The organism is Jeotgalibaca porci, assembly GCF_011299095.1.
Taxonomy (GTDB): domain Bacteria; phylum Bacillota; class Bacilli; order Lactobacillales; family Aerococcaceae; genus Jeotgalibaca; species Jeotgalibaca porci.
The window spans coordinates 752,843-983,528 of record NZ_CP049889.1 but is presented as its reverse complement, the minus strand read 5'-3'; the positions used below and the strand labels follow the sequence as shown (position 1 = coordinate 983,528).

226 protein-coding genes, 1 tRNA gene, 9 pseudogenes and 2 riboswitches (1 of these 238 only partly in view) are annotated in these 230,686 nt (G+C 41.5%); of the genes and pseudogenes, 200 read left to right on the top strand and 36 right to left on the bottom strand.

Going from position 1 to position 230,686, the window contains the following annotated elements; genetic code table 11:
• The first annotated feature begins 112 nt into the window (after positions 1-112).
• On the top strand, positions 113-1,447 hold the full coding sequence (locus G7058_RS04980; RefSeq protein WP_166062522.1) for an IS91 family transposase: 1,335 nt from the start codon (positions 113-115) through the stop codon (positions 1,445-1,447).
• 291 nt (positions 1,448-1,738) lie between these two features.
• On the opposite strand, the gene G7058_RS04975 is transcribed toward G7058_RS04980, so the two are convergent.
• Positions 1,739-3,262 carry an IS1182 family transposase gene (locus tag G7058_RS04975; RefSeq protein ID WP_166062521.1) on the bottom strand — a complete coding sequence of 508 codons (1,524 nt, stop codon included), beginning with the start codon at positions 3,260-3,262 and terminating at the stop codon, positions 1,739-1,741.
• Between the two features lie 243 nt (positions 3,263-3,505).
• Between G7058_RS04975 and G7058_RS04970 the strand changes: the two genes are divergently transcribed.
• The 6 genes from G7058_RS04970 to G7058_RS04945 all read left to right on the top strand — a co-directional run bounded on the left by G7058_RS04970 (position 3,506) and on the right by G7058_RS04945 (position 11,615).
• On the top strand, positions 3,506-5,284 hold the full coding sequence (locus G7058_RS04970; protein WP_166062520.1) for an alpha-amylase family glycosyl hydrolase: 1,779 nt from the start codon (positions 3,506-3,508) through the stop codon (positions 5,282-5,284).
• 151 nt (positions 5,285-5,435) lie between these two features.
• Complete coding sequence (locus G7058_RS04965; RefSeq protein WP_319593439.1) at positions 5,436-6,515, top strand: glycosyltransferase family 4 protein; 1,080 nt, start codon at positions 5,436-5,438, stop codon at positions 6,513-6,515.
• A 23-nt stretch (positions 6,516-6,538) separates the two neighbouring features.
• Complete coding sequence (locus tag G7058_RS04960; RefSeq protein WP_227004501.1) at positions 6,539-7,294, top strand: glycosyltransferase family 2 protein; 756 nt, start codon at positions 6,539-6,541, stop codon at positions 7,292-7,294.
• A gap of 101 nt (positions 7,295-7,395) precedes the next feature.
• Positions 7,396-8,898 (top strand): nicotinate phosphoribosyltransferase, encoded by a 1,503-nt coding sequence (locus G7058_RS04955; protein ID WP_373711250.1) that lies wholly within the window; start codon positions 7,396-7,398, stop codon positions 8,896-8,898.
• Positions 8,899-8,917: 19 nt separating this feature from the next.
• Complete coding sequence (gene nadE, locus G7058_RS04950) at positions 8,918-9,748, top strand: ammonia-dependent NAD(+) synthetase (RefSeq protein WP_166062517.1); 831 nt, start codon at positions 8,918-8,920, stop codon at positions 9,746-9,748.
• A 25-nt stretch (positions 9,749-9,773) separates the two neighbouring features.
• Positions 9,774-11,615, top strand: coding sequence for an LTA synthase family protein (locus tag G7058_RS04945; RefSeq protein ID WP_166062516.1), 1,842 nt, complete (start codon positions 9,774-9,776; stop codon positions 11,613-11,615).
• 63 nt (positions 11,616-11,678) lie between these two features.
• Here the strand turns inward: G7058_RS04945 and G7058_RS04940 are convergent, their stop codons facing one another.
• Positions 11,679-12,353, bottom strand: a complete 675-nt coding sequence (locus G7058_RS04940; protein WP_193567970.1) for a YigZ family protein — start codon at positions 12,351-12,353, stop codon at positions 11,679-11,681.
• Between the two features lie 163 nt (positions 12,354-12,516).
• Between G7058_RS04940 and G7058_RS04935 the strand changes: the two genes are divergently transcribed.
• The 28 genes and pseudogenes from G7058_RS04935 (at position 12,517) to G7058_RS04805 (ending at position 43,055) form a co-directional block, all read left to right on the top strand.
• Entirely contained in the window at positions 12,517-14,001 is a 1,485-nt protein-coding gene (locus G7058_RS04935; protein WP_166062515.1) for a UDP-N-acetylmuramoyl-L-alanyl-D-glutamate--2,6-diaminopimelate ligase, read from the top strand.
• A 13-nt stretch (positions 14,002-14,014) separates the two neighbouring features.
• Positions 14,015-14,869, top strand: coding sequence for a DegV family protein (locus G7058_RS04930; protein ID WP_166062514.1), 855 nt, complete (start codon positions 14,015-14,017; stop codon positions 14,867-14,869).
• Positions 14,870-15,422: 553 nt separating this feature from the next.
• Positions 15,423-16,778 carry a DEAD/DEAH box helicase gene (locus tag G7058_RS04925; RefSeq protein ID WP_166062513.1) on the top strand — a complete coding sequence of 452 codons (1,356 nt, stop codon included), beginning with the start codon at positions 15,423-15,425 and terminating at the stop codon, positions 16,776-16,778.
• Between the two features lie 160 nt (positions 16,779-16,938).
• Positions 16,939-17,442 carry a ComF family protein gene (locus tag G7058_RS04920; RefSeq protein WP_227004500.1) on the top strand — a complete coding sequence of 168 codons (504 nt, stop codon included), beginning with the start codon at positions 16,939-16,941 and terminating at the stop codon, positions 17,440-17,442.
• A 117-nt stretch (positions 17,443-17,559) separates the two neighbouring features.
• Positions 17,560-18,114 (top strand): ribosome hibernation-promoting factor, HPF/YfiA family, encoded by a 555-nt coding sequence (gene hpf, locus G7058_RS04915; RefSeq protein ID WP_166062511.1) that lies wholly within the window; start codon positions 17,560-17,562, stop codon positions 18,112-18,114.
• 258 nt (positions 18,115-18,372) lie between these two features.
• Positions 18,373-20,757, top strand: a pseudogene (gene secA / locus G7058_RS04910) (preprotein translocase subunit SecA); the annotation flags it as partial.
• A 240-nt stretch (positions 20,758-20,997) separates the two neighbouring features.
• Positions 20,998-21,072, top strand: a pseudogene (locus G7058_RS12060) (SEC-C metal-binding domain-containing protein); the annotation flags it as partial.
• Positions 21,073-21,197: 125 nt separating this feature from the next.
• Positions 21,198-22,314, top strand: a protein-coding gene (gene prfB / locus G7058_RS04905) for a peptide chain release factor 2 (protein WP_166062510.1) whose coding sequence is annotated in 2 segments (ribosomal slippage) — positions 21,198-21,269 and positions 21,271-22,314 — 1,116 coding nt in all. Because the reading frame shifts where the segments join, the coding sequence is not laid out codon by codon here.
• Positions 22,315-22,519: 205 nt separating this feature from the next.
• Positions 22,520-23,206 carry a cell division ATP-binding protein FtsE gene (gene ftsE, locus G7058_RS04900; RefSeq protein ID WP_166062509.1) on the top strand — a complete coding sequence of 229 codons (687 nt, stop codon included), beginning with the start codon at positions 22,520-22,522 and terminating at the stop codon, positions 23,204-23,206.
• Positions 23,196-24,083: a permease-like cell division protein FtsX gene (ftsX, locus tag G7058_RS04895; protein ID WP_166062508.1), complete on the top strand. Its 888-nt coding sequence runs from the start codon at positions 23,196-23,198 to the stop codon at positions 24,081-24,083. The genes ftsE and ftsX overlap by 11 nt, the downstream gene beginning before the upstream one ends.
• Positions 24,084-24,284: 201 nt before the next feature.
• Entirely contained in the window at positions 24,285-25,025 is a 741-nt protein-coding gene (locus tag G7058_RS04890) for a response regulator transcription factor (protein ID WP_166062507.1), read from the top strand.
• A complete protein-coding gene (gene pnpS / locus G7058_RS04885; RefSeq protein ID WP_166062506.1) occupies positions 25,025-26,800 on the top strand; it encodes a two-component system histidine kinase PnpS in 1,776 nt (591 codons plus the stop codon). The genes G7058_RS04890 and pnpS overlap by 1 nt, the downstream gene beginning before the upstream one ends.
• Positions 26,801-27,193: 393 nt before the next feature.
• Positions 27,194-28,093 carry a substrate-binding domain-containing protein gene (locus tag G7058_RS04880; RefSeq protein WP_166062505.1) on the top strand — a complete coding sequence of 300 codons (900 nt, stop codon included), beginning with the start codon at positions 27,194-27,196 and terminating at the stop codon, positions 28,091-28,093.
• Positions 28,094-28,210: 117 nt separating this feature from the next.
• Positions 28,211-29,071 (top strand): phosphate ABC transporter permease subunit PstC, encoded by an 861-nt coding sequence (pstC, locus tag G7058_RS04875; RefSeq protein WP_166062504.1) that lies wholly within the window; start codon positions 28,211-28,213, stop codon positions 29,069-29,071.
• A complete protein-coding gene (gene pstA, locus G7058_RS04870) occupies positions 29,072-29,887 on the top strand; it encodes a phosphate ABC transporter permease PstA (protein ID WP_166062503.1) in 816 nt (271 codons plus the stop codon). It begins immediately after the preceding gene.
• A 2-nt stretch (positions 29,888-29,889) separates the two neighbouring features.
• The gene (pstB, locus tag G7058_RS04865; RefSeq protein WP_166062502.1) at positions 29,890-30,642 is read left to right on the top strand and encodes a phosphate ABC transporter ATP-binding protein PstB; all 753 of its coding nucleotides are present in this window, start codon (positions 29,890-29,892) and stop codon (positions 30,640-30,642) included.
• A 57-nt stretch (positions 30,643-30,699) separates the two neighbouring features.
• Complete coding sequence (gene phoU, locus G7058_RS04860; protein ID WP_166062501.1) at positions 30,700-31,359, top strand: phosphate signaling complex protein PhoU; 660 nt, start codon at positions 30,700-30,702, stop codon at positions 31,357-31,359.
• A gap of 201 nt (positions 31,360-31,560) precedes the next feature.
• Positions 31,561-31,851, top strand: coding sequence for an ArsR/SmtB family transcription factor (locus G7058_RS04855; protein WP_166063714.1), 291 nt, complete (start codon positions 31,561-31,563; stop codon positions 31,849-31,851).
• Positions 31,852-31,928: 77 nt separating this feature from the next.
• Positions 31,929-34,763, top strand: a complete 2,835-nt coding sequence (gene uvrA / locus G7058_RS04850; protein WP_166062500.1) for an excinuclease ABC subunit UvrA — start codon at positions 31,929-31,931, stop codon at positions 34,761-34,763.
• A gap of 227 nt (positions 34,764-34,990) precedes the next feature.
• Complete coding sequence (gene liaX / locus G7058_RS04845) at positions 34,991-36,502, top strand: daptomycin-sensing surface protein LiaX (RefSeq protein WP_166062499.1); 1,512 nt, start codon at positions 34,991-34,993, stop codon at positions 36,500-36,502.
• Positions 36,503-36,521: 19 nt separating this feature from the next.
• Entirely contained in the window at positions 36,522-36,827 is a 306-nt protein-coding gene (locus tag G7058_RS04840) for a PspC domain-containing protein (protein WP_166062498.1), read from the top strand.
• Complete coding sequence (locus G7058_RS04835) at positions 36,827-37,162, top strand: phage holin family protein (protein WP_166062497.1); 336 nt, start codon at positions 36,827-36,829, stop codon at positions 37,160-37,162. The genes G7058_RS04840 and G7058_RS04835 overlap by 1 nt, the downstream gene beginning before the upstream one ends.
• A 281-nt stretch (positions 37,163-37,443) precedes the next feature.
• Positions 37,444-38,382, top strand: a complete 939-nt coding sequence (hprK, locus tag G7058_RS04830) for an HPr(Ser) kinase/phosphatase (RefSeq protein WP_166062496.1) — start codon at positions 37,444-37,446, stop codon at positions 38,380-38,382.
• Positions 38,383-38,399: 17 nt separating this feature from the next.
• Positions 38,400-39,248: a prolipoprotein diacylglyceryl transferase gene (gene lgt / locus G7058_RS04825; protein WP_166062495.1), complete on the top strand. Its 849-nt coding sequence runs from the start codon at positions 38,400-38,402 to the stop codon at positions 39,246-39,248.
• Positions 39,249-39,252: 4 nt separating this feature from the next.
• Positions 39,253-40,290 (top strand): NAD(P)H-dependent glycerol-3-phosphate dehydrogenase, encoded by a 1,038-nt coding sequence (locus G7058_RS04820; RefSeq protein WP_166062494.1) that lies wholly within the window; start codon positions 39,253-39,255, stop codon positions 40,288-40,290.
• Position 40,291: 1 nt separating this feature from the next.
• Positions 40,292-41,179 (top strand): UTP--glucose-1-phosphate uridylyltransferase GalU, encoded by an 888-nt coding sequence (galU, locus tag G7058_RS04815; protein ID WP_166062493.1) that lies wholly within the window; start codon positions 40,292-40,294, stop codon positions 41,177-41,179.
• A gap of 61 nt (positions 41,180-41,240) precedes the next feature.
• Positions 41,241-42,188 carry a thioredoxin-disulfide reductase gene (gene trxB / locus G7058_RS04810; RefSeq protein WP_166062492.1) on the top strand — a complete coding sequence of 316 codons (948 nt, stop codon included), beginning with the start codon at positions 41,241-41,243 and terminating at the stop codon, positions 42,186-42,188.
• Between the two features lie 207 nt (positions 42,189-42,395).
• On the top strand, positions 42,396-43,055 hold the full coding sequence (locus G7058_RS04805; protein ID WP_166062491.1) for an amino acid ABC transporter permease: 660 nt from the start codon (positions 42,396-42,398) through the stop codon (positions 43,053-43,055).
• 102 nt (positions 43,056-43,157) lie between these two features.
• Here G7058_RS04805 and G7058_RS04800 read toward each other — a convergent pair whose 3' ends face one another.
• Entirely contained in the window at positions 43,158-43,781 is a 624-nt protein-coding gene (locus G7058_RS04800; RefSeq protein ID WP_166062490.1) for a histidine phosphatase family protein, read from the bottom strand.
• 120 nt (positions 43,782-43,901) lie between these two features.
• Positions 43,902-44,684, bottom strand: a complete 783-nt coding sequence (locus tag G7058_RS04795; RefSeq protein ID WP_166062489.1) for a transporter substrate-binding domain-containing protein — start codon at positions 44,682-44,684, stop codon at positions 43,902-43,904.
• Positions 44,685-44,945: 261 nt separating this feature from the next.
• On the opposite strand from G7058_RS04795, the gene G7058_RS04790 reads away from it, so the two are divergent.
• The 4 genes from G7058_RS04790 to whiA all read left to right on the top strand — a co-directional run bounded on the left by G7058_RS04790 (position 44,946) and on the right by whiA (position 49,845).
• The gene (locus G7058_RS04790) at positions 44,946-46,673 is read left to right on the top strand and encodes a phospho-sugar mutase (RefSeq protein ID WP_166062488.1); all 1,728 of its coding nucleotides are present in this window, start codon (positions 44,946-44,948) and stop codon (positions 46,671-46,673) included.
• A gap of 296 nt (positions 46,674-46,969) precedes the next feature.
• Entirely contained in the window at positions 46,970-47,860 is an 891-nt protein-coding gene (gene rapZ / locus G7058_RS04785; RefSeq protein WP_166062487.1) for an RNase adapter RapZ, read from the top strand.
• Positions 47,857-48,870, top strand: coding sequence for a gluconeogenesis factor YvcK family protein (locus tag G7058_RS04780; protein ID WP_373706656.1), 1,014 nt, complete (start codon positions 47,857-47,859; stop codon positions 48,868-48,870). The genes rapZ and G7058_RS04780 overlap by 4 nt, the downstream gene beginning before the upstream one ends.
• A 33-nt stretch (positions 48,871-48,903) precedes the next feature.
• Positions 48,904-49,845, top strand: coding sequence for a DNA-binding protein WhiA (whiA, locus tag G7058_RS04775; RefSeq protein WP_166062486.1), 942 nt, complete (start codon positions 48,904-48,906; stop codon positions 49,843-49,845).
• 141 nt (positions 49,846-49,986) lie between these two features.
• Here the strand turns inward: whiA and G7058_RS04770 are convergent, their stop codons facing one another.
• A complete protein-coding gene (locus G7058_RS04770; protein WP_166062485.1) occupies positions 49,987-50,379 on the bottom strand; it encodes a single-stranded DNA-binding protein in 393 nt (130 codons plus the stop codon).
• Positions 50,380-50,538: 159 nt separating this feature from the next.
• On the opposite strand from G7058_RS04770, the gene G7058_RS04765 reads away from it, so the two are divergent.
• The 3 genes from G7058_RS04765 (at position 50,539) to G7058_RS04755 (ending at position 53,124) form a co-directional block, all read left to right on the top strand.
• Complete coding sequence (locus tag G7058_RS04765; protein ID WP_166062484.1) at positions 50,539-51,264, top strand: response regulator transcription factor; 726 nt, start codon at positions 50,539-50,541, stop codon at positions 51,262-51,264.
• Complete coding sequence (locus tag G7058_RS04760) at positions 51,261-52,679, top strand: sensor histidine kinase (protein ID WP_166062483.1); 1,419 nt, start codon at positions 51,261-51,263, stop codon at positions 52,677-52,679. Before G7058_RS04765 ends, G7058_RS04760 begins: the two co-directional genes overlap by 4 nt.
• Positions 52,680-52,863: 184 nt before the next feature.
• Positions 52,864-53,124 carry a hypothetical protein gene (locus tag G7058_RS04755; RefSeq protein WP_166062482.1) on the top strand — a complete coding sequence of 87 codons (261 nt, stop codon included), beginning with the start codon at positions 52,864-52,866 and terminating at the stop codon, positions 53,122-53,124.
• Positions 53,125-53,448: 324 nt separating this feature from the next.
• On the opposite strand, the pseudogene G7058_RS04750 reads toward G7058_RS04755, so the two are convergent.
• Both G7058_RS04750 and G7058_RS04745 read right to left on the bottom strand, forming a co-directional pair.
• Positions 53,449-54,973 (bottom strand): annotated as a pseudogene (locus G7058_RS04750) (IS1182 family transposase).
• Between the two features lie 148 nt (positions 54,974-55,121).
• Entirely contained in the window at positions 55,122-57,299 is a 2,178-nt protein-coding gene (locus G7058_RS04745; RefSeq protein ID WP_166062481.1) for an LTA synthase family protein, read from the bottom strand.
• 198 nt (positions 57,300-57,497) lie between these two features.
• Between G7058_RS04745 and G7058_RS04740 the strand changes: the two genes are divergently transcribed.
• A complete protein-coding gene (locus G7058_RS04740; RefSeq protein WP_166062480.1) occupies positions 57,498-58,685 on the top strand; it encodes a class I SAM-dependent rRNA methyltransferase in 1,188 nt (395 codons plus the stop codon).
• On the opposite strand, the gene G7058_RS04735 is transcribed toward G7058_RS04740, so the two are convergent.
• Positions 58,682-59,938 (bottom strand): BaiN/RdsA family NAD(P)/FAD-dependent oxidoreductase, encoded by a 1,257-nt coding sequence (locus G7058_RS04735; protein ID WP_166062478.1) that lies wholly within the window; start codon positions 59,936-59,938, stop codon positions 58,682-58,684. The two genes, G7058_RS04740 and G7058_RS04735, sit on opposite strands and share 4 nt — an antisense overlap.
• Positions 59,939-60,051: 113 nt before the next feature.
• On the opposite strand from G7058_RS04735, the gene G7058_RS04730 reads away from it, so the two are divergent.
• From G7058_RS04730 to G7058_RS04585, 31 genes are all read left to right on the top strand, one after another.
• Complete coding sequence (locus G7058_RS04730) at positions 60,052-60,525, top strand: hypothetical protein (protein ID WP_166062477.1); 474 nt, start codon at positions 60,052-60,054, stop codon at positions 60,523-60,525.
• A 74-nt stretch (positions 60,526-60,599) separates the two neighbouring features.
• On the top strand, positions 60,600-61,301 hold the full coding sequence (locus tag G7058_RS04725) for an ABC transporter ATP-binding protein (RefSeq protein WP_166062476.1): 702 nt from the start codon (positions 60,600-60,602) through the stop codon (positions 61,299-61,301).
• A 12-nt stretch (positions 61,302-61,313) separates the two neighbouring features.
• Positions 61,314-65,090, top strand: coding sequence for an FtsX-like permease family protein (locus tag G7058_RS04720; protein ID WP_166062475.1), 3,777 nt, complete (start codon positions 61,314-61,316; stop codon positions 65,088-65,090).
• A gap of 261 nt (positions 65,091-65,351) precedes the next feature.
• A complete protein-coding gene (locus tag G7058_RS04715; protein WP_166062474.1) occupies positions 65,352-66,527 on the top strand; it encodes an ABC transporter substrate-binding protein in 1,176 nt (391 codons plus the stop codon).
• Between the two features lie 67 nt (positions 66,528-66,594).
• The gene (locus G7058_RS04710; RefSeq protein ID WP_166062473.1) at positions 66,595-67,473 is read left to right on the top strand and encodes a branched-chain amino acid ABC transporter permease; all 879 of its coding nucleotides are present in this window, start codon (positions 66,595-66,597) and stop codon (positions 67,471-67,473) included.
• A gap of 9 nt (positions 67,474-67,482) precedes the next feature.
• Positions 67,483-68,451 carry a branched-chain amino acid ABC transporter permease gene (locus tag G7058_RS04705; protein WP_166063712.1) on the top strand — a complete coding sequence of 323 codons (969 nt, stop codon included), beginning with the start codon at positions 67,483-67,485 and terminating at the stop codon, positions 68,449-68,451.
• Positions 68,448-69,221: an ABC transporter ATP-binding protein gene (locus G7058_RS04700; protein WP_166062472.1), complete on the top strand. Its 774-nt coding sequence runs from the start codon at positions 68,448-68,450 to the stop codon at positions 69,219-69,221. The genes G7058_RS04705 and G7058_RS04700 overlap by 4 nt, the downstream gene beginning before the upstream one ends.
• A gap of 2 nt (positions 69,222-69,223) precedes the next feature.
• Positions 69,224-69,928 (top strand): ABC transporter ATP-binding protein, encoded by a 705-nt coding sequence (locus G7058_RS04695; protein WP_166062471.1) that lies wholly within the window; start codon positions 69,224-69,226, stop codon positions 69,926-69,928.
• 3 nt (positions 69,929-69,931) lie between these two features.
• Positions 69,932-70,579: a CBS and ACT domain-containing protein gene (locus G7058_RS04690; RefSeq protein ID WP_166062470.1), complete on the top strand. Its 648-nt coding sequence runs from the start codon at positions 69,932-69,934 to the stop codon at positions 70,577-70,579.
• A 203-nt stretch (positions 70,580-70,782) separates the two neighbouring features.
• Entirely contained in the window at positions 70,783-71,337 is a 555-nt protein-coding gene (locus G7058_RS04685) for a hypothetical protein (protein WP_166062469.1), read from the top strand.
• A 164-nt stretch (positions 71,338-71,501) separates the two neighbouring features.
• A complete protein-coding gene (locus tag G7058_RS04680) occupies positions 71,502-72,029 on the top strand; it encodes a hypothetical protein (RefSeq protein ID WP_166062468.1) in 528 nt (175 codons plus the stop codon).
• A 30-nt stretch (positions 72,030-72,059) separates the two neighbouring features.
• The gene (locus G7058_RS04675) at positions 72,060-72,983 is read left to right on the top strand and encodes a M15 family metallopeptidase (RefSeq protein ID WP_166062467.1); all 924 of its coding nucleotides are present in this window, start codon (positions 72,060-72,062) and stop codon (positions 72,981-72,983) included.
• A 23-nt stretch (positions 72,984-73,006) separates the two neighbouring features.
• A complete protein-coding gene (locus G7058_RS04670; protein WP_227004499.1) occupies positions 73,007-73,636 on the top strand; it encodes a glycoside hydrolase family 73 protein in 630 nt (209 codons plus the stop codon).
• 33 nt (positions 73,637-73,669) lie between these two features.
• A complete protein-coding gene (locus G7058_RS04665) occupies positions 73,670-74,701 on the top strand; it encodes an ATP-grasp domain-containing protein (protein WP_166062466.1) in 1,032 nt (343 codons plus the stop codon).
• Positions 74,702-75,126: 425 nt separating this feature from the next.
• The gene (pcrA, locus tag G7058_RS04660) at positions 75,127-77,394 is read left to right on the top strand and encodes a DNA helicase PcrA (protein WP_166062465.1); all 2,268 of its coding nucleotides are present in this window, start codon (positions 75,127-75,129) and stop codon (positions 77,392-77,394) included.
• 15 nt (positions 77,395-77,409) lie between these two features.
• The gene (gene ligA / locus G7058_RS04655) at positions 77,410-79,446 is read left to right on the top strand and encodes an NAD-dependent DNA ligase LigA (protein ID WP_166062464.1); all 2,037 of its coding nucleotides are present in this window, start codon (positions 77,410-77,412) and stop codon (positions 79,444-79,446) included.
• Positions 79,433-80,572, top strand: a complete 1,140-nt coding sequence (locus G7058_RS04650; protein ID WP_227004498.1) for a CamS family sex pheromone protein — start codon at positions 79,433-79,435, stop codon at positions 80,570-80,572. Before ligA ends, G7058_RS04650 begins: the two co-directional genes overlap by 14 nt.
• 76 nt (positions 80,573-80,648) lie before the next feature.
• On the top strand, positions 80,649-80,954 hold the full coding sequence (gatC, locus tag G7058_RS04645; RefSeq protein WP_166062463.1) for an Asp-tRNA(Asn)/Glu-tRNA(Gln) amidotransferase subunit GatC: 306 nt from the start codon (positions 80,649-80,651) through the stop codon (positions 80,952-80,954).
• Positions 80,951-82,405, top strand: coding sequence for an Asp-tRNA(Asn)/Glu-tRNA(Gln) amidotransferase subunit GatA (gatA, locus tag G7058_RS04640; protein WP_166062462.1), 1,455 nt, complete (start codon positions 80,951-80,953; stop codon positions 82,403-82,405). The genes gatC and gatA overlap by 4 nt, the downstream gene beginning before the upstream one ends.
• 12 nt (positions 82,406-82,417) lie before the next feature.
• Positions 82,418-83,848: an Asp-tRNA(Asn)/Glu-tRNA(Gln) amidotransferase subunit GatB gene (gatB, locus tag G7058_RS04635; protein ID WP_166062461.1), complete on the top strand. Its 1,431-nt coding sequence runs from the start codon at positions 82,418-82,420 to the stop codon at positions 83,846-83,848.
• Positions 83,849-83,940: 92 nt separating this feature from the next.
• Complete coding sequence (locus G7058_RS04630) at positions 83,941-84,651, top strand: helix-turn-helix domain-containing protein (protein ID WP_166062311.1); 711 nt, start codon at positions 83,941-83,943, stop codon at positions 84,649-84,651.
• A complete protein-coding gene (locus G7058_RS04625) occupies positions 84,558-85,499 on the top strand; it encodes an IS3 family transposase (RefSeq protein WP_227004395.1) in 942 nt (313 codons plus the stop codon). Before G7058_RS04630 ends, G7058_RS04625 begins: the two co-directional genes overlap by 94 nt.
• Before the next feature lie 255 nt (positions 85,500-85,754).
• Positions 85,755-86,738, top strand: coding sequence for a diacylglycerol kinase family lipid kinase (locus G7058_RS04620; protein WP_166062459.1), 984 nt, complete (start codon positions 85,755-85,757; stop codon positions 86,736-86,738).
• Between the two features lie 492 nt (positions 86,739-87,230).
• Entirely contained in the window at positions 87,231-88,097 is an 867-nt protein-coding gene (locus tag G7058_RS04615; protein ID WP_166062458.1) for a helix-turn-helix domain-containing protein, read from the top strand.
• A 1-nt stretch (position 88,098) separates the two neighbouring features.
• Positions 88,099-89,277: a Gfo/Idh/MocA family protein gene (locus G7058_RS04610; RefSeq protein ID WP_166062457.1), complete on the top strand. Its 1,179-nt coding sequence runs from the start codon at positions 88,099-88,101 to the stop codon at positions 89,275-89,277.
• Between the two features lie 19 nt (positions 89,278-89,296).
• Positions 89,297-90,154, top strand: a complete 858-nt coding sequence (locus G7058_RS04605; RefSeq protein ID WP_166062455.1) for a sugar phosphate isomerase/epimerase family protein — start codon at positions 89,297-89,299, stop codon at positions 90,152-90,154.
• A gap of 580 nt (positions 90,155-90,734) precedes the next feature.
• Positions 90,735-90,866, top strand: coding sequence for a hypothetical protein (locus tag G7058_RS11965; RefSeq protein ID WP_264372323.1), 132 nt, complete (start codon positions 90,735-90,737; stop codon positions 90,864-90,866).
• A gap of 164 nt (positions 90,867-91,030) precedes the next feature.
• Entirely contained in the window at positions 91,031-91,546 is a 516-nt protein-coding gene (locus tag G7058_RS04600) for a CarD family transcriptional regulator (RefSeq protein ID WP_166062454.1), read from the top strand.
• 123 nt (positions 91,547-91,669) lie between these two features.
• Positions 91,670-92,095, top strand: a complete 426-nt coding sequence (locus tag G7058_RS04595; RefSeq protein ID WP_166062453.1) for an RING finger protein — start codon at positions 91,670-91,672, stop codon at positions 92,093-92,095.
• 89 nt (positions 92,096-92,184) lie between these two features.
• Complete coding sequence (locus G7058_RS04590; protein WP_227004497.1) at positions 92,185-92,544, top strand: ribonuclease domain-containing protein; 360 nt, start codon at positions 92,185-92,187, stop codon at positions 92,542-92,544.
• A 2-nt stretch (positions 92,545-92,546) separates the two neighbouring features.
• Positions 92,547-92,846 (top strand): barstar family protein, encoded by a 300-nt coding sequence (locus tag G7058_RS04585; protein WP_166062452.1) that lies wholly within the window; start codon positions 92,547-92,549, stop codon positions 92,844-92,846.
• On the opposite strand, the gene G7058_RS04580 is transcribed toward G7058_RS04585, so the two are convergent.
• Positions 92,843-93,280, bottom strand: coding sequence for a DUF2188 domain-containing protein (locus G7058_RS04580; RefSeq protein ID WP_227004496.1), 438 nt, complete (start codon positions 93,278-93,280; stop codon positions 92,843-92,845). The two genes, G7058_RS04585 and G7058_RS04580, sit on opposite strands and share 4 nt — an antisense overlap.
• A gap of 230 nt (positions 93,281-93,510) precedes the next feature.
• Here G7058_RS04580 and argS point away from each other — a divergent pair, with 230 nt between their 5' ends.
• From argS to G7058_RS04565, 3 genes are all read left to right on the top strand, one after another.
• Positions 93,511-95,202 carry an arginine--tRNA ligase gene (gene argS / locus G7058_RS04575; protein ID WP_166062451.1) on the top strand — a complete coding sequence of 564 codons (1,692 nt, stop codon included), beginning with the start codon at positions 93,511-93,513 and terminating at the stop codon, positions 95,200-95,202.
• Between the two features lie 67 nt (positions 95,203-95,269).
• A complete protein-coding gene (locus G7058_RS04570) occupies positions 95,270-96,313 on the top strand; it encodes a D-alanyl-D-alanine carboxypeptidase family protein (protein ID WP_166062450.1) in 1,044 nt (347 codons plus the stop codon).
• Complete coding sequence (locus tag G7058_RS04565; RefSeq protein ID WP_166062449.1) at positions 96,297-96,527, top strand: helix-turn-helix domain-containing protein; 231 nt, start codon at positions 96,297-96,299, stop codon at positions 96,525-96,527. The genes G7058_RS04570 and G7058_RS04565 overlap by 17 nt, the downstream gene beginning before the upstream one ends.
• Positions 96,528-96,592: 65 nt before the next feature.
• Here the strand turns inward: G7058_RS04565 and G7058_RS04560 are convergent, their stop codons facing one another.
• Entirely contained in the window at positions 96,593-97,186 is a 594-nt protein-coding gene (locus tag G7058_RS04560) for a CAP domain-containing protein (protein WP_166062448.1), read from the bottom strand.
• Between the two features lie 128 nt (positions 97,187-97,314).
• Between G7058_RS04560 and G7058_RS04555 the strand changes: the two genes are divergently transcribed.
• The 9 genes and pseudogenes from G7058_RS04555 (at position 97,315) to G7058_RS04515 (ending at position 106,352) form a co-directional block, all read left to right on the top strand.
• Entirely contained in the window at positions 97,315-97,791 is a 477-nt protein-coding gene (locus G7058_RS04555) for a GyrI-like domain-containing protein (protein WP_166062447.1), read from the top strand.
• Entirely contained in the window at positions 97,781-99,133 is a 1,353-nt protein-coding gene (locus G7058_RS04550; RefSeq protein WP_166062446.1) for an MATE family efflux transporter, read from the top strand. Before G7058_RS04555 ends, G7058_RS04550 begins: the two co-directional genes overlap by 11 nt.
• A gap of 40 nt (positions 99,134-99,173) precedes the next feature.
• Positions 99,174-100,181 carry a YeiH family protein gene (locus tag G7058_RS04545; protein ID WP_166062445.1) on the top strand — a complete coding sequence of 336 codons (1,008 nt, stop codon included), beginning with the start codon at positions 99,174-99,176 and terminating at the stop codon, positions 100,179-100,181.
• Between the two features lie 305 nt (positions 100,182-100,486).
• On the top strand, positions 100,487-101,077 hold the full coding sequence (locus G7058_RS04540; RefSeq protein ID WP_166062444.1) for a hypothetical protein: 591 nt from the start codon (positions 100,487-100,489) through the stop codon (positions 101,075-101,077).
• A 45-nt stretch (positions 101,078-101,122) separates the two neighbouring features.
• Positions 101,123-101,268, top strand: a riboswitch (Lysine riboswitch).
• Positions 101,269-101,350: 82 nt separating this feature from the next.
• A pseudogene (locus G7058_RS04535) lies at positions 101,351-102,742 on the top strand (YfcC family protein).
• Positions 102,743-102,920: 178 nt separating this feature from the next.
• On the top strand, positions 102,921-103,133 hold the full coding sequence (locus tag G7058_RS04530; RefSeq protein ID WP_166062443.1) for a YdbC family protein: 213 nt from the start codon (positions 102,921-102,923) through the stop codon (positions 103,131-103,133).
• A 54-nt stretch (positions 103,134-103,187) separates the two neighbouring features.
• On the top strand, positions 103,188-103,523 hold the full coding sequence (locus G7058_RS04525; RefSeq protein ID WP_166062442.1) for a zinc-ribbon domain-containing protein: 336 nt from the start codon (positions 103,188-103,190) through the stop codon (positions 103,521-103,523).
• A gap of 11 nt (positions 103,524-103,534) precedes the next feature.
• On the top strand, positions 103,535-104,275 hold the full coding sequence (locus G7058_RS04520) for a DUF975 family protein (RefSeq protein ID WP_166062441.1): 741 nt from the start codon (positions 103,535-103,537) through the stop codon (positions 104,273-104,275).
• Positions 104,276-104,375: 100 nt separating this feature from the next.
• Entirely contained in the window at positions 104,376-106,352 is a 1,977-nt protein-coding gene (locus G7058_RS04515) for an HIRAN domain-containing protein (RefSeq protein ID WP_166062440.1), read from the top strand.
• Positions 106,353-106,613: 261 nt separating this feature from the next.
• On the opposite strand, the gene G7058_RS04510 is transcribed toward G7058_RS04515, so the two are convergent.
• The 3 genes from G7058_RS04510 to G7058_RS04500 form a co-directional block, all read right to left on the bottom strand.
• A complete protein-coding gene (locus G7058_RS04510) occupies positions 106,614-107,462 on the bottom strand; it encodes a DegV family protein (protein WP_166062439.1) in 849 nt (282 codons plus the stop codon).
• Between the two features lie 56 nt (positions 107,463-107,518).
• Entirely contained in the window at positions 107,519-109,300 is a 1,782-nt protein-coding gene (uvrC, locus tag G7058_RS04505) for an excinuclease ABC subunit UvrC (RefSeq protein ID WP_166062438.1), read from the bottom strand.
• Positions 109,301-109,639: 339 nt separating this feature from the next.
• Positions 109,640-112,219: a vitamin B12-dependent ribonucleotide reductase gene (locus G7058_RS04500; RefSeq protein WP_405002868.1), complete on the bottom strand. Its 2,580-nt coding sequence runs from the start codon at positions 112,217-112,219 to the stop codon at positions 109,640-109,642.
• A 280-nt stretch (positions 112,220-112,499) separates the two neighbouring features.
• On the opposite strand from G7058_RS04500, the gene G7058_RS04495 reads away from it, so the two are divergent.
• The 14 genes and pseudogenes from G7058_RS04495 to G7058_RS04430 form a co-directional block, all read left to right on the top strand.
• Positions 112,500-113,474 (top strand): diacylglycerol kinase, encoded by a 975-nt coding sequence (locus G7058_RS04495; protein WP_166062436.1) that lies wholly within the window; start codon positions 112,500-112,502, stop codon positions 113,472-113,474.
• 224 nt (positions 113,475-113,698) lie between these two features.
• Positions 113,699-113,956, top strand: coding sequence for an AtpZ/AtpI family protein (locus tag G7058_RS04490; RefSeq protein WP_227004495.1), 258 nt, complete (start codon positions 113,699-113,701; stop codon positions 113,954-113,956).
• Entirely contained in the window at positions 113,953-114,327 is a 375-nt protein-coding gene (locus G7058_RS04485; RefSeq protein WP_166062435.1) for an ATP synthase subunit I, read from the top strand. Before G7058_RS04490 ends, G7058_RS04485 begins: the two co-directional genes overlap by 4 nt.
• 39 nt (positions 114,328-114,366) lie before the next feature.
• On the top strand, positions 114,367-115,041 hold the full coding sequence (gene atpB, locus G7058_RS04480; protein ID WP_166062434.1) for a F0F1 ATP synthase subunit A: 675 nt from the start codon (positions 114,367-114,369) through the stop codon (positions 115,039-115,041).
• A 33-nt stretch (positions 115,042-115,074) separates the two neighbouring features.
• Entirely contained in the window at positions 115,075-115,344 is a 270-nt protein-coding gene (gene atpE, locus G7058_RS04475) for an ATP synthase F0 subunit C (RefSeq protein ID WP_166062433.1), read from the top strand.
• 50 nt (positions 115,345-115,394) lie between these two features.
• Positions 115,395-115,949 carry a F0F1 ATP synthase subunit B family protein gene (locus tag G7058_RS04470; protein ID WP_166062432.1) on the top strand — a complete coding sequence of 185 codons (555 nt, stop codon included), beginning with the start codon at positions 115,395-115,397 and terminating at the stop codon, positions 115,947-115,949.
• Positions 115,937-116,491 (top strand): ATP synthase F1 subunit delta, encoded by a 555-nt coding sequence (atpH, locus tag G7058_RS04465; protein WP_166062431.1) that lies wholly within the window; start codon positions 115,937-115,939, stop codon positions 116,489-116,491. Before G7058_RS04470 ends, atpH begins: the two co-directional genes overlap by 13 nt.
• On the top strand, positions 116,475-117,986 hold the full coding sequence (atpA, locus tag G7058_RS04460; RefSeq protein ID WP_166062430.1) for a F0F1 ATP synthase subunit alpha: 1,512 nt from the start codon (positions 116,475-116,477) through the stop codon (positions 117,984-117,986). Before atpH ends, atpA begins: the two co-directional genes overlap by 17 nt.
• A 12-nt stretch (positions 117,987-117,998) precedes the next feature.
• Positions 117,999-118,841, top strand: coding sequence for an ATP synthase F1 subunit gamma (gene atpG, locus G7058_RS04455; RefSeq protein ID WP_166062429.1), 843 nt, complete (start codon positions 117,999-118,001; stop codon positions 118,839-118,841).
• 15 nt (positions 118,842-118,856) lie between these two features.
• A complete protein-coding gene (gene atpD, locus G7058_RS04450; protein WP_166062428.1) occupies positions 118,857-120,257 on the top strand; it encodes a F0F1 ATP synthase subunit beta in 1,401 nt (466 codons plus the stop codon).
• A gap of 1 nt (position 120,258) precedes the next feature.
• Positions 120,259-120,702 carry an ATP synthase F1 subunit epsilon gene (atpC, locus tag G7058_RS04445; protein WP_166062427.1) on the top strand — a complete coding sequence of 148 codons (444 nt, stop codon included), beginning with the start codon at positions 120,259-120,261 and terminating at the stop codon, positions 120,700-120,702.
• A gap of 177 nt (positions 120,703-120,879) precedes the next feature.
• Complete coding sequence (gene rlmD, locus G7058_RS04440; protein WP_166062426.1) at positions 120,880-122,265, top strand: 23S rRNA (uracil(1939)-C(5))-methyltransferase RlmD; 1,386 nt, start codon at positions 120,880-120,882, stop codon at positions 122,263-122,265.
• 402 nt (positions 122,266-122,667) lie between these two features.
• Positions 122,668-124,071 carry a 23S rRNA (uracil(1939)-C(5))-methyltransferase RlmD gene (rlmD, locus tag G7058_RS04435; protein ID WP_166062425.1) on the top strand — a complete coding sequence of 468 codons (1,404 nt, stop codon included), beginning with the start codon at positions 122,668-122,670 and terminating at the stop codon, positions 124,069-124,071.
• A 143-nt stretch (positions 124,072-124,214) separates the two neighbouring features.
• Positions 124,215-124,850, top strand: a pseudogene (locus G7058_RS04430) (NADP-dependent oxidoreductase); the annotation flags it as partial.
• A 51-nt stretch (positions 124,851-124,901) separates the two neighbouring features.
• On the opposite strand, the gene G7058_RS04425 reads toward G7058_RS04430, so the two are convergent.
• Positions 124,902-125,201, bottom strand: a complete 300-nt coding sequence (locus G7058_RS04425; RefSeq protein ID WP_166062423.1) for a hypothetical protein — start codon at positions 125,199-125,201, stop codon at positions 124,902-124,904.
• A gap of 83 nt (positions 125,202-125,284) precedes the next feature.
• Between G7058_RS04425 and G7058_RS04420 the strand changes: the two genes are divergently transcribed.
• The 31 genes and pseudogenes from G7058_RS04420 to G7058_RS04270 all read left to right on the top strand — a co-directional run bounded on the left by G7058_RS04420 (position 125,285) and on the right by G7058_RS04270 (position 156,739).
• Entirely contained in the window at positions 125,285-125,656 is a 372-nt protein-coding gene (locus tag G7058_RS04420) for a MerR family transcriptional regulator (RefSeq protein ID WP_227004521.1), read from the top strand.
• Between the two features lie 168 nt (positions 125,657-125,824).
• Positions 125,825-126,565 carry a class I SAM-dependent methyltransferase gene (locus tag G7058_RS04415; protein ID WP_166062421.1) on the top strand — a complete coding sequence of 247 codons (741 nt, stop codon included), beginning with the start codon at positions 125,825-125,827 and terminating at the stop codon, positions 126,563-126,565.
• 40 nt (positions 126,566-126,605) lie between these two features.
• Positions 126,606-127,826, top strand: coding sequence for a GNAT family N-acetyltransferase (locus tag G7058_RS04410; protein WP_166062420.1), 1,221 nt, complete (start codon positions 126,606-126,608; stop codon positions 127,824-127,826).
• A gap of 114 nt (positions 127,827-127,940) precedes the next feature.
• Positions 127,941-128,717: an aminoglycoside nucleotidyltransferase ANT(9) gene (gene ant(9) / locus G7058_RS04405; RefSeq protein WP_070104654.1), complete on the top strand. Its 777-nt coding sequence runs from the start codon at positions 127,941-127,943 to the stop codon at positions 128,715-128,717.
• A gap of 504 nt (positions 128,718-129,221) precedes the next feature.
• Positions 129,222-129,827, top strand: a pseudogene (gene fic, locus G7058_RS04400) (protein adenylyltransferase Fic).
• Between the two features lie 243 nt (positions 129,828-130,070).
• Entirely contained in the window at positions 130,071-130,949 is an 879-nt protein-coding gene (locus tag G7058_RS04395) for an AraC family transcriptional regulator (RefSeq protein ID WP_166062419.1), read from the top strand.
• Between the two features lie 212 nt (positions 130,950-131,161).
• Entirely contained in the window at positions 131,162-131,638 is a 477-nt protein-coding gene (locus tag G7058_RS04390) for a YdcF family protein (RefSeq protein ID WP_166062418.1), read from the top strand.
• A gap of 97 nt (positions 131,639-131,735) precedes the next feature.
• Positions 131,736-132,605 (top strand): hypothetical protein, encoded by an 870-nt coding sequence (locus G7058_RS04385; protein ID WP_166062417.1) that lies wholly within the window; start codon positions 131,736-131,738, stop codon positions 132,603-132,605.
• Positions 132,606-132,874: 269 nt separating this feature from the next.
• The gene (locus G7058_RS04380) at positions 132,875-133,993 is read left to right on the top strand and encodes a nucleotide disphospho-sugar-binding domain-containing protein (RefSeq protein WP_166062416.1); all 1,119 of its coding nucleotides are present in this window, start codon (positions 132,875-132,877) and stop codon (positions 133,991-133,993) included.
• Between the two features lie 500 nt (positions 133,994-134,493).
• Complete coding sequence (locus G7058_RS04375) at positions 134,494-134,679, top strand: hypothetical protein (RefSeq protein ID WP_166062415.1); 186 nt, start codon at positions 134,494-134,496, stop codon at positions 134,677-134,679.
• A gap of 422 nt (positions 134,680-135,101) precedes the next feature.
• Positions 135,102-135,311 carry a helix-turn-helix domain-containing protein gene (locus tag G7058_RS04370; protein ID WP_166062414.1) on the top strand — a complete coding sequence of 70 codons (210 nt, stop codon included), beginning with the start codon at positions 135,102-135,104 and terminating at the stop codon, positions 135,309-135,311.
• Positions 135,308-136,720: a LuxR family transcriptional regulator gene (locus tag G7058_RS12055; protein ID WP_166062413.1), complete on the top strand. Its 1,413-nt coding sequence runs from the start codon at positions 135,308-135,310 to the stop codon at positions 136,718-136,720. The genes G7058_RS04370 and G7058_RS12055 overlap by 4 nt, the downstream gene beginning before the upstream one ends.
• Positions 136,721-136,863: 143 nt before the next feature.
• Positions 136,864-137,373: a hypothetical protein gene (locus tag G7058_RS04360; protein ID WP_166062412.1), complete on the top strand. Its 510-nt coding sequence runs from the start codon at positions 136,864-136,866 to the stop codon at positions 137,371-137,373.
• A 19-nt stretch (positions 137,374-137,392) separates the two neighbouring features.
• Positions 137,393-138,898: a hypothetical protein gene (locus tag G7058_RS04355; RefSeq protein ID WP_166062410.1), complete on the top strand. Its 1,506-nt coding sequence runs from the start codon at positions 137,393-137,395 to the stop codon at positions 138,896-138,898.
• Positions 138,849-139,448 carry a hypothetical protein gene (locus tag G7058_RS04350; protein ID WP_166062409.1) on the top strand — a complete coding sequence of 200 codons (600 nt, stop codon included), beginning with the start codon at positions 138,849-138,851 and terminating at the stop codon, positions 139,446-139,448. Before G7058_RS04355 ends, G7058_RS04350 begins: the two co-directional genes overlap by 50 nt.
• Positions 139,449-139,496: 48 nt before the next feature.
• Positions 139,497-140,057 carry a DUF4352 domain-containing protein gene (locus tag G7058_RS04345; RefSeq protein ID WP_166062408.1) on the top strand — a complete coding sequence of 187 codons (561 nt, stop codon included), beginning with the start codon at positions 139,497-139,499 and terminating at the stop codon, positions 140,055-140,057.
• 21 nt (positions 140,058-140,078) lie between these two features.
• A complete protein-coding gene (locus G7058_RS04340) occupies positions 140,079-142,229 on the top strand; it encodes a hypothetical protein (RefSeq protein ID WP_166062407.1) in 2,151 nt (716 codons plus the stop codon).
• Between the two features lie 17 nt (positions 142,230-142,246).
• Complete coding sequence (locus G7058_RS04335; protein ID WP_166062406.1) at positions 142,247-143,575, top strand: zinc ribbon domain-containing protein; 1,329 nt, start codon at positions 142,247-142,249, stop codon at positions 143,573-143,575.
• Between the two features lie 13 nt (positions 143,576-143,588).
• Complete coding sequence (locus G7058_RS04330) at positions 143,589-143,948, top strand: zinc ribbon domain-containing protein (protein ID WP_166062405.1); 360 nt, start codon at positions 143,589-143,591, stop codon at positions 143,946-143,948.
• 789 nt (positions 143,949-144,737) lie between these two features.
• Positions 144,738-144,962 carry a helix-turn-helix domain-containing protein gene (locus G7058_RS04325; RefSeq protein ID WP_166062403.1) on the top strand — a complete coding sequence of 75 codons (225 nt, stop codon included), beginning with the start codon at positions 144,738-144,740 and terminating at the stop codon, positions 144,960-144,962.
• Between the two features lie 15 nt (positions 144,963-144,977).
• Positions 144,978-145,646 (top strand): hypothetical protein, encoded by a 669-nt coding sequence (locus G7058_RS04320; protein ID WP_166062402.1) that lies wholly within the window; start codon positions 144,978-144,980, stop codon positions 145,644-145,646.
• Between the two features lies 1 nt (position 145,647).
• Entirely contained in the window at positions 145,648-146,058 is a 411-nt protein-coding gene (locus G7058_RS04315; RefSeq protein WP_166062401.1) for a DUF6508 domain-containing protein, read from the top strand.
• A gap of 14 nt (positions 146,059-146,072) precedes the next feature.
• Positions 146,073-148,661: a DUF4268 domain-containing protein gene (locus tag G7058_RS04310; protein WP_166062400.1), complete on the top strand. Its 2,589-nt coding sequence runs from the start codon at positions 146,073-146,075 to the stop codon at positions 148,659-148,661.
• 73 nt (positions 148,662-148,734) lie between these two features.
• Positions 148,735-149,952, top strand: coding sequence for a DNA helicase UvrB (locus G7058_RS04305; protein WP_227004494.1), 1,218 nt, complete (start codon positions 148,735-148,737; stop codon positions 149,950-149,952).
• 437 nt (positions 149,953-150,389) lie between these two features.
• Positions 150,390-150,620: a hypothetical protein gene (locus tag G7058_RS04300; RefSeq protein WP_078755707.1), complete on the top strand. Its 231-nt coding sequence runs from the start codon at positions 150,390-150,392 to the stop codon at positions 150,618-150,620.
• A 53-nt stretch (positions 150,621-150,673) separates the two neighbouring features.
• Positions 150,674-151,294, top strand: coding sequence for a hypothetical protein (locus G7058_RS04295; RefSeq protein ID WP_405002860.1), 621 nt, complete (start codon positions 150,674-150,676; stop codon positions 151,292-151,294).
• Positions 151,295-151,360: 66 nt separating this feature from the next.
• Positions 151,361-151,846, top strand: a complete 486-nt coding sequence (locus G7058_RS04290; RefSeq protein WP_166062398.1) for a hotdog domain-containing protein — start codon at positions 151,361-151,363, stop codon at positions 151,844-151,846.
• A 209-nt stretch (positions 151,847-152,055) separates the two neighbouring features.
• Positions 152,056-153,882, top strand: coding sequence for an alpha-galactosidase (locus G7058_RS04285; RefSeq protein ID WP_166062397.1), 1,827 nt, complete (start codon positions 152,056-152,058; stop codon positions 153,880-153,882).
• A 1-nt stretch (position 153,883) separates the two neighbouring features.
• A complete protein-coding gene (locus G7058_RS04280; protein ID WP_166062396.1) occupies positions 153,884-154,702 on the top strand; it encodes a rhodanese-like domain-containing protein in 819 nt (272 codons plus the stop codon).
• A gap of 104 nt (positions 154,703-154,806) precedes the next feature.
• Positions 154,807-154,965 (top strand): lmo0937 family membrane protein, encoded by a 159-nt coding sequence (locus G7058_RS04275; protein WP_227004493.1) that lies wholly within the window; start codon positions 154,807-154,809, stop codon positions 154,963-154,965.
• A gap of 667 nt (positions 154,966-155,632) precedes the next feature.
• Complete coding sequence (locus G7058_RS04270; RefSeq protein WP_227004492.1) at positions 155,633-156,739, top strand: EAL and HDOD domain-containing protein; 1,107 nt, start codon at positions 155,633-155,635, stop codon at positions 156,737-156,739.
• 156 nt (positions 156,740-156,895) lie between these two features.
• Here the strand turns inward: G7058_RS04270 and G7058_RS04265 are convergent, their stop codons facing one another.
• From G7058_RS04265 to G7058_RS04255, 3 genes are all read right to left on the bottom strand, one after another.
• A complete protein-coding gene (locus tag G7058_RS04265) occupies positions 156,896-157,222 on the bottom strand; it encodes a hypothetical protein (protein ID WP_166062393.1) in 327 nt (108 codons plus the stop codon).
• Positions 157,223-157,321: 99 nt separating this feature from the next.
• A complete protein-coding gene (locus G7058_RS04260; RefSeq protein ID WP_166062392.1) occupies positions 157,322-157,600 on the bottom strand; it encodes a hypothetical protein in 279 nt (92 codons plus the stop codon).
• A gap of 97 nt (positions 157,601-157,697) precedes the next feature.
• Complete coding sequence (locus tag G7058_RS04255; RefSeq protein WP_166062391.1) at positions 157,698-158,042, bottom strand: zinc ribbon domain-containing protein YjdM; 345 nt, start codon at positions 158,040-158,042, stop codon at positions 157,698-157,700.
• 131 nt (positions 158,043-158,173) lie between these two features.
• Between G7058_RS04255 and G7058_RS04250 the strand changes: the two genes are divergently transcribed.
• The 11 genes from G7058_RS04250 to G7058_RS04200 all read left to right on the top strand — a co-directional run bounded on the left by G7058_RS04250 (position 158,174) and on the right by G7058_RS04200 (position 167,065).
• Complete coding sequence (locus G7058_RS04250) at positions 158,174-158,365, top strand: YwbE family protein (protein WP_166062390.1); 192 nt, start codon at positions 158,174-158,176, stop codon at positions 158,363-158,365.
• 29 nt (positions 158,366-158,394) lie between these two features.
• Positions 158,395-158,901, top strand: coding sequence for a GNAT family N-acetyltransferase (locus G7058_RS04245; RefSeq protein WP_166062389.1), 507 nt, complete (start codon positions 158,395-158,397; stop codon positions 158,899-158,901).
• Between the two features lie 189 nt (positions 158,902-159,090).
• Entirely contained in the window at positions 159,091-160,020 is a 930-nt protein-coding gene (locus G7058_RS04240) for an FAD:protein FMN transferase (protein WP_193567979.1), read from the top strand.
• 31 nt (positions 160,021-160,051) lie between these two features.
• Complete coding sequence (locus tag G7058_RS04235; RefSeq protein ID WP_166062388.1) at positions 160,052-160,660, top strand: NADPH-dependent FMN reductase; 609 nt, start codon at positions 160,052-160,054, stop codon at positions 160,658-160,660.
• A gap of 18 nt (positions 160,661-160,678) precedes the next feature.
• A complete protein-coding gene (locus G7058_RS04230; RefSeq protein ID WP_166062387.1) occupies positions 160,679-161,923 on the top strand; it encodes an NADPH-dependent oxidoreductase in 1,245 nt (414 codons plus the stop codon).
• A 129-nt stretch (positions 161,924-162,052) separates the two neighbouring features.
• Complete coding sequence (locus G7058_RS04225; protein WP_166062386.1) at positions 162,053-162,637, top strand: uracil-DNA glycosylase family protein; 585 nt, start codon at positions 162,053-162,055, stop codon at positions 162,635-162,637.
• A 23-nt stretch (positions 162,638-162,660) separates the two neighbouring features.
• Positions 162,661-163,170, top strand: coding sequence for a YcxB family protein (locus tag G7058_RS04220; RefSeq protein WP_166062385.1), 510 nt, complete (start codon positions 162,661-162,663; stop codon positions 163,168-163,170).
• 179 nt (positions 163,171-163,349) lie between these two features.
• Positions 163,350-163,856, top strand: coding sequence for a bifunctional pyr operon transcriptional regulator/uracil phosphoribosyltransferase PyrR (gene pyrR, locus G7058_RS04215; RefSeq protein ID WP_166062384.1), 507 nt, complete (start codon positions 163,350-163,352; stop codon positions 163,854-163,856).
• 127 nt (positions 163,857-163,983) lie between these two features.
• Positions 163,984-164,877 (top strand): aspartate carbamoyltransferase catalytic subunit, encoded by an 894-nt coding sequence (locus G7058_RS04210; RefSeq protein ID WP_166062383.1) that lies wholly within the window; start codon positions 163,984-163,986, stop codon positions 164,875-164,877.
• Positions 164,874-166,151 (top strand): dihydroorotase, encoded by a 1,278-nt coding sequence (locus G7058_RS04205; protein ID WP_166062382.1) that lies wholly within the window; start codon positions 164,874-164,876, stop codon positions 166,149-166,151. Before G7058_RS04210 ends, G7058_RS04205 begins: the two co-directional genes overlap by 4 nt.
• Entirely contained in the window at positions 166,148-167,065 is a 918-nt protein-coding gene (locus tag G7058_RS04200) for a dihydroorotate dehydrogenase (RefSeq protein ID WP_166062381.1), read from the top strand. The genes G7058_RS04205 and G7058_RS04200 overlap by 4 nt, the downstream gene beginning before the upstream one ends.
• 124 nt (positions 167,066-167,189) lie before the next feature.
• Here G7058_RS04200 and G7058_RS04195 read toward each other — a convergent pair whose 3' ends face one another.
• Positions 167,190-167,936 (bottom strand): alpha/beta fold hydrolase, encoded by a 747-nt coding sequence (locus G7058_RS04195; protein WP_166062380.1) that lies wholly within the window; start codon positions 167,934-167,936, stop codon positions 167,190-167,192.
• Positions 167,937-168,150: 214 nt separating this feature from the next.
• Between G7058_RS04195 and G7058_RS04190 the strand changes: the two genes are divergently transcribed.
• The 7 genes from G7058_RS04190 to G7058_RS04160 all read left to right on the top strand — a co-directional run bounded on the left by G7058_RS04190 (position 168,151) and on the right by G7058_RS04160 (position 172,475).
• Complete coding sequence (locus G7058_RS04190; RefSeq protein ID WP_166062379.1) at positions 168,151-168,672, top strand: DUF4256 domain-containing protein; 522 nt, start codon at positions 168,151-168,153, stop codon at positions 168,670-168,672.
• Between the two features lie 112 nt (positions 168,673-168,784).
• On the top strand, positions 168,785-169,270 hold the full coding sequence (locus G7058_RS04185; protein ID WP_166062378.1) for a GyrI-like domain-containing protein: 486 nt from the start codon (positions 168,785-168,787) through the stop codon (positions 169,268-169,270).
• Positions 169,267-169,635 (top strand): iron chaperone, encoded by a 369-nt coding sequence (locus tag G7058_RS04180; RefSeq protein ID WP_166062377.1) that lies wholly within the window; start codon positions 169,267-169,269, stop codon positions 169,633-169,635. The genes G7058_RS04185 and G7058_RS04180 overlap by 4 nt, the downstream gene beginning before the upstream one ends.
• 30 nt (positions 169,636-169,665) lie before the next feature.
• Positions 169,666-169,745: riboswitch (Fluoride riboswitch) on the top strand.
• Positions 169,746-169,807: 62 nt separating this feature from the next.
• The gene (locus tag G7058_RS04175) at positions 169,808-170,989 is read left to right on the top strand and encodes a cation:proton antiporter (RefSeq protein ID WP_166062376.1); all 1,182 of its coding nucleotides are present in this window, start codon (positions 169,808-169,810) and stop codon (positions 170,987-170,989) included.
• 321 nt (positions 170,990-171,310) lie between these two features.
• On the top strand, positions 171,311-171,544 hold the full coding sequence (locus G7058_RS04170) for a heavy-metal-associated domain-containing protein (RefSeq protein ID WP_166062375.1): 234 nt from the start codon (positions 171,311-171,313) through the stop codon (positions 171,542-171,544).
• 16 nt (positions 171,545-171,560) lie between these two features.
• Positions 171,561-171,854, top strand: coding sequence for an iron-sulfur cluster repair di-iron protein, ric (locus tag G7058_RS04165; RefSeq protein ID WP_166062374.1), 294 nt, complete (start codon positions 171,561-171,563; stop codon positions 171,852-171,854).
• 57 nt (positions 171,855-171,911) lie between these two features.
• Positions 171,912-172,475: a Dps family protein gene (locus G7058_RS04160; protein WP_166062373.1), complete on the top strand. Its 564-nt coding sequence runs from the start codon at positions 171,912-171,914 to the stop codon at positions 172,473-172,475.
• A 44-nt stretch (positions 172,476-172,519) separates the two neighbouring features.
• On the opposite strand, the gene G7058_RS04155 is transcribed toward G7058_RS04160, so the two are convergent.
• Positions 172,520-173,476, bottom strand: coding sequence for a glutathione S-transferase family protein (locus G7058_RS04155; protein WP_166062372.1), 957 nt, complete (start codon positions 173,474-173,476; stop codon positions 172,520-172,522).
• 66 nt (positions 173,477-173,542) lie between these two features.
• Here G7058_RS04155 and G7058_RS04150 point away from each other — a divergent pair, with 66 nt between their 5' ends.
• From G7058_RS04150 to G7058_RS04120, 7 genes are all read left to right on the top strand, one after another.
• Complete coding sequence (locus tag G7058_RS04150; protein ID WP_166062371.1) at positions 173,543-174,190, top strand: SIMPL domain-containing protein; 648 nt, start codon at positions 173,543-173,545, stop codon at positions 174,188-174,190.
• A complete protein-coding gene (locus G7058_RS04145; protein ID WP_166062369.1) occupies positions 174,187-174,633 on the top strand; it encodes an 8-oxo-dGTP diphosphatase in 447 nt (148 codons plus the stop codon). Before G7058_RS04150 ends, G7058_RS04145 begins: the two co-directional genes overlap by 4 nt.
• Positions 174,634-174,687: 54 nt before the next feature.
• Positions 174,688-176,391 carry a M3 family oligoendopeptidase gene (locus G7058_RS04140; protein WP_166062368.1) on the top strand — a complete coding sequence of 568 codons (1,704 nt, stop codon included), beginning with the start codon at positions 174,688-174,690 and terminating at the stop codon, positions 176,389-176,391.
• A 258-nt stretch (positions 176,392-176,649) separates the two neighbouring features.
• A complete protein-coding gene (locus G7058_RS04135; protein ID WP_166062367.1) occupies positions 176,650-178,029 on the top strand; it encodes an MATE family efflux transporter in 1,380 nt (459 codons plus the stop codon).
• A gap of 197 nt (positions 178,030-178,226) precedes the next feature.
• Positions 178,227-178,643 (top strand): hypothetical protein, encoded by a 417-nt coding sequence (locus G7058_RS04130; RefSeq protein WP_166062366.1) that lies wholly within the window; start codon positions 178,227-178,229, stop codon positions 178,641-178,643.
• Between the two features lie 36 nt (positions 178,644-178,679).
• Positions 178,680-179,135, top strand: a complete 456-nt coding sequence (locus G7058_RS04125; RefSeq protein WP_166062365.1) for a SixA phosphatase family protein — start codon at positions 178,680-178,682, stop codon at positions 179,133-179,135.
• A gap of 33 nt (positions 179,136-179,168) precedes the next feature.
• The gene (locus G7058_RS04120) at positions 179,169-179,630 is read left to right on the top strand and encodes a methylated-DNA--[protein]-cysteine S-methyltransferase (RefSeq protein ID WP_166062364.1); all 462 of its coding nucleotides are present in this window, start codon (positions 179,169-179,171) and stop codon (positions 179,628-179,630) included.
• A gap of 100 nt (positions 179,631-179,730) precedes the next feature.
• On the opposite strand, the pseudogene G7058_RS04115 reads toward G7058_RS04120, so the two are convergent.
• The 4 genes and pseudogenes from G7058_RS04115 to G7058_RS04100 form a co-directional block, all read right to left on the bottom strand.
• Positions 179,731-180,410 (bottom strand): annotated as a pseudogene (locus G7058_RS04115) (amino acid ABC transporter permease).
• A gap of 3 nt (positions 180,411-180,413) precedes the next feature.
• Positions 180,414-181,253 carry a transporter substrate-binding domain-containing protein gene (locus tag G7058_RS04110; RefSeq protein WP_166063703.1) on the bottom strand — a complete coding sequence of 280 codons (840 nt, stop codon included), beginning with the start codon at positions 181,251-181,253 and terminating at the stop codon, positions 180,414-180,416.
• Positions 181,254-181,408: 155 nt separating this feature from the next.
• Positions 181,409-182,068, bottom strand: a complete 660-nt coding sequence (locus G7058_RS04105) for a hypothetical protein (RefSeq protein ID WP_166062363.1) — start codon at positions 182,066-182,068, stop codon at positions 181,409-181,411.
• A 1-nt stretch (position 182,069) separates the two neighbouring features.
• Positions 182,070-183,554, bottom strand: a complete 1,485-nt coding sequence (locus G7058_RS04100) for a DUF1538 domain-containing protein (protein ID WP_166062362.1) — start codon at positions 183,552-183,554, stop codon at positions 182,070-182,072.
• Positions 183,555-183,652: 98 nt separating this feature from the next.
• On the opposite strand from G7058_RS04100, the gene G7058_RS04095 reads away from it, so the two are divergent.
• The 6 genes and pseudogenes from G7058_RS04095 (at position 183,653) to G7058_RS04070 (ending at position 189,289) form a co-directional block, all read left to right on the top strand.
• Positions 183,653-184,501, top strand: coding sequence for a metallophosphoesterase (locus G7058_RS04095; protein WP_166062361.1), 849 nt, complete (start codon positions 183,653-183,655; stop codon positions 184,499-184,501).
• Positions 184,502-184,920: 419 nt separating this feature from the next.
• Complete coding sequence (locus G7058_RS04090) at positions 184,921-185,787, top strand: aldo/keto reductase (RefSeq protein WP_166062360.1); 867 nt, start codon at positions 184,921-184,923, stop codon at positions 185,785-185,787.
• A gap of 140 nt (positions 185,788-185,927) precedes the next feature.
• Entirely contained in the window at positions 185,928-186,911 is a 984-nt protein-coding gene (locus G7058_RS04085; RefSeq protein WP_166062359.1) for a Gfo/Idh/MocA family protein, read from the top strand.
• 14 nt (positions 186,912-186,925) lie between these two features.
• Positions 186,926-188,212, top strand: coding sequence for a DEAD/DEAH box helicase (locus tag G7058_RS04080; RefSeq protein WP_166062358.1), 1,287 nt, complete (start codon positions 186,926-186,928; stop codon positions 188,210-188,212).
• An 87-nt stretch (positions 188,213-188,299) separates the two neighbouring features.
• Positions 188,300-188,389 (top strand): annotated as a pseudogene (locus tag G7058_RS12050) (LacI family DNA-binding transcriptional regulator); the annotation flags it as partial.
• A gap of 162 nt (positions 188,390-188,551) precedes the next feature.
• Entirely contained in the window at positions 188,552-189,289 is a 738-nt protein-coding gene (locus G7058_RS04070) for a substrate-binding domain-containing protein (protein WP_166062357.1), read from the top strand.
• A gap of 183 nt (positions 189,290-189,472) precedes the next feature.
• Here G7058_RS04070 and G7058_RS04065 read toward each other — a convergent pair whose 3' ends face one another.
• Positions 189,473-190,651 carry a M20 family metallopeptidase gene (locus tag G7058_RS04065; RefSeq protein WP_166062356.1) on the bottom strand — a complete coding sequence of 393 codons (1,179 nt, stop codon included), beginning with the start codon at positions 190,649-190,651 and terminating at the stop codon, positions 189,473-189,475.
• An 18-nt stretch (positions 190,652-190,669) separates the two neighbouring features.
• Positions 190,670-191,617 carry a mannose-6-phosphate isomerase, class I gene (gene manA, locus G7058_RS04060; RefSeq protein WP_166062354.1) on the bottom strand — a complete coding sequence of 316 codons (948 nt, stop codon included), beginning with the start codon at positions 191,615-191,617 and terminating at the stop codon, positions 190,670-190,672.
• 230 nt (positions 191,618-191,847) lie between these two features.
• Here manA and map point away from each other — a divergent pair, with 230 nt between their 5' ends.
• A complete protein-coding gene (gene map / locus G7058_RS04055; RefSeq protein ID WP_166062353.1) occupies positions 191,848-192,603 on the top strand; it encodes a type I methionyl aminopeptidase in 756 nt (251 codons plus the stop codon).
• Between the two features lie 218 nt (positions 192,604-192,821).
• Here map and G7058_RS04050 read toward each other — a convergent pair whose 3' ends face one another.
• Genes G7058_RS04050 through G7058_RS04040 form a run of 3 tightly spaced genes read right to left on the bottom strand, consistent with a single transcriptional unit; the run spans position 192,822 to position 196,389 of the window.
• Positions 192,822-194,720 (bottom strand): PTS fructose transporter subunit IIABC, encoded by a 1,899-nt coding sequence (locus tag G7058_RS04050; RefSeq protein WP_166062352.1) that lies wholly within the window; start codon positions 194,718-194,720, stop codon positions 192,822-192,824.
• Positions 194,717-195,640, bottom strand: coding sequence for a 1-phosphofructokinase (gene pfkB / locus G7058_RS04045; RefSeq protein ID WP_166062351.1), 924 nt, complete (start codon positions 195,638-195,640; stop codon positions 194,717-194,719). The genes G7058_RS04050 and pfkB overlap by 4 nt, the downstream gene beginning before the upstream one ends.
• A complete protein-coding gene (locus tag G7058_RS04040) occupies positions 195,637-196,389 on the bottom strand; it encodes a DeoR/GlpR family DNA-binding transcription regulator (protein WP_227004491.1) in 753 nt (250 codons plus the stop codon). Before G7058_RS04040 ends, pfkB begins: the two co-directional genes overlap by 4 nt.
• A 192-nt stretch (positions 196,390-196,581) precedes the next feature.
• Between G7058_RS04040 and G7058_RS04035 the strand changes: the two genes are divergently transcribed.
• From G7058_RS04035 to G7058_RS04000, 8 genes and pseudogenes are all read left to right on the top strand, one after another.
• A complete protein-coding gene (locus G7058_RS04035) occupies positions 196,582-197,910 on the top strand; it encodes a pyruvate carboxylase subunit B (RefSeq protein WP_264372330.1) in 1,329 nt (442 codons plus the stop codon).
• A gap of 1 nt (position 197,911) precedes the next feature.
• Positions 197,912-198,202 (top strand): OadG family transporter subunit, encoded by a 291-nt coding sequence (locus G7058_RS04030; protein ID WP_166062348.1) that lies wholly within the window; start codon positions 197,912-197,914, stop codon positions 198,200-198,202.
• Complete coding sequence (locus G7058_RS12015; protein WP_166062347.1) at positions 198,189-198,521, top strand: biotin/lipoyl-containing protein; 333 nt, start codon at positions 198,189-198,191, stop codon at positions 198,519-198,521. Before G7058_RS04030 ends, G7058_RS12015 begins: the two co-directional genes overlap by 14 nt.
• 30 nt (positions 198,522-198,551) lie before the next feature.
• Positions 198,552-199,667 carry a sodium ion-translocating decarboxylase subunit beta gene (locus G7058_RS04020; RefSeq protein WP_166063702.1) on the top strand — a complete coding sequence of 372 codons (1,116 nt, stop codon included), beginning with the start codon at positions 198,552-198,554 and terminating at the stop codon, positions 199,665-199,667.
• Between the two features lie 360 nt (positions 199,668-200,027).
• Positions 200,028-201,329 (top strand): annotated as a pseudogene (locus G7058_RS04015) (sigma-54-dependent transcriptional regulator); the annotation flags it as partial.
• 160 nt (positions 201,330-201,489) lie between these two features.
• Positions 201,490-201,948, top strand: a complete 459-nt coding sequence (tnpA, locus tag G7058_RS04010; protein WP_166062346.1) for an IS200/IS605 family transposase — start codon at positions 201,490-201,492, stop codon at positions 201,946-201,948.
• A complete protein-coding gene (locus G7058_RS04005) occupies positions 201,923-203,068 on the top strand; it encodes an RNA-guided endonuclease TnpB family protein (protein WP_166062345.1) in 1,146 nt (381 codons plus the stop codon). Before tnpA ends, G7058_RS04005 begins: the two co-directional genes overlap by 26 nt.
• Before the next feature lie 105 nt (positions 203,069-203,173).
• Complete coding sequence (locus G7058_RS04000) at positions 203,174-203,371, top strand: PTS system mannose/fructose/sorbose family transporter subunit IID (protein WP_166063700.1); 198 nt, start codon at positions 203,174-203,176, stop codon at positions 203,369-203,371.
• 62 nt (positions 203,372-203,433) lie between these two features.
• Here G7058_RS04000 and rpoN read toward each other — a convergent pair whose 3' ends face one another.
• The 3 genes from rpoN to G7058_RS03985 are packed head-to-tail and all read right to left on the bottom strand — an operon-like array spanning position 203,434 to position 206,147.
• Entirely contained in the window at positions 203,434-204,732 is a 1,299-nt protein-coding gene (gene rpoN, locus G7058_RS03995) for an RNA polymerase factor sigma-54 (protein WP_166062344.1), read from the bottom strand.
• Between the two features lie 40 nt (positions 204,733-204,772).
• Positions 204,773-205,291 (bottom strand): hypothetical protein, encoded by a 519-nt coding sequence (locus tag G7058_RS03990; protein WP_166062343.1) that lies wholly within the window; start codon positions 205,289-205,291, stop codon positions 204,773-204,775.
• 7 nt (positions 205,292-205,298) lie between these two features.
• A complete protein-coding gene (locus tag G7058_RS03985; RefSeq protein ID WP_166062342.1) occupies positions 205,299-206,147 on the bottom strand; it encodes a nuclease-related domain-containing protein in 849 nt (282 codons plus the stop codon).
• A 170-nt stretch (positions 206,148-206,317) separates the two neighbouring features.
• On the opposite strand from G7058_RS03985, the gene G7058_RS03980 reads away from it, so the two are divergent.
• From G7058_RS03980 to G7058_RS03960, 5 genes are all read left to right on the top strand, one after another.
• Positions 206,318-207,022: an RluA family pseudouridine synthase gene (locus G7058_RS03980; protein WP_193567969.1), complete on the top strand. Its 705-nt coding sequence runs from the start codon at positions 206,318-206,320 to the stop codon at positions 207,020-207,022.
• The gene (locus G7058_RS03975; RefSeq protein WP_166062341.1) at positions 207,009-208,220 is read left to right on the top strand and encodes an MFS transporter; all 1,212 of its coding nucleotides are present in this window, start codon (positions 207,009-207,011) and stop codon (positions 208,218-208,220) included. The genes G7058_RS03980 and G7058_RS03975 overlap by 14 nt, the downstream gene beginning before the upstream one ends.
• Positions 208,221-208,325: 105 nt before the next feature.
• Positions 208,326-209,945 (top strand): glycoside hydrolase family 13 protein, encoded by a 1,620-nt coding sequence (locus G7058_RS03970; RefSeq protein WP_166062340.1) that lies wholly within the window; start codon positions 208,326-208,328, stop codon positions 209,943-209,945.
• 264 nt (positions 209,946-210,209) lie between these two features.
• Positions 210,210-210,530, top strand: a complete 321-nt coding sequence (locus G7058_RS03965; protein ID WP_166062104.1) for a transposase — start codon at positions 210,210-210,212, stop codon at positions 210,528-210,530.
• 11 nt (positions 210,531-210,541) lie between these two features.
• Positions 210,542-211,465, top strand: a complete 924-nt coding sequence (locus G7058_RS03960) for an IS3 family transposase (protein WP_166062103.1) — start codon at positions 210,542-210,544, stop codon at positions 211,463-211,465.
• Between the two features lie 207 nt (positions 211,466-211,672).
• On the opposite strand, the gene G7058_RS03955 is transcribed toward G7058_RS03960, so the two are convergent.
• Positions 211,673-212,302: a DUF937 domain-containing protein gene (locus tag G7058_RS03955; protein ID WP_166062339.1), complete on the bottom strand. Its 630-nt coding sequence runs from the start codon at positions 212,300-212,302 to the stop codon at positions 211,673-211,675.
• A 354-nt stretch (positions 212,303-212,656) separates the two neighbouring features.
• Here G7058_RS03955 and uvsE point away from each other — a divergent pair, with 354 nt between their 5' ends.
• Positions 212,657-213,901, top strand: a complete 1,245-nt coding sequence (gene uvsE / locus G7058_RS03950) for a UV DNA damage repair endonuclease UvsE (RefSeq protein ID WP_166062338.1) — start codon at positions 212,657-212,659, stop codon at positions 213,899-213,901.
• An 11-nt stretch (positions 213,902-213,912) separates the two neighbouring features.
• Positions 213,913-214,872 carry a Gfo/Idh/MocA family protein gene (locus G7058_RS03945; RefSeq protein WP_166062337.1) on the top strand — a complete coding sequence of 320 codons (960 nt, stop codon included), beginning with the start codon at positions 213,913-213,915 and terminating at the stop codon, positions 214,870-214,872.
• A gap of 23 nt (positions 214,873-214,895) precedes the next feature.
• On the opposite strand, the gene G7058_RS03940 is transcribed toward G7058_RS03945, so the two are convergent.
• Complete coding sequence (locus G7058_RS03940) at positions 214,896-215,243, bottom strand: hypothetical protein (RefSeq protein WP_166062336.1); 348 nt, start codon at positions 215,241-215,243, stop codon at positions 214,896-214,898.
• Between the two features lie 244 nt (positions 215,244-215,487).
• Between G7058_RS03940 and add the strand changes: the two genes are divergently transcribed.
• Positions 215,488-216,495 carry an adenosine deaminase gene (gene add / locus G7058_RS03935; protein ID WP_166062335.1) on the top strand — a complete coding sequence of 336 codons (1,008 nt, stop codon included), beginning with the start codon at positions 215,488-215,490 and terminating at the stop codon, positions 216,493-216,495.
• Between the two features lie 56 nt (positions 216,496-216,551).
• Positions 216,552-216,622: transfer RNA gene (locus G7058_RS03930), tRNA-Ala, on the top strand.
• A 103-nt stretch (positions 216,623-216,725) separates the two neighbouring features.
• Here the strand turns inward: G7058_RS03930 and G7058_RS03925 are convergent.
• Both G7058_RS03925 and G7058_RS03920 read right to left on the bottom strand, forming a co-directional pair.
• Positions 216,726-217,877 (bottom strand): site-specific integrase, encoded by a 1,152-nt coding sequence (locus G7058_RS03925; protein ID WP_166062334.1) that lies wholly within the window; start codon positions 217,875-217,877, stop codon positions 216,726-216,728.
• Between the two features lie 44 nt (positions 217,878-217,921).
• A complete protein-coding gene (locus G7058_RS03920; protein WP_166062333.1) occupies positions 217,922-218,632 on the bottom strand; it encodes a helix-turn-helix domain-containing protein in 711 nt (236 codons plus the stop codon).
• Between the two features lie 131 nt (positions 218,633-218,763).
• Here G7058_RS03920 and G7058_RS03915 point away from each other — a divergent pair, with 131 nt between their 5' ends.
• The 17 genes from G7058_RS03915 to G7058_RS03835 all read left to right on the top strand — a co-directional run bounded on the left by G7058_RS03915 (position 218,764) and on the right by G7058_RS03835 (position 226,881).
• Positions 218,764-218,955, top strand: coding sequence for a helix-turn-helix domain-containing protein (locus G7058_RS03915; RefSeq protein ID WP_166062332.1), 192 nt, complete (start codon positions 218,764-218,766; stop codon positions 218,953-218,955).
• Positions 218,956-218,991: 36 nt separating this feature from the next.
• Positions 218,992-219,267 (top strand): hypothetical protein, encoded by a 276-nt coding sequence (locus G7058_RS03910; protein ID WP_166062331.1) that lies wholly within the window; start codon positions 218,992-218,994, stop codon positions 219,265-219,267.
• 281 nt (positions 219,268-219,548) lie between these two features.
• Positions 219,549-219,854 (top strand): hypothetical protein, encoded by a 306-nt coding sequence (locus tag G7058_RS03905; protein WP_166062330.1) that lies wholly within the window; start codon positions 219,549-219,551, stop codon positions 219,852-219,854.
• A gap of 85 nt (positions 219,855-219,939) precedes the next feature.
• On the top strand, positions 219,940-220,845 hold the full coding sequence (locus tag G7058_RS03900) for a primase alpha helix C-terminal domain-containing protein (protein WP_166062329.1): 906 nt from the start codon (positions 219,940-219,942) through the stop codon (positions 220,843-220,845).
• Between the two features lie 5 nt (positions 220,846-220,850).
• Positions 220,851-222,194 (top strand): virulence-associated E family protein, encoded by a 1,344-nt coding sequence (locus tag G7058_RS03895; protein ID WP_166062328.1) that lies wholly within the window; start codon positions 220,851-220,853, stop codon positions 222,192-222,194.
• A gap of 240 nt (positions 222,195-222,434) precedes the next feature.
• Complete coding sequence (locus G7058_RS03890) at positions 222,435-222,626, top strand: hypothetical protein (RefSeq protein WP_166062327.1); 192 nt, start codon at positions 222,435-222,437, stop codon at positions 222,624-222,626.
• Between the two features lie 16 nt (positions 222,627-222,642).
• Entirely contained in the window at positions 222,643-222,804 is a 162-nt protein-coding gene (locus tag G7058_RS03885; RefSeq protein WP_166062326.1) for a hypothetical protein, read from the top strand.
• Between the two features lie 34 nt (positions 222,805-222,838).
• Complete coding sequence (locus tag G7058_RS03880; protein ID WP_166062325.1) at positions 222,839-223,330, top strand: hypothetical protein; 492 nt, start codon at positions 222,839-222,841, stop codon at positions 223,328-223,330.
• A 39-nt stretch (positions 223,331-223,369) separates the two neighbouring features.
• Positions 223,370-223,744: a hypothetical protein gene (locus G7058_RS03875; protein ID WP_166062324.1), complete on the top strand. Its 375-nt coding sequence runs from the start codon at positions 223,370-223,372 to the stop codon at positions 223,742-223,744.
• Positions 223,745-223,761: 17 nt separating this feature from the next.
• Complete coding sequence (locus G7058_RS03870) at positions 223,762-224,136, top strand: hypothetical protein (protein ID WP_166062323.1); 375 nt, start codon at positions 223,762-223,764, stop codon at positions 224,134-224,136.
• Positions 224,137-224,165: 29 nt separating this feature from the next.
• Positions 224,166-224,519 carry a hypothetical protein gene (locus G7058_RS03865; protein WP_166062322.1) on the top strand — a complete coding sequence of 118 codons (354 nt, stop codon included), beginning with the start codon at positions 224,166-224,168 and terminating at the stop codon, positions 224,517-224,519.
• Between the two features lie 15 nt (positions 224,520-224,534).
• The gene (locus G7058_RS03860) at positions 224,535-224,735 is read left to right on the top strand and encodes a hypothetical protein (RefSeq protein ID WP_166062321.1); all 201 of its coding nucleotides are present in this window, start codon (positions 224,535-224,537) and stop codon (positions 224,733-224,735) included.
• 14 nt (positions 224,736-224,749) lie between these two features.
• Positions 224,750-225,364: a hypothetical protein gene (locus G7058_RS03855; RefSeq protein ID WP_166062320.1), complete on the top strand. Its 615-nt coding sequence runs from the start codon at positions 224,750-224,752 to the stop codon at positions 225,362-225,364.
• Entirely contained in the window at positions 225,364-225,822 is a 459-nt protein-coding gene (locus G7058_RS03850; protein ID WP_166062319.1) for a hypothetical protein, read from the top strand. The genes G7058_RS03855 and G7058_RS03850 overlap by 1 nt, the downstream gene beginning before the upstream one ends.
• Before the next feature lie 35 nt (positions 225,823-225,857).
• Entirely contained in the window at positions 225,858-226,073 is a 216-nt protein-coding gene (locus G7058_RS03845) for a hypothetical protein (protein WP_166062318.1), read from the top strand.
• Positions 226,073-226,462 (top strand): hypothetical protein, encoded by a 390-nt coding sequence (locus G7058_RS03840; protein WP_166062317.1) that lies wholly within the window; start codon positions 226,073-226,075, stop codon positions 226,460-226,462. The genes G7058_RS03845 and G7058_RS03840 overlap by 1 nt, the downstream gene beginning before the upstream one ends.
• 56 nt (positions 226,463-226,518) lie before the next feature.
• On the top strand, positions 226,519-226,881 hold the full coding sequence (locus G7058_RS03835) for an HNH endonuclease (protein WP_166062316.1): 363 nt from the start codon (positions 226,519-226,521) through the stop codon (positions 226,879-226,881).
• Positions 226,882-228,326: 1,445 nt separating this feature from the next.
• On the opposite strand, the gene G7058_RS03830 is transcribed toward G7058_RS03835, so the two are convergent.
• Complete coding sequence (locus G7058_RS03830; protein ID WP_166062315.1) at positions 228,327-229,187, bottom strand: nuclease-related domain-containing protein; 861 nt, start codon at positions 229,185-229,187, stop codon at positions 228,327-228,329.
• 139 nt (positions 229,188-229,326) lie between these two features.
• On the opposite strand from G7058_RS03830, the gene G7058_RS03825 reads away from it, so the two are divergent.
• The 3 genes in view from G7058_RS03825 to G7058_RS03815 are tightly spaced (at most 31 nt apart) and all read left to right on the top strand, a layout consistent with a single transcriptional unit that may run on beyond the window.
• Positions 229,327-229,668 carry a hypothetical protein gene (locus G7058_RS03825; protein ID WP_166062314.1) on the top strand — a complete coding sequence of 114 codons (342 nt, stop codon included), beginning with the start codon at positions 229,327-229,329 and terminating at the stop codon, positions 229,666-229,668.
• Between the two features lie 31 nt (positions 229,669-229,699).
• The gene (locus G7058_RS03820) at positions 229,700-230,194 is read left to right on the top strand and encodes a PH domain-containing protein (RefSeq protein ID WP_227004490.1); all 495 of its coding nucleotides are present in this window, start codon (positions 229,700-229,702) and stop codon (positions 230,192-230,194) included.
• Positions 230,187-230,686, top strand: partial view of a PH domain-containing protein gene (locus G7058_RS03815; RefSeq protein WP_166062313.1) — the 5' portion only. Its footprint extends 931 nt past the window's final position; the window shows 500 of its 1,431 coding nt (coding positions 1-500); the start codon lies at positions 230,187-230,189; the stop codon falls past the right edge of the window. The genes G7058_RS03820 and G7058_RS03815 overlap by 8 nt, the downstream gene beginning before the upstream one ends.

The window sequence follows — 230,686 nt, the reverse complement described above, 5'->3', positions numbered from 1 at the left end:
CGGTCGCTTTTTTTATAGTAAAGGGTTCTATAAGTTTTTGTGCTAACAGAATCCTGTATTGTCGGTAGTTCCACGCATTTGCCTTTTGTTCCACAGAGGGTAAAATAGAGATATGAAAAAGAATATTCTTCACGCCATTTTCTTTGATAAGGAAGACCACTGGGATTCCCTTGTAAAAATGTATGGGAAGAGGATTCGCCCGGTGGCATTAGCCGAAGTAGAAAAGTTTCGATATTGTGGAGATATCAAGAAAGGGTTTCGGTTGTTTGTTTGCGAAGGGTGTCATGATGTGAAGCATGTCCCGATTCGCTGCAAGGGGAAGTTTTGCCCAACCTGTGCGGTTGGGGAGAGTCAACGTTGGAGCGAGATGGTTTCGGAAGACATGTACCACACGATCCATCGGCACATCGTATTCACGATTGATGAGGGGTTGCGCAAGTTGTTCCTCCTCCATCGCAAGGAATTACTAAAGGGATTGATGGACGAGGCCGCCAATGTCGTGCAAATGTATTTCCGGAAAAAGCGTATAACACCGGGTATCATTGCCGGATTGCATACATTCGGGTCTCAGCTGGAGTTCAATCCGCATGTCCACATGATTGTGACCATGGGCGGGTTAAGTGATGGCGGGGAATGGCAGAACTACGACTATATCCCGTATAAGTTGCTTCGTGTCCATTGGCAAAATGCGGTACTGAAGCTATTGCGACGGACGCTGACACCGGAAGAGAAGAAGGAGGCCCAGCCCCTGCTGCAGAAGGCCTACACAAAGAATGCCGAAGGCTTCTACGTGAATGCCCCGAAACGTAGCCGAACCAATGTCAAGGCGCTCTTGCAATACATTAGCCGTTACATGAAGCGGGGACCGATTGCCCTCAAGCGGATCATCTACTATGACGGGGATACCGTCCTGTTCCGCTACCATGACAAGCGCACAAATAAAGAAGCGGTAAAAATAATGGTTGGGAAAGAATTCATCCTTTCCCTTATCCGGCATATTCCCGATAAAGATTTCAAGACAATCCGCCATTATGGTCTCTATAGCAGAAGGATCAAGACGGTTGTTCAAAAAATTGTCCGTCATCTTCAAGAAAAAATGGAGAAGCTACTCATCAGTGCCCGGAAGATGACCCAACCGAAAAAATGGCGGGAACGGATAACCGAAACATTCGGGGTTGACCCCTTGAAATGTCCACATTGCGGCAACTTCTACGAATTCAAGGGGACGGTTGTGTCCAAAAATGGTCATCTGGCCATCCTATATGCGAACGATCGGGATGCACGAAGATACCTGCGAGAGGAGATTGAACGGATTGAGTCGGAAAAACACCAACATCAGCAAGAAAAAGCTCAAGCGGAAGTTTTTGAAAACCTCAGGTTCGACTGGGAAGAGCTTCGACAAAGAAGCCTTAAACGAGAACGTGACCTATATCTGTCTTCAATGTAAGGCTGTCGAGGAAATCCCTCGCGAGATAGTCGATGAATTTGATTGGTTGGACGGAGGCGATCCGTTGGATCCCCCACGCTTCAGCTGCCAAAATTGCCAAAGTGAGATGGTCCCAGAATATTATCAGAGCGATTCGGGCATCACCTATGATAATAGGCATCTGAGAAGTAATGACTACAGCTAAAGAAAAAAGGAGGCTGGGACAAAATATCTCAGCTAACCAAAAAGATGAATGAGTTCAAAAAACTCAATCATCTTTTTGGTTTTGTATTAAAAAGTCGCGTAATTCTGTTAACTAGCCTTCCTTAGATTATATTTTCTCAAGTTATTGGCCATCAAGGCCAATTCAATATCAACTTTTACCTTTTCTTTTCCACGTAAATGGAATCGAGTGAAACCCAAATTAGCCTTTATCTGGCCAAAAACAGGCTCAACATCGATTTTGCGTTGTGCAAAAACCCGAGACCCTTCGGGCGATAAAAGCTTACTCGTTTCTTGTTCTTTTAATTCCTCATAGTGCCAATTATAGTTAAATGATTTTTGGGGGGCTTCTTCCGGATTAGTCGGTTTATAGACATGGATTACCTGAACGAAACCACTCGTGTTCTTCTTGCGGCTGATATGGCTGAAATAATATTTCGTGCCATCCGGATGGACAAAATAATTTTCTTCCGTCACATATTCCCAATTTTTTCTATTTTTATCTGATGATTTATAGCTATGCTTTTGTTCTTTATCAAACGCATTATATTTGATAAGGTGTTCCACACCAATTTGGTCCAAGTAATCCAGGTTTTCCTCACTGCCATATCCAGCATCAGCTACAATGGTCTTCGGTAAAATAGTCAAGGAATCTACAAAAGGGATGAGTGTCCGCGTATCCGTAGGATTTGGAAATATCCCGACGGCCAAAGCGAATTGGTTTTCAGTACCAATTTGAATATTGTATCCTGCCTTAAGTTGTCCATTTTGCATATAGTCATCTTTCATTCGCATAAACGTAGCGTCGGTATCCGTTTTTGAGAAGCTGTTCCGATCCTCCAAAACTTCTTCATACGCCGCATATTTTTTCTTACGTGGAATAAAGTCATTGACCAATTTACGCAAGTGTTTCTTTAGCGTCCGTCGTCTTTGCTTTTTAGGGTTTTTCCCTTTAACTGGATTCGCCTCGATGTCACTAGACAGGTCCTGAATTTCTTGCTCAATGATAGTGGCAATTTCTTCCAACTCAGCGGTGGACAGTTCATCAGAATCATCAATCTGCATGGCTTGGTCAACCAATGGTTGAATTTCTTCCTTAAAGTACTGCATCGCCTTTTCTTTAAGGGAAGCTTTGTATCTCTCAATGGCCTTTTTCCAGACAAAAGAAAACTTATTGGCGTTTGCTTCAATTTTCGTGCCATCAACGAAGAGGGTTTCCATCGTGACCATATTTTCTGTCTTCAGTTTCGCTGCAAATTCCGCAAACAATTCCGGTAACAGATTTTGGCAAAACAGTGATGACCGAAACCGGTTGATTGTACGGTAGGAAATCGTTTCTTGGCTTACCAACCACATCATAGCGATGTTCTCCAACATCATCTTTTCCATTTTCCGTCCCGAGAAGATACCTTCCGAGTAGGCGAATAACAAAGCCTTGATAAGCAAACGCGGGTGATAAGCAGGCCTTCCTTCGGAAGCCTCGAATAAAGGATAGGCAGACCAATCTAACGATTCAATAAATTCATCGATAACAAAAACAAGATGGTCTTGGGGAAGCAAAGCGGATAATTCCAATGGTAAAGTGGTTTGGTTTGTGTTATATTTTTTATACATAAGAAAGCCCCTCCTGAATGTATTTGTCGTTATTTACATTATACTAGGTGGCTTTCTTTTTTTATACCAATAACAAAGCAGCCCGGAAGAAAAACTTCCGGGCTGCTTTTTAGCTAGGTTTTGTCCCAGCCTCTTTTCTTAGTATTTTTGAAACGTGTTATCGGTAACAAATTGTATAAAAAAAGGGGTCATGCTATGTTATAAGAAAATAAAACCGCTTACACGAAAGAGAGGATAAAGAGAATGCGTGCGATAAAATATTTCTTACCCTTACTGACATTCGGTCTCGGTGCTTGTAGTCCGGAAGCGAATGACCCTATAACGACATTTCCAGAAAATCCATCTGTTCATGACAGTGTTGTTGTGTCGATTGACGAAGAACTATATTTTAGTGAAGGAATTTCCCAAGTAACAGTGGATGCCAAAGAATTAGGGGTGCCGTCTGAGATGACGTTTGATCCCTTACTGAATGAACTAAGTGTCACAATCGCTGATGATTTGGAGATAGGTGATAAAACGATTACCGTCTCCGTTCAGACCGCTGATGGAATAGAAACGTATGAAGAAGTGATTCAGTTAACCGAGCCGGACGAAAAAAGTGAATCCCTAGCTTTTGGATGGGATGAGGCGCGCATCTATTTTACATTGACCGACCGTTTCTATAACGGTGATAAAACCAATGACGACCCTAACAATGAAAACTACGATACGAGCCATCTGGAAACCTATCACGGTGGCGATTTCCGCGGTTTAATCGAAAAAATGCCGTATTTAGAAGAGTTGGGGATTAATACCCTTTGGATTACACCGATTGTTGATAACATCGAATGGAACATGCGTGAGCAGCAAAATAGTAATCAGTACGGATATCACGGTTATTGGGCCAAAGACTTTACGAAGATCGATGAACACTTGGGTGATTTGGAAACATTTAAAGAACTAATTGATACCGCTCATGACCACGGAATTAAGGTGATGGTGGATGTAGTACTGAATCATTCCGGTTATGGTATGGATGAAGAAGGATCTGTTTTCGAAGGGATGTTGCGGGATGAACCGGTTCCGAACCATCAAGTTCTAGGAGAATTGGCTGGTCTACCTGACTTCAAAACAGAAGAAGCTGAGGTGCGCGACCAATTAATCGCGTGGCAAACGGCTTGGATTGCAGAAAGTCGCACTGAACGCGGCGATACTATTGATTTCTTCCGCGTAGACACAGTTAAGCACGTTGAAGATACTACCTGGAAAGCATTCAAAAATGCAATTATTAAAGAACAACCATCATTTAAGTTGATTGGAGAACACTACGGCGCCTCGATTACGAATACGGGCGGATATTTATATGACGGAGAAATGGACAGTTTGCTGGATTTTGATTTCAAAAATATTGCCGGTAGCTTCGTAAACTGGGATGTGATGGGTGCAAATGATAAACTTATTACTCGTAATGAGCAATTAACGAGTGATGCAACGTTGGGGCAGTTCTTATCCAGTCATGATGAAGATGGGTTCTTGTATCGACAGGCAGGTGGCGACAGGGGCAAACAAAAAGTCGCGGCTTCTCTTTTGATTACCGCGAAAGGTCAGCCCGTTATTTATTATGGGGAAGAGTTGGGACAAACGGGAGCAACTGCTAGTAATATGGATAAGGGCGAATACAACGAAAACCGCTATGATTTCGATTGGGATGCAGTTGCCAGTTCAGATATGCATGCACATTATCAGAAATTACTGAATATACGTAAAAATAATAGTCTTATTTTTTCAAAAGGAGACCGCCGTACAGTTGCGGGGTCAAACAAGGAAGGCTTCGTTATTTTCAGTCGTAACTATGAGGGGCAAGAAGTAATGGTGGGACTCAATATTTTAGATGAGCCGACAACAGTGACCATACCGGTTTCAGAAGCAAGCTACTCAGACCTTTATTCAGAAAATACTCATTATAATGCCTCAGAAGGAACACTAACGATAGAAATCCCCGCTAGAAGCGAAGGTGGGACGGTTATCTTAAAGGCTGATTAAATAGCGGTTTTTATCTTAAGGGTTTCTCTAATCAATCCATTAGATAAAGCATGTTTATCTTTTTCAAATGTATTTTGTGTACGAATTATGATAAGATATCTAAGATTCCAACATGCAAAATTTATGGAAATGAGGATTTCAAATGTATGATATGTTTCGAGTATTAATGATGGGAATTTTTACAATCATTATTTCGCTATTTATTACGCCTATTATAAGAAAAATAGCCTTTAAAGTAGGGGCGACTGATGCACCGGACAAACGGAGAGTTAATACAAAAGTAATGCCGACAATGGGCGGATTAGCGATATATCTCTCTTTTTTCTTTTCAATTTTCTTTTTACAACCCATTTCTTATTCCGTCTCTATACCTATTTTTATAGCTGCAACACTCGTAATTGTTACAGGTGTGGTAGACGATATTAAGGAGTTGAAACCCAAATTTAAGTTACTGGGGCTTATCATTGCAGCGCTTATTATTTATTTTGTTGCAGATGTAAGAATGAACCTCATTAGTATTCCATTAGTTGGAGATTTCGAATTAGGTCTATTATCTTTACCAATGACTATGCTTTGGATTCTTGCTATAACGAATGCTGTAAATTTGATTGATGGGTTAGATGGTCTGGCTTCTGGTGTATCAATAATTGCATTGGGAACAATGTCAATTATCAGTTTTTTCTTTTTAGGCGGAAGTAATATACCTGTGTTTATTATGATATTCACCTTAGTATGTGCGATACTCGGTTTCTTCCCTTATAACTTTCATCCTGCTAAAATATTTATGGGTGATACGGGAGCATTGTTCTTAGGATTTATGATATCTGTTCTTTCGTTATATGGGTTAAAAAATGTGACCTTTATTTCTCTTATTATTCCGATAACAGTTTTAGGTATTCCAATAACCGATACGATTTATGCGATGCTGCGTCGTTATCTAAACCATATGCCTATATCTTCTGCAGATAAACATCATATGCATCATCGCTTGATGTCTTTGGGGCTCACACACAAACAAACAGTACTTACAATCTATGCAATTGCTTTAATATTTTCTTTGATAGCATTATTGTTTCCAATGACCACAGTTGGCGGAACTGTTTTAATATTAGTGGGACTGTTGATTGGATTAGAATTATTTGTGGAACTAATAGGGTTAGTGGGAGAAGATAGACGACCACTTCTAAAGAAATTAAGACAAATCGCAAATAAAATCAATAAAAAAGATTAGTTAATGCGATAAGGAGAAATAAAGTGCAAAATAACAAAGTAAAAATTGATGGCAAAGTATCCATTATCACCCCCACTTATAATTCAGAAAAATTTGTTCTAAACACTATTCATTCTGTTTTGAATCAAACGTATACGAATTGGGAAATGCTAATTGTTGATGATTGCTCTACCGACAGAACAGTAGAGCTTGTAAACGGGCTTAATGAGCCGCGTATCAAGTTAATCTTGCAAGAGAATAATTGCGGTGCGGCTATGGCACGGAATCGGGCAATTGAGGAAGCAGATGGCGAATTTTTTGCTTTTTTAGACAGTGATGACAGCTGGAGAATCGATAAATTGGAAAAGCAGATTCATTTTATGAGGGAAAATAACTATGATTTTACCAGTACACATTACGAACATGTGAACGAAGAAGGAATCTCAACGGGCACGATTACCAAAGCAAGAGAGCGTCTAGACTATAACGGTTTGTTAAAATACTGTCCGGGAAATTCTACAGTCATTTATAACGCTAAAAACTTAGGTGTATTCTTTATTCCTGATATTAAAAGAAGAAACGATTTTGTGATGTGGTTACAAGTTATCAAGAAAGCAAAATATAATTATGGACTCTTGGAGCCTTTAACTTATTACCAAGTCAGAGAAGGCTCTTTATCAAGTAATAAGAAGACGTTGATTAAGTACCAGTGGCGCGTATACAGAGAAATTGAAAAGCTTTCTCTTGTAAAGTCACTATACTTATTACTACATAAAATTTTTTCTGTTGTTATGAAATAAAAATGATAGGCGAAGAAGCTGTGAGGTTATTACAGCTTCTTTTTTATAAGATAAATGTAAATGAGGGAAAAACCGCTACATTTACGCTATAATAATGAAAAATGAGACCTTGTTTTGGAGGAGTGGTTTGGTTGGAAGAACAATATAAAGATGATAGTTTAGTTTTACATACGGATTTGTATCAAATTAATATGATGAAAACGTATTGGGATCAAGGAATTGCGGATAAACATGCTGTTTTTGAAGGTTATTTCCGTAAGTACCCCTTTAAGAATGGCTATGCGGTTTACGCAGGCTTGGAGCGTATTGTCGATTACTTGAAAAATCTACGCTTCACGAAGACAGATATCGATTATTTACGTGAAGTATTAGACTACCCAGAGGCGTTTTTAGAGTATTTAGAAAACTTCGAATTTAAAGCAACACTACGATCCGCTGTAGAAGGTGAATTGGTATTTGCAAATGAGCCGATTATTCAAGTAGAAGGACCACTCGCACAATGTCAGCTAATTGAAACGGCTATTCTAAATATTATTAACTTTCAAACATTGATTGCGACTAAAGCAGCACGTATTAGCTATGTTTCTGAGGGAGATACGTTGATGGAGTTTGGGGCGCGTCGTGCACAAGAAATGGATGCTTCGATTTGGGGTGCGCGTGCGACTTATATTGGCGGTTTTGATGCAACGTCTAATGTACGTGCCGGTAAAATGTTTAACATGCCAATTGCAGGAACGCATGCACATTCACTCGTGCAAGTTTATCGAAATGATTATGATGCCTTTATGGCCTATGCGAAATCGCATAAAGACTGTGTATTCTTAATTGATACCTACGACACGCTTCGTTCCGGTGTGCCGGCTGCTATTCAAGTAGCAGACGAGTTGGGCGATAAGATTAACTTCTTGGGTGTTCGTATTGATAGTGGGGATATGGCTTATCAGTCTAAGAAAATTCGTCAACAATTGGATGAAGCGGGATACCCGAATGCAAAAATTTATGCATCCAGCGATTTAGATGAGATGACGATTCTCAACTTAAAAATGCAAGGAGCAAAAATTGATGTTTGGGGAGTCGGTACAAAACTAATTACGGCTTTTGACCAACCAGCATTGGGTGCTGTTTACAAGTTAGTAAGTATTGAAAATGATGAAGGCGTGATGGTGGATACACTGAAAATTTCCAGCAATGCTGAAAAAGTTTCGACACCAGGACGTAAACAAGTATGGCGCATTACGCGTAATTCTGATGGTAAATCAGAAGGGGACTACGTGGCTCTATGGGAAGAACGTCCGGATCAATTAGAGGAACTCTATATGTTCCACCCGACTTATACTTACATTAATAAAACGGTAACCGACTTTACGGCCCGTCCGATTTTGCAAGACATTTTTGTGGATGGCGAGCTCGTATATGAGTTGCCGACATTAGAAGAAATAAAAGAATATTCATTGAAACACCGCAATGCATTGTGGGATGAATATGTTCGTATTTTGAATCCTGAAGATTATCCTGTGGACTTATCACAGAAGGCTTGGGATCATAAGATGAATACGATTCAACTGCTAAAACAAACCGTTCAGAAAAAAGCTCCGAAACTATAGTAGTCTAGAGGTGAGATTTATGCGTACATTACAAAAAGAGATTATAAACGCGTTATGTGTAAAGCCAGAAATTGATCCACAAGAAGAAATTCGTCATACCATTATGTTCTTAAAAGAATATATGCTCGCACATCCATTCTTAAAGGCATATGTTTTAGGAATTAGTGGCGGACAAGACTCTACATTAGCGGGTAAGTTGGCACAAATGGCAATGACGGAGTTGCGCGCGGAAACGGGCCGAGAGGATTACCAATTTATCGCTGTTAAAATTCCCTACGGTATCCAAGGCGATGCGAAAGACGTAGAAGATGCTCTTACTTTTATTGCTGCTGATAAAGTGTTGTCAGTTAATATTAAAGCAGCTACCGATGCGATTGAAGATGCAATGGCAGAAAATGGCCAGAATGTTTCCGATTTTAACAAAGGGAATATTAAAGCACGTCAACGGATGATTGTTCAATATACAATTGCGGGTGATAATGCCGGCGCTGTATTAGGGACGGACCATGCGGCTGAATCAGTCACAGGATTCTTTACAAAATTTGGTGACGGTGCTGCTGATTTAATTCCTTTATGGCGATTAAATAAACGCCAAGGGAAGGCGATGTTGGCTGCATTAAATTGCCCGGAGCATTTATATACAAAAGTACCAACTGCAGATTTAGAAGATGACCGCCCGGCACTGCCAGACGAAGTGGCTTTAGGCGTTTCGTATGAAGCAATCGATGATTACTTAGAAGGTAGAGCGATTGCTGAAGCTGATGCGGAAAAAATTGAGAGTTGGTATACGAAGACCCGCCACAAGAGAGAGTTACCTATCACGCTATTCGATGATTTCTGGAAAAAATAATAAATAGAAGAGTGGTGATACGTTGATGCGAAATGTGAATAAACGGTCGTCACTCTTTTTTAGTGACCCCTTATTTAAGCAATTGCTTTCGTTTCTTTTGTCGACTTTTATCATTCAACTTATTTTACAGTGGTTTCAAAATAAGTTGAATATTGGCTTAGTTATTAATTTTACGTTTTTATGGCATACGGAGAAGTTTATTATCAGTTGGGGCATTTTAATGTTGGTGGCTCTGTGGTTATGGGCGGTAATCAACAATGCGAAAGTAGTGAACTTGCTGATAGTGAGTAGTTCCATGGTAATGGGATACTTGACCTATGAAAAAATGAATCAAAGGGAAGAACCGCTTTATCCCGCTGATTTTAAGATGGCTTTGGAAATAGATTTCCTTCTGAAAATGATTTCTCCGGTGGCGATAGTCGTTATCTTAGGGGCATTAATCGCGATTATAATAGTGTTAATCCGATTATTTAAAAGGAACTCCGTCAAGTTGCCTCTACTTGTCCGTCTCTTATTATTTACTTTTACAAGTCTGGGTTTATTCTACACCAGTCAATTTCAAGAACCAGGCAATCTCGTTAAGCGGGCTTATGACCGGACGGCTAAATGGATTCCCTATAGCCAGAAAATGAATTACTATAATACTGGTTTCGTTGCAGGCTTTTTGTATAATTTACCGTCCGCACCCATGGTTAAGCCAGATGGTCTCAATGAAGCAACATTAACTGCTTTATTTTCGAAATATGCTGCACAAGCGAATGAAATAAATACCCAACGGAAAAACGAACAAATCGCATCTAATGTTATTTACATTATGAATGAAAGTTTTGCGGATCCCTTGGTACTGGAAAGAGCCGATGCATCTTACGACCCGATTCCATTTACACGGAATCTGGCTCAACGTGTACGAAGCGGGACGATGCTATCACAAGGATATGGCGGCGGGACAGCGAATATTGAGTTTGAAGCATTAACAGGCTTTTCGATGGAGCCTTTTGCAGTAAATATTTCTACGCCGTTTACGCAATTTTTGCCAAAGATGACGGACTTCCCTTCCATCGTGTCACGCATGAATGAGGAAGGTCATACTACTTTTGCAACGCATCCCTTTAATACATCTATGTATAAAAGGCGGGACAATTATCACATTTTAGGGTTTGACCACTTTTATTATGATGAAACCATGACATATCAAGATAAAGTTGACAACAACCCTTATATTTCAGATGCCTCTGCCTATCAAGAAATTCTTGAACACATGAAGAAAAGTGAGGGGTATGATTTCGCTCATCTGGTTACGATGCAAAATCACACGCCGTTTAATGGGAAATATATGGAGGTTCCATCTTTCCAAGAAACAGGTTTTGTAAACAAAGACATTAATCACTATCACCGTGATTTGATGGAAAGTGACCGGGCAATGACAGAATTAGTGACGGCCATTGAAGCTTGGGACGAACCTGTAGCTGTTGTCTTCTGGGGTGATCACTGGCCAAACGTTTTTGGTGAGGCGTTGAAGCGTGATAGTGGCGATTTATTGAGTCGCACTCCGGTGATGGTGTTTGGGAATCAGACGTATGCTGACAATAAATGGGATATCGTCAGCCCCATTTACTTTATGCCGGAACTTTGGGAAACTTTAGATACAAAAGTGACACCTTTTGAAGCATTGTTGATGACGATGCGGGAAGAACTGCCAGCTTTCGAGAAAGGGATGTATTATTTGCCTGATGGCAGTACTGTCCGAACACGTGAAGAATTACCGGAAAGTGCACGAGCAGTGTTGAAAGATTACGACCGAGTCATGTATGATACAACTACAGGCTCACAGCAGTTAGAAGAAAGTGGCTTTTTTGAAGTGAAATAGACGTAAAAAGGTTTGAAGAAATCTCCATTCCTTTTTTACGTCTATTTGCTTAAATTAACCGAATTAACCATCATCGCTGTCTTCCCAATCCTCTTCTGCAATATCTGCTAATCGGCGTTCAACGTATTGAGCCTCACCCGTTTCAAATTGAATGTTCCCATTCATAAAATCAATCATGTCTGATTGAAAGGTTTCGACATTATCAGCAGGGATACCAATGATAAACGTTACTTGATCTGTATAGAGTGTATCGATAACGCTGTAGGGTGATTGAATCAGATTATTTTCTAATTTTCCAGAAGCAGAATAGCTCACCGTACATTTCACAGGGATCTGCATCGCGCGTTCCACAATGCCGATTTCTTTCAAAGTTGATGAAACAGATTTACTGTATGCGCGAATTAAGCCGCCTGCGCCTAACTTTGTTCCGCCAAAATAACGCGTCACAACAGCAACAACATATTTCAGTTCATTTTTCTTTAATACTTCCAACATCGGAACACCGGCTGTTCCGGATGGTTCGCCATCATCATGAGCTCTTTGAATTTCATCACGATCACCAATGAGATAAGCCGAACAGTTATGTGTTGCTTTCCAATGTTCTTTTTTGATGGTTTGAATAAATGCTTTTGCCTCTTCTTCGTTTTCTACGCGTTGTAGTGAACAGATAAAACGCGAACCGCGGATTACAATTTCGTACTCACTATTTTCAGCAATGGTATAATAGGATTTTAACAAGCCGATATCCTCCCCCAGAATGATTTTCATATCCATTCTAACATAATTTTTAGGTTCCTAAGAAATTCTAAAACATTCATGATAAAAGTGACTAATTATTACTCTGTCATGTATAATGATTTTTGAGTTAATAAAAGATAAAAGTAGTAGAAGAGGTGTTATCTTGAATTTAGAACAGTTATTCAATCATATTAAATTCAAGCATGTGATAGGTACTTTTTCCGATGCGCAAATAAATAAGATCACTCAGGATACACGCGAAGTTGAATCTGGCGATGTGTTTATTTGTATTGAGGGTGCGAATTTTGACGGCCATGGTTATGCTGCGCAAGCAGTGGAAAAGGGCGCAATTGCTGTAGTTGCTCGCAAACAGCTGGATATTAATGTTCCTGTCATTTATGTAAATGACACAACAAAGGCGATGGCAATGTTGGCGAACGCATTCTACGGATATCCAAGTGACAAATTGAAAATGATTGGTATTACCGGAACAAACGGTAAAACAACAACAACGTATATTATTGAGGCCATCCTTAAGGGTCTAAAATTAGGCTCCGGTGTGATTGGAACAGTGGGGATTAAAGTGAATGATACCTTCATTCCAACCATTAATACAACGCCGGACAGTATTACGCTTCAACGTGTATTTAAAGAGATGGACGATGAAAATGTTGCGGTATGCGCAATGGAAGTTTCTTCTCAAGCGTTGGTAAAAGGCCGCGTGTGGGGAGTGGACTTCGATGTTGCTGTCATGACGAATTTGACGCATGAGCATATGGAACTTCACCATACAATGGAAGCTTATCAAGCTGCTAAGAAATTGCTGTTCTCTCAAATGGGTAACAGCTACAAGACAGCGAAAGTTGCTGTTTTGAATAAAGATGATGAAACGTTCGAAGACTACCGTGAAGCGACAGTAGGCGAAGTTTTGTCGTATAGTATTTTGGATTCAGAGAGCGACTTTTTCGCTACTAATATTCACTATTTTGAATCACACACTACCTTTGACCTGGTTTATTTAAATGAAACGTATGCTGTGCATTCCAATCTCGTTGGCGAATATAATGTTTCCAACTTGTTGGCGGGTATGGCTTCCGTATTTGCACTGGGTTATTCTTTGACAGAGATTGTCGCGACGATTCCATCTTTATTGGGCGTGTCTGGCCGGATGGAGTTGGCAGCTAAAGCAGACGATATCAGTCTGTATGTAGATTATGCGCATTCTCCCGATGCGATGGAGAAGGTACTGGCTACCGTAAAAAACATCGCTAAAGGAAAAGTCATTGCTGTTTTTGGTTGTACCGGCAAGCGTGAATTTGAAAAACGTCCGATTATGACCAAAATAGGGATTGAACAAGCGGATTTTGCTTTTTTGACGGCGGATGAAGCGATGGGAGAAGACCAAGCGGAAATTTGGGAAATGATGAAGCCAGGCATTCCTGAAGGCGCGACGAACTATGCGTATTACGAAAATCGTGTGGAGGCTATCTATAAAGCCATCGAAATGGCTGAACCCGGAGATATTGTATTGATGATGGGCCGAGGTAATGATACCCGTTACTATGATTCAAATGGATGGATTTATCACTTTACAGATAAAGAGGCGGCCGTAAATGGTATGAACCGACGTGCGCTATTACAGAATTAGAAAGGAAAGGTTTATGAAAACGGCAATCGTTACCGACAGTACAGCATATATACCCAAAGAAATTTTGGATGCAAACAATATATATATGCTCCCATTGATTGTGAATATCGATGGCAAATCATATCGTGAAGATATCGATCTCTCTGCAACTGAATTTTACGAGAAATTAAGTGAGATGCGTACATTTCCTTCAAGTTCCCAACCGGCCGTAGGAGAAGTTTATGAGCTGTTTCAAAAGTTAGAAAAAGAGTATGATGCGATTATTTCAATTCATCTTTCTTCCGGTATCAGTGGTTCTTTCCAAACGACTAGCACGTTGGTTGATGATTTTCCAGATTGTAAAATTTATCCAATCGACTCAGAAATTAGTTGCTATCCGCAAGCGCGGATGGTATTGGAAGCTGCACGTTTAGCGAAGTTGGGATTGGATGCGGAAGAAATTGTTGCGCAGGTTGAACAATTGAAATCTCGTACGTCTGCTTATTTTATGGTGGATGATTTAACTAATTTGCAAAAAGGCGGACGTCTATCAAGCGGTGCTGCATTAATGGGCTCTATGTTAAAAATCAAACCTATTTTGCATTTTGAAGATAAGAAAATAACTGTCTACGAAATAATACGGACAAAGAAGAAAGCGTTACAAGCGATTCTAGATTTACTTGCTAAAGAGAAGGAAACAGTGGACTATCCTTTGGTAGCTACAGTTATTCATGCCAACCGCGAAGAAAGTGCCCGCGAGTTGATACAACAAATTGAAAGCCGCCATCCTGATGTTCGCTGTGAAATGAGTTATTTCGGCGCCGTTATCGGAACGCATTTAGGCGAAGGCGCATTAGGTATTACTTGGACTGAAGATACAACTAAATAAATGAGACTGCTATTTTTCGACTGCCCCTTCATTTTGGGCAGTTTTTTTTGTTGTATAGGGTTTTATAAGTTTCTGGGGGAACGTCATTCATTGTTTTCGCGTGATTGTCTTTTGTAAAGTGAGTAATGAATGGTATATCATTGCCCACTTTAGGACATAACCGAGGAATGATGCCCGATTCATTGCCCACTTTAGGACATAACTGTGGAATGATGTCCGATTCATTGCCCACTTTGGGACATAACCGGGGAATGATGCCCGATTCATTCCCCAGTTTGGTTCTTCTTGGTGATTCGGGGTTGGTGAAGGAAATGCCCTCCGGCCGGCGAGGTTGCTTGTGTACTGCCGTGGGACCGCAAGGCATTTCCGTCTCATCTCGGATAACTTAAAAAATGGTCACGACAAAAAAGGAAGAACCCATCCAACGGATGCATACTCCCTCGAATTAAGTGAACACTTTTTGGACACGACACACATTTATTTAACTATTTCCGCTCCAAAAAAAAGCTTTTCACCTTTTTTTGCTTATATATAAGTAAAGGGAGTGAAGCGAGTGGATAAAAATTTGTACGGAAGAGAAATTAGTAGTGCAGAATGGGAAGGAGATCCCACCATCCTAGAAGTTAGTCAGAAATGCCCGGCTTTCAATATGGAGAATGGGAAATGGCGCTGCCAACGATGTGGAAATAGCGAACAGCTTATAAAAGGTCCATGTGATTGCGGAGACGATTGTTTCTTTTGTGCAGCGTGTTTGAATATGGGGAAGCTAAAAAAATGTACGCTCCTTTATTCATTGCCGGAAATAAATGAATTTCCCCAACTAACTCATGCGCCTTTAACGTGGGAGGGGGAATTATCGACTGAGCAAAAACGGGCGTCCGACGCGATTGCCACTACTTGGGCTGAAAGGGGCGAGCGTTTGATTTGGGCCGTTGCCGGTTCAGGAAAGACCGAAATGATTTTTCAAGGGATTTCCGATTGTTTACAAGCGAAAGGGAGGATTTGTATTGCATCGCCGCGTATTGATGTGTGTTTGGAATTGGCACCGAGGTTGGAAGCGGCTTTTAGCGGCATCCCTCTCGCATTATTATTCGGCGGAATGGAAGACGCGTATTGTTACACACAGCTGACTATTGCGACCACCCATCAGCTTCTTAGATTTAAGGCCGCCTTTGATTTATTGATTATTGATGAAGTAGATTCCTTCCCATTCCATAATGATAAAACTCTGAATTTTGGTGCGGAAAAAGCGCGTAAACCGAACGGCGCCTTGCTCTATTTAACTGCAACGCCTCCACGAGAAATGCAAAAGCGAGTGAAACAAGCCAAACTGGTGGCGACAATTCTGCCCGCACGTTATCATCGTTATCCGCTGCCGGAAGTGACGTGCAAGTGGCTGGGGGATTGGCGTAAGAGTATCCAAAAGAAAAACCGCCGCTCCCTACTAATGAAGTACATCCATCAATTGATTCAATCAGAACGCCGGTTTCTATTATTCATGCCACATATTGGTTTGATGAAAGAGTTGGAAAATTGGTTGCATCTGCTTTATCCAGAACTTTCATTTACCTCTGTATCAGCTGAAGATCCGAAACGGGTCGAAAAAGTAAAAGCGATGCGACAGGAGCAATATCGGTTCCTGATAACCACAACAATTTTGGAACGTGGGGTTACGTTTCGCGATATAGATGTTTTTGTTATTGGAACGGAGGACCGCGTTTTTACCGAATCTTCTTTGGTTCAAATAGCAGGAAGAGCAGGGCGGCATAAGGATTTTCCAACGGGATTGGTTTGGTACGGTCATTATGGGCAGACACGCGCCGCGAAGCGAGCAGTCCGACAAATCATTTCTATGAACAATGAAGCCAGAAAGGGAGGGTTGCTGCATGCCAAATTGTCTGATGTGTAACCGTGCATTACCCCCTTGTTTAACGTTGAAGCAGATTTTTTCGTTTCACCCGCACGAAAGCCCGATTATATGTGAAAAATGTCGCCAAACTTTTCGTTGGATAGAAAAAGAAACGGCCTGTCCTGGTTGTTCACGTCCTCAAAAAGCAAGTACTATCTGTATGGATTGTGAAAAATGGCAGGCCCGTCTTCCGAGTGAATATGTTTCGCATGAGGCGTTTTTCTACTATGACGCTGCCTTGAAAGAATGGCTGCAACGCTATAAGTTTCAAGGTGATACGCGTTTTGCCCAGATCATGTCGGCCACCATACAGACTTTTCTCAAAAAGAGTCCTGACGCAGTTGTTGTTCCGATTCCGGTTTCTGAAGCGAGTTATGCTAAGCGTGGCTTTAATCAATGTGAAGAATTACTGCGTATAGCGTCTTTACCTTATGAAAATTGGTTGATAAATATCTCATTCGAAAAGAAACAATCCGAGAAAAAGCGACAGGAACGCCTAAAAACGGCACAACCATTCCAACTCGCTCCTACCTTCAACAAAGACATAACATCCGTTATACTATTTGATGACGTGTATACAACGGGCCGCACACTTATGCATGCCAAGCACGTATTTGCGGAGGCAGGGGTTAAGAGAATTACTTCTTTCTCGATTGGGCGATAATTAGATGGAATCGATTGTAAAATCTTACCGCTTACATTATAATGGGATTAAGGAATCCTAATGAGTGGTCCATAGGAGTCTTTTCTGATGATGAATCAGGCGAAAGGAGAGAGCACTATGTTTAGATACAATGTCCGAGGAGAAAATATCGAGGTAACAGCAGCAATAAGAGAATATGCAGAGAAAAAACTAAGTAAACTAGAAAGATTCTTTGATAATGTGCCGGAAGCAACTGCACATGTAAATTTGAAGGTCTATACTGATAAAACTGCAAAGGTGGAAGTTACAATTCCTCTACCTTACTTAGTATTGCGTGCTGAAGAAACTTCAATCGATTTATATGGAAGTATCGACTTGGTTGTGGATAAATTAGAGCGCCAAGTACGTAAATACAAAACTAAGATTAACCGTAAATCTCGTGAAAAAGGATTTGCTCCAACGTCATCACCATCTATGATTGAAGAGGACCTGGATGAAAGTAATGGGCAATTAGAAATTGTCAGAACAAAACGCATCTCACTAAAACCAATGGATAGTGAAGAAGCGGTTCTGCAAATGAACATGCTAGGGCATAATTTCTTCATTTTCGAAGATTCAGAAACGAATGGAACAAGTATTGTTTACCGTCGTAAAGATGGGAAATTCGGCTTAATCGAAACAAATAACGATTAAAACGTGAATAAATAATAGTCGCCAGGGCGTTTATTGCTCTGGCGATTTTTGTGCTTTATAAATCATTAATAAAAAAGATGGGGCACAAAGAGAAATACCCTTCAATCTAACTCTTTTTAGGCATGAAATAGTAGAAAACAGTACAAAAACACTAGTATTAATGCTAAAATGAGTAAGATGCGTGAAGTGTAAGCATTCCTTATGTTATATCAGAGAAATACTACTAACTATATAAATCAGAATTAGAGGAGATTTAGAATGGCCAACTTTTTGAAACGAATATTCGAAAACGACAAGGCAGAAATTAAGAGTTTAGAAAAACAAGCAGATAAAATCATTGCCTTGGAGAGTACGATGGCTGCTTTGAGTGACGAGGAATTACGTAATAAAACGGCAGAATTCCAAGAACGTTACCAAAAAGGGGAAACATTAGATCAACTACTGACAGAAGCATTCGCGGTAGTAAGAGAAGCTGCAAAGCGTGTGTTAGGTTTATTCCCTTATAAAGTTCAACTGATGGGTGGTATTACCCTTCATAAAGGAAACATCGCCGAAATGAAGACCGGTGAAGGTAAGACACTAACGGCAACAATGCCCGTTTATTTGAATGCAATTTCTGGTGATGGCGTTCACGTCGTTACAGTTAACGAGTATTTAGCGAGCCGTGACGCGGTTGAAATGGGCGAGTTATACCGTTTCTTAGGCCTGACTGTAGGCTTGAACGTTACGGGTAAATCATCTGAAGAAAAGCGTGCTGCTTATAATGCAGATATCACTTACAGTACCAACAACGAGCTCGGATTTGACTACTTACGTGACAACATGGTCGTTTACCGTAACCAAATGGTACAACGTCCGTTGAATTTTGCTGTAGTCGATGAAGTCGACTCTATTTTAGTCGATGAGGCACGTACACCGTTAATCATCTCAGGACAAGCTGAAAAATCAACAGCCATGTATAATCGTACCGACTTCTTCATCAAGAGTTTGAAAGAAGAAGAAGACTACACAATCGATTTGACATCCAAATCTATTTCCTTAACAGATACAGGTATTGAGAAATCTGAAAAAACGTTCCACGTCGATAACTTATATGATGTCGATAACACAAACTTGGTTCACCACTTGGATCAAGCATTACGTGCGAATTATATTATGATTCTGGACGTTGATTACGTTGTAAACGAAGGTAAAGTCCAAATCGTAGACCAATTTACAGGGCGTATTATGGAAGGTCGTCGTTACTCTGACGGGCTTCACCAAGCGATTGAAGCGAAAGAGAACGTAGAGATTCAAAATGAATCCCGTACAATGGCGACAATCACGTTCCAAAACTATTTCCGTATGTATACGAAGCTGTCTGGTATGACCGGAACAGCTAAAACAGAAGAAGAAGAGTTCCGTGAGATTTATAACATGGAAGTTATTCAAATTCCAACGAACAAACCAATTATTCGTCAAGACTATCCGGATTTGTTATTCCCTAACTTGAAGAGCAAATACCAAGCAGTGGCGAAAGATATTAAAGCGCGCTACGAAAAAGGACAACCGGTATTGGTGGGTACGGTAGCGATTGAAACGTCTGAACTTCTTTCTCGATTATTGAAACAAGAAGGCGTTCCGCATGAAGTGTTAAACGCGAAAAACCACTTTAAAGAAGCTGAAATTGTTATTAACGCGGGTCAACGTGGCTCGGTAACGATTGCGACGAATATGGCCGGTCGTGGTACCGATATTAAATTAGGGCCTGGTGTACTAGAAGTGGGCGGTTTAGCTGTTATTGGTACCGAACGTCATGAATCTCGTCGTATCGACAACCAATTGCGTGGTCGTTCAGGACGTCAAGGAGATCCGGGTGAATCCCAATTCTACTTGTCACTTGAAGATGACTTGATGAAACGTTTTGGTTCAGAGCGTATTCAACAAGTTTGGAGTCGTTTGAATACAGACGGAGATGCCGACGACATGGCGATTCAAAGTAAAATGCTTTCCCGCCAAGTTGAATCCGCTCAAAAACGAGTTGAAGGAAACAACTACGATACACGTAAGAGCGTTCTGGAATATGACGAAGTAATGCGTGAGCAACGTGAAATTATTTACGGTCAACGTCTGGATATCATTACAGAAACAGAAAGCTTGCGTACAATTACAGTAAATATGATTGAACGTACAATCACGCGTTTAGTAGAAACACATACGCAAGGCGAGAAAGAAACGTGGAATCTAAAAGCAATCCATGACTTTGCAACAAGTGTATTGGTTCATCCAGAATCAATTTCCGAAGATGACTTAAAAGGCAAAACAGCTACAGAAATCAAAGATGATTTAATTAACCGTTCAAGAACTGTTTATGAAGAAAAAGAAAAACAATTGAGCGGCGACCAAATGCTTGAATTCCAAAAAGTTGTTATTCTACGTGTTGTGGACCAAAAATGGACAGAGCACATCAGTAACATGGACGAGTTACGTCAAGGAATCGGCCTGCGTTCATATGCACAAAACAACCCACTGACGGAGTACCAAACAGAAGGTTACAATCGATTCCAAGAAATGATTGCTTCCGTAGACTACGACGTGACACGTATTGTCATGAAGTCAGAAATCCGTCAAAACCTAAAACGTGAATCAGTAGGGTCGAACTCTGATATCCGTGCGGTTCGTGAAGGTGAAGTAGGAGCAGCCGATAAAGCAGAGCAAATCAAACGTGCGCAAATGGCAGCAATGCAAATGCGTCAAGTGATGATGGCACAACAAATGGAACGCCTACGTGCTCAAAAAGCGGCTATGGATGCGCAAAAAGAGACAATGGAAAATTCCGAGCAAGTTGAAGCTGAAGCGACAGTTGAAGAGGAAATCCAACCAGCAGCACCTGAAATGACAGAGGGTAAAGTTGGCCGCAATGACCCTTGCCCATGCGGAAGCGGTAAAAAATTCAAAAATTGTCACGGACAAGTTTAATAAAGAGAATGGAACAACGGTATTGCGGACAGAGCTTCTGGCTGAATACCTGAACCTTTAATCACGAAGTGGCTGAGATCCTTTTCCCAGCCACTTCTTGCGTATTATAAACAGGAGGAAACACCATGGAATTAAGTGAAGTAAAAGTATTGTTAGAAACATCCGAAGAAAAAATCCAAAGCTTTGGGAGGTCTCTTTGACTTAGAGGCACTGGAAGCGGATATTGCCGAATATGAAGATCAAATGCTGGACCCTAGTTTTTGGGAAGACTCACATGCAGCACAAGAAGTGATTAATGCATCCAATCAATTAAAGAGTGTGTTTGAAACATTCAATAAGTTGAAAGAGATGTATGAAGAACTAGAAGTGATGTATGAGTTCGTTAAGGAAGATCCTGAATCTGAATTCGAAGAAGAGTTGGCGGGAAATGTAGCAGAGTTTGAGGCTGCCTTAAATGAATACGAATTAACCATGCTTCTGAATGGACCACATGACAAAAACAATGCCATTTTAGAAATTCATCCAGGAGCCGGCGGAACCGAATCACAAGACTGGGGAAGTTTATTGCATCGGATGTTCACGCGCTGGGCGGATAAAAAAGGCTATACCATTGAAACGTTGGATTACCAAGCAGGTGATGAAGCAGGGATTAAGAGTGTGACGCTCTTAATCAAAGGCTTGAATGCATATGGAAATCTACGGTCAGAACGTGGCGTTCATCGTCTCGTGCGTATATCGCCATTCGATTCTGCTGGAAGAAGACACACATCCTTCTGTTCCATTGATGTGATGCCTGAAATCGCAGCGGATAATGCTGATATTGAAGTGAGTCTAGATGATATTCGTGTAGATACATACCGTGCAAGTGGGGCGGGTGGTCAGCATATTAACAAGACCTCTTCGGCGATTCGTATTACGCATATTCCAACGGGTATTGTTGTCCAAAGTCAGGCGCAACGGTCGCAGTTCCAAAACCGTGACACGGCAATGGGGATGTTGAAAGCAAAACTTTTCCAAAAACAAGAAGAAGAACGCGAAAGTGAACTGGCTGCTATTCGTGGCGAACAAAAAGAAATTGGCTGGGGTTCTCAAATTCGTTCTTACGTTTTCCACCCTTACTCCATGGTGAAAGATCATCGTACGAATCATGAAACAGGAAATGTGCAATCGGTTATGGATGGAGATTTAGATCCATTTATCGACGCATTCTTGAAAATGAATATTACGAATGATGAAGATTAATCCTTCAGTCATGCATCCGCCTCTCATGACTGTCATATATTGAAATACAATTGTAAAGAAACTAACACAGCAATACTGTGGGAACGTGCTATAATGATTTGGCGTATGAAAAGACATACCGTCAGACACTGTTCAAACCCACACAGATTCTGTGGGGTTTTTTTAGAGATAGTATTCAGCCAATAATAAAAAGATAGGTGATTACATGATTGAGATGGTAAATGTCTCAAAAGTATACAAAAATGGCGTAACTGCAGTTAACAAACTGAGTGTTAAAATTGAGCAAGGCGAGTTTGTTTATATTGTTGGACCAAGTGGAGCGGGTAAATCTACTTTTATTAAAATGCTTTATCGTGAAGAAAAAGCATCAGAAGGTTCTATTAAAATCGGCAAGTTTGATTTAATGAAAATTAAGGAACGTGAAGTTCCCATGTTACGTCGTTATGTCGGCGTTGTGTTCCAAGACTTTAAGCTATTGCCGAAACTAACGGTTTATGAAAACATTGCTTATGCAATGGAAGTAGTCGAAAAAACACCGAAACAAATCGAAAAACGTGTGTTTGAAGTTCTGGATTTAGTTAAACTAAAACATAAAGCGCGGATGTTCCCAACAGAATTATCAGGTGGCGAGCAACAACGGATTGCAATTGCGCGAGCGATTGTAAATATGCCGGGAATCCTAATTGCGGATGAGCCAACCGGAAACCTTGACCCTGACACATCTCTTGAGATTATGGATATTCTGGATGAGATTAATTCACAAGGAACAACTATTTTAATGGCAACACATAATAGCCAAATCGTAAATGATATTAAACATCGCGTATTGGCAGTAGAAAATGGCCGCATTGTGCGGGATCAACAAGAAGGAGAGTATGGCTATGAAATTTAGAACCATGGGACGACACATTCGCGATGCATTTAAGAGTCTTTCTCGGAATGGGTGGATGTCGGTAGCAGCAATCAGTGCTGTAGCAATGACATTAATCTTAGTGGGTTCATTTATAGCAATCCTCTTTAACGTAAACAAATTGGCGAGCGACGTCGAAAATGATGTAAGTGTTCGTGTCTTTATTGACTTGGCAGCAGATGAGTCAAATAAAACAACATTAAAAGAACAATTAGAACAGATTCCAAATGTGGAGTCGTTATCGTATTCCACACGTGATGAAGAGTTGAATAAATTAATTGGTAGTTACGGTGACGAATTTAATTTATTCGGCGGCGACGATAATCCTTTGCATGATGTGTATGTTTTGAATACCGAAGTACCAGAGCAAACGGGTGAAGTAGCAAAAGCAGCTGAAGGCTTAGAATATGTTTCTAAAGTAGAGTACGGTGGTACAACTGCTGAGAAATTATTTGACACTATCGCCACAATGCGATTGATCGGACTTGTGATTATCGGTGGTCTTCTCTTGATTGCTGTCTTCTTAATTTCCAACACCATTCGTATTACGATTTTCTCACGTAGTACCGAAATTGAAATTATGCGTCTCGTAGGTGCTAAAAACAGCTACATTCGTTGGCCGTTCTTAATTGAGGGTGCAATCATTGGCTTTATTGGCGCGCTTATTCCTACCGCCATTTTAGTCTTTGGTTATAGTTTCCTTTTTGATATTGGAACACAATATTTAATTGGTTCAAACTTTGGCTTATTAGCGCCACTGCCATTTACAATGTACTTAGGATTAGGTCTCATGGGCATAGGTGTTTCACTTGGCTCAATCGGATCTGTGTTATCAATGACACGTTTCCTAAAAGCTTAATATAAAAAAGAGGGGTCAGGGTTAATACCTGACTCCTCTTTTTTCGCATGAAATTGTGTATATGAATAATTACAAAGCAATTCTCGTTCCGATTTAGTCACGCATTTGCTTTTTACCTAAATAATCAGAAACTTTCTATTTTACAGCCATAATGATAGAATACGAAAAGATGGAACAATAATATTCTTTCAGGAGGACGAGATGAAAAAAGTATTAGTTGTCGATGATGAAGAATCCATTGTTATTTTGCTTTCTTATAACCTTGAGAAAGATGGTTATCAAGTTGTGACTGCTCATGACGGGAAAGAAGGCTATGATTTGGCAATGACTCAGTCTTTTGACTTTATTATTCTTGATTTAATGTTGCCATCAATGGACGGCATGGACATCTGCAGACGACTGCGTCAAGAAAAAATAGACACACCGATTTTAATGTTGACTGCTAAAGATGATGAACTGGAAAAAATAATCGGTTTGGAACTCGGAGCAGATGATTATATGACGAAACCTTTCAGCCCCCGTGAAGTATTGGCTCGAATGAAAGCTATTTTGCGTCGAATCGGTAGCCTGAACACGAATGAAAATGTAGAACCGACGAAAGAAACCAAACTACCTGAGTTGAATGAAGTAAAAGAAGAAAAAGTAGAAATTGGTGAAATCATTATTTTCCCGAATCTATACGAAGTGCAAGTGCGTGGCGAAATTATTGATATTACGCCCAAAGAATTTGAATTATTACTCTATATGGCGAAGCGGGCAAATCGGATTTTAAGTCGTGAGCAGTTATTAAATGCTATCTGGAATTTCGATTATGCGGGCGAGACACGTATTGTAGATGTTCATATTAGTCACTTACGTGAAAAAATAGAACAAAACACTAAGAAACCTGTTTATATCAAAACAGTAAGAGGCTTTGGCTACAAATTTGAGGAGCCAAAATAATGCGAAAATTTACAACTCAATTTATGGCGCTTTTTATTGGCCTTTTCCTACTCCTATCGATGGGAGTAGTTTTTTATACGAATCAATTAGTGTACCAGGTCACTACTCAGTCCATGACTGAAGATGTGGAGCGTCATACGCTCTATTTATCAGAAATATTGGAACAGCAATTCTTAAAGGATGCGTCGAGTGTCCAAACGGCTGTTACACACCTCGAGTCTTTCCAATTATTTTTGGAGGATGAAGACGATATCGCTTTTATTAATAATGACGGGAAACTCATCTATTCGTCGAATGCATATCAAGCTTCTGTTGAGAATCAAGCAAAAACAAAAGAAATTCGCGTTGTCTTAGAAGGGAAAGAAAGTGGGAATAGTGGGATTGTCCGCAACGATACAGGTAGAAGTGAATACAGAGTTGCGGTACCGCTCTACAACGAGAATCGCCAACAAGTAGGAATTTTACGTTTGACACATGAATTACAGGACTTGGATAGTTTACAGGATGCGCTGATTAAATCTGTTTTTGTTTTTAGTTTTGTGGCGATTGTGATGGCCGGCTTCATTGCTTATTACTTATCCAATCGTATTTCCAAGCCTTTAAAAGGTATATCAGATGTCATTGAAAGTATTTCGGATGGCGATTACACTAATCATTATATTGGAATAAATTATCCCGAAGTAGCTGAGTTGGGAAATACAGTTAATCAGCTGGCTGAAAATTTAGAAGCAAAAAACAGAGAAATCATTCAATCAAATGAGCGTCTGACCGTTTTAGTCAATCGTCTGATCATCGGAGTAGTTCTCTTGAATCACAAACAACAAATTCAACTGATGAACCCGGCGGCCCAAGAGATTTTGGGAATCGATGATACTTTATTGGGACATAGCTTTTTAGAAATGACGAAGAGTTATGGATTGGTGCAAATTATTCAGAAGACTTTCCAAAAGAATAAAAATAGAAATGATGAAATCTACGTGTACCATCCCCAAGATCGGATTCTGGATGTAAACACTATGATTGTTCCGAATGTTGAAGGAAGACAAGTGATTGTTTTGTTGTATGATATTACTCAAATTCGGCGCCTGGAAAAAGTGCGGTCTGATTTCGTTGCCAATGCTTCGCATGAGCTGCGAACGCCTGTCACGGCTCTGAAGGGATTTTCAGAAGTGTTGTTGGATGGGGCGATGGAAAATCCGGCTACCTTGAAACAATTTTTGGAAATTATTTACAAAGAATCAAAACGCCTGGAAATTTTGGTCAACGATATTCTGGAACTTTCACGGGTGGAACAGAAACAAGTTCCGTTGAACGTGGAGACGGTCAATATTATGAAGATAATCGCTTCCTGTTTCCAAGTGATTCAACCACAGGCTGAGGCGAAACAGATTAAATTACGCATGTATACCTCTGAGTCGGAAGATGTATGGGCCTTGACCGATCGCAGTCGTTTAGAACAAATACTTAATAACTTGATTATGAACGGCGTGAACTACACGGACAATGGCGGAAAAGTTTCGGTCATGGTCGAAAAAATTAATGATGAAGCTGTTATTCATGTTGCCGACACAGGAATTGGCATTCCAGAAGAAGATTTGAACCGTATTTTCGAGCGTTTTTACCGTGTAGACAAAGCCAGAAGCCGCAATTCGGGTGGAACAGGCTTGGGTCTATCCATTGTTCGCTATCTGGTTCAAAACTTAAATGGTCGTATTGAAGTCAAAAGTCATTTAGGAATAGGCACGACCTTTACGCTTTATTTACCGTTAAATTAGGGTATTCGTAAATATATTCCCTTATCTTTACACATCCTTTACATGAAATTTACAAACCTTACAAAAGTCGCTTTATTTCTCCGGAAATTAAGGCGGCTTTTTATTTTGCAGATATAAACAAAAAACTAGTAGCACTCACTTATATAAATCCCTAAACACCTTATATGCATGAATTCGTTAAATATTAACTAGAAAACAGCGTAGATATGGGCTTTTCTAAAGCCAATTATTTGTAAATAATCGAGAAAGACGACTATTTATCTCGAATATCTTTGTAAATTTAAAACGGGTGAAATCTTTACATTAAACCATACGGTAAATTTACATTTAAAGAATAGAATGGAGTTAAGGCAATGAGCCCAAGACACTAAAGAAAAAGGATGGTAATTTATAATGCAATTAAAAAGCCTAAGTAAGTTAGTATTATCTTTAGGAGCTGTAGGTGTGTTGGCAGCTTGCGATCCAGCAGCAACAGGAGATGAAGAAGGAACGACAGATGGTTCTGCAGTAGCAGGAGAAATCATCGTAGTATCTCGTGAAGACGGTTCAGGTACACGTGGTGCATTTACAGAAATTACAGGCGTTTTAGCAGAAGACGAAAATGGCGAAGAAGTTGACGAAACATACATCGAAGCAGTTATCCAAAACGGTACAGAAGGTGTTCTATCTACTGTAGCAGGAGACGCGAACTCAGTCGGATATGTTTCACTTGGTTCATTAAATGATACAGTAAGAGGTTTGCCAATTGATGGCGTAGAACCAACGAACGAAACAGTTCAAGATGGTTCATTCCCAATCGCACGTAACTTTAACATTGCTTGGGGTGGAGATATCGAAGCAGTCGCACAAGATTTTATCGACTACATTCTTTCCGCAGAAGGACAAGAAATCGCAGCTGAAGAAGGTTACGTAGAATTCGTATCCGAAGCAGCAGCATATGCAGGGGACGGTTCACAATCTGGTTCTATTTCAGTTGTTGGATCAACATCCGTTACACCATTGATGGAAGTTCTTGTAGAAGAGTACACGGCATTAAACCCAGACGTTAAGATTGATGTAACATCTAACGGATCTTCAGCGGGTATGACGGCAGCAATGGACGGAACAGCTGATATTGGAATGGCTTCACGTGAATTGAAAGAAGAAGAAGCTGCAGAACTAGAATCAACTGCAATCGCAGTGGACGGTATCGCAGTTATCACAAACAAAGCAAACACAATTGAAAGTTTGACACTTGATCAAGTACGTCAAATCTTTACTGGTGAAGTAACAGAATGGGAAGAAGTACAATAAATTTCTGACCGAATGAAAGGGCCAGGTATCTGGCCTTTTTTTCTAGTATTGGTATATATGGGTTAAAAGAAAGTAATGGCTCAATTTGGGAAAGCCCAGGGTAAGGGAGAGGGAAACATGCAAAAGAAATATTTTTGGGAACATTTCATGAAAGGGATCTTTATTGCCTCCGCATCCATTTCAGTTATTTCCATCATCGTCATTTTTTATTTTATTTTTGAGGGTGGCGTCCCGTTCATGTTGGACTATGGAATCGGGAAGTTCCTATTTGGTTCAGTATGGACACCATCTAACTCAACACCACAATACGGTATTTTACCAATGATTGTTGGTTCGATTGTGATTACAATTGGAGCAATTATTATTGGTGTGCCGACAGGTGTATTCACTTCGGTCTTCATGGCGCGCTTTTGTCCACCGAAACTTTATAAATTTTTGAAGCCTGCAATCAATATGATGGCTGCTATTCCTTCTATTGTCTATGGATTCTTTGCGTTACGCGTGGTCGTTCCGCTCATGAAAAGTTGGGTAGGCGGTACGGGTATGAATATTTTAACGGCTTCTATTTTGTTGGGGATTATGGTATTGCCGACAATCATCGGTATGTCAGAAGCTTCACTCCGCGCAGTGCCGAAAAGTTATTACGAAGGTAGTGTGGCGCTAGGCGCAACGCATGAACGTTCCGTTTTACGTGTTGTTGTTCCAGCTGCTAAATCAGGAATCATCTCCGCTGTTATTTTAGGCGTGGGACGTGCAATCGGTGAAACGATGGCCGTTATCCTGGTCGCAGGTAACCAACCGCGTATTCCATCCAGTCTGACACAAGGTGTGCGTACAATGACGACAAATATTGTGTTGGAAATGGCATATGCTGCTGGACAGCACCGTGAAGCCTTGATTGCAACTGCCGTTGTTTTGTTTATCTTTATTATCATTATTAACGGTGCGTTTTCAATCGTGAAAAGGAAGGGGATCTAGATGGAAGCGAAACTAATCCGATTTTTTGTGTACTTTTTTAGCTTTATAACCTTTGCTTCTTTACTCTATATCATCGGTTTTATTTTTATTAATGGTATCTCCGCATTATCTCCAGAGATGTTTGCCTGGAAATACACAACAAGTAACGTTTCTATGATGCCGGCGATTATAACAACTTTCATCGTAGTGTTCTTTGCTTTGCTAATCGCAGCACCGATTGGCGTATTTACAGCTTTCTACCTAATTGAATATGCAGATGCGAACAATAAGTTTATTAACATCATCCGTGTTGCAACGGATACGCTATCCGGTATTCCTTCGATTGTTTACGGTCTGTTCGGGATGTTATTCTTTGTTCTTTTCTTGGGATTCCAGTATTCTTTAATTGCAGGGATCTTAACATCGGTCATTATGGTTTTACCGGTCATTATTCGTTCCACTGAAGAAGCATTACTCTCTGTAAATGTTTCATTAAGGGAAGGTAGTTTTGCTTTAGGAGCAGGGAAACTGCGTACGATATTTAGAGTTGTTTTACCTGTCGCAATGCCTGGTATTTTATCAGGTGTCATTTTGGCAGTCGGACGTATTGTTGGAGAAACAGCGGCGTTGATGTATACACTTGGAACGTCGACTAACTTACCAACGGATGCTTTCCAATCAGGGCGTACACTTGCCCTCCACATGTATGTGTTGTCGAGTGAAGGGATGCACGTTAGAGAATCTTACGCTACAGGGGTAGTATTGATTATTCTAGTACTGATTATTAATGCTATATCAACGTGGTTAAGTAATCGATTAACAAGAGGAGCGAAATAACAATGAGTAAATTAAGTATTTCAAACATGAATCTTTGGTATTCAGATTTTCAAGCGTTAAAGAACCTAAATATGGAAATTAGAGAAAATGAAATCACTGCTTTTATCGGACCATCCGGATGTGGGAAGTCGACATTCCTTAAGAGCTTAAATCGTATGAACGACCTGGTTCCAGGTTGCCGTATTGAAGGAAGTCTCTTGTTGGATGGCGAAGATATGTACGCATCGGATTTCGACGTGAACCAATTACGTAAACGTGTGGGGATGGTCTTTCAACATCCAAACCCATTTCCAATGAGTATCTACGATAATATTGCTTATGGACCACGTACACATGGGATTAAAGACAAAGCGACTTTGGATGAAATTGTTGAGCGTAGTTTGAAGGGTGCAGCGATTTGGGATGAAGTAAAAGACGATTTGAATAAAAATGCCTTACGTATCTCAGGTGGACAGCAACAACGTATTTGTATTGCACGTGCTTTAGCTGTGGAACCAGAAGTACTCTTAATGGATGAACCGACCTCTGCACTGGACCCGATTTCTACAGCTAAAATCGAAGACCTTGTTCAAGAATTGAAGGGCAAGTATACGATTGTTATGGTGACACATAACATGCAACAAGCAGCGCGTGTATCGGATCGTACAGCTTTCTTCCTAACCGGTGAAATCGTTGAATTCGATGATACAACAGATATTTTCTCAAATCCTAAAGACAAACGGACTGAAGATTATGTATCCGGAAGATTTGGGTAATCCGTATTTTCATGATAAAATAAAGCAACAAAACAGTTTGAATGAGGAGTGCGCGTAATGAGAAGAATATATGATGATGAGTTAAAAAGCATGCATGCTCAATTTACCAAAATGGGATTAATGGTAAATGAAAATATTTTACTTGCAGTTAAAGCGTTCATAAATCACGACAAAGAAGCGGCCAATCGTGTTAAGAAGAACGATAAGGCAATTAACAATATAGAGTTAGAAATCGAAGAAATGTGCTTCAAGTTAATCGCACTACAACAGCCTGTATCAAGCGACTTACGTTCAATCGTAACGGTTATGAAAGCGAGCTCCGATCTAGAGCGTATGGGTGACCATGCTGTAAGCATCGCGCGTTCTGTCATTCGCGTTAAAGAACTTCACAACAAGCGTATTCCTTTAGTAGAAGGGAAAATTGCAGAGCAAGCGGAAGTTGTGAAGGATATGGTTGAAGATTCACTTGATGCGTATATACGTATTGATGTGGAAGCAGCTTATACAATTGCGGAAACAGATACAAAAGTAGACGATTTGTTCGTTGAGATTAATAAATTGTGTCTGAAAGAAATGGCTAAAGATGCAGAAGTCGTACCAGGGGGGACAGACTACATCGCTGTATCTGGTTACTTGGAACGTATCGGAGATTACGTAACAAACATTTGCGAGCGTATTGTCTACCTGAAAACGGGAGAACTTTCAGAATTAAACTAATTAAAAATGCTAAAAGTCGAGACGATGATGTCTCGGCTTTTTGTTTTTAGAGAGAACAGGCTCAAGTAAAAGTGGGAAAAAGAAATTCTACTTGAGACGTATTCAGTAGGTATTCGAAAGCGGGATTATGTAGCTTTTAGGCTACTTCTGGTAAAATAAGAAAGAAGTATCTATGAGGAGGCGTGGTGGCTATTGGAAAAAATGAATCCAGAAATAACGAAGCAAACGGTCCAGATGTTTAAGCTGTTAGGCGACCAGACCCGGTTTAAGATTTTGTACTTATTAGAAACGAAAGAATGGCATGTAAATGCTATTGCAGAAGCACTAGAAATGGAACAATCTGCTGTCTCCCATCAACTCCGAAAATTGAAAGAAGCGAAGTTAGTAAAGAGCAGACGCGTCGGAAAAAACATGTTATACAGTCAGGAAGACTCACATGTTTATGACATTTTACACCTCGCAGTTGAACATGCCGCACATACACACAACTAAGTGCGAACGAGTGTTCTTTTTGAGGTAGACATGTTATGATGGTAGGGAACAGAATCTCAACTAAAAGGAAGAAGATTATGGCTAAAGATCAGATTATCGTGCGCGGAGCACGTTCACACAACTTAAAAAATATCGATGTAGCGATCCCGCGTGACCAGTTAGTGGTTGTGACGGGCTTATCAGGTTCAGGGAAAAGTTCACTTGCATTTGACACTTTATATGCCGAAGGACAAAGACGGTATGTCGAGAGTCTTTCAGCTTATGCACGCCAATTTCTGGGACAAATGGAAAAAGCAGATGTTGATAGTATCGATGGCTTGAGTCCGGCGATTGCAATCGACCAAAAATCGACAAGCAACAATCCCCGTTCAACAGTCGGCACCGTAACGGAAATCAATGACTACCTGAGACTTCTTTTTGCACGAATTGGTCATCCGATTTGTCCGAATGATGGAACCGAAATCAGCAGTCAATCACCCGAGCAAGTTGTAAACCAAGTGATGGAGCTGCCTGAACGGACACGTATGCAAATTTTAGCACCTGTTGTGATAGGTAAAAAAGGCCAACATAAAAAAGTTTTTGAATCAATTAAAAAACAAGGGTACGTTCGCGTTCTCGTAGACGAAGAACTTTACGATATAACGGATGTTCCCGAATTGAATAAAAATAACAGTCACGATATTTCCATCGTGATTGACCGAATCGTTGTAAAAGACGGTGTTCGTTCGCGTGTCTATGACTCCGTGGAAGCAGCATTACGTTTAGCGGAAGGTTATGTGATTATATCTATTATTGATGGAGAGGATCTGCTGTTCAGTGAACACTATGCCTGTCCGAAATGTGGCTTTACAGTCGGCGAAATCGAACCACGCTTGTTCTCATTTAATGCACCGTATGGCGCTTGTTCAGAATGTGACGGTTTAGGGTCTAAATTAGAAGTGGACGTAGACTTAGTCGTTCCGGACCGTCAACTATCGATTAACGATGGAGCCCTGGCACCATGGAATCCAATCAGTTCCAATTATTATCCGGAAATGTTGCGTCAATTCTGCCAGCAACATGATATTGCGATGGATGTTCCTTTTGATGACTTACCAGCTGAGCATCAAAAACTAGTTCTGCATGGCTCTAAAGGGAAAAAATTCCATTTTTATCATAAGAACGATTTTGGCGCGGTTCGTGATGTGAACATACCGTTTGAAGGGGTCATGAACAACATCAACCGTCGTTATCATGAATCATCGAGTGATTTTACGCGTAAAGTCATGCGGGAATACATGACCGAACTGGCCTGTCAAAAATGTCATGGTGCACGTTTGAACGAGCAAGCATTGGCGGTTAAAGTGGGGAACGAAAATATCGCGGAAGTGACCCAATATTCCATTGATTCGGCGATTGACTTTTTCGAAAAGTTGGAATTAGAAGGCGCAGAAAAAGAAATTGCGACACCGATTTTAAGAGAAATTAAATCTCGGCTGACTTTCTTGCGAAACGTGGGTTTGAAGTACCTCACCTTGAGTCGTATTGCCGGCAGTTTATCGGGCGGGGAAGCACAGCGGATTCGCTTGGCCACACAAATCGGCTCCAATTTATCAGGTGTTCTCTATATTTTGGATGAGCCATCAATCGGATTGCACCAACGCGATAATGACTTGTTGATTGAATCCATGAAGAGCATGCGTGACTTGGGAAACACTCTAATAGTGGTGGAGCATGACGAAGAAACAATGATGCAGGCGGATTATCTGATTGATATCGGTCCGGGAGCCGGCGAGTTCGGCGGAGAAATTGTTGCGGCAGGGAAACCTACCGAAGTGATGAAAGTCAAAGAATCGATTACCGGTCAATACTTGGCAGGTACAGCATTTATTCCGGTTCCAACTGAGAGACGTTCCGAAGATCGGGGAGCGATTTTGATAGAAGGCGCACAGGAAAATAACTTAAAAAATGTGGATGCGTCGATTCCAATCGGGAAGTTTGTAGCTGTAACAGGTGTATCGGGCTCCGGCAAGAGTTCGTTAGTTAACCGCGTATTAAAACCAGCTCTTTCGCGTGAACTAACACGGACGAAAGAGAAACCGGGTAAATTTAAGCGGATATCTGGCTATTCAGACTTGGAGAAAGTAATCAACATTGATCAAAGTCCAATCGGCCGTACACCACGAAGTAACCCAGCTACCTACACAAGCGTTTTTGATGACGTACGGGCATTATTTGCCAGCACGAACGAAGCAAAGATGCGCGGCTACAGTAAAGGACGCTTTAGTTTTAACGTCAAAGGTGGCCGTTGTGAAGCTTGTCGCGGCGATGGTATTCTAAAAATTGAAATGCACTTCCTGCCGGATATTTATGTGCCGTGCGAGGTATGCCACGGTCGTCGTTATAACTCCGAAACGCTTGAAGTGAAGTACAAAGGCAAAAACATTTCCGAAGTACTGGATATGACGATTGATGAAGCATTGATTTATTTCGAAGCAGTTCCGAAAATTAAACGAAAATTACAAACAATCGTAGATGTTGGTTTGGGATATGTCACATTGGGGCAACCCGCGACCACCTTATCTGGAGGGGAAGCGCAGCGGATGAAGCTGGCTAGTGAACTCCAACGCGTCTCAACCGGTAAAACGTTGTATATCCTTGATGAACCAACAACGGGCTTGCATACACATGATATTGCTAAATTATTGGAAGTGTTACAACGTTTAGTAGATCAAGGAAATACAGTATTAGTTATTGAGCACAATTTGGATGTTGTTAAAACAGCCGACTATATTATCGATATGGGGCCAGAAGGCGGCGTTGGCGGCGGAACCGTCATTGCGACCGGTACTCCGGAAGAAGTAGCGGAAGTACCAGAAAGCCATACAGGTGTTTATCTTAAAAAAGTACTGGCACGTGATAACGCGCGATAAACTCTATACAAAAAAATATCGGCTATTCTTCCTACATAGGAGGGATAGCCGATGTTTTTACTTTACCAGTAAATGTACTAGGTATTGCTACTTAACCCGAAATCAACCTTAAGACCTATGACGAAATACAGAAAAATTGGCATAATAATAACATAAAGAGAAACCACCGTTCCAAATGGCATAAGCACATATAATTTTCGTATTGAGTCAATATAGGAGGAAATATTATGAATGAAAGAGAACGTATTTTAGCGCTAGTTAAACAAGGGATTATTTCTACCGATGAAGCAATCGAACTTTTAGAAAATACTGCTAAAAAACAAGTCGAAGAAGCACAAAAGAACGAGACAAAAGAACCGTTCGTAGAAGCTGAAAAAGCGGAACCGACGGCTGAAGAAGTTCAAGCAGCTGCTGACAAGAAAGATAAAGAAAACTTTGAGAAAATCCTCGAATCACTAGCGAGTGAAATTTCTTATTTCTCATCAAAAGTTGACGAGAAAACAGAAGCGTTACAAATTTTACGTCGTCAAATTAGCGCGAAAGAAGAACGCAGACAAGCGATTGCAACTCATGAAGAATTGGGTACAATGACGCCTGAATTACAGATGGAAGTTGTACGTCTGGAAGAAGAACTCGAAGGATTACGTTCGCAAGAGCAAGCTTTACGTGAAGAAAAACGTAAAATGGAAGAACAAATGCGAACGTTGAAAAAAGAACAATTAGAAACAAATGTAAAATCATTTGGCGAAAAGTTTGGTAACAAAGACGAGTGGAAAGAAACAGCAACTGATCTAGGCAGCAAATTAAGTCATTTGGGTACCCAGTTCAGTCAATTTGTAAATGCTACGGTAAGCAGTATTGCAGAGAACCTTGAATGGAAAGAAGTCGACTTCAACGTAAACATTCCGGGTATCGTCTCCAATAAGTTCAAACATGAATTCAACTACGAAAATACAACAGCAACTATTCTCGACTTCCAATTAGCGAATGGAAATATCCATTTCAAACAATGGGATAAAAATGATATGCGCGTAGAAGCAGATATTAAAATTTATGCGAAGTATGAAGAGGAAACACCTTTGGCTGCATTTGAAGCTCGCAGTACAATTACGATTGATGAAGATCAATTGACGTTCCACGTACCAAATAAACGGGTTCGTTGTGATTTGACAGTTTACCTTCCAGCACGCGAGTACGACTACTTAGCAATTAAAGTGTTAAACGGGAACGTAACGGTTAATGATTTCAAAGGAAAAGATGTGTATTTGAAATCAACAAACGGGAATATGAACTTCGCACATGTTGACGCGACTATGTTGGAATTAGATGGCGGCAATGGTAAAATTACTGTTAGAGATAGCCATTTAGTGGATATTATTGCGAAATTAATTAATGGAGATATCACTCTGAACAGCCACGTGTCTAGTTCGCAACTCTCTATTATTAATGGAAATATTCGCATCACACATACAGACATGGACGTGCAACGGATCGAAGCATCCTCAGTCAACGGTACAGTTAAACTGGCTATTCCAGCAGAGAAAAGTGTCGAATTGGATGCGCACAGTTCGTTAGGAAGCATCAAAAATCGTATGGGAAATGTTGAAGTTATTCAACAACGCGATGAAAAAACGAATAAACATTTACAATTTAGAAGAGTAGTTGACACTACCCCAGTTATGGTAGAATTAAAAACAACAAATGGAAGCATCTTAATGAAAGACACGGATGCAAAATAACAGAAGAGAGGGACAATCAATGAAAAAATTAACGAAATCAGCAAGAGATAGACAAGTCAGTGGTGTATTAGGCGGACTTGCAGAATACTTCGGCATTGACTCTACAATTGTTCGTATTGTTTTCTTGATTTTCGCTTTTGCAGGAGTCGGTTCACCAATCTTCCTATATTTCTTGTTGGCATTATTAATGCCGGAACCCGATAGAAGCAATCGCGATCAAGAATGGTATGCGAAACGTGGGAAATCGACAACGCGTCGTGCACCCAAAGAAGTAAAACCTTTACCAAAAGAAGATAAAGATACGGATGACTGGAGTGACTTTTAATGGGATTTTGGCAGAAAATAGGAGTGAACACACTTGTGTTTTTGGCTCTGGCCTTTTTCTTGCCGGGATTCACAGTTGCGAGTGGTTGGACGGCAATGGCAGCGAGCTTAGTACTAGCATTGGTTAACATTTTCGTGAAGCCAATCCTACACATTTTTTCGTTCCCAATCACATTGATGACATTAGGCTTATTCAGTTTTATCATTAATGCGCTTATGTTGTCGCTGACAGCAACCTTGGTAGGACCAGGGTTTCATTTCAACTCATTTGGGACAGCGCTACTCGTATCATTAATCCTGTCACTTGTACAAAGTTCACTAGAAAATAAAAAATAAAACCGAGTGCTCAACAAGACGTTTAACGACGAACTTGTTGAGCATTTTTTGTATTCGCGGGGATTGGAATGTTTTGATAAGAATTTTACCGGTAAACGTTCCAATCGGTTAATATTGGAACGTTTTAATCGAATTACAAGTGAATTCTATTCCAATCACAGCGGAAGCAGTCTTAAGAGTTTTTTGCCTTTCTAACCATGCATAATAATGTTAAGATTAGTTAGAATAGTTGGAATAAATGTAAGCATAAGACCATATTAGACAAAGAGCGAGGGAATAAAATGGCGAATAGTGTAACCATTAGAGAACTGGTTAAAGCGACAACGTTTAAAGTGATCGTGGGCGAAGAGTTTTTAAATAAAGAAGTAACCTCTACAGAAATACATCGGCCTGGTGTAGAACTGACAGGGTATTTTAATTTCTATCCATCTTGGCGGGTACAATTGATGGGACAAACAGAAACGTCATTCTTGGCGCGCATGTCACCGGAAGAGCGTCTCGTTATCATGCGTCGTTTATGTCAAACAGAAACACCTTGTTTTATCGTGGCGCGTCGAATAGAGCCACCGGTTGAATTAATCAAGGCTTGTCAAGAAGCAGGTATCCCGCTTTTACAAGCGACATTGAAAACAACACGTGTTTCTAGTAATGTGACAAACTTTTTAGAAAGTCGTTTAGCAGAACGTATTTCCATGCACGGCGTATTGGTAGATGTTTTTGGTATGGGTGTCATGATTACAGGTGATTCTGGAGTAGGTAAATCCGAGACAGCCTTGGAACTTATTCAAAAGGGCCACCGTCTTGTGGCGGATGACCGTATTGACCTGTATCAACACGATGACGACACGTTGATGGGAGAAGCTCCTTCGATTCTTCGTCACCTGATTGAAATCCGTGGTATCGGTATTATGGATGTCATGACGTTGTTTGGAGCGGGTGCCGTTAAACAATCCAACGAAGTGAATTTAATTGTGAATCTGGAACTTTGGACAAAAGAGAAGAAATTCGAACGCTTGGGCAGTGATGAAGAATTAGTTACGATTTTAGATGTCCAAATTCCAAAAATCAGTGTTCCGGTTAAAACAGGACGTAACTTGGCGATTATTGTCGAAATGGCAGCGATGAATTATCGTGCGAAGACAATGGGCTACAATGCGGTTGAAACATTTGAACGTAACTTGGAGAACTTAATTAAAGAGAACTCCCGTAAAGAACTCTAATTTGAAGGTGGAATATAATGAAGCAATTATTAGCAGCTATTGACCCTATAGCAATAAAGCTCGGTGGTTTTGAAGTAGCGTGGTACGGAGTGATAATCGGGGTTGGTATCTTGCTTGCGATGTATCTTGCCTCCAGTGAAGGCGATCGAAAAGGAATGCCGCAAGATTTTATCTTAGACTTGGCATTTTGGACGGTTCCCATCGCTATCTTGGGTGCACGTGCCTATTACGTTTTGTTTGAACTGGGTTACTATTTAGAAAATCCCGGCCAAATTTTTCAAATCTGGAATGGCGGCCTGGCTATTTATGGCGCATTACTAACCGGCGCTCTGGTGGTTTACTTTTTTACGAAAAAGAAAAACGTACCGGTGATGCTGACACTTGATGTGTTGGCACCTGGCGTGTTGATTGCACAATCATTGGGACGTTGGGGCAACTTTATCAACCAGGAAGCTCATGGTGCTGCTGTAACACGAGAATTCTTAGAAGGCTTGTTTTTACCAGAATTTATTATTAATCAAATGAATATCAAAGGAACGTATTATCATCCTACGTTTCTCTATGAATCACTGTGGTCCTTGATAGGATTTGCGCTTATTGTATACTTACGCAGAAGACCAAACTTACTGCGTGAAGGTGAAGTATTCTTCAGCTATATCATTTGGTATGCATTCGGTCGTTTCTTTATCGAAGGCATGCGGACTGACAGTTTGTACTTATTTGCAAATATTCGTGTTTCACAATTGCTTTCAATTATATTAATTGCCGGAGCAATTGCTGCATGGGCATATCGCAGATACAACCACTATCCTAAAGATTCGTTTTATACAGATATTAATTTAGGAATGAACACGACTAAGGAGTAAGGAAATGACTAAAATTGCAGTACTAGGGGCCGGTTCCTGGGGGACAGCTCTCGCGATGGTTTTGAGCGAGAACGGCCATCATGTTAATATTTGGGGCAATATGCCTGAACGGATTGAGGAGATCAATCAAAAACATACAAATGAACATTACTTGCCAGGTGTGAAACTGGCTGAATCAATCATCGGTTACACAGATTTAGAGGAAGCATTAAAGGATGTATCCTTCATTTTATTGGTCGTACCGACGAGCGCGATTCGTTCCGTGACTAAGCAAATCAATGCTCTATTAGACGATAAACAAAAACCGATTATTATCCATGCGAGTAAAGGTTTGGAGCAAGTTTCGCATAAGCGTATCTCAGTTATTATTGACGAAGAGATGGCTGTTGAAAAACACAGTGGGATTGTGGTTCTATCCGGTCCGAGTCACGCTGAAGAAGTAGCGAAACGTGATATTACAACGATTACCGCTGCTTCTTCGTCCGAAATAGCGAGTCAAGCGGTGCAACGTATTTTCAGTAATAACTATTTCCGTGTTTATACGAATAGTGATGTTGTCGGCGTTGAATTAGGTGCTGCTTTGAAAAATATTATCGCTGTGGGAGCGGGAGCTTTAGTAGGGCTAGGATATGGTGATAATGCCAAAGCAGCGCTAATTACCCGTGGTTTAGCCGAAATCAGCCGTCTGGGTATGGCATTTGGAGCGGACCCCTTAACATTTATCGGGCTGAGCGGTGTTGGTGATTTAATCGTAACCGCGACAAGTGTCCATTCAAGAAACTGGCGTGCCGGTAACTTGATTGGTAAAGGTCTGCCACTTGAAGAAATTTTAGAAAATATGGGAATGGTCGTCGAAGGTGTCGCGACTACGAAAGCTGCTTATGAATTAGCACAGGAAAAAGGCATTGATATGCCAATTACAGCCGCAATTTACCGTGTGTTATTTGAAAATGCGCGTGTAGATGAAGTGGTCGAAGAATTGATGCTGAGAGATCGCAAAGCAGAACATAGTACATCTAAAATGACAGCGGAGGAAGAGTAGCGTGAAAAAAGTTAAAAAGGCAGTTATCCCGGCAGCGGGATTTGGAACACGTTTTTTACCTGCAACAAAAGCAATGGCAAAAGAAATGTTGCCAATTGTTGATAAACCAACCATCCAATTCATTGTAGAAGAAGCAATTGAATCAGGGATCGAGGATATTTTAATTGTTACCGGAAAAAGTAAGCGTCCGATCGAAGACCATTTTGACTCCAATATTGAATTGGAAACAAACTTGCGTGACAAAGGCAAAGACGATTTGTTGAAGCTTGTGCAAGAAACAACCGGTATTCGGATTCATTTCGTTCGTCAATCGTACCCATTGGGCTTGGGTCATGCCGTTTTACAAGCCAAAGCATTCGTTGGCGACGAGCCATTTGTGGTTATGTTGGGCGACGATTTGATGAAAGATGAAGTGCCGTTGACACGTCAACTGATAGAAGGATACGAACGCACCTATGCTTCTACAATCGCTGTTATGGAAGTGCCACACGAAGAAACATCCAAGTACGGCATTATCGATCCTGATAACCAATTGGAAGAAGGCCTATTGAATGTGCGCCGTTTTGTTGAGAAACCTAAACCAGAAGACGCACCAAGTAACTACGCGATTATTGGGCGTTACCTCCTAACTCCGGAGATTTTCGAAATTCTTGAAAATCAAGAAGCAGGAGCAGGCGGCGAAATCCAGTTGACTGATGCAATCGATACGTTGAATAAAACACAACGCGTATTTGCGAAAAACTTCAAAGGACAACGTTTCGACGTTGGTGACAAGTTTGGTTTCTTGGCAACAAGTATTACTTACGGACTACAACACCCAGAAATGAAAGATAAATTAAAAGATTATATTATCGCGTTGGGCGAAAGTTTGGAACAAACAGAAAAATAGCTTAAAGACGTTGACCTCTGTATAATTAAGAGGAAAACATTAGTAAGAAGGAGAGAAAACCATGGAACAAACAGAAAAAATTTACGATGTTGTCATCATCGGGGCAGGGCCTGGTGGGATGACAGCAGCACTGTATGCATCTCGTTCGAACTTAAAGACGCTTATTTTAGAAAGAGGCGTTCCAGGAGGAGAATTAATTAATACAGCGGAAGTAGAAAACTATCCAGGTTATGACTCCATTTTGGGACCAGAATTAGCGGATAAAATGTATAATAGTTCAATGCGCTTTGGTGCTGAACATACTTATGGCGATGTAAAAGGTATCAAACAAGAGGGCCATTACCATATTATTGAAGCGGGTAAAAAAACATACAAAACGAAGTCCGTTATTATTGCGACTGGCTCGCAACACCGGAAGTTAAATGTACCGGGCGAGGAAGAGTACGCCGGACGTGGCGTTTCCTACTGTGCAGTATGTGATGGGGCATTCTTCCGTAATAAAGAATTAGTTGTTGTTGGTGGCGGGGATTCTGCCGTTGAAGAAGGTACTTATTTAACACAATTCGCGAATGTTGATATTGTTCACCGTCGTGATGAATTGCGTGCTCAGAAAATCTTGCAAGACCGTGCCTTTAAGAACGAAAAAGTTGATTTCGTTTGGGATACGGTTGTTGAAGGAATTGAAGGAGACGGCACTAAAGTAACCGGAGTTGCTGTGAAGAACATGAAGACCGGCGAAGTAGATGTACACGCAGCGGACGGTGTGTTCGTATATGTGGGTATCTTGCCACAAACAGATGCGTTTGTTGATTTGGATATTACCGACGAAGAAGGCTGGATTTTGACCAACGAATACATGGAGACAACTGTACCGGGAATTTTTGCAGTTGGTGACGTGCGTAAAAAATCATTACGTCAAATTACGACAGCTGTCGGCGACGGTGCTGAAGCTGGTAATCGTGCCTTCACCTATGTGGAAGCTTGGAACGAAGCAAACGAAACGAAATAATATGAACCTGTCCACCGCTAGAAAAGCTAGTCGTGGGCAGGTTTTCTTGACTCTGATGTTTCCAAAATGTTGACGTCCCTAGGCGTGTGTGCTATTCTAATACAAATACAAAACTATAAGTAAGTACGCATTATTTTTAGATGAAGCACATAATGATGCTTTTTTTATTTTGTGTTTTTCTTATATAAAAAGATAGGATGATGAAAAATGTTATTTTTTGAATTATTGGTTGATCATTTTCCATCCTTTATGGATGCCATGTGGCAAACGGTTCAAATAACGCTATTTTCTTTATTTTTCGGTCTCATTCTAGGTATTGTCTTTGGATTGATGAAAGTATCTCGGAATAAATTTTTACAGTCTCTGTCTAATGCATACATTTGGATTATTCGTGGGACACCTTTATTGGTACAAATTTACTTTGTGTATTTTGGTATCCCAATGGCAACAGGAATGAAATTAACCGAATGGCAAGCAGGAATTATTACGATGAGCCTGAATGCGGGAGCGTACATTGCCGAAATCGTCCGTGGTGGGATTGAATCTATTGATCCTGGTCAAATGGAAGCTGCACGGAGCTTAGGACTTCCGTATAATAAATCTATGGCGAAAGTCGTGTTGCCGCAAGCATTGCGGACAATGTTGCCGTCATTAATCAACCAGTTCATTATTACGTTGAAAGACACCTCATTATTATCCGTTATTGGTGTGCGTGAATTGACGATGAACGGAAAGATTATTACCGCCAACAATATGGAAACCATCCGAATGTGGTCTATTGTTGCGATTTATTATTTAATCGTTATTTCAATTTTGACTATTATTGCGAATAAAGTTGAAGAGAAAGTTTCTAAAAGTAAGAGATAATACATAATGTAAGAAGCGCTTGGGACAGATAGGGACTGTCTCAAGCGCTTCTTTTTTTGTTGGTAACTTACGGTCTATGAACCGAAAAAGCTATTAAAAAATTTATCTTAAGTGCTCAAGATAATTCCAGGTGTCCAATTTAATTGTGTTATCCAGCTTGACGAGCTTAGAAATGCTAGTATTCCCCAATGGTGACTGTGAACGAATGTCTTTAATCTCAAAATTGAGTAGAGATAGGAGCGTGGCGGTCCACAGGATACTATGCCCTACAAATAACAAATCTTCATTGGGGTATCTATTCGCATGGTATAAAACAGATTCTGTACCACGCTTAATTAGTTCCGGATATGTTTCACCACCGAATTGGACGGGATTATATTTGTCTGGTTCTTCGCGTAAATGACGAAATGTTTCAGGATATTTCTCTGCTAAAGTAGGAATATGCAGGCCCTCCCAGCTGCCGTATCTGAATTCCTTGAGTCTGGAGTCTGTTTCTAAAGGGATGTCATTTTCAAATGCACTCAAAATATATGTAGCAGTATTATGTGCGCGAAGTTGTGGGCTAGTAATGGCGCGGGAAATTGCGGTATTCTTTAAGAACAAACCCGTTTTACGCGCATCTTCAATACTTTTTTCTAGTAAAGGAGAGTCAATATCGCCTCCTTGAACATGGTCGGTTGCATTTAAGTGCGTTTGGCCATGACGAACAAAGTATAAATTTTGCATAGATAATACCTCGTTTCTGTGAAATAAAATTTTTCTTCTTTCTTTGAAACATTTGATAACTCAAAAACAAAAGCGGTTAGCTCTAATTAATATAGAGGCTAATCGCTTTTTATTTAATAATTATTCACCTAAGTACTCTGCTAGGATTTCGTCATACTTGCCACTGTCTCTCAAGTTTTTCAAGCCAGCATTGAACATTTCTACTAATTCAGGTTGTTTGTCTTTCATTGTAGCGAATGCGTACTCTGAAGCACCTTCAGATTCGTGGATAACTTCCAGACCCATTCCACGCGTTATTTCATATTGAATAACGGCGAAGTCCTCGAAAGCTGCGGCAGAGTTTCCAGTTAATACGTCTTGGTACATTGTTGATGAATCTTCAACGTATTTTACAGTGAAGCCATATTCATCTTTAATGCTCTCTGCATATACAGAACCTTCTGTTCCTGTTTTAGCAACGACTTGCTCGCCTTCCAAATCTTCCAAGCTTGTAATACCAGAAGTTGGGTTCACACCTACACCTGTAGCAGATTGGTAGTAAGCATCAGAGAAGTCATATTTCTTCGAACGATCATCAGTAATGGACATACCCGCGATCACACCGTCTACTTGACCTGCTTCCAAAGCTGTAACAGAAGCGTTGAATCCCAACGTACGTAGTTCATATTCAAAACCTTGATCTTCTGCAATAGCTGCCAGTAAATCAATATCAATCCCTACGAAATCACCATTGTCATTCTCAAATTCAAAAGGTGCAAAAGTTGTATCTGTTCCAATAATATAAGTATCTGCGCCAGAATCAGCACTTGATTCAGCTGTATTTGAGTCATCGGAACTACAAGCTACTAGAAAAGATGCTGCAAAAAGAAGTGTGGAAATTCCAAATATTTTTTTATGTTTCATTGATAATTCCTCCTAGAGATAATGTTTGTTATTTAATGTAACATGACTAGCGGTGCATATGAGTTGAAGTAGATTTGTTTTTAAAGAATACCATCGTGTTATCGTGGTGTCAATGCAAAAGCGAAGAGAGAGCAATATTATTTTAATCATATTCTAACATAACGTGTGAGAATATGTTACATAAGTTATTAACGGTTGAGGCTCGAAGAATACTAAAATAGTGATATAATAAAAGAAAAGTGAATTGATGGAGGTATGGAAATGAGCTACATGCAAACTTATGAAACTTGGAAAGCGCACAAAGATTTAGACGTACAGCTACAGACAGATTTAAGCAAACTTGATGGGAACGAGGAACAAATCAAAGATGCGTTCTTTGCACCATTAGAATTTGGTACTGCAGGAATGCGTGGTGTTCTGGGAGCCGGAATCAATCGTATGAATATCTATACAGTTCGCCAGGCAACGGAAGGCTTGGCACGTTTGATGGAATCAAAGGGAGAAGAAGAAAAGAAGCGTGGCGTTGCAATTGCCTACGATTCAAGACGGATGTCTCCGGAGTTCGCAATGGAATCTGCCAAAACATTAGCTGCTCACGGCATTCCAGCCTATGTATTTGAAGCATTACGTCCCACTCCAGAACTATCTTTCGCAGTTCGTCATCTAAATGCCTTAACAGGAATCATGATTACAGCCAGTCATAACCCTGCGGAATATAATGGGTACAAAGTTTATGGAGAAGATGGTGGGCAAATGCCACCGGACGATGCAGCTGCTTTGACTGATTTCATTCGCGCAATTGATTCACCATTGGATATTGCAGTGTTAAGTGATGAAGAGTTAGAGAAATCAGGTCTTCTACATATGATTGGTGAAGAAGTCGACCGCATTTATCTAGAAGAAGTGAAGACAGTAACAGTGGATCAAGCCCTTATTTCAGAAATGAGTAAAGAAATGTCGCTTGTATTTACACCGCTACATGGAACTGGAAAAATGTTAGGCGAACGCGCGCTTAAAAATGCCGGTTTCGAAAACTTTACCTTGGTACCTGAGCAGGCGGAAGCAGATTCAGATTTCCCAACTGTTAAATCGCCAAACCCTGAAGATGCGGGTGCTTTCGAATATGCTGAGAAATTAGGAAAAGAAATCGGTGCGGATATTTTAGTTGCGACAGATCCGGATGCGGATCGACTCGGTGCAGCTATTCGTAAGAGTGATGGTTCGTATGAGGTGTTAACAGGAAATCAGATTGCATCTTTAATGGTTAATTATCTCTTGCTAGCTAAAAAAGAAGCAAATCAATTACCTGACAATGCTGTCGTATTAAAATCGATCGTGTCTAGTGAGTTCCCAACTGTTATTGCGGAATCATATGGTGCGAAAATGGTGGATGTTCTGACTGGATTCAAATTTATTGCAGAGAAAATCAAGCAATACGAAGAAGACGGCAGCCAAACATTCCAATTCGGATTTGAAGAGAGTTACGGCTACTTAGTACAGCCGTTCGTTCGTGATAAAGATGCTATTCAAGCTTTGGTATTAATAGCTGAAGTTGCGGCTTATTATAAGAAAAAAGGGCAGACGCTTTATGATGGTTTAGTAGAGCTATATGAAGAACATGGCTATTACCAAGAAAAAACAATTTCGGTAACAATGAGCGGTTTAACGGGAGCAGAAAAAATTAAAGCGTTGATGGCGAAATTCCGTGAAAATGCACCAACTGACTTTGCGGGAATTGCTGTTACGGAAATTGAAGACTTCCATACACAAACAAAAACGTTCGCAGATGGGACAAATGAGTCAATTGCTATGCCAAGTTCAAATGTATTGAAATACAAATTAGAAGACGGTAGTTGGATCGCAATCCGTCCAAGTGGAACAGAACCAAAGATTAAGTTTTACATTGGAGCAAAAGCTGACACAGGCCAAGCTGTAGATGAAAAAGTAAGTAAATTTGAAGAAGCAATCCATGCTCTAACAGGAGAATAAAAATGAGAAACGCAACGGAATTTGTTGCGTTTCTTTTTTTGTTGGCAGAATGATAAATACACCGGCTTTCAGCCATTAACTATAGGGTGTATGCCGGTAATTAGATGATTTTACCGGCGTCCAGCGATACTCGTAAGTCTGAAAGCCGGTATTTTTTCTTTTTTACCGGCTTTCAGCGCTTTACAAAAACGTGTACGCCGGTAAAACCACTTGCTATAACTTTCACTATAAAGTTTACATATGACACGCCCGGTGTGATATAATGTTGAAAGAATCAAAGAGGAGGATATGCAAGGATGGCAGATACATTAGAACTTGTAATAATAACAGGTATGAGTGGGGCAGGTAAAACCGTCGTGTTACAAACATTTGAGGATTTAGGATATTTTTGTGTGGATAATATGCCACCGAGTTTGTTGCCAAAATTCTGGGAGCTTGTAAAAGAGTCCGGAAAAATTACTAAAGTTTGTCTAGTCATCGATTTGCGTTCTAGAGCGTTTTTTGACGAAATTTTGTCAGGAATCGGTAATCTGGATAACACTTCTTTTGTGACGACAAAAACGATTTATTTGGATGCTTCAGACGATGCACTTGTATCACGTTATAAAGAAACACGTCGGAATCATCCGATGGCACAAGGATCCGGCACCATTACAGATGGTATTCGCCGCGAACGCGATTTGCTTGCGAATATGCGTAGCCGTGCGCAATGGATTTTGGATACCAGCCATACTTCACCACGGCAACTTCGTGAATTAATTTTGGAACGTTTTCAGAATGAGGAGCAGCAATTGTTTCATATTGAGGTTGTTTCTTTTGGCTTCAAATTTAGCGCGCCGATTGATGCTGATATCATTATGGATGTTCGTTTCTTACCGAACCCGCATTATATTGATGAATTAAGACCTTTAACAGGAATGGATAAACCCGTTTATGATTATGTGATGCAACAGCCTGAAACAGAAGCTTTCTATCGGAAGTTTATCGATTTGCTGGATACGATTACGCCAGGATATAAACGCGAAGGGAAATCCAGTTTAACCATTGCAATTGGTTGTACAGGTGGCCAACACCGTTCAGTCGCATTAGCGGAACGTGTAGGTGCACACTTAAAAAATGACGGTTACCCTGTTAACATCTCACACCGGGATAAAGGGAAACGGAAAGAGACGGTAAATCGCTCATGAGTATGAATACTAAACCAAAAAAACGCCAAAAGAGAATTGTAGTTATCGGTGGTGGGACAGGACTGCCAGTTATACTGAAGAATCTGAAACAATACGACGTTGACTTGACGGCAATTGTGACAGTGGCGGATGATGGTGGAAGTAGTGGCGTTATTCGTGACTACGTAAATATTATTCCACCCGGTGATATAAGAAACTGCATGATTGCACTTTCGGATGTTCCCGAAATTTATAAAGATATTTTCCAGTATCGCTTTGACTCCAATGATGATTTCTTCTCAGGTCATGCGATTGGGAACTTAATCATTGCAGCTTTGGCCGAAATGAAAGGCAGTGTTTTCGATGCGGTTCGCCTTTTATCAGCTATGATGTCTGTTAAAGGTAGAATTTATGCTGCAGCTGAAGAGCCTTTAACGTTGTATGCGAAGTACCAAGACGGCACCTCAGCAAGAGGAGAGTCTGTAATCGGGAGAATTAGAAAGCCAATTGATTATGTGTATGTGAAACCGTTGGATGAAACAAGAGAGGCACATGCTGCCCGTGATGTTATTCGTTCTATTGAAGAAGCAGATATTATTTTAATTGGACCGGGTAGTCTGTATACGAGCATTTTGCCAAACTTGATGATTGGTGATTTAGGCGAGGCTGTCTTGAAGACGAAAGCGGAAGTTGTTTATATTTGTAATATTATGACGCAACTCGGTGAAACTGAGAATTTCTCTGATGCGGATCATGTTAAGGTACTCCACAAACATATGGGACGTCCATTCATTAATACCGTTTTAGTGAATACGGAACGTGTGCCGGATGCTGTGTTGAACCAACAAGCGGATGAAGAATATTTATTGCAGGTAACACACGATTTCCAAGCTTTGCGTGATGAAAATTGTCGCGTTATCTCTGCCGATTTCTTAAATCTGAAAGACGGTGGTGTCTATCATGACGGTGATAAAGTAGCTCAAGAAATTATGAACCTCAGCTCAAGTATGCCAACATTGAATCATAACTAAAAAAGCACTCATTAGAAGAAAGGAGGATGTTTCATGTCATATGCTTCTGATGTCAAGAAAGAACTGACCCAATTGGAAGTTCACCGCGAACATGCCAAAGCAGAGCTAACCGCCTTAATTCGTATGAGTGGTTCAGTGAGTATATATAATCAAAAACTAATTTTGAACATACAATCTGAGAATGCTGCGATTGCCAGACGGATGTATTCCTTATTGAAAGACCACTACCAAGTGGAAGGAGAACTTTTGGTTCGTCGCAAAATGAAATTAAAGAAGAACAACATTTATATTGTCCGTTTGAAACGCAATGTACAAGAACTATTAAAAGATTTGAATATCTTTGACGGTTTGTCCTTCACGACAACTGTTTCGGAAGAAATCATGAAGAACGACCAAAAAGAACGCTCCTATTTACGCGGTGCATTTTTGGCAGGTGGTTCGGTCAATAGTCCGGAGACAAGTCGCTACCATTTGGAAATTTATTCTAATTACGAAGACCACAACAAAGATATTTGCGAAATGATGAACCATTTCGATTTAAATGCACGAACGATTGATCGCCGAAATGGGTTTATTACCTATCTGAAAGAGGCAGAGAAGATTGCCGATTTCTTGGCTCTAGTTGGCGCGCATAACGCCATGATGAAATTCGAAGATGTTCGGATTATTCGTGATATGCGCAATTCAGTCAATCGCTTGGTGAATTGTGAGAACGCCAATATGAATAAGACCATCGATGCTGCTACGAGACAAATTCAGAATATTGAGTTTATCGAAGCAACAGTCGGCTTGGATAAATTACCAGTAAAATTGCGTGAAATCGCAATTATACGGTTAGAGAACCCAGATGTAAGTCTGAAGGAACTCGGGGAAATGGTTCCAAGCGGCATTATTTCAAAGTCCGGTATCAACCACCGTATTCGTAAAATTAATGAATACGCAGATAAGCTGCGTAATAAGGAAGTAATGGTCTAACTATACAAATACAAAAAACGAGTCGGGGTAATCCGACTCGTTTTTTGTGTATCCACATAGATCATTTGAAAGGAGGGTTCTGAATACACAGTGATTAAAATTACAGCTAGAGGAGGTGAAAAATACTACTGGTTGGTAAGCTTAAAAAGGCATGCCGGCAGGTTCTGCTTCGGTAGATGTGTCCACGCGTGGCGGTTGTGTCACATTTTCGGCTGTCTTTTTAGCTTCCATGAAAAACAATTCTTCGACTAATAGTTCGACTACGTAAACAGTTTGTTCTTGTTTGTTTACGTAGGATCTGGAAACCATTCGACCGCTTACGCCAAGTTGATTTCCTTTCGCACAGTAGTCCCGCAATAAGAGGGCCGACTTATCCCAGAAGACCACTGGAATGAAATCAGCAACCATTTGGCCGTTCTCATTCTTGCGTGGGCTCTTAACAGCCAGTGTGTTATTGCAAACGACACTACCATGACCGATTTCCTGCAGTTCGACATTTCGGACCAGACGTCCGATCAAAGATACTTGATTCATGCTATCGCTCCTTTCTACATATATATAAGCAAAAAATGTCGAAAAGCTTTTTTTTCTTTTTAAAAAGTCATAATAAATTCAAATTAATTTGCTATTATGACATAGAATGTTCACAATTAGAATAAAAACCCATAAATGACTATAAAGGAAGGTGCAATCATGAACATTTTGATGATTGAAGATAACGAATCCGTTTGCGAAATGATGAGTATGTTTTTTGAAAAAGAGGGCTGGGATTCTGCCTTTAGTGGAGACGGACAAAAAGGTCTGGATTTAGTTCTTGCGGACAAAGAGTCATGGGATATGATTATTTTGGATTTAAATTTACCCGGTATGGATGGCATGCAAGTGTGTCGCGAAATTCGTAAAGTGTCGCTTCACGTTCCGATTATTATGCTGACTGCACGCGATTCGGAAAGTGACCAGGTTATTGGTTTGGAGATTGGCGCGGATGAATACGTCACTAAGCCATTTAGCCCATTAACGTTGATGGCCCGGATCAAAGCACTTTATCGCCGGACGCAACTGAGTGCACCGGAAAACACGAGTGGTCAGGAACGGTTCGATATTGAAACGGAATATATTAAAATTAGTACGCGTTCGCGTGAAGCATTTTATCATGATAAAAAAATTGAGGCATTAACTCCGAAAGAGTTCGAGATTTTTGCTTTATTGGCGGGGCATCCACGCCAAGTTTTTTCTCGTGAGCATTTGTTGACCAGCATCTGGGAGGATCCTTTTTTTGGAGATGAGCGTACGATTGACGCCCACATCAAGAAACTGCGCCAAAAAATTGAGAGTGTGGGACCGCAAGTCATTCATACGGTCTGGGGAGTCGGGTACAAATTTGATGACAGCCATAATCGAGAAGAGGAAAATGCGTGAAATTTCTATATAAACAGTTGCTAGCTTTCTTCTTAGTTATCATTGTAACTATTGGAGCAACAGGGATAATATTTGCTCGCTTTCTAGTGACAAATATCTATGAAGAAAAGGAAGAGCAACTTTTCGGTTATGCAGAAGCGGTTATTGATGAAAATATGACGTTGCGTGAAGTAGAAAATGGCATTGATATGATCTCAAAACAAGATGTTATGCTAGCCATGTACAACAGTCAGGACCAATTAATTTACCCTGTGGTTGAACGTAATTATGCAAGTGGTCTGGCCCCAAAAGATTTAAGTCTGCTTCAAAAAGGCGAGCGAATTTCTTTGAAGGAACGCGACCGGGGATTTATGAATGAGGAGATGTCGCTTGTAACGGTTTATCTTCCTTTATTTAATACGGCTACGGGCAGCTTTTCCGGATTTGTAGCCGTTGCCTCACCAGTCAGCGGTATCCAGAATGATATTTCTAATATGCGGAGTGGGATTCAATTGGCCATTTTGCTGTCAGGAGTTATCGCGATTCTATTTAGTATTGGCTTTGCTAATTATTTATCCCGACGAATCATTCGTATGCGTCGGGCCACGAATGAGATTACTCAAGGAAACTTTGAAATTCATTTGGATAATTTTGGTCGCGATGAATTTGATGAATTGTCTGGTGACTTTAATTTAATGGTGGATTCTTTGAAGAACTCCCAAATTGAAATCGAAAGACAAGAGTCGTTAAGACGGCAGTTTATGATGGACGTGGCGCATGAAATGCGTACGCCTTTGACGACGCTTAATGGTATTTTGGAGGGATGGGAGCACGACATGATTCCCGAACGCAGTCGGAAACGCAGTGTTGAAATTATGCAAAATGAAACACGACGGATGATACGAATGGTTAATGAGAATCTTGATTATGAAAAAATTCGCTCTGCACAAGTTGTTTTAGTGAAGCAAGCAATTCCTTGTTTAGCAACTTTGACTGCAGTGAAAGAGCAATTGATGAAAAAAGCGGCCAGTAAAGGGAACGCTGTCCACGTGAGCGTTTCTTCACCGGATTTAACCGTTTACGCGGATTACGATCGGTTTATACAAATCTTGGTCAATCTCATCAATAATGCGATCCAGTTTACTGAGAATGGTACGATAACCTTAACTGCCCATGCAGAAGTAGATTATACGGTTATCAAAGTGAGCGATACCGGAATTGGGATGGCGGAAAATGAACTACCGGCTATCTGGGAACGGTTCTACAAAACGGATCCCTCGCGTAAAAATAATAAATATGGCGAATCCGGGATTGGTTTGGCGATTGTAAAATCTTTGATTGATAGTCATAACGGGAAAATAGAGGTCGAAAGCGCACGCGATAAAGGAACGACCTTTACGATTAAGTTTCCTAAAGAGCTGAATGAAAAGAACTAAGACGAGATACAAAAAAGGAAAGTGGGGAAAAGTCACTTTTTAGTAATAATTTATAATCTGAGCAATTAAAAACACCGCCATATCAAGGGTTATTCTTCCTAGATATGACGGTGTTTTCTCATTTAGCTAGTATTTCCCATTCGAACTCGATGTAAATAGTTTTACAATCAGTTGGACGCCTGATTTGGCATTCGAACTCGGTGTAAACAGCTTTACAATCAGTTGGACGCCGGATTTGGCATTCGAACTCGGTGTAAACAGCTTTACAATCAGTTGGTCGGCGGATTTGGCATTCGAACTCGATGTAAACAGTTTTACAATCAGTTGGTCGGCGGATTTGGCATTCGAACTCGATGTAAACAGTTTTACAATCAGTTGGTCGGTGAGTTATCTGAACCAACTGATTATAAATAGTAGGTTTCTCGGTATTTCCGCTGTGCTATGAATTTAGCCGTTAAAACATTGCTGCATCCAAAATATCCTGCGTGTTTGCTTATGTACTGCTGCGGGACGCATGGCATTTCCGTCTCATTTCGGATAACTTAAAAATGGTCACGACAAAAAAAGGAAGAACACATCCAACGGGTGTCTGCCCCCTTTCTATAGTTGTTAAGTCTCTTAAGTTTATGACATTGCTATCGTGAGCACGTTTACGTCACTAATAGTAAAGAGAGGCTGGGACAAAATATCTCAGCTAACCAAAAAGATGAATGAGTTCAAAAAACTCAATCATCTTTTTGGTTTTGTATTAAAAAGTCGCGTAATTCTGTTAACTAGCCTTCCTTAGATTATATTTTCTCAAGTTATTGGCCATCAAGGCCAATTCAATATCAACTTTTACCTTTTCTTTTCCACGTAAATGGAATCGAGTGAAACCCAAATTAGCCTTTATCTGGCCAAAAACAGGCTCAACATCGATTTTGCGTTGTGCAAAAACCCGAGACCCTTCGGGCGATAAAAGCTTACTCGTTTCTTGTTCTTTTAATTCCTCATAGTGCCAATTATAGTTAAATGATTTTTGGGGGGCTTCTTCCGGATTAGTCGGTTTATAGACATGGATTACCTGAACGAAACCACTCGTGTTCTTCTTGCGGCTGATATGGCTGAAATAATATTTCGTGCCATCCGGATGGACAAAATAATTTTCTTCCGTCACATATTCCCAATTTTTTCTATTTTTATCTGATGATTTATAGCTATGCTTTTGTTCTTTATCAAACGCATTATATTTGATAAGGTGTTCCACACCAATTTGGTCCAAGTAATCCAGGTTTTCCTCACTGCCATATCCAGCATCAGCTACAATGGTCTTCGGTAAAATAGTCAAGGAATCTACAAAAGGGATGAGTGTCCGCGTATCCGTAGGATTTGGAAATATCCCGACGGCCAAAGCGAATTGGTTTTCAGTACCAATTTGAATATTGTATCCTGCCTTAAGTTGTCCATTTTGCATATAGTCATCTTTCATTCGCATAAACGTAGCGTCGGTATCCGTTTTTGAGAAGCTGTTCCGATCCTCCAAAACTTCTTCATACGCCGCATATTTTTTCTTACGTGGAATAAAGTCATTGACCAATTTACGCAAGTGTTTCTTTAGCGTCCGTCGTCTTTGCTTTTTAGGGTTTTTCCCTTTAACTGGATTCGCCTCGATGTCACTAGACAGGTCCTGAATTTCTTGCTCAATGATAGTGGCAATTTCTTCCAACTCAGCGGTGGACAGTTCATCAGAATCATCAATCTGCATGGCTTGGTCAACCAATGGTTGAATTTCTTCCTTAAAGTACTGCATCGCCTTTTCTTTAAGGGAAGCTTTGTATCTCTCAATGGCCTTTTTCCAGACAAAAGAAAACTTATTGGCGTTTGCTTCAATTTTCGTGCCATCAACGAAGAGGGTTTCCATCGTGACCATATTTTCTGTCTTCAGTTTCGCTGCAAATTCCGCAAACAATTCCGGTAACAGATTTTGGCAAAACAGTGATGACCGAAACCGGTTGATTGTACGGTAGGAAATCGTTTCTTGGCTTACCAACCACATCATAGCGATGTTCTCCAACATCATCTTTTCCATTTTCCGTCCCGAGAAGATACCTTCCGAGTAGGCGAATAACAAAGCCTTGATAAGCAAACGCGGGTGATAAGCAGGCCTTCCTTCGGAAGCCTCGAATAAAGGATAGGCAGACCAATCTAACGATTCAATAAATTCATCGATAACAAAAACAAGATGGTCTTGGGGGAAGCAAAGCGGATAATTCCAATGGTAAAGTGGTTTGGTTTGTGTTATATTTTTTATACATAAGAAAGCCCCTCCTGAATGTATTTGTCGTTATTTACATTATACTAGGTGGCTTTCTTTTTTTATACCAATAACAAAGCAGCCCGGAAGAAAAACTTCCGGGCTGCTTTTTAGCTAGGTTTTGTCCCAGCCTCTCTTTACTAAAATAATTAATTCAATTCTTCTGTTTCTTCAACGGTTTCTTCTTCAAGTGTGCTTGTTTCTAGTGGATCCTCAACCACTTCGTTACCGGGGAATTCTGGAGCGTTGGTTTGGTAGAGCGGTACAGTTGAAATGTTATTGTTTTGAGAAATTAAAGCCGTACTTTTCACTCCCATTGCAGCTAGTTCTGCTTGCAGGTCAGCCGGGGAGTTTAAGTAGTTCACAGCGTTTTTATCTGCCCGCTCGAAATTTGCAGGTGTGTAGAAACGTAGTAAATCACCATTTAATATCTGATCAGACATGTATAGTTGCAGTTGTCCTGCTTCACGTATACCTACAATCTCAGTATACAACTCTGGCGTTTCTAATTCGTCCACGAAAATATTTTCTCCTGTATCCGTACTGTAAACCTTCGATCCGAGACTCGTGTATTCTGGAGTAATGACATTTCCATTTCTAAGGACCGTTAAGTCTTCCCGTTCGGGAGACAATAAATCTTGGCCAACTTGGATGTGTGTCTCTGTATCAACACCAAGTAAGTGCAGAATAGTTGGTAGAACGTCCACCTGACCACCATATGTTGGGTTCACGTAACCTGTTTCAATACCAGGAATATGAATAATCATCGGAACACGTTGGAGCATGGTGTTGTCGTACTCGCCCCATGTAGCTGGATCGTGACCCAAGAGCGGAGCAAGCGTCCGGTTCCGTGAGTTTGAGATACCGAAGTGATCACCGTATAAAACGAAGACGGTATTCTCGTAAAGGCCACTATCCTTCATATATTGGAAGAATTCTTGTAAAGCTTCATCCGCGTAATGAACCGTATTGAAATAGCCATTAATAGTATCGTCACTAGTATTTGGAATATCAAATACTGTGTTCATCTCGTCCTCTGGGAAGGGGAAGTGATTGGAAACAGTAACGAACTTCGAATAGAACGGTTGTTGCATTTGTTCTAGATATTGAGCAGACTCTTGGAAGAATAATTTATCTTTCAAACCATATTCCAGAGAATTCTCAGGTGTTAGGGTATAACTTGTTTCTGAACTGAAAAAGTAATCATACCCCATTGATTTATAAACATTATCGCGGTCCCAGAAAGAGCCAACATTCCCATGGAAGACTGCACTGGAGTATCCAAGTGGCTTTAGGATTTGTGGGCCGGCCTGGAAAGTATTATCAGAACCAAGTTGGGTAAAGGCGGAACCTTGTGGAAGACCAAATAATGAATTATCAATCAATAACTCCGCATCACTCGTTTTACCTTGAGCTGTTTGATGGAAGAAGTTAGAAAAGCTGTAAGAATCCGTACTGTGGTACAGTTCATTTAGGAAAGGTGTTACGGCACGTGTTTCGCCATTTTCTTCTGTCATTTCTAAATCGATTAAGAATTGCTGCATACTTTCTAAGTGAATATAGACAACGTTTTTACCTTTTGCTTGTCCAAAGGTTTCAGGGTTAGGAGTAGCAAAATGTGTATCAATGTAATCCAAAACCGGTGCCATATCGGAACTATCGGCACTCGCACGAACGGAATTCGCTTTTGCTGTTTGAACACCATCATAGATGGTATACACATTCACACCTAAATACTTTACAATATAATTACGGTCAAATGTCCGAGTTAGTAACTGCGGACGGTCGATTTCTGCCAGACCAAGATTTGCCATGAATAATGCAAAGGCTATAACGAGTGTTCCAATCGCATACCGTTTTTTAATCGGTCCATGTTCTTCTGACTTACCTTTTTTTCGACGGTAAAGAAAAATTAAGATGAAAAAGTCAATCCAGTACAGAACATCTTGCCATGCTAACATTTTGAAAACGCCGGGACCTAAGCCATTCATCATAGAAGAAGAACCCATGATTGTTTTTACAGTTATAAAGTCGGAGAATTCCCGGTAATATAAAACGTTTGAAAATAAGAGCACGGTATTTAGAAAATACAAGAAAATTAAAGCGCGAGAACGGCTTTTTGGTTTGGAAAAGAATAACGACAGTCCAAAGACAAAAAGAGTACTTGCTAAAGGGTTGATTAAAAGTAGAAATTGTTGGTAAATGCCAGCAACTCCCAATGAAAATTCAAGGTTGTAAGCGAGATAAGTCTTGAGCCAGAAAAGAATGACGGCACTAAATAAGAAACCGAAATTGTTCCGTGCGGTTTCTTTAAATTTTTGAAACAATGGGATCCCTCCTTAAGGGGTTTCGTGGTAAGATAAGCTTTTCACGTGTATGTGTAAATGCAAAAAATGCATGTAAATGATATGTAAATTCGTATATGTATTATACGCGTACGTTTTTTTATAGTCAATCATATTCACTAGAGATGAAGAGAAATTTAATCATTATATAAACAAAAATTATGAAAGTAGGAATAAAAAATGAGTGGAAAACGTATTCTAACAGTGGCCCAAAAAGCTGTTTCCCATATTAAAAAAGGCGATCCATTGTTGGCGCCCCTCAGCTTTGATGAAGAAGTTATTTTTTCAGAAGGCGAACTAGTTCAAGTTGTTACACCAGTAGGTCAATTCTTGGGAGAAGCGTATCTGGCAAAACAAAATAAAGGAATTGGTTGGATTTATTCGTGGGAGCAAGGTGAATCGTTTGATTACGAGTTCTTCTTGGAACAATTCAAACGTGCAAAGTCAGTACGAAAATCTTTATTACACAGCAAAAGTACAGATACCTTTCGTTTGTTCAATGCAGAAGGGGATGGCATTCCTGGCCTGACCATTGATTATTACGCAGGCTATGCTGTGTTCTCTTGGTACAGTGAAGGAATTTACCTTTATAAGGAAGATATTGTTTCAGCTTTTAGAGAAGTATTTCCAGCTGTTAAAGGTGTTTATGAAAAACGCCGCTATCACCAAGATGATGAAGACGCCAGCGGTTTTATTTATGGCGAAAAAGCTCCATCTCCGCATTACGTGAAAGAAAACAATGTTCTATTTGCGACGTATTTGGACGAAGGTTGGATGACAGGAATCTTCTTGGATCAGCGTCATGTTCGCCTTGATTTAATGAGCACGTATGCCCCAGGGAAAACGGTTCTGAACACATTCAGTTATACCGGAGCTTTCTCAGTTGCTGCAGCAATGGGCGGCGCGGCACATACGACAAGTGTCGATGTAGCGAATCGTTCTTTAGAAAAAACGCGTGAGCAATTTGAAATCAACGGATTGAGTCCAGAAGACCACCGTATCCACGTAATGGATGTGTTTGATTACATTCAATATGCGAAACGTAAAGATATGAAATTCGACGTGATTGTCGTTGACCCGCCAAGTTTTGCGCGGACTAAGAAACGCACTTTCTCAGTACTAAAAGATTATAGTGCGATGGTTGAAGATTTGATTGATATTTCAAGTGATAAAGGAATGTTTATCTTGTCCAGCAATGCGGCGACATATAAACGCAAAAAATTCCGGAGCGACCTTGAGAAGGCCTTCCGGAATAAAGGAATTGATTATTCAATTGTGAAAGAATACGGGTTACCGGAAGACTTCACAACGGTGAAAGCGAATGCTGCAAGCAACTACTTGAAAGTATTCGTTGTGCAAAAGCATTAATCAACGGCAGCGTGCATACCGGCCGTATGTCCTGTTACAAAGGCACCGGTAATATTGTATCCACCTGTGTAGCCATTGTAATCCAGTAATTCGCCACAGAAGTAAAGACCGGGTTGGCGTTTACTTTCCATCGTTTTGGGATTTACTTCTTTCGTGGAAACACCACCACCCGTAACAAAGGCTTTATCAAGCGGAAGCGTTCCATTTGCTGTAAAAGTAAAAGCTTTGGCAAATTGTGCGAATTCTTTAATATCTTTTGGTTGGAGCGACTTTAATGTCTGATCTGGATCAATACCTGCTTGTTCGAGACCGAACAGCAAGTACCGTTCAGGCATTAAGTCTTTCCAGCCATTTTTTACGTTCTTGTCTGGTGTTTCTCTGATTAAACGTTGTAAGTCTTGCTCTACTTGGCCAATACTACTATTTGGAAACACATCCAAAGCCATTGTTACTTCATCCACTTTATCCCGTTTTTTAGTTTGGTGGACAAACATTGAACAACGCAATGCCGCCGGGCCCGAAACGCCAAAGTGGGTAAAAATCATATCCATTTGGTGGCTGACAACAGTCTTGCCTTTTTTATTCCGAACACTCAAGGCAACATCACGCAACGATAATCCTTTTAAAACACGCTCAGTAATAAACGGTTCTGAAGAAGTAATTGGAGATTCAGTTGGATAAAGTTCTGTGATTGTATGGCCGACGTATTTGGCGAAACGGTAACCGTCGCCGGTAGAACCTGTGCGGGAATATGTTTTCCCACCTGTTGCTAATACAACACTATCTGCTGGTATGACTGTTCCATCATCAAGTGTCACACCCACAATCTTGCCGTTCTCGTAATTAATTCGCTCAACGGTTGCTTTGGTTTGTACTTGGACATTTCTTCTTTTCAATTCATCGATAAACGCTTCTAAAATCGTTCGTGCTTTATCCGTCACTGGGAACATTCGCCCATGATCTTCTTCTTTTAAGGCAATACCACGTGACGTAAAGTAATGCATGATGTCGTATTGGCTAAATTGATTGAAGGCACTATGGAGAAAACGGCCATTCCCAGGGATGTGTGCAATAATCTCTTCTTCCGGCCGATTATTCGTAACATTACATCTTCCGCCGCCCGTTAAAATCAATTTTTTTCCTAAATTGGGGTTCTTTTCCAATAAAGTGACTGAAGCTCCTTTTTCTGCAGCTGTACAAGCGGCCATCAAACCACTTGATCCACCGCCGATAACAATAACATTTTTACGCATAATATTTATAAACTCCCTATTTTGTACTTTTATATGTATTTTAACACCGATACTACACTAATATATAGTATAATAAAAGTAACCTATAAATGAAGTAAGGGAGATTTTATAAAATGGATTTTACAAAAGTAGCAGCTTTGAACCGCCCAACTGAAAAATTGGTAGCGATTGAATTAACAGATGCACAAATCGAAGCGATTATTGTGGCTGGTTTGACAGCGCCAATTCCAGAAAATTTACATGACAAATTCCATATTACGTTTTACTCAGAACAAGAAGATGCTAAAGGCCCGATTAATATCGTTGTTTCATTAAAAGACGGCGAAGAAGCTGAAAGCAGCAATTACCTATTTGCTGGTATGATCATGTGCCAAATGCAATTAGCAACGACCAATTCATTGTTGGCTTACCAATACATTACTGAGGACGAAGGATTTGCACGTATTTCTTCTCCAGAAGCTAAAAAAGAAATCGGTATTCCAGCGAACTACACACCGATTCAACAATTGCGTGTAGGATACCCAGAAAACCGTGTGGATTCACGCGAAACGCATACACTATCATCATTGATGGAACGCTTTAACTAATATTGAGGAGGCATCACTAGCATATTTTTGTTATAGTGATGCTTTATTTTTAGATAGAAGGTGGTGACTAAGAGATGGCTTATATCTCTTTGCAAAAAGTAAGTAAGTATTATCAAATGGGTGAAACGAAAATAAAAGCCAATGACAGCATTTCTTTTGATATTGACAAGGGTGAATTTGTCGTGATCTTGGGCCCATCCGGTGCTGGAAAATCGACGGTCTTAAACATCTTGGGCGGAATGGACTATCCGAGTGAAGGACGCATTATGGTGGATGGTACAAATATTGCTGAATTCACACCGAAACAACTCACTCATTACCGTCGTCTGGACGTTGGATTTGTTTTTCAATTCTATAACCTGGTGCCCAATTTGACTGCTCGTGAGAATGTCGAATTGGCAGCTCAAATATCGAACCGTGCATTAGATGCAGCTGAAGTGTTGGATGCAGTCGGATTGACGGATCGTATGATGAACTTCCCAGCGCAATTGTCAGGGGGAGAACAGCAACGGGTTGCGATTGCACGTGCCCTTGCGAAACGCCCGAAACTACTTTTATGTGACGAACCAACCGGTGCTTTGGATTATGAGACCGGTAAGCAAGTCTTAAAGTTATTACAAGATACCTGTCGCGAAACGGGGACCACTGTTGTAGTTATTACCCATAACCAGGCGATTGCTCCAATGGCGAATCGTGTGATTGAAATTAATAATGCGCAGGTCCGTTCGATTTATGAAAATGATTACCCGATGCCTGTGTCCGAAATCGAATGGTAAGGGGTTGGGATAATGATAAAGAAAGCATTATGGAAAGATATTTGGAAGGGCATTTGGAATAATAAGGCCCGTTTTTTTGCCTTGCTGGCGATTATTGTACTCGGAACAGGGTTCTTCGGCGGTATCAGTGCAACAGGACCGGATATGCTCGATACCGCGAATCGTTATTACCAAAACAGAAAATTATTCGACTTAAAAGTTGTTTCATCGTACGGTATTGAAGCGGAAGATTTGACGGCACTGGATAAGGTCGACGGCATTGAAGTGCATCCCATGCGAACCATGGATGCTATTCTTGCCGATTATGAATATACCTTACGTCTCTATCCTTATGACACGGATACCGCGGTTAACAAGTATGCGCTTGTATCAGGACGCCTACCAGAAAAGGTTGGAGAAATCGCCTTAGATGCCGAGTTAAACCGTTTTTCAAAGCAACCATCATTAGGAGATAATGTCACATTCCGTTCGGAAACACCGATAGAAGGAGCCCCAACATTAACCGAAGAAACGTATGAGGTTGTAGGATTTGTTCATTCGCCTCTTTATATAGAAAGAGTTGGCCGCGGAAACACGCAAGTCGGTAAAGGTTCGCTTGATGGCTTTGGTGTGGTGCACTCTGACAGTATTAAGGGTGATTTTTTCAGCGAGGCATACGTGACATTCACAGACGAAGAAGATGCCTATACAGATGCCTATGGCAAAAAAGTAGAAGCAAAAACTGAAGAAGTCGAGATTGCTTTGAATGAAAGACCGGTTCAAAAAATAAATGAAATAAGATTAGAAGGCCGCCGAGTAATATTTTCTGCTGAGCAGGAAATTGAAGAGGCAAAAGCACAATTAGCGGAAGCAGAAGCAGAATTGGCTGCTGCACGTTTAGAGTTAGACGATGCTTGGGCAGAGTACAATCAAAAGCTGGAAGTATTTGAATCCGAAATCAGTACCGCCGAAGCAGAAATTAATCGCCAACAGGCAGTGTTAGACACCGCTTATACTCAATACCATAAAGGGTACAGCGAGTGGGAAGCAGGGACTAAGCAGTATGCGGATGCCAAAGCAGAATGGGACATTCAAAAACAACAGTTGTTAAGTCAACTGGATACGGTCATTACGTTGGAAGGTTTGGTAGAAAATCCTATTCCGACTCCAGAAGGTGAGGCTTTAGTTGCCCAAGTTCAGCAATTATTGGATGCAGAGCAACAGGTTGCAGCTGCACAAGAACAGTTGGAACGTTTGGCCGAAACCTTCCGTACACAAGAAGAGAATCTACAAACAGCTGAATCGCAACTGCGAGCAGCCGAAACACAATTAGCCGATGGAACGGCTGCCTTGGAGTCACAAAAAGCAGTGTTGGGTAATCGACAAGAGCAACGTGCCTATATCGAACAGAAAATAGAGATTCCTTATGCGGAATTAACGGATGCTGATAAGACTCAGACCCGTACCGAAGTTATGGGGCAGGGAAACCAAACGTTGAGTTACGATCCCTTCCTTAAATACTTAAATGGTGAAGTGCCCGTAGAAACGGTCGCCAATGCTTTGGAGCAAGAACGAACGTTGCAAAATAACTTACAGACAGGCATTACCGAACAGGCAAACAATCTGAATACGGAAAAAGTACGCATTCAGGAAACAAAAACTGCTCTAATTGACACAGGACAGCAGCTTGAAGCAGCAAAACGTGCTTATACTACGAACAGTCAAACGTTACAAGCACGCTCAGAAGAACTACAGCGTGCTAAAAATATCCTTTTGACAAAAGTACAATCCTCTGTCAAAGCGATTCAAGAAGAAGTTAATGCAGCAGATCGTCAGTTCGCAGTACAGTCAGAAATTTTAGCTGATTCTTATCAGGAACTGGAAGCAGCGAAACGCGAATTGGATGCCGGGCAAGCAGAGTTGACTGCAGGGAAAAATACATTGGCTGCGGAGCGCTCGAGTGGGGAAAGCCAATTGGCAGATGCGCTTACACAGATTCAAGCGGGCGAAAATGACTATGCAGAAGGATTGGCTACCTTTGAAGCTGAGAAAGCGACTGCGGATCAAGAAATAGGCGAAGCGGAAGCAGAACTCGCACTAGCGAGAAACGATTTGCAAGCACTTGAAGAACCGGTTTACTTTATACAAGACCGCTCTGACAATCCCGGTTATCAAGGATATGGGGACAATGCGAATCGTATTTCTTCGATTGCAGATGTCTTTCCAGTATTTTTCTTTTTAATTGCTGCACTGGTTAGTTTCACAACGATGACTCGGATGGTAGATGAACAAAGAACGCAAATTGGAACCTTAAAAGGATTGGGCTATAAGAACTTTGATATTGCGCTTAAATTCTTAGTTTATGCAGCAACTGCCGGAATAACCGGAACGTTTGTCGGCTTAATTTTGGGTTATTGGTTATTCCCAACCTTAATCTATAATGCGTATAGTTCACTCTATAATTTACCGGATATTCGATTGAATCAGTATGCTTTCTATACGCTGATTGCATCGGTTGTGGCACTTCTTTGCACTGTAGGGCCGGCAATGTTGGCAAGCTACCATACATTGAAGGAAACCCCTGCTTCTATCATGCGTCCAAAAGCACCGAAACAAGGAAAGCGTATCTTCTTGGAGCGGTTGCCGTTTGTTTGGAACCGCTTGGGCTTCAACTCTAAGATAACAGTTCGAAATCTTCTGCGTTATAAGGTGCGGAATTCAATTACCGTTGTCGGAGTGGCAGGCTGTATGGCGCTTATTCTGACGGGATTTGCTATCAGCAACTCGATTTCGGGACTCGCAGAAACGCAATTTTCAAAAGTCATGAGATACGATGCTGTGGTCGCTTTACAACCAGATCGTACGCGTTCAGACTTATTGAGTTATGAGGAGATAAGAGAAGAGTATCAAGAGATTTCTTCCCATCTCTTTACGCTTCAAGAAACATACAAAGCAGAAAGAACAGGAATTACGACACAGGATGTAACAATCTTTGTGCCTGAAGCCACGGACAATGTGTCTGCATTTGTACGGTTGAAAGAACGGGATGCAACGGCTCTTCACAGAATTGATAATGATGGAGCGATTATTTCAGAAAAGCTTGCTGATTTAATGGCTGTTGGACCTGGAGACGAACTGGTTATTCGAAATGAAGAAGAGATGACCTACCGGATTCCAATTGATACTGTGACGGAAAACTATACTGGACATTATGTCTACCTATCACGTAACTTGTATGAATCAGTTTTTGCTGCTTCCTTTACACCTAATACGGACCTACTCGTTTTCGAAGAAACCGATGGTGAGTGGGAAGAAGCATTCGCTGAGCGGGTTATGGATAATGATAATGTGGCACTTGTCACTTTCATGTCAGTCATTCATGAAGCTTTCCGCGATACTTTGGAAAGTTTGGACGTGATTACGTTGGTTTTGATTATTTCAGCAGCAGCTTTGGCGTTTGTCGTATTGTATAACCTGACGAACATCAATGTGTCTGAACGTATCCGCGAATTATCAACCATCAAAGTGCTCGGATTCTATGATATGGAAGTGAGTTTATATGTTTATCGCGAAACTTTTATTTTGACACTGTTCGGGATTCTTGTCGGCTTTGGTCTTGGAAATATTCTGGCAACAGTTTTATTAAAGATGGTAGAAGTGGACTTTATGTTGTTTCCAATTGCCATTTATCCGATTAGTTATGTCTATTCGACCGTTTTGACGCTGTTATTCTCAGCGATTGTGATGGTTATTATGCATTTGAAGTTGAAAAAAGTGAATATGATTGAAGCTCTGAAAAGCGTGGAGTGATACTGAGAACCGATTTTACCGAATAGATTTCGTGGTAAGATCGGTTTTTGTTAATAAATTTGACGATTTTAAATCCTATTGAATCAATGTTGTAAACGGAATCATTTAAAAACCTAACAAAACCATGTGAATACTTAGAAAAAGGTGTTGCTTAAATTGTCAGAATATTCTATACTGTAAACATTAAAATTTAAGGAGAAAATCTCCTTGTTTCTTTGATTACGGTAAGTATTATAATGGAAAACACGGAGGGGATTTTTAATGAAGAAGAAGTATTGGTTGGGACTATCGTCTATGTTGCTATTAGCTGCGTGTGGAAATGGTGCGGGAGAAACGGCTGGATCTGAGGGGACAACGGGTGGAGACGGATCAGGTGTCGTTATCGGTGGTAACTTTGAATTGTCAGGTGGGGCAAGTGCCTATGGAACCCCAATGAGTAATGCCGTTGAATTAGCGGTCGAATTAAAGAATAAAGATGGCGGTATCTCAGATGAAGATGTCACTTATAAAGTGTACGATAATACTTCAGTTGCCCAAGAAGCAGCTTCTGTTGCAACACGTTTAGCTACTGAAGATAAAGTTACAGCAATTATTGGACCTGCAACAACAGGAGATGCAGTTGCACAAACACCAGTACTTGATCGCGCAGGCGTTCCGGCCGTATTACCGGCAGCGACAGGCGATATGGTTACGATGAAAGACGATGAAACTGTTTGGGAATATATTTTCCGCGTGTGTTTCCAAGATTCTTTCCAAGGAGAAGTATTGGCTAACTTCGCACAAAACGATTTAGGCGCGAAGAAAGCAATCATCTTACAAGACAACTCAACGGATTATGCAGTGGGCTTAACAGAAGCCTTTGAAAGTGTCTTTGGTGGTGAAATTGTCTCTAAAGAAAACTTCTCAGATGGAGATACGGACTTTAATGCCATCTTAACAAATATCCGTGATAAAGACTTTGATGTTATCTTTATCCCAGGCTATTACGAAGAAGCAGGACTCTTGATTAAGCAAGCCCGTGAAATGGGTATTACACAACCAATCTTAGGTCCAGATGGTTTTGCGAACTCAACCCTAGTTGAATTGGCTGGGGCAGACAACGTAGATGATATCTACTATACAGGTCACTTCACACCGAACAGTGAAAATCCGAAAGTACAAGATTTCTTAAAAGCATACGAAGAAAAGTTCGGTGTAGAAGCAGACTCCTTTGCAGCTTTGGCATATGATGCAGCAAACCTTGTGTTGGCAGCAGTTGAAACGGCCGGCACAACAGACTCAAAAGCCGTTACTGAAGCCATTGCCAAGACAACAGATTTCGAAGGTGTAACCGGAACATTCTCATTGGATGAAAATCATAACCCGGTTAAGAGTACGTTTGTTATCGAATTACAAGATGGGGAAGAGGCTGGAAATACAGTCGTATCACCTAAATAACAAAACGAGGGGCGGGACATCTGTCTCGTCCCTCTTTAATCTTTTAGAAAGCAAAGAGGTGTATTATATGGAAAGCTTTATCCAGCAGATGGTAAACGGAATCTCACTGGGAAGCATTTATGCGCTCATCGCCCTCGGATACACGATGGTTTACGGAATTATTAAGCTCATTAACTTTGCCCACGGGGATATTTATATGGTCGGCGCTTTTATTGGCTACGGGATGATTCAAAACGTGGGATTGGGACTTATTCCAGCAATTGTTATTTCAATGTTATTATGTGCACTTCTGGGTGTAGTGATTGAAAAAATTGCCTATCGTCCCTTGCGCGGAGCGACTCGGATTGCGGCATTGATTACAGCTATCGGAGTTTCTTATTTACTGCAAAACTTGATGATTTACTTTATGGGCCCGGAACGCCGTGCATTCCCAACGGCTTTAGAAACACGCATCTTCTCATTCGGATCGATTCAAGTGAACTCGCAGCAAATCGTTATTATCGTGACAACAATTGTTTTGATGCTGGCTCTGCAAGTAATCGTGAAGTTCACGACCATGGGGAAAGCGATGCGTGCGGTCAGTACGGATCAAGATGCGGCACAATTGATGGGTATTAACGTCGACAATGTCATCTCCTTTACTTTTATTATGGGTTCCGCATTGGCAGGAGCTGCCGGTGTATTAGTCGGTATTTACTACAATTCGATTGATCCGTTGATGGGTGTGACGCCTGGGTTGAAGGCCTTCGTAGCAGCCGTATTCGGAGGAATCGGGATTATCCCGGGAGCTATGTTGGGCGGCTATCTGATTGGTATCATTGAAACAATGGTTAGTGCCTATGGTGGTTCCATGTTCAAAGATGCAGTTGTGTATTTGATTTTAATTTTGATTTTAATCGTGAAGCCATCCGGTATTCTTGGCAAAAACGTAAAAGAGAAAGTGTAGGTGACGCAGATGAAACAGTTCAATAAATATAACTTAGGCTGGTTCCTGCTGATTGCCGTCAGTGGTGTTGCCCTCTATTTTGGTATCTTTTCCGGTCTGATTTCGACTTTCCAACAAATTACACTCATGACAATTTTAATTAATATTATTTTGGCCATTGGACTAAACTTAGTCATTGGATTTTCAGGACAGTTTTCTCTCGGACATGCGGGATTTATGGCAATTGGTGCGTATAGTGGTGCAGTAATCAGTAAATATATCGACGGGTTACCTGGCTTTTTTGTCGGCATATTTGTTGGTATGATCATTGCGATGTTTGTTGCGATGGTCGTGGGAATTCCGACATTGCGTTTAAAAGGCGATTATCTGGCTATCGCAACATTAGGAGTAGCGGAGATTATCCGTATTGCCATTATCAACCTGCCTAATCTAACAAATGGTGCACGGGGAATCAGCGGAATTGCCTTTCCTTTCGAATCTAACTTGAGCTTTATTATGGTAACTTTTGTCTTTGTTGTTGTGACAACGATTGTGATTGTAAACTATATTAAGAGTAGCCCGGGGCGGGCAACTATTTCAATTCGTGAAGATGAAATTGCCGCTGAGTCAATGGGAATTAACACAACGCTTTATAAAGTGATTGCCTTTATGTTAGGCGCAATGACGGCGAGTGTTGCGGGAAATATATATGCCACATTCTTCAGTGTTATCAACCCAGCTGATTTTACATTCCAAAAGTCCATCGATATTTTAATCATCGTCGTATTTGGTGGAATCGGCAGTGTGACCGGAACGGTGGTCGCGGCGATTGTTTTAGGCCTGTTAAACACAGCTTTACAATCTGCTGGGCAGTTACGGATGGTATTCTACGCAATCGCATTAATTGCGATTATGGTATTCCGTCCCGGTGGTCTGTTGGGAACACGCGAATTTACGATTTCTGGTCTATTGAACCGTAAGAAAGGGGTGGAGAAATGAGCTTATTGGAAGTAACGGATTTAACTAAAAATTTTGGTGGTCTTGCTGCGCTTTCCAATGTCAATTTCCGCCTGGAAGAAAGTGAACTGGTTGGTTTAATCGGTCCAAACGGTGCAGGTAAAACGACTTTCTTTAACCTTTTGACTGGCGTGTATGTGCCGTCGGAAGGAGATATTCTTTTAGAAACGGAAGGCAAACAGACGAAGTTAAACGGAAAAAAACCGTATGTCATTACCGATTTGGGTCTAGCACGTACGTTTCAAAATATTCGTTTGTTCAAGGATTTAAGCGTGATTGAAAATGTTATGATTGCCTTACACAGTAAAAGTGGTATTGGCACATTGCATAGTATTTTCCGAACGCCGAAGTATTATGAAAATGACAAAAAGTTGCGTGAAGAATCCATCGCACTCCTAAAAATATTTAAGCTTGAAAATAAACTGGATACGTTGGCACGGAACCTTCCCTACGGCGAACAACGCCGCTTGGAAATCGTGCGCGCTCTGGCTACCCAACCAAAAATTTTATTTTTGGATGAGCCAGCTGCGGGTATGAACCCGCAAGAAACGGCGGAACTGACCGATTTAATTATTCAAATTCAGAAACAATTCCAAATTACTGTTGTATTAATTGAACACGACATGTCATTAGTCATGAACGTTTGCGAACGTATTTATTGTTTGGAATATGGCCGGTTGATTGCGGAAGGTACACCGGAAGAAATACAAAAAAATCCAGCCGTTATTAAAGCATATTTGGGAGGTGAGTAATCATGCTAAAAGTGAAGAATCTCTCTGTTAATTATGGCATGATACAAGCCGTGAAAGATATTTCCTTTGAAGTGAATGAGGGCGAAATTGTTTCCTTAATTGGAGCGAATGGTGCCGGTAAAACGACTATTCTTCGAACTATTTCAGGATTGGTCCGTCCTTCTTCCGGCGAAATTGCCTACATGGGCAAAGATATCGCCAAAGATGCACCGCGAAAAATCGTTGAAAAAGGATTGATACAAGTACCAGAAGGGCGTCACGTTTTCAAAGGCCTTTCTGTGCAGGAGAACCTTGATTTAGGTAGTTTTACCCGGAAAGACAAACAAAATATTAGTGCAGATTTGGCACATGTTTTTGAACGATTTCCGATACTAGCGGAGCGTAAGAATCAGGATGCGGCAACGCTATCTGGTGGGGAACAACAGATGTTGGCGATGGGCCGGGCTCTCATGTCTAAACCAAAGTTACTCTTATTGGATGAACCATCAATGGGACTAGCTCCTATTTTCATTAAAGAAATTTTCCGGATTATTCAAGACATTCAAAAACAAGGCACGACGATTTTACTCATTGAACAAAATGCAAAAGTCGCGTTACAAATTTCAGATCGCGGGTATGTTTTAGAGACGGGTAAAGTGGTGTTAAGTGATACGGGAGCGAACTTGTTACAAAGTGATGCAGTTCAGAAAGCCTATCTAGGAGGGTAATGCATGGATGTTAATAGCTATATGTCAAAAGATTTAGTAACAATTGAGGCAGGAACGAAAATTTTAGACGCACTAGATTTAATGAAAAAGCACAATATTCACCGTTTGCCTGTAGTCGAAGGTGATCGCATGATTGGTCTGGTTACGGAGGGAATTATCAGTCGAAACACACCATCTACGATGACGAGCTTAGATATGCGTGAAGTGACTTACCTATTAAATCGTACAAGCGCCAATGACATTATGGAGAAAAATGTCATCACGATTAATAAAGAAGCCTTGCTAGAAGAGGCAGCGGTAAACATGCGTAAAAATGCAATCGGTGTTTTACCAGTCGTTGAAGGTGATAATAAGTTGGTGGGTATTATAACCGAGAAAGATATCATGGATGCTTTTGTAGATGTCTTAGGCTTCTATACACCGGGCGTTCGTTTAGTGATTAATGTTCCAGAAGACCGTAAAGGTGTATTGGAAGAGATTACGGATTTCTTTGCAGAAGCAGAAATAAGCATTCAACAGATTGCTGTCTATCGAAAAGATCATATCCAGATAGTCATTCAAGTAGATAGTGACGATGTAACGGGCATTCAGAAGAATTTGGAAGCGCAAGGTTACAACGTTGAATCAATTATGTATAAAGATAACCAATAAGAAAGTGTGAGTGGGCAAAGACGTTTAGTTCCAGTAATTTGGATTAAAGCGTTTTTCTCACTCTTTCTTTATGTACTTTTAATCTATTTCGTTTAAAAGTAGATTGGTTAATGGCTTGTGATGGGGTAAACTAGGAGTATTAGAAATGTTCGAATCGACTTCAAGGTGATAGGAATGAAACGAACTGAGAAGGAGGTAGGGATTTGGCAGATTCGAAAGTCTATTTGCTTTTAACGGATACCGGAAGCTTGTTGTCACAAACAATTAAGAGATTCACGCAACAAAAATATAATCATTGTTCACTTGCTTTTGATTTAGAATTAAATCAGACGTATAGTTTTGGACGAAAGCAGCCGTGGAATCCGATTAATGGGGGATTCGTACAGGAAGATGTTCACTCTGATTTTTTCTTGACTTCCGATTGTACCGTTTATTCATTAACAGTAACAGAAGAGCAAAGAGATAAAATGCTTTACTTTATTGAGAAGACGCGCTTGCAGGAACAAGAGATGCGCTATAATTTCTTAGGGTTGCTTGCAGCAAATTTCGAAATCGAATGGCAGCGTGAGCATCATTATTTTTGTTCCGAATTCGTGGCGACAGTTCTTACTGCGGGTGGCGTTTATTTACCGGATAAACCACTTTCTTTTGTAGCACCTTATGATTTGGTGGACAATTTGCCGTTAGAATTGGTTTTTGAGGGGACACTTTTTGAATATGTCCAGCTGACAAAAGGGGTTCAACTGGCACCGATATAGAAGGCACGGAGCGTTTGCACCGGCCTTTTTATTGTTGTCTAAAAATGAGGGAGAACCCGTTATTTTAAACCGCATACATTTTTTTAGAAATAAGCACTTTAAAGTGTCCTCTTACACGTGATAAGTGTATAATAAATGTACATTAGACTTAAGGAGGCTTTCTCATGAATCAAGCACTAATAGCAATTGTATTACACGCAATTAAAGAACAGTACGTGAGCGAAAAAGCATTTTATTCTGGTCAATTAGGTATTTCATCCCAAAGTTGGGATCGTTGGAAAAAAGGTGAGCATGGACTGCGACCAGACAATATGAATATTGTATCGCGGTTATTTACGGATTATGAGTGGATGCTAGTACAGAAAGTTTCGCGTAACGCGGACATTTTACCAGAAGTAGCTGACAATCCGGTTCGTGAGTATCATTTTTTGAAATATCAAGTTGCCAAAAAATGGCTTAAAACTGGTTTAGCTACGATTACTTGGCGCAATAGTGAAGAGCTTGAGGAAGGCAATCGTAAACCGGCAACGACGACCTTACGTCTGGAGACAAATTATGATTTTTGGAGTTACAAAGATATTATCGATTTACGTCTTCCGAGTGTTATTCGTTATCAAATTGAGACACAAAAGGTCGATTTAATCGAGTGGATGATAGAAAATGATCCCGATAGTATCGTAACAATGAGTTAAGAAAAGGTGAAATTTTAAAGGAAATCTGGCATGTATGATAAGATAATGGATGAAAAAAATCCTGTCTACAGAAAGGTTTTGTTTTACATGAAAACAAGCACGCCTAATAAAAGATATCTACTGCCAGCATTAGCTCTAACTGCTTTTTCTTTATTTAGTTTGAGTGGGTGTGATTTATTACAACCAACTTCTGAAAGCCAAGGCTCCACCTCCCATTTAGTGGACCACTCGGAATCCGTTTCGACGGTCGCAGAATCGGAAGTTTTTGAGAGTATAACCCAGACTGAAATTGAAGCGTTGCAAGAACAGCTAGTCGCAACACCAGAAGTTCATTCTTCTGATTGGAATTTAATCTTGGTGAACCAAGCAAATCAATTGAATGAAGATTTGAATTTTGAACCTTATACAGCATCAAGTGGCGAAACACTCGATGCGAGAATTGCACAAGATTTTGAAGAAATGATTGCCGCAGGAGAAGCAGAAGGCCTTCCGTTTATTTTTGTGTCGGGTTACCGCTCTTTTGCGTATCAAGAACAAATTTACGCGAATGTTTATTCGGGTCATTTTAACAACGGTCGTTCGGAGGCTGAAGCTAAGGAGTTAACGGAGGCGTTTATTGCGATTCCGGGAACGAGTGAGCACATGACTGGTTTAGCGGCAGATATTACCGATCCTGCGCTTTATCATTTAGAAAATGGCTTAGTAACAGAATTTGAAAGTACTGCCAGTGCGCAGTGGTTATATGAGAACGCGGCTGACTATGGTTTTGTTTTACGTTACCCACGTGGAAAAGAAGGCATCATTGATGTGAGTTATGAAGCATGGCATTTCCGTTATGTTGGACGTGAAAATGCGCAGTACATGGTCGAAAATCAGTTAGTTTTAGAAGAATATGTCGCTTTATTACAGAAGAATGAAGCGATTCGGGAACAAATAAGCGAGCTTTCAGAGTAGTTTATTTTGAAAAGGAGCAAGGTATGGCAAGGAGAAAAATGAGTAAACTGTCGAAACGAAATATACAAGATATGAAGCGAAAGGTTGTTGGCTTTTTATTTGCAGGGACCCTTCTGTTCATGGCGGGTTACTCCATTATTGAAGGCTATTCCTCCTCATATGGAACAAGGCATGAATCCTTGGGGAAGGAAGAGTCTTTTATCCAACTTATTTTACCGGTGTCGCAAAAAATGTACGAACTCTATAACGTACGTCCCAGCGTCAGTATTGCGCAAGCGATATTGGAGTCCGACTGGGGAGAAAGTGAGCTGGCGGCTGATTACAATAATCTGTATGGCCGAAAGACCGGTGACCTGTCACGTGCGGTGTTGATGGAAACAAGCGAGTTTGCAAATGGTGAGTGGATTGTCATCCAAGACTATTTTAAAGTATATAAAAACGTAACAGAATCCATTGAAGATCATGCCCTATTGATGGTAAATGGAACCGACTGGAATCCGGAGTTGTATCATCCCGTTTTGGAGGCTGCGACTTATGAAGACGCCAGTCACGCGCTCCAACAAGCAGGCTATGCAACCGATCCGACCTATCCACAAAAATTAATAGATTTAATTGAACGGTATGAACTATATAAATATGATGTTTCGAATTAAAACGGAACAGATGAAGTGTGAGGTGATAAGACAATGGCGACCATTAATCTGCCTGGACAAACGATAGGTATCTTAGGGGAAGGGAAACGCAGCGAACGTTTGCAAGTAGCGGCTCGCGAACGCGGTTACAAGGTAATCGTCTTCTCGGATCAAAAATCAGAAAATTTATTTGATTTTGCGAGTAAAGCCAATCTATTAATATTTGAATCCGACTGTGATGAAGCAGATGAACTTCAAGCGCTTCAACAGTATATTGAAATCCCACAATTAGCCGAAACGCTTTCGGTGACAAAAGACCGCTTGATTGAAAAAGTTTTTTTGGAATCATTAAATATAAATGCTGTTCCGTATGCTCTGATTACATCTATCGCTGATTTAAAAGCAGAAGTAGGTGGTATTGGTTATCCTTGTGTATTGAAACCAATCCGAGTGGAGAAAAATCAACTGAGTAATGTCATGCTCTACAGCGAAGAAGATTTTTCTAAAGCAGAGGCGCTGCTTCAAACGGGTAGTTGCATTTTGGACGCTTGGGTGCCATTTGATAGAGAGTTGACGATTTCATTTGTCAGTGGTAAGAATGGTCAACTTGTACCGTTACCAATTAGTGAAACCTTTTATCACCGCCAAGTTTTACAAGGTGCAGTGACACCCGCACGTATTCCGGAAGAAATGGCGGACGCCATTCAGGATATCGGACGCACTTTATCGGGTGCCATGAATCTGAGCGGTATTATTACGATTGAATTCTTAGTGACGGCTGTAGGTACCATTTATGCGAAAAAAATAATTACCAGCGTGCACCATATGCTTGATTACACATTGGATGCGACGAATATTAGCCAATATGAATTATTTATCCGCGCCGTTTGTGGCTTGCCGATTCCAGAAGTGAAAATGACGCAGCCCGTTACCTCGTATTTAGTGAACCAGGATGAGCAAGAACAATTGATGAGTCAGTTGTCTTTCCAGCCCGATTGGTATTTACGAGCAACAGATACCGGCTGGTTGGTTAATGCGATGGGCGATGATTGGTCTGCGCTCACGGTTTTATTGAGTCCGGAGTAACTTTACATTAAATTTACGCAGTTTTTACGCGTAATCAATATGGATAGGGTATATTAAATGTACCCAAACCCTTCAATGGTTTCCCACATTACCATTGCAAAATCCTCCTTGTCCTTTTTCAGGCAAGGGGGATTTTTTTGTACAAATAATTATCTAAGATTAGAAAGGGCGGCCTCTGTAAAGCTTTTTTGAAAAAAGTCTCAAGTAAAATTTCAATTTAGACTTTCTACTTGAGAGTATAGCAATGAATCCCCAGCTCTTCGTCAAGTCCAACGCTAGAAAAGGTTTCAACTTTCCTTATCACAACTTACTGTCGCGCTTCTTAAGAACCCTTTAAATACCTAATAAATTCATGGCGTTTCGTTGATGATGAGGCTGTAAAATGATAGACTAGAGCATGATGTTTATCAAGGAAACAAGGGAGGATGGCAGAAGTGCAAGAACATAAATTACTGAATGGTATGAATCCAAAACAAAAAGAAGCTGTTCTAGCGACTGAAGGGCCATTATTGATTATGGCTGGTGCTGGAAGTGGGAAGACACGCGTCCTCACACACCGCATGGCTTACTTATTACAAGAGAAACTTGTCAACCCCTGGAATATTTTAGCCATTACATTTACAAATAAAGCTGCTAAAGAAATGAAAGAACGGGTAACCCGCTTGGTCGGTACAGCCGGAAGTGATATGTGGGTTTCCACTTTTCACTCCATGTGTGTCCGTATCCTACGTCGTGAAGCCGAGCAAATAGGTTATTCACGGAACTTTACTATCTGTGACCAGAGTGAAACTGAGACATTAATGAAACGCATTGTAAAAGAAAAAAATCTAGATTCTAAAAAGTTTGAGCCCCGGGCAATTTTGGGTAAAATTTCAAATGCGAAAAACGAACTTTTAACACCAGAAGAGTATGCGAATATGACAGGTAATTATTTCGATAATATCGTGGCGGAATGTTATGGCGCGTATCAACGTCATTTGAAGAATGCGCAATCGATGGACTTTGATGACTTGATTATGCAGGCCGTGAAATTATTCGAAAAGTATCCGGAGACACTGGCTTACTATCAGAATAAATTTCACTACATCCACGTGGACGAGTATCAAGATACGAACTTCGCGCAATATAAATTAGTGCAACTACTGGCGGATAAATTCAATAATATTTGTGTCGTTGGAGATGCGGACCAAAGTATCTACGGTTGGCGTGGGGCTGATATGGCCAACATTATGAATTTCGAAAAAGATTATTCAAATGCCAAAGTGGTGTTGTTGGAACAAAATTACCGTTCCACAAAGACTATCTTAAAAGCGGCGAACGGGGTTATTCAAAATAACAACAATCGTAAGGATAAAAAATTATGGACCGATAATGTAGAAGGTGAAAAAATCACTTATTACCGGGCCCAATCGGAACATGATGAGGCGCGTTTTATTGTGAGTACGATGCAACAACAAGTGCAGGAGAAAGGTCGCAAGTATGGCGATTTTGCTATTTTGTACCGTACCAACGCACAGTCACGTGTGATTGAAGATACACTAGTTAAATCAAATATCCGCTATAAAATGGTCGGCGGACACAAGTTCTACGATCGGAAAGAAATTAAAGACGTCATGGCCTATTTACGCCTGATTTCCAATCCGGCCGATGATTTGAGTTTTAACCGTATTATTAATGTTCCGAAACGCGGGATAGGCGGTGTAAGTCTGCAGAAATTGTACGACTTTTCCAATATTTATGATTACTCCTATTTGGATGCGGCGAAGAACGTCAGTCTCTCACCATTGACTGGGAAAGCAGCCACAGAAACGGGTAAATTTGCGAAAATGCTGACTGATTTACAGCAAATGGCAGAATTTGTTTCCGTTACTGAAATTGTGGAGCAAATGTTAGAAAAAACGGGCTATATCACAAGCTTAGAACAAGAAAATACGTTGGAATCTGAAACACGTATCGCGAATATTAACGAATTTCTATCGGTAACGCAAGAATTCGACAAACTAACAGACGGTGAAAGTAACCTGACCGACTTCTTGACGGATCTGGCTTTGGTGTCTGATTTGGATCAAGTCGAGGAAGAACCACAATCAGAAGTGACCTTAATGACGTTACATGCGGCGAAAGGACTGGAGTTCCCTGTTGTTTTTGTAATCGGAATGGAAGAAGGGATTTTCCCATCTTTCCGTTCATTAATGGAAGAAGCAGAGATGGAAGAAGAACGTCGCTTGGCGTATGTCGGAATCACGCGTGCGGAACAAGAATTATTCATTACTAACGCATACAGTCGCCTTTTATACGGACGTACTCAGAATAACCCTCCTTCCCGCTTTATGCAGGAAATGGATGCGGATGTTTTGGAATATGCGAATAGCGCAAACCGTATGAGCCCGCCATCTGTCACAGCACAACCGGCATCAACATATCGTCAACGTTGGAAAACCAATCGTTATGAACACGCCGTTTCACAAACATATGAACCAGCGCAACCAACGCAATCTGTGTCGCAACAAGGAAATAGCGGTGCGGATAAACTAGGGTGGAATGTCGGCGACAAGGCTGTTCATAAAAAATGGGGAACCGGTATGGTCGTACAAATGACCGGTGAAGGTGATGGTCTGCAACTGGATATTGCGTTCAAAGATATCGGTATTAAACGTCTGTTAGCATCATTTGCACCGATTGAAAAAGAATAGAAAGGGTTAGAAAACATGTCTAAATTAACCTTGCTAGAATCCGAAGAACGTGCACGTATTCTTCGCGAACGCTTGAATACATACGGCCACGCATATTATGTCTTAGACGCACCAATGGTTTCTGACCAAGAATATGACAAGCTGTATCATGAACTCGTGGCGATTGAAACAGAGTATCCCGAACTCATTATTCAAGAATCTCCGACGCAACGCGTGGGAGGTCAAATACTGGCTGGCTTTGAAAAAGTAGCCCATGATGTTCCCATGCTCAGCTTGGGAAATGCCTTCAACAAAGAAGATTTAATTGCGTTTGATGAACGCATCCAAAAATTGACGGATAAGCCCTTTAACTACGTCTGCGAACTGAAAATCGATGGCTTGGCTGTCTCATTGAAATATGAAGCGGGTCGTTTCGTCCGCGGTGCCACGCGAGGGGATGGAACAATCGGAGAAGAGATTACCCAAAACCTCCGTACCGTTAAAGCCATCCCTTTGTCTCTGCGCGAACCGATTACGTTCGAAGTTCGGGGCGAATGTTATATGCCGAAAGATGCTTTTGCGAAGTTAAACGAAGACCGGGATGAAAAAGGGCAGGAAATATTTGCGAATCCACGTAATGCAGCGGCTGGGTCACTGCGTCAACTCGATTCCAAAGTGACCGCCGAGCGTCATCTAAGTGTGTTTCTATACGGTGCCGCCAACTTTGAGGCGCTTGCTGTGAATAGTCAATCCGAGCTGCTAAACAAAATTTCTGAGCTCGGTTTACGAACGAATCCCTTGCGTCTTGAAAGTGACGCAATCGAAGAAGTGTGGGCGTTTATTGAAGATATTCAAGAACGCCGCCATACTTTGCCTTATGAAATCGATGGTGTGGTTATCAAAGTCAATGATTTTGAAACCCAGGAGGAGATTGGTTATACCGTTCGCGCGCCGCGTTGGGCAATTGCGTATAAATTCCCAGCCGAAGAAAAAGAAACCATCTTGCGTGACATCGAATGGACTGTTGGCCGTACCGGTGTTGTTACACCAACAGCGGTGATGGACCCAGTATTTATTGCCGGATCGACGGTTCAGCGTGCGAGCCTGCATAATGTTGATTTGGTTCAAGAAAAAGACGTGCGTATTGGCGATACCGTCTTAATTCATAAAGCTGGGGATATTATCCCGGAAATTATTTCTGTAAACCTGGACAAACGACCGGAAACGAGCGAACCGTACCAAATTCCGACACATTGTCCAGACTGCGACAGTCAATTGGCCCATTTGGAAGAAGAAGTCGCCTTGCGCTGCTTGAATCCGCAATGTCCGGCCCAAATGAAGGAAGGCTTATCGCATTTTGTATCGCGTAATGCGATGAATATTTCCGGACTCGGTGTTCGGGTCGTCAGTCAGATGTATGAAAAAGGCTTAGTAAAAAACGTTGCAGGTCTCTATACATTGACCAAAGATGCCTTACTGCAATTGGATAAAATCAAAGACAAATCAGCTGAGAACATTTTAAATGCGATTGATGCCAGCCGTACGAATTCCTTGGAACGCCTTGTTTTTGGCTTAGGTATCCGTAACGTTGGTGCGAAAGCGGCTAAAATGTTGGCGGAAGAATTCGAAACAATCGACGCCTTAATGGCAGCGACGAAAGAAGAAATTGTCGCCATTGAAGGATTCGGCGAGATTATCGCTGACAGTGTGACGCAGTTCTTTGCATTACCGGAAGTAGCAGAATTAATCCAAGAGTTCCGCGAAAGTGGCGTTAATTTGTCCTATACAGGGCCTAAAAAAGCTGCTGTGACAAATACAGATTCCATTTGGCAAGGGAAAACAGTCGTTTTGACTGGTAAACTAACGACCTATACGCGTCAAGAAGCAACAGCCATGATTGAACGATTAGGTGGAAATGTAACCGGAAGTGTTTCTAAGAAAACCGACTGGCTGATAGCGGGAGAAGATGCAGGAAGTAAGCTTACCAAAGCGCAATCGCTAGATATACCAGTGTGGACGGAAGCAGAAATGGTGCGTCATTTAGAAAGTAGTGGAAGAGATGAAAATAAATAAAGTCAGCATTAAAACAGCAATCGTGTTAACGTGTGCAGGAATATTAGCTGCCTGTACGAATTTAGAAAGTACCGTTGAGCAACAGACACCTCAAACGAATAATAACGTTGTACCTGTAAAAACGACGTCCAACAAGCTTTCAAACGCGTATTATCGCGCATTGATTGTTGACGGTGTCTACCAAACAAGTCAAAATCGCGGAGTCAGTTTGGAATTGAATTCATCCGTTAACATGAAGGATTTTGAGACGGGGTTGCTGGATGTTTCTCGGAGTGTCTTTTCAACTGAGGAATATTATTTCCAAGAAGGTCAAATTATTTCAGAACAAACAGCTTCAAGTTGGTTAGGCAGACAGTCTGAAGAAAATCCGGATGGGTTGAATCCGGCCGGAAACGGCGCGACTGATGCCGAATCGCGTGCGCCTAACTATTTATCTCAAATTGTCGAGCAAGACTATATGATTCAAACCGATAAAGGCTTTGAAATTGGCGGTATTGCCATCGGGCTCGCGATGAATCAAATCGATTATTATACAACCAAAGATGACAAAGATCGGATTTATACCCATGAACAAAAACTTGATTTGGCGAAAGTAGAAGAGAACGCGAAACAGTACGGCAATAAAATCGTCGAACGCTTGCGCCAAACAGAGGGGTTGGGTTCTATTCCGATTGTCGTGGGTATCTTTGTTCAGTCACCACAAGATAGCTTGGCAGGGGGCGTCTATACGTTTGAAGGCTTGTCTACAGAAGGAAACAGTGTAGCCGAGTGGGTACCGCGTAATGAGAAAAAAGTATTATTCCCATCCGATATTGAATCAGAGGACGCGTCACATTTTGCCAATTTTAAGAACGAAATTCAAAGTTTCTTCCCGAACCTAAGTGGTGTAACGGGCGTCGGCTACTATAAAAATAGTCAGTTGCATAACTTGGAAATTGATATTATGACCCAGTTCTACGGCGAGACTGAAATTATTGCGTTTACGCAACACATAACAGACGCAGCGAGTCAGTATTTACCGCAGAATACCCAGATCGAAATTAAGGTGGAATCCATCGATGGGATTGAATCATTCGTGGCCCGTGATCAAGGCACGCAGAACTTTACTTACCATATATTTGACTAATCGGCTAAACAACGTGTCAGAATAGTTTTAAATATGCTAAAATTGATAGATGAGAAAACGGAAAGAAGGGGAAACAATGGGAATTAGTGAAGAATCAGTTCGTCACGTAGCAGGGCTGTCTAAACTTGAATTTAAAGATGAAGAAATTGCCCACTTTACTGAACAAATGGGAGCAATCCTGGATATGGTTGAACAGTTGAATAGTGTGGATACAACCGGTGTTCCTGTTACAACACACGGTGTGGTACTTAAAAACGTTATGCGTCCCGACGTAGCAGAGCCAGGAACAGATCGTGACTTACTATTTAAGAACGTCAAAACAGAAGATCACGGCATGATCCAAGTGCCGGCAATTTTAGATAACGAGGTGGAGGGCGCATGAGTAAATACACTGAAACATTGAAAAGCCTTCACGAAGGACTAGTAAACAAAGAATTTTCTTCTGTTGAACTAACCAAAGAAGCATTCAAACGTATTGAAGAAATCGATCCAAAAGTTGAGGCCTTCTTAGCATTAAACGAAGCAGAAGCTTTGAAGCAAGCAGAAGCGGCGGATGCACGCGGTTATGCGGACGGCAATGTCTTGAATGGTATTCCGATGGGGATTAAAGATAACATTGTCACAGATGGTCTGACGACAACAGCAGCAAGTCGTATGTTGGAAGATTTTGTTCCTATTTACGATGCAACAGTTGTTACAAAGTTGAAAGAAGCAGGAACAGTAAACGTTGGTAAACTAAACATGGACGAATTTGCCATGGGTGGATCGACGGAAACATCATACTTCAAGAAAACAAAGAATGCTTGGGACTTAAACAAAGTACCTGGTGGATCTTCCGGTGGATCGGCAGCAGCCGTTGCTTCTGGTCAAATTCTAGGTTCATTGGGAACAGATACAGGTGGTTCGATCCGTCAACCAGCAGCCTTTAATGGTATTGTGGGAATGAAGCCTACTTACGGTCGTGTTTCCCGTTACGGTTTGATTGCATTCTCCTCAAGTTTGGACCAAATCGGACCATTCACACGTACGGTTACAGATAACGCAATTCTGTTGGAAGCAATCAGTGGCCATGACAAACGTGATTCAACAAGTGCTAAAATCGAAGTTCCTAAATTTAGTGCCAACTTGAATGGTAATGTGGCAGGAATGAAAGTTGCTTTACCAAAAGAGTACTTCCAAGAAGGCGTGAGTGCTGAGATTCAAGATGCTGTTCGTAAAGCTGCTGCACAATTTGAAGAAATGGGTGCGATTATCGAAGAAGTAAGCTTACCAACTTTATCTTACGGTATTCCAGCTTACTATATCATCGCTTCATCAGAAGCTTCATCGAACTTACAACGTTTCGATGGCGTTCGTTATGGTTACCGTGCCGATGATGTTAAAACATTGGATGACTTATATGTGAAGAGCCGTTCAGAAGGCTTTGGTATGGAAGTAAAACGCCGTATCATGCTAGGAACATTCTCATTAAGCTCTGGTTACTATGATGCCTTCTTTAAGAAAGCAGGCCAAATTCGTACGCTTATTAAGCGTGACTTCGAGCGTATTTTCCAAGAATACGATTTTATCTTGGGACCAACCACAACAACAACGGCTTACGATTTAGGTACGAAGAGCGACAACCCAATTGAAATGTATATGTCTGACTTATTGACTGTTACAATTAACTTGGCAGGTGTTCCGGCGATTTCTGTACCAGGTGGCTTCTCAGAAGACGGCTTACCAATTGGTATTCAATTAATCGGAAACCACTTTGAAGAAGAAAAACTTTACCAAGCAGCATTTGCTTTCGAACAAGCAAATGACTACCATACGAAACACCCAAACTTGTAGGAGGCGACAGAGATGAACTATGAAACAGTTATTGGTCTTGAAGTTCACGTAGAATTGAAGACTGAATCAAAAATATTCTCCCCATCTCCAGCACACTTTGGGGCAGAACCAAACGCAAATACGAACGTAATTGACTGGGGTTACCCAGGTGTATTACCAGTTATGAACGAGAAAGCTGTTGAATTCGGAATGAAAGCTGCACTAGCTTTGAACTGTGAAATCAACCGTGAAACGCATTTTGACCGTAAAAACTATTTCTACCCAGATAATCCAAAGGCATACCAAATTTCACAATTGGATAAACCAATTGGCTACAATGGTTGGTTGGAAATTGAAGTAGAAGGCGTTAAGAAAAAAATCCGTATCGAACGCGTACATTTAGAAGAAGATGCAGGTAAAAACACGCACGGAACGGATGGTTATTCGTACGTTGACTTGAACCGTCAAGGAACGCCATTAATCGAAATCGTTTCAGAAGCCGATATGCGTTCTCCTGAAGAAGGCTATGCTTATTTAGAAGCAATCCGCGAAATTATCATGTATACAGGCGTTTCTGACGTAAAAATGGAAGAAGGTTCCATGCGTTGTGATGCGAACATTTCTGTTCGTCCTTACGGCCAAGAAGAATTCGGAACAAAAGCAGAATTGAAAAACTTGAACTCATTCAACTTCGTTCGCCGTGGTTTGGCTCATGAAGAAAAACGTCAAGCGCGTGTGTTAAATGCAGGTGGCGAAATTCAACAAGAAACACGTCGTATCGATGAGACAACCGGCGAAACAATTCTGATGCGTGTGAAGGAAGGGTCCAGTGACTACCGTTACTTCCCAGAACCAGATCTTCCGGAATTAGAAATTTCCGAAGAGTGGATTGAAAAAGTACGCGCGGAATTACCTGCTATGCCGAAAGTTCGCCGTCAAAAATATATTGCGGACTATGACTTACCAGAATACGATGCAATGGTCTTGACACTATCGAAAGAAATGTCTGATTTCTTCGAAGCAACGATTGCAGCAGGCGGTGATCCAAAACAAGCTTCCAACTGGTTGATGGGTGAAGTATCTGCTTATATGAACAGTGAAAAACTTGAATTAGCAGAAACAAAACTGACACCAGAGAACTTGGCTGGCATGATCCAATTAATTGAAGATGGTACAATCAGTTCGAAGATTGCGAAGAAAGTATTCCGTCTATTGGCAACAAAAGGTGGATCTGCTAAAGAAGTTGTTGAGAAAGAGGGCTTGATTCAGCTGTCTGATCCAAGTCAATTGTTACCAATTATCAACAGCATTTTGGATGCAAACCAACAATCAATTGATGACTTTAAAGCAGGGAAAGACCGTGCAAAAGGCTTCTTGGTTGGACAAATTATGAAACAAACAAAAGGCCAAGCGAACCCAGGTATGGTTAATAAACTATTAGCTGAAGAGTTAGGCAAGCGATAATAGCTGTAAGATGTGAGGCTGGGGACAAGTGATAAGCTCCCTTCAAAGTAGACACTGAAAAAAACAAACTACTTTGAAGGGGGTTTTTTTCTATGACTAGAAAACATACCGATCCAGAACTGTTACATTTAATTGATTTACACCTAAGGGGTGTTTCTTATCGAACGCTTGTTGATCAGCACCATCTCAAACTATCTGATACCACTTTTATGAATTATGTCCATCGGTACCAGGACCATGGCATGGAAGGGATCCGCTCCCAGAAGAATTACCGCAGTTACTCGAAAGAATTCAAGCAGAAAATTGTAGCTGAATACCTACAGACGGGTTACGGCTTTTCATACTTAGCCGCTAAATATAACATTCCATCTAAAACAACGGTAAACAAATGGGTAATTCGATATACTGAAGGAAAAGAGAATGAGACATATTCTCCGAAATCTGAGGTGTACAACATGACGGGTGTTAAAAAATCATATGAAGAAAAATTAAAAATCGTAGAAGATTACATAGCCAATCGCCTGACTTATCTGGAAGCAGCGGAGAAAAACCATGTAAGTTACAGTAACATTTATTCCTGGGTGAATAAATACAAAAAGCATGGACCGATAGGTCTGGAAGACAACCGGGGCCGCGGGAAGCCCACGGAAATTCAAACAACGGAAGAACGTTTAAACGCAGAAGTAGAGACACTCAAAGCCCGGAACAAATGGCTAGAAATGGAGAACGATGCGTTAAAAAAGCGCCGAAAAATCGCTGGGAATCACAAATCACAGGGGTTAGACAAGAAGTGGAATATTTAACTATTGAAGAATTAAAGCATAAATATCCCGTTATCCATCTTTGTGACATACTGGGTATCGCCAAATCCAGCTACTATAAGTGGTTAAAACGGGAACCCTCAGAAACAGAATTAAAACGCCTGAAACTGATGCGGGCGATCAAAGGAATCCACGAGGCATTCGGTGGGATTTACGGCTACCGAAGAATGACCATCTTTCTCAACTTTTTTAGAAGAGCGAAAGTGAATCATAAGTGTGTACACCGCCTCATGAGAATCATGGGGATCACAGCCGTCATCCGTCGCAAAAGAAGGAACTACGTGCCACACAAAGCCGCACATGTGGCTGAAAACATCTTAAACCGTGATTTCCACGCTGAAAGACCCATGGAAAAGTTATTGACGGATGTCACGGAATTCCGGTTGACCAATGGGACAAAACGTTACCTGAGCGCTATTTATGACCTCGGGTCAAAGAAAATCGTGGCTTATAAAACCAGTCACCGCAATGACAACCCGTTAGTACTGGATACACTAAAGCAGATTTTGGGTGATGTAAAGCCTGAAACCACACTGATTCATAGCGACCGCGGTTCCCAGTACACCTCCCATGCCTTTAACAAGATGATTAAAGATCACCAGATAATCCATAGTATGTCACGCGTCTCGAAATGTATTGACAACGGCCCTATGGAAGGCTTTTGGGGTACCCTCAAGGTGGAGATGTTTAACCTGGATACGTTTGACAGACCAGCGTACTTAGACCGGAAAATCAAGGCATACATCGCGTTCTTCAACAATGAACGCGTTACTTTGGATATGGGATTAGCGATTCCTACGGAAGAGAAGATTCTACAAATGATTGCATAAACGCTACAAAAAAAGACCACACATTTTTACATGCATGGTCTAAAATACTTTGTTTTTTTACCTGTCTACTTGACAGGGGGCAGTTCACAAGTTCCCCAGTCTCTTTCTATTTGTGTGCTCCCGTAGGTTACGTGCTCAAATGCGAACACAGAATGGTGTGAATAATGCCAATAATAGTAAAACCGAAAGAGATTGTGTTATAATAGCCAACGTATTTAATGAGAACGAAGAAAGTTGAAAGTAGGGCTGTCACTAATGAGAGCAAGAGTTATATATAATCCGTCTTCCGGACGCGAACAATTAAAAAAAGCCATGTTGGATATTTTGGAAATATTGGAAGATGCAGGCTATGAAGCAAGCGCATTTCCAACGAAACCAGAACCGAACTCTGCAGCAAATGAAGCAAGACGTGCTGCTATAGCAGGTTTTGATTTGATTGTAGCTGCTGGAGGAGACGGCACTGTAAATGACGTTATCAATGGGATTGCTGATCTGGAGAAGCGACCGAAAATCGGTATCATACCAGCCGGCACCACTAATGATTACGCACGTGCATTGAAGATACCGCGCAATAATTTAGTAGATGCTGCTAGAGTTATCGCTGCGAATCACATCATCCCAATGGATATTGGGCAGGCCAATGATCACTATTTTGTAAACATCGCGGCAGGCGGATACTTGACCGATTTAACGTACCAAGTTCCTGCAAAACTGAAAACGGCCTTCGGGTACCTGGCTTATTTAGTTAAAGGAGCGGAATTGTTGCCAAGCGTTCGCCCGATTCATATGCATATCGAATACGAAGGCGGTGTGTATGATGGCAAAGCATCGATGTTCTTTGTGGCAATGACCAATTCGACAGGTGGTTTCGAAATGTTAGATCCCAACATTCTGCTTGGGGACGGAAAATTTTCACTATTTGTTATTAAAACAGCGAATATTTTTGAAATTCTGCAAATTTTGTCGGCTGTTCTAAATGGTGGCAAGCACTTTGACCACCCACAAGTTCTGTATGCAAAAACTAGTTTTGTGAAAGTACGCTCCCACGATACGAATCGAATGATGTTGAATTTGGACGGGGAATATGGCGGTGACGCACCAGTTACGTTCATTAATCACCAACAACATATCAATATCATCGGCAACTACTTCGAGCCGATAGGTGAAATAGAAGCCAACGAACCGCGTGCAGCCTTCTTAGAAACAGTGAATCAATTAGAAGAAGACACAGTAGAATAATGTAGCAGAGGACCGGGATTTTCCCGGTCCTCTTTACGTTCTTATAAAAGGAACCTAAGAAGGAATAAACTCTCTCAGTCGCCTTTTATCCTCTGGAAAGTATTCTCAAAATGCGGAATTTCGTATAAAGCGTTTTTAATTTAAAAATAACCGCAAACTTAGAAACCGCTTCATTCAACGTCAATACTGTTTTGTGAAAAAAGTACTAGTAATTTAAAACGCCAATATAAAACAAAAACGAAAAATAGGAGACAATCCAGAGTATTGTTAAATTGATAAAATAGCGTTAAAGTGACTAAAAAATCAATTAATAGCCGAAAGTAAATAATTAAATGGCCGCAATATATAGTAAATAATAGCTTTTAACCGTAAAGGTTGACAAAAATCGCATTTTGAGTCAAATTAAAGATAAAAGAAAACAGAGTAGGTCATGGTTATGAAAACGGTTAAAGACTATAATAGAATCAGGTCATATGAAAGGGGCAAGCAACCTTGCAGGATTTTGTAGTTGCTACTAGACAGAAGGGAATTACTTATGAACTAGACTTCAATACGCATGATTCAAATGAATTACTGTTGTTGCATGGTGGCAATTGTCGCTTCCTCGTGGATAATCAATTTTATTATCTGCAACCAGGGAACTTATTGATGCTCGACGGTAATGTTGTTCATAAAGCGTATGTCTTTGGAGATCCCTTAGCATATGAACGCTCGTTACTGAAATTTAGAACAGATTGGATTCAACCGCTTCTTAAAGAATTACAGGTTGAAGAAGTTCTGACGCTCTTCGATGAGAGTAAAAAAGGAACACTTCGTCAGTTTTCCAAGAAAGGCGAGGCCACCGTTGAAGGTATGTTCCGAGATATTGAGGCCGTTTTTGGCGAATATACAGAAGGTGTGGTGCAAGAATATACACCTGTGGAAGAAGCAAAGATGAAACTCATGGTTGCTCAGTTACTTATCTATATGTATGAATCGAAGGAAACGCGTGTTAAGAAAGAAGATACGTTGCGAGATGACAAAACCAAAATGGTTGAGAAGATATCGAATTATCTTTTCTCAAATTTCGCTCGCTCTATTACAGTAGAAGATGTCGCGTACGAAGTCGGATTGACCAAATCGTATATGTCACATTTATTCAAAGATATCACTGGCAATACAGTGATGAATTATCTAATGAATTATCGACTTTCTCAAGCCCGTAACTTCTTAATTGAACGACCGGACGAATCAATTCGAGAAATATCAGCTGATTGTGGATTTAAGAGTGAAGCGCATTTCAGTCGCTTTTTCAAAAAAAATATTGGAATAACACCGAGTGAATATCGGAAAAATAATATAGAACAAGGAGAAATGTAAAATGGTAGAGAAGGTTAAATTAGGAATTATCGGTTATGGTGCAGAAGGTGGCATGTATGCTAACTTTTTCAAAACAAAAGATGAGCGTGTAAAATCAGACTTAGTTGAATTGGTTGCAATTTGTGATAATGACCCAGCTAAAAAAGATAAAGTAGCGGAAGACTTCCCAGGCATGCCTTTCTTTGATAACTACTTGGACTTGTTGGAGTCCGGTTTAGTTAACGCAATTGTTACAACTGTTCCTCACTACGAACACGTTGGCATGGGTATCGACGCACTTGAGCGCGGCATCCACTTACTAGGTGAAAAACCAGCAGGCGTTTATACAAAAGAAGTTTTGCGCTTAATCGAAACAGCTGAACAAAATCCTGAAACGACATTTGCAATCTTCTTCAACCAACGTACAAACCCATTGTACCGTCGTGTTAAAGAATTGATGGAAGCTGGAGCAATTGGCGAATTGCAACGTGCAACCTGGTTCATTACAACTTGGTGGAGACCGCAAGGATACTACAACCAAAGTAACTGGCGTGCAACATGGGGCGGCGAAGGTGGCGGGGTTCTCGTTAACCAAGCACCTCACCAATTGGACTTGCTACAATGGATTTGTGGAAAGCCAGAAAAAGTATTTGCTAAAATGACATACGGTGCAGGACGTGACATTGTTGTTGAGAACGAAGTAAACGCGTTATTGGACTTTGGTAATGGCGCTACAGGTTCATTCATCACATGTACTAACGACCTAACGGGTACAGACCGTCTTGAAATCTTTGGTACAAAAGGTAAGATTATTGTAGAAGATTCTAAGAAAATGACATTAACTCAACTTAAGAAGCCTGAAGCTGAATTGTCAGAAAACATGGCTATGGAAGATGTTATGAAGTTATTCATGGGTCAATTGGATGCAGATGAAATGTATACAGTGACTACAGAAGAATTTACACAAGCATTTGGTGATCAACATATCGAAGTAATTAATAACTTTGCGAGTCACATCGTAAAAGGGACAGACTTACTAGCACCTGGTGCAGAAGGTATTAACGGCGTACGCTTGGCAAATGCCATGCACTTATCAGATTGGTTAGGCCAAGAAGTAGCGTACGACCACGATTCAGATCAATACTTAGAACTATTGAACGAGCGTATTAAAGAAGAAGGTAAATTCGATACAAAAGCTTAATTTGGAGGGAATAGAAATTATGGCAAAAATTGGTGTTCAAGGCTCAACGGTTAAACAACAGTTTCAAGAGCTTGGTGTCTATGAAACAATGAAGCGTTTATCAGAGATTGGTTACAAATCAGTCGAAATTTCACAAGTAGAAACAAGTCCTGAAAACATCGCTGCAATCAAAAAAGCGTGCGAAGATTTCGGTATGGAAGTAGCTGCTATGAGTGCTTCTCTAGAGCCGCAAGTTGAAGGTGGCGAATCGCTGACAACACACTATGACAAAATCGTAGCAGATTGTAAAGCAGTTAATGCTGACTTACTTCGTATCGGTATGCTGCCAATCTCAGCAATGGCAAGTCTTGATTTAGTATTGGAGTTCTGTGAAAAAGTCAATGAAGTGACTCAAAAGCTAAAAGGAGATGGTATTACTTTGTACTACCATAACCACCATGTGGAATTCCGCAAATATGATGGTAAATTCTTATTAGATATCATTCGCGAAAAAGCACCTTTACTAGGTTTCGAATTGGACGTTCACTGGATTCAACGTGGTGGAGCAGATCCATTAGAAGTAATCCGTGACTACAAAGGAAAAGTTGAATTAATTCACTTGAAAGACTACCGCATTGGCGAATTACCTAAAGAAGCATTCGATGCTTTGTATAAAGGTGAAGTAGACTCGTTCATGAACAGCTTCGTTAACTTGATTGAATTCGCAGAATTAGGAACAGGTTCGTTACCGTTGAAAGAGATTATCGAAGAATCACTTTCATCAGGTGTGCGTTACTTGCTCGTTGAACAAGACGACACTTACGGAGTTGATCCATTTGAAAGCTTGAAAGTTTCATACGATCACTTAGTAGAATTAGGTTATACTGAATTATTCTAGCAACTACAAACCCCTTGGAGAGCCCCCTCTCCAAGGGGTTTTTTAGTACAAATAAAAAACGCTGACTCAGACCGTAATATTGTTTTGAGTCAGCGTTTTTGGGTAAAAGTGACGACTCGGACCGTAATATCATTTTGAGTCAGCGATTTTGGGTGAAAGTGACGACTCAGACCGTAATATCGTTTTGAGTCAGCGATTTTGGGTGAAAGTGATGACTCAAACCGTAATATCGTTTTGAGTCAGCGTTTTTGGGTAAAAGTGACGACTCAGACCGTAATATCGTTTTGAGTCAGCGTTTTTGGGTGAAAGTGACGACTCAAACCGTAATATCGTTTTGAGTCAGCGATTTTGGGTGAAAGTGATGACTCAAACCGTAATATTGTTTTGAGTCAGCGTTTTTGGGTGAAAGTGACGACTCAGACCGTAATATTGTTTTGAGTCAGCGTTTTCTCAGCTAAAGTGCTAACTCAAACGGCATTTTGGATTTTAGTTTTGAGTTAGCACTTTCTTATTTTTATCGTAATTTCAAACTATTGGTGGTAGAATAGCAAAGATTAGAAAGAGGATGGCGGTGTAGAAAATGGATGCAAAACAAAAAATGATGGAATTAATTAAAAACAAAAAATCTGAAGCTAGAGCAAAGCATAATACAAATGCTGTAGCGAAAAATGACGGTAGATTTATGCGTAAAGGACCTGTATTGCACAAATAATTAAGTCGCGGATTGTGACGTATGGATAACGGCAGATAGGTGTTGTTTTCCATCGACTTACTAAAAATCAACAAATGTGGTATAATGTGTTTATAAGTGTAGGAAATGAGAGGCGGAGCAGTCCGCCTCTTGTTCTGGCTTGAAGTCTATAAGGAGGAATACCATTGTACCAAGTAAAAGATTATGTTGTTTATGGTAATGAAGGCGTATGTCAGGTAGAGGCAATTGAGATGATGGATTTTACGAAGTCTGGAAAAGAGAGGCCCTATTATGTACTTCAGCCAGTCAATCGGAACGGTAAGGTTTATACGCCAGTTGATACGAAAGTTTTCATACGGCCTGTGATTTCGAGGGAAACAGCAGAAGATCTAATCAAACAAATTCCTTCTATTAAGGCTGAAACGGGTGGCCCGACGAACGCTGCTATCTTAAAAAATAAATATACCGAAACCCTTCAAGAAAATAATTGTGAAGATTTAATCCAATTAATCAAATCCATCTATCACAAAGGCTCAGTTGCTGAAGAGAAAAATAAGAAAATGGGTCAAACCGATAAGTTTTTCCTTCGTAAAGCAGAAGACTTGTTATACGGTGAGTTTGCAGTCGTATTCAATATGTCTCAAGGAAAAGTAAGAGAATATGTTGAAGGTAAAGTGGACGAAATAACAGCGAATAGTTAATAACAGCGAACCTGGGCCCAGCTCCAGGTTTATTTTTTTGTCTGTGACACAACTATTTATTAAGAGGTAGATAATTTGTTATACTGTATGTATTAATGAAGTATAAAAGAAGGATGTTATGCTATGAATAAGTTTTTACCGTGGATTCAAAATATTATGCGCCAAACAAATGGCTTCGACGATTTATCAAAGTTCCTCCTAAAAACAGGTGCAGTCATTGGATTAGCTGGATTTTTATTAAGTAGCCCAATCATTACCTGGATTGGTTTTATTATCATTGTCTTAATGTACGCACGTACCTTTATGAAAGATAAACAGAAATTCTATCAACAGAATAGAAAGTATCATGCATTCCGTAATCGCATTATCAATTATTTCAACGGTCAAAAGAACTTGGTAGACCAAAAACAAAAGCAGTTTAACCAACGAAAAACATACCGTTTCTATACGTGTCCCAACTGCAAACAAAAAGTGCGGGTTCCGAAAGGAAAAGGTAAAATCGCGATTACGTGTCCATCTTGCTCAGAAAGGTTTGTGAAAAAAACGTGAAATTTCTGAAAAGAATGCTTATACCGCTTCTCTTTCTTTTCCTGACGGCCTGTACAAGCGTAGACTATCTAGAAAATGAGATTACGGAAATGGAATCTGTTACCTCTGGTGAATGGTACAGTTCCAAGGAGGAAGTAGCAGAATATATTTATTTATATGAAGAATTACCACCGAATTACCTAACCAAGAACGAAGCACGTGAATTGGGTTGGGATAATGCAAAAGGCAATCTCTGGGAAGTTGCAGAGGGGATGTCTATCGGTGGCGATTATTTCGGTAATCGTGAGGGATTGTTGCCGGAAGAGGCGGGACGCGATTACTACGAAGCGGACATTAATTACGAAGGTGGCTATCGGAATGCAGAGCGGATTGTCTTTTCTAATGATGGTCTGATTTACTATACCGCTGATCATTACGAATCTTTCGAACAGTTATACGGGGAGGAATAAGGATGCAAAATATTCTTTTAGATGGGCGGACCTTTGTCGATAAAGCCACAACGCACACCTTATTAAAAGATAAATTAGACCTTCCGGAACATTACGGAAGAAACTTGGATGCCTTATGGGACTGCTTGACCACAGATTTTACCGAGAAAATAATTACGGTACAACACCCCCAAGCAATCGAAGAAAATTTGGGACGATATGGCAAATCACTTTTACAATTGTTTGATGAAGTGAAAGAATATAATGATGCGCTGACAATTGTCTATGCGTATGAAATGAAAGAGAAAGAAGCAGAATCTTAGGACTCTGCTTCTTTTTTTGTATGTAAAATGGCTTTCGTATCACGGTTGTCAGTGATTTCTCGCGCGCGTTTCTCAGCTTCTTTCTTTGTGGGGAAAGTATCTGAGGCACGGGTTGCACCTTCTGTTTTCACTTCCCAATGTTCTTTGTCAGGGATGTAGCGGACATGAACGTCTTGCTCAAGATAAATGGCACCTTTATCATCCGTGTTTTTCACGTGATCGGATAAATCTTTACTTCGAAGCGACTTTTTGTCGGACTCAGTAGCAGTTTCCGCCCATTTTTTTGCTTGAGCCGTTGCAATAGGGATAGCGTCTGCGTCTTTATACCCGTCGGCGAGCATGGCGTTGGCAATATCAATGGCCTTTCTACGCGTATCAGCAGTAAGATTTTTCCAACTGTTCGGATAATCATTTTCAGTCCAAGGTATCTTCATCCACTCCTTTTCTTCATTGTATAAGAAACGACAGCCAGACACCATTTTTTTGCAAGAAGCAATGGACTTTTAAATAGTTTCTTGCTATATTAATAGGGATACAGAGCAGTTTGTTTAATTTATTCAAGTACGAAGTGTGAGACATTTTTAGAGGACAACGAACCGACGTCTCTCTTTTGCAGGGGCAAAGGGAGATGTTTTTTTAATGAAAAGGAAAAGGGAGCATAATAATGGATTTAAAAAAATTGGTAGCAAACGAAATACACCGTCATGTTGCAGAGCATTTGAGCGAAGAACAAGTATATGGCTTGTTGGAAAAACCGAAGCACGCAGAACATGGGGATATTGCCTTCCCAGCGTTTTCTTTAGCAAAAACTTTCCGTAAAGCACCACAAATGATTGCTCAAGATTTGGCAGAGAAGATTGACAGCCCAGCTATTTCTAAGACAGAACCAGTTGGACCGTACTTAAACTTCTTCTTAAATAAAGAAGTAATCAGTGCTGAAATTCTGAAAGAAGTTGTAACGCAAAAAGATGATTACGGCCAATCAGATTACGGAAAAGGCCAAACCGTTCCAATTGATATGTCTTCACCTAACATCGCAAAACCAATGTCAATGGGACACTTACGTTCAACAGTAATTGGGAATGCATTGGCAAACATCGTTGAAAAAGTAGGTTACAAACCTGTCAAAATCAACCACTTGGGTGACTGGGGTACGCAATTCGGTAAACTAATCGTTGCCTATAAAAAATGGGGAGACGTTGAAAAAGTTGAGCAAAATCCAATTGCGGAACTATTGAAACTTTACGTACAATTCCACGAAGTAGCAGAAGAGCAACCTGAATTGGAAGATGAAGCACGTGCGTGGTTCAAGAAACTGGAAGATGGCGATCAAGAAGCAACAGAGCTATGGACACGTTTCCGTTCTGAGTCCTTGAAAGAATTCATGACTGTATACGACATGCTTGATATTCAATTCGATTCATTCAACGGAGAAGCATTCTACAACGATAAAATGGATGAAGTCATTGCATTGTTGGAAGAAAAAGGTGTGTTGACACAAGATCGCGGTGCAACAATCGTTGATTTGGAAAAATACAACTTAAATCCGGCTTTGATTAAAAAATCTGACGGCGCAACTTTATATATTACGCGTGACCTAGCAGCTGCTATCTACCGTAAGCGTACGTATGACTTCGCATTGTCGCTCTACGCAGTAGGAAATGAACAATCGAACCACTTCAAACAATTAAAAGCAGTTCTAAAAGAAATGGGCTATGATTGGGCAGATGACATGCACCACATTCCATTTGGTTTGATTACACAAGGTGGTAAGAAACTTTCAACACGTAAAGGAAAAGTGATTTTGCTGGAAGAAGTTCTAAACGAAGCAACATCCCTTGCTCTGGAACAAATTAATCTTAAAAACCCAACATTGGAAAATAAAGAAGATGTGGCAAAACAAGTCGGCGTCGGCGCTGTTGTTTTCCACGACTTGAGAAACGACCGTTTGAATAACTTCGACTTTGTACTAGAAGAAGTTGTCCAATTCGAAGGCGAAACAGGACCATATGTTCAATATACAAACGCACGTGCTTTGAGTATTTTACGTAAAGCAGGAGTGGAATTGGACTTGGCTGCACCGCTTCATTTAGCTGATGATTATGCATGGGGTGTGTTGAAGTTGATTAACAGCTTCCCAGATATCATTATGTCTTCATTTGAGAAATTCGAACCATCTGTGATTGCAAAATATTCACTGCAATTGTCACAAGCATTCAACCGTTACTATGCAAATACAAAAGTATTGGTTGAGGACGAAGAACGTAACGCGCGTCTTGTTCTTGTTAAAGCGACAAGTGTTATTTTGCAAGAAAGCTTACGCCTATTAGGTGTTAAAGCGCCTGAGAGAATGTAATAGTCAAAGATAGAGATAGACTGCTTTCTGAAGTAGTCTATTTCTTTCATTTGAAAGGAGGCAGACAATGGGGAGAACGAGTAAAAGAAAGCGAAAAAAGAGACAATCACGTTTTATTCGCAATACGATTTTGAGTTTGGCAGCCATCAGTGCGTATTCGCTTTACAATCATTCAGAGTTGGTAGGCTTTGTAAATAAAACCACTGTTGTTGAAAAAGCCACAGAGATTGTGCCGCTCGTGCCTGAGATTATCGTGCCAAAAGCAGAGGCAAGTCGGATTGACTTTACGAAGGTAAAGAGTCCCAATGTGATTCTGATTGATTATCAAACGGGCGAAACAGTGGCGGAAAAAGGGAGTACAGAACGTATCTTTCCGGCTTCTCTGACAAAGATTATGACGGTTTTGGTTGCGTTGGATCATGTCGTCGATTTCAATCAAAAAGTGAAAATGGAAGAAGCGTATTTTGAAGGGCTCTACGAAGCCAGAGCTTCGATTACCGGTTTCGTGGAAGACGAAGTGACGACTGTTGGGGAACTTCTGTATGGTGCTATTTTGCCATCTGGTGCAGATGCTTGCTTAGCGTTGGCCTACCTGATTGCCGGATCGGAAGCGGAGTTTGTGACCTTGATGAATGAAAAAGCCGCAGAGTTGGGCTTGTCACATACACACTATACGAATGCAACGGGTTTGCATGACGTGAAAAATGTTTCCAGTGTGGCAGACATTGCCACGTTGACGTATCGAGCTTTACAAAATCCTGTGTTCTACGAAATATTCACGACTTTGCAACATGAAGTAGCGCCTACGAATATCAATGAAGAGGGCTTCTTAATGAACAGCACGGTTTTCAACTCGCTACTTAAATACCCAGAGCTGATTGGTACAGTAATTGGTGGGAAGACAGGCTTCACGGAACAAGCTGGGCTTTGTCTGGCCTCTATCGGCCAAGTCGACGGGAAGAAATATCTGCTCATTACAGCGGGGGCGGAAGCAATTCCGGACTTTCCGATTGATCAGGACCGTCACATCGAAGAGCCGATTCACATTCAAGATGCGGAGAATATTTATCGCCAGTTAATGGAGGAGACGAACCATGTATCTGACCATTGAGCAAACAGCAGAGTACTTAAACTTACCGGTTAATGAGATTATCCGTCTGATTCGCGAGCAACAAATTCGGACGTTAGTGGTGGATGACGAAGTATTAATTTATCAAGAGCAGTTCAATCTTTTTCTTAGAGAAATGGAAAAGAAAAAACGGGAACGTGATGAATATTACCAAACGCCGATTCCTGAAGACCCAGACGTGAAGGATGAAGACTAAAGGGTGAAAAATATCCGGCTCAGCATCTCAGTGGATGCGAGGCCGGATATTATTTCGAGCTCAGCTTAACGTGGGGTTCCAAATATTTGAACTAAATAAAGCATTTCACCATCATAATGAACCCCGATTCCGATTTCAGAGAAAAGAGGTTCAATCATGTTCTCATAGTGACCTTGGCTCTCGACCCATCCATCGAAGAGGAAGGTAGCCATTTCTTCATTCGTTCCGTGATACGTTCCCATAGCCAAGTTTTCACCGGCTCTCTGGTAGTCATAGCGACTTTCCAAAGCTGTGTAGAAAGGCGTATTGTCGGGACGGGTGTGAGAGAAGCTGGTTTCATTTTCAACGGCACGTAAATCTGCTACTTGGATTAACGCATCGTTACGCGTCAATGGCTCCGCGCCTTGTTCATGTCGTAAGTCGTTTGTCAGCTGAAAAATGGTGTCCTGGATGAGGACTTTATCGACATCTTCGGGTGCTTCAATGGGATTTCGAATAATAAAGGAATGTTTTACCGGCGTTTCGGCGTTTTCTTCAGAGGTCAAAAATTCATTGACTTGCGGGATAAGATAATTTTGGACCAGGTCTGATTTCAGAGCATACCAACCCGCTAATATTAAGATTAAGAAGATCATTAATCGTTTAAACTGAGGCCACATTTTTTCATCCCCTTTTTACTATTATAACAAAGAGATTTTTTAAGCTCTAATAAAATTAATAAGATAGAGCTGGAATCATAAATGTGCTATGCTTTTGATGAAAAATGAAACGAAAGAAGGCGAGGAAAATGCCGCGTATCAGTGATTGGTTAGTGATGCAACGTCCCGAAGAAAGAGGTGTAGCCATCCGCTCGCAAGTGCCGCTGAAAGACTTAGAAAATAAAATAACCGAGTCTCGAGATAAGTTAGAAGCTTATCTTCGTCATATTGGGATACGTCCTGCCGGAAACTTCTTTGTAACGTATCATTCTTTTTCAAAAAAGGCAGTGGATTTAGAGGCTGGTTTTTTAACTGCTAGTAAAGCTGCGGGAAGAGAAGAAATTATGCCCGTAACAAAACGGGCTGGATTGTATTTAACTTGCATCCACCAAGGAGCGCGTCAGACCATCCCCGCTGTTTATCGTGAAATGGATACGTGGTTGCAAGACCATCATTTTTCGACAACAGGGGAGTCAGAAGAAATATATTTGAATGAAAATGTTCAAGAAGCGTTATTAATAACGCAAATCTTGATACCAATTTTGGAGGATGTAAATGGAGAATGAGAATAAAATGGGTACAATGCCCGTTGGTAAATTATTAATTAAAATGTCTGTGCCGGTAATGATATCAATGCTGGTACAAGCTTTATATAACATTGTCGATAGTGTCTTCGTAGCACAAATCAGTGAAGAAGCTTTAACAGGTGTCACTTTGGCATTCCCAATCCAGAACTTGATGATTGCAATATCAGCAGGGACAGGGGTAGGGATTAATGCTTTGGTCTCACGTCGTCTTGGTCAGAAGAATATGGACGGTGCGGGAATTACGGCTGGAAATGGTCTGTTTTTGAATATTATCCATGCGATTGTTTTTTCTATTGCCGGTATGTTGCTTGTACCTGCCTTCTTTAAGGCCCAAACTTCCGATCCGGAGATTATCGCTTATGGAACGGATTATTTGCGAATTGTTTCTGTATTTAGTTTTGGTATCTTTATGCAAGTGACGTTCGAACGCTTCTTGCAATCAACCGGATTGACGTTCTACTCGATGCTTTGTCAGGCTGCGGGTGCTATTATCAATATTATCCTTGATCCAATTTTTATTTTTGGTTGGTTCGGCCTTCCTGCAATGGGAACGGCAGGTGCAGCTTGGGCCACTGTAATTGGTCAATTTTTTAGTGCATTTCTAGGTTTGTATTTCCACTTGAAATTCAACCATGAAATTAAGTTATCATTGAAAAGTTTCAAACCAAATTGGCCTATTATTAAAGAAATCTACGCCGTTGGTATCCCTTCAATGATTATGATGTCGGTTGGTTCATTGTTAAATATCGTAATGAATAACATCTTGATTGCTTTCAGTTCAACAGCCACAGCCGTTTACGGTGTGTACTTCCGTCTGCAAAGTTTCGTCTTTATGCCTGTGTTTGGTATGAATAATGGAATGGTGCCAATTATCGGTTTTAACTATGGTGCACGCAAACCGGATCGTATTAAAGAAACGATTGCTTTGGCGATTCGCTATGCATCTATAATTATGATTGTTGGATTCGTTATTTTCCAATTGTTCCCGGATGTGCTACTTGGATTCTTTAATGCTTCGCCGCAAATGATTGAAATAGGTAGACCGGCACTTAGAATCATTAGTATTCATTTTATTGCTGCGGGCGCAAGTATTGTTTTAGGCTCTGCTTTCCAAGCATTCGGCTTAGGGAAATATAGTCTGGTGATTTCATTGATCCGCCAATTAGTCGTTCTTTTACCGATTGCGTACGTGATGTCCCTAACCGGAAACATCAATAATATTTGGTGGGCATTCTTGATTTCTGAAGTCACAGCACTTGTACTGGGAATTGGTTTTATGAAGCATGTTAACGTACATTATATTAAGCCACTTTATAATTAAGTAGTGTACGGTTGGTAAAAGAAAGGATGTAGACTTTTAAATGGTTAGTAAAAAACATATGCCAGGATTGTTTCTAGCTTTTGGAATTGCCGTTGTAGCGTATGTTATAAACGCGATTCTTCCTTCTGCGCTTTTGGGGGCAACGCTGATCGCATTACTTTTGGGGATGTTATTAAATCCTATTGTAATGCGAACAGATAGTTATGACAGTGGTATGAAATGGACTTCCAAATATGTCTTGCGGGCAGGAATTATTTTAGCGGGAATCACACTTAGTTTTTCACAAGTGATTGAAGCGGGTAAATACGCGCTTGTCTTGATGGTATTTACATTAGCGACAGCATTTGGCGTCGGCTATCTGTGTAAAAAGGTCTTTAAGATTAACTGGAAATTAGCCAGTTTACTTTCTATTAGTACTGCCATTTGCGGGGGAACCGCAGTTGCAACTTTAGGGCCAACTATTCATGCGAAAAATCGGGATATTGCTTACGCGATCTCCGCTACGTTCCTTTTTGACATGATAACCGTTATTGCTTTTCCATGGATTGGCCAATGGCTGGGCTTGAGTGATACATCATATGGTCTGTGGATTGGGACGGCAGTGAACGACACTTCATCAGTCGTTGCTGCAGGCTATGCATTCTCCGATGCAGCCGGTGTTCTGGCAACAATCGTGAAATTAACTCGGACCTTATTTATTGTGCCGATTGTTCTTATCTTTTCTTGGATTTATGCAAAAAAAGAAACACCATCACAATCAGCGGAAAAAGTGAATATCAAAAATATTTTTCCGTGGTTCATTCTCGGATTCCTCATAGTGGTTGGAATCAGAAGCACCGGTTTACTACCAGAAACAACGGTCGATATTGTTGCCTTTTTATCAAAATTCTTTTTATCCATGGCCTTAGCGGCAATCGGATTGAAGACAAGCTTCAAAGAGATTGCCGGAGTGGGAATAAAGCCAATGGTCGCGGGAGTGGTTATCGACGTATCGGTCGTTTTCGTCTCCCTGTTCGCCCAAGCCGCGATACTGAAATACATGGGCTAGCGTTCTATCAGCAAAAAGTCTGTTCATTTTTGGATGAGCAGGCTTTTTTTGTGGGTTTTTGCCGCGAAAGGCTCACTCAGAACGTAAAATAGGTTTGAGTGAGCCATTTTTCCGCAAAAGGCTCACTCAGATTGCAAAACAAGTTTGAGTGAGCCATTTAGGCAGATTATCGCGCACTCAACGGTAAAAACTCATTTGAGTGCGCGAACCCAACCGCAAAAAATCAATTTCACTATTTCACAGCTAATAATTTGAAAAAATCTAAATTTCACTTAAACTATAAGAAATGAAGCGGGAGGAATGTTATGACAAACCTTGAATGGGTTCACGAACTAGCAAGACTACCAGAGATTGTTGGAGTTACATCGAGAAGTTCACCGGCCGGCGAGAGTTCCATTGTCGAAATCTATTTTAATGCGCCGATTGATAAAGCGTTCATAATAACGAAATTACCGCACACGTACAAAGAGAAAGCCATCTTCACACCAAAAGAAGAAATGAAGTTGTCGACTCACCCATATATGAAAATACTCTATGAAACAGAAGAAGCACTTTTGTCAAAACGCATGATAGAAATACTTCTAAAAGAAGCTTCTGCTTCAATGACAGCTGCAAAAAAAGCTGCCGCGCGTGGGGATGTTCATTTTGTACTCGCTCGTTTCAACCAAACGGTTAATAATTGGAACCACATTATCTACCTGTTAAATAAACAACATTTAGAAAATCAAGAAGGAGCTGCGAAGAAAGCTGCACGCATGGAAGTTACTCCCGCTTATTATCTGGTACGTCTGGAAAAGGCGTATACCTATTTTGCGTCCCATAATCCAGCATTAGGATTTGATGAGTTCAATCGTCTTCATAATGAGATTACACAAATAGTAACAGATAATCATTGATATTCGATGATATAATGTTACTATTGAATGTGATAAATTTGAGTCGATTTTGAAAGAGGACGCAAAAACCAAGAGTAGGGAACGAAAGGGGTTTTTGCCGAAGTATCATTAGGATACTGGGGTACGTTCGAACAGGACGTACACTGTCTAATAAACAAGCCCATTGTTTATTAAGGAGTACTTTCATTATTGCGGGCAGAAGGACCCTGCGAATGCCTTTTGCTATTCGGGGGTATTTTTGTTTCTCGGCTTAATAAAAAAGGAGAGAATACAATGGAAAAAAAGAAAACTTCATTTAAGATTCCTCATACATACGTCTTGTTAATCGGCGTTATGCTTGTGATGGCAATCTTAACATGGATTGTTCCGGCTGGTCAGTTCGAACGAATTGAACAAGCAGGACGAACAATTGCAGTACCAGGTTCATGGCATGCTGTGGATGCAAATCCGCAAGGATTTTTCGAAATCATCAATTCAATTCCGCGCGGTTTAACCGATTCAGCGGCGATTTCATTCTTTATCTTTTTGATTGGTGGCGCATTTACCGTCATTAATGAGACAGGTACAGTAGAAGCATTAATTTATAAATTATCTCAAAAGCTAAAAGGTGCAGAAATATTGGTTATTCCGGTATTCTTGCTGGTATTCGGAATTGCGGGTGCGACACTTGGTTTTTCAGAAGAAACCATCGTCTTTATCCCAATGGGTATTTCGTTAGCCTTGGCACTTGGTTTTGACTCTGTTGTCGGAATGAGTATTATTGCTTCCGGTGCTGCTATCGGATTTAGTGCTGGTTTCATGAATCCTTTCGCGGTCGGAATTGCACAAGGTATTGCCGAATTACCAACGTTCTCTGGTATGGGCTTACGGATTGCGTTGTTCCTCGTACTATGGGTGATAACATCCCTTTACATTATGCGTTATGCATTAATGGTTAAAAAAGATCCAACAAAGAGCTATGTGTATAACAAACTGGATCCTAAACATGACTTAGAAAAATCAGAGTTCGTTGCTTGAGAGAAACGTCACATCTTAGTTGGGTTAACGTTCTTGGCAGGCATCCTAGCAATCGCATTTGGTGTTATTGAGTACGGTTGGTACATTCAAGAAATCGGTGCAATCTTTATGATTACCGGTGTTATTGCAGGTTTCGTTTACGGATATGGTCCAAGTAAAGTGGCTGACTTATTCGTTGCTGGAGCAAAAGATATGGTATTCGCGGCTCTAATCGTGGGTGTGGCACGTTCAATCGTTATTGTAATGGAAGACGGTATGATTATTGATACGATCGTTAACTTCCTTGCAGGAACAGTAGAAGGCTTGCCTGGCGCATTGGCTGCAGTAGCGATGTATGCGATCCAAATCATTATTAACTTCATCATTCCATCTGGTTCGGGACAAGCTGCGGCAACAATGCCAATCATGGTTCCACTTGCAGATGCTGTGGGTATTACGAGACAAACAGCAGTTATGGCTTATCAATTAGGTGCTGGATTCATGGACTCTATCATGTTGACATCCGGTGTGTTGATGGCACAACTTTCTATTGCAAAAATTCCATATAATAAATGGGTGCGTTACCTTGGCCCGTTGATGATTATTTGGTTGTTAATCGGAGTCGTATTTTTAGTATTCGCATACTACACAAATTACGGTCCATTCTAATAGATAGAAATGTAGGAGCTGGGATTTATTTCTCGGCTCTTTTTTCGTGCACAAGTCTGCACAAGTTTGTTTAATTCCTCTTGTTTGTGCAGACTTGCCTCCCTGCATAAAAAATTGCTTTTTTACTAAAAGAACCCTAAACTTATACTCATAATCTATTAAAGGAGTTGCATGAACGATGGCAGATATTAAGTACGAAATTGTAAATCATATTGGCGTTTTAAGCACATCTCCCAATGGTTGGACGAAAGAACTAAATGTTGTCAGTTGGAATGGCGGACAAGAAAAATACGATATCCGTGATTGGAGTCCTGACCATACGAAGATGAGTAAAGGGATTACTCTGAACGAAGCAGAGATTGGGCAGCTGCGTTTATTAATTATTAAATAGAAAGCGAGTGGACCTATGATTCTTTTTTTCGATTTCCTGCCTTTTCATAAAAGGTTGGACTATAACCAGACGCTAACGTGCCAAGAGTGCGGTCACTTCGGCAGGTTTGAAGTATATGTGACGGCTAATCGCTTCCGCTTATTTTTTATCCCGCTTTTTACAATTGGAAAGCATTATGCTGTTCGAACGACGTGTTGCGATACTCTTTATCAGCTAACCCCTGAAAAAGGACGAGCAATTGAAAAAGGACAGTCCGTGACTATTGCTGAAGAAGATTTAACCTTAAAGGAATTAGGGGTGAAAGCAACGACGCGCCAGTGTCGACAGTGCGGACATACCCAAGCAATTGGTTCGAATTTCTGTTCAAATTGCGGACAACCACTCACATGAAGGACGTGTAAATGCTTATGAAAAATAGTGACCTAAGAAGGCAAGGCAGAGAAAATTTACGCGGAAACTACTTAGTTTCTCTCGCTAATTTTTCCATCATTTCAGTAATCGGAGTTGTTTTACAGTCGTTTTATTCGCCAGAATTTGGCAACTCCGTAGCAGAATTTACGAGTAACTCACCCGTATTAACCTTTATCTTATCAATGGTTACTTCGTTTATAATGGCTCTTTTAATGTTGGGGCTACATTGGGGATTTCTAGATATTCAAGATGGTGAACGCATGACAGTTGGGCATATATTCCTACCATATAAATTTAATCCGATTAAAGTCGTCTCATATACCTTTAGAAAGCAACTATGGATAACATTATGGTCACTGTTATTCATTGTTCCAGGTGTGATTAAAACCTATGCGTGGGCAATGGCAGATTACATTTATTATGAGGAGCCCGAATTACCGAATCGTGAAATAATGGCCAAAAGTGAAGCGCTGATGCAAGGTCACAAATGGCGTCTCTTCCGCTTGGAATTTTACTATATTATGATTTCCTTGCTACCGCTACTCTTTTGGCTTGGTGGTTTGCTCTATTTCAGTTTGAACGTATCTGAAGGTCCTGAACAGTGTATGGGTATCGAATTTATATGGATTCTGGCAGGCATATTTGTAGTGCTGCTGCTGACGGCTATTCTGGTACTCTTAATAGAACCACGCCGCAATTCAGCCCGTGCTGCTTTTTATACACACCTATAATCAGAAAATCGCAGCCGTTTAGACTGCGATTTTTGTGTTTGGAAAATAAGAATGTATGTTATCATCAAGTGAGAGAAACAATCCAAAAGGAGGGTCGCAAATGGCTAATCAGGAGAGTATCTATCATATATTATTAAAACAGCGTGAAGAAAATCCCGCTTTACCGTATGTCTTTCAAGATATCGAAACTGCAGGTCGAGAGGATACCTTATTTATCCTGTTAAGCGAAGGCGTTCCTTATAGTCAAAAAGAAGACATGGCGCGTGAGTGCTGTGACGTACTCGAACAGGCGATGAGAACGGGCGAACAAGAAAAATTGGCACAATTCCTCGTCGAACATCCGATTCGTATGTTCTTCATTGAATTGCGTGAGCGGCTGCGTGTACTCGTTGAGACGGGAGCCTTTACCCAAATAGACTTACATGATTTTGGCATGAATTTAGCCCGTAATAGCCAACAAGCTGAGTTGGTGAAACTCGGTATTATCCTGTTGGGCTTTTATCCCCATGATTTGACGCTGAAAATATTCAAAGTTTTGGGGTATCACAGTGATTTTACTATCTACGTATCAGAGAGTATTCACCACGCGCATTTCCATCAAAATGAGATTTTATTTGACCTCGTTCAGCACACGGCAGGCTACGGTCGTCTGGCCGCTTTGTTCCAACTGAAACCTGTCACTACGGAACAACAGCAGTGGATTGTGAAGCACGGTGTAAAAAGTACGATGCTATCGAGTATTTATGTGAATGTCGCCCTACAAAAAACCGATATTCGCCGTTACTTATTTGAAACAGAAATTGATGCAGCGAATTATCAGGATTTTATGTATATCATTGCTTACCAAGAGCAGATTGAACAAAAGTCGTTAGCAAGCGAAGCGTTGACGTTTATGGAAAAGTTAGTTGAGAATCGTGAATTTGCCAATACCTTCATTGACCAGGCTGCATTGGTTACCATCTGGCTAAAAGTGATTGATAGTTGGAAATACGATTATCACTATTTAGATTCACAAACGAAGGCTACCGATAAGCTGAATAGCTATTGGAATTACCGCTTTGATCGCTATGAGAAATTGATTCGTACCATCGAAGTTTATTTGAATAAGCCGAAGTGGGAGCACACGTTGCTGAAAGAAATGCGAAATCCAGGTGAAACGGACTATCTCGTTGTGAACGCTTTACAGTTTCTAGAATTAAAACCAAATTTTCGTAATTTTGGTTCTTTATTGACGCGCAATCCATTAGGTCTTAATTTACTTGATTTCTTCCTCGTTCACTATCCGGAAATATATTTCCAGGATGCAAGTGATTATCTGTTCAGTTTGGTTAGTGAGCAGCTTTTCGAACTGCCTTTATTATTCAGTGAAGAGACCGAACCGGATTCGAGTGATTTGGTGAAAATTAATATGTGGTTGGAAGCATTGGTAAAAAACATGATTGAAAAAGATTTCTTTGATATTGAATGGTGTATCAAGCTGCTAAATTATTATCAACCAAAATTGCGTCGCTATGCGTTACTTGTATTGCGTAAATATGCAGACGAGTGGGAAGATGATGAAACAGTTTTAACAGCATTGGAAACATTGAATGAGATAGAAGAAAATAAAAAAAATAAACGCTTGATTTCGCGTTTACTTTATACCGAAATAGGGACTCAAAAAGAAATAAAGTACTTACCGCTTTTAACGCCGGTTGAACAAGAGGTAGCTTCAGACATTGTGATACTAGGAACAAAAATTGTTGGAACTGACTTTGTTGATTTGACGGCTGTCGAAGAAAACGTCAAAAAAGGAAAAGTTCTACAACTGGTGCGTGAGCCGGATAACGCCTATGATCCGCATGCGATTGCGGTGACATTTGATGACGGATTTATATTGGGCTATATTCCGCGCAATGATAACAATATCCTTGCGGCCTTAATGGACAATGACGAAATTCTCTTTGCTCGTTTTGAAAGTGAAGATTTAGACGACGAGGACATCAAAATAAGTGTGATGTTGCGTAAAAAAAATCGACCGCCTTTTCCAGATAAAACGACTGGCGGAAACATTGTTCCATTTCCACAAAAAAGATAATAAAGCGAGGCCGTGAATACCAAAATTGTGGTATTTCCGGCCCCGCTTTTATTTAACGAATATAGTGGCGTAAACGTGCTCAAAAAGGCAGATCCGACATCCGCTTTGTCATGGTTGTTACTGCTTTATCAGCTTACAAACATGATACACTTGGGCTTCAGCCCACAGTGCTACTGAAATAATGCGCGGATGGTCTTCGCCCATCCTGTGCTTATTCGCTCCAGTGATTCGGATCTAAACGCCTTTTTTCCCACACTCTCCTTATTTATACTGATTCATGAAGAACAATCCCAGGGTGCCAATTCCCGTATGCGCGGCAATAACCGCACCGATTGGGTAATCGATAACCTCTTTAGGACCAAATTCTGCTTCAATATGTTTCTTCATTTCATTTACTGTCTCGAAATCGTTCGTATGAACAATCAAAACTGTTTGTTCGTTCATATGAGTTGCTTCGCTCAATCGATCATACATACGATTCAGTACGCGTTTACGACCGCGGAATTTCTCTTGTGCTTCCAGTTTACCATCCACAACTTCAAGTAAAGGATGGATGTTTAATAATCCGCCTAGAAAAGCACTAGATTTGGACAAACGGCCACCTTCAGCCAAGTAGTTTAAATCTTCAACCGTAAATATAGAAGTTACATTATCAGCCATAAATGTAATACGTTCAGAAATAACTTCTGCATCAAAGCCGTCTTCTATCATTTGAATGGCTTCGCGAACCATCAACCCAATTCCTAAAGAAGCTTGACGAGAATCAATAATCCGCAGATTAAAATCAGGATATTCTTCTCTTACTTGTGAGCCGGCTAATACCGCCGCTTGATAGGTTCCAGATAAGTCAGAAGATAGGGCAATGTACAAGGCGCTCTCGCCTTCTGCAGCCAACTTTCTAAACGCGGTATCAAATTTATCTAAAGGGACTTGACTCGTACGTGGGTGTTTTCCTTCTTTAATTAGTGCATAAATTTGGTCGTTTTTGATTTCGAACATATCCATATATTCTTTATCGTCCACGATAACAGATAATGGTACCACAATAACATTATGTTCTTCCAAATAGGATAACGATAAGTCGCAAGCACTATCAACGATTAATTTCATTTTGTTTCTCCTCCTTCACTATACAGATAGCGTCTATTTAGTATAACATGTCCGACTTATTTCGGCACTTCTGTTTTAAATGATTCTTTGATGTTTTCTGCGACCTTTAACGGGATGCCAAGCTTCTGAAATTCTTCGAGCTCGGCTTCGCGCATTTTTTTCATCGTTTTGAAGTGTTTCAAAACTTTGGTCCGCGTCTTCGGACCGACACCCTCTACTTGATCCAATTGGGAAGAGAAACTGTTTTTTCCTCTAACTTGGCGGTGGAAAGTAATGGCGAAACGGTGGACTTCATCTTGAATCCGTTGCACCAGATGGAATGCTTGGCTACGCGGATCTAATTCCACTAGTTCATCGTTAAATAATAGGGAAGCTGTGCGGTGTTTGTTATCTTTTACCATACCAGCAACCGGGATATCCAAACCGAGTTCATCTTCCAGAACTTCTTTGGCAGCACGCACTTGTATTTTTCCGCCGTCCATCAAAATCAAATCGGGTAGCGGCTTCTGTTCACGCAAGAGCCGTGTGTAACGGCGACGAATGACTTCTTGTGTAGTCGCAAATTCGTGACTGCCTTCAACTGTTTTTATTTTGTATTTCCGATACGCTTTTCTTTCCGGCTTCCCGTCCTTGTAAACGACCATGGCAGAAACCGGATTTGTACCCTGGATATTGGAATGGTCAAAGGCCTCAATCGTCTCAATATACGCGATTCCAAGCGCTTCGGACAATTCTTGGATAGCTCCGACTGTTTTGTGCTTAGAACGCTCAATCAGCAAAAACTTCTCATTGAGGGCCAGTTCACTGTTGGTCGTTGCCAAGTCGAGCATACTTTTTTTGTTCCCGCGTTTGGGAATACGAACGGTTGTCTCCAAGGTCTCCGCCAACAACTCTGTGTCAATCCCTTTCGGCACCAATATTTCTTTTGGCAGAATATGATTTTGTTCTTGGTAAAACTGCATAATAAATGACAATAATTCGTCTTCAGGCGTTCCGTAGCAAGGAAAAAGAGCAGCTTCACGTTTGATGATTGTCGACTGTCTCAATAAGAACACTTGAATGGATAACCAACCTTTATCCATAAAGAAGGCAAAAACATCACGGTTGGTATAATCACGCGACATAATGGTTTGCTTTTCAACCGTTGTCTCAATGTAACGAATTTGGTCACGGTAGTCAGCAGCCTGCTCGAAATCCAACCGCTCTGCAGCATCGTGCATCTTTTCAACGAGATTCTGTTTGATTTCTTTCACTTCGCCATTTAGGAAACGGCTAATTTTTTGAATTTGAGTTGCATATTCTTCTTGAGTAACGTCATGGTCGCAGCAACCAATGCACTGGCCCATCGAATAATAGAGACACGCACGTTTGGAATTGCGGGCACATTTCCGCAACGGGTAAACTTTCTGGATGAACTGTTGGGTTTCCGTAGCAGCATAGACATGGGGATAGGGACCAAAGTAAACACCGCCGTCATCTTCTACGATAGACGTAATGATGAGTTGCGGATCTTTTTCGTTTGTCACTTTTAAATAAGGATACATCGTTCCTTGTTTTAACTTAATATTATATTTTGGTTGGTATTGTTTAATGAGACTGATTTCCAACAGGAGTGATTCCTTGTTGGTTTTCGTTACAATGAATTCAAAATGGTCGATATCAGCAACGAGGAGCGCTGTTTTACCCTCGTGTTTTTGTTGGAAATAAGACTTAACACGGCTTCGTAAATTTTTCGCTTTACCGATATAAATGATTTCATTTTCGGAATTTCTCATGATATAACAACCTGGCAAGTCGGGCAGAAGCGCAAGTTTACTATGAATTTCTTCTCTTGTCATATCTTTCAATCCTTTAATTTCTAGTGTAATAAGTATACCACGCTTTTAAATGTTTCGAAGCTTAGACAGCTTGGAGAGGAAGGCCTCAAGCTCTCTATCCAAAAATTAGGCAGATTATTCCTTCAAACTAGTATGTATGCGGAACGGAACTGGGTAATGAAGCACCAATCATTGCTCACTTTGGAACGGAACTGGGTAATGAAGTACCAATCATTGCTCACTTTACTTTACATAAGACAAACACGTGAAAACAATTGATGTTCCCTCAGAAGCTTATAAAACCCTAATACAACAAAAAAGTCGCGAGCGGCAATCCGCTCACGACTTCAATCACTTCTTTTATAGTCCACACTTCAGTTGTGCTGCACAGTTGTTACATGTGTTACAGCCACCTAAATCTTCAACCGTACCGATACGGCAGATTGGACACGTATCGCCAATTTCATTACCAATCGTTACGTCTGTTGATTCCAGGTCAACAATCGACTCAACTAAGAACGTTTTATCTTTATTTACTTTTTTGGCTTCTTTTTCGTTTGCTTCATAATCATCTTCGAAAAGATTCTCTTCTGCTTTCAAAGTTAGTACTTGTGAGTCACGGCTTCCGTCAACGTAAACCGTACCACCTTTAGCACCACCATCATAGAGACGCTCGTAGATTTTCTCTACTTGTTCAACATTGTAACCGCGCGGGGCGTTTACTGTCTTAGAAATAGAACTGTCTACCCAACGTTGGATCGTTGTTTGAACATCCACGTGTTCTTCTGGTGATAATGCCATTGCAGTAGTAAAGAAGTCCGGCAAGTTATCTGGGTCAGCATCTGGATTGCGGTCCAAGTACTCTTGAACGATTTCAGCTTTTACTTCGATAAATTTACCTAAACGTCCAGAACGGAAGTAAGAGAAACTGAAGTAAGGTTCTAAACCAGTTGAAACACCGGCCATTGTACCAGTCGAACCAGTAGGCGCAACTGTCAACAAGTGAGAGTTACGGATACCGTATTTCAAGACGCCTTCACGAACGTGTTCAGGCATGCGGCTCATGAAACCAGAGTTAACGAATTTCTCACGCAATTCTTGTGTTTCGCGACCTGTTTCACCAACTAAGAACGGGAAGCTTCCGCGTTCTTTCGCAAGTTCAATACTCTCTTCGTAAGCAGTTACGGCGATTGTTTGGAATACTTGATCGATTAATTGGTTTCCTTCTTCAGAACCGTAGCGGACACCACAGTAGATTAACATATCTGCTAATCCCATGATTCCTAAACCAACACGGCGTTCGCCAAGTGCTTGGATACGGTTTTCTTCCAAGAAGTAAGGCGTTGAATCAATAACGTTATCTTGCATATGTACGCCCATACGAACTGTTTTTTCCAATTTCGCAAAGTCGACCATTTGTAAGTCTTTATTAACCATTTCTGCCAAGTTAACAGCAGCCAAGTTACAAACAGAGTAAGGAGCAAGAGGTTGCTCACCACATGGGTTTGTAGCAACAACTTTTTGACCATATGCTTGCGCATTTGTCATTTTGTTTGCATTGTCGATGAAGAAGATTCCTGGCTCAGCAGCGTATGTCGCACACACGTTGATTAATTTCCACAATTCGCGTGCTTTAATGGAACGATAAACACGTACGGCATGGCCGGCAGCTTCCCATTCACGAACATCACCAACATTTACCCACTCAGCATCGTAATGTGCCATTTCTTCTTCAGAGTAGTTTTCAACATCCGGGAAGCGTAGTTCGTATTCAGCGTCAGCTTTAACAGCTGCCATGAATTCATCGGTAATACAAACAGAAATGTTTGCTCCGGTTAGGAACTCAGAATCATTAACTGTATATGTACCACCATCACGCAATTTCAATTCAGCATCACGAATCACAGAATCATCAAATCCGCCGTTACCAGGGATATTTTTGTAGTTCAAGATTCCTGTGTACATGTTTGTTTCTTTTGGTGAAAATGGCGTAAATCTCAATTTGTTATGCGCCAACGTACGAATTTGCTCATCTTCGAAGTTCTCGATGATGTAACGTAAAATACGTGGGTTTTGCATTTTTGAAATGATAAATTCGATAATATCTGGGTGCCAATCTGTCAACATGATCATTTGTGCACCACGACGGGAACCGCCTTGTTCAACCAAGTGCGTTAATTTCGCGATATCATCCAACCAAGAAACAGAACCGGATGAACGACCATTAACCCCACGTGCTAATGCGTGACGCGGACGGAGTGTCGAACCATTCGTACCAACACCACCACCACGGCTCATGATTTCCATTACTTTTTTACGGTGGTCAGAAATGCCACCACGTGAGTCTGGAACCATTGGCATTACGTAACAGTTAAAGTATGTGACATCCGTACCAGAACCTGCTCCATATAAGACGCGTCCTGCAGGGATAAAGTTTTTAACTTTTTGTTCTTCGTAGAATTTTACAAAAGCTTCATAACGTTTTTCAGGAGAAATCTCTACTTGTGCCAAACCGTGCGCATTACGCATTGCGATTTGTTCATAGTATAGCTCCAAGGGCTTGTCCAAAGTAATGATGGCACGTTTTACAATGCCGTCTTCAGCTTCACTGAATGTGTCAATTGTTGCACGGTATTCTTCAGAAACTTGAACAAGTGCTTCACCTTTTTCCCAGTCCAAAGAAACAATCGTACCAGTACCGCGTGCTGGGTACTTCGGATCTTCTTTAACCGTTAAGAGAACGAAGTCGCCTTCTTTAAGGGTCGTTTTCTTTGTATCTTTGAAAGAGTAGCGGTCCAACATAACTAAGCGCGCTACGCCATTATAAGTAATATTCATATCCTCGGTAATCGGGAATACTGCATCAAATTGTTCGATGTCTTTGTTCAATTGTTCGTAACCATGCTTTAAAGTAGAATTTATTTCAGTAGCCACTCGAATCACTCCTCAATCTTAATAAACCACAATATGTTGTGGTTTAACATAAAATAACTACTACATATATTAAGGGAGATTCTTGAAAAAAGCCAGAGGGAAGTGCTAGGGTAAAAAATGGTAACAAGATGAAAGCATGAAGAGATGCCTTTTATAATTTAATTTAAGCAACTTTTACAAAAAGTTGAATGGGGGATGTGTAAAATACAAGAAATAGCATACCATTTCGAGCCTCTTTTGTACATAAAGTAATGTATAATAAAATCAAAGACCAAGGAGGTGCAGTATGCGCGCACGTATTATATATAATCCTTCTTCAGGCCGTGAACAAATTACTAAATATCTGTTGGATATTTTAAGAATATTCGAACAGGCTGGCTATGAAACCAGTACGTATGAAACAACCGCAGAATATTTATCAGCATCTAATGAAGCAAAGCGAGCAGCACAAGCAGGCTTCGATTTGATTGTGGCAGCAGGGGGCGATGGGACCGTCAGTGAAGTAATCAATGGGGTCGCGGGGCTAGAGAAACGCCCGACGATTGGTATTATTCCTGCTGGAACGACGAATGACTATGCCCGGTCTCTGCAAATACCCCGTCATGATTTGCTAGAAGCCGCCCGCTTCTTAGTGTCCCAAGAAGCCATCCCGATGGATATTGGAAAGACCGGCAATACATACTTTATGAATATTGCAGCCGCAGGACATCTCTCTGATATAACCTACGAAGCACCCGTCAAAATGAAAGCGTTATTTGGCTACCTTGCTTACTTAATTAAGGGGGCTGAGAAGTTGCCCCGAGTGAAACCTATTCAAATGCGAGTTACCTATGATGGCGGTATATACGAAGGGGAAGCGTCCATGCTCTTTGTCACTTTGACAAATACGGTCGGTGGCGTTTCACCGATTGATCCAGGGGCAACGATTGGGGACGGAACCTTTACTTTGTTTGTCATTAAGACGGCCAATATATTGGATATCTTACAACTAATCGGTATGCTCATTCGGAATGGCAAGCACTGTGACGATCCCCGCGTTCTGTATAAACATACGTCCTTCGTAAAAGCAGAATCATTGGATGGGCAACGGCTCATGATAAATTTAGACGGGGAATATGGTGGTGACGCCCCGATTCAATTTACAAATTTGCATCACCATTTACGAGTCATCGGGAACCCGATGAACTACATTGATTCAGTAGATGCAAAAGAAAAGAAAAATGAATTTGTGAAGGCGTTAGAAGATTTGGATGTTAAATAAAGCTTAAGAATCTTAACCTTTACTTAACAAATAATTTTAGGTTTACTTGAATTCTTTGTTGCCAGAGCCTGGATTTATATGCTATTGTTATTAATGTGTTATAATATTTATCGCAAGATTAAAACAATAACCAACGTTGGGCCAATTGATAAAAGACATTCACAGACTGACAATCTTCCTGAATGTCTCTTTTTTCCTTTGGAGAACAGTGAGGAGGGCTTTTTGTGGTTAAGCCAGATAAAGAAAAGAAACCCACTCAAACGAATCAGACTGCCAAGGCGCTTGCAAACTTCTCCCAAGTTGGTGTAACGATGGCAGCATCTGTATTAATAGGTGTTTTTTTGGGAAAATTTTTAGATAACTTTTTCCATACATCACCGTGGCTCCTCTTACTCTTTTCCTTTTTTGGGGTCGGAGCAGCGATAAAATCTTTGTTTAATTGGTCAGATGAAGACAAACATAAGGAAGAGGGAGATTTATGAAAGTATCACCATTAGCTAAGCGAATGATAATAACCATTGTAGGAATCGCGGCACTATTCGTAGTTGCTTCTTTTATTTATTATCGTTCCCTGGCATTTTTACCCTTTTTATTAGGCACGTTGCTTGGGACAGGTGTCAGCATTTGGAAAGTGTTTGTGTTGGAACGCGCAGTCGATCGCGCATTGGGAATGGACAAGAAAAAAGCTGGAAATTATGTAAGTTTACAGCAATTATTCCGTCTTTTCGTCACTGGAGTAGTTCTTTTCACAGGAGCGGTCGTACCACAAGTCAGTTTATGGGGCGTGGCAGCCGGTATCATTGCTTTTCAATTGGCATTGTACCTCGAACAGCTTATCTATAGGAGAAAATAAGTTGTTGGAACATAATAAGGAAGAGGAGGTGAATCATGCGTGTTAAATATTGAAAACTATGCAATTTGGAATATCTTTGGTATCGATATTTGGATTACAGAAACAATCGTCAATACCTGGATCATTATGTTGGTATTAACACTGATTGCTCTCTATACACGCTCTAAATTGAAGAAGTTTAAAGAAATCCCAGCAGGCTTTCAAAATGCAATTGAAGCCGTTATTGAAATGTTCGATAACTTCATCACCAACACATTAGGTAAGAAACTTTCTTATATCGCTCCTTGGTATTTCATGGTATTCATGTTTGTCTTGTTCAGTGCCCTGATGAGTATTTTCGGTCTACGGGCACCGACAGCTGATTGGGCAACGACCTTTGCTTTAGCATTTGCCAGTTTTATCTTGATGCTCGGGATGGGATTCAAACACCAAAAGGGAGCATACCTAAAAAGTTTCTTTGACCCGCACTTTATCTTTTTCCCACTCAACTTGATTGGTGAAATCGCAAAACCGGTGTCATTGAGTTTCCGTCTTTTCGGAAATATGTTGTCAGGGACAATCATATTAACTCTCTACTATGGCTTGATGCCTTATTTTACACAAATAGGGATTCCGGCTTTGCTGCATGCGTTCTTTGATATTATCTTTGGAGCATTGCAGACATATATTTTTGTCATCTTAAGTTTGATGTATGTAAAAGGTGCAGCAGAATAAAAATAAAAAACCAAATAATGGAGGAATTACAACATGGAATCATTAGCAACAGTAATTGGAATTGTACATATTGCGGCGGCAATCGCTTTACTTAACGGGGTACTTACTACTTTTGGGCAAGCAAAAATTGCAGCACAGGCAATCGAATCAATTGGAAGACAACCAGAAGCGGCAGATGACATTCGTTCAACAATGTTCGTTGGTTTGGCTATGTCTGAGACATCAGGTATTTACGGTCTTCTAATCGCAATCATCATGCTATTCGCGAACCCACTGATTGATACATTAGTCAGCTTACTGTAATAAGGGATGCGCGAACAGATTGAAAGATTGAGGGAAGGAGGACGTGAGAATTGAATAAACTAATAATTCTCTCCACTCAAGCAGTACCGGAAGGTCGTGTATTCGGACTGGATGCTCAGACACTTATACAAATCGGTTTCCAATTATTCAATGGGATTGTTTTGGCTGCTGTACTCACCTATCTACTTTATAAGCCTGTCAAAGAATTTATGGAGAAGCGGAGTGACCGCATTCAAAATAGTCGTGACGAGGCAGAAGAGACAATGGCTAAAGCAACGGCTTTGATAGCTGAATACGAAACGAAAATAACTGAAATTGAAAAAGAACGGACTGAAATCCTGGAAGCGGCGCGAGTAGAAGCAAATGATCAGAGAAAAGTAATTCTGGAAGAAGCTGTTCAAGAGGCAGACAAGATGAAGCAACAATCGCTTGCGAAGATTGCTGGAGATAAAGAACGTCTGAAAGAAGAATCGCGTCTCCATATTATTGAGCTCTCTTCAGTTATTGCCGGGAAATATTTGGCAGAGAACTTGGACGATAAAGCCCAAGCAGACTACTTTGAAGATATGATTGCTCAGTTGGAGGAGTCATCATGGATCAGTTAGAGAATCGTTACGCAAATGCTCTGTTGGAGCTCTCCGAAGAAAATGGAACATTGAAAGAAGATGTTGCGCAAGTTGCACGTGTCCGTGATGCTTTGAGTGAAAGAGACGTCGAACAATTTCTGATACACCCACATATTGCCAATGCAAAGAAACAAGCACTATTAAAAACAACCTTTGCCGATCAAGTGAGTGAGCAGCTGATGGGGCTGCTGTTTCTCATGTTCGATAAACAACGAGAACAGGCCATTATTCCGGCGTTGAACGCATTTATTGATGCCGCCAACCAGAAGTTGGGAATTGTTGAAGCACGGGTTGTCTCGGCCAAAGAGCTGACTGAACAAGAACTTTCTCATATCCACAGTATCTTGAAAAAACGTTTGAATAAGACGGTGCCCATTCAGACAGTGGTTGACCCCGATGTCTTGGGCGGATTCTACATTTTAGTGGATGGTCAGGTATTTGATGGTACACTACGCACAGAATTATTGAGAATGAAAGAGCGATTAAAGAGAGGAGGGGCTATGGATGCAAGTAAATCCTGAAGAAATAAGCAGAATATTAAAAGAAGAAATAAAAGCCTATTCCAATCAAATGGAATTTACTGAAGCAGGCTCTGTTATCCAAGTCGGAGATGGAATTGCCCAAGTTCACGGACTGAAGAACGCTATGAGTGGCGAACTGCTTGAATTTGCAGACGGTACAACCGGAATGGCATTGAACTTAGATAGCGATAGTATTGGAGTGGTGATTCTTGGGTCCGATGCGGGTATCAAAGAGGGTGACCCTGTAAAACTGACAGGCCGCATGGCAGAAGTTCCAGTTGGTGATGGTATGTTGGGTCGCGTGGTTAACGCACTTGGTGAACCGATTGATGGGAAAGGTGCCATTGCCCCAGATGGTTATCGTAAGATTGAAAGTCAGGCGCCAAGTGTTATTATGCGTCGTGAGGTAGAAAGACCTTTGGAGACTGGAACCAAAGCAATTGATGCTTTAGTTCCAATTGGAAAAGGGCAACGGGAATTGATTATTGGTGACCGTGAAACCGGTAAAACGGCAATTGGGATTGATGCAATTATTAATCAAAAAGGTAAAGACGTCTACTGTGTCTACGTAGGTATTGGACAAAAAACGTCGACTATGGCACGTATTATTAAAACATTACAAGAAACAGGGGCAATGGAATACACCACTGTTGTGATGTCAGGAGCGAGCGAATCAGCGCCGCTTCAATACATCGCACCTTATGCAGGCTGTGCCATTGCTGAAGAATGGATGTATAAAGGTAAAGATGTTTTAGTCATTTATGATGATTTATCGAAACATGCGGTTGCCTACCGGACAATCAGTTTACTGTTAGGACGTCCACCAGGTCGTGAAGCCTATCCTGGAGACATCTTCTACTTGCACTCACGTTTACTTGAACGTGCTGCCAGCATGAGTGAAGAATACGGTGGCGGAACTTTGACTGCCTTACCGATTGTGGAAACGCAAGGTGGCGACATTTCTGCCTATATTCCGACAAACATTATTTCGATAACAGACGGACAAATTTATCTGGAAGCGAACTTGTTCAATAACGGCGTTCGTCCGGCGATTAATCCGGGTCTATCGGTATCCCGGGTAGGTGGTTCAGCTCAAATCCCAGCAATGCGGAAGTTAGCAGGACCAGTCCGAATTGAATTTGCGCAGTATAAAGAATTATCCGTTTTCTCCCAGTTCGGTAGTGACTTGGATCAAGACACACTGGACCGTCTAGAGCATGGAAAGCGGATTATGGAAGTATTGAAACAGGTTCAGTACCGCCCGATGTCCATCGAGAACCAAGTATTAGTATTCTATGCTTTGAGTAATCGTCATTTTGCAGATGTTGAAGTTAACCGTGTCCGCCAATTCCAGAATGATTTCTTGAAGTACGTTACATCACGTCACCCAGAAATCAAGGCTGAAATTAAAAAGACAGGTAATGTGACTGATGAACTTGCAAAAGAAATCGACAGCATTATCAGCACGGTCAAAGACCAATACAATTACAGTTAGGAGGAATCATAAATGGCGTCGATTAGAGAGATTAAAGAAAGAATCGCGAACGTCGGCTCGACTGAACAAATTATTCGAGCGATGGATATGATTGCCTCCACCAAACTGAATCAAGCAAGGACACAATTAGAGGGAGTCCGTCCCATCTACGACGGACTAAAACGCCAAGTGGAAGAAGTGGGCAGCTTGAAAAAGGCTGCCAATCACATCTTTTACGAAGGACGAGAAGTAAAAAACTCGTTATATGTCGTTTTAACAAGTGACCGCGGCTTTGCGGGTAGTTACAATGCCAACATCTTAACCAAAGCATTGAAACATATGAATGAAGGTAAAAACGAAAAAATACTCGTTGTTGGCTCAATTGGTGATTCGTTTTTTAGGAAAAGAAAGAAAAATATCATTCGAAGAATAACCGATGTATCTGATTCGCAGGTATATTACGGAACGCTGAGTTTGGCGAAATGGATGACGGATTTATACTTATCAGAGGAAGTTGATGAAATCTTCATCGCGTATACAGACTTTGAGAACGTTATGACCCATCATCCTATGGTCGAGCAACTCTTGCCAATCGATGTTCCTGGTGAAGGAACGACAGAAGATTCGGACCGTATTTATGAACAGGGAATCGACACCTTCATTGATCACATTATCCCCTTGTATTTGCACATGAACTTGTTCCGGGCATACTCAGAATCGCATACAAGCGAGCAGGCTGCACGGATGGTCAACATGGATGCAGCGGGCAAAAATGCAGAGGAAATTATTGATGATTTGAATCTGCAATACAACCGTCAACGTCAAGCAGACATCACGCAAGAATTGAGCGAAATAATAGGAGGGTCAAACTTTTGATAATAGGTGAACGATATGACAGATAAAAACAAAGGAACGATCACAAAAGTAATCGGAGCGGTTCTAGATATCCGTTTCGAAGAAGAAGTACCGCGTCTCTATAATGCGATTAACATTCCTTTCGAGGATGGAACCATTGTAGTCGAGGTTATGCAACATTTGGGCGATAACAGCGTTCGTTGTATTGCTATGCACCCAACAGACGGATTAATCCGCGGAATGGAAGCATTCGATACCGGTGGGCCGATTAAAGTCCCTGTGGGTGAAGAAGTATTAGGCCGAATGGTAAACGTTCTGGGCGAACCAATCGATAATCAACCACCGATTGAAGCGAAAGAATATTGGCCGATTCATAGAGAGGCACCACGCTTGATTGATCAACAATCACAACCGGAAGTTTTGGAAACGGGAATTAAGGCGATTGACTTGCTTTGTCCGTTCTCTAAAGGTGGTAAGATTGGTTTGTTTGGTGGAGCAGGTGTAGGGAAAACTGTTTTAATCATGGAATTGATTAACAGTATTGCCCAAGAACACGGCGGTTACTCAGTATTTGTTGGGGTAGGCGAGCGGACACGTGAAGGAAATGACTTGTATTACGATATGAAAAATTCTGGTGTTATTGAAAACACAGCGCTTGTGTTCGGTCAAATGAACGAACCACCAGGCGTCCGGATGCGTGTCGGTTTAACCGGATTAAGTATGTCAGAATATTTCCGTGACGAAAAGCAACAGGACGTTTTGTTGTTTATCGACAATATTTTCCGTTTTGTCCAAGCTGGTTCTGAAGTTTCAGCACTACTCGGACGGACGCCAAGTGCAGTTGGGTACCAACCGACTCTAGCGAACGAAATCGGTTCCTTACAAGAACGAATTACGTCAACGAAGTCTGGATCCATCACGTCGGTTCAAGCAATTTATGTGCCGGCAGATGACTTTACCGATCCAGCAACTGCAACAACGTTTGCCCATTTGGATGCTGTTACCGTGCTTTCGCGCTCGATTGTTGAGCAAGGAATCTATCCGGCGATTGATCCATTGGCATCTTCTTCGCGTATTTTGGAAGCGGATATCGTGGGTGCAGAGCACTACCAAGTTGCCCAAGGTGTGCAACGTATTTTGCAACACTACAAAGATTTGCAAGATATCGTTGCAATTTTAGGTATGGACCAACTGTCGGATGAAGATAAACAAATCGTCAGCCGTGCCAGAAAAGTACAACGTTTCTTATCACAACCATTCTATGTTGCTGAGAAGTACACGACTGTACCGGGCCGCTATGTGACGATTGAAGAAACGTTACGTGGATTCCGTGAAATTATCGAAGGGGTTCATGATGATATTCCAGAAGGTTACTTCTTGAACGTCGGAACAATTGACGAAGTCGTGGAAAAGTACAAGAACCAGCAGGGTGAGTAACATGGCAAATAATGCGAAAAAATTAACCGTAACAATTACCACTCCCCGAGGTGTGAAGTTTGTTGAGGAAGCAGATAAAGTCGTGATGCGCGCAATTGATGGCACGCTTGGTATTTTACCCAGACATGCGCCCCTTTCGACTGTTCTGGGTGATGGGGTTTTGAAAATCGTTAATGACGGCGTTGAAAAAATATTAGCTGTTTTTGGCGGTGTAGCCGAAGTTGCGGACGATGCTGTCAATATTTTCAGTACCATCGCTCAAAGTCCAGATGAAATCGATGCGGAACGTGCAGAAGCGGATCGCCTGGAAGCAGAAGCGCAACTTGAAGAAGCAAGAGAACGTCGCATGCGCGTTATGCAAACACGTGCATTGGTGCGTATTTACGTAAGTGAATCAAACTTCCTTGACGGCGCGCCTGATGATACAGGTGTTGAAGATGAATAGTGGTTTAGAAGAGGCTGGGACGTCGTTGTCGCCAGCCTCTTTTCTGGGCTATAAGAGACTAGTAGTAAATCATGCCAATTATCTGACAGGATTCTGAGAATCTTATTCATTTTATTTCACGTTTTGTCTGCTATAATAAACTTGTATCTAAATGGACATTTTTGAAGGAGTATATAAATGAAAAACAATTATGAAGGATTACCTGTTGCTAAGAACGAAATCTTAACAGCTGCATTTGAAGATTTAACGTCGGAAGGATTAGGTGTCGCAAAAGTTGATGGTTACCCATTGTTCGTTGTAGACGGTCTACCAGGCGAAACAGCAACAATCAAAGTAACAAAACTTGGTAAATCATATGGTTTCGCACGTATCGTAGAGCGTTTGACAACCTCAGAAGACCGCATCCCAACAACAGATGTATTGGGAACACGCGTTGGAACAATGCCTTTACAACATATGCGTTATAGCGCACAACTTGCGTTCAAACAAAATATGGTTGTTCAAGACTTGAAACGTATCGCTAAATTACCAAACATCAAAGTTCACGAGACAATTGGTATGAGTAATCCATGGGGTTACCGTAACAAAGCACAAATTCCTGTACGTGGTAAAGATGGTAAATTGGTAACAGGCTTCTTCCGTAAAGGCACACACGAATTAATCCCAATGGAAAATTTCCATATTCAAGATCCAAAAATCGACGAAGCGATTCTTAAAGTGCGTGATATTTTACAAGAGTACGGTATCAAACCTTATGACGAACGTAAAAATATCGGGAATATCCGTCACATTATGGTACGTCGCGGTTACTACACAGGCGAAATGATGATTGTTTTAGTAACGCGTACGGCGAAACTATTCCCATTGAGCAAAATTATTCCAGATATTCGTGAAGCATTGCCAGAAGTTGTCAGCATTGTTCAAAACGTCAACCCAAGACGTACAAATGTTATTTTGGGCGAAGAGAACATTGTTTTATATGGCGAAGATGCGTACCACGATACATTGTTGGGTCATACATTTGCGATCAGCTCAAAATCGTTCTACCAAATTAACCCAAAACAAACCGAAGAATTGTACTCTCTAGCACTAGAAGCAGCAAAACTAACTGGGAAAGAAACAGTTGTGGATGCTTACTGTGGAATCGGAACAATCTCGCTTGCACTTGCTGATAAAGCTGAGCACGTATTTGCAATGGAAATCGTTCCAGATGCAATCGAAATGGCAAAACGCAACGCAGAAGAAAATAATATTTCTAACGTAACATTTGAAGTTGGAGCAGCCGAAGAATTGCTACCACAATGGGCAGAAAAAGGCGTTAAAGCAGATGTCATTTTAGTCGACCCACCACGTAAAGGTTTGGAGCTATCATTCATCGATGCAGCTGTTGAAATGAATCCAGACCGTATCGTTTATGTGAGCTGCAACCCATCTACATTGGCGCGCGACTTGGCATTATTTGATGAAAAAGGCTTCAAAGCAACTGAAGTAACACCTGTTGACCTATTCCCGCAAACACTGCACGTAGAGTGTGTCGTTGCATTGGAAAATGTTAATAAATAATTGATTACGAACACACCGCCATTCTGAAAATGGTTGGTGTGTTTTTTCATGTGGCAAGGGGTGCTAACTCAAATGGGAAAAGATGTTTGAGTCAGCGTTATCGAGTCAAAACGCCGGCTCAAACGAGAAACTGGGTTTGAGTCAGCGTTATCGAGCCAAAACGCCGACTCAAACGGGAAACTGGGTTTGAGTCAGCGTTATCGAGCCAAAACGCCGGCTCAAACGAGAAAATAGATTTGAGTCAGCGTTATCCGTCCAAAACGCCGACTCAAACGAGAAAATAGATTTGAGTCAGCGTTTCTCAATCCCATAACCCACTAAATGGTAGTGTTTAATCTCACTTACTCGAGTATAATAGAAAAGATACAAGCGTTGAATCGAGAAAATTTTTGAGGTGAGTATATGAAAAAGAAAACATATCCAACAGAAGTTTTGGATGTCACAATTAAAAGGATTACCCCCGAAGGATACGGTTATGTTAAACATATCCATCCACCCGAAAGAGGGTCGAACGGAAGAGGTTTAACAATTAATGTTACGAATGTTGTTCCGGGAGATGTTGTACGTGTAACGATTCCCAATGCGAAAGGGCGTCGTAAAGCAGTTGTGGAGTATGACGAATTACTGCAACCAGGACCGACTCGGAATTTAGACATTCCAACCCACGAAGCTGTCTCTGGTGGGACTCCACTTCAGTACATGAAATACGCTGCACAGCTAGAATATAAAATGGACATGGTCAAAACCTATTTACAAGAGAAAGATTTTGACATATCAGTCGTAAAACCGATTATCGGAATGGACGAACCGAATCGTTACCGTAACAAAATGGAATTAACCTTTGGACCTAATGGTGAGCTTGGTATGCATCAGCAAGGGAACTTCCGCCGTGTTATCGATTTGGAAGATTCTATTTTAGCCCCGCAAATTATGGTAGACGTGAAGCACACTATCAGTAAATGGCAAAAAGATTACGATTTACCAGGTTATGAAAAGACAACCCAAGAAGGGCTATTGCGTAACTTATTAATGCGTTACTCCTTTGCGACCGATGAACTGATGATTATCCTTTACGTGACAGAAGGACCAGGAAAATATCAAGCAGCGGCTGACGATTTAGTGACACGATTGACCACGCAATTTAAGAACCTAGTCAGTCTGCAGTGGGTTGAACATGCCTCTTCAGCGGAGAGAATCCAAGCAGACGAGACGTTTATTTTGCACGGACGTGATTACATTAATGATGAACTAAACGGCTTCAAATACCGTATCTGGCCAGATACATTCTTCCAGGCGAATCCGATCCAAGCCGAGAAACTTGTCGAACTTGCTTTGGAAATGGCGGATGTAAACGAAGACATGCGCGTTCTGGATCTTTTCTGTGGCGTCGGTACATTCAGTTTACCATTAGCAAAAAATAGCAAAGACTTAGCGGGAATCGAAATTGTCGAGAATTCCATCATTTCTGCAAGACGAAATGCGGAAGATAACGGACTAGCTAATACATTCTTTATGACCCGCGATGCACGTCAAGGTTTAATCGACCTGAAAGAGGCTTGGGGACACCCTGATTTACTCGTTCTGGACCCACCAAGAAGTGGAGCAGGCGGAAAAGTCATGCGTAGTATTGGCCGTTTCGGAACAGACAAAGTAGTGTATATTTCATGTAGTCCAAAGAGTTTAGCGGACGACTTAACGTGGTTACGCGACTTCGGTTACGAACTCATTACTGTGCAACCCGTTGACCAATTCCCGCATACAACGCATGTTGAGACGATATTATTGATGCAAAAGGTAAAAGGGTAATATGTTGTTATATCAGCTTTTTGAATGTGTTTACCATATTCAAGAGGCTGATTTTTTGTATAATGGGTTTGGAAACGATTGAAATTGGGAATGATATCCAATAATTAATAGGTAGTAGGTGGGAACTGGTCAACATCTTTTTCGTTCCGTTAACTGCGTTGACGATTATCCAGGCATTGGAGCTGATGGAAGCTGAAAGTGGTAAAACTCTTTTCATTTCAGGTGGTACGGGCGGCGTTGGAGCGATGGCCATTCCTATAGCAAAAGCCAAGGGACTGACAGTCATTACGAATGGTAACGTCTCAAATAAAAAACGTGTGATAAAGCTTGGTGCCGATCAATTTATTGATTACAAAACTGAAAACTACACGCAAATATTGAGTCAAATTGATTACGTTCTTGACACACTTGGGGGAATCGAGACCGAGAAACAAATGGGCATTCTTAAAAAGGATGGGCGGCTAGTCTCTCTTCGTGGTATGCCAAATGGTGCTTTTGCCAAACGAATGAATCTTCCAAAATGGAAACAGTTGTTATTTGGACTTGTCGGGCGTAAATTTGATCAATTGGCTAATAAATATGGAGTGACCTATGATTTCGTTTTTGTTGAAGCAAATGGTCGACAACTGCAAGAGATTTCAGATTTATTTACAAAACTTCAAGTAAAATCTTCGATTGATTCCGTTTACTCTTTTGAACAAATCAATGAAGCACTAGACAAGGTTGCTCATGGTCACTCGCAGGGGAAAACCGTCATCAGTTTTGATAAGACGAAATAGATAAAAGATTATAGGAATAAAATTAGAGCAGCCTTGGAGCTGCTTTTTTGTTTAACTTAAATTGTTCCACGACCACAATAAAATGAGTGAAATAACCAAACGCGCGATAATATGTTTCCATTGAAACGTATTAGTTATCAAACCACTAGTGATAGCTGCGATGAATAAACCAAGAAGACCGATATAAAGTACAATGCTCGGTTCAACTTTGATAGCGATATACATCAAACATAAGGAAAAAACCGGATAGAGGCCATGCACCCATTGGATTCCATTGGACTTTGCCTCTTCACCAATTGCTATGATCGTCAATAGTCCGTATAGAAAGGTAACAATTCTTAATATTAACATTTACTCACTCCTAAAATTATTTGTTATACTTATTCTAAAAGATGGAGTGAACTCCATGTCAAGAGAGGTTGTTCAAATTGAGAATGAATGACGTGGTAATCAGAACAGGTCTGTCAAAAGATACAATCCGATATTATGAAAAACTGGGCTTAGTCAGCCCTAGCCGTGATGAGTATGCACGACGTTATAATGAAAAGGATATTGAACGACTGTCCCATATTCAAAAACTCAAGCACCTAGATTACTCATTAAAAGAGATACAGCAACTAGTTGAGCTTGATGAACGATTAGAAACAATCGAAGCGATTGAGACAATGTCAGTCCAGGACCGTCAAAATATAGAAAAATTGCTAGCAGATAAAATTAAACACACACAGCACAAAATAGGACACTTAAATGCCAGCTTGGGACAACTTTTATTGATGCACCAAAAAATTAAAGACTTACCAAAGTAATTGGCATTGAATTTAGATGAATAGTGTGTTGTTGGCTACTCAAAAGTAGTCCCAATTTTTATTAAAAACAGACTGCTTTGCAAATGCAATGATATACCTGACATATTGTTTGTTGAAGCGCATAAAATAATAAAATGACAACATTCTTTTTAACGAAAGGAAATTCAGATGAAAGAAAATAAATATGATAAGACCATATTTTTTAAAAAATATAGTCAAATGAGCCGCTCGCAGCAGGGTTTAGCCGGTGCAGGTGAATGGGAAACGTTGAAAAAGCTATTGCCGGATTTTAAAGATAAGCGTGTGCTTGATTTAGGATGCGGCTATGGATGGCACTGTATTTATGCGATGGAACACGGAGCGTCTTCTGTTGTAGGTGTTGATATTTCTCATAAAATGCTCGAGGTAGCCAAAGAAAAAACACATTTTCCACAGGTTGAATATAAATGCTGTGCTATAGAAGATGTGGAATTCCCAGAGGAGAGTTTTGATGTAATATTAAGTTCACTTGCGTTTCACTATGTAGCAGATTATGAGATTTTAGTAAAAAAGATATATAGAATACTGAAGTCTGGTGGTAAGCTAGTTTTTACGGTTGAACATCCTGTTTTTACTGCCTATGGAACACAAGACTGGCATTATAACGAAAAAGGAGAAATACTGCATTTTCCGGTGGATAATTATTATTATGAGGGCAAACGGACAGCTGTGTTTTTGGGAGAAAAGGTTACAAAATATCATAGAACACTGACCACATATCTAAATACACTGCTTTCAAATGGTTTTATAATAAATCAGATTGTGGAGCCGCAGCCGCCGGAAAACATGATGGATATTCCGGGGATGCAGGATGAAATGCGCCGTCCCATGATGCTGATTGTATCGGCCAACAAAAAAGAGAAAAGATAAAATTGAAACACCCGCAACATAAACAGCAAAGGAGTGCGATATGATGCTATCTGAAAATAACTCCACACCAAGGAGTGATGAAGAGCTGCAAAAAAACATGGTTGCTGAACTTAAGCCGCACAATGCACCGATTACTCTTGTCGAATACGATCCGAGTTGGTCTGATTTGTTTGAACAGGAAGCGAACCGGATTCGTTCAGTACTCGGCAACAAAGCCTTGCAGATTGAACATGTAGGCTCGACCTCGGTACCGGGGCTTTGTGCCAAACCAATAATTGATATGCTGCTGGTTGTGAAGGACTCTGCCGACGAGCTATCCTATGTTCCGGCATTGGAATCAGCTGGCTATATATTGCGGATTCGGGAACCCGAGTGGTTCGAACACCGCCTGTTCAAAGGACCCGATACCGACATCAATCTGCATGTGTTCAGTTCGGGCACATCAGAGATTGATAGAATGTTACGTTTTCGAGATTGGTTGCGGACTAATGATGCTGATCGAGACAAATATGCACAAGTTAAGCGAAACTTGGCAAAGAATAAATGGAGGCATGTTCAACACTATGCGGACGCCAAAACGCCCATAATACAGAAAATCATGGAACGAGCTAGTTTGAATTTAGAAAATGGGATTCCTGAAAAAAATCTTTTTATGATGTGCAAAGCATTAAATTCCAATGCCATTTCTGAGTTGTCAGATGAGTATCATGTTAGAACATGTAGAAGAGATGAACTGGATATATGGAAAGAGATGCCGTTTGACGATGTGAAATCTGCCAAAGAATATAATGGGTTTATGACGGAATACTTTAATGATGTTTACGGAAGTAAAGAAGATTTATTTTTTCAGAAGTGTTTATTTGTTTGTGATAAAAATGATACTCCTATAGGGACGTGCTTTGCGTGGAAGGCATATGAAAAAATTTCTACAATACATTGGTTTAAAGTCCGGAAAAACTATGAAGGATCAGGCATTGGTAGAGCTTTACTTTCCATTGTTATGAGAAGTATTAAAGAGAATGACTATCCGGTATTTCTTCATACACAACCATCCAGCTTTCGTGCAATAAAATTGTATTCTGATTTTGGATTTGCTTTTTTAACAGACCCAATAATCGGATATAGAAAAAATGATTTGGAGGAATGTTTAACCATTCTAAAAGAACATATGCCGCAAAAAGATTTTGAAAAGCTGCAATTTGCAGAAGCACCTGAGGATTTTTTGAAAGCAGTAAAATCTTCTAAAATAAACCAGTTTTAATTTAAATGTACGGGATAAGTCCAAGGAATCATCCCCAATTACATCCATAAAGGTCTCGAGATATGTGTCGGGATGCCCAGAAAGTTTGCGCGAAAGGAGCTCGCAGTCGAGAATATGAATAACAAAGAAATACCGAAAGAAGCAATTCAAGCATCGAAAATTATAGAGGAGCTACTCGATAGTATATTAGTGGGTATATATTTGTACGGTTCTGCTGTTATGGGAGGATTACGCATTAATAGCGATGTAGATATTTTGGTTGTAATAAATCGTAGTTTATCTGAAAGAACTCGAAGAGATCTTACAGACAGACTAATGCTTATATCTGGGAAAATAGGAAACACAAAAGATATGAGACCTCTTGAAGTTACAGTCATTAATCAAAAAGATATTATTCCTTGGCATTTTCCTCCCAGATATGAATTTATGTACGGCGAGTGGCTAAGAGAGCAGTTTGAAAAGGGAGATATTCCTGAGCCGACTTATGATCCGGATTTAGCAATACTTTTAGCACAACTAAGAAAAAATAGTATTAACCTTTTGGGACCAAAGGCAACAGAAGTAATTGAGCCTGTGCCGATGACAGATATTCGAAAAGCAATTAAAGAATCGTTGCCCGGGTTGATAACTAGCATTAAAGGTGACGAACGCAATGTGATTTTAACTTTAGCCAGAATGTGGGTGACAGCATCTACTGGTGAAATCAGATCAAAAGATCTGGCAGCTGAATGGGCAATACCTCAATTACCTTATGAGCATGCCATTTTACTTGACAAAGCAAGAAAGGCTTATCTAGGAGGGTATATTGATAAGTGGAAAGGAATGGATTCTGAGGTGACTGAACTCGTTAATAATATGAAGAAGTCTATAGAGTCTTCCCTTAATCTCTAAAAGGCTGGTGTTGAGAATTCCATTGATAGGTTCTCTCATACCGAAATTTCTTAAAATGGTCAAAAACCGCTGGATATGTTCCCGTCTACCGATAGTTCCAAAAATGCTGCTGATATGTTTCCACAGACGGGCAAAGTAATATGACATCAATGCCATCAACTCGTCCCATGTGGAGTGCGTGGTATTGATGTCTAGGTAATAAATATTGATATAGCAATGTTTTAAGAAGAAACATCTATTTTGTCAACTCGGCGAAATGGGTGTTTCTTTGTTTGTGAGAACAGATCAAGAGTGTCGGAAAAATAACCAGGTTGAGTAGACAGTAGCAATAATCAATTAGGGAGTGGATAGAACAGATATTGACTTCAATTTAACGGCTGCTCTTTTAAATTAATACGTTAATCTGTATCATTACGTTATAAAAGAGATATTATGATTGTTTTGTCGTATATTCATGAACTTTGTCTTATAAAATGAAAATTATGTTAAGAGGAGGGTAAAGTAATGGTGCTTGAAAATAAATTAGGTATTATAAATGCTGCGGAACTAGCACGTGTGGAGGGAAAAATTAGTAAGAAAAAAGCTTTGGAAATGTTTGAAACTGGCTTTTTAAATTCTTTGGAAGTTGGAACTTATAAAGCCTTATCGAAAATTCATGATTATCTATTCGGAGAAATTTATGAATTCGCTGGAAAAGTCCGTGATGTAAATATTATAAAAGGCAATTTTCGTTTTGCACCTGTGATATATCTATAAGTTGCCCTTCAAAATATTGAAAAAATGCCTCAATCCACTTTTGATGAAATTATTGAAAAATATGTTGAGATGAATATCGCTCATCCTTTTAGAGAAAGCAATGGAAGAAGTATGAGAATATGGCTTGACAATATATTGAAAAAGAAATTAAAACAAGTTGTTGATTGGAGTAGAATTAATAAAGAAGATTATCTTTTAGCAATGGAAAGAAGTCCAATAAAAGATGTTGAAATTAAAGTTCTTTTGAAAGCAGCTTTAACAAATAAAATCAATGATCGAGATGTTTATTTGAATGGAATCGACGCAAGTTACCATTATGAAGGGTATTATGTTTATAAGACAGAAGAGCTATAGGATGAGACTTAAGAGTTAAAACTAGTCAATCCTCCCTGTCACTCATTAAATTCGGAATATTTTGAACTGTATGAGTGACAGGGATGCTTTATAATATAATTAGTAGTACCAGATACAGACACAATTCAAAATTGTTTGCATACCTGGTACTGTCTTTAAAACAGAATCGACTATATTGTGCACAGATTGTCGGATAGAAAAACGCACCCTTTGATAATGTTGATGATGAAAGGAGGTTGTTCAATGGATTCTTTAAGAAGTATGAATAATGCATTGACATATATTGATGAGCACTTAACAGAGGAAATTGACTATAGTGAAGTATCTAAAATTGCTTACTGTTCAGAGTATCATTTTAAGCGGATGTTTTCATTTTTAGCAGGCATAAGTTTATCAGAATATATGCGGAGAAGAAGACTGTCGTTGGCTGCAATTGATTTAAAAGATAAGGATTTGAGAATAATTGATGTAGCCGTCAAATATGGCTATACTTCGGCCGATTCATTTTCCCGTGCTTTTCATTCCCTGCATGGTATTCTCCCTTCTGAGGCAAGGAGTGAGAATACACAATTAAAAGCTTATTCACGAATGACCTTTCAATTATCAATTAAAGGAGGATGCGAAATGAACTATCGTATTGTTGAGAAAGGACCTTTTAAGTTAGTAGGATTTAAGAAGAGAGTCCCAATTATTTTTGAAGGTGTCAATCCAGAGATTGCACAAATGACGGAACTTTTAACACCTGAGGTTATTAAACAATTAAAAGCAATCTCAAATGTAGAACCAATGGGTATTATTAATGCTTCCACTAATTTTACAGAAGGAAGAATGGAAGAAAACGGCGAGTTGGATCATTACATCGGGGTAGCAACTTCAGGTGATGAAACAGCAGAATTCGATGTATTAAAAATTGATGCTTGTACCTGGGGAGTATTTGAATCGATTGGACCATTCCCAGAGACACTTCAAAATGTATGGGGTAGAATATACTCAGAGTGGCTTCCGTCTTCAAGTTATGAGTTAGTTGAAGGCCCAGAAATTTTGTGGAACGAGAGTCCAGACACTGGAAATTCAAAGTATCGAAGCGAAATCTGGATTCCGGTAAAGAAAAAAGACTATTAATTACACCGATTTTTATGATTGAGGGCACTCCTAGCAAGAGTGCCTTTTTCGTAAACGGTACGATTGGTGGATATGTTCCCACGAACGTACGAAATAGTCGACATGTTCACGCATACGACGGTTTTGCTAAAAATCGCAAATACATCAATTGTAGCAAATCGTCCCATGTTGAGACCGTCTGTCTGCTGACAAAAAAATAAATGTATTATCCCTTGAGAAAGGAAAAAATCAAAGAAGTCATCTTTAATCATCAGGAGTTTATTCTTTATTCTGAAGAAGTAAATGCCATTATTAATGGATGGGCAGAACGCCATAGAGATCGCTTTCTCCAAATAAGTTCAGACATCGATCCCAAAGTGCTGATCCATGACATAGCAGAGGATAAATCAACAACCACGCATGAAAACATGATGTTCTGCAAGAGGATCATTGATGCTCGTACCGAAAACGCTTCCATAGCATACTCCACAACGAACTATCATGTATTCCGCAGCGGTTTTCTTGCTCAAGAGGTAGGCGTAAAGGCAGATGGTATCGGTGCGCGTACAAAATGGTACTTTTGGCCAAACGCGATGATTAGCGAAGTTGTCGGCGTTTTTTCAAGACAATCCAAAAGGCAGTGGCTTTTTATAGCTGGTTTGATTCTGTTTTTCGGTTTAGTTGGATATGCCTACACACTAATCTATTAATTTCCCTCGAATGAGAGCAACCACCAAAACTCACTTGTTCTGAGTTCAAAGCGGCTTGCGTGTATAGAATCAAAATTTGTTAAAAAGGCGGAGAAATATGAAAATTATAAAAAAATTATTTGGCGGTATAGATTTAAGCTGGCCGAAGATCCTGATATTTGCAATAGTATCGGGTATATATACTGCGTTGGTATGTATATTCCCGCAGGTAAAAGATACTTCACTGCACACAATAGCCGTGTCATTTGAAGTATGGATCCTATTCGGCATTTTTATCATTATGAACTCAAAATCAAATATGGATGCGGCGTTAAAATGTTTTGTATTCTTTTTGATCAGTCAGCCGTTGGTATATTTGCTGCAGGTGCCCTTCAGTACGCTGGGCTGGGGTATTTTCCAATATTATAAACGCTGGCTCATATGGACCATACTGTGCTTGCCGATGGGTTATATCGGATATTATATAAAAAAAGATAAATGGTGGGGCTATATCATTCTGCTTCCCATGATCGCACTTACCGCGAGCAGTTATCGGCAGTATTTATCAGAGTTCACTTTCTGCTATCCGTACTATATACTGATATCTGTTTTTTGTGCTGCGGCAATGCTCGTCTACCCCAATGTGTTATTCAATAATAAAAAAATAAAAACAGCAGGTACGATAGTAAGCGCCTTGCTGATCATCGTGCTTACCGTCATTTCTGTCATACATCCGCTGAGATATCCTGCGGAATTATTCAGCACAGTTGACGGAAAAGATATCACAAATGAGTATCGGGTTTCATTAGCGGACGATAAATACGGTGACGTGTCCATCGAGTATATTGAAGCGATAGACTCCTATATGGTTCATGCCGATTTCAAGAAAAAGGGACAAACCGAATTAATCATCAATACTCCTGATGGAACAACAAAAAGGTATGATCTGAATATTGAATTGTCCAGCTATGAAATAAAGGAAAAATAGATCGCAAATTCCGGTTTGTCGGTGAGATATGTTCCCGTGTACTGCGGCGGTAGATTTGTTCCCGTGTTGTGTCGACATTCACGGCATTGTCTCGACCCATGTAGAGAGTGTGGTTCTGTTGAGTAAAGTACATAAATAATTATTGTGAACAAGATATGTAATTTGATAGCCAGATTGAAGTTAAATCAGTCGGCACAGAATCCGATTACATATCTAAATCCACGGTAGAGAGATAAAATTCTTATTTAACTCGCAAAGGAGAAATGAAAATGAATGTTTTAATGGTAAATTTACCATTTTCGGGACATACGAATCCAACACTTCCGTTAACTGCTAAGCTGGTGGAAGCTGGGCATAAAGTTACATATGTGAATGCACCCGAGTTTCGTGAAAAAATTGAACATACCGGAGCAACATTTGTTCCATATAAAGATTATCCTGAAAATGCAAGTGAGAAATATAAGAAAAACCATTCTTTTGTAGCAGCATATGACACAGCTATTTCTTTAAAGGAAAAGTTTGACATACTCATTTATGAAATGTTTTTCTATCCTGGTATCGATTTGGCAAAACAGCTGGGAATCCCTTGCGTAAGACAGTTTTCGCAGCCTGCATGGAATGATACTACTTGGAAAGAGGCACCAACAGTGTTCAAAATATCTGCAAAACTTATTGATATGCAGGTGTTGCCAAAGAAAGTTGCAAAAAATAAGGGCTTTTCAAATTTGTGCCTTAAAGATGGAATTACCAAAAGTAAACCTAATCTTAATATCGTATATATTCCTAAGCAATTTCAAAATAAAAGTGAAGAGTTTGACGACTCCTATCTGTATGTAATTCCTAAACCAGCGGTTATATCCGGGAATGTTGTGATTCCGTATGAGAAAATGAAATCGCCAATTGTGTACATTTCTCTTGGAAGCATTCTTAGTGATAAGAGTTTTTATAAAAAATGCATCAAAGCATTTGGTGGTAAGGAAGTATCTGTAATTCTAAATACTGGAAATGTGTCGCCAGATATATTAGGAAAAATTCCAGAGAATATATATGCGTACTCTTTTGTGCCACAGATAGAAGTGTTTTCTCATACAGATGTTTTCCTTACACATTGTGGAATGAACAGTATTAATGAAGCATTATGTTTTGGTGTGCCAATGGTTGCCATGCCTTTTATAAATGATCAGGTTACAAATGCAAATCAGTTAGTTAATCTTGGAATAGCAAAAAGAATCCATTCTTTTGTACAAAATACAAATGAAATTTATGCGACGGTAATGGAAGTTGCAGCATCTAGTGTAATGAAAGAAAAAGCTATAGAGATGAAAAAAGCAATTGATAATCAGATGACATGGGAGAGCATAGTAAGACGAATTGAAGATTTGGTATAATATGAAATTCTGATTTTATCCGTAGTCGCGCGGGTGGCACTACGAATCAAATTAGAGAAATTGAAAGTTAATGGCTTTTGTCGCCCTATGAATCTTTGCGTAAATATGTCTGCTTGTGAGCAAGCTCCCAGCAGCCAATTTTCGCAAATCTTCGCATGGCTCGTTAGTTCGTCAAATTGAAATTTACGCAATAGGCATTCACTGTATTTGCCTATACGAGCATTAAGGTAATTCAATATTGGTATCGGTTCGACATACCCATTTTAAGGCGAAAATAGGTGTTCCACCATTCCCTTGTACAGTGGGTATGAAATGCGTTACTCGCCCACGAACCGAGCCATGTTGAGACGGTAGTATTGATGTCAAGGAAGAAGTAGGGAAGGGTTATAAAAGGCTTGATATATAAGGCATCAATGTTCTTACTGTTATTTGTGGGATAAAATCATAAAATGCTTATAAGTGAAAACAGAATATAAAAAAATTAAAAGGAGGATAATTAAATGGCTTCAGTTACACAGAGGATTAAGCAAATTAAGCAACCTAGAGGTGGGTACATCAATCCCAATATGTTTACAATTGTTAAGATGGATTCCCTTAATAATTTGAATGATACTGAAAATATACATGCTAGTCTAATTGGTCTTGCTGTGGTATATAGAAACAGCAATGAAATTGTACAGACCTAAGCTTGTCAATTACCGAAAGCAGAGAATCCTAATTAAATTAAAAAACTGCTTAATTTATAATATTTGTAGATCCCCTCACGAAATCAGGTTAATAGTGAGTTTTTTTTTATTCTCTCAACAGTTCTTTGAAAATTTCATATCTGATGGCATGAATATATTAGCTGATACCTACGAATAAGGTGATGTGGAAATGAAAGGGATTGGCATTGATACCAGGATTACCATCCTGTTTAGTGCAGGAGGCAGATATTGATTATGAACAGGTCCAATGTCGTACCCACAGTACATAATCATCTGCAATACTACGCAATATTACATAAAACAACAAATGGTAGCTGCCATTTTAACATTATTGTGCTACAATTATTTAATAACGATCAATTAGGATATTTGTGCGAATTTATCAAAGTGAGGTGGCTTCTATGCCTGGAACAATACATAACGACAGATGGATATCCCTGCAAGAAGTTTGCGACTATCTTGGGGTAAAGCGCCACACGGTCATGCGTTGGATTGATCAGCGCGGTATGCCTGCATCAAAGGTGGGAAAGCTCTGGCGTTTCAAAACCGTTGATATAGACGAATGGATTAAAAAAGGCGGAGCCTCCGATGAGCGGGAGGTTATAAAATGAACAGATTTAAGACTTTAAATGCCCGCAGGCTTTCTGTTGCCGGATTTTCATTTCTCTTTGCCTATATTCTGTCATTTCAGTTTGAAGGGCAGGTGTTGTACAGCCTGCTGGATCTGCGTGGAACAGACGCCGACCGTTACATACTGGCTGCAATTATCGCGCATTTTGTAGGGCTTTTTACCTGTGGCCTGTTTGTCAAATCACAGGCGGCCGCCAAAAGCATGATGCTCGGCGGCATGGGCTTATGCTTAGCCGCTTCTGTCCCCTTCTTTTTTGCTCCCTCCTCTCTATGGTTGGGCGGACTGATCGTCAGCGGATACTTTAGCGGCTGCGCGGTGGCGGCATGGGGATTTTTTCTCAGGGCCTTTACTCCCGATAACGAACGCATTAAATCCTGTGCCGACGTTCTGATTTATTCTAATTTGCTGATGATTGCAGTCAACGTGGTTGCCATGAATCGCTCACCGTTTGTCGGGCTAAGCCTTACTATGCTTTGCCTAGTGATCGGTATAGCCTTCATCTGGATGCTGCCTTTGGAGCAAGATAATGAGAAGAACCAAACATTTAAAAATAAAACGCATGGCGGCATTAAAAGCCAACTGATATTGCTGTGTCTTTTTGTCTTTATCATCACAATTAATTCTGGACTGATGTATCAGGTAATAAATCCTGCTTTTGAGCATCTGACGGGATTGGTGAGCTGGTATTGGGCCGTGCCTTATATCGTAGCGCTTGTTATTATGCGCAACTTACCTATTAAAGCAAAGCGTTCCAGGATTTTGTATATTGGAATGGCAATGATTATAGGAGCGTTCATCAGCTTTATGTTGTTAGGGCGAAAGACTTCTGACTATCTGATTGTCGATACGCTGATGCTAGGTGCTTGCGGTATTTTTGATCTGTTTTGGTGGAGCATCCTTGGAGAAATGCTGGATTATAGCGACAACCCCACACAAACCTTTGGAATTGGACTTTCTGCCAATGTATTCGGAGTCCTTTGCGGAGGCGTTCTGGGAATGACCGTAACATCCATTGGGCTTCCCAGTGCGGAGGTTGCGGTGATTGCCCTTACTGTGGTTTGCGTTACACTGGTTATGCTGCCGCCGCTGAACAACCAGCTTGTTTTACTGCTGAAAAGCCATGCTTATCTTGCTGTTTATGACAATATGGGCCAGTCACAGCAAACGGACATTGTTTGTCAAATTAAAACTCTTGATCCGCTGACCGTCCGGGAGCAGGAGGTATTGCAGCTAATCCTTTCAGGTAAATCCAACCGGGAAATTGCCGGGGCTTTGTTTATCAGTGAGAGTACTGTAAAAACGCATGTAAGGAATATTTTTTCAAAATATGATGTAGGTAGTCGGGCAGAACTCATCAGCACCCTGCTGAAGAATCAAAGGGTTGAATGATATATAAAACTACATAAATACAGGGTTTAACTAGCCTCTCATACTAAAGTATGAGAGGCTTTTTTTCTGCAAATTCATCAATTCGAACGATGCTTTTTGAGGCATCCTTCCCTAAAATTTATACTAGAGGAGGGTTGGTGCAAATGAAATTAATCCGTAAACGACGCAATGAATATGTCTTATTATTCGCAGCCAGTATTTTTTTGGCGGTGTGGCTCGGCGCAAAATTTATGCTAGAAGCGATTTTCGCCTTTGGAGCTATCAGCCTTATCTCTCTCCTGTTATTGGTGAGGCAGAGCCGTCTGCTCTATGACGCAACACTCATTTGGGATAATCGCATCCTTGCGGTGCCATCTGCTCTCATCTCTATGCCGGGTCGCCAAATGAAAAAAGACACCGAGGAAACCGTAGTATCTACCTTTGGTATCCTCATCGGCAGTGAAATTTACCGGTGGGGTCTCGATGGGGTACATGGCGTGCGGCTGCACACCGCCGATATTGATCAGGAACGGATGTACCTGACCTTTGGCGACGCGGCCCAGACCATGCGGGTAGAGTTGCTGCACGGTATGCTTCACAAACAGACGGTTGTGGAGGCCGCACAAAAGCTGTGGCACGAAACAGGCGTGCAGGCAGAAATTAGTGATTGGTAATAAAAGGGAGGAATCTGACATGAAAAAGATAGTATCCATTTTACTCGTGGCGGTGCTGCTTTTAGGCAGTCTTGCCGGATGCGGTGGAGGCGGCGGCAAAAGCGACGCGGCGACACTTTCGCCGGAGGCTACCGGTGTTGCCCTGTCAAACGGCGTCAGCGTAGAGCTGGGCGATTATGTGCTGGACGGTGAAACGGAACTGACCGTAGCGAAGCAGCCCGTGGAAGAGAACAAGGACGAAGGGTACAAGATAGAAGCCTACGACTTTAAGCTGGGCGACATGACCGAGCTTTCCGATTTCATCACCTTACGTATCCCCTATGATACCGCATACTGCGAGGATGGGCAGGACCCGGCAAAATGCGTGGGCGCAAAGTACAAAAATGAAACCACCGGCGAATGGGAGGATGTGCTGTTCGAGGTGGACGCAGCCTCCAATGAGCTTATCATCTACACCGACCATCTCTCCACCTTTGGCGTGTTCCATGTCAAAAACGAGGGCAAACGCAGCGCCAAAATCACCAACATTTATGCGGACTTTACCGGCATCGACCAACAGCAGGCGATGGAAACGCTCCGCGAATACGTGGCGGGCGGTGGTGCGGACGGAGAGGAAGCGGCAGGTCTCGCAGCGCAGCTTCTCACGGGCTATAACGGATTTTTGGGCGGCGTAGCCGGAGCAGCCGGTGAAACGGGCTTCGCTACTGACCTCACAGGTACGATCCTGAACATGGCCTCCATCGGCAGCCCTACCTTTGACACCGCACTGGCTGATTCCGCCTACAAAAAGCTGAACAAGCTGGGAAAGGTAGCGGCGGCGGTGAAGATCGGCTCGGTAATGCTGAATACGGAAAAGACAGATGCGGATACCCTTGGCTTGTATAAGGACACGGCGATGCTGGCGCTTTCCTATGCCGAATCCGCCGCGTGGGGGCTTGCCGCCAGCGGACTGTTCATTTTTGACTACACCATAAGCAACCTGTTTGAGCAAGGCTTGGCCATGAAGATGGATAAGATCAATGAGGTCTATGCCTTTTTCAACGACGAATATGTCAGTAAAGACAGGCAGGGCTTTGAATGGACGGCCCGCAGTCTGAAAGATTGGCGGCAGGTGCTGATCGACATAGCCGAAGCCAACCCCAACGAAGCCGATGCCAAGGCTGCCGTCGAAGAGGAGATCGAACGCTATGCTCGCGTATTCTGGACGCTGACCAGTGGGGATATGGATGTTGTCGTTTCGGAAATGGAGAAGAGTAGCAAAGGCTCCGCCACCATTCCCAACGCCACCGAGGCGGAGATCAAAGCCTTGATAGGCGGTTACAAGGCGCAGCTTTATGAACGCCTCTACCCGGTAACGCAGTCCGTCAGCACATATATGCAGCGCAAGGCCGAGGCTGCGTATCTGGATGCACTGAATGAGGTCAAAGAATTTTTTAATCAAAACATCACTTTCAATATTGTGGAAGATATTCCCGATGGCGAGAAGTCGAAATATGAAGGCTATGCCCTGCGCTCCTCTTTCTGAAAATGCCGTAAAGGAGAACTGGAGCGGTAAGCTGGGGGACGGTGGTGGAGGCTCTACAAAGTTTACCCTGCTGGGCTATATACAGGCCGGTTTACCCAAAGAACTGCAACTGTTCAAACCCGGAGATGATCCCGAAAGCGACGAGCCGGAGCTGACGCTTGACTTCAAGCTCTCCGCGCCGGTGACGGAGGTGAAGCTTGGTGGATTGCCGCTGGAGGAGCTTTTGGGCACTTATTCTGCGACATTTACATTCGAAGGTGAGACCGATACCTATAACTTTACCTTCATGTACTACGAGGGGCAGTTGGTATTTAAGCCGGAAAGTGATGGTTTTGGTAGCGCTTTCTTGCTTTTGCCGGGGCCGTATGAGTATGATCCGGCCACCGCAACGGCGACTTATGAAGCGGAAACTGAGTATTGGTCTCTGTCTGCTCATGTTAGATTTATTTACGAGGAAGGCACGGTTCGTTTTTCAAGCGACTCGACTCTGGAAGATATTGAAGAAGGGAGAACAGTAACAACCTACGGTGAGGGAACCAAAATCGATTAGGGAAAGGCTTGCCCTGTCTTATCAAATAATTTTAAGGAGGCTTTTCTTATGAAAAAAGCATTGATTATTATGTTGTCACTGACGTTAGTATTGTCGCTCGCCGGCTGCGGTGGAAGTGGAGACGGCGAGACTTCTTCGGAAAGTCCTGCCCCTGCTGAATCGGAAAGCACCCCTTCCCGTGAAATGGAAGCGGATGAATTCAAGTATTACGGTATCGGCGAGGCGGCCGAGTATGAGGAGTACCGAATAACAATTGATAAGGTAGAGCGGGTGAGTGATACCTCAATTTTCTGGAACCCCAAGGAGGGGTACAGCTATATTAAGGTTTATGTGACCGTCGAAAATATTGACACGGAGGCCGTGTCGGTGGATGAGACCCCGCTATGTATCGTGCGCGACGGAGATTATAATGCCGAGCTTTCGGACTATTCGCGCAACACAGACGTGATAAATTTTTTACAGGACGGTATATTTGAAGAAGCCTATCTTGCTCCAGGAACTGCGGAAAGCGGCTGGCTGACTTTCCAAATAAAGCCCGATGAAAAAGAGCTTACTATGAAATACGACCAACTGTTTGATACGGTCTTTTTCCGCTTCACGGTTGAGTAGATTTGAAGGAGGCTTTATATAATGAAACGAAAAATACTATCCCTTTTGCTTGCAGTCGCTATGCTGTTGTCCTTAATGGCGGGGCTTTCCGGCTGCGGAAAAAGCGGTTTTGGCTCTACCTTGATTGTGGGTGATAAGGGTGGAGTAATTGGGGATTTGAAAAAGGATGGATGGACGGTTTCTATTCCCGCAGGCGCTTTTGAGCAGGATGTGAAAGTTACTGTGGATAAAGTAGCCGACAGCACAGAGGCGTATATAAACGGCAAAGCCGCTTTCCTTACCACGCCTATCGAGATTAAGGCGGAGGGAACAGAAAGTGTCAGACTGGATGAACCGGCAAGGATAAGCATGAAATTAGACGAAAAGAATTTGCCGGACAACAGTACCTTCGATCAATATGTGATGTCTTACTGGACGGGAGATGAATGGGAGGTAATTATTCCTGATCCGGTGGAGTTGTCTAAAGGATACCTCACCTTTGAAACCTGGCATTTTTCATCATACAGCGGGAAAAAGATGACGGACGACGAGCAAGTCAGGGAATATGCCAGAGATCTGGCAATTGATGATCTGACTAATCAGGCAAAAAATGAAGCGCTAAAGGAAAAACTAACAGCGGTAGTTGATGATTACTTAAATGGACTGAGTATATATGACCAAGAGGCGAGAAATGAGATAATTTCAAGAGTGTGGGCCTCAAGCTCAATGGATATAGCAGTTTTCCTGACAGAAAACGGAGCGTCAACGGCGGAATTGGGATATAAAGTTACCGATATGATAGTGGAATCTACGGTTGACGTATGTGCAGAAAATCCATTGGTTTTGGAAGCAGTTTCTACCGCTTTAGATTCAGTAGGAGATGCCGCCGAAGCCTCAGTCGCATTATATGACGGAAATTACAGAAAGGCGGCAAGCGAGCTTACCGCTCTTGGCGCTACAGTTTTAGGATATGGCGGAGTAGGCGCAGTCAAATCCCTCGTGGATTTGGGCGCGGCAGCAGTAGAACAAGGCATTATGGCATGGAAAGATTATGAAGAGGAATGCGCATATAAAGTATTTTATGGGTTAGCAAAAGGAAACGCCTACGGATATAAAATCAATGCAGGCGATTGGGAAACCTTGATCACTCAAATGGGAGGTTACTATCACCAAATCGTAAGAGAAAGAAAGGATGAGTATAAAAGAATCAGCGGCAAAGACACATTATCGGATGATGAACAGCGCATGATCGAAAGACAGGTTGAATCCGATCTTAAAAAGAAATTCGAAGAAAGGGCAAAAATAGATAGCAAAATCGATGCAAAACAAGCAGAGTACGAGATATTGGTTAAAGCCTTTAAGGATGCGGGATTATTGACTCGAACGGAAAATGGCTTCAAGGAAGATATGACAGTAAATCGAAGGCTGCATTCATTATTGGCTATCAGAGGAAACATATTGAATATCGTTGGCGGAGATATGTCAAAGTTTGGCAGAGAAAAGAACCGAGAAGAAAACTTGGCTTACGCAATCAAGATGTGGATTGGATATGGTAAGGACAGAGCAAAGTTTTATGATTGGATGAGAGAAATGGGGTACTTGGAAAAACAAAAAGAAGGAACAGGTTATTGGAAGTTAGTTCGGTCGTTTACGAATAAATATGAAACAAGCGCGTCAGATGAAAATTATGTTGAAACATGGAGCGGCGGAAACGGCAGCTATACTTACAACTGCAAGTTTATCGGGAATCATTGGTATACAGCAAGCACGCATGACGACTGTCACGGTGAATTTGTCAACAACACTGGAACGAGCAGTATTCCGAACAGCCGTTACGCGGGCGGAGAGCAGGCGCAGCTGACTCTGACCGTAAGCGCCGCTACATCAAGCAATATATGCTTTCATCTCGGAGCGCATCTGACCTCCTGTATCACTCCCGTCAACCATGACGATCCGTTTGTCAACTACGGAACGAACATGTATATGCAAAACATTGACGATGAGAGTGCGAGAGGTGATGTAAGGACATATAAGAATGACACCAACACCGGCTATATCGGAGGAAGCGTCACGTCCGGAGTCGCAATGCCAATGGGCTACGAGGACGGTGATAAGGTGTATATCCTGATTATTTTCACCGGCGGAAACAATGAGATAAAGACCGCTTATGAATATGAGTGGGTTAAAAAATAAATAGCGGGGGTGGGTTCATGGTAAAGAAGAAAAATAGTAAAAACATCCCTCTGCCTATCCTCGTCCTTATCTGTGCAGTTTTGCTGTTTGCTACATATAACAGCCTTTTCACGCTGGCTCTGGCGATATGGGGCGACAGCGTAATGGGTACGGTGGACAGCTATCACAACCGCTTGGATGATAGTGCCGCAGATGTCAACCGCTCCCGGACCATTTCCAAGGGCTATTGGTTTCTGGTAAATGGCAAGGAATACCAGGGTTATGTGATCTATAGCAGCGACGAGGCATGGCCGAGCTTAGATGAGGGCGAAACGCGCTCCGAGCGCATCCGCTACCTTAGCTTTTTACCTTATGTGAATAAGCCCGCCATGCTGTCCGAATTTAGCGAGATGGGCGAAGGAGGAATTATTTACCTCATTCTTACCCCTATCGGTTGTCTGCTTTTGCTGCTGCTTGTCATACGCACAGCCAGACGAGGGAAAAAGAAGAAACCATCGGCGAGGAAGCCCGCTGCATTTCAAATTATCGAGCAAAGGAGTGATACGTATATGTTTTGTCCCAACTGTGGAAACAAGATTACGAAGGGTATGGCTTTCTGTTCAAGCTGCGGCACAAAAATACAAACAAACGCCCCCGGTGTGTGTACTGCTTGCGGCGCAACGCTTCCGGAGGGAGCCGAATTTTGTATTGGCTGCGGAAAGGCGGTGAATTCGGCAACGTCGGAGCCGATGGAACCACACCCTGTAGCAACTCCCGCGCCCCCACAGAGCGGCGCGGGGCTGGTCGGCTTTTCCGACAGGTATAACTGCCCTGAAATACTGGCCGCTGCACAGATAAACAGGAAATCCTCCCTAGGCTGTATGGGAATCTTGGTTTTCGTGCCGCTCATCGGCTTTCCTGTCGCCGGTCTGCTGATGGACGATTTCCCCTTTGGAGAATCCATTATCATCGGCATGGGCATTGCTCTTGTTATGCTGGTCGTTAATCTGCTGGCGTTGAGAAGAACCAAGCAACCAATGTGGGAGGGTGTGGTCGTCAATAAGTACAGCAAGGAGAAAAGCGAGCATAGGGGCGGCGAGGATGATAACTACAGAACCTATACGGAATATACCACGATCATTAACACCGATGCGGGCAAGAAAAAGACTATCGTGGAAAGGGACAGCGGTCGGCATATGTATGATTATCTCTCCGTTGGTGACAGGGTGCGGTTTCATCCCAAATTCGGTACATACGAGAAGTACGACAAATCTAAAGACCGTATCATTTACTGCAATGTCTGCTCCATGATGAACCCCATACAAAATGACCGCTGTAAGCGGTGTAATAACCTATTATTTAAATAAGGAGGATTTTATAATGGAGAGATTTGACACGCTGCTGGAGGCTGCGGAGTTTTCAGCAACACGCTGCACAAACTGGAGTTTTGCCATTTCAAATGATAGATACGATGTAAAAGGCTTGCTGGTGCTTGCCGAAACAAGCGATAGTGAAGACCCAATCGATGAGGATAGCTTTTATGTGGTATCGCCTGCTGGAGCTATCGGCTTATGTAACGACGGCGAGGACATCGATTGGCTGTTTCTGTCTGACGCTGCGCCGAATGAGGATCTGCCGCTGACATACCAAGCTGAGCAGCAGATAAAGTTCTGCTCGAAATGTGGCTCCCGCGCTGTTCTCGGTGCTCGATTTTGCGGTCAGTGTGGAACAGCGCTGTGAAAATAAAAGGCTAATTTGGATGTGGTTTTAGTTTTCCATAATCAGTGTGCGTTGCTTTTTGAAATTGAATACTTCCGCGACTATTGCTTGTTCATGAATGATTCAATGAGTACAAATATCTCAAAGGTAGTCATTGACTGAAGTATATGGAAGGTGTGTAACTTACATCGGTAACCTCTAAAACGAGGGGTGTGCAAAAGAGGTGAAAATTTTAACGATTTGATTTGAGCGGTGCATTTTATCAACTGCTTTGTTATTCTAATTCAGTGATCCATTGATAATGAGCTGAGGAATGTGGTAGTTTTCCGACCAATCCGGCCCCAGGCTATCTTTTTAGACATGAAGCCATACCGAGGGAGGCGCGTTGTCAAGGAATAATGGGTCAAGCCGCCAATCGTTCTTGCTTGAATGCCCGGACAAATGTGTCATGTGTTGTCGCATAATCTAAAATTTTCCGCTTTGCGTTTGGAATCGTTTTGAGTAGGAAAGGTGTTTTTCCTTGCGTGGAACTGTGTTATCATGGGTTTTCGTCATGTGAATTCATCCTTGTTTATTGAGAGTTAGTGGTAACTTCAATATAACATGGAATTCACGTGGCGTTTTTGTATTTCAAATGGCTAAGTTCATTATAAAATCCGCCAATATGAAAACCAGAAGTAAATAGCCCATGACTCTGAAGTAGAGTTGTGGGTTTTCTTATGCTTGCTGATTATAATAATATTTTAATAACTAATGAGTTTATCAACCAAATGGTTTATAATATTCTTAGCGTAAACTTGGAGGTGCTGTATGACTACGGCAGAAATGATTAAAGAACTGTGTGAGCAAATGAATATAAGTGTTTCCGAACTTGCTAGACGTATTGGCCAGACTCCACAGAATTTCAATAAAAAATTACAACGAGAAACGGTAACCTTGGATGAGTTGAAAGCCATCGCAGATGTACTGGGCGTCAGGTTTGAGCAGGCGTTTATTTTACTTGATGGTGATGAAATAAAAATATCTAACGAATAAAGGAGGCAGTCTAATATGATGATTAGTCCGGAAAGTTACTATGAAGAGTATCTCAAAGGAAAAACAAAAGAAGAAATAATGACCGTCATCCGAGGACTTAAGCAAGATATAGGTCACCTCAAAAATTCTATGGAAAACCCGTATAATGACACTAAAACTGTTATGCATCCAAGTGAAGATACCCGCATTCATTGGAGCCGTAAATATTTGGATAAAGCCAAGCAAGCCTATGGTGAGGCTGGCGGAACTTATACTTTATCAAAGTCTGAAGAAAAGGCAGCCGATTTTGATGCGAACATAAATGCTATCTGCAAGATTACCTTTAACATTGGTGGTTACTTTGGCGGTTATAGCACCTATATTGTAGAGCTATCCGAAGAATTGAAAGCCTATACAAAGTTATGGGAAGATGTAGAACCACTTGTATTGTTGGATGATAATAAAGATCCCTTTATAAAGGATACTTTCATTGGGGCACTTAAGGAACTTCATATCGGTGAGTGGCGAAGACATTATACAACTAAACGCTTCGGATACATAGTACTTGATGGAACACAGTGGGAGTTGGAATTTGAATATAGTAATGGCCATAAGCCAGTAAGGTTTGATGGCGATAACTCTTACCCTTATAACTTTGATAAGTTCCAGAGATTATTTGGCATTGATGTTACTGAGGAGGATTAGGATGAGTAAATTCGGTATTTTGACAAAATACATACCTATGATTCAGACAGACAGTTTTGGAGAATGGGTTATTGATAAAGAAAACGATGGAACACCAGAACATCCAATACAGATGCCTTTTGTGCGGTATTCCGAAATGGTGAGCAACTTTATTGACGATGTTTATACCTTTGAAGAAAGCAATAAAGATATGGAGCTTACCCGCTATGGGGATATTCTCAAAGAAAATGGTCTTGAATGGGGAACCGACTCTATGAAAGATGCTGACGTTTCAAGCTTAAATGCACAGTGTGTGCTTGCGCTTCTTATGGGTGCAGTAAGAGCTGAGCGTTTCTGTGATGGTGTATTACTAGATTTCTTTAAAAGTGGCTACATATTGAAGTGGCTTGAAAGATTACAAAACATAGAGTAAGGAGGCATCTGAATATGAATGAGTTACAATCTCTTTCTCAGATATTCCAAAATAAATTATTTAGAATTCCGGATTATCAGAGAGGTTACGCTTGGCAGGATTCACAGCTGCGTGATTTTTGGGAAGATTTGATTAACCTTCAATCTGATAGAAATCATTACACTGGCTTGTTATCGATGAAGGTTCTGAGCAAGGATGAAGCAAAAAAACTTGATACAGATGATAAGTGGCTTTTGGATAGTGGTTTCAGACCATATCATATTGTCGACGGACAGCAGCGTCTTACAACATTTGTTATCCTGCTGAATGAAATAGTGGAGTTTATTGCTTCTCTTCCTGAGAACGAAAGCAAACCGGATGAAAATATATATCTTGGATATGAGAATCTGAAAGATATAAAGGCAAAGTATATCTGCAGAAAAAGACCGCCAGAGGGATTTATTATTACATATCTCTTCGGATATGAGAATGACAATCCTAGCGCTGAATATCTCAAGCATAAAATATTCGGCGAGAAGTTTGGTGGAACGTTAAAAGAAACCTATTATACAAAGAACCTGCTTTATGCAAAGCGATTCTTCAATAAAGAAATTACCGCTTTTTATGAAAAAGGTGGTATGGACGGTATTGCTGAACTGTATAGAAAACTTACACTTCGATTCATGTTCAACATTCATGAAATTGAAGACGACTACGATGTCTTTGTTGCCTTCGAAACAATGAATAATAGAGGTAAGCGTTTAACAAATCTGGAGTTACTAAAGAACAGATTGATTTACCTTACTACATTGTATGACCGTTCTATTTTGGATGAAATTAATGAAGCAGCACTGCGTGAGAAAATAAATAAAGCCTGGAAAGAGGTTTATTATCAGCTTGGTAGAAATGAAAATACTCCGCTGTCTGATGATGAGTTTTTGAGAGCGCATTGGATTATGTACTTCTCATATTCTCGTAAAAAAGGCGATGATTACATTAAGTTCCTGCTGCGCAAATTCTCCCATAAATCCATTTTTATGAATTTTGCTGAGAACGAAACGCCTGTGGAGGATGACACAATCCCTGTTGTAGTTGATGATGAGGATACAGATGATCCATCTGACGTTCAGGAAAATGAAGCAGTAGAAATGGCGCCAGGTTTCCTTGCACCAAAGGAAATCGCAGACTACGTAAATAGCCTTAATGAAACGGCAGAATACTGGTATTACACGTATTATCCAGAAGAGTGCAATACAATCTCAAAAGAAGAAAAAGTATGGATTGGTAGACTTAACCGTATAGGTATTGGCTATTTTAGACCGCTAGTAGCAGTGTCATTGATTCCTAGTGTCGGCGCTACAGCGGAAGAACGAATCAATTTTTATAAAGCTGTGGAAAGATTTATTTTTATTGATTTTCGTATGGCTATGTACCAGTCCAGTTATCAGAGCAGTGAATTTTACCGTAATGCGCGTAAGGTTTATAACAACGAAATGAAACTAACAGAAGTGGCAGCACTTCTGAATGAAATTGCAGATGCCGATGCGCCAAGTGCTATTCAGGTGTTTGTAACAAAAATGAATAAGCGCTTTATTTCAAACGATGGCTTCTATAGCTGGAGAGATTTGAAATACTTCTTATATGAATATGAGTATTCACTCGTATCTCAATATAAAATCGAAAAACTGCAATGGGCTGACTTAACGAAGGTTGTAAAGGACCAGGTTACAGTGGAACACATCCTTCCTCAGACGCCAACAAAGGCTTATTGGAAAAATCAGTTCAGACAGTTTACTGCAGAAGAAATAAAAACACTTTCTGCGACACTTGGTAATATGCTGCCTCTTTCCCAGAGCATCAATTCCAGATTACAAAATGATAGCTTTGAAGAAAAGAAAAATCGTGGGTATTATAACGGTTCTCATTCCGAAATTGAGGTCAGCAAAGAGTCTGATTGGGATGCAAACAAAATATATGAGCGTGGCATAAAACTTCTTCATTTTATGGAAGAACGCTGGAATTTCAAGTTTGCAAGCCAGGAACAGATGGAAGAGCTACTGCATATTTCTTTTGTGAATGATGGCAGAGATATTCCGCCAGAGCTGATCGAAGAAGAATCAAGTGCTGAAGAAATTGTAGTTCCATCTGATATTTCGGATGATGATTTGAAGCTGCAGTTCTGGACAAAGGCGCTTCCTGTTATTGTTGATGCATTCGGTGATAACAGTACATATTCGAATGTATCTCCATCAACGAGAAGTACATTAGATGGCTTCGTTGGCATTGGTGGCATCAATCTGTATTGTACAATGAGATTAAGAAAGCATACCTTAAGTGCAAATATATGGATTGATGTTAAGAATAGAGAAAAGAACAAGAAAATCTTTGATGTTATGTTTGCAAGAAAAGATAACATCGAAAAAATAGTTCCTTACGCCATTGGGTGGAATCGTGGTGTCAAACGTTCTTCTACAGTAAATGTAGAGATAGAGAATGTTGACTTTAACGATACAGGTAGATGGCCGGAGCTGATTGATTTCTTGGCAACAACATGTGTCGCATTAAAATCGGAATTGATAACTGCGTGTGCAGATGAACTGCATGCAGTCATTGATGGGGATTAAGCGGAATAGTTAGTTCGCGAAAATTACAAGGTATGTAATGAAATCTAATACATATCTAGGAAGGAGAATGATTATGGCAGATATTATAAAAATGCCTAATTCAGAAATGGCACCGTCAGATGAAATAAAAGAAACAGCATTAATTGAAATTGCAGATGGTTTATTATTTGACGCTCGTGCAAATATAGCAGAACAGAAATCACTGAGTGTTCCTATTGCGGAGTTGGCTACGCTTGGTGCCGGTGTATCATCATTAATGCCAGCGCTTAGGACAGTAACACAGACAACAACTATTAATACAACGGGTCTTTATCAATTGGCTAATGCCGCAGTTGGAGATACGTTGAAGGTTGCTAGTAACGGTAATTTCTGGGGTGCATTCAAAACAGCAGATGGTGCATCGAAGTTTGCACAGCTCCAGTCGGCTGGCCCATTGACCGCAACAACTCAGTCTGTAGCAGCGATAAATCCGGCTACAATGATGATGGCGGTTGCGTTGTTCTCTGTTGAACAGAAGCTTGGTGAAATTGAGAAAATGCAGAAGCAGATAATTTCATTCTTGGAAATTGAAAAAGAATCTGAGATAGAAGCTGACGTTGAAACGCTATCTAACATTATCGCTAAGTATAAGCTAAATTGGGATAATGAGCATTTTGTGGCTAGTAATCATAAACTGGTATTGGATATTCAAAGAACTGCGCGTAAAAATATGAATGGGTACCAGAAAAAAGTTGATGAAGTGCTTAATTCGAAAAAGCCTGTTGTTGTACAAAATCAGGTGAATTCTACACTTAGGGACTTACAGAAAAAATTCAAATACTACAGACTTTCCTTATACACATTCTCAATGGCATCCATGATGGAGATTATGTTGAGTGGTAATTTTAAGGAAGAATATATCACTGGTATTAAAGAAGAAATAGAAAAGCTTTCGTCAGTGTATAGAGATTTATTTGGCCAGTGCTCGCTTTATCTTGAAAAGATAAGCGGAGTATCGGTAGAAGTAAATGTGCTGAAGGGAATCGGAACTGCAAGCAAGGCTGTAGGAAAGTTCATTGGTAGCATTCCACTTGTTAAGGAAGGCCAGGTTGATGAATTCTTACAGGATAGTGGTAAGCATATCAAATCAAATGCAAAAGAAATAGAGATGAGTGCAATTACTGCTTTTGCGGAAATCAGCAATCCTGAAACACGTGTGTTTATAGACAGAATGGAAGATATGATACAGATTTATAATCACACAGAAAGAATCTGCTTTGATGATAAGAAGATTTATCTAATTGCAGGCTAGATACACATTAACGATTTTAAAAGCTAACGTTGAAATGTGCTCGATATGTTTTCGTAAACGGACAGGCGGTACAGACGTACTTCCTGTCGTATCGAGCCATGTTGAAGCAGTTGTGAAGCTGGAAAAATTATGCCATAATGTTTATAGAAGAAGGATATCTAGAAACATTATGATGGAAATGGGCTAGTATCTAATTATACAGTTGCTGAATATAAGGTTGATATTGCTAATTACAATGAGTCGCCCACGCCACTGTATTTTAAAAAAGTAAAAAATAATCAAAATCTAATTAAAATTATAAATAGATGTGTTCGAATGAGATTAATATATGTTTAGATTGATGAAAACATCAGAAAACTATTTAGCAATAGTTACAACTTGGCTGTTGAAGGATAAAGTCCATATAAATTAATATTTGTTTAGAAAGGGAGATCATTATGAGGGTAGCTAAATATTTTCAAATTGCATTTTTAGTTGTGGGAACTCTAACAGCTTTAGAGTTTATCTTTCTTAGAGGAATGTTCACATGGTTAATTGTTGTTACTGCTGTTATAGTTGTTGGAAGCCTGAATGTGATTATAAATATAAAAGATAAAGAATGGTTACAGGCTTCTCTTTATATCCTGTCAACTATAGCTCTTTGTATGGGATATTTTACACTTGCATAAGCAGTGTGATGTATTAAAAAAGTATTCCGAAAATAAAATGCCTTGTTTCACTATTGATTGGACCCATTGGAACAGGCCTGGGTAATATATTAGGAGGTGTCATTACTTGGTTAAATCAATTTGCTGGCTGGTTAGTTTCAGCACTTCTCGGTGGTTTTGGAATGTTTATCATTATGGCTGGAGGGCACTATGCGCTCATTCCAATCGCAACACAAAATTTAGCTCAAGTTGGCTTTGATAATTTAATGATGACGGGCTTATTACCAGGTAACATGGCCATGGCAGGGGCTGCATTCGCTATTGCGATGCGTACAAAATCAAATGGTTACAAACAATATTCGATTTCGGCAGCTGTTACAGCGCTCTTGGGTGTTTCTCAGCCGGCACTTTATGGGGTTGCAATTCCAATCAAAAAAGCAATGACTGCGATTATTATTGGTGGCTTCATTGGCGGTTTATATGCGGGTATTGTTGGGGTCAAAGGGTTTGCGCTCTCCGATCCAGGTTTGGCAGCATTGCCTGCTTACATTTCACCAGATGGTAGCTGGGGTAATTTTATAAACACGCTCATCACGATGGTCATTGCTTTTGGTATGACATTTGCTTTCACGTATTTCGGGTCTTATGAAGAACTTTCGCAAGAAGAAATTGAAGAAATTACAGTAAATCAATAGTAATTTAATATTTTTTAGAGTTTCGGTAATGAGACCGAGCCTTAAAATATAGGAAAGGAGTAAACTATGAAACCAAAAAAGAGGAACATTGCCATTCAAGACACGTACGGCGAAAGATTTCAAAACTGTTGGGGATGTGGTCCCAAAAATGAACAAGGTCTCCATTTGAAAACATATCCGAGTGAAGATGGTGAAACCTGTATTACGCAATTTGAACCCGACAATCAGTACACGGGTGGCGTACCAAATAATCTTTTTGGCGGCATGATTGCGTTGGTGTTTGACTGTCACGGGACGGCTTCTGCTGCTTGGTTTGCCCACAAAAACAAAGGACTCGCACTCACAGAGGAAACAGTGATTGGCCGTTTTATCACGGCGAGGCTGGAAACAGACTACAAGAAGCCTGTACCAATGGATGAAACAATTACAATTCGTTCCTCTATTGAAGAGCTCAGTGAGAGAAAAGCAATTGTTCGTATGAAAATGGAAGCAAGCGGAGTGGTTCGCGCAGAAGCACGTATGGTTGCTGTAGCAGTCAAGGACGATATGTAGCTACTATCCAGGCGGACGGTTTATTTTTAACAAGGAAGCGTATTGAAACAATCTTAAAGGTTGTCTCAATGCGCCTTTTTGTTGCTATCATTTTTGTGTCGACAGAATAACTAACGAGGGGATGAATCTCTGGATACGAAGTGTTATATTATTAGTAGCGAAATGATAACCCTTTCATTTTAAGCTTAATAGTCACAGGAGGACACAATATGCCGAACAATAACAGACAAGAAACAAGAATTGCTACGTCGAGAAAAGCGCCAGCTGAGATTACTGATTCAGCTTATCTCTTCCCCGCATTCTCGAATAACGAAGTATTACTTAATAAAAAGAAAAACTATTTGCCAGCAATGGGGTGGAATAGTTGGAATGCCTTTGGAAGTAAGAACAGTGAAGCTCTCACAAAAGAAATTGCGGATAAACTCATAGAATTAGGCTTAGCTGATTTAGGCTATCAGTATGTTGTCTTGGATGATGGGTGTTATAAGTCCGAACGAATCGACGGGTTGCTTGCAAATGAAACCGTTAAATTCCCGAGCGGATTCAGAGCCTTATCCGATTATATTCACGAAAAAGGTCTTCTCTTTGGTATGTATAATGATATCGGTACAAACCTTTGCGCTGGTGCGGCAGTTGGAACATGCGGATTTGAAGATGTGGATGCGCAGACTTACGTGGACTGGGGAGTTGATTTCTTAAAAATCGATAACTGTTACTACCTGTGGGATAACGCGACTTTTTCAGATGAAACCAATGCCAAATACACCTTTGCTCCAAACATCAGAAGCATCACGCTAAGCGGAAATGACGTACGATTAACCTTAAACGCCGTTAAAGATGGCACATTACTCGGTCAAGGCGCAGTCAAAAATGAAGCGGATTTTGTTTCAAATATTGGAACTTTTGATGGCACACATGCCGATATGACGCCAGTTGGGGAGCTATCATCTGAACTTTCATTTACTGTGACGGTGCCAAAAACTGGTGACTACAGGATGACTGTCAATTATGCCAGTGCTGAGGAAGTGGGAACAGGACGGTGGCTGCAGGTTGCCGTAGGTCCTCTGGCTAGTGAGAAAAGATACCTTGATAAACTCTTACCGCTTACCGAAACGGAAACAACTTTTACCGATTCAGAAGAAATAATTATTTCGTTATCTGAAGGCGAAAATACAATCCGCTTAATGAATCACCGCAGACAAGAAAATACGCTTCATTCCTATGCAGCGCTACTGGAAGGATTAAACGCAGCGGATCCAAACCATGAGATACTCCTTTCCATTTGTGAATGGGGAAAAACGCAGCCACAACATTGGGGCTATAAAGTAGGCGATTCATGGCGCATTCTGAACGATATAACTTTCAATGTCGGTGCGGACGGTGATCCGGGACAAGCGGTTTGGGAAGATGACTATACTGCGAGTATCACTTCACAATACAATAAGAATGTCATCATGGATGAATTTTCCGGATTAGATAAAGGGTGGAATGATCCTGATATGTTGGTCATCGGTATGAACGGCATCACCGAAACGATGAGCCAAACGCATATGGCAATGTGGTGCATGATGAACGCACCGTTAATGCTTGGCCTCGATTTACGTAACGTCGAAAAAGGAGATGCAATTTGGCAAATCATTGCAAACGAAGCATTGATTGAACTAAACCAAGATCTTTTAGGAATCCAAGCGAAACGTATTTATTGTTCACTCGACCAAGAACAACCAGACCAAGCATACATAAAAGACAACAATCGTTTTGATATCCTTGCCAAACCACTTGCAAATGGCGACGTCGCACTCTCATTTATTAATTTACATAAAGAGCATGACCCTAAAGAGCATGCAGTGACTGTCGAGCAGATAGCTGCCTATATGGGTAAGGAAATGACCGCGGTTGAAGCGTTCATTAACGCCGAGAGTTATACGATTACCGACTTGTGGACGAATGAAAAAACGGAGAATACGACAGGTATATTCTCGGTAGAAAATATAGCTGCTTATGGCAATCAAACGATTCGGGTGACAGCAAATTAAAATGAAAACTTTTAGCGATATAGAAGATCATTGGGTAGAGCCAACGATTAGTGAACTCGTGAAGCGTCAGATTATTCACTTTGAACCAAGCCTTCTTTTTTATCCTGAACAGAAAATAACAACGGAACAGTTTGTTAGCTGGCTTGTAAACAGTTGTCATGTACGCATTGCAAATCAGTGGACGTATGCACTTGAAAAAGGCCTAGCTGAAGATTATGATTTTGTGAACCGTGAAAAACCCATCGAACGCCGACAAGCAGCGCGCATGGTCCATGATACGTTACGGATTGAAAGGAAAGAAAAAAACGAGGACGACTGGGCCGCAGCCAAAAAACTGACTGATTTGTACAGTTGTCGCACTTGCGTCCAGCATATTTCGCAAGTCTATGTAAAAGGGATTATCGATCCTGTCAAACCGACTCATTTCGACGTAACCGGCCCGTTAACGCATGCCGAGGCTGCCGTGATTTTATTACGAATGATTGATACTACAAAGCGAAACCCAAGAATGAAAAGGGAAAATACAATAGTAAATGCCCTGACCCCAGATCAAGCGACTGCACTTTTCGAAGAACATAAAAAAGCTCAATTACTGGATGTCCGCTCTCAGGAAGAGTATCAAGAAAGCCATCTTCCCAACAGTGTCTCAGCCCCCTTGGAGACGATGAGTCAGCTTAACCTGGAAAAAGAAACCCCGCTTGTATTGTATTGTCAAAAGGGATTCAAAAGCCAGTTAGCAGCGGAATTACTAATTGAAGCGGGGTATTTACATGTTTATACAATCCCAGGTATTGGCACGTTTGACTATAAACGTCTATAGGAAACGAGAAGAACAAAAGCATATGGTTTGGTAACAGCCTTAAAAATCTCTATAATAAAAGAAAAGGATGAAGTATATCTAATCTAATAGAGAGAGGCGTGAAAATGATGGGAAATTTATTATGGACGATTATCGTAGTATTAGTAGCTCTGTGGTTGATTGGTCTCGTTTTAGAAATCGGAGGAGCACTTATCCACTTCCTACTAATCATTGCCGGAATTATCTTTGTTTACCAACTGATTACCGGTAAAAGAAAGTTATAAGACAAATGAAAGACTTCGAAACGCGATTATGAGTTTCGGAGTCTTTTTTGCGACGTTAAAATAGAAACGAATGAACCGAAAAATAGCTTTACAATCAGTTGGACGCCGGATTTTCCATTTGAACTCGATGTAAACAGTTTTACAATCAGTTGGTCGGCGTTTTTACCATTTGAACTCGATGTAAACAGTTTTACAATCAGTTGGTTGGCGGATTTCCCAGTCGAACTCGATGTAAACAGTTTTACAATCAGTTGGACGCCGGATTTTCCATTTGAACTCGATGTAAACAGTTTTACAATCAGTTAGTCGGCGTTTTTACCAGTCGAACTCGATGTAAATAGTTTTACAATCAGTTGGTCGGCGTTTTTCCCATTTGAACTCGATGTAAATGGGTTTCCTATAGTTCCGACGAAGCTGTTGCGAAATACGTTACTTGGAAAGCACATGAAACGATTCAAGATACAAAGGATTTTATCCAATTTTTTGTTTGGTAACGTTTAACGAAACGGTGTATACAGGACCAGGTATATCAGCTAAAATATAGAGGAGTATGATATAGAAAAATCAGACAAGGGCGGAGATTTTTTTGGATGTTTATATAGCGAGGCAGCCTATTTTTGATAGAAAACTAGCAATTTTTGGATATGAATTATTGTATCGGAGAAGCATGAACAACTTTTATGAAGGTTTGGATGATACTCAAGCAACAGCTGAATTAATAAATAATGCTTTTTTAACGATGCATTTTTCAGAATTAACTGAAAGGACGCGGGCCTTTATTAATTTCTCAGATGATATGTTAATTGATGAAATACCAAAACTTTTACCTCGCGACACCGTATTTATAGAAATCTTAGAAACCGTTGAAGTAACAGATGAGCTTCTGGAAGCTGTTAAAAGCTTGAGAAAAAGCGGTTATACGATTGTATTGGACGATTTTGTCTTCTCACAGAGACATTTACCCTTGGTGGATGTTGCGGACATGATAAAAATAGAATTCAACAATATGAATAGAGCAGTCCAAAAAATGGTAATAGATAAATATCGACACAAAATAAAATTTATCGCTGAAAAAGTAGAAACGCGTGAACAGTTTCAAGATGCGATGGATATGGGGTATGACTATTTCCAAGGTTATTTTTTCAGCAAACCGATGATGATTAAGAGTAAAGAAGTTTCCTATTTAAATATAAACTTAATCCGGATATTAGAATTACTTCATCATACGGAGCCTGATTTTGAAGAAATAAGAGAAGTTATTGCGACGGATCTAGGTCTTTCTTATAAGTTACTGCGTTTGGCCAACTCCGTTCTGATTGGTAAACGCCATAAAATCACATCTGTTAAGCGGGCAATGGTGCAATTAGGCCTTTTAGAGATGCGGAAATGGATTTATATTATTATGTTGAAAGATTTCCAAATGATAGAGAACAAAGAACTGATTAAAAATTGTTTGATTCGAGCCAAAATGATGGAACTGGTTGCAATTAACGAAGGAAAAGACGCGGAGAAAGAAGATTATTTCTTGGCAGGTATGTTTTCTGAAATTGATGTTTTAATGAATCGTAAGATGGTAGATGTGGTAGCTGAGTTACCTTTGAAAGAATCTGTTCGTACCACACTATTAGGCGGAGATAATCAAATGAAACAAACGTTGGATCATTTGATTGAGAGAGAAAAAAATGAAAATAGTGAACAAGAAAAGCAAGATGCAGAGTTGATGACTATTTATCTCGAAGCACTCGCTTGGGTAGCTGATATTCAAATGATTTAACTTAATGAAAAAAGCTGATACTTGGGTGTCAGCTGTTTCAAAAAAACTACAAATCGAGCCAGGTTCACGAGTAATTCCACTCCAATCAATCACAAAAATAGAAGTTGTTTAATAAATATTAGAGGGGCCGGGAAGTAACTCCTGGCCCCTCTACTATTAACGAATGAATTGCTCATCATTCCCCATTTTAGGACATAACTGGGCAATGATACCCGAATCATTCCTCACTATGGGAGATACCTGTGCAATGATGGCCGCATCATTCCCCACTTTGAGACATAACCAGGCAATGATACCCGAAACATTCCCCACTATGGGAGATAACTGGGCAATGATACCCGAAACATTCCCCACTACGGGACATAACTGGGCAATGATGCCCGAAACATTCCCCACTATGGGAGATAACTGTGCAATGGTGCCCGAATCATTCCCCACTATGAGACATAACCGGGCAATGATGCCCGTTTCACGAAGAGTCAAAAAATACCATGCATGACAATTAGCATACATGGCACAAATGATTTTGTTTATTTACCTGTTTACTTGACAGGGGGCAGTTTATTACGGGGACAATGCTATTTATTTTTTCTTTTCCCAATCTACTTCAAAGAAATCATTTCCTTCGCGGATAAAGAGTGGATAGTTGGTGCGATAAATACTGCCTTCAGGGTCTTGTTCGAGATACATGACAAAGTTCTTCGGATACAAAGAAAGTAATTTTGAAAAAACATGGTTTTGGTCGATAATGATAGTTTGAATTTCTTCATCACTTTCGAACCAGTCTGTCTTCAAATGGAAATAGGCACCAGGAGCTATTTTCGTTTCGTAATTACAAATGGTTAGGATTGATTGCGGCATAATAGTTCATCCTCTCATATCTCTTTTGTTCATTGTATCACATTATATAAAATAAAAAACGCGATAAAAGATTTCTCTTATCGCATTTTTAAAAAGATTATATTTTCTTTACAAGTTCAGACTTTAAGTACATACGTCCGGAACCTTCAATGGTACATTCAATATCATGTCCATCAACCGGATCTGCTAAAATACGGATGTTTGCGCCTCGCGTACCTTGTTTAAGTTTATTTGCACCTTTAAGCTTAATATCGCGGATGACGGAAACGTTGTCACCATCACTTAGCTCACTTCCGTTTGCATCACGGACGATTTGTGCTTCTAAAGCTGCTGCTTGATCTGCTTCTGTCCATTCGTGCGCACACATTGGACAAATCATCACCGTTCCATCTGTATATGTCAAATCACTGCCACACTCAGGACAATTTGGTAAACCGCTCATTCACACTACCTCCAGTAACTTTTTCCCAATTGGGTCTCTCCCATTGTACCTTATTCTAATTTTTTCACAATCCCACCGTTTGGCACGCGACTAGGAACAGGCTATAATAAGAAAAGAAGGGGTTGAACAGAGTGGACGGAAAATTAAGAAGTAATATCAAAATCGGTGCAAAAGTAAGTGTTGTACAAAAGCAAGATCAGCGCACCGGGAAATTAACAGAGGGAATCGTTGCAAAATTATTGACGAAATCCCCGAATCATCCCCATGGCATCAAGGTTATGCTGGAAGATGGCATTGTTGGCAGAGTAAAAGAAGTACTTTAGTTATAAAAGAAAAGGGGATGTTGATACCGATGACAGAAGCTCAAATTTTAATTCGCAATGTCTCTGCGTCAGATTTAGACGTGGTGACGTTAGTAGAAGCAACTTGTTTTCCCCAAGCAGAGGCGGCACCAAAAGCTGCTCTTAATGAACGGATTGCCGCGTTTTCGGAAAGTTTCTTTGTAGCGGAACATATGGGTGAAATCATTGGCTTTGTAAATGGTAATGTCACGAATGAACGTGTGATTAGTGACGACATGTTTGCCAATACAGCCTTACATAACCCAGAAGGCCTTTATCAAGCGATTTTCGGATTAGCGGTTATTCCGTCTTTTCAGAAACAAGGAATTGCTGCGAAGTTGTTGCACCATCTCATTGCTGATGCCAAGGATAAAGGTCGTAAGGGCGTTATTTTAACTTGTAAAGAGCAATTACTTCCTTATTACACAGGCTTTGGATTTAATAACATAGGAGTCTCCCAATCCACGCATGGCGGAAGTGAATGGTACGATATGATTCTAGAATTTCCAATTGAATGAAATTTCACAATTTTCAAATTGTGAATTGTAACGACAACTTTTTCATGGTATTATTTGTGCTGTGGGAAAAGTTGTTTTTTATTTACATTTATATGTGAATAAAAACACAATAAAACCACCAAAAAATAAATACAGTGATACGGGAAAGAACGTATCATTTACATATAGTGATGGGCAGTGATGGTGCAAATGTTGCAAGAGAGCAAAATAATCCACTTGATGGGAACCGTTATCGAAGTCTCGGTTGTGCATGAGAACGCCAAAGCAATCATTAGTAACGTCGAGAAGATGTTAAAAATGTACGAGCAACGTTTTAGTGCAAACGATTCCGGATCCGAATTGGGACAAGTCAACCAAGCAGCGGGTATTCAGCCTGTCGCTGTACATCCAGACTTGTTCGAATTAGTACAAATTGGTAAAAAGCACAGTTGTGAGGCCGGCAGTCTTTTAAATATTGCCATTGGCCCGTTGGTTCAGACTTGGCGCATTGGCTTTTCAGATGCACGTGTCCCTGATGACGTAGAAATTCAGCAACTGCTGGAAATCACGAATCCGGAGAATATTATTTTGGATCCGAAAACCCAGAGCATTTACTTAATCAAGCCTGGAATGAAGATTGACTTAGGGGCTTTGGCTAAAGGGTATATTGCTGACCGGGTTATTGATTATTTGCGAGCAGAAGCGGTCACTTCTGGCTTAATCAATTTAGGTGGGAATCTGGTTGTGATTGGCCCAGCACCGCGCCGAGAAGATGGGAATTGGCGTATCGGTATTCAGAATCCAACCAAAAAACGGGGCGACTCGCAAGTTGTTCTCAAAGTTTCGAACCAGTCTGTGGTGACGTCCGGTGTTTATGAACGTCATCTCAAAAAAGAAAGCCAATCGTATCACCATATTTTGAATCCAGAAACGGGCTATCCGGTCGAGACAGACATGGCCAGTTTGACCATTGTTTCTACTCAATCCGTTGATGGTGAGATTTGGACAACGCGATTGTTCGGCAAACCGATTCCCTATATATTGGAGCAAATCGAACAATTGCCTGGTATTGAAGGGTTGATTATTACACAGACAGGCCACGTTTTGATCACGAGCGGTCTGAAAGAAAAGTTAGTTTAAGACGCATGCGTCAGGAAGGAATATATTAAAAATGAAAAAATTAATCGGATTAGTAGGTACAAACTCAGACAAATCTACAAACCGTCAATTATTACAATATATGAGCCAACACTTCGATCACTTGGCTGAAATTGAATTGGTTGAAATTAAAGATTTCCCTCTATTTGATAAGCCGGATACAAAAGAATTACCGGCAATCGTTAAAGAAGTTGCGGCTAAAATCGAAGCAGCTGACGGAGTTATTATCAGTACCCCTGAATACGACCATACAATTACTGCGGCTCTTTCTAATGCACTTGCATGGTTATCATACGGAATCTATCCATTCGTTGACAAAGCTGTAATGATTACGGGTGCCTCTTACGGAAAGTTGGGATCATCCCGTGCACAACAACACTTGCGTCAAATCCTGGACTCACCTGAACTAAAAGCACGTATTATGCCGAGTTCCGAATTCTTGTTGGGCTATTCCTTACAAGCATTTGATGAAAATAATCAATTGGTTGATGCAGAGAAAGTAGAACAGTTGGATCGTATTTTCGATGACTTCTTATTCTTTATTTCTATCACTAGTCAACTAATGACCGCTCACGCTGCTAACATCAAAGAAGCTGAAAACTTTTCTTGGGACAAGAAATAGAGAAGGAGAAATAAAACGATGAAATTAATTGGTATAGTAGGTTCAAATGCGGCTTTCTCTTATAACCGCCTTTTACTAGAATTTATTGCAAAAACATATAAAAAGAGTTTTGAAATGGAAGTCTTGGAAATTACGGATATACCGCTTTTTAACCAAAGCGACGATCAAACAAATAGTCCGGAAATCCAAAAGTTCAATAAAAAAATCATGGCGGCAGATGGCGTTATTATTGCGACACCGGAACATAACCGCACGATTACACCCGCACTGAACAGCATCATTGAATGGTTGTCCTTTAAAATCCATCCCTTGGATAAAAAGCCTGTTATGATTGTGGGAGCCTCTTGGTATGATCAAGGAACCTCCAGATCACAATTACACTTGCGTCAAATTTTGGAAGCACCTGGTGTGGGAGCATATGTTTTCCCAGGTAATGAATTCCTCTTAGGCGAAGCAAAAGAAGCTTTTGACGAGAATAACAATATCAAGGACCCCGGAACAGTTAAATTCCTAGGCGAGATGCTTGATAAGTTTGGTCGTTATGTCACTATTATCAATGAATTGGAAAGACCGGCAAAACCAGTTGCAGCACCGGAAGACTTATTCGCTACTGGTAAAATTGATACAACAATTGAAGGCGTTGATATGTATGCGGAAGATTGGGTAGAGCAGGCAGCAGAGAAAGTAAATGCTGCAGAAGGAAATGACTATGTGAAGTTGGACCGCGGTGTTTTGACAGTCGATCAGTTAAACCACTTTTTGAACTCCATGCCAATGGAATTGACATTTGCGGACAGCAACAACCAATTTTTATACTATAACCATATGAAACCAGCCGAAGAAATGTTGGCTTCTCGTACACCTGGGCAAGCGGGTAACCCGTTGGCGAAGTGTCACCCAGAAAGCAAACATGGCAGTGTTCAGTGGGTTATCCAACAATTACGTTCCGGTGCATCAGAGTGTATCAGCGTAAATGTACCGACACATGGCCCGGACAAATATGTGGTACATAACTACCAAGCCATTCGCGATTATGAAGGCAACTATATTGGTATCAACGAATACATTCATGACTTGAAACCAACGATTGATTGGTACCTCCAACAAACTGGTCAAGAACTTGTGGGAAGTAAAACAGACAGCGTTTCTAGTGCGACTGCAAATGACAGCACAACAGATAGTGTTTCCAGTGCTTCTCAAACCAATCCAGTTGAGACAATCGAAGCGACAGATAGTGTGTCTGGCGCATCCCAAAACCATTAATAACAAGTAAAACAGAGCATCTTCGTTCATTTATGCGCCAAGCACAAGTGAGCGGGGGTGTTTTTTAAATCCATATTATTCTACATCCCTCTGTCTTTACGATAAAATAGTAAATGAGGAGTGATAAGGATGGCTACGATTTATGAGGACTTTAAAGAAGCAATCATGAAAGATCCGGAAAATTTATCTTTTACAGAGCGCGGGATTGAGCCGCTCTTTTCAGCACCAAAAAATGCTAAAATTGCTATTATTGGCCAAGCACCGGGAATCAAAGCACAAACGACCAAGAAATTTTGGAATGATCAAAGTGGAGTCCGTCTTCGCGAGTGGATGGGCGTTTCCGATGCGTTATTTTATGAATCGGACTTATTTGCAGTGTTACCAATGGATTTTTATTATCCAGGAAAAGGGAAGTCGGGGGATTTACCGCCACGCAAAGAGTTCGGACCAAAATGGTTGCCTTTAATTCTAGCTGCATTACCACAGATTGAACTCGTTATTTTAATTGGTAATTACGCTCAGAAATACTATTTAAAAGATACGAAGTACCGCACTTTGACAGAAACAGTTGCACACTACGAAGAATATTTACCAGCCTATTTCCCGATTGTACACCCATCCCCGCTTAATGGCCGATGGTTGAAAGCCAATCCGTGGTTTGTCGAAAAAGTAGTACCTGAATTACAGAAACGGGTCGCAGAAATTATTAATTAAAGAAACGTATCAGGAGGAAAGTTATGGAAATACGCTATACGATTACGGAAGAAGATTATATTCAGTTTAATCTGTATCATATTGAGGAGTCCGCAAGCCTTCGGAAGCAGTTCCAGATGTTGCGTTTGTATTTGCCGCTTCTCATGGCAGTGGTTATTTTTTTAGTGGGAACACAAGTACTGAAACAGCCTGCCCTTTATTGGGTAGTCGTTGCTGTTTTGTACGCCGTTGGTTGGTTTGTAATCTATCCCCGTTTATACAAAAAGAGTATTCGAAAGAATGTGGTGAAAATGGCGCGCGAAGGTGATAATACGTCTGTATTTGGGGATAAAACCCTGGAAATTGCGGGCGATAAAATCACGATTTCCGGTCAGGATACCACGGAAATAATTGACAAAACAGCTATTAAAGAAATCAAACAAAAAAAAGATTTGCTGATTCTTTATAATAGTTCCGTTTCTGCTCATATTATTCCCACACGGTATTTGACTGATTCCGAGTTGGCGACGTTGACTGCGTTTTTAAAAAAATGAGACTTGCATTAAATTTTTTCTTCGGTATACTTTGAGTAATTGAACCTTTAACTGGCGTCCAGAGAGACGAAGAAGGCACCTATTTATGGAATCATACTTTTTATGAGGCCTCTTCTTTTTGCGCGCAATCAAAAAGAAGAGGCCTTTTTATTTTTATCAAATGGCACGGGAGGAAAAACATGGCTAAGGTAATCATGAATGATAAGGAAATGCTGCGCGCTTTGACGCGTCTATCTTACGAAATTGTCGAAAGAAACAAGGGCGTTGAAAATATCTTACTGCTGGGAATTGAGACGCGCGGGGTTTATTTAGCCAAGCGGATTGCTGAGCGAATTGCACAAATAGAAGGACCTGTTGCAGTCAAAGGTCTGGATATCAAGCCTTACCGTGATGATTGGGAAGGGGATAAACCTGAACCCGCTCCTGAAAAGGACTTAACGAATAAAAAAGTAATCTTAGTGGATGATGTTTTATATACCGGTCGTTCGATTCGTGCCGCACTGGATGCGTGCATTGACCGTGGTAGGCCGGCTGAGATTTCACTGGCTGTCTTGGTCGATCGGGGTCACCGGGAACTACCGATTCGTCCAGACTATATCGGGAAAAACATTCCGACTTCTCGCAAGGAACGTGTCAGGGTACATGTACAAGAACGGGACGGAGAAGATGCCGTTTTAATTGAATAAAATATATTTGTGAAAATCACTTAAATTGGGACAGAGAGACCAGAAGCGAAATCACCTTCTTTAGGTGCGCCTGGTCTCTGGATCGGGCGTATTTTTTAATTTCAAAGCCGAATTTTGGAGGACAGCGATGAGAAATTTTTTATCAGTAGAACAGTTCAATAATCAGGAAATTATGCATTTACTTGAGAGAGCACGTGCATTCAAAGCAGGGACCGACTCCTTCAAGAGCGATGCTACTGTTGTAAATATGTTTTTTGAAAACAGCACCCGAACGAAACATAGCTTTGAAATGGCCGAACACAAAATTGGCATGACACCTTTTAATTTCGATGTGGGCAGTTCTTCTGTCAGTAAAGGCGAGAGTCTGTATGATTCAGTTTTGACAATGCAAGCAGTAGGGGTTGATGTTGCGATTATCCGCCACCCCGACAGCAATTACATGGATCAACTGATTAACTTAAAAATTCAAATCGTAAATGCAGGCAGTGGAAATGGGCAACATCCCTCACAATCCCTCTTGGATATGCTGACCATTTACGAAGAGTTTGGTACTTTCCAAGGTGTTAAAGTCGCGATTATCGGCGATATCGTCCATTCACGCGTGGCGATGAGCAATATGACGCTCCTCAATCAACTGGGTGCGCATGTAATTTTTTCCGGCCCGCCGGCTTACTTTAACCCGTCGTTCGAACGTTACGGAACGTACATGACAATGGATGAAGCGATAAAAGAAGCAGACGTCGTGATGATGCTGCGGGTACAGCTCGAGCGCCACGAAACGGAAGAACTCGAACGTTTTTCTAAAGTTTCTTATCATGAAAAATACGGACTCAACCGCGCACGCTACGAAACGATGAAAGAGCACGCTATTATTATGCATCCCGCACCCGTCAATCGCGACGTCGAATTGGATAGCGAACTGGTCGAATGTGAGAAAAGTCGGATTGTTCAACAAATGAGTAACGGTGTCTATGCACGCATCGCAATTTTAGAATGGGTATTGGAGGGGCGTTACGAATGAGAATCGTACTAAAAAATGGCCAAAGAATTGTGAAAGAAAACGAGTTGGAACGGATTGACATTGCGATTGAAAAGGGAATAATCACGGAAATCGGCAAGAATCTAACGGGCGATAAAGAAATCGAATTGCACGAAAAGTTGGTAACGCCGGGATTGGTAGATGTCCATGTGCATTTCCGTGAGCCAGGATTTACCGACAAAGAAACGATTCGAACCGGCACACAAGCAGCTGCGAGAGGCGGCTATACAACTGTGTGCGCGATGCCGAATACAAATCCGATTCCGGATACAAAAGAAAAAATGGCAGCGGTACGGTCATTGATTGACCGGGATGCTTGTATCAATGTGGAGCCGTATGCCCCCATTACTTACGGTTTGACGAGTGAGGAACTTGTTCGTATGAATGAAGTTGAAGCTTTTGCGTACACGAATGATGGCGTAGGTGTGCAAGACGCAGGTACTATGTTTTTAGCCATGGTTCAAGCGGCGAAATACAACCGGCCGATTGTGGCCCATACTGAAGATAACAGTTTACTTTTCGATGGGGTGATGCATGAAGGCTTTAAGAGTAAAGAATTGGGACTCCCTGGAATTATGGGCATTGTTGAGAGTTCTCAGATTGCCCGGGATATTCATTTGGCGAAAGAAACCGGCGTTCACTACCATGTGTGTCATGTGTCGGCGAAAGATTCTGTTGCGGCTATCCGTTCTGGGAAAATGCAAGGCGTGAATGTCACTGCAGAAGTTTCTCCACACCATCTGTTACTGAATGAAGGCCACATTCCAAGCGACGATGCCAATTACAAAATGAACCCGCCGTTACGCAGCGAAGAAGATCAACGCGCACTATTGGAAGGGTTTCTGGATGGAACGATCGACATCATTGCGACCGATCATGCACCGCATACCGAAGACGAGAAAAGTGGCGGTTTTATGAACGCACCCTTTGGTATTGTTGGCTTGGAGACAGCTTTTGCCTTACTGTATACACAGTTTGTGAAGCCAGGCGTTTTTAGTTTGGAATTTTTGATTGACCGTATGAGTAAAATACCTGCTCGTCTGTTTCAATTGCGTCAAGCAGAATTACGCGTCGGCAGTGTGGCAGATTTGGCTGTATTTGATTTAGACACACCGTATACAATCGCGAAAGAAGATTACCGGTCGAAATCATCCAATACACCTTTTAACGGTAAAACGGTTTATGGCATGTGTGCGCTCACACTCTACAACGGAGCAATAGTTTGGAATAATGAAAAGGATGAGGTGGAAAAATGAATCGTTTAGCTGTTTCTTTACCCGGATTAGAGTTAAAAAATCCAATTATGCCGGCATCGGGCTGTTTTGGTTTTGGTGAAAATTTCGGAGGACGATTTGATTTAGGTGTCTTGGGTGCGGTGATTGCTAAAAGTGCGACGTTGACTGAGCGCGTTGGTAATCCGCAGCCACGCGTCATTCGCACCACGAATGGATTATTAAATGCAGTAGGATTAAAAAATCCTGGTCTGGAAGCTATTTTGAGCGAAAAATATACATACCTGGCACAATTTAATGTGCCGATTATCGCCAACGTGGCCGGCTCTACTGAGGAAGAATATGTGGAAGTGTGCCGCCGTATGTCGGAGGCGCCAAACGTAAAGGCCATTGAATTGAACATTTCTTGCCCGAACGTAAAAGAGGGCGGCGTCGCATTTGGAACCGATCCAGAAGTCGCGGCGCGTCTGACCGCTGCCTGTAAAGCCGTCACGCATTTACCGATTTATGTGAAATTAACGCCGAACGTGACTGATATCGTCGCGATTGCGCAAGCCGTTGAAGCTGCCGGTGCGGACGCTATCTCTATGATTAATACGATTACGGGAATGGCAATCGACGTCACGACGCGTAAACCAATTCTTGGAAATCTAACCGGCGGGTTATCCGGTATCGGAGTAAAGCCGATTGCAATTCGGATGATTTACCAAGTGTCGCGTGCCGTGTCGATTCCGATAATCGGAATGGGCGGCGTGTCCACAGTCGATGACGTTTTTGAGATGATCATGGCAGGCGCGACTGCCGTAGCGATTGGAACTGCCAACTTCAATGACCCATTAATCTGCCCAAAAATTATCGGAAAATTAGAGCAGCGCATGGATGAGCTGGGAATTGCATCCATTCAAAGTTTGGTGGACGAAGTCCGTGCGAATCGCTAAAAGTTATTACTCAACGAGAAAAGACTTGCTTAAACGGTATATCCAATTCGAATGAGCGCTTTTCATACAAAAAAATCGCGATGGCACAATCAACCTTCTGATTGCATCATCGCGATTTTTTAATTTATTTCTCCAACAATTCTTTTACGAAAAAATCGGTTACTTTTTCCATTGTATGGGTACGCACCAAATGCACTTCATCCTCATCCACAAAAGTAATGTTTGGCGTATCTTTCTGCTCTTCCATAAACTCAGCCACGTGATCATACGGCACAACCGTATCCTCAGTCCCATGCCAAATGAACAACGGCCGACCCGCCAATGTTTCTGGGCGAAGCGACAAATCATAAGACGGAATCCAATTTACTAATTCGTCGTAGTCCTCCGGCAAATAACGATCGTATTCCTTTGCGAAATACTTGATGCGTTCTTTATAAGCAACAGGTTTGGGCGAACCCATCACACACGCCGCTGCTTTAATTTCCGGATGATGCGTTAAAAGGGCACACGTCGTCATCCCGCCCATGGACGTTCCGCCGACACCAATGACGTCACCAACCACACCGATTTTCCTGAAATGATCCAGTATAAATCCGAACTCGAATAAGTTGGATTGAATACTCTGCCAAAAAGTCAGAGAAGGAATTTTAGAAACGGGCTGCTTGCGGTCGCCATGACTCATTGCATCGGGCAATAACACCCGGAAACCTTCACGCGCCAAGTAGCGTGCTTGGGTTAGATTCATTTCCTTTGAAGATTGCCAGCCATGATAATAAACGATGAGCGGTAATTTTTTATTTCTATTTTCATGCGCAACGACTTCCATTATCGGAAGCGTTCCTAGTACGCGTTTGCGAACAGTCATTTTCACGGTCTTCACCTCAACGCTATCATATCAAATTGAAGCCGGGTGTGACTAGAATGTTGTTTGGATTAGTCGTCATCATCGCTAACAGATTCTACAAATAGAAGAAAATTGTGTGAAAACATATTTTCATTAGAACTATATACCTGCCGAAACCTGTAATATGATGTAAAATAAGAGCAGATAGTACGCAAATGGATTAAGAAATGAGGAATGTACGATGGAGAAAGAAACGATTCGCGAAACGCTACGTGTTCGCTTTGAAGAAAATAAACATCGCCACGAAGGATTGAACTGGGAGGACGTTCTAGAACGTTTGGATGCGAATCCTAACGCAATCAAAGTCTTAATCGCAATGGAAGCAACGGGTGGTGAACCGGACATTGTGGGCACTACATTTACTTTTGTCGACTGTTCAAAAGAAACGCCGTCTGGTCGCCGCAGTGTTTGCTACGACCGAGAAGCGTGGGAAAAACGCAAAAAAAATAAACCTGAAACAGATGCAATGACGCTGGCTACGGAGATCGGCATTGAGATGCTGACCGAAGCAGAGTACCGGGATTTACAAACGTATGAAGAATTTGATTTGAAAACTTCCAGTTGGGTGAAAACACCTGCAAACATCCGCAGCAAAGGTGGCGCGATTTTCTGCGACCGTCGCTACGACACGGTTTTTACCTATCACAATGGGGTGGATTCGTATTACAGTGCTCGTGGGTTTAGAGGGAAAGTAACTATTTAATCCGAAAAGGAGTTTAAAGGATGGTATTTGACTTCAAAAAGGAATATAAGGATTTGTATCAAGCAAAAAAATCCCGACCATCGTTTCTGTACCTGAAATTCCGTACATCGCTGTGCATGGAAAAGGAGATCCAAATGCGGAAAATGGCGAGTATGCGGAAGCAATTACGCTGTCATATGCTATTGCATACACCATTCGCATGAGTCACAAAAATGGCGGCGCAATCCCGGGATATTTCGAATATGTTGTACTGCCACTTGAGGGATTGTGGTGGTTGGCGGACGGATCTGCGGACATGAATTACACAGCAAAAGACCGTCTCGCGTGGGTTTCACTCATTCGTTTGTCGGATTTTGTAACGCAGGAAGTGTTCGAATGGGCAAAAGAAACGGTTGCTCAGAAAAAGAAACGTGCTGTTTCGAAGGCAGAAATGTTGGTTCTGACAGAAAGGCTGACAGCGCAAATTTTGCATCGTGGTCCCTATGACGATGAACCGGCAACAGTCGAAGTGTTGCATACCTATTTAGAGACCACAGACTATGAACTTGATTTGAGTGCAATTCGCCATCCAATTAAGAAAAGGGGTAATAGATTATGAATCAATTTGATGAATTTTTAAATGGAATCGAAAACCCGGAAAACCGTGATAAACTCGCGCAAATCCTAAAAGGGGTCCACCAAGAGTTTCCGCAGTTAGAGCCGATTGTAAAATGGAACCAGCCGATGTTCTCCGATCATGGGACATACATTATTGGGTTCAGTGTTTCGAAAAAACACATTGCTGTTTCGCCGGAAGTGGCGGGTATAAAACGCTTTAGTGAACAAATTAAAAAAGCAGGCTACAGTCACACCGATAATATTTTCCGGATTAGCTGGGACGAGCCAGTTGTATTTGAATTGCTGAAAGAAATCATTGCATTCAATATTGTCGATAAGACTGATGCGACAAAGTTTTGGCGGTAAATTGACAAGCCGCGTGTAAAGGAATAAAATGGATGTGACGGGAATGAATGTCTCCCATGGCGCAAGCCAGAACCGCTTATATATTCTAAGCTGATGACTTCTACGATTAAACATCGTAGGGATTATCAGCTTTTTTTTGGCTTATTCTTGCGATAAAAGGAGATTGGATAAAATGTTATTTTCATTGGCAGTTATTTTCTTAGTAGGGAGCTTGCTTGGGAAAATATTTGAAGTATTCGGGCTGCCGCGTTTAATCGGCATGTTGCTGACGGGGATTGTGCTAGGTCCGTATGTAGGAAATGTCATTACCGGTTCATTGTTGAGTATTTCGGCGGATTTGCGACAAATCGCCTTGATTATTATTTTAACGCGTGCAGGATTAAGCCTGAATCTAAATGATTTGAAACAAGTCGGGCGGCCAGCGTTGCTGTTGTGCTTTGTTCCCGCAACTTTGGAAATACTCGGGACAATTTTGTTGGCACCCCGGTTATTGGGCTTCAACATTTTACAAGCAGCGGTTTTGGGAACGATCATTGCGGCGGTATCGCCTGCAGTCGTGGTTCCGAAAATGCTTGGGTTGATGCAAAAAGGATATGGCGTGAAAAAGAGCATTCCGCAAATGGTGTTGGCCGGCGCTTCTGTTGATGATGTCTACGTAATCGTTCTGTTCACCGCGTTTACGAGCTTGGCAATGGGTGGCAGCGTGCGCCCGATTGCTATTCTAACCGTTCCCATTGCAATCGGGACGGGTATTCTTGTAGGCGCGTTATGTGGCTTATTGCTCACAAAGTTATTTTCGCGTTTGCACATGCGCGACACAACAAAAGTAGGCATTCTTTTGTCGGTTGCGTTTTTGCTGGTCAGTTTGGAACAGGTATTGGAAGGGACTGTCGGGTTCTCGGGATTATTGGCCGTCATGGCATTGGGCGTTGTGCTCCAACAACGCATGCCGAAAGTTTCCAATCGCCTTTCCCGCAAATTTTCGAAAATGTGGGTCGGAGCTGAGGTGCTTTTATTTGTACTCGTTGGTGCAACGGTCAATATATCCTACGCGACAAAAGCGGGGCTCGCAGCTATTTTGCTAATTGGAGGCGCGCTGGTTTTCCGAGTGGCCGGCGTTTTTATCAGCCTATGGAAAACAGAACTCACACGCGATGAAAGAGTATTTACCGCGATTGCGTATATGCCAAAAGCCACCGTGCAAGCCGCAATCGGGGGGATTCCGTTGGCGATGGGCATCCCGGGTGGCGAAATTATGCTGACTGTTGCCGTCATTGCGATTTTAGTGACTGCTCCAGTCGGTGCCATCCTAATCGATTCTACGCACAAAAGACTACTGGCAAAATCCGAGTAGCTTCCAATTCATGAATGATTCAGGAACTGGGAAATAACTCCTGCCCTTTTTTATTTGCGAATAATTGTCGCACAAACATGCTCAAAAAGGCAGAAACGGCGTCACTTCCCGGAGAATGCGCGATGGCTTGCAGCCATCTTACGCTTTTCCAGTCCAGTGAGCCGTTTCTGAACGCCTTTTTTCGCACTCTATTTTTGTTCATCCATAATTTATTACTCGCCATTTCCGGCACAATTCCACGCAAACTTGACCACCGTCAATTTTTCTAAACGGAACGCGTCCTATAATAGAGTTAACAAAAGAAAAGGGAGCGATTCTATTATGTCAAAAGCAACAATCCAACTAGAAGCATTGGGCTGTCCGTCATGTATGCAAAAAATTGAAAATGCGGTAAAAAGTTTGAATGGTGTGGATCAGGATTCCGTTAAAGTGATGTTCAACTCCAGCAAAGTTAAAACCGATTTCGATGAAGCGACTCTAAAAATCGAAGAGATCGAAAGTGCGATTGAAAACTTGGGGTACCCAGTTATTAAATCAAAAGTGAAAACTGCATAAACCAGGAGGGACCGAAATGACAACAGTTAATGACTATATCAACACGAACCATGAAAAACTAGACCTCTACACCACAGCAATCACACGTGCGCACGGAAAAAATCATCCCGAAGCCTTTGATGTGCGTGAATTATATACACAAGTTGAAGTAAAGGTAAAAGCAGCCGGAGCTGACAAACCCAATCTCGATTCCGAATTTGAAAAGTTACGCGAAGTAACCAACAACTATACCATCCCGAAAGATGTCTGCGGCACATACGAAGCCGTTTATAAATCCCTGGAAGAAGCCGATAAACTTTATTCTGCTTAACACAACCAATTAGCGTGTAATGACACTGTAAGCAGTTACATTAAAGGAGGAATAGCGATGCCGACAAACAAAACACCGCAAGAAAAATATGAAGAAGAGTTGAAGCAGGAAGAGCATGACCATCTCCACAAACCAACAGCAGCTGCCATGACGAATCATATTTTGGCCAATATTCATACAATGCATGTGAAGTTGCATCAATATCACTGGTATGTAAAAGGACCACATTTCTTTGCGCTCCACGAAAAGTTTGAAGATCTTTACGACGAAAATGAGGAATGGTTCGATAAGCTGGCTGAAGTGTTACTGGCGAACGGGCACAAACCCATTTCCACAACCGAAAAATACTTAAAATACAGCTCCTTGAAAGAAGACGGCGCGGACAAATATCTTTCCGCAGAGCGTATGGTTGAAAATCTGGTCGATGACTACCGGGTCACACTTGATTTGACGACTCATACTATTAATATGGCCGGAGAAGCAGGGCAGTTTGTACTCGAAGACACCTTAATTGGTTACAAAGACGCAATCGATAAAAATATTTGGATGCTTCAAGCGTTTTTGGGCAAAGAAACCCACGAAGGCGATCCCGCATTTGAAACCGACGAAGACGACGAATAAAAAAGCTTCGGAATGATTAAACCCATTCCGAAGCTTTTCTGTATTTAAATAGTCAAATCCAACTCTGGTCCAAATGGCACAATTCCATTCGGATTAATCGTTTTGTGACTGCGGTAATAGTGTTCTTTAATATGCTTGAAGTCAACCGTTTCCGCCACACCTGGGTAGTTATACAATTCTTTCGTATAACGCCACAAGTTCGGATAATCCGTCAAATTACGGATGTTACATTTGAAATGGCCGTAATAGACACTGTCGAAACGAATCAAGGTTGTAAATAAACGCCAGTCTGCTTCCGTTATTTTGTCGCCAACCAAGTAAGGCTGTTCCGCCAATAAAGCTTCCAGCTCATCCAAGGTTGTGAAAACATTTTTGACTTCTTCTTCATAAACAGCTTGGTCAGTTGCAAAACCGGATTTATACACACCGTTATTCACATTGTCATATACTTTTTTGTTAATTGCATCAATCTCCGGCAGCAACTCTTCCGGAGAGTAATCACCTGGTAAAGCACCAATCTCGTCGAAGGCTGTGTTTAACATGCGCATAATTTCTGAAGACTCATTATTAACGATTTTCTTCGTTTGTTTGTCGTACAATACCGGAACCGTTACACGTCCGGAATAATGAGGATCTGCATGCGTGTACACTTGATGCATATAATCCGCATCCAAGATTGGGTCAGCCACAACCCCTTCGTCCGGTTCAAACGTCCAACCATTTTCGACCATTAAAGGGTTCACGATGGATACGGAAATCATATCCTTTAACCCTTTAATGCTACGCATAATCATGACCCGGCTCGCCCAAGGACATGCCAAGGAAATATATAGATGATACCGGCCAGCTTCTGCTTTAAAACCTGCTTCACCCGTCGGACCTGCGCTACCATCCGGTGTAATCCAACTGCGAAATTGCGAATCTTTTCGAACAAAACGACCACCCGTGCTCTTTGTGTCATACCATCGATCGTGCCATTGACCATCAACTAATAATCCCATCTATCTCTTCCTCTCAGTTCTTTGATATAATCATTATAACAAACTATTTCAAAATGGAGGTATCTTATGAATCGCACGATTACCATTACCGGCGTTGGCCAAGCCAGCGTGAAACCCGATCAGATTGTTATTACTTTGGCACTTGAAACCATCGATACTGACTATGAAAAAACGATGCAACTAGCGGCGACTGCCATTACTGCTATGAATGAAGCTGTTCACTCGATTGGATTTGGCGAAAAAGATCTAAAAACGACTCATTTCCATATCGATACCCACTATGAAAATTATCGTGACAAAAACAATGATTACAAAAGGCGCTTCGTCGGCTACAAATGTCAACATAACTTAAAATTGGCCTTCGCTTATGATACGGCGCACCTTTCTAAAGTTCTAACCGCTCTTGCAAAAACAAAAATTTATCCAGAAATAACGATTGCGTTCACAGTCAAAGATCAAACAGCTGTCAGTGAACAACTTTTACTTTATGCAACTGAGAACGCCCGTCAGAAAGCAACTATTTTAGCACGCGCAGCGGGAGCCGAGTTGGGAGAGCTGTTAACGATTGACTACAGTTGGAAAGATATTTATTTTCATTCGCCTACACATTATCAACGTGACAGCCGGGTAATGATGGAAGCTGCTATGCCCGAAATAGAACCTGAAGACATCACGGTTCAAGATTCAGTATCATTTGTATGGGGGATAAGATGAGTAAAAGTGAATGTGCGGTATTTACAAATATGTGTATGCTTTTTGATGATGCGGGTCGCATACTCGTTCAAGATCGAAAATCGAAAGATTGGCCAGGCTTGACCTTTCCGGGTGGAAAAGTTGAGAAGAACGAATCGTTTGTCGCCTCTGTTATTCGGGAAGTAAAAGAAGAAACGGGTCTGACAATCATGAATCCCCACTTGTGTGGAATCAAACAGTTTCAAGATGAGAAAGATGCGCGTTATGTCGTTTTATTTTATCAAGCGACGGCTTACACGGGAGAACTAGAAAGTTCAGACGAAGGCGAAGTGTTTTGGATTAATCGCGAAGACTTAAACAACTATCAACTTGCGGAAGATTTTGAAGGCATGCTAGAAGTGTTTGAATCAGAGCAGATGAGTGAGTTTTATTATCGTGAAGATGGGACTTTTGAGTTGTATTGAAACTTGAAAACAGTGGTATAATAAATCTAATAAAAATAAAGTAGGTGACTTCATTTGGAATTAAAATTTTCTGAATACGAATACAAGCGTCCGGATTATACGACGTACAAAGCTGAGGCGACTGAAGCAATCGAACAGTTGAAGAATGCTGAAGATGCGGACATCGCAGTGGCGGCGGTCATGTTGATGAATGGATTACTGAACGAAACGGACAAGCAAGCGAACTTGGCTTACATTCGTCACTCCATCAATACAAAAGACGCATTCTATCAAGCAGAGCAAGAATATTGGGATGAGTATGGTCCGTTGTTTACGGAAATTAATACATTGTACTACCACGCGCTTTTAAAAACACCTTACCGGATGGAACTCGAGCAAGTTTTGCCAAAGCAATACTTCAAAATGGCAGAGTACGAATTGAAGGCATTCAGCCCGGAAGTCATTGAACTATTACAAAAAGAAAATGAATTAGCTAGCGCTTATGATAAATTAATTGCCGGTGCCCAAATCGAATTTGATGGTAAAACGTTGAATCTATCTGGCTTGGGGCCTTACCAACAATCCACAGATCGCAGTGTGCGTAAAGCGGCATCCGAAGCGTACTTCTCATTCTTTGAGGAAAACGAAGCAAAAATCGATGACATTTACGACCAACTGGTAAAATTGCGTGATGAGATTGCCAAGAAATTAGGCTTTAAAGATTTTGTTGAACTGGGTTATATTCGTATGCAACGCTACGATTACAACCGCGAAATGGTTCAAACCTACCGTGAAAACGTGTTGAATGATGTTGTTCCGGTTGCTCAAAAGTTGTATGAGCGCCAAGCGAAGCGCATCGGTGTTTCACATATGAATTATTACGATTTGAACTTGGAATTCCTTGATGGCAACGCAACGCCAAAGGGAGACGAAGCCTATATCATGGAAATGGGTAAAAAGATGTACCATGAACTTTCCAAAGAAACAGGGACATTTATCGATTACATGTATGACCGTGACTTGCTGGATTTGGAAACAAAAGACGGCAAACAAAGTGGGGGTTATTGTACGTTTATTCCTGGCTATGATTCACCGTTTATTTTCGCAAACTTTAACGGTACAAGTGGAGACATTGATGTGTTAACACACGAAGCGGGCCATGCGTTCCAAGTTTTCCAATCACGTTGGATTAAACAACCGGAACTTGTTTTCCCAACAAGCGAAAGTGCTGAAATTCACTCGATGAGTATGGAGTTCTTTACCTATCCTTGGATGGAACTATTTTTCAAAGAAGAAACAGAGAAATATAAATTCAGCCACTTAGGTGGTGCGTTGCAATTCTTGCCATACGGTGTTTTGGTGGATCACTTCCAACATGAAGTATACGAAAATCCAGAAATGACTCCGGCAGAGCGTAAAGCAACTTGGCGCAAACTTGAAAAAATGTATAACCCGCAAAAAGATTACTCTGAGAATGCATTTTTGGAACAAGGAACATTGTGGTACCGTCAAGGTCACATTTTCGATACGCCTTTCTACTATATCGATTACACATTGGCGCAAGTATTGGCCTTCCAATTCTGGAAACGTGCAATTATTGATAAAGACGAAAATGCTTGGGAAGATTACTTGGCAATTTGTGAGGTCGGCGGAACGAAGAGCTTCCTTGAACTCGTAAAATTAGCGAACTTAAAATCCCCATTTGAAGAAGGCTCATTAACAGACGTCATCAAAGCCATTGACGCAGAACTTTCTGCTGTGGATGATAGTAATTTATAAGCACTTGATACAAAAAGCAACTTACTCCGGTGAGTTGCTTTTTGTTTTAGCTTGGAAGTGTGCAATGAATTGGTACTCATTCCCCAGTTTGGTATGGAAGTGTGCAATGAAGTGGTAATCATTTCCCAATTCGGTTCGAAAAGACTTAAGCCCCTACTCCGAAGTCCTATTAGAACATGATTTTTGATAATTAATAGATTTAGCGTACAATGGATAGTAGAGTTTTCAAATCAAAAGAGAAGGAATGTGTATAGATAAATGTCGGAAGGTATAAGGAATAAGTTTAAGTTTAAGAATCCCATTAACATCGCGATTATGAATATCGCGTGGCCGGTTTTAATCGAGTTAATATTGAGTTCGGTATTTGGGATGATTGACATGATGATGCTCGGGAATATTACGGATACGAATTACGCGGCTGCGGCAGTAGCTTCGGTCGGTGTCACGAATCAGCCGCTCTTTCTCGGATTATCGGTGGTCCAAGCGCTCAATGTGGGTGGAACGGCGATTATTGCCCGGTATTTCGGAGCCGGAAAAAAGGATCAGATGGAAAATGTGACGAAACATGTTCTGATCATCAGTATGAGTTTAGCGCTGCCGCTTGCGATTCTCGCATTCATCTATGCCAATGACATCATGGCTTTCATGGGGGCTGAACCAGCGACTATTGCGATTGGTGAAAAATATTTCCGAATTATTTGTGTGAGTTACTTGTTCCAATCGTTCAACTTTGCGGTTACCGGGTCACTTCGTGGTATTGGAGAAACGAAAGTCCCAATGAATATTAACATTCGCGTAAACTTTATGAACGTAATTGGAAATGCGGTATTAATTTATGGATTGTTTGGCTTTCCGGAATTACGGATTGCTGGGGCTGCCATTTCGACAACTTTAGCCAACTTCACCGCCAGCATTTTAATGGTTCGTTATTTAATGTCAGGGAAAAGTGATTTACGTTTCTCATTCAAGAACAAGTTCAATTTCTCGAAACGGACATTGAAAAACTTGGTAACAATCGGCTTGCCGTCTGCGATTGAGCAGCTCGTCATGCGAACCGGAATCATCCTGTTCGTTCAGGTTGTATCGGGATTAGGAACAGTCGTTTTTGCGGCACACCAAATTGGTATGAGCATCTTATCCTTATCTTTCGTTATCGGCCAAGCGTTCGGTATTTCGGCGTCCGCCTTAGTTGGTAAAGCGTTGGGGGCAAAGCAACCCGATGACGCGGAAAAATATGCCCATAACAGCTCGATGATGGGGAGTACCAGTGGCGTGATAGTGGGAATTATTATGTTCTTATTTGCCGAAATGCTCGTGGGACTCTATTCGGGTGATTCCGCCATTATTGAAAGTGCGTCCGCTGCTTTACGTGTTGCAGCTTTAATCCAACCATTCCAAGCGAACCAGTTAATTGTGGCGGGCTCGTTACGCGGAGCGGGGGATACGCGTTTCCCATTAGTTTCGACATTTATCGGCGTACTCGGCATCCGTGTCGTTCTGGCAAACATCTTTGTCCGTTTCTTCGGATTAGGTCTAATCGGAGCATGGCTAGCCATTGCGATTGACCAATTCGTAAGGTGGATTTTAATTCGTCTGCGCTTCCGTTCTGGAAAATGGAAGACCATTAATTTAGCTTAAAAGAGTAAAAAAGGCGTTCAGTCCCGTTTACACTTCATGAATCAAACATTTGTGAAGCGTTTCGGGACGAAGCGTCTTTTTTCGCCCTTATTTCCCAAAATCAACCAAAAACAGGCCAAAATTTTCCAAAGAAAAAAATGGTTTCCGGGATTTTTTGCTTATCTATATGTAGAGACAAAAAATCGGGAGGGAATGCCATGAATAATTATAAGAAGAGTCGGATAAGAGAATCACTGATGCACCGTGTAGAATTGACCCAAGAGAACTTTGCGTTTTTTCAGATTGCACCGAATGATTTGTTACAGGAAACGATTTTACCAAGTTATGATTTTCATATTTTGAGGCCGGGAGTTGTCTGCCAAGAGTGTTATTCTTTCAATACGTACGTTGAAGCACAGACCACTTTTTGTGAAAGTTGCGGTGGGATTGAAGACGCAGAAGAAACAATCAAACGGCACAGTGAGGAATTTCTGTTGCTCTTTCCTGAGGTTCCGTTGACCACTGCACGCATTTATCAGTGGTGTGACGGTTCGTTTTCGAAGCAGCGGATTTATAGGGTTCTTCGAAAGAACTATCTGAAAGTAGGGAAGACCAAGGCCGTGCAATACCAGTAAGATATTGTATAATGGACGAAAAAGGAGGACGCGCAGATGAAAGGAGAATTGCTTTTGATTCGCCATGGCAAGGCGGGAAGCGCCGAGCCAAACAAAAATGACTTTTATCGTCCGTTGACAGAAAAGGGCCGAGCAGAATTTACGACTTTTTTGCAAACCATCCAATCACAAATTGCTACAGAAGGGTTGGAAGTTTGGACCAGTCCTTTGACACGTGCAAAGCAGACAGCCGCGCTTTTCACTACAGAACTGGAACTCCCAACGTATGCTGAAAAGGTGTTTCTAGCCGACGGGAATCTAGAAGCGTGTTTGAACGCGTTGAAAATGAAACCTAACTTTCGGGTAGCATGTGTGGGTCATGAACCGTTTATGAGTATGTGGGTCCATGAATTAACCGGTGTGCGCACCCCGTTTCACAAAGGCGCAATGATGCGTATTGTCTTCGACGGGGCTGATGTGAAATTAGACTGGAAACAATCGCCTAAAAGCTAAGGCTAGTAGACAAGTTAGACGAGGAGGAAAAGGATGTATTTTACGACCATGGATTCACCAATCGGCATGTATTTAATCGGTGCAAGTGAACGCGGAATTACGTATGTGGATCGGTTTAAAGAGGGAGACACCATCCCGGAAATGAATGAGTCACCACTTTTAATCGAAGCAAAGAAGCAGTTAGAAGCCTATTTTTCCGGAGCATCGAAAGACTTCGATTTACCACTGGATACTGCGGGCACGCCATTTCAAGAATCTGTTTGGGAAGCACTACGAGCCATTCCCTATGGCCAAACAGTTTCGTATAAAGATATCGCTGTGGCTGTCAACAATCCCAAAGCAGTGCGTGCAGTCGGCGGCGCCAATAATCGTAATCCCATTTCGATTATCACACCGTGCCACCGCGTTATTGGAATAAGCGGCAAATTAGTCGGTTATGGTGGCGGAATGGATGCGAAAGAATACTTGCTGAAGTTGGAACGCGAAAATAGTTAAATGAACGTAAAAAAGAGGCCAGGGAAAAATCCCGGGCCTCTTTCGTGTGAGGTAACAAAAACCAACGATTTTTATTACATCTACCATTATAACCAAAATATCAGTAAGAACCAAATTCTTTTTCAAGTTTCCGTTGAAGAACCTCATATCCTGAACAAATACCCCAATAAATCAAGGCAACCATAATATAAACAGTCATATAGTCGTTTTCCCGGCCACCAACAATTTTGGCATTTTGGAAAATATCCGGTACGGTTATCATTGCTGCCAACGAAGAACTCTTAACCAAATCAAGAATGACATTCGACAGTGGGGGACCGCAATCCGTAGAGCTTGCGGCACAATGATTTTCCATAAAACTTTTTGTCGTGATAGTCCAAGCGACATGGCCGCTTCCCACTGTCCTTTATCGATTGCATTTAGCGCGGAACGAATAATTTCCGCGATGTAGGCAGCTGAACTCAACGTAAAGCCAATAACCGCAGCCGTCACCGCATTAAAATAAACACCGATAAACGGGAAGCCAAAATAGAGAATAAACAGCAAAACCAGAGTCGGGGTTCCACGCATAAATGAAATATAAATAGTCGCCAAGCGGCTTAAAATCTTATTTTCAGAAATGCGCATGAGGGATAAAATAAACCCCCATACTAACCCCAATAAAAAGCCTAATCCGGAAATTAATAACGTATAACCAATACCAGACAAAACGTAGCCAAAATTCTCAATTGCTAATTCAATATTGAAAATATATTCCCATTTTATCTCCGAAATATTCATCGCCTAGTCCTCAGGTTCGAATACTGGTAATTCATCCACGTTTTCTAAAGGTTCAGTAACATCCTCGCCACCGAAGAATTCTGCAGAAAGTTCGCTCAATACGCCTTCTTCACGTAACTCCGCCAAAGCTTCGTCAACTTTTTCTTTTACCGAGTTATCATCATTACTTAATACAATCGCTTGCTCAGATGGATTGTATTTTAAATCGTGCATTTTAACACCTAGGTCAGCAAAGAATTGAACAGCTGTATTTGAAATGTAGTAGTCATTTGGAATGAAATCCGTACGGCCGCTTGCAACATCACGGAAGAAAATATCATTTGTCGCGTTATCGTAAGTAACTGGTTCTGCGCCTAATGAACGAGCGATTCCCATGTAAGTAGTCGTCGCGCCACCAGCAGCTTTTTTGCCATCCCAATCTTCAAATGATTCGATCCCGGAGTTGTCGCTTGCACGGACAACCAAGCCACCAAAGGAATATTTATACGGCTCAGAGAAAAGGTAATCTTCTTTACGAGCATCTGTGATATCGAAGCCGTTTGCTGCCATATCGGCTTGCCCACTTTGTACAGATGTCAAAATACCATCGACACCCATTTCCATAAACTCAACGTCAACATCCAATTTTTCACCGATTGCTTTCATGATTTCAACTTCATATCCGGTTAAGACATTGTCGTCACCGTAGTATGAACTTGGAAATAAAGTGCCAGATGTTGCAACAGTTATTTTTCCTTTTTCTTCAATAGCATCCCACGCAGTTTCTTCACTATCTCCTACTGTATTTCCCCCACAAGCTGCCAATACTAGCGCAGATAAAGCCGTAACCAAACCAAATTTCATTTTCAAATCTGTTCGCTCCTTTATGCTTAATTAATACTAAACTAACATTTAATGAGAAATAATGCAACAGTTTATAACCCTGTTCTATAGGTTAACGTATAGCTCAAAAAAACTGCTCTCAAAATGAGAACAGTTCCGAAGTCTATTCATGTGGACTACTTGATGTAAATGCCGCGAACATTCTGCGCGTCGACACTGAACATAATTCCAGAATCGCTATCTTGAAACTGAATGTTACGCGTTAGTTCCTCTTCGATTTGATTAGCCGCTTGTTTATCAACCAAGTTAATCACAATATCTTTTTCAGAATTTATTTCAATTCCGAAAACGCGTGTAACTGTTTCGGCAAACGCACCGTAAGCCGGGATAATCGTCCCGCCGGCGCCACCACCCTGACGAACAACTTCAACGACTGTATCACCATCCCCTTCAGGGACAATCGTCACGAACATTTCATGTGTCGGATCTGAAACCGGATCTGTGTCATGAAGATCACTAAGTTGATTATGTGTTCCCACAACAGTAGAAAGAGGCGTTGAGAAAATAATCCCGCGATTCGGCTCCTCTAAATGAAACGTATCGGTAATGTGATTGATTGTTAAGACAGTATGTTTTCGTTGACTGACCATCAATAAAACTTCTTTACGAATCTCAGAAAGTCCTAATTTTCGTAACAGACTGCTGTTCACTGTACCATGCGCCAGTGAAATCGTTCCACCAGTGATGCCAATTTTTTTAGCCTCAGCTAAAACGCGGCTGGCTTTGCCAAGGTTTACAATGACAACGATGAGGTCATAATAGGTTTGATTTGTCATACTAGATACCTTCCTTTTTGGAACGCTGTTGATAAATTGCTCCCAGTAATTGTAACGAAAGAATTGGCATCATTGCAACCATTGCAATCATCCCGAATCCATCTAAAAGAACATTTGAATGCGGTGTAATATCGGCCACACCTTGAATAAAGGCCAAAATAAATGTTGCCGTCATCGGTCCGGACGCGACACCTCCTGCATCGAACGCCATTCCGACGAATAAATTCGGAACGCGGAATGCCAAGACAAGGGCGATAATATAACCGGGAACCAAATAATGCCATAATAAAATTTCCGGGACTAAAACGCGAACAACTGATAAAAGAACGGCCAAGCCCACACCAACGGATAAGAAGACAAGGACGACACTCCGTTTAACCGAACCGTTTGTCACGTCTTCAATTTGATGGGTGAGCACGTAAACGGCTGGTTCTGCCAAAATAACCACAAGCCCCAACAGCAGCCCAATGAATAACACCGGCCATTTGCTATCCATGCCTGCAATCGTCATGCCTAATTGACGGCCGACATTTAGAAATCCTGCGTTTACGCCGGTTAAGAAGAGTACCAGGCCGACATATAAGTAAAGTAATCCCAACATCGCGCGTTTAAAGTCGGCTGTTTGCATTTTACGTTTTGCAACGAAAAGGTTGTAACAAACAAAAATAATTAAGATGGGGGCAATAGATAGGACGGTTTCGAGTGCCATATGCGGCAATGTATCCGTGAATGGAACCACCCAAGAAGTGTAGGCGCCGACGTCGACGGATAAGGTGCCCGTAATCCCACTATCACCGGTAAACAGGCCGAGAATCAATACGCTCAAAATAGCTCCACTCGATGCGACGCCAACAAGGCCGAAACTGTCGATTTCTGCTGACTTTGAATCGTGATTCAGAGAGGCTACACCCGTAGCTAAGGCCAACATAAAAGGAACCGTTAAGGCACCGGTTGTCGATCCGGATGCATCGAATGCTATTGCGAATAAGTCGTTTGAACTGAATATAGCTAATAAAAAGATTAAAGTATAGATGACGAAGAAGATATTTCGTAGAGGATAGCGGTAAACAATGCGAAACAAGCCGATTGTCATCATAAATGCAATTCCCACTGAAACAACGACGAGTAAAACAGTACTGGGGATAGCCCCATCCGTGACTTCACTGACTTGATTTGCTAAAATAATTAAGTCAGGTTCTGCGATTGAGATGAAAAACCCAAGAATCAATCCCATCACCAAAACAAGTTTTAGGCTGTTGCTTCGAGCGATTTCTTTTCCAAGATAATTCCCAATCGAGGTAATTCCAATATCCACTCCGAATAAGAAAACGGCGAGCCCCATAATAATTAGTAAAGCACCAAACAAAAAGCGGGAAAACTCTATTCCCGGCAGAGGCGCGATGGTAAAATGGAGAATAATGACGAGAATTGTGATCGGCAAAACCGATTGCAAAACTTCTTTTAGTTTGTCGATAAATACTTCCATATCCTAGCTCCTTTCGGTTTATATTCCGATATTTAACAAAATTTTTAGATAGTTGTAGTATATCATAATAAAGCCCTATTTCGAAGGAGGAACGCGCAATGAATAATAAAAAAACCCTCATTAATACAGCACTATTAACAGCAGGAACCGCCGCGTATTTGTATGTGCAAAATACGAAGTTTCAAGTGAGTCGGTATGCGGTACCGATTAAGAAACTAGCTCCCGAAAATGAAGGGCTGAAGATTGCCCATCTTTCTGATTTACATTTCCCCTATACTAAAATTAATTTGGACGCTTTGATTAAAACGTTGAAGAAAGAGCAACCGGATTTAATTTTCCTAAGTGGGGACCAGATGGATGCGGCTGAACCAGAGCGGACAGCAGAAGCGCATGCCTTCCTAAAACGTCTCCCGGATATTGCTCCAACATATGCGGTTGAAGGAAATCATGACAATAAAGTCAAAAATCACACGCATATCTATCAAGGAACCGGCGTAACTTATTTAGATAACACCGCTTATTCCGTGATGTTGTCCGGACGAAAACCGGTTGTTGTGATGGGTGTTCCTGAACCGTCACCATTTGGAAAAGTTCAAAAAGATTTCTTGGCGAAAATGACTATTCGTCCGGACTGGGCCGGTCAAACCCGCCTGTTATTGGCGCATCGTCCGGAACTATTTAAGAAGTACCACGCCGACGCTAGTAAAGCCCCAGATGTTGTTTTTTCCGGCCACGCGCACGGCGGCCAAATTCGCATTCCGGGTATCGGCGGTTTATTCGCACCGGGGCAGGGACGTCTGCCGAAATATACAGCAGGTGTATGGGCGTTGGAAACAGATCCGACCAAACATTTGGTCATCAGCCGCGGTCTTGGACCATCACATTTCCCATTCCGAATCAATAATCGCCCGGAACTCATTATCGCAACCTTGGAAAACCACTCGTGAGAGTGGTTTTTTAGTTTCATACCATGTGTCGGCAAAAGTGACTTAAAATTGTTCAACCTTTGCCGACCGAATGTGCTCCGTCGGCAAAGGTCGGTCGAAAAGGCGTGACTTATGCACGCCTAGACTCAAAAGAGTGCAAAGGTCGGTCGAAAAGGCGTGACTTATGCACACCTAGACTCAAAAGAGTGCAAAGGTCGGTCGAAAAGGCGTGACTTATGCACGCCTAGACTCAAAAGAGTGCAAAGGTCGGTCGAAAAGGCATGACTTATGCACGCTTAGGCTTGAAAAGGTGCAAAGGTCGAGCAAGAAAGGACGACCTGTGCACTAACGCCCAAACTATCCCCGCACAAACAGGTAAACGCTTTCTTTATTTCAACTTCAAAGGTAGAATAAAGAAAACGATTGAAAGGGTGTAGCATATGGTTAAGCAACAAATAACGGAACGGCTGCCTTTGAATGACGGGTATACGATTCCGATTATTGGTTTTGGGACGTCGGGAATTGCCAATCGTGACGCTGAAGAAGTTGTATTTAACGCTATTATGAAAGGGTACCGCCTTATCGATACTGCAAAAATATATGACAACGAAGAAGGGGTCGGACGGGGGATTCAAAAAGCAATCAACGCGGGAATTTCTCGAAATGAACTTTTCATCGTGTCGAAAGTTTGGAAATCAGATATGGGCTTCGAACAGGCGACGGAAGCTTTCAATCAAACGTATGAGCGTCTAGGATTGGATTATGTCGATCTCTATTTGATTCACTGGCCGAGTTCGGAAGAAGGCGTCAATTTGGCGACTTGGCGCGCTTTGGAAGAAATTCAAGCTTCAGGTCGTGTGAACAGTATTGGTGTTTCAAACTTCAATCGCGGGGAATTAGCTGAAATTATTAAAGAAGGAAAAGTTCGCCCGGCGGTAAACCAAATCCCGGTTAACCCGGATAATATGAATGCAGATTTGGATGCATACAACGACCAGAATAATATTGTGACGATGGGCTATAGTCCGCTCGGCGCGGGAAAAGTGAATAGCGATAAAAAATTAGCCGGTATTGGAAATAAACACGACAAAACATCGGCGCAAATTGCATTAAAATGGTGCTTGGAACGTGGCGTGGTGCCGATTCCAAAGACGAGTCACGATGAACGTATGGTCGAAAATTTAGATCTTTTCGATTTCTCACTGACAGACGAAGAAATTGATATCATCAATAACATCGACAAAAAAACCAATACGCGCAAACCTAGCGATAAAAATCAAAACAAGCGTCATGGATCAAGACGCTAAAACAACACCTACCCAGACAAAGTAGAAGGAGGAGCTGCGTTTTCGCGGTTGCTTTACACGCTCCTCTTTTCTGTTTTAGTATCGAAAGCCTTCAAAGTATAGTAAAATAGAACTACTACCGATTTGAATGGAGGAGTTCGATGTTAGCTGTAGGTTTTATAGGAACGAGTATGATTTCCCACGAGTTTGCCAAGGCATTAAGTCTGACAGAGGGGTATAAGCTGAAAGCCGTTTATAGCCGCGTGTTATCGAAAGCAGAGGATTTTGGTAAAGCATACGGAGTGGATATGTTTTTCGATGACTTGGAAGCATTTATGGCGAGTCCAGAGTTGGATGTCATTTATATTGCCTCCCCAAATAGTCTGCATTTCGATCAAGCTATGCTTGCTATGGCGAATAAAAAGCACGTCATCGTTGAAAAACCAGCTTTTTCGAACTTGAAAGAATGGGACGCAGCCAATAAAGCCGCGGACGAAAATGGCGTTCTATTGTTCGAGGCTGCCCGTCACCTTCACGATCCGAATTTCCATATCATAAAAAATGAAATTACGAAACTTGAAAAAGTCGACAATGCCATTCTTTATTATGGGAAATATTCCAGTCGTTATGACCAAGTTGTTGCCGGCGAAGAGCCGAATATTTTCTCACCACGATTCTCTGGCGGGGCGTTGATGGACTTGGGAGTCTATACACTGTACGCAGCGCTTGCTTGGTTTGGAGAGCCCGAATCAGCAACCTATAACGCGCGTAAAATTGCAACCAACGTCGACGGTTCGGGAACGATTTTATTCCGTTATCCCACTTTCGATGTGACAATGCATATTTCTAAAAACTATAATTTGCATGCGCCGTCCGAAGTTCATAGCGGAAAGCAAACCTTAATTTTGGATGAATTGACCGGAACGACCGAAATCATCCTGGAAAATACCGGAACGGGCGAGACTTTCAATTTGGCAAAGAAACCATCCGCACATTTGATGTTGGATGAAGCCTTGGCCTTCCACAAAGAAATAGTACACACTACTGAAAAATATGAAGAATGGCGCCAATTGAGCCGTCAAGTCGCATATTGGTCAGAAAAATTACGTAAAAATGCAGGGATTACTTTTACCGCAGATGAATGAAAGAGGAATAAATTATGATGATTGAAAAAATGAACCCCAGTTTCCAAAGACACTGGCGGTCCATGCGCTTCCAGCTCCCAACACCCATCCAGGAACGTTCGTTTGAACCGCTCCTAGCTGGTGAAGATATTGTTGGATTATCACCGACAGGAACGGGAAAAACGTTAGCGTACGCTTTACCACTTTTAGAAAAAATAAAAACGTCGAGCGAATTGCAACTAGTCGTTTTGACACCATCTCAAGAACTGGGCGTCCAAGTTGGGCGAGTTCTAGAAGAGTGGGCATCCTTGCGCGATGTGAAAGTACAAACGCTAATCGGCGGCGCCAGCGTAAAACGTCAAATCGAAAATTTAAAATTAAAACCAGAAGTTGTAGTCGGAACGCCAGGCCGTATGTTAGAACTAGCGAACCAACGTAAATTAAAACTCCACACGGTTAAAACGGTAGTCTTGGATGAAGCGGACTACTTATTACAACCCGAGCACATGGATAACTTGCGTGAATTCATCAAAAAAATGCCAGGACAAAGACAAATGGCATTCTATTCCGCAACGGATAGCGAAAACTTACGTGAAGTGTCGCGTTGGTTCAATACACAACCGGCTATTATTGATACAGCCGATGCAAGTACCGATCAAACTGAGCACGGCTATGTACTGGCGGATAACCGCAAACGCGCAGAAGTACTGCGTCGTTTGGGAAATGTGAAGGGCATGCAGGCCCTTGTCTTTGTGAACTCTGTACAAGAACTGGATTACCTCGCTGAGAAAATGCAGTTTGAAAACGTGAAAGTACGCATGCTTCATAGCGATTATGGTACAAGTCAACGTAAAGATGCTTTAGAGGCCTTCAAGAAAGGCGAGGCGGTCTTCCTATTGACTACCGATGTATCAACACGTGGAATTGATATTCCCGATTTACCATATGTCATCAACTATGATTTGCCGCTTTCTCAAGAAGTGTATCAACACCGTTCCGGACGTACCGGCCGCATGGGCAAAGAGGGCCGCGTTTTATCATTAGTAAATGAACGCGGAATTCGTGACCTGCGTAAGCTGGGTCCGCGTCCAAGCGAAACGACCGAATGGTTTATTTTCAAAGGGCAGTTGGTGGATGAACGTCCCGAAACAGTTCCAGATGCGCCACAGCCAAAGATGAAAGAAAAAGTGAAGAAGGAAAAAGGCGTAAGGCAAGAAACGAATCGGACACCTCTTCCGGAAGCACCTAAAAAAGCGAAGAAGAAAAACCGTACCCGTTCCCAAAAGAACAAGGGCGCACGCCGTCCAAAAACAGAAGAATAATGCACAAAAGCGACTCCACTTGGGGTCGCTTTTTTCGCCATAAAATCGTATACTAAAAACATTAGTAAATACTTTACCTAGGAGGGGATAGTCATCGCAACCTTAAAGGATATAGCGGAATTAGCCAACGTTTCAACGGCGACCGTTTCACGTGTTTTAAATGAAGACGAAACATTATCAGTCGGGGATGAAACCCGTCAAAAAATATGGCAGATTGCTGAAAGTCTGGACTATAAAAAAGCCGTCCGGAAACTTCCCAACCGTAAAATTTTACTTATCCATTGGTACAGCCAGCAGGAAGAACTGGATGACATCTATTACCAAGCGATTCGTCTGGCGATGGAAGAACATGGCAAAAAGAAAAATTTAGTTATCACAACCCTTTATCAACAGATTCCGACTGAACTCGAAGAAGATATTGCGGGTATTTGTGCCATCGGTAAGTTTAGTGACGGCCAAGTGACACAACTTAAAAAATTTGAGAAGCCGTTAGTCTTTATCGATTCAAATCAAATGAGCAATCAAGCCGACAGTGTGACGGTTGATTTTAATTACGCTATTCAACAAGTAATGGCAGAAGCTGCAAAATACAAGACGATTGGTTTTCTCGGTGGAAAAGAAACAACACAGGATCAGAAGCAAGTACTGGATGATCCGCGCGAATTACTATTTCAAGCAGCGCTTATGCAAAGTGGCAAGTATAACGAAGCAGCCTTTTACACCGGTAGTTTTTCCACAGCATCTGGACAAGCACTGATGAACCAAGCAATTTCGGAACATGGGGATAACTTACCAACATTTTTCTTCTGTGCCAACGATGCCATCGCGATTGGCGCGATGCGGAGTTTGCAAGACGCGAATATTCAAGTACCGGAGCGGGTTAGCCTGATTGGATTCAATGACAGCAACGTTGCCCGTTATGTTTATCCCGCCTTATCCACTATTCAAGTAGATACAGAGGCTCTCGGCAGCATCGGTTTGAATTTACTGGTCGAACGCATGGAAGGAAATGTGGGGATAACCCAGAATATCTCAATTGCGACGCGGTTAATAAAACGCGAATCAACGAAGAAATAGTAGAGGGGCCGGGAAAGAACTCCCGGCCCCTCTACTATTAACGAATAACTTTGGTGTAAACGTGCTCAAAAAGGCAGATCCGACGTCCACTTCACAAATAATGCGCGGATGGCCTGTGTCCATCCTGTGCTTATTCGTTCCAGTGATTCGGATCTAAACGCCTTTTTTCCCACTCTATCTAATTTATCCACAGAACTTAACGACAACGGCTGCCATTGCTTTTGCAGATATTAACAAGCTGTCTTCGTTAATTTCGAATTTTGGATGGTGGTGTGGATACCACTCACCATTTGCCGGCATTGCACCGACGTAGAAGAATGTACCTGGTACTTCTTTTAAGTAGTAAGCAAAGTCTTCTGAAGGTGGTTGCGGCGCTGTTTCCAAAATCTCAGCGAAATCCGCTGCTTCCAACGCTTCTTGTACCAATCCTGTCACTTCAGGATCGTTATACAAGACAGGGTAGTCGTTTGCGTATTCCAACTCACTCTTAACTTTGAATGACGTTTCCAAACCTTCCGCAAATTGACGAACTTGCTCTTCAACGATTGTCCGACTTTCATCAGACATCGTACGCACGTCTCCTTCAAGCGTAACAGAATCTTTAATAACGTTAAATGAACCTTTTCCGTCAAATGAACCAATCGTTACAACTGCTGTATCAAATGGGTTAATGTGGCGGCTAACGATTGTTTGAACATTCATAACAAATGAACTTGCTGCAACAATCGCATCATTCGCTGTATGTGGAGAGGAACCATGTCCACCTTTACCTTGCACTTTCAACTTGAAATAAGAACGGCCAGTTTGCGTATTTCCCGCGCGGTAGAAGACTTTACCTGTTTCCATATTGGACATGACGTGAATACCAAAGATATGGTCAACGCCTTCAAGAGCACCGGCTTTAATCATACCCAATGCGCCACCTGGTGGGACTTCTTCAGCAGGTTGATGCAGCACGCGAATCGTACCTTTCAACTCACTTTTCAGTTCCGCCAACGTTTCCGCCAAAATAAGCATATAAGCAGTGTGTCCATCATGACCACAAGCATGCATCACGCCTGGATTCGTCGATTTGAATGCGACATCTGTTTCCTCAGTAATTGGCAACGCGTCAAAATCGGCACGAATCGCAATCGTCTTACCAGGTTGGGCACCCTTAATCGTTACCACTACACCATGGCCGCCGCCGTAATTCGTTTCAACTTTATCCACAGGAACATCCTTGTAGAAGTCAGCAATGTATTGCGCTGTTTTTTCTTCTTCAAATGACAATTCTGGATGCGCGTGTAAATAACGACGCATCTCAATAATCCGTCCTTCTTTCTCCTCCAGCTTCTGTGTCAAAATATCCAGTAAACTCATTCACTCATCCCCTTAATTTTATAAACTTTTCGGACCAGGTGTCGAAACTAACATTTCGAAGTTTCCATCCAACCTGACATCCGCAATGCCGTTCGGTAAAACGAAATGCATCCCCTTCATTATAGCATATGAATCGCCCGCAACTTCCAACACGCCTTCGCCTTCCAAAACACTTACCAAAGTATAAGCAGCTGTTTGTCTATAAGTGAAAGATTCAGTAATATCCCATTTGTAGACATTGAAGTAGTCGCTCTCGATGAACGTTGTAACCATACCGTCAACTTTGAAATGATTGACTGCATCCACATGTGGAAAAGCCGTTACATCAATCGATTCTTGAATGTGCAAATCACGCTTTTGGCCGTTTTGCTCCACGCGGTCAAAGTCATACACACGGTAAGTCGTATTACTGCTTTGTTGCGTTTCCAGTATTGTGATTCCCGCGCCAATCGCATGAATCGTTCCACTCGGCACAAAGAAAAAATCGCCGCGTTTAACCGGTACATAGCGTAATAAATCGCTCCATTTACCTTCTTGAACCATTTCCGCAAATTCTTCTTTGGAAAGGGCATTGTGACCGTAAATGATCTCGGCACCTTCATCTGCATCGATGATGTACCAGCATTCCGTCTTGCCGAGTTCACCTTCGTGTTCCATTCCATATGCATCATCTGGATGCACTTGAACCGACAAAGCGTCCGCCGCGTCAATAATTTTCGTCAAAAGTGGAAAAACAGGGGAGCTCGGATTTCCAAAAAGCTCTGGATGCGCTTGGTACAACTCATCCAAGCCCATACCGGCAAAGGTACCAATTGCAATTTTTCCAATACCATCCGGATGGGCACTGATTGCCCAGCACTCGCCCGTGTGATCACTTGGGATAGAATAACCGTAAATATCGCGAAGTTTCGTACCACCCCACATTTTTTCTTGAAGCACAGGTTGCATAAATAAAGGTTGTATCATGAAGGTCCTCCTCATACTGAATTACTAACTCTACTTTACCAGATTTTTATTGGCAAATACATATCCTTGCATCCTCACATTTAATTCCTTATAATAATTGTAACAAAACCCTGTCAAGCACAGGACTAAACCTATTTACGCCCAATTGGACAGGGGAGGTAAATAGGTTTTTTGGGTTAAAAATGGTATAATTTACTAATGAAGATTGTAAATGATGGAGGAATATACAAATGATTACACTAAAATCCCAACGCGAAATCGAAGCAATGGCAGAGTCTGGTCAAATCCTGGCAAACATTCATGTTGCGCTACGCGATTTTATCAAACCGGGAATTACAACGATGGCCATTAATGATTTTGTTGAAAAAGCAATTCGCGATGCAGGCGCAATCCCAGAACAAATCGGGTTTGAAGGCTATGAATTCGCAACCTGTACCAGCGTAAACGACGCTATTTGCCACGGTTTCCCAAGCACTAAAGAAGTTCTTAAAGATGGTGACTTGGTCAAAGTAGACACGGTTGTGAACTATAATGGTGCGATGTCTGACTCATGTTGGAGCTATATTGTCGGCGAATCGAGCCCAACAGTGGATCGTTTGAAAGAAGTAACCAAAAAAGCAATGTACTTAGGAATTGAGCAAGCCAAAGTTGGAAACCGCATCGGCGATATCGGCCACGCGATTCAAACATACGTGGAAGCGGAAGGTTTCTCAGTTGTCCGCGATTTTATCGGCCACGGCATCGGCCCAACGATGCACGAAGGTCCGGCAGTTCCACATTACGGTTTACCAGGCAAAGGTCTGCGCTTGAAAGAGGGCATGACCATTACAATCGAGCCCATGGTGAATACAGGAACGTGGAAATCTAAAATGGATAAAAATGGTTGGACAGCACGCACGCAAGATGGCGGAATAAGCTGCCAATTCGAGCACACAATTGCCATCACAAGTGAAGGCCCAAAAATCTTAACGCTGCAACCAGAATAAATAAAAAACAGACATGGAAATATTTCCATGTCTGTTTTTGTATGCATAAATCAGTGTTGGCCGGCAAAGGTTCGGTCCAAAAACACAACTCTTGCCGACCTAGCCTTAAAAGCGTGCAAAGGTTAACTAAAAAGCATGTACTCTTGCACGCTTTACATCAAAAAGGTGCAAAGGTCAGTTCAAATGAACCAACCTTTGCACCTTTCATACTTATTTAATTAAGCTTTCAATTTTACATCACTTTCTGTAGCAGGTTTACGTAGCAAGCCAAGCAAGGCTGCTGAAATAACTGAACCAATCAGGAGAGCCACTAAGAACATCAAACGGTTCTCACCCAGACTGACTACGAATATTCCCCCATGAGGAGCTGGAATGGATGTATTCCAGAATTGCGTCAAACCGCCGGCAATTGCAGAACCAACGATGGATGAACCAATCACGCGCAAAGGATCTGCGGCCGCAAATGGAATCGCACCTTCTGTGATGAACGATAATCCCATAATCAAGTTTGATAAACCGGATTGACGCTCAACAGCGTTGAATTTATTTTTGAATAAGAATGTTGCCAAAGCAATCGCAATCGGTGGAATCATCCCGCCGACCATAACCGCAGCCATCCAACGGCCATCACCTGTATCTGTAAAAATTCCGATTGAGAAGGCATACGCCGCTTTGTTAAATGGACCACCCATATCAATCGCCATCATGCCACCAAGTACCGCACCAAGGAGAACCGTATTACCCGTTCCAAGGCCAGCCAAGAAATCAAGCATCGCGTTGTTAATCGTTGCGAATACTGGACCAACGAAGAAGTACATAATTAAACCAGTAAACAGCAAGCCAAACACAGGGAACAAGAGGATCGTTTTCAAACCAGCTAATGATTTCGGTAAACCACTAAGTCCACGTTTGACTGCATTCATCACATAACCTGCTAGGAAACCGGCAATTAATCCACCGAGGAAACCAGCATTGCTTTGTACTGCCATGAAACCGCCCGCCATACCAGGTAGAAGTCCCGGACGATCCGCAATACTATAGGCAATATAACCCGCTAAGATCGGAATCAAGAATTGGAAGGCCGCGGCACCCGTTTGATTCAACGACAAGAACACAGCACTTTCATCCCCAAACCAATTTTCAAATAAGAAGGAAATCGCCAAGATAATCCCGCCACCGACAACAAACGGAAGCATATGCGAAATCCCGTTCATCAAGTCTTTATACAACGAAGACAAGCCAGACGTTTTTTCATAATTCTCTTCTTGAACAGCTTCCTTGTCACCTTGGTAAATCGGTGCTTCTTGATTAACAGCTTTCGTAATCAACTCTTCAGCTTTTTTGATGCCATCCGCAACCGGACGTTCCAAAACGCGTTTACCTTTGAAACGGTTCATTTCCACTTTTTTACCAACTGCGGCGATAACAGCCGAAGCACGTTCAATATCGTCAGCCGTCAAACGGTTTTTCGTTCCGTCTGAACCGTTCGTTTCGACTTTGATATCGACACCCATTTCAGCTGCTTTCTTCTTCAAAGCATCTTCGGCCATGTACGTATGCGCGATACCAGTCGGGCAAGCTGTCACAGCAACAACGAATGGACGCTCTGAATCTACCGGTGTAGCTGCTGTTTCATTTTCAGCCGCTTCCTCAGCATCCTTCGCTGCTTCCGCTGCGGCAAATAAAGCCTCCACATCTTCCGCTGTCTGAGCTTGTTTCAATTTACCCAGTAAAGCCGGATCCAACAACAAACGGGATAAACCGGACAATACTTGTAAATGCACATCATTCGCGCTATCCGGAGCCGCAATCATAAAGAAGAGGTGTGCCGGTTGTCCATCCAACGAATCATAATCCACGCCTGCTTCGCTCTTTGCAAAAACAACTGCTGGGCGCGTCACTGCTGCATTTTTCGCATGTGGCATCGCAATTCCGTCACCTAATCCCGTTGAGGATTGTGCTTCACGATTGTGAATGCCATCGCGGAATAGTTCCAAGTCATTAATAACACCTTTGTCAAACAAACGTTGCGTCATTTCCTCAATAACACCGGCTTTCGAATCCGCTGTTAAAGGTAAAATCATTAATTCTTTCAGCATTACATCTTTGATTTTCATGCGATTTCCTCCAATTTTTTAATGGTAATAGTTGGTAATAATGCTTGAATTTCTGTAGCTTTCGCCAAATCATCTGAGAACGCCGTCGCACTTCCGCATGCTAAGCTCATACGAAAAGCCGCTAACGCGTCTTTTTCTTTCAAATACGTTCCAACAAAGCCGGCAATCATGGAGTCCCCTGAGCCTACGGAGTTTTTAACCGTTCCTTTTGGAGACCAGCCGTGATAAACCGCGTTACCGTCAAAGAACAAGGCTCCGTCGCTAGCCATCGAAACAATGGCATACTGCGCACCGTCAGCGACCAGTTGCTTTCCATAAGGGATTAAATCCGTCATACCTGAAGCTTTCATGCCATACATATCCGCCAGTTCGTGATGATTCGGTTTCACAACCAAAGGATTTGATTTCAAAGAAGTTAATAATTCCTGTCCAGTCGTATCGATAACAAACGTTGCGCCAGCTTTCTGAACCAACGCAATCAGCTGCTGGTAATAATCTTCCGGCAGTGAAGGGGGCTTGCTTCCCGACAAAACGACAACATCATCTGCTGTCAACGTCGCAAATTTTTCTTCTAACTCTAAGCGTGCTTCTGGGCTAACCAGTGGCCCGGCACCGTTTAATTCTGTTTCATGGTCCGCTTTAATTTTGACGTTAATCCGCGTTGGCTCGCTGACTTCACTAAAATCAGTCGTAATGCCTTCTTCTGTCAACCAATCCGCAATGTATTTTCCGGTAAAACCGCCGGCATATCCCCAAGCGGTAGAAGGAACTGCCAGTTGTTTCAAAATCCGCGAAACATTAATGCCTTTTCCGCCCGGCAATTTGAAATCTTCCTCAATGCGATTTACCGCATCCAAATCCATTTTTTCCAGTCGTACTACATAGTCAATCGACGGGTTCAACGTTACTGTATAAATCATATTTTCGCCTCCCAATACGTTGTTGCTTCTGCCAATTTCTTCCGTTTTCGTTCACTAACATTCACACTGATAACATCACAATCCGCTAATTCAGCCACTTTTGAAAAAGTAACCACTCCGAATTTCGATTCATCTACCAACACATATTTCCGTGCGCCATGTTCAATTGCCTTCGCTTTAATCGCCGCTTCTTCGATGTCCGGTGTCGTGAAACCAAACTCCACGTCAACCCCATTCATTCCCAGAAACACTTTATTAAACCGATAGTCATCCAGTTGCCGTAAGCATGTCGCCCCAATAATCGCTTTTGTTTCCAACTTGATTTTTCCACCCAACAAAATCGTCGAAATATTCAAATCTGCCAATAAACTCGCATGGGGAACGCCATTCGTCACAACCGTTACTTTCTTACCTTGAAGAAAAGGAATCATTTCAAATGTAGTAGAGCCGGCATCTAAGAAGATGACATCTTCCTCTTCGACGAAAGCAGCCGCACGTTTAGCAATCAAATGCTTGTCATCCATATTCAATCCGGACTTAATATCCATCGCAGGTTCTGCCTGTAATTTGTAGCCGCGTTTGGCACCGCCATGAACACGAATCAAAACGCCTTCCTCTTCTAAAGCCGACAAATCACGCCGGATAGTGGACTCCGAGCTACCAGTGAGCTGCACGATTTCCTGCATTTTAACGATACTTTGTTCTTGCAGCAACTCTTTGATAACTTGATAACGTACCTCTGTAAACACTTACATCACCTCGCAAATATAATATACCACCACAAATAACCAAAAGCAATCATAATCGTTCAAATTCAATCACTAACCCACGTTGACAGCGTTTTCAATTAACTTTACAATAAAAGTAAGAGAAAGGGAGTGAGTGAATTGAGCGAAGTAAAAATCAATGAAACCGTACTCCGGGACGCCCATCAGAGTCTGATGGCCACGCGAATGACGACGCATGACATGTTGCCGATTATCGACACCATGAATCAGGCCGGTTATTATGCGTTGGAGTGCTGGGGCGGTGCGACTTACGATGCCGCAATTCGTTTCTTAAATGAAGACCCTTGGGAAAGGCTGCGGGAAATCAGGAAGCGTGCGTTGAATACGAAATTGATGATGTTGTTGCGCGGACAGAACTTGATTGGTTATCGGCATTATGCGGATGATATCGTGGACATCTTTGTAAAACAAGCCGTTGAAAATGGGATTGATATTTTCCGTATCTTTGATGCTCTGAACGATCCGCGAAACGTCGAAGCATCAGTCAATGCGGTCAAAAAGTATGGTGCGCATGCCCAATTGGCGATTTGTTACACCATCAGCGACGTCCACACGGTGGCATACTACACGCAACTCGCGCAGCAGTTTGTCGAAATGGGCGTCGATTCCATTTGTATTAAAGATATGGCCGGCATTCTCACGCCAAAGGTCGCGCGTGAATTAGTATCAGAAATAAAAAAAGTAATTGATGTGCCGTTGAATATTCATACGCACTCAACAAGTGGGATTGCGCAGATGACGTATTTGGCGGCTGTAGAAGCAGGGGCAGATATGATTGACTGCGCTATTTCGCCGTTTGCGGAAGGAACGAGTCAGCCGGCGACCGAAGCAATTGCCTTGGCATTGGATGAAATTGGGTACCGTTCGCACCTCGATATTGAAAAGTTGGAGGAGATTGCCAACTATTTTAAAGGGATACGTGATAACTATTTAGCTTCTGGTGAATTGGATGCAAAAATGATGTTCACTGATCCAAAAGCGTTGATTTATCAAGTCCCGGGCGGAATGCTGTCGAACTTGTATTCACAGTTGAAAAAAGCCAAAGCAGTCGGGCGCTACGATGAAGTATTGCGCGAAGTTCCCAACGTGCGCGCCGATTTAGGCTTTCCGCCGCTCGTGACGCCGATGAGCCAGATGGTTGGAACCCAAGCCGTTTTCAACGTGTTATCCGGCGAACGCTACAAAATGGTACCAAATGAAATCAAAGATTACTTGCGCGGAAAATACGGAAAAACGCCCGTGCCAGTGACTGACGCGTTTCGCGAATCCTTGATTCCTGGCGAAGCAGTCATGACCGATCGCCCGGCCAATCACTTGGAACCGGAATTTGACCGGTTGAAAAATGAACTCGGAGATTTGGGCAAGACAACAGAAGATGTGTTGACGTACGCGTTGTTCCCGGAAGTGGGCAAGGCGTATTTAGAGCGAAAATATCAAACTGACCAACTGATTCGGATTCAAGCGCGCTATAGGAGGGAATGAAATGAACCTATTGGATGGAATTATTTTAACGGTTGTCGCGATGGTTGTGGTGTTTATCGTACTCGGTGCATTATGGGGCGTGATAGAGCTGGTTCACCGCTTTTCGGCGGAGCCGGAAATTTTAACAAAAGAAATGGAAGTTGCGCCTGCCGTGGAACGGGATGAACAGCGGGAAAAAGTGGCTGTGTTGGCGGCTTTGGTGATGACTTACGAAGCGCAGCCGGCTAAAAAGTTCGAAGTCGTGGACGTGAAACGAGTGAATAGAGGAGGAACGGCAGATGAAAAAGTATGAAATTGAAATCGACGGCCAAGTCTATCAGGTGAAGGTTCGGGAACTCCCGGACGACGCAGAAATGACGGAAAAGGCGGTGCCGGAGCAGAAAGCCGCAGTGAATGGAGACGGTGAAAAAATCGTTGCGCCGATGTCGGGAACGATTTTACGGGTGATGGTGGAGCCGGGGGAAACAGTCAAGGCGGGTGATCACTTAGTCATTTTGGAAGCGATGAAGATGGAAAATGAAATTGTAGCGCCGCGCGATGGGATAGTAAAAGCAGTGCTGGTGAAGGCGAATGACGCGGTCGATTCCGACCAAGAACTTGTGATCATGTAGAAAGGGGCGATTCGCTTGTTCGAGCAATTGATGGAACTGTGGTTTATGTCGGGGATCGCTAACATGACGTACAAGGAAGTGGTCATGATTGGGTTGGCGTGTGTATTTTTGTTTCTGGCGATTCGAAAAGGGTACGAGCCCTATTTACTCATTCCGATTGCATTTGGGATTCTGCTGGTGAATTTACCGCTGGCGGGCTTGATGGATCCGCCGTTGGATGGGGATCCGGGTGGACTGCTGTATTATTTATTTCAAGGAACGGATTTAGGTATTTATCCACCGCTGATTTTTTTATGTTTAGGTGCGTCAACGGATTTCGGTCCGTTGTTAGCGAATCCTAAAACGCTCTTATTAGGCGGGGCCGCACAGTTTGGTATTTTCGTGGCATTTTTGGGTGCATTGACATTGGGTATGACACCAGAAGAGGCCGCGTCGATCGGGATTATTGGAGGCGCGGACGGACCAACAGCGATTTACTTAACCACGCGATTGGCCGGGCACATTTTACCCATCATCGCTTTGGCAGCCTATTCGTACATGGCGTTAGTGCCGATTATCCAGCCGCCAATCATGCGCTTTTTGACGACGGAAGAAGAACGACGGGTGCCGATGAAACAATTGCGGCCGGTTACGAAGGGCGAAAGGATTTTATTTCCGATCGTAACGACACTGTTCGTCAGCCTATTGGTCCCATCCGCGACGGCGTTGATTGGGATGTTGATGTTGGGGAATCTCATCCGTGAAAGTGGGCAAGTTCCCAAACTGACAGAAACGTTGCAAAATGCCATGATGTATATCGTCACAATTTTACTTGGCGTGACGGTCGGAGCGAAAGCGACGGGCGAGCTGTTCCTGTCGGCGACCACGTTGAAAATTATTGTGATGGGATTGATTGCCTTTGCGATTGGTACGGCAGTAGGTGTTTTGATGGGGAAACTGATGTACAAATTATCGGGCGGGAAAATCAACCCGCTTATCGGTGCTGCCGGCGTTTCTGCCGTTCCCATGGCTGCCCGCGTTGTTCAAAAAGAAGGGATTAAATACAATCCGAGCAACTATTTATTGATGCACGCCATGGGACCAAACGTCGCCGGCGTAATCGGATCAGCCGTTGCAGCAGGAGTGTTGTTATCTTACTTTAGTTGATGAAAATGATGAGCCCCAGCAGTGCTGGGGTTTTTGTGTGCGCAATTTTTACCGGCAAACAGCGGATTAAAAAAAGCTAATTGCCGGTAAAGAATACTCAAGTGCGGCTTTAAAGTAAATTTCGAACCGTCTATACCGCTCTAACACCTCCAAGTGCGACTTTAAAACAAAATCGACTCACGCTATGCCGCCCTTGAGCCACACTACCTTGCCAAGTTGGAACTAGAACTTTCCACTCCCCAATTAAAATACCTTATACACTAAAATATTTTAGTGTATAATACAGCAAAGAATACAGTAGCATATACAGGAGGAAACACAGTGAACCGAAAGGATCGCATTTATCATTATATAGAAGAAATGACGCAGACACTGACCGCGCAGGACATCGAACTTGGGCGTGGACCAACCACAAAAATGGTAGCGGATGCACTTGATATTCAACGCCCGAATGTATCGAAGGATCTCAACCAGCTTGTTCGGGAAGGCAAACTTTATAAAACGGAAGGGCGGCCGGTTCGGTACCTACTTGTTAAATCGACGCCGCACCAGCCACTTTCGAAGCACGTTCCGAGTTACAAAGAAGCACAAGCCGCCAAATCAACACCCATCATCCACAAACAAGACGTTTTCCGAACGATGATCGGTGCGAACGGCAGTATGAAAAATGCGGTCGAACAGGCGAAAGCAGCCGTCCTTTATCCGCCTAAAGGATTGAATACACTAATAACCGGGCAAACCGGTACCGGAAAATCATATTTCGCCCACGCGATGTTTGATTATGCGCAATCCAACGGCATTATTGCAGCTGAAAAAGATCTTGTTGTTTTTAACTGTGCGGACTACGCGAATAACCCGCAACTGTTGATGAGCCATTTGTTTGGTTACAGTCAAGGCGCCTTTACCGGAGCATCGGATTCTAAAGACGGCCTCATTCAAGAAGCCGATAACAGTATGCTGTTTCTGGATGAAATCCACCGGCTGCCACCAGAGGGTCAAGAAATGATTTTCTATTTCATGGATACGGGGATGTACAGCCGACTCGGTGAAACCGGGCGCTCACGGGCTGCCAATGTCCGCATTGTCTGTGCGACGACCGAGGATCCCAAGTCCACATTTTTGGATACATTCATGCGTCGGATTCCAATTGTTATTCAATTGCCGTCATTTAAGGAACGGAGTCTGAACGAACAACTGGACCTCGTTAAACTGATGGCCAGCCTGGAAGCAACCCGCATCCAAAAGAAAATTACTTTAACTGAAGACGTGGTAAAAGCACTCATCGCGAGCGTTGGCTACGGAAACGTCGGTCAGCTGAAATCAGGGATGCAGCTCGTTTGTGCACGCGGCTTTATGAATCAGCTCAATCAAGACGAAATTACTTTGACCGTCCGCGATTTGTCGGAATCTATCCAAGCGCACATGCTGGGCCAAACCGCCACCTCGCTCTCACGCTCAGAACTGGCAAAAATTACCGAAGCCCAAATGACGGTCAGTCCCAACGAACCGTTTTACCAAATTCAAACGGATGCATACGAACTGCCTTATAATCTCTACGACATCATTGGCGACAAGGCAACTTTGTTGGAAGCGGAAGGCTTGGACCCGGAATCCATCAACCAATATATTTCGACGGACATAAACGTCCACTTAAAGTCTTTCTGATTCGTTGAGAGAAAACACGGGCTTTCAAACCCGTGATGAACGAAACCATCTTGTAAAAATCGTTTCGCACATGGTAGATGACATAATCTATGTATATCATGTTATGTCTGGCTTCCATACGGTTGCACATGGTCTTGGTTATTGGTATAATGGACACATGAGAGATGAAGAACGATTCACCTACGGCAGAACCTCTGTCTACAACCTAAACTACCACATCATCTGGCGGACCAAGTACCGCAACCAGGTCATCAACCCGGCCATCAGCGCCCGCCTGAAGGACATCCTTTATGACATTGCGGCTGAGTACGGCTTCACCATCTCCCACCTGGAGATGGGGTTGGACGACCACATCCACCTGATGGTGAGTGCCCCGCCCAAGCTGTCCGTAACCAATATCGTCCGCTGGCTAAAAGGAACCAGTGCCCGGTTACTCTTACTCGAGTTCCCAGAACTGGAAAAGCCTTACTGGAAGAAAGAGGACCGCCACCTGTGGGCGCCCAGTTATTTTGTAGAGAGCATCGGTACGACCAATGAGCACGCCATCGCCAAGTACATCGATGACCAACGCAGAAAGGAGGGGCAACCCGATGGTATTGAAAGGCATCAAAATTAAGCTCTACCCGACCGAAAAGCAGAAAATCTTCATCGACCGCAATCTGGCGCTGAACCGCTTCGTGTGGAACCAGCTGCTGGCGATGCAGGGCGCACGTCACGAGAACGGTGGTAGGTACGTGGGCAAGTACGCCATGCACAACCTGATGAAACCACTCAAGTGGGAATTTCCATTCCTGAAGGAGGCGGACAGCACTAGCCTGGAGTACACCTCCGACGATTTGGACGCTGCGTTCCTGCGTTTCTTTAACAAGCAGAACGGCTATCCCCGCTTCAAGTCGCGGAAGCGTCCGAAGAGCACCTACACCACCAAATGCATCAACAACAGCATCACTGTGGTGGACAACCATTACATCCAGATGCCCAAATTGAAGTTAGTGAAGTGCCATGGCGCCCACCGCATCACCGGGCGCATTATGCGTGCCACCATCCGCAAGGAACCGGACGGTTCCTATACGGCGACTATCCTGGTGGAGGAAGCCGTTCCGATATTGCCGAAAACGGGCGCCATCGTGGGGCTGGACATGGGGATTACCCACTTGGTCATCCAGTCGGACGGATACAAGTTGAAAAACAAGCAGTTTGAGCGGGCATTGGCGAAACAGAAACGCATCTGGCAGCGCAAGTTCGCCCGCCGGCGTGAGCGTGCCCTGCGGGAAATCGCAGCCGCCAAAGCAAACGGCGTCGAACTCCAACTGACTGACTTCAAGAACCTGCAGAAAGCCAAGCAGCAGGTCGCCCGCATCAACAAACGCATCAAGAACCAACGCCTGAACTACCTGCATCACTACACAACCCAACTGGTGAAAGAGCATGACATCATCGTCATGGAGGATTTGAAAACCAAAAATCTAATGAAGAACCACCATTTGGCGCGTTCCATCGCGGATGCCTCCTGGGGCATCATCAAGAACCTATTGACCTACAAGTGCGCGTGGCACAAAAAAGAGCTCATCCTCGTTAAACCGCACTACACAAGTCAAACGTGTTCGCATTGCGGCATGAACACCGGTAAGAAACCGCTGCACATCCGTATGTTCAATTGCCCGCATTGCCATACCGTCGGTATCGACCGGGATATCAACGCGGCCGTGAACATCCGCAACAAAGCGTTCGCCTAACGTTAAAGGGCATAAGTGTGGACGCGCTTTGGTCAATAGCCGTAACCGCTGCTCGCTGTTATCACAACAATCGAGTAAGTCAGCGGCGTTCCCAGAAGCTCGGTCATTCATGGCCGAGTAGTTCCCACTGAAACAGTAACAACGTTACAAGGCACATTAGATGCACTGCTACCAGGTATTGCACCATTAGGCTTAACATTGCTATGCGTGTGGTTACTTCGCAAAAAAGTTAGCCCAATCACAATTATCTTCGGCCTATTCATCGTAGGTACACTAGGATATGTATTAGGTATTTTAGGATAAAAAAATAAGAACTCCCTCTCAATCAGCTTTTTGATTGAGAGGGAGTTTTTTGTATGACGCTATTATTTAATTTTCCGATCCTTTGAGGAGGGGATATTTAATTCTTGTCTATATTTCGCAATGGCGCGACGTGAGACTTGAATTGTTTCTGCAGCTAACAGTTCGACTAGTTTTTGATCTGAATAAGGTTTCGCTGGATTTTCTTTTGCAATCAAAGCTTTTAAGGTGCTCAGAACATCATCGCGTGATTGCTCGCTGTTTTGCATCCGGCGCGACAAGAAGGCTTTGAGCTCAAAAACTCCTTTTGGCGTCTGCACGAATGTTTCGCGAACGGTCCGACTAATCGTCGATTCATTCAACTGGCACATTTCCGCAAGGTCTTTCAGCTGAAGAGGTTTCAATGAACGGGCGTCTTCCGTGAAATAGGCATGTTGATAGGCTAATATGGCCGTTCCAACTTTTAGAACTGTTTCCTTCCGCTTCATCAAGCTCGCTTGCAGTTGATCAAACTCTTGTTTCTTCGCTTGCACATAGGCTTTTACTTCTGGATCATCAACGGCTTTCATTTCTTCAAAATAGCTTGTATTCAAAGTAAGCAATGGTGTCTTGTACTTCGTCTCGCGAATCGAGAGGGCACCGTCTTCCAAGGTTACCATCAACTCCGGCACAATATATGGCACAGCTTTTGTCCGCGCTTCAAATACTTCAGCGGGAGCCGGCGACAACCGTTGCACAAAATGATACACGTTGGCAATCGCTTCTGTATCCGTCTCGTAACGGTCCGCAATTTTTTGCCAATTATTCTGAATCAAATCTTCATAATGCTCTTCCAAAACTACATACGCTAACTCCGGCGCAAATTCCACACGCTCAGTTTGGAGCATCAAACACTCCTGCAAGGTGCGCGCACCAATCCCGGCCGGATCCAGTTGCTGCATTAACGTCAAGCCATCTAAAACCGCAATCGCTGAAGCCCCTGTTTCCGCTTGTGCTTCTTCCAGTGTCTTTGTCACGTACCCACGCGGATCCAACTGCTCTAACCACCAAAAAATCAGTTTCCGAAGCGGCGTATCGCGGTACAACAAATAAATTTGTTCTTGCAAAAATTCATACAAAGACGCCTCATAAACGGAGGTTTGCTCGATAACGGCTGAAACATCACTCGATGACACGTCTTTCGCTGAAATCGTTAACGGTTCATTTAGTGACATCTCTATAAAAGGATTGCCAAGTAATACACTATTTAGATAAGTAGATAATTCCATTCGATTAAGTTGCAGCATTTCCATCCCTTGTACGAGGTTCGGAATAAACGTCTGTTTTTGCGCTTGCTTCTGCGTAAATTGCTGATTAAACTTCATACCAACCCCTTCTTTCTGGCTTTATTTTACCATAAAACGGTTACAAAGTGGCTTCTTTCGATATGTATATAAATATCATTACGGATTTGGACATGAATCTATAATGATGTCCTCTTAAGCCATCAAATCCGGACATGAATCTATAATGATGTCCGATTAAGCCATCAAATCCGGACATGAATCTATAATGATGTCCTCTTAAGCCATCAAATCCGGACATGAATCTATAATGATGTCCTCTTAAGCCATCAAATCCGGACATGAATCTATAATGATGTCCGATTAAGCCATCAAATCCGGACATGAATCTATAATGATGTCCTCTTAAGCCATCAAATCCGGACATGAATCTATAATGATGTCCTCTTAAGCCATCAAATCCGGACATGAATCTATAATGATGTCCGATTAAGCCAGCAAATCCGGACATGAATCTATAATGATGTCCTCTTAAGCCAGCAAATCCGGACATGAATCTATAATGATGTCCGATTAAACCAACAAATCCGGACATGGTTCTACAACCATGTCCGAATAAGCCAATAAAACCGGACATCATCAAGCAATCATGTCCGAGTTAGTCTATAAATAGTTTTTTCCGAAATCATATCTCCCATCCACCGTCGCAATTCCACCGGTTTCCGCGCAATTTCGGGAAAAAGAATCTCCAGCTCTTTTTGTGTCCGGTAAAAGCCATCAGCTTTCTTCTCGACCATCCCGCATTTCGGGCACGCCAACTTCCACCGACACCGCACACTCATCGGAACCCGACACACGCCACACAAAATTCCCGCGCGCACGGATTCGCGACTGTAAGCCATCAGATTCTGGTGCGGATTACGACTTGCGTGTAACGCAGCCAACTTTTTTCCGAGTCGAATTTGCCACTCGGATATCGGACTTTCCGCAACTCGGATTTTTTGAAAATACCGCTCAATTTGCGACGGCATGACAATCGGCATTTCCTCGCTCAGCCCATACAGCGTCATATTCGGATTGGTAAATACCAACCGTGCCTCAACCATCAAGCCCACACCCATGCGTTTTAAAACACGCTCCACCATCCGCTTGGTTCGCTCCAATTGAGAAAGAGGGTCATGCACAATAACCTGAAAGCCTTGTGCATCCACCGTAAACACCCCATCCCAATGCTTCACTTCCAGCAAATAAACCGTCTGGCTCCCAATCCACAACGCATCAATTTGGCATGTCCGGTCCTCGACGATCACCAAATCATGAATCCGCGCCACACACCCATCCAAACACGCCGCGCCATCTTCCACTATCTGTTCACCCAAAGCACCACTCAACCAATTTCGGAAGTACCGCTCATCCTTCTCGCCAAACGCCATACGCCCATCCAAGCTTTTCATCACTGCCAACGCTTCAATTTGCTCACTGCTTTTTACCAACATTTTTTCATCTCCTTAAAAATCCATCTACTTATATATAAGCAAAAAATGTCGAAAAGCTTTTTTTAAAATAAAAAAATTTTTGCTCCCATAAAGAAGTCCCGAGCCACCGAGCACCGCCCCCGTTTTTGTGGTATGATTGAAGCATTATTTTTAAGGGAGAATCAGTACCATTGAAAATTCCAATATTGTATGAAGATAACCATCTGCTTATGGTTGAAAAGCCTGTGAACATACCGGTTCAAGGCGACGCCAGTGGAGATGTCGACTTCTTTACAATGCTGAAAGATGATATTAAACACCGTTATCAAAAACCCGGGAATGTCTACCTGGGCCTACTACATCGCCTGGATCGTCCGGTCGGTGGGGCTATGGTCTTCGCAAAAACGTCGAAATCCGCTTCTCGGATGTCCGACATGATGCGCCGTCAGACCATCACACGCACGTATTTCGCCGTGGTTCATGGCACCCCCAAAGAACCAGCCGGTATCCTCACGCACTACCTGTACAAAGACCGTCAAAAAAACCAAGTCTACAGCGTGAAAGCCAACCATCCCGAGGCTAAGAAAGCTATCCTCGATTACGAAACGCTGATGACGGCTAAAAACTTTTCTCTATTGAAAGTCCATTTACACACCGGCCGCTCGCACCAAATCCGCGTCCAGCTGGCAACAAATGGCACACCGCTTTTCGGCGATCAGAAATACGGTTCGAAGTTAAATAAACCCGGTCAACAGATTTCACTGTGGGCGACCAAGTTACATTTCAACCATCCTGTGAAAAAAGAGCCCTTAACTGTCCACTCACTGCCGCCGAATCAGCATCCGTGGAATTTATTTACGGATACAATAAAAGGAGAACATAATGACCAAAAATAAAAAGCATTTCCTGATTGCTGTTATCGCTTGTGCCCTTGCTTCCTCATCGGTGGGATTAAATATTAATTTGAACGGCCTCTATATTCAGCCTGTTTCCCAGGCGATAGGGGTCTCGACCGGAGCCTTTTCCTTGCACTCTACTTTTATCAGTATCGGAATTGCGATGGGTTCCATTTCCGTTCCCGTCTTTTTGAAAAAAATGGATTACCGTCTACTCGTTTTGATTGCCAGCGTTGTCGCTGCAGTCATGACGCTCTTAATGTCCTTTTCCACCCAAGTATGGATGTTCAGCATTCTCGGATTTACAAGAGGGTTCGCATCGGCATTCTTTGGTTTTGTCGGCCTCCAATTTTTAATCAATAACTGGTTCATTTCCAAGCATGGGCTGGTTACCAGCTTAGTGTTTAGTTTCGGTGGCGTCGCCGGAGCCATCCTTTCGCCGATTGTTTCTAGTTTGATGGAATCACGCGGTTGGCAGGCGGGGTACTGGATCCAAGCGGTACTATACCTCGTTTTCGCTTTGCCGGCATTATTAATTCCTTACAAGGCATCTCCGCAAGAAGAAGGGCTGGAGCCGTACCAAGACGGTGAGCAAATTAAAACCGTTCAAGAAGGTGACTTTAAATCCGCAGTCAAACCGTTTAGTTATAAAACGCCTACTTTTGCATTGGTTATTTTAGTGAGTATTTTTGCCACTGCCCTGACAGGGATGGTCCAACATCTACCCGGAGTTGCGACTGATTTTTCGTTCACAGCGACGACCGGAGCAATGATGATCTCCACTGCAATGATTGCAAATATTTTATTTAAATTATTAATCGGGGTGTTAAATGACAGCAAAGGTGCTGTCTTCGCAAACATGGTCATGCTCGTAGCCGTTGCCGCCGGATTTGTCCTGATGCTCTTTGGCGCAAACCAAGTTTTGATGCTCAGCGGAAGTTTCCTATTTGGAGCGATTTATGGTCTGACTGCAGTTGGTGTAGCGCTGTTTATTAAGCACCTTTACCCAATTGAGCATTTTGGAAGAGTGTTTCCCATCGTGAGTTTTACTCAAAACATCGGAGCAGCTTTCGCCATATCTATCTATGGTTTCAGCTATGACCTAAGCGGCGGATACACTGCTGCTCTCATCGGTTCAATTGCCGTAACAGTGCTGATTGCCGTTCTCATGCTGATGGCAAATAAAAGTATCAAATAAAAACCAGAGATGTCCTTAATCGGCATCTCTTTTTCTATGCCTTTCATTGATAGCGCTATCGCGGTTTGTTATGATAGAGACAGAATAAAAAGTAGGGGGCAGACAATGAGCTGGTGGAAAAATAGTGTGGTATATCAAATTTATCCGCAGAGTTACCAAGATTCCAATCATGACGGAATGGGTGATTTGGCAGGAATTATTTCACGACTGGATTACTTGGAAAAATTAGGGGTGGATGTCATTTGGCTGAGTCCGGTGTATCAATCGCCACTTGACGATAATGGTTATGATATTAGTGATTACCAAGCGATTAACCCGATATACGGTACGATGGACGACATGGACCGTTTGATTGCGGAAGCGAAAAAGCGAAACATCGGCATCGTTATGGACTTGGTTGTGAATCATACTTCCGACGAGCACGAGTGGTTTTTGGAAGCCAAAAAAGACAAAGAAAATCCGTATCGTGATTACTATATTTGGCGTGACCCGGTTGACGGTGGCCCGCCGAACGATATGACTTCTGTGTTCAGTGGCCCTGCTTGGGAGTTTGACGAAGCAAGCGGGCAGTATTTCTTACATTTATTCAGTAAACGCCAACCCGATTTGAATTGGGAAAATGAAGAAATGCGCCACAAAATTTATGACATGATGAACTTCTGGCTCGACAAAGGTATTGCCGGATTCCGGATGGACGTGATTGACAATATCGGGAAAGTACCGGACGAAAAAATTGTTGTGAATGGACCGAGATTGCACGACTATTTACAGGAAATGAATAAACATACATTTGGTAACTATGACGTGATGACAGTCGGTGAAACGTGGAGCGCAACGCCCGAAAATGCGGTGCTCTTCTCTCACCCGGATCGCAACGAATTAGCGATGGTTTTCCAATTTGAGCATATCGGACTCGACGAAAAACCAGGAACTTCAAAATGGGACCTACAGCCGCTGAGTATCGTGGCTTTGAAAAAAACCTTGACCAAATGGCAAACGGAAATCGATGCGGCCAGCTGGAACAGCCTGTTCTGGAATAATCATGACACGCCGCGTATTGTCTCACGTTGGGGTAATGATACAGAATTTCGCATTGAGAGCGCCAAAATGTTTGCGATTCTTTTACATATGATGAAGGGAACACCCTATATTTACCAAGGTGAAGAAATAGGAATGACGAATCGCATCATTACCGATATTTCCGAAGCACGGGATATCGAAACGATTAATCTGTTTAATGAACGTTTGGAAAAAGGGTATGCCGCGGAGGCTATTTTCACATCGCTAAATGCAAAGAGCCGCGACAATGCGCGGACGCCGATGCAATGGGACGCAAGTGAAAACGCCGGATTTACGAATGGCGAGCCTTGGATTCCTGCTAATCCGAACTACCCGGAAATAAATGTAGCCGAAGCGTTGGCAGAGCAAGATTCCATTTTCTACGCCTATCAAAAACTAATCGCATTGCGAAAAGAAAATCCGTTGATGGTTTATGGAACATTCACGCTACTTCTGCCGGAGCATCCGACAGTTTTTGCATATGAAAGAGCATACGAAGGCGAAACGTGGCTGATTGTTGGGAACATGAGCGCGGATGAGACTACGTTGGAATTAAGTCAAATCGCAACAAAAACAGTGATTTCCAATTATGATAAAGAATATGGACAGTTGGAAGGAATAATCTTGGCGCCTTATGAAACTTTTGCGGTCAAGGTTGCGCATTAGACGAGAGTTAACCTGAATTTGGGAATACATTGAAAGTCGGTTCGGTATCTCGTTAGCTACCGGACTGGAATGATAAGAAAACCCGACTTGGAAACTGTTTCCAGGTCGGGTTTTTAAATAGTCTGCACAAGTTTTGAAATTACGGCCTGGTTTGTGCAGACTATTTCCTAAAGTCTGCACAACCTTGAGGTAGTCTAAATAGTGGACACAGCAACTCCGCCATTTTTTTATTATAATAGGGTTAATCAAAAAAAGGATGTGTTCATGATGGTTGGTAAATATCTCGATCCAGAATATAAAGATTATCTTTGTCGTCTAGTCGTTGAAGACAAGCGAAAAGTCACCGAACTTGCCCGAGAATTGAACATCTCTCACTCCACACTTCAGAAATGGGTTGGTATGTATAAGAAAAACCAATCCGTTTTTAAGCCTCAGCCTCAGAATCCATCGCCAAAGGCGGGATTTAAAACTGTGAGCGACTTTGAAAAAGAAATACGGGAACGAGATAAGCAAATTGCCAAACTAGAAGAACAGAATGCCATCCTAAAAAAAGCGATGCATGTCTTCACGCAAAGTCCGGATTAAAATTCCAGTTTATGGCTGCCCACCGAGGTGAATTCTCAATTGTGGGGATGTGCGAAGCTTTGGGGGTATCGAAGAGCGGATATTACAATTGGCTTACCACGAAAGAGCGCGGACTGACCGAAACGCAACAGTCTCGCGAGAACCTGAAGATAGATATTACACACTCTTTCCACCAAAGTTTCGGCACCTATGGCGCTCCTCGCATTAAGAAAGATATGGAAGAAGCCGGTTATAACGTATCGGAGAAAACCGTGGGCCGTCTCATGGCGGAATTGGGATTATACGCGTGCAAGCAGAAAAACTTTGTCATCACAACAGATTCGGATCATGCCTATCCTGTATCTCGTAATCTTCTGCGCCAAAATTTTAAAGTTAAAAAACCAAACCAGGTGTGGGTATCCGATTTGACCTATATCTGGACGAGTGAGGGGTGGGTATATCTGTCCAGTGTCATGGACCTTTATTCGCGTAAAATCATAGGCTGGGAAGTGACTGATCACATGCGGACCGAAGGCCCACTGGCAGCTCTTGAAATGGCCATCTTATTCCGCAATCCTGGTAGCAATTTAATCCATCATTCGGACCGTGGAAGCCAATACGCTTCGAATAAATACCGCGACAAGTTAGAAAGTATCAAGGCAAAAAGTAGTATGAGTAGGTGCGGCAACCCCTATGACAATGCTTGTATGGAATCTTTCTTTGCGACTCTCAAGAAAGAATGGGTGTACCGGCATTCTTTCAGAACAAAAGAAGAAGCCACTCATAAAATAAACTGGTTCATTTCTTCTTTCTATAACTCAGTTCGTCGCCACTCAAACAATGAGTACCTTTCACCGGATAACTTTGAATATCGGTATCAAGTCGTCGAAAAGAGCGCTTCTTATCCTAAAAAAATTCTTTATGAATGTCTTTCGCATCTTGCCTGCGCTCTTTGATTTATTCATTTATTTTTTGACCGTATTCTCTTTTTCAGTGTCCATTTTCTTGACATAATTCCAAACCTTTGCCAAATACCTCAATGTTGTGCAGACAATCGTAAATAGTCTGCACAAGTTCAGCTAAAAAGCCCAATCTTGTGCAGACCATTTTCTAAATCAACAAAAAAACCGACTCCATCAACCGGAGCCGGCTACATCATATTTCTATAAAAACTTTTTCAAGATATCATCTAGAATCCCGTCATCACTGTCTTTAGCAGAATGATTTCCCCCATTATTACCCATCAGACCACCTAAAAGGTCGCCTAACAAGCCTTTTTTACGACCGTCATTTTCCAATGACTTTGTTGCATTTTTAGCAGCGGCTTGTGTTTCTTTTTGTAAGCCCGCTGTATCCAACTTTTTATCGTTTTTACGATCTGCCAAATATTTCAATACGACAGGCGCCAACAAGACCAACACACGTTTTACAGCGGCAGGGGACATGCCCACAGAACGCGCGATGCGGTCGATAATTGACCCTTTATCATTAAAAACGTGCCCCAAAATCTTATCGCCATCTTCCGGATCCACTTGCTCGGCAACTTGGTTTACGGAAGAATACGTGTTGACATCTTGATGCTTAGTCAGCGCAGCTTCCAACGAAGCCAAGCCTTTTTCGTCTGCAGAATTCCGTTGTAGTGCTTGTAAAATGGCTGGCAAACCGACAGCCGCAACTTTACCAAAGTCACTCTTACTTACATCAGCACGTTTTGCCAACGTTTCTTTCTCAGCAGCTTGATCATTATCGACAAATAAATCTAACAACGTTCCAACATTATCAAATAATCCCATTTTACTTACCTCGTTTCTTTGATTTGTATTCTCATTTTATTAGAAACGGTGCTACTACTCAAATAAAACACTTTGAAAGAGTTATCTTTTCGCTTATTACAGTCTACAGGATAAAATGAAAGCGCGAACAGAAAATCTAATTTTACATTGGATTGATAGCATGACTATAGGGAGGAATAGAAAATGAGTAAAAAATTTCTACTCGTCTTTATTGTTTTCCAACGCTATATTACCGATACGAATACAACCAGCGGACTAAAAGGCTAGAAGATATAATGAGTTCAAACCTTTGCAAGCAATCGCATTTTAAGCTACATTATACGAATCAATACTTTGGAAAGGGGCAACACCCACATGTCTATCGGCTATGCCTGTCTCAATATCGGAACACCCGGGACAAATCAACGCAGCGTTACAATGAAATTTGCCACACCTGAAAAACTGACTGAGGTGACTGCTCACAATTTAGCTGCACTCGACCGCATGATTGATTATAATATCGAAAATAATATCAAGCTTTTTAGAATCAGCTCCGACTTGATTCCTTTTGGATCGAGTCCGGTCAATAGTCTCGATTGGCGCTCCATCCATGCACACGAATTCAGTCAACTCGCAACAAAAATAAAAGCATCCGGCATGCGCATTTCGATGCATCCCGGACAATATACCGTTTTAAATTCGCCGAGTGAAGACGTGGTAGAGCGGGCAATCGAGGATTTAATTTACCATGATAAAGTTCTGACGGCGCTCGAAGCGGACCGAACGAACAAGATTATTTTACATGTCGGCGGTGTTTATGGTGATAAAGAAGTTGCAATGGCGCGCTTTGCTCACAATTTTGAACGTCTGCCGCAATCAGTCAAAAATCGCCTCATTATTGAAAATGATGAGCGGTCCTATACGATTGAAGAGGTCTTGACACTCGCTCACAAACTCCGTATTCCCGCTGTTTTTGACAATCTTCACCACGCAATTAACTTGCCGAAGACTACTAAAACAGAAGCGGAATGGATTTCAGAAGTTGCGAAAACGTGGCTGCCGGAAGACGGGAAACAAAAAATCCACTACTCGCAACAAGACCCGACGAAACAACCCGGTGCTCATACGCAAACCATTAAACTGGAAACTTTTCTCGCATTCTTTCACCAGTTGCCGGATCCAACTATTTCAATCATGTTGGAAGTGAAAGATAAAAATCTTTCAGCCGTCAAATGCATCAACGCCTTGCGCGACGAACCGCATATCAAGCATTTAGAAAAAGAATGGGGTAAATATAAATACGCCATTTTAGAAAAATCACCGGCCATCTATCAAGAAATTCGCACCCTATTAAAAGACAAATCGGGTTATCCGGTTCGTGAATTTTACTATTTGATTGAAACAGCATTAGCGGACACCACACTAAATCCTGGCTATATCACCAATACAGCAGCACATGTCTGGGGCTATTTTAAAGAACAAGCGATGCCGGCTGAGCGTAGACAGTACGAGCGAAATTTGGCTAAAGATTCTCCAGCAGCCCTCAAGCGTCATTTACTCAAACTTGCAACAAAATATGAAGTGGATTACTTACTTCAGTCACTTTATTTATATCTCTAGGAGGTACATTTATGAAATGGGCAATACTCGGAGCCGGAAATATCGCCAAGGATTTCGCACGTTACTTCAAAACTGAGCGGGCGGAACTCTATGCAGTCGCATCCCGTTCGCTCGACAAAGCCACTGCTTTCGCCGAAAAACATCGGATTCCTGTCGCATATGGCAGCTATGAGGAAATGTTAGCGGACGAATCCATCGATGCAGTCTACATTGCAACGCCGCACAGCCATCACTATGAGCATATCAAGTTATGCTTAGGTGCAGGTAAACACGTCTTTTCTGAAAAAGTGATGGTGACCAGTCGGAAACAACTCGACGAAGTGACACAACTTGCGACCGAGAAGAATCTGTATTTGGCTGAAGCAATGACGATTTTCCATGTACCGCTTTACCCACAATTGAAGCAGTGGATTACGAATCAGGATCTTGGCAAGCTAAAATACATCCATGTCCCGTACGCATCCGTTCGTCACGCTGACTCTCCGATGTATTTCTACAAACCCGAGCTCGCTGGCGGGGCGCTTTTCGACATCGGCACCTACGCGCTCACTTTTGCACTCACATTCCTGACCAGTCCGCCCACGAATATTCTGACTTTCGGCGATATCCACGAAGCGGGCGTCGACGAAACATCCGTGATTCTTTTGAAAAATAAAGAAAAAGAACTGGCAACCGTCACGCTTTCGTTTGCAACGGAACTGCCGCAGATTGCCGTGGTTGCATATGAAAAAGGCTACTTCGAAATCGCCGGTTACACGCGTGCCAAACAAGCAGTCTTTACCGATCCAAATGGCAATAAAACCACTATTGATGCGGACGATTCCGAGCACGCCTTCACACATGAAATTAATAACTTTACAAATATGGTCCTAGACAAGGCTGATAACCCAACCCTCGAAAAAACGCGTCAAGTTATCACGATTATGGACACCCTCCGAGAAGAGTGGGGTCTGGTTTACCCGTTTGATTGACAATAAACACTGCTGCAGGATATTCACCCGCAGCAGTGTTTATTTGTTTGTCCAAAAGTGGGCAAAGAACCGGTCATCATTTCCCATTCATGTCTGAAAGTGAGCAAAGAACCGGTCATCATTTCCCATTCATGTCTGAAAGTGAGCAAAGAACCGGTCATCATTTCCCATTCATGTCTGAAAGTGAGTAAATAATCGGTCATCATTGCCCATTCATGTCCGAAAGTGAGTAAAGAACCGGACATCATTTCCCATTCATGTCCGAAAGTGAGTAAAGAATCGGTCATCATTTCCCATTTATGTCCGAAAGTGGGCAAAGAATCGGTCATCATTGCCCACTCATGTCCGAAATTGGGCAAAGAATCGGTCATCATTTCCCATTCATATCTGAAAGTGGGTAAAAATCAATCACCACATCATCAGTTGTAACTCCAACTTCGGCCATAACCGCCTGTAAATCCGTAAAGCATTGACTGGTATTCTACCTGTATTCTCTACCAAATACCGCACTGTTAGATATGTATTTAATAATAGGTAGGAATTTTAAGCAGTTTACAAAACAGCACTAAAAATCTATAATATCTCTTAATACCTAAAAGAGAGAGGTTGTGACCAATGGAGAAGACAATCATCAACCAACTACCAAAAGTGGAATTACACTGCCATCTGGACGGTTCAGTTCCGCTTACAACTTTGCGCAAATTTGCAAAAGAGGCAGACTATGCGCCAGGCGAAATTGAAAAAGCTTTAGCTCCTGAAAAATGTTTGAACTTGCAAGACTATCTCGACAGTTTTGATGTAATTTTACCGCTCCTACAGACAGCGGAGAATTTAGAGAAGGCGACGTATGATACCATTGCTGCGATTGCTGCCGATAATGTTTCATATGTAGAATTGCGTTTCGCGCCGCCCTTACATACGCGAGGTGGATTGACGATTCCTCAAGTGTTGGCTGCAGTTATTCGCGGACTTGAATCTGGAATGGCTGATTTCCCGATTAAAGTCAATCTGTTAATTAGTGCGATGCGCCATCACACAGAAGCCGCTAACTTAGCACTTGTTGAGCAAATTCAGACATATAATAATCCATTTGTAGTGGGATTTGATTTTGCCGGTGACGAAAAACCTGATGCGAATAAAGAAATCGGGACAGTAGTGACGGCCGCGAAAAACGCGAACCTCCAACTAACGCTTCACTCCGGCGAATGCAATTGCCCGCATAATGTCGTTGATGCGATTCATCTCGGGGCAACACGGATTGGCCACGGCGTTGCAATCCGAAACGATAAAAGTGTGCGAGATCTGTGCCGCGAGCAAAATGTGTTGTTGGAAGTTGCGCCAACGAGTAACGTCCAAACAGATGCAGTCGCGACCTTGGCAGATTATCCACTCCGCCTTTTTATTGATGAAAATGTTCCCTGTTGCGTAAACACCGACAATCGAACTGTCTCCAACACAACACTTAGCGAGGAATACCTGCTTATGGCCGAATATTGCAATCTGACTTATGCAGAAATGAAGAAATTAAATATGGATGCGATGGCGCACTCATTCGCAACTACTGCCATTAAACAAACCATCACCGAGCAACTGGAGAAGGCTTACGCACCGTATCTGGATTAAATAATTTCATATGCTATAATTATCTTTAGCGTTGCTTCATAGGCGCTGAAGATCCCGGGCGATTAGTATAGCGGGAGTACGCTAGCATGGCATGCTAGTAGCACGAGTTCGATTCTCGTATCGTCCATTACAGTTTATAAGATAAGTCTTTAAAACGTTGATATGAAGCCATTTCTATCATGTTTTGAAGGCTTATTTTTTTGTTTGAATACGTAATTGAATACGTTCCGTCAGAAATTAACATATTTTGCAAACTTTTCAGCAGTATCTTCTTTTGCTTTTTGAGTTACGTGTGTATAAATATTCATGGTGGTTTGAATATCAGAGTGACCTAAACGTTCCTTCACCACTTGGATAGGTGCGCCTGCTTCAAATAACAGTGAGCAATGCGTATGGCGTAGACCATGAACCGTTACAGGTTTTAGATCATACCGCTTGATTACCTTATTTATGTAGTTAGTGGTATTTGAATGATTGATTGGCTTATTATCCAGCGTAGAGAAAACAAGTTGCTTTTCGTTATTGGTATTGAACCCCATTTTGAACATATCCAGCGCTTGCTTTTTGCGCCATTCCTTCAAGATAGCCATTGTAGTGGTATCTATTGAGATGGTGCGGACACTTGATTTAGTCTTTGGGGTTTGTATGATTAACGTGTTATTTTCGCCCCTAGCAAGCGTTTTGGTTATGGCAATGGTATTAGCCTTGAAATCAATATCCCGCCACGTGAGGGCAAGGCTTTCACCTTTACGGAAGCCAGAGAAGGCTTGTAACCGAAAGAATACAAACCATTTCATAGGCAAGTCTTGCTTCGCATAATCCAGAAAAGTTTGCAACTCATCTTTAGAAAAGTAATTTTCTATCTTCTCATCATTTACGACTTCTTTTCTTTTAGGCATAACGATTTTTTTCATAGGATTGTCAGCCAATAACCCCAGCGTGATAGCGTAGTCCAGAACACGGGTAACGTTATTCTTAACTTCTCGATAAGCCACCAATTTCTCACACCACTGATTAACCACCTTTTGGCAATACTTCACTGATATTTTATCAATCTTCAGCTTCCCAAAGGCGGGCAAGATATGATTAGTGAACATTTCTGTTTTCTTTACCCTGGTTGATTCCTTGACGGTATTCTTGTATACCGATTCATACCATAATTCATATAATTCTTTGAACGTGGTGCTTTTTTGTTTGGTAAAGCCATTCTCTTCAATATCAACTTGAAGGCGTGAGAGGGCAAGTTTAGCCTCTTTTACAGTAGTGAAACCCCGTCTAGTGGTGCGCTTTTGCTTACCAGTCATTGGATCCGTACCAAGATAAGCATTAAACATGTAGGCGGTTGAACCGTCTTTTTTTGTGTACTTTTTAATTGTTGCCATTATTAATTTCCCCTTTGTTACATGCGGGCACATGGTGGGGGAGGTTAAAGTTTTATTACACCTGTTTTATTATCAATTGCATTAGTATAATCTTCAATCTTATCTAATTCAGCAATAACTTCTTTGTTTTCTAAGTGACGTAAACCTTCTATATAGGAACGTTGAAACCGATCAAGTTGTTCAAGTCTTTTTACTAGATCCGCAGATTTATTAGTTATTCTTTTATCGGACTTTAACCTATTATCATCACTTTCGTAAAAGTCAGAGTAAAAATATTTCAAGTTATCGCTTATATCACTACTCAAAGCATACCGTATTCTACTTACTATCTCATAATCTAAATTATCATAGTTAGTCCACGTTTCAAGAGCATCTTTTTTGTATTCTTCAAATTCTTTCTTTAAACTTTCTGCATCCTTAGCACCACGAGGGAATAATTTAGGGAACATTCTACTATTAATATCATTAATTATTAATTCTATGACACCTTTATTTAATTTTCCTTCATCAATTAACTCTTTTTCAAATTTGGTTATCAAGTGTTCTGCAAGATCATCAAGCGAACCTGTAATTAGATAGGATTCGGGGACTTCAAATATTTTTTCTAGTTTGTTAAACATTTTCCTAGTAGGCTCTCTATTCCCATATTCCCAGTTTGCATATGCACCTGTTGAAACACCAATTTTCTTAGCTGTATCAGTTTTGCTCCAACCTTTTTCTTCTCTTAAATTAATTAATCTTTGGCTAAAATCCATAAAATATCACCTCTCACATCACATTATATTCTAAAAGAATAAAAAATACTACAAAACCATTGACTTTTTATTTTATTCGTTTAGAATAAGAGCTGTAGAGTTATTCAATAAGAATAAAAAGGGGTGAGGACATGGTTTCCACATTGAAAGAATTAAGGGTTGAGAAGGGAGCGAGATTAAAAGATGTATCAGAGGTATTAGGGTATAAGTATCCAGCTGGTTACCACAAAATAGAAACAGGTAAACAAAAACTTCGGATAGATCAAGCAGAAAAATTATCTCATTATTATGAAGTTAATCCTTCTATTTTTTTTAAGAATTAGTTATTCACTAAGAATAAAAAAGGGGTGAAAAAGACTATGCAAAATCAAAATATTGAAATCTTTTCGGAAAAAATGCAACAACAAATTACAGAAACAGTCATTTCAATAGTTACTGAAACCATTAACGAAGTAAGGCAAAAACCACAAAAAAGATACTACAAGAAATCGGAGTTTTGTGAATTTTTTGGTTGTTCCTTCAATACTTTGCAGAAATTCATCCGAGAATTAGGCTTAAAAGTAGTGGTTTTAGGAGATTCGCAGTATATCGATTTAGAAGATTTTATCCAGTTTGCAGACAAACACAAGGTATAAAAAAACACACATAGCGGGCACTATGGTGGGAGGAATAAAAATGAATGTATTACAGGAAGCTTTCATTGCTGGAGTGATAATCAGTTGGATCACATTCGGAGTAATGTATCAGATGAAAAAAGTTGTAAAAGAAATTGTGGCAGAAATGAAGAATTTATGAACAAAAAAACGCAAAGGAAACTGACATTTCCAAAGCGCATAGGGTTGTAGCTATTCGAGTATCTACTTCCCTTATAATACCAGTTTTTACACAAAAAACCAGATATAAGGAGAGAATAACCATGACAAAACAAAATGAAATGACAGAAACAGTCTTAACAGTAGATGAACTAAAGAGAATGGGCGATATATTAAGTGATATGCGAGAAACAATCGAACTATATAACCACGCTTTGAACCTAGTCCCTCACGCTGGACAACTTAATCCGGGCGAATTAGCAGTACGCTATCAAGCCTTATATGATTTAACAGACACGATGTTTAATAGAAACCAACAAATCATGCGAGATTTAAACGAAATCAGTTTCACATTGGCAGAAAATGATGATGCTTTTGAAATTGAGAACACGAGAAAGAAGTTTAACTGATTGGTGGAATGATTTAGTTAACAAAGCCACAAAGATGGCAAGGGATAAATATTAATGTTGAAAAAAATGGGAAGGAGGGGGCGACATGATTTATATAAATACAGTCCAGACAAACCGTCCAATGAAAGAGATCAAGACAGCACGTGACTTTACTTTCTTTAAGGATTACAAGCCACAGCGGTTTGAATATCCTACTAATGAAGATGAAGAAAAGGCAATCAAGCTATTTAAAATGAATATTGTAATTGCTGGACAAATGACCGGAAACTTAAAAAGGAATAACGAGAATGTATTCAGTCGCAGTCTTTTGCTTCTCGATTTTGACGATATACACGAATCAGAAGCAACGTTCCTTTCCAAAGTCAATGAAATTTTGAAGGGGTGTAATTATTGCTTATATCCAACTTTGAAATACAAAGAAGATAATATCCGCTATCGGTTGGTATTGGAGTTAGATCGTTCGGTAAATGCTACAGAATATGAAAAATTACTGTTTGGTATAAGTTTGGAATTAGGCGTTAATTTCACGTTTGACAGCAGTAATAAAACATGGTCACAAGGACAAGGCGCACCCGTGATAACGCAGTACAGCGAGCATGTGAGCCGAATATACCACGACCGTGGCGAAGCTATCCCTGTAGATGTATTTCTTCAAAAAATTACCAACTCAAACGAGTACAAGAGGGAACTTGAAAAACAGCCCAGCCATAACTTCAATTTACAAACGGGTTATCAACGCACCACAAACGGTAAAGGGAAAGTCATTCAGTTATTAGAAGAACTAACAGAATCCGTAAGCGAAGGCGGACGCAATAGCTTTATGGCGAGGGCATACGGAACGCTTTTGCGGGCAAACATGCAACCAAGTTTAGCGATGGGCTTTCTTTGGACGATGAACCAGCAATTCGTTGAACCACCATTAGATGATAAAGAATTCTTGAAAATTATCGAAAGTATCACGAAGAAAAACAATCAGAAAGGGAGGAGGTAAGCTAAATGGAATTACCCGATACACTGAAAGAAATCGCACAAGAAGCGGATAAAGCGCAGTCCAAAAAACTGAAGGATAATACTTCACCACTGTATTTGACGGATGAACATGGGAACATACTAAAATTTAGAACGAACCTGGTCATCATGCTAAAAACAGATCCAGCGCATAAAAAACTAACTTTCAATGAATTTACACATGAAATTGAAATGAATAAAGAGCCGATTAATGACAAATTCATTAACAAAAAATTGTTAGATGTAGAGAAGCAACTTTACATGAAGTTTACTAAGGATGATATGTTTGTAGCCTTAGAAGAAGTTGCCCACCAGAATAAATACCATCCCGTGAAAGACTTGATTGAACGTACACCATGGGACGAATGCCCCAGAGCAGAAACATTATTCATTGATTACATGGGAGCAGAGGACAATGTTTATACCAGGGCAGTTGCAAAAAAATGGCTTGCTGGTGCAGTAAAACGTATATATGAACCAGGTTCAAAGTTTGAGATTGTACCCGTTTTGCAAGGTGCGCAAGGATTGGGAAAAAGTACCTTAGCCAGCAAGTTGGGCGGGAAATACTTCACCGATTCATTAAAAGGATTGGGAAAAAACAAGGACGATTACCAGCTATTGGTTGGTACTTGGATTGTTGAATTAGGTGAGTTATCTAGCATGAGATCCACAGATACCGATACCATGAAGAACTTCATAAGTGCAAGTGAGGATAAAGTACGCTTCCCGTATGAAAGATTAACTCAAACCATGAAGCGGACAGTTGCTTTTATTGGTACGACAAACCCAGAACAGTATCTATCAGACTTTACAGGTAATAGGCGCTTCTTCCCACTACATTCAAAAGGGAAACCTTCTAAAAATGTTTTCACCCTGGACAAATACACCATTCAACAAATTTGGGCGGAGGCGTTCATATTATATAAAGATGGTATTAAACCGTACATTGATAAAACAGATTCAGAAGATATTGTAGTTGATACTATTGCGGATGAATACCGTAAACAGGCAACCGAATACAGTACCGCCATGGAAGATATTCAAGATTATCTGAATATGACCGTACCGAAAGAATGGTACAACTTTACAAAGTGGGAAAAGAGAAATCACTTCCTGGAATATCAAGAAGGGAAAGTTGATGGAGAAGAACTCATATCTAAAACGACAGTAAAAGAAATCATGGCAGTTGTCATGAAAGTTGAGAACAGCGACCGTAACGAAAAAAACATCAGCAAAAAAGTTAAACTATTTTTGGACAATATAGACGGTTGGGAAGCTAAACCAGTGAAAATCAACGGGAAAACCGTTAGGGGTTACGCTAGAAAAAAATGAAAAGTTTTGTAACTTGTAACTATTTTGTAACTTCTACAAATGTTGATATAACAACGATTATATAGCTTTGGTTACAAGTTACATTATATAAAAATTTTTAAAAATGGTTATGTATATAGGTATATCAGATAGTGTATAAAAAAATGTAACTTGTAACTATTAGAAAAAACCCCTTGTGTACCAACACTTTCAAGGGTTACACAGGCAGTTACAAGTTACAAAAAAGGAGATAAAACCGAAATGTTAGATAAAATCGCAAAAGTGAAATATTTCGATGGTATGGCATACCGTACTTATGAAGTGGGCAAAGATAACGTAATAGAAATAGATCACAACGACATGGTAAGGGTAACAATAAAAGATTTTAACGGTAAAAGACACATTTTCATTAAATCGGACTATATGGAATTGACTACAAAAGATACTTTCTGAAAAAGGAGATAAAAAAATGCTAGACGAAGTAAAAGACATGGTAGAAGTATTGCAGGAAGAAGAACTCTTTCAAGATTTACCGAAAGAAAAACTAATTGATTATGCAATGCAGTTAGTTGTGGCTAGAAATATTAAGAGTGGCTTGCATGGTATCGAAACAAGCGTAGATAACGTATAACGCACACTAGAATTAATTAATTGGTGGTGGGTAGGTGGTAGATGAAGGATTAATCGAGAGTTATTTTTACTTGAATAAACGCATTATTAAAACACGTAAACGCATGGCGCAGAGGGAGCGGAATTACAGAGAAATAAACCGTTATCCCTCCAATTACATTGAAGATGAAGATATACGCAGGGTAGCCTTCAGAATTGAACCAGAGGTAATCAATCACGTATCAGCCCAACAGAACGCAGAACGACATATAACCATCATGAAATTTAAGTTAAAACACTTTAACCGCTTCTTAAAAGAAATATCGAGAGAGAGCAGGCGTTACTACTTCTTTAAGTACAAGGAACACGCACCGCACATAAACGACAAGTTAGATCGTTTACTTGAAGAAGAAATAGCAGAGATTGAAGAAGCGGTTAGTTATCGTTTTGACAAGGTAAAACCCGCTCCTTATATCGGACTTAATCCGCTGGAAGAAGATAATTTTGAAGATTCCTTTAATGAAATGCTTCATATATTGGGGGTGTAAAAAATAAAAACAGCACAAAAAAACCAAGCAACGAAATACTTGCTAAATAATTGGCATAGATACGACCAGCAAGCGGATAAATTGGACTATATCAACTTTGAGAACATGAAGAACCTTTACAAAGGGTTGAGCCAATTAACGCAGGCAGAACGGCAATTCTTAGCTAATCACTACCACCATAAAACAGGCAAGATAACAGACTCAAAAGGTAGCGATTTAACAGGCATTTCGCTAAAAGATTATAGGAAACAACGCAGAAAAATAGAAACAAAGCTTAATGGTTATATCAAACCAGAAATGGACAAATTACATGCAGAAACGGGCTTTGTTCCATTCGCAGATACACCGAAAGTAAGCCGAGATAAAGGGCGTGAGGACATCATAACGGGGTTGAGATACATACCGAGGGAATGAGTAATCGGAGGTGCAACATGACATACAACCATTATTTAAAGGCGTGGGGTATAAAGCTAGAGCGTTTGTCAAAAAACGATAAAGAAGAACTCAAAATCTTATATCATGGCTTGAAGCAACTTACAGAAAGTGAACGTTCATTCTTAATGGAAAAATACATAAAAACAGATGGTAAACCCCAACCAGATAAAGTTATGAGCAAACAGTATGGCTTAACGGATTACCGCTATACAAAAGAGCGTACACGAATTGAAGCGAAACTTCATTCTATCGTTCAGCCTTTATTGAAGGAACGCAACGACAGAATGCTAAAAGAAACGCTAGAAAAAAACAGACGACGTTATGAAGCGTTAGAACGACTAGAAAGGGGCAGACATAAGCAGTTGATGTAGTAGCTTATCAAAGTTGAGGAGTGGTTTAAATGCAAGGTCTTTGGTATCAAGGAAACAATTTATATAAATCAAAAGCATTTAGTAAAAATCAGTTGATTGAGTTGATGAATGGCTTAGACGGTAGAAAACATACTAGGCTTCTCTTGAAACATAATGAGTATTATAACGGAGATAACAATACACCCAGATACTTATTCGATTTTTCTAATAAGACAGGCGATGAAGTGAAACTAATTGATCTTGAAGAAGAAGAAGCGATTGACGAATACTTTAGAAGCGATACAAAAAGAATGTTTTATTTAGCACTGGACGACTTAAGGAGTGGAGATTACTCACAGGCTGAAGCAACTATTTGCGATTTTTTAGAGCATTGGAATTTATAGATGAGGGGCGAACCATTGAAGATGATAACAGCCCAAAGACCATTGACTGAAAAAGAAATAGATGAAGCAATCAAAGAACTAAATAAAAACACAAGCTTAATTACTAGCCTAACTTATTACATGAAGCCAAGCACTAAGAAGAACAGGCGCAACCATAGAAGAAGAAACAAATTAAAGAAGCAGTTAGCAGAAGAAAGACAAACTAGAAAATATTAAAGGGGCATGAATATATGACAAACAAAACAATGCAGACATTAAAACAAATTGATGAAGAATTAACCGCATTCCTTCTTAAAGGTAAAGAGAAAGAGGGCAAGCTATTAGAAGAAGTTGAGGTAGCGAAAGCCAGCAAAGCGGAAGCGGTCAATGAAGCGATTAAAGCGAAGCAGGAGGATAACGCAAAAGCATTTGCCAAAGCGAACCAAGAACAACGCACCGCAAAAGATATTGCCGACTTCTATTTAGCCAAGCTGGACGAGATTAAGAACGATCCTTATATCAGTGAAGAAGATTACACCGCATACACTGCCCGCATTATGGCGGAACTAGACCAGCTAAACAACGAAAGCAAAGCAAAAGCAGGCGCATTGCTTAAAGAGTTGGTGCAGATTAAAGAAGATTTTGAGCCAGTGTTACAAGCAGGGCAAGAGTTGTTACATAAATTGCAACATACCCTTTACAAGGATCACGCAGAAACAACCACCGTAACAGGAACGAAAGTACACTTAGATAGCTTAGAAAACAAGTACCGTGATTACTCGCTTATCAATTGGCTAGAATATATCACTAATGGACATGGCGCATTACAGCTACAACAACATACAGAGGAAGGAGAGGACGAATAATGAAACGTAGCTTTCTAGAAGAATTAGGAATAGAAAAAAAAGAAGTCATTAATGAAATCATGAAAGAGCATGGACGCTCAAGGCAAGAAATGGCAGAAAAAACAAATACAACTGAATTATTAAAAGATACTGAAGCATTGCAACAACAAGTTATCGAACTTCAAGAGCAGATTAACAAGCTTGAAAGTATGGATTACGAAACAGAAATAGCGCAACGTAAGCAAGAGATTGAAAGCTATAAAGCGGATATGTTACGAATGCAAGTAGCTTCAGAGCATGGTATCCCTTATGAATTAGCAGGAAAACTTAACGGAACAAATGCAGATGAATTAAAGGCGGACGCAGAACGATTGGCAAGTTATATGCAAAAACCTAAAGAGTTACTACCTTTAGCACAACCACCACAGAAAAAGCCGTATGATCCATTAAGAACCATGGTGCAAGATTTAACTTACTGAATAGAACGAATAATAAAAAAATGGAGGAATAAATAATGATTAAAGAAAACAAATTAAACGTAGGCGACAGAGTACAAAGCACGATAGCAGGTTATTACAAAGGAGTACCAGCAACAGTTATTAAATTAACGGAAACGGCAGAACCCGCACAAGGTAATGACATTAAAACCTATGACATTCAATTAGACACAGGCGAAGTATTAACAATGAGTACAAACCAATTAGAAAAAGTAAAAGGAGCGAATAAATAATGACCGAAGACATTAAGAAACGAATTGAGAACAGCAACAAACTAGCAGACCAGTTAGAGCGTACAGGTGGCATTTTAGACATTGGCGCACTGTATGAGGGCGCAGAAAAGGCAGAAGCAGAACGTGCAGAACACCAGCGGAAGATTAGAGAAGAAGCACACGCCCAGCAACTAAAGAAGCAGGCGGAAGCGAAAGCCTTCATGGACAAGGTAAGCAAACATGTTCATAAAGAAAAAGAAACCAAAGCCAATGAAGAAGTAAAGCTAGCCAAAGCGAAAGCCGAGAAGGAACTCGAAGCAGAGATTAGAAAGCGTAACGGATTGATGAGCGCAGAAGAAGAAGAGAAGCACAACGCATTAAAGAATATGTTAGGTAACTTAAATCTATAACAGACAACCAAAGAGGGTTAGGGCAATCCCTAGCCCTCTTATTAGGAGGTGGAAGCATGGCAAAGAAACCATTACGAGCGGACAAGATAGGCGCACACAACACGCAATACCTAAAGAATAAAAAGAAACTGATGAAGGTTACAGAAGTATGCGCCCTATGCGGTAAGCTATTGAATTATAATGTATCGTTCCCGCACCCCTTAGCACCCGTAGCCGACCACATCATACCAGTATCCAGAGGTGGGCACCCGTCCAGTATTGATAACATGCAGATTGTTCACAACGTTTGTAACAATGATAAGAGCGATAAGTTATTTATGAATAACAAAGTAACCGCAAGTGACAGCGCAAGCGAGGGCGACCCGAACAGAAATTTACCATGGTCAATGGACTGGACAACTTACAAGGGTAATGACTAGTAAGCGCACGAACAAAATAATAAATAAAAAAATAAAATTAAAAAAATAAATTAAAAAAATATTTTTGAAAAATAAATTAATTAAAAAAAATAAAAAGTATTCCTTTACTGTTTAGATTGTGTAGGAATGATGGGGGGAGGGGAACCCCAAGACCCTGCAACGCTGACATCCAGCTGTACTATGAGTATTTTCTCACGAAAACTATTCTAACCAGTAATAAGGAATTGAACCAGCAACAGAAAGGAGCGTATAACCCTTGAAATATGGCATTACATGCACGATATGCGGTAGCCTATTCGATAGACCAAAGAATAACGCAAAGTATTGTAGCGATGATTGTAGGCGCACAGGCGCACAAATAAAGCGCCAAGAGTGGTTAGACCGTAACCCCGACTATAACAAGATAGCGGGCAAAAGGTTCCGAGCAGGGCAGAGAATGGAACGACAGAAGCGCCATGAACAATACTTAAAGGGCAAAAAAGAAGCGATTGAACGGGCAACGGGTGGGAAGTTTTTATAAAGTAATTATGAGGATTGCGTATAATAGCGCAGTCCTTTTTTGAGTATGATCCATAGTTTTTTTATATTTCACGTATCGAGGAAACGCATTTTAACGCTATTTCAAACTCATTCCCGTACACTTACCAACGAAACAACCGCTAAACGTTCTTTGCCAAAACCGCCAATAGGTTATGAGAATTATACTATTGGTATAGAGGGTAATAAGCTTGTTGTTATTGATCCAGGGGAAGCGGTATTTAATCGAAAATGGCTAGGGGAATTATTGAAGTAATTGCTGTATTGCAGGGGGTGCAACAAGTGGGCAAGTTGGTAGTCTTTTAATTGATTAAAAACGCCCCTTTGCCAGTGTCTTTATATTAACGGATAACTACATACAAATATCTTGAAAGCCCTCCAGGCATTGAATTTAGCCCGTTTTAATGTGTTATAGAACATTTTACTATCATAGCCGAAAGGTTATTTAATTAATGTGTTTACGCTTGTAAACAATATGTATGATTGCTATAATAACAGTAGATAAACTAATTATCTAAAATTTATTTACTCTCTTTGTAGCCAGCAATGGCTACTTTTTAAAATAAAAAAACCATGCGCCCGCATGATTGAATTGAATACGTAATTGAGTACGTAACACTTAATATTATTTGATTAGTAATGAAGCAAGAAAGCATTAAGAACCTTATTCGGACAATGTTTTGAAACGTTATACTCATTGTTGAATAGTCGTTTTTTATTCTCGTATCGTCCATACTATCCGACAAGTCACAGCGATGTGGCTTTTTTTATTTGAGAGGATTATAGCTAGTGCAGAAGTCTATTCAAAACAATAGACCTTTGCACGCTTTATCTCAAAAGCGTGCAAAGGTCAGCTAAAATCGGGTCACTTATGCACGTTTTAACTCAAATCAGTGCAAAGGTTCGTCCTAAAACCTCGACTCTTGCACCTTTTGACTGTAAATCATCCGTCTTGAAATCAAACCATCACACCAAATATGCAAGGCATGTCGCGAACAGGGTTTATTAGCGAATAATGCTTCAAATTCGGCTTTCGTTCGCCCCAAACAATCACGCTTCAACTCCTTCGTCCCACATGTCGGGCACTCCAACCGCAATAAATCATACGGGCGCATCCGCACCCGACACCCTGCGCACATTACACCGCACTGAACCGTTCCAGGATCGTAAACGACGGGATTAGCAAAACGGTTCTCGGGAACATGTTGCTGCAGTAAGAATTCCCCAATCTTTCGATCCCACTGGTCCCAAAAACTCCCCTCGCCAACACTCCGGAAGTAAGGCTCAATCTGATGATGCAGAAGCGCGGGCTCTTGCCGCGTTAAACCGTACAAACTTATCTTGGGATTTATAAACAATAACTGAGCCTCGACCTCAACGTGAAACCCATAGCGCCGCAACAAATGCTCAAGAATCGTTTTCGAACGTTGCAACTGCGCCAACGGACAAGCCGACAAACCAACAAAACGACCATCCACAATCTCAAATGAACCTTCCCAATTCTTTATCTCCAACAAATAAACTTTCCCAGCCACAACCAACAGCGAATCAACCTGACACGTCCGACCGCCACTCGCCAACAACAAATCCCGAAGCTGAATCACCCGCTCAGCCATACTTTCAGCCATCTCATCACACAAACATTCCCCCATAAAACCAGCCGTCACATACTTATACAGGCGTTCTTGTTCCTCTGAAAATACAATCCGGCCACGCAAGGCTTCGAATTGCACCAACTCAAATGATTTTTCGCGACTTTTTAATAACATAGAATCCCTCCTTACATATATATAAGCAAAAAATCGCGAAAACCATTTTTTTATTTAAATTATTTTTATCTTAGGGAATTCACCTTGATGTACTATAATGAAGGTAACAAAAACCGCAACTATTGAAAGGAAGAATCCTATGAAAAAACGACTGTTTATACTCACACTCGGCGTCTTTTTTCTCACAGCCTGCGCCAACACTACCAATGACACATCCTCAGAAATCGCGGAGGGCAATATCCTCTATACCGGAACCGTCGCCGAACTAAATGAAGAGAGCATTCTGATGGAAGGGCTCGAACCAGTTGATGCGGACGTCGCAGTTATTGAAGAAGTGGTTTTACTGACTGCTCCGCTTGCTGAATTAGAAGTAGGGGATACGCTTGAAGTCATTCTCGTTGAAAATGCACCCATGACGCGTTCATTACCACCGCAAATCCCGGGAAATAGTATCGTGGAGGTTCGCATCCCTTCAAACTAAACCATTTAAATAGACAATTGGAGGCAGACACTTGAACGAATATCCCTTACTACCGAAACAAATGCCAGCGACAATCAAATCGGTTTGGCGCAAAACAATCCTTTTAACAACAGCGGTTTTCATCATTATTGGTGTAGGACTGACCGTTTTACTCGCCAATCTTGACTCAATCAATCGCGCCGTAACAATCGGTCTATCCATCTATTTTGGAGTCACTCTTCTGACTACGGTAATCGCGTTGGCCCTCATCCCATACCGGTACCAATTTTACCGTTTTGAGGTGACGCCTGAAGACCTTGCTTTCCAAAAAGGCTACTTTTTCCGTTCCATTACATACGTGCCGATGAACCGGATTCAGCACGTCGAAACCGAACAAGGCCCGTTTCTTCGCAAAGAAAACCTGATGGAAATCGTCATTCACACAGCTGCAACCAGCCACCGTATCGCCGGACTGGATATGGCGGAAGCTTTAGAATTACGCGAACAAATCATTAATCTTGTAAAGGTGGCGAAAGAAGATGTCTAGCCGCCAGAAATTCCATCCCATTGCAATCGCCAGTTATTGGCTCCAAACCATCAAACAGTGGGGCTTCTATATTCTTTTACTCGTTTTAAATAACGGCCTGCGCGAAAGCTTTACTCTATTGGCACTCGCAGCAATCGCGCTCTTAGCCCTGGTACAAGCACTCATTAAATATTTCACGCGTACGTACGTCATTTCACCCGAGAAAATTATTATTTATCACGGCTTTTTTAGGAAAAAGGAAACCGACATTCCCTACGAACGCATCCAAACGATCAAGCAACGCCAGTGGTTCTTTTACAAACCGTTTAATATCATTCAAATTTTGATTGAAACAGCAGGCGGTAGCAAAAAAGAAGCAGAGGGCGACCTGCCGGCAGTCGCTACGGCGACGCTTCAGTTGCTGGAAAGCTATCGGCACCGTGCACCGTTGGAAAATGAAACGGAACAGGCAGCCACGCATACATATCACGTCACGGATGAACAGATTATCCT

Bases quoted from the DNA above. Each gene is read 5' to 3' on its own strand.
- G7058_RS04560 (WP_166062448.1), bottom strand. From the start codon at position 97,186: ATGTGGCCTCAGTTTAAACGATTAATGATCTTCTTAATCTTAATATTA.
- G7058_RS04665 (WP_166062466.1), top strand. From the start codon at position 73,670: ATGGCGACCATTAATCTGCCTGGACAAACGATAGGTATCTTAGGGGAA.
- G7058_RS04975 (WP_166062521.1), bottom strand. From the start codon at position 3,262: ATGTATAAAAAATATAACACAAACCAAACCACTTTACCATTGGAATTA.
- pstC (WP_166062504.1), top strand. From the start codon at position 28,211: ATGCAAAAGAAATATTTTTGGGAACATTTCATGAAAGGGATCTTTATT.
- G7058_RS04945 (WP_166062516.1), top strand. From the start codon at position 9,774: ATGCGAAATGTGAATAAACGGTCGTCACTCTTTTTTAGTGACCCCTTA.
- G7058_RS04610 (WP_166062457.1), top strand. From the start codon at position 88,099: ATGGTAGAGAAGGTTAAATTAGGAATTATCGGTTATGGTGCAGAAGGT.
- G7058_RS04310 (WP_166062400.1), top strand. From the start codon at position 146,073: ATGAATGAGTTACAATCTCTTTCTCAGATATTCCAAAATAAATTATTT.
- G7058_RS04395 (WP_166062419.1), top strand. From the start codon at position 130,071: ATGGATTCTTTAAGAAGTATGAATAATGCATTGACATATATTGATGAG.
- trxB (WP_166062492.1), top strand. From the start codon at position 41,241: ATGGAACAAACAGAAAAAATTTACGATGTTGTCATCATCGGGGCAGGG.
- phoU (WP_166062501.1), top strand. From the start codon at position 30,700: ATGAGAAGAATATATGATGATGAGTTAAAAAGCATGCATGCTCAATTT.
- G7058_RS04410 (WP_166062420.1), top strand. From the start codon at position 126,606: ATGATGCTATCTGAAAATAACTCCACACCAAGGAGTGATGAAGAGCTG.
- G7058_RS03960 (WP_166062103.1), top strand. From the start codon at position 210,542: ATGGCTGCCCACCGAGGTGAATTCTCAATTGTGGGGATGTGCGAAGCT.
- atpH (WP_166062431.1), top strand. From the start codon at position 115,937: ATGGATCAGTTAGAGAATCGTTACGCAAATGCTCTGTTGGAGCTCTCC.
- G7058_RS03900 (WP_166062329.1), top strand. From the start codon at position 219,940: ATGATTTATATAAATACAGTCCAGACAAACCGTCCAATGAAAGAGATC.
- G7058_RS03975 (WP_166062341.1), top strand. From the start codon at position 207,009: ATGACCAAAAATAAAAAGCATTTCCTGATTGCTGTTATCGCTTGTGCC.
- nadE (WP_166062517.1), top strand. From the start codon at position 8,918: ATGCGTACATTACAAAAAGAGATTATAAACGCGTTATGTGTAAAGCCA.
- G7058_RS04675 (WP_166062467.1), top strand. From the start codon at position 72,060: ATGTATGATAAGATAATGGATGAAAAAAATCCTGTCTACAGAAAGGTT.
- G7058_RS04570 (WP_166062450.1), top strand. From the start codon at position 95,270: ATGGGGAGAACGAGTAAAAGAAAGCGAAAAAAGAGACAATCACGTTTT.
- G7058_RS04545 (WP_166062445.1), top strand. From the start codon at position 99,174: ATGGTTAGTAAAAAACATATGCCAGGATTGTTTCTAGCTTTTGGAATT.
- G7058_RS04965 (WP_319593439.1), top strand. From the start codon at position 5,436: ATGTTTCGAGTATTAATGATGGGAATTTTTACAATCATTATTTCGCTA.
- G7058_RS04805 (WP_166062491.1), top strand. From the start codon at position 42,396: ATGTTATTTTTTGAATTATTGGTTGATCATTTTCCATCCTTTATGGAT.
- G7058_RS04425 (WP_166062423.1), bottom strand. From the start codon at position 125,201: ATGTTAATATTAAGAATTGTTACCTTTCTATACGGACTATTGACGATC.
- G7058_RS04225 (WP_166062386.1), top strand. From the start codon at position 162,053: ATGGCTACGATTTATGAGGACTTTAAAGAAGCAATCATGAAAGATCCG.
- G7058_RS04705 (WP_166063712.1), top strand. From the start codon at position 67,483: ATGAAACAGTTCAATAAATATAACTTAGGCTGGTTCCTGCTGATTGCC.
- G7058_RS04710 (WP_166062473.1), top strand. From the start codon at position 66,595: ATGGAAAGCTTTATCCAGCAGATGGTAAACGGAATCTCACTGGGAAGC.
- atpA (WP_166062430.1), top strand. From the start codon at position 116,475: ATGCAAGTAAATCCTGAAGAAATAAGCAGAATATTAAAAGAAGAAATA.
- G7058_RS03830 (WP_166062315.1), bottom strand. From the start codon at position 229,187: ATGTTATTAAAAAGTCGCGAAAAATCATTTGAGTTGGTGCAATTCGAA.
- hpf (WP_166062511.1), top strand. From the start codon at position 17,560: ATGTTTAGATACAATGTCCGAGGAGAAAATATCGAGGTAACAGCAGCA.
- G7058_RS04920 (WP_227004500.1), top strand. From the start codon at position 16,939: ATGGATTGTGAAAAATGGCAGGCCCGTCTTCCGAGTGAATATGTTTCG.
- G7058_RS04135 (WP_166062367.1), top strand. From the start codon at position 176,650: ATGTCGGAAGGTATAAGGAATAAGTTTAAGTTTAAGAATCCCATTAAC.
- G7058_RS04930 (WP_166062514.1), top strand. From the start codon at position 14,015: ATGAAAACGGCAATCGTTACCGACAGTACAGCATATATACCCAAAGAA.
- G7058_RS04650 (WP_227004498.1), top strand. From the start codon at position 79,433: ATGAAAATAAATAAAGTCAGCATTAAAACAGCAATCGTGTTAACGTGT.
- pstB (WP_166062502.1), top strand. From the start codon at position 29,890: ATGAGTAAATTAAGTATTTCAAACATGAATCTTTGGTATTCAGATTTT.
- G7058_RS03845 (WP_166062318.1), top strand. From the start codon at position 225,858: ATGATTAAAGAAAACAAATTAAACGTAGGCGACAGAGTACAAAGCACG.
- G7058_RS04495 (WP_166062436.1), top strand. From the start codon at position 112,500: ATGCGCGCACGTATTATATATAATCCTTCTTCAGGCCGTGAACAAATT.
- G7058_RS04980 (WP_166062522.1), top strand. From the start codon at position 113: ATGAAAAAGAATATTCTTCACGCCATTTTCTTTGATAAGGAAGACCAC.
- hprK (WP_166062496.1), top strand. From the start codon at position 37,444: ATGGCGAATAGTGTAACCATTAGAGAACTGGTTAAAGCGACAACGTTT.
- G7058_RS03855 (WP_166062320.1), top strand. From the start codon at position 224,750: ATGACAAACAAAACAATGCAGACATTAAAACAAATTGATGAAGAATTA.
- G7058_RS04305 (WP_227004494.1), top strand. From the start codon at position 148,735: ATGGCAGATATTATAAAAATGCCTAATTCAGAAATGGCACCGTCAGAT.
- G7058_RS04605 (WP_166062455.1), top strand. From the start codon at position 89,297: ATGGCAAAAATTGGTGTTCAAGGCTCAACGGTTAAACAACAGTTTCAA.
- G7058_RS03835 (WP_166062316.1), top strand. From the start codon at position 226,519: ATGGCAAAGAAACCATTACGAGCGGACAAGATAGGCGCACACAACACG.
- G7058_RS04695 (WP_166062471.1), top strand. From the start codon at position 69,224: ATGCTAAAAGTGAAGAATCTCTCTGTTAATTATGGCATGATACAAGCC.
- G7058_RS04030 (WP_166062348.1), top strand. From the start codon at position 197,912: ATGAACCTATTGGATGGAATTATTTTAACGGTTGTCGCGATGGTTGTG.
- G7058_RS04565 (WP_166062449.1), top strand. From the start codon at position 96,297: ATGTATCTGACCATTGAGCAAACAGCAGAGTACTTAAACTTACCGGTT.
- G7058_RS04580 (WP_227004496.1), bottom strand. From the start codon at position 93,280: ATGAAGATACCTTGGACTGAAAATGATTATCCGAACAGTTGGAAAAAT.
- manA (WP_166062354.1), bottom strand. From the start codon at position 191,617: ATGATACAACCTTTATTTATGCAACCTGTGCTTCAAGAAAAAATGTGG.
- G7058_RS04205 (WP_166062382.1), top strand. From the start codon at position 164,874: ATGAGAATCGTACTAAAAAATGGCCAAAGAATTGTGAAAGAAAACGAG.
- G7058_RS04290 (WP_166062398.1), top strand. From the start codon at position 151,361: ATGAAACCAAAAAAGAGGAACATTGCCATTCAAGACACGTACGGCGAA.
- G7058_RS04035 (WP_264372330.1), top strand. From the start codon at position 196,582: ATGGCCACGCGAATGACGACGCATGACATGTTGCCGATTATCGACACC.
- G7058_RS04780 (WP_373706656.1), top strand. From the start codon at position 47,857: ATGAGTATGAATACTAAACCAAAAAAACGCCAAAAGAGAATTGTAGTT.
- gatC (WP_166062463.1), top strand. From the start codon at position 80,649: ATGGGAATTAGTGAAGAATCAGTTCGTCACGTAGCAGGGCTGTCTAAA.
- G7058_RS04275 (WP_227004493.1), top strand. From the start codon at position 154,807: ATGATGGGAAATTTATTATGGACGATTATCGTAGTATTAGTAGCTCTG.
- G7058_RS04620 (WP_166062459.1), top strand. From the start codon at position 85,755: ATGAGAGCAAGAGTTATATATAATCCGTCTTCCGGACGCGAACAATTA.
- G7058_RS03890 (WP_166062327.1), top strand. From the start codon at position 222,435: ATGTTAGATAAAATCGCAAAAGTGAAATATTTCGATGGTATGGCATAC.
- G7058_RS04720 (WP_166062475.1), top strand. From the start codon at position 61,314: ATGATAAAGAAAGCATTATGGAAAGATATTTGGAAGGGCATTTGGAAT.
- G7058_RS04385 (WP_166062417.1), top strand. From the start codon at position 131,736: ATGAAAATTATAAAAAAATTATTTGGCGGTATAGATTTAAGCTGGCCG.
- tnpA (WP_166062346.1), top strand. From the start codon at position 201,490: ATGAGAGATGAAGAACGATTCACCTACGGCAGAACCTCTGTCTACAAC.
- G7058_RS04190 (WP_166062379.1), top strand. From the start codon at position 168,151: ATGGAGAAAGAAACGATTCGCGAAACGCTACGTGTTCGCTTTGAAGAA.
- atpD (WP_166062428.1), top strand. From the start codon at position 118,857: ATGACAGATAAAAACAAAGGAACGATCACAAAAGTAATCGGAGCGGTT.
- G7058_RS04355 (WP_166062410.1), top strand. From the start codon at position 137,393: ATGAAAAAGATAGTATCCATTTTACTCGTGGCGGTGCTGCTTTTAGGC.
- pyrR (WP_166062384.1), top strand. From the start codon at position 163,350: ATGGCTAAGGTAATCATGAATGATAAGGAAATGCTGCGCGCTTTGACG.
- G7058_RS04515 (WP_166062440.1), top strand. From the start codon at position 104,376: ATGGCTAATCAGGAGAGTATCTATCATATATTATTAAAACAGCGTGAA.
- ftsE (WP_166062509.1), top strand. From the start codon at position 22,520: ATGATTGAGATGGTAAATGTCTCAAAAGTATACAAAAATGGCGTAACT.
- G7058_RS03825 (WP_166062314.1), top strand. From the start codon at position 229,327: ATGAAAAAACGACTGTTTATACTCACACTCGGCGTCTTTTTTCTCACA.
- G7058_RS04345 (WP_166062408.1), top strand. From the start codon at position 139,497: ATGAAAAAAGCATTGATTATTATGTTGTCACTGACGTTAGTATTGTCG.
- G7058_RS04280 (WP_166062396.1), top strand. From the start codon at position 153,884: ATGAAAACTTTTAGCGATATAGAAGATCATTGGGTAGAGCCAACGATT.
- G7058_RS04160 (WP_166062373.1), top strand. From the start codon at position 171,912: ATGCCGACAAACAAAACACCGCAAGAAAAATATGAAGAAGAGTTGAAG.
- G7058_RS04145 (WP_166062369.1), top strand. From the start codon at position 174,187: ATGAGTAAAAGTGAATGTGCGGTATTTACAAATATGTGTATGCTTTTT.
- G7058_RS03905 (WP_166062330.1), top strand. From the start codon at position 219,549: ATGACAAAACAAAATGAAATGACAGAAACAGTCTTAACAGTAGATGAA.
- G7058_RS04590 (WP_227004497.1), top strand. From the start codon at position 92,185: ATGGAATCTGTTACCTCTGGTGAATGGTACAGTTCCAAGGAGGAAGTA.
- G7058_RS04530 (WP_166062443.1), top strand. From the start codon at position 102,921: ATGGCAGATATTAAGTACGAAATTGTAAATCATATTGGCGTTTTAAGC.
- G7058_RS04285 (WP_166062397.1), top strand. From the start codon at position 152,056: ATGCCGAACAATAACAGACAAGAAACAAGAATTGCTACGTCGAGAAAA.
- G7058_RS04415 (WP_166062421.1), top strand. From the start codon at position 125,825: ATGAAAGAAAATAAATATGATAAGACCATATTTTTTAAAAAATATAGT.
- G7058_RS04335 (WP_166062406.1), top strand. From the start codon at position 142,247: ATGGTAAAGAAGAAAAATAGTAAAAACATCCCTCTGCCTATCCTCGTC.
- G7058_RS03850 (WP_166062319.1), top strand. From the start codon at position 225,364: ATGAAACGTAGCTTTCTAGAAGAATTAGGAATAGAAAAAAAAGAAGTC.
- G7058_RS04005 (WP_166062345.1), top strand. From the start codon at position 201,923: ATGGTATTGAAAGGCATCAAAATTAAGCTCTACCCGACCGAAAAGCAG.
- G7058_RS04300 (WP_078755707.1), top strand. From the start codon at position 150,390: ATGAGGGTAGCTAAATATTTTCAAATTGCATTTTTAGTTGTGGGAACT.
- G7058_RS04150 (WP_166062371.1), top strand. From the start codon at position 173,543: ATGAATCGCACGATTACCATTACCGGCGTTGGCCAAGCCAGCGTGAAA.
- G7058_RS03895 (WP_166062328.1), top strand. From the start codon at position 220,851: ATGGAATTACCCGATACACTGAAAGAAATCGCACAAGAAGCGGATAAA.
- G7058_RS04790 (WP_166062488.1), top strand. From the start codon at position 44,946: ATGAGCTACATGCAAACTTATGAAACTTGGAAAGCGCACAAAGATTTA.
- G7058_RS04325 (WP_166062403.1), top strand. From the start codon at position 144,738: ATGACTACGGCAGAAATGATTAAAGAACTGTGTGAGCAAATGAATATA.
- G7058_RS04795 (WP_166062489.1), bottom strand. From the start codon at position 44,684: ATGAAACATAAAAAAATATTTGGAATTTCCACACTTCTTTTTGCAGCA.
- atpG (WP_166062429.1), top strand. From the start codon at position 117,999: ATGGCGTCGATTAGAGAGATTAAAGAAAGAATCGCGAACGTCGGCTCG.
- ligA (WP_166062464.1), top strand. From the start codon at position 77,410: ATGTCTAAATTAACCTTGCTAGAATCCGAAGAACGTGCACGTATTCTT.
- pcrA (WP_166062465.1), top strand. From the start codon at position 75,127: ATGGCAGAAGTGCAAGAACATAAATTACTGAATGGTATGAATCCAAAA.
- uvrA (WP_166062500.1), top strand. From the start codon at position 31,929: ATGGCTAAAGATCAGATTATCGTGCGCGGAGCACGTTCACACAACTTA.
- map (WP_166062353.1), top strand. From the start codon at position 191,848: ATGATTACACTAAAATCCCAACGCGAAATCGAAGCAATGGCAGAGTCT.
- G7058_RS04955 (WP_373711250.1), top strand. From the start codon at position 7,396: ATGAGACCTTGTTTTGGAGGAGTGGTTTGGTTGGAAGAACAATATAAA.
- G7058_RS04100 (WP_166062362.1), bottom strand. From the start codon at position 183,554: ATGGAAGTATTTATCGACAAACTAAAAGAAGTTTTGCAATCGGTTTTG.
- G7058_RS04070 (WP_166062357.1), top strand. From the start codon at position 188,552: ATGGAAGAACATGGCAAAAAGAAAAATTTAGTTATCACAACCCTTTAT.
- G7058_RS03965 (WP_166062104.1), top strand. From the start codon at position 210,210: ATGATGGTTGGTAAATATCTCGATCCAGAATATAAAGATTATCTTTGT.
- G7058_RS04840 (WP_166062498.1), top strand. From the start codon at position 36,522: ATGAAAAAATTAACGAAATCAGCAAGAGATAGACAAGTCAGTGGTGTA.
- G7058_RS04260 (WP_166062392.1), bottom strand. From the start codon at position 157,600: ATGCCGCAATCAATCCTAACCATTTGTAATTACGAAACGAAAATAGCT.
- G7058_RS04735 (WP_166062478.1), bottom strand. From the start codon at position 59,938: ATGCGTAAAAATGTTATTGTTATCGGCGGTGGATCAAGTGGTTTGATG.
- rpoN (WP_166062344.1), bottom strand. From the start codon at position 204,732: ATGAAGTTTAATCAGCAATTTACGCAGAAGCAAGCGCAAAAACAGACG.
- G7058_RS04350 (WP_166062409.1), top strand. From the start codon at position 138,849: ATGGCGAGAAGTCGAAATATGAAGGCTATGCCCTGCGCTCCTCTTTCT.
- add (WP_166062335.1), top strand. From the start codon at position 215,488: ATGGAGAAGACAATCATCAACCAACTACCAAAAGTGGAATTACACTGC.
- G7058_RS04420 (WP_227004521.1), top strand. From the start codon at position 125,285: ATGAATGACGTGGTAATCAGAACAGGTCTGTCAAAAGATACAATCCGA.
- G7058_RS04090 (WP_166062360.1), top strand. From the start codon at position 184,921: ATGGTTAAGCAACAAATAACGGAACGGCTGCCTTTGAATGACGGGTAT.
- G7058_RS04700 (WP_166062472.1), top strand. From the start codon at position 68,448: ATGAGCTTATTGGAAGTAACGGATTTAACTAAAAATTTTGGTGGTCTT.
- G7058_RS04155 (WP_166062372.1), bottom strand. From the start codon at position 173,476: ATGGGATTATTAGTTGATGGTCAATGGCACGATCGATGGTATGACACA.
- G7058_RS04730 (WP_166062477.1), top strand. From the start codon at position 60,052: ATGGATTTTACAAAAGTAGCAGCTTTGAACCGCCCAACTGAAAAATTG.
- G7058_RS03945 (WP_166062337.1), top strand. From the start codon at position 213,913: ATGAAATGGGCAATACTCGGAGCCGGAAATATCGCCAAGGATTTCGCA.
- G7058_RS04210 (WP_166062383.1), top strand. From the start codon at position 163,984: ATGAGAAATTTTTTATCAGTAGAACAGTTCAATAATCAGGAAATTATG.
- G7058_RS03920 (WP_166062333.1), bottom strand. From the start codon at position 218,632: ATGGATTTTAGCCAAAGATTAATTAATTTAAGAGAAGAAAAAGGTTGG.
- gatB (WP_166062461.1), top strand. From the start codon at position 82,418: ATGAACTATGAAACAGTTATTGGTCTTGAAGTTCACGTAGAATTGAAG.
- G7058_RS04820 (WP_166062494.1), top strand. From the start codon at position 39,253: ATGACTAAAATTGCAGTACTAGGGGCCGGTTCCTGGGGGACAGCTCTC.
- G7058_RS03955 (WP_166062339.1), bottom strand. From the start codon at position 212,302: ATGGGATTATTTGATAATGTTGGAACGTTGTTAGATTTATTTGTCGAT.
- G7058_RS04085 (WP_166062359.1), top strand. From the start codon at position 185,928: ATGTTAGCTGTAGGTTTTATAGGAACGAGTATGATTTCCCACGAGTTT.
- G7058_RS04380 (WP_166062416.1), top strand. From the start codon at position 132,875: ATGAATGTTTTAATGGTAAATTTACCATTTTCGGGACATACGAATCCA.
- G7058_RS04340 (WP_166062407.1), top strand. From the start codon at position 140,079: ATGAAACGAAAAATACTATCCCTTTTGCTTGCAGTCGCTATGCTGTTG.
- G7058_RS12015 (WP_166062347.1), top strand. From the start codon at position 198,189: ATGAAAAAGTATGAAATTGAAATCGACGGCCAAGTCTATCAGGTGAAG.
- uvrC (WP_166062438.1), bottom strand. From the start codon at position 109,300: ATGACAAGAGAAGAAATTCATAGTAAACTTGCGCTTCTGCCCGACTTG.
- G7058_RS04715 (WP_166062474.1), top strand. From the start codon at position 65,352: ATGAAGAAGAAGTATTGGTTGGGACTATCGTCTATGTTGCTATTAGCT.
- G7058_RS04200 (WP_166062381.1), top strand. From the start codon at position 166,148: ATGAATCGTTTAGCTGTTTCTTTACCCGGATTAGAGTTAAAAAATCCA.
- G7058_RS04595 (WP_166062453.1), top strand. From the start codon at position 91,670: ATGAATAAGTTTTTACCGTGGATTCAAAATATTATGCGCCAAACAAAT.
- G7058_RS04120 (WP_166062364.1), top strand. From the start codon at position 179,169: ATGTATTTTACGACCATGGATTCACCAATCGGCATGTATTTAATCGGT.
- G7058_RS04110 (WP_166063703.1), bottom strand. From the start codon at position 181,253: ATGAAATTTGGTTTGGTTACGGCTTTATCTGCGCTAGTATTGGCAGCT.
- G7058_RS04360 (WP_166062412.1), top strand. From the start codon at position 136,864: ATGAAATTAATCCGTAAACGACGCAATGAATATGTCTTATTATTCGCA.
- G7058_RS04065 (WP_166062356.1), bottom strand. From the start codon at position 190,651: ATGAGTTTACTGGATATTTTGACACAGAAGCTGGAGGAGAAAGAAGGA.
- G7058_RS04130 (WP_166062366.1), top strand. From the start codon at position 178,227: ATGAATAATTATAAGAAGAGTCGGATAAGAGAATCACTGATGCACCGT.
- G7058_RS04690 (WP_166062470.1), top strand. From the start codon at position 69,932: ATGGATGTTAATAGCTATATGTCAAAAGATTTAGTAACAATTGAGGCA.
- G7058_RS04510 (WP_166062439.1), bottom strand. From the start codon at position 107,462: ATGAAATTAATCGTTGATAGTGCTTGCGACTTATCGTTATCCTATTTG.
- G7058_RS03915 (WP_166062332.1), top strand. From the start codon at position 218,764: ATGGTTTCCACATTGAAAGAATTAAGGGTTGAGAAGGGAGCGAGATTA.
- G7058_RS04180 (WP_166062377.1), top strand. From the start codon at position 169,267: ATGAATCAATTTGATGAATTTTTAAATGGAATCGAAAACCCGGAAAAC.
- rlmD (WP_166062426.1), top strand. From the start codon at position 120,880: ATGAAAAACAATTATGAAGGATTACCTGTTGCTAAGAACGAAATCTTA.
- atpC (WP_166062427.1), top strand. From the start codon at position 120,259: ATGGCAAATAATGCGAAAAAATTAACCGTAACAATTACCACTCCCCGA.
- G7058_RS03910 (WP_166062331.1), top strand. From the start codon at position 218,992: ATGCAAAATCAAAATATTGAAATCTTTTCGGAAAAAATGCAACAACAA.
- G7058_RS04125 (WP_166062365.1), top strand. From the start codon at position 178,680: ATGAAAGGAGAATTGCTTTTGATTCGCCATGGCAAGGCGGGAAGCGCC.
- G7058_RS04330 (WP_166062405.1), top strand. From the start codon at position 143,589: ATGGAGAGATTTGACACGCTGCTGGAGGCTGCGGAGTTTTCAGCAACA.
- G7058_RS04770 (WP_166062485.1), bottom strand. From the start codon at position 50,379: ATGAATCAAGTATCTTTGATCGGACGTCTGGTCCGAAATGTCGAACTG.
- G7058_RS04375 (WP_166062415.1), top strand. From the start codon at position 134,494: ATGGCTTCAGTTACACAGAGGATTAAGCAAATTAAGCAACCTAGAGGT.
- G7058_RS04485 (WP_166062435.1), top strand. From the start codon at position 113,953: ATGAAAGTATCACCATTAGCTAAGCGAATGATAATAACCATTGTAGGA.
- G7058_RS04240 (WP_193567979.1), top strand. From the start codon at position 159,091: ATGTTGCAAGAGAGCAAAATAATCCACTTGATGGGAACCGTTATCGAA.
- G7058_RS03840 (WP_166062317.1), top strand. From the start codon at position 226,073: ATGACCGAAGACATTAAGAAACGAATTGAGAACAGCAACAAACTAGCA.
- gatA (WP_166062462.1), top strand. From the start codon at position 80,951: ATGAGTAAATACACTGAAACATTGAAAAGCCTTCACGAAGGACTAGTA.
- G7058_RS04550 (WP_166062446.1), top strand. From the start codon at position 97,781: ATGGAGAATGAGAATAAAATGGGTACAATGCCCGTTGGTAAATTATTA.
- G7058_RS04230 (WP_166062387.1), top strand. From the start codon at position 160,679: ATGAAATTAATTGGTATAGTAGGTTCAAATGCGGCTTTCTCTTATAAC.
- G7058_RS04890 (WP_166062507.1), top strand. From the start codon at position 24,285: ATGAAAAAAGTATTAGTTGTCGATGATGAAGAATCCATTGTTATTTTG.
- G7058_RS04670 (WP_227004499.1), top strand. From the start codon at position 73,007: ATGGCAAGGAGAAAAATGAGTAAACTGTCGAAACGAAATATACAAGAT.
- G7058_RS04080 (WP_166062358.1), top strand. From the start codon at position 186,926: ATGATGATTGAAAAAATGAACCCCAGTTTCCAAAGACACTGGCGGTCC.
- uvsE (WP_166062338.1), top strand. From the start codon at position 212,657: ATGTCTATCGGCTATGCCTGTCTCAATATCGGAACACCCGGGACAAAT.
- G7058_RS04855 (WP_166063714.1), top strand. From the start codon at position 31,561: ATGAATCCAGAAATAACGAAGCAAACGGTCCAGATGTTTAAGCTGTTA.
- G7058_RS04020 (WP_166063702.1), top strand. From the start codon at position 198,552: ATGGAACTGTGGTTTATGTCGGGGATCGCTAACATGACGTACAAGGAA.
- G7058_RS04165 (WP_166062374.1), top strand. From the start codon at position 171,561: ATGACAACAGTTAATGACTATATCAACACGAACCATGAAAAACTAGAC.
- G7058_RS04520 (WP_166062441.1), top strand. From the start codon at position 103,535: ATGCTTATGAAAAATAGTGACCTAAGAAGGCAAGGCAGAGAAAATTTA.
- G7058_RS04220 (WP_166062385.1), top strand. From the start codon at position 162,661: ATGGAAATACGCTATACGATTACGGAAGAAGATTATATTCAGTTTAAT.
- G7058_RS04880 (WP_166062505.1), top strand. From the start codon at position 27,194: ATGCAATTAAAAAGCCTAAGTAAGTTAGTATTATCTTTAGGAGCTGTA.
- G7058_RS03990 (WP_166062343.1), bottom strand. From the start codon at position 205,291: ATGATGTCCGGTTTTATTGGCTTATTCGGACATGGTTGTAGAACCATG.
- G7058_RS04370 (WP_166062414.1), top strand. From the start codon at position 135,102: ATGCCTGGAACAATACATAACGACAGATGGATATCCCTGCAAGAAGTT.
- G7058_RS04315 (WP_166062401.1), top strand. From the start codon at position 145,648: ATGAGTAAATTCGGTATTTTGACAAAATACATACCTATGATTCAGACA.
- G7058_RS04725 (WP_166062476.1), top strand. From the start codon at position 60,600: ATGGCTTATATCTCTTTGCAAAAAGTAAGTAAGTATTATCAAATGGGT.
- G7058_RS04555 (WP_166062447.1), top strand. From the start codon at position 97,315: ATGCCGCGTATCAGTGATTGGTTAGTGATGCAACGTCCCGAAGAAAGA.
- G7058_RS04800 (WP_166062490.1), bottom strand. From the start codon at position 43,781: ATGCAAAATTTATACTTTGTTCGTCATGGCCAAACGCACTTAAATGCA.
- G7058_RS04175 (WP_166062376.1), top strand. From the start codon at position 169,808: ATGTTATTTTCATTGGCAGTTATTTTCTTAGTAGGGAGCTTGCTTGGG.
- pfkB (WP_166062351.1), bottom strand. From the start codon at position 195,640: ATGATTTATACAGTAACGTTGAACCCGTCGATTGACTATGTAGTACGA.
- G7058_RS04235 (WP_166062388.1), top strand. From the start codon at position 160,052: ATGAAAAAATTAATCGGATTAGTAGGTACAAACTCAGACAAATCTACA.
- G7058_RS04170 (WP_166062375.1), top strand. From the start codon at position 171,311: ATGTCAAAAGCAACAATCCAACTAGAAGCATTGGGCTGTCCGTCATGT.
- G7058_RS04255 (WP_166062391.1), bottom strand. From the start codon at position 158,042: ATGAGCGGTTTACCAAATTGTCCTGAGTGTGGCAGTGATTTGACATAT.
- argS (WP_166062451.1), top strand. From the start codon at position 93,511: ATGGATTTAAAAAAATTGGTAGCAAACGAAATACACCGTCATGTTGCA.
- rapZ (WP_166062487.1), top strand. From the start codon at position 46,970: ATGGCAGATACATTAGAACTTGTAATAATAACAGGTATGAGTGGGGCA.
- G7058_RS03865 (WP_166062322.1), top strand. From the start codon at position 224,166: ATGCAAGGTCTTTGGTATCAAGGAAACAATTTATATAAATCAAAAGCA.
- G7058_RS04585 (WP_166062452.1), top strand. From the start codon at position 92,547: ATGCAAAATATTCTTTTAGATGGGCGGACCTTTGTCGATAAAGCCACA.
- ftsX (WP_166062508.1), top strand. From the start codon at position 23,196: ATGAAATTTAGAACCATGGGACGACACATTCGCGATGCATTTAAGAGT.
- lgt (WP_166062495.1), top strand. From the start codon at position 38,400: ATGAAGCAATTATTAGCAGCTATTGACCCTATAGCAATAAAGCTCGGT.
- rlmD (WP_166062425.1), top strand. From the start codon at position 122,668: ATGAAAAAGAAAACATATCCAACAGAAGTTTTGGATGTCACAATTAAA.
- G7058_RS03985 (WP_166062342.1), bottom strand. From the start codon at position 206,147: ATGTTGGTAAAAAGCAGTGAGCAAATTGAAGCGTTGGCAGTGATGAAA.
- G7058_RS04540 (WP_166062444.1), top strand. From the start codon at position 100,487: ATGACAAACCTTGAATGGGTTCACGAACTAGCAAGACTACCAGAGATT.
- G7058_RS04740 (WP_166062480.1), top strand. From the start codon at position 57,498: ATGAGTGGAAAACGTATTCTAACAGTGGCCCAAAAAGCTGTTTCCCAT.
- G7058_RS03870 (WP_166062323.1), top strand. From the start codon at position 223,762: ATGACATACAACCATTATTTAAAGGCGTGGGGTATAAAGCTAGAGCGT.
- G7058_RS04095 (WP_166062361.1), top strand. From the start codon at position 183,653: ATGAATAATAAAAAAACCCTCATTAATACAGCACTATTAACAGCAGGA.
- G7058_RS03925 (WP_166062334.1), bottom strand. From the start codon at position 217,877: ATGGCAACAATTAAAAAGTACACAAAAAAAGACGGTTCAACCGCCTAC.
- G7058_RS04050 (WP_166062352.1), bottom strand. From the start codon at position 194,720: ATGAAAATCAAAGATGTAATGCTGAAAGAATTAATGATTTTACCTTTA.
- G7058_RS12055 (WP_166062413.1), top strand. From the start codon at position 135,308: ATGAACAGATTTAAGACTTTAAATGCCCGCAGGCTTTCTGTTGCCGGA.
- G7058_RS04320 (WP_166062402.1), top strand. From the start codon at position 144,978: ATGATGATTAGTCCGGAAAGTTACTATGAAGAGTATCTCAAAGGAAAA.
- G7058_RS04630 (WP_166062311.1), top strand. From the start codon at position 83,941: ATGACTAGAAAACATACCGATCCAGAACTGTTACATTTAATTGATTTA.
- G7058_RS04970 (WP_166062520.1), top strand. From the start codon at position 3,506: ATGCGTGCGATAAAATATTTCTTACCCTTACTGACATTCGGTCTCGGT.
- G7058_RS04680 (WP_166062468.1), top strand. From the start codon at position 71,502: ATGAATCAAGCACTAATAGCAATTGTATTACACGCAATTAAAGAACAG.
- pstA (WP_166062503.1), top strand. From the start codon at position 29,072: ATGGAAGCGAAACTAATCCGATTTTTTGTGTACTTTTTTAGCTTTATA.
- liaX (WP_166062499.1), top strand. From the start codon at position 34,991: ATGAATGAAAGAGAACGTATTTTAGCGCTAGTTAAACAAGGGATTATT.
- G7058_RS04765 (WP_166062484.1), top strand. From the start codon at position 50,539: ATGAACATTTTGATGATTGAAGATAACGAATCCGTTTGCGAAATGATG.
- G7058_RS04625 (WP_227004395.1), top strand. From the start codon at position 84,558: ATGGCTAGAAATGGAGAACGATGCGTTAAAAAAGCGCCGAAAAATCGC.
- whiA (WP_166062486.1), top strand. From the start codon at position 48,904: ATGTCATATGCTTCTGATGTCAAGAAAGAACTGACCCAATTGGAAGTT.
- atpE (WP_166062433.1), top strand. From the start codon at position 115,075: ATGGAATCATTAGCAACAGTAATTGGAATTGTACATATTGCGGCGGCA.
- pnpS (WP_166062506.1), top strand. From the start codon at position 25,025: ATGCGAAAATTTACAACTCAATTTATGGCGCTTTTTATTGGCCTTTTC.
- G7058_RS04105 (WP_166062363.1), bottom strand. From the start codon at position 182,068: ATGACAAATCAAACCTATTATGACCTCATCGTTGTCATTGTAAACCTT.
- G7058_RS11965 (WP_264372323.1), top strand. From the start codon at position 90,735: ATGGATGCAAAACAAAAAATGATGGAATTAATTAAAAACAAAAAATCT.
- G7058_RS04270 (WP_227004492.1), top strand. From the start codon at position 155,633: ATGAACAACTTTTATGAAGGTTTGGATGATACTCAAGCAACAGCTGAA.
- G7058_RS04245 (WP_166062389.1), top strand. From the start codon at position 158,395: ATGACAGAAGCTCAAATTTTAATTCGCAATGTCTCTGCGTCAGATTTA.
- G7058_RS03885 (WP_166062326.1), top strand. From the start codon at position 222,643: ATGCTAGACGAAGTAAAAGACATGGTAGAAGTATTGCAGGAAGAAGAA.
- G7058_RS03940 (WP_166062336.1), bottom strand. From the start codon at position 215,243: ATGACCGATTCTTTGCCCAATTTCGGACATGAGTGGGCAATGATGACC.
- G7058_RS03970 (WP_166062340.1), top strand. From the start codon at position 208,326: ATGAGCTGGTGGAAAAATAGTGTGGTATATCAAATTTATCCGCAGAGT.
- G7058_RS04835 (WP_166062497.1), top strand. From the start codon at position 36,827: ATGGGATTTTGGCAGAAAATAGGAGTGAACACACTTGTGTTTTTGGCT.